The following is a 222,337-nucleotide window of genomic DNA, read 5'->3' on the forward strand; positions in this document are numbered from 1 at the left end:
AAGCTGCTGGCCACGCCGCAGGTCAACCTGTGCACCATCGAAGACCCGATCGAGCGCCTGGAACCCGCCTTCAACCAGTTGCAGGTGCAACCCGCCCTGGACCTGGGATTCGCCAATGGTGTGCGGGCCATGCTGCGCCAGGACCCGGACATCATCATGATCGGCGAAATCCGTGATCGCGAGACCGCCCTGGTGGCGGTGCAGGCAGCCCTGACCGGGCACCTGGTGCTGTCGACCCTGCATACCAACGACGCCTGTGGCGCGATCACCCGCCTGCAGGAACTGGGTGTGGCCGACTACCTGATCAAGGCGACGCTGGTGGGGGTCATGGCCCAGCGGCTGGTGCGCACACTGTGCGCGGATTGCCGGGGTGATACAGCGCTGCGCGAAGGGCAGCCATGCCGTACCTGTCGTGGCACGGGGTTCCATGGTCGCACAGGGTTGTTCGAGCTGCTGATACCCAGCGACAGCCTGCGCGCCCTGATAGGCCCGGACAGCGATCTGGCCAGTTTGCGGCGCCAGGCCGTGGCCGATGGCTTGCTCGATCTGCGCCGCTGCGGCGAAGCCAAGGTAGCCTGTGGGCAGACCCGCCTAGAGGAAGTGCTAAGGGCCTGTTCCTGAGCAAAAATCCTTTGTATTCAAGGAACTTGCACCCCTGTGGCAGGATCAAACCGCGCATCTTCAACCCTCACCCTTCGAGGTGTTTCAACATGCGTTTCAAAACCGCCATCGCTGCCGCTGCCTTGCTTTCGCTGCCTATCGGCTCGGCCATGGCCGATACCTTCTGGCGTAACGTGATGACTACCGGTGCTACCACGGCATCGAGCTACCTGACTTCCGGGGATCACAAGCTGGTGATGGCGGCGCAGGATGACGCCGGCAGCTTCGTGGCCAGCGAAGGCGCGATCCGTGGGCCGTTCCTCGAAGCGGCAATTCGCCAGGCTCGCGCGGAGAACCCGGGGATGCAGGCTTCCGACATGGAACTGGCCAATGCCATCCTGGCCAAGAATGCGGTAGCCGAGTAACCGCGTCGCCTGCTTAGCGGGTGAACCCGCTCCCACAGGTACTGCACAGTATTCGAAACTTGTACAAGTCCTGTAGGAGCGGGTTTACCCGCGAAGGGGCCGGCACAGGCAAACCACAATTAGCGATACGCCTCCACCGGCACACAAGCACAGAACAGATTCCTGTCCCCATAAACGTTGTCGACCCGGTTCACCGCTGGCCAGTACTTGTGCTGGCGCACGTGAGCACTGGGCGCCACCGCCTGCTCCAGGCTGTAAGGCCTGTCCCACACCGTCAGCACATCGGCCAGGGTATGCGGCGCATGCTTGAGCGGGTTGTTCTCCGCAGGCCAGTTGCCCTCCTGAACTTCGCCAATTTCCGCCCTAATCGCCAGCATCGCCTCGACGAATCGGTCCAGTTCAGCCTTCGATTCACTCTCGGTCGGCTCGACCATCAGCGTGCCCGGCACCGGGAACGACATGGTCGGCGCATGGAAGCCATAGTCCATCAGGCGCTTGGCCACGTCCTCTTCACTGATGCCGGTCAGCGCCTTCAGCGGCCGCAGGTCGAGGATGCACTCATGCGCCACCCGCTGGTTGCGCCCGCGGTAGAGCACTGGGAAGGCACCACCCAGCTGGCTGGCCAGGTAATTGGCCGAGAGGATCGCCACCTCGCTGGCATCGGCCAGTTGCGGGCCCATCATCGCTATGTACATCCAGCTGATCGGCAAAATGCTCGCACTGCCCCAGGGCGCAGCACTGACCGCGCTGTTGTTCGGGTCCAGGCCGGGTACCGGCACCACCGGATGGCTGGCAACGAACGGCTTGAGGTGCGCGCGAATGCCGATCGGGCCCATGCCCGGGCCGCCACCACCGTGGGGGATGCAGAAGGTCTTGTGCAGGTTCATGTGTGAAACGTCGGCGCCGATATCCGCCGGACGCGCCAGGCCCACCTGGGCATTGAGGTTGGCGCCATCCATGTACACCTGACCACCATGCTGGTGGACCACTTCGCAGATTTCGCGAATCCCCTCCTCATACACGCCGTGGGTCGATGGGTAAGTGATCATCAGGCACGACAACCGATCCCCGGCCGAGTGGGCCTTGGCCTTGAGGTCGGCCAGGTCGACGTTGCCATCGTCGTCGCAATCGACGATCACCACCTCCATGCCGGCCATTTGCGCCGATGCCGGATTGGTGCCGTGGGCCGACGACGGGATCAGGCACAGCGTGCGTTGCGGCTGGTGGCGGCTGCGATGATAGCGGGTAATGGCCATCAGGCCGGCATACTCGCCCTGGGCGCCGGAGTTGGGCTGCATGCAGATGGCATCAAAGCCGGTAATGGCGCACAGCCAGCTTTCCAGTTCGTCGATCATCGCCTTGTAGCCGGAGGCCTGGGCCGCCGGGGCAAACGGGTGCAGCTGGGCAAAGCCGGGCCAGGTGATGGGGATCATCTCGCTGGTAGCGTTGAGCTTCATGGTGCACGAGCCCAGCGGGATCATCGACTGGTTCAGCGCCAGGTCCTTGTTCTCGAGTTGCTTGAGGTAGCGCAGCATCTCGGTTTCGCTGTGGTGCAGGTTGAACACCGGGTGGGCGAGAAACGGTGTGCGCCGCACCAGGCTGGCAGGGATGCCTTCGGGCAGCGCCAACTGGTCGAGTGCGGCTATATCCAGGCCGTGATCCACCCCCAGGAAGATATCGAGCAGGCGCAGCACCGTCTGCTCCGAGCAAGTCTCGTCCAGGCTCACGCCCAGGTGCCCGCGGCCGAGGATTCGCAAGTTGATCTGGGCGGCCTCGGCGCTTTCGATGATGGCCGCCTGGGCACCGCCGACGTCCAGGGTAAGGGTGTCGAAGAAGTGCTGGTTGAGGCGCTTGATGCCCTTGGCCTCAAGGCCGGCGGCCAGGATGAAGGTCAGCCGGTGCACGCGCTGGGCAATGCGCTGCAGCCCTTCGGGGCCATGGTATACCGCATAGAAGCCGGCAATGTTGGCCAGCAGCACCTGGGCCGTGCAGATGTTGGAGTTGGCCTTCTCGCGGCGGATATGCTGCTCGCGGGTCTGCAGGGCCATGCGCAACGCGGTGTTGCCACGGGCATCGCGCGACACGCCGATGATGCGCCCCGGCATGGCTCGCTTGTAGTCATCGCGGCAGGCGAAATAGGCCGCGTGGGGGCCGCCATAGCCCATCGGTACGCCAAAGCGTTGGGTTGAACCCAGCACCACATCGGCTCCCAGCTCCCCGGGCGGTGCCAGCACCACCAGGCTGAGCAGGTCGGCGGCTACGCAGGCCAGGGCATGCTGGCTGTGCAAATGGTCGATCAGCGGGCGCAGGTCGCGCACCTCGCCGTGGGTATCCGGGTACTGCAGCAAGGCCCCGAAAACCGCGTGTTTGCCAAGGTTATCCACAGAGTCGACGATCAGCTCGAAGCCGAAGCCCTCGGCACGGGTCTTGAGTACCGACAGGGTTTGCGGGTGACAGTGCTCATCGGCGAAGAAGGCATTGCTCTTGTTGCGCGCCACCCGCTTGGCCAGGGCCATTGCCTCGGCGGCGGCGGTGGCTTCGTCGAGCAGCGAGGCATTGGCCAGGGCCAGCCCGGTGAGGTCGATGACCATCTGCTGGAAGTTCAGCAGCGCCTCCAGCCGGCCTTGGGCAATCTCGGGCTGATAAGGCGTGTAGGCGGTGTACCATCCCGGGTTCTCCAGCACGTTGCGCAGGATGACCGTGGGGGTGATGGTGCCGTGGTAGCCCATGCCGATCAGGCTGGTCCAGACCTGGTTCTGCCTGGCGTAACCGGCGAGCTTGGCCAGGGCGGCCTGTTCGTCCAGTGCAGGCGGCAGGTCGAGGGGGCGGTTGAGGCGGATGTCTGGCGGTACGGTCTGCTCGATCAGCTCACTGCGGCTGGCGACACCCAGCGCGTTGAGCATGGTCTGCTGCTCCGCGGCATCCGGGCCAAGGTGGCGACGCAGGAATGGGTTGAGCTCTTGCAGTTGATGCAGGGATGGCGACTGGGACATGACGACGCTCTCTTCCTGGAACAGCTCTCATGGAGACTTACAAGTCTAGGAAGGGATTGCCGATTCTGCGGGGAAAGTTGCTCGCAGGCCCGGCCTCTTCGCGGCTAAAGCCGCTCCCACAGGGACCGCACACGTATCAGACGCTGTGCAGTACCTGTGGGAGCAACTGTCTTTAGAAATTTATTTTCAAGCGTGCCATTCGGGCAGGGCTTCGCTCGATACCGCGTAGCGGTGTCGCTGGCGAAGCCCGCATTTGTAGAAAATCGATCCTCGTTCGTGATCAGGGTGCGGGTACCTGAGGCTTGAGCTCTTTCCACTCCGTTCCGTCACGCAGCATTGCGTTCAGGCGCACCAGCAACACGCGCATGCACGCCACTGCGGCAACTTTTGCGCGCTTGCCTCGGGCTATCAGGGCTTCATAGCGGGTTCTAACTTCTGGGACATGCTGGATCATTGACCAGATCGACATGTAGGCCGCCTTGCGGACTCTGTAACGCCCGCCTTCGATCTTCCTCGGGCCACTCTTCTTGCCGCTGTCTTTGTTGTACGGCGCTAACCCAGCCAAGGCTGCAATTTCGCGCCCCGTCACGCTTCCCAGCTCAGGTAGGTAGGCCATGAAGGTGCCACAACTGATGACGCCAATCCCTTTCACAGACCTTAGCCGCATGGCTGTCGTGCGATCCAGCACGTTCGAGGCACGCTCAATCGCCTTGTCCAAGGCCTTAATCTGATCATTCAGGTAAGCGACATGCTCGGTATAAACGGTAATGGCCGTAGCTGAAGTGGTTTGTTTCATCCGACGCTTGTCATCATCCCGATGCTGGACAAGATTGCCACGGAGTTTGATGAGCTCTCCCAGTTCATCCCGATCTTGATTAGGCTCTATCTGCGGCAAGTCCTCGAAGTCCCTGGCAAACCGCGCCAGCATCTGGGCGTCGATCTTGTCAGTCTTGGCAATTTTGCCCATGGCACTCGCATAGTCCCGACAGCGCCTGGGGTTGACCCTGACGACGTTCAAACCCTCCAGTCGCAAGGCTTTGAATACGGCCCGTTCATAGCCACCGGTGGCTTCCAGCAAGACCCGTTCGACCTCAAGCTCGTTCAGGCATGCGATCAGTTGCGCAAAGCCCTCAGAGTCATTCCTGACCTGGAACTGGGGAATACTTTCAGGAAGAAAGCCCACATCCAGAGTCGCTTTCGAAACGTCGAGACCAACGAAGTAGGAAATCATCGCCAAGCCCTCTTACACTCAAGAAGTGAGAGCACTCTGACTTAGCCCTAGCTTGTGACTGCGAGTTCGCCACTCATTCAACTGTTCGGGCTTAGGTCAGAGTGGGAGGTGGATGGCGACTAGGCTCCCACTCGTGCTTTAGAGCACACCTGGCTTTCAGTCTGCCATCCACTGCTCTCACCCTTTCGAGTTTAAGAGACCTTGAAGACACAAGCGGCTTTAGCCGCGAAGAAGGCGACGCGGTCTTACTCGCCGATCGCGGCCTTGTAGCCCGCAGCATCCAGCAGCTTGTCCAGCTCGGCCGGGTTGCTTGGCTTCAGCTTGAAAATCCACGAATCGTAAGGTTCTTCGTTGAGCAGCTCAGGGCTGTCAGCCAGCTCTTCGTTGACCGCAATCACTTCGCCACCGACCGGGGCGTAGATGTCCGAAGCGGCCTTGACCGACTCGACCACACCGGCCGCATCGCCAGCGGCGAATACCTTGCCGACTTCGGCCAACTCGACGAACACCACGTCACCCAGGGCTTGCTGGGCGTGGTCGCTGATACCCACGGTCACGGTGCCGTCGGCTTCCAGGCGAGCCCACTCGTGGCTTTCGGCAAAACGCAGTTCGGCGGGGATATTGCTCATGTCTTGAATTCCTCGATTGGCTCAGCGGTACGCCCGCCGGTTAAAAATTGTTCAGATCAGGATCTTGCCGTGGCGCACGAAGGTCGGTTTGACCACCCGCACCGGGTACCACTTGCTGCGAATTTCCACCTCGGCCCGGTCGCCAGTGGCCATGGGCACGCGTGCAAGGGCAATGGACTTGCTCAGCGTAGGCGAGAAACTACCACTGGTGATCTCCCCTTCGCCAATCCCGGCTACACGCACCACCTGGTGGGCACGCAGCACGCCACGCTCTTCCAGCACCAGGCCGACCAGTTTTTCCTGCACGCCGTGCTCGATTTCCGCCAGCAGCCCAGCGCGCCCGATGAAGTCGCGCTCGGCCGGCTCCCAGGCGATGCTCCAGCCGAGGTTGGAGGTGAGCGGTGTGTGGTTTTCGTCGATGTCCTGGCCGTACAGGTTCATGCCGGCTTCCAGGCGCAGGGTATCGCGGGCACCAAGGCCGCTGGGGGCGATGCCGGCACCGACCAGGTCGTTGAAGAAGGCCACGGCCTGCTCGCCGGGGAGGATGATCTCCAGGCCGTCTTCACCGGTATAACCGGTGCGGGCAATGAACCAGTCGCCTTCGGCAAAGCCTTCGAAAGGACGCAGTTCGCGGATCAGCGCCGCACGCGAGGGGCTGAGCAGGGCTGCAACCTTTTCTCGAGCATGCGGGCCCTGGATGGCAAGGATGGCCAGGTCTGGGCGGACCTGGAAGTCCACGGCAAAACCGTCACGCTGCTGCTGCAGCCAGTCGAGTACCTTGGCACGGGTGGCGGCGTTGGTGACCAGGCGATAGCCATGTTGTGTGCGGTAGACGATCAGGTCGTCGATCACCCTGCCCTGTTCCTGCAACAGCGGGCTGTACAGCGCCTTGCCGGTGTCGTCGAGGCGGGCCACGTCGTTGGCCAGCAGACGCTGCAACCAGGCGGTGGCGTCGCTACCATCGACATCGATCACGGTCATGTGGGAAACATCGAACACCCCGCAATCGCTGCGCACCTGATGGTGCTCCTCGACCTGCGAGCCATAGTGCAGGGGCATGTCCCAGCCACCGAAATCGACCGTCTTGGCGCCAAGCGCCAGGTGCAGGTCATACAAAAGCGTGCGCTGTCCCATGGGTTTCTCCTTCCGGGCGTGGCGAAGCGGCGGCGGTCGATGACGTCGGGTCGTCAGCTCTTCTTGTGTAGGACCCGCCGCGCGAATGCCGCGCATTGTAGCCGCAAGGGCGCGGGCTGGCACCCTCAGTGACTGTGACCAGGTCGACGTGCCGAACGGCGGATCAGGCCGATGACCGGCAGCAGGCCCACCAGCACCAGGGTCATTGCCGGCAGCGATGCACGCGCCCACTCACCCTCGCTGGTCATCTCGAACACCCGTACCGCCAAGGTATCCCAGCCGAACGGGCGCATCAGCAAGGTGGCCGGCATTTCCTTGAGCACGTCGACGAACACCAGCAGGGCGGCGCTGAGCGCGCCAGGCACCAGCAGCGGCAGATACACCTTGAAGAACAACCCCGCGCCACCGACGCCGAGGCTACGGGACGCCTCGGGCAGTGACGGGCGGATACGCTCCAGGCTGCTCTCCAGCGGCCCGTAGGCCACCGCGATGAAGCGCACCAGATAGGCCAGCAGCAACGCGGCCAGGCTGCCCAGCAGCAGCGGCTTGCCGGCACCACCCAGCCAGTTGGACAGCGGGATGACCAGGTGGTTGTCGAGGTAACTGAACGCCAGCATGATCGAAACCGCCAGCACCGAGCCGGGCAAGGCATAGCCCAGGTTGGCCAGGCCCACCCCGGCGCGAATACCACTCGTCGGCGCCTGGCGCCGGGCAAAGGCCAGCAGCAACGCCACGCACACCGTGACCAGCGCCGCCATGCCGCCCAGGTACAGGGTGTGCAACACCAGGCCGACATAGCGCTCGTCCAGGTCATGCCGGCCACGCTGCCAGAACCACGCCAGCAGTTGCAGCAGCGGGATGACGAAGGCGCAGGCGAACACCAGCAAGCACCAACCGCTGGCCAGCAACGCCTTGACCCCGTGCAGGTGGTACAGCGCCTGCCCGCGCGGCCGCTCGTTGCCGCTGCGGCTGGCACCCCTGGCACGGCGCTCGCCATACAGCACCAGCATCACCGCCAGCAGCAACAGGCTGGCCAGCTGGGCCGCGCTGGAGAGGCTGAAGAAGCCGTACCAGGTCTTGTAGATGGCCGTGGTGAAGGTGTCGAAATTGAACACTGCCACCGCGCCGAAGTCGGCCAGGGTTTCCATCAGGGCCAGGGCAATACCGGCGCCGATCGCCGGCCGTGCCATGGGCAGGGCCACACGCCAGAACGCTTGCAGCGGGGACAGCCCCAGCACCCGCGCGGCTTCCATCAGGCCCTTGCCCTGGGCCAGGAATGCGCTGCGCGCCAGCAGGTAGACATAGGGGTAGAACACCAGCACCAGAACGACGATCACCCCGCCGGTGGAGCGCACCCGCGGCAGGCGCATCGGCCCGAACACCTCGCGCAGGGCGCTCTGCACCGGGCCGGCGAAGTCCAGCAGGCCGACGAAGACGAACGCCAGTACATAGGCCGGGATGGCGAACGGTAGCATCAGCGCCCAGTCCAGCCAGCGCCGGCCAGGGAACTCGCAGAGGCTGGTCAGCCAGGCCAGGCTGACGCCCAGCACGGTGACGCCGATGCCCACACCCACCACCAGCGTCAGGGTATTGCCCAGCAGGCGAGTCATCTGGGTGTCGAGCAGGTGCGACCAGATCTGCAGGTCGATCGACTGCCAGGACAACAGCAGGACGCTCAGGGGCAGGAGCACCAGGGCGGCGACCAGGGTGACCGGGAGGTACCAGCGGCGTTGGGGGGAGTGGGGCAAGGTTTGATTCTCGATTGCGATGGCGACCGCTGCGCGGTCGTTCGCGGGTAAACCCGCTCCCACAGGATCTGCACTGCCTTTGAGGGTTGTGCGGTCCCTGTGGGAGCGGGTTTATCGGAACGCCGAACCGCCGCGAATGGGCCCTTGCAGGCCCCGGAAGGATAAAGCCTGGCGCTTAGTTCCAGCCAGCCCGATCCATCAAGCGAATCGCTTCAGCCTGGCGCTTGCCAGCGATTTCAACCGGAATGCTGTCAGCCTTGAAGCTGCCCCACGCTGCCACTTCTTCCGATGGCTTGACCTTCGGGTTGGCCGGGAACTCCTGGTTGATGTCGGCGAACAGCTTCTGCGCCTCTTCACCAGTCATCCATTCAACCAGCTTCTTCGCCGCCTCCGGGTGTGGTGCATGCTTGGTCAGGCCGATGCCCGACAGGTTCACGTGCACGCCACGGTCACCCTGGTTGGGCCAGAAGATCTTCACCGGCAGTTTCGGGTTCTGGTTGTGCAGGCGACCGTAGTAGTAGGTGTTGACCACGCCCACATCGCACTGGCCGGCCTCGATGGCCTGGATCACTGCGTTGTCGTCGGAGAACACGTCGGTGGACAGGTTGTTGACCCAGCCTTTGACGATCTGCTCGGTCTTCGCCTCGCCGTGGGTCTCGATCAGGGTGGCGGTGAGCGACTGGTTGTACACCTTCTTCGCCGTGCGCAGGCACAGGCGGCCTTCCCACTGCTTGTCGGCCAGGGCTTCGTAGGTGCTCAGCTCTTGCGGCTTGACCCGCTCGGTGGAGTAGATGATGGTGCGCGCGCGCAGGCTCAGGCCGGTCCAGTCGTGGGACGAGGCGCGGTACTGCGACGGGATGTTCTGGTCGATGATGTCGGACTTGATCGGCTGCAGGATGCCCATCTGCTCAGCCTGCCACAGGTTGCCGGCATCGACGGTCAGCAGCAGGTCGGCCACGCCGTTTTCGCCCTCGGCCTTGATGCGCTGCATCAGCGGGGCTTCCTTGTCGGTGATGAACTTGATCTTGACCCCAGTCTTGGCGGTATAGGCATCGAACACCGGCTTGATCAGCTCGTCGATGCGCGAGGAGTACACCACCACTTCGTCCGCTGCCTGGGCGGTGCCGCCGAACAGGGTCAGGGCCAGGGCGGCCAGTAGGGGCTTGCGTGGCAACATGGAAAGCACTCCTCGGATCGTATGAGAGGCGCAAATGGTAGTGAATCCCATTTTCCGACTCATCTACATAGGCGTTACTGGATGTTGCAGAGGGGCTGCTGCGCAGCCCCTACAATCTCAAGCCTTGGCGAGATCCGGCAGATCACCGCTCAAACCCAGCGCCTGTCGCACAAATATCGCCTTGGCCTCCGGCATCTGCTCCACCAGCTTCAACCCGCTGTTACGCAACCAGCGCAACGGCAACGGGTTGGCCTGGAACAACCGCTCGAACCCTTCCATCGCCGCCATCAGCGCCAGGTTGTGCGGCATGCGCCGCCGCTCGTAACGGCTTAGCACCTTCACATCCGCCAGCCGCTCGCCACGCTCGCAGGCGTTGACCAGCACCTCGGCCAGCACTGCAGCATCGAGGAAGCCCAGGTTGACGCCCTGCCCGGCCAGCGGATGAATGGTGTGCGCGGCATCGCCGATCAATGCCAGGCCTTCATCCACATAGCGCTTGGCGTGGCGCTGGCGCAGCGGCACGCACACCCGAGGGTCGGCTTGCAGTACATCACCCAGGCGCCCCTCGAAAGCCCGCTCAAGGGCCTTCAGGAACGCAGCTTCATCCAGCGCCATCAACTGCTCGGCATGCTCCGGCGTGGTCGACCACACGATCGAGCACCAGTCCTGCTGGCCGTCGCGGGTCAGCGGCAGGAACGCCAATGGTCCTTCGTCGGTAAAGCGCTGCCAGGCCGTGGCCTGGTGCCCGGCGCTGCAACGCACGCTGGTGACAATGGCGTGGTGCAGGTAATCCCACTCGCGGGTTGCGCAGCCGGCCAGGCGCCGCACTGCCGAGTTGGCACCGTCGGCCGCGATCACCAGCGGCGCACGCAGCTGGCGGCCATCGGCGAGGGTCAGCAGCCACTCGTCGCCGGAGCGTCGCAGCTGTTCGAGCCGCGCATTGGGCAGCAGGCCGATATCGCTGTCATGCAGGCGCTCCAGCAGCCCATCCTGCACCACCCGGTTCTCGACGATGTGACCGAGCACTTGAGCATGCACGCTGGCAGCCGAGAAGTGAATCTGCCCGGTGCCGCTGCCATCCCATACATGCATGTCCGAGTATGGCGTGGCACGCCGGCGGGCGATGCCATCCCAAGCGCCAAGGCGCTCGAGGATGCGCTGGCTGGCTGCCGACAGCGCGCTGACACGCGGCTCGAACGGGGCCTGGGCATCGAACGGCTTGACCGTCAGCGGGCCGCCGTCGAGCAAGAGGATTTGCAAGCCACTGTGGCGCAACGCCAGGGCCAGTGCGCTGCCGACCATACCGGCACCGACAATCAACAGATCTGCGCGCATTTCCATGCCTTACGCCAGCCTCGCTTGCGGCTTGAGCCGCACATATAGGGTTTTATCGACCCGCGCCACCAGCTCGCCGGCGCCGTCGCGGATATCGACCTGCAAACGCGGCAGGCACTTCTTGCCGGTGGCAGTCTGCTGGCGGATTTCGTCCAGCAGCGCGTCATCGACGTGGAGTTCGGCATACACCGGGCCTTTGCCCGGCGAAATGAAATCGATGCTGGCGGCCTTGTCCCAGACGATGTAGTCACGCCCCAGCTGCTCGATCAACAGCAGCATGTAGAACGGGTCGACCATGCCGTACAGGCTGCCGCCGCACTGGGTGCCGACGTAGTTGCGGTTCCAGCGGGTCAGCTTCATCGCCACCTTGACGCTGCGCAGGTCCGGGCTGATGTGCTGTACGCGGATACCAGCGCCGAGGTGCGGCGGGAACAGGTTCAGCCGCCAGCGCAACAGGCACGCCCGGCGCGCCAGCCTGCGCGTGTTGTCACTCATGCCTGACCTCGCGGATCGGGGCGGGTGCCCAGACCCATGGCCTGGCGGGCGAACCAGCTTTTGGCCGGTGGCAGCAGGTCGAGCCCGAGCAGGCCAAGGTTGCGGCCGGCGGCCAGCAATGGCTGGCTGCTGCCGAACAGACGGGTGACCTGGTCGGAAAAGCCGATGGTCATGGCCTGGTCCACGCGCTGGCGCTGGTGGTAGGCCTGCAATGTTGTCAGGTCGCCGGGCTGCTGCGGGCCGGCCAGCAGCGCCTCGGCAAGCGCCTGCACGTCACGCAGCGACAGATTGAAGCCTTGGCCGGCAATAGGGTGCAGGCTGTGCGCGGCGTTACCCAGCACCACCAGATGCGGCCGCACCTGCTCCTGGGCCTCGATCAGCGACAGTGGGTAGAGGTGCCGCGCGCCGACCTGGCGCAAGGCGCCCAGGCGATAGCCGAACACGCCCTGCAGTTCACGCAGGAAATTGCGCTCGTCGATGTCGGCCAGACGCCGCGCGTCCATGCCCTGGCGGGTCCAGACCAGCGCGCAGCGGTTATCCGGCAGCGGCAGCAGGGCCATGGGGCCTTCTTCGGTGAAACGTTCGAAGGCCTGGCCGCCGTGGGCCTCGCCCGGGGTTATGTTGGCGATCAGCGCGCTCTGTTGGTAGGGCGTGTGGCGCACGTGGATACCCAGCTGTTCGCGCAGGCCGGAACGGCCACCGTCGGCCAGTACAGCCAGGTCGCACTCCAACTGGGTGTCATCGTTCAGCTGCAGGCGGTAGCCACCCTCGATGGCCTGCATCGCAGTCACTTCCGCCGGGCAGCGCCAGCTCACCACCTCGCTGTCCAGCCCTTGCCAAAGGCACTGGCCCAGCCAGGCGTTTTCCACCACGTAGCCAAGCGCCGGCACACCCTCTTCCCGGGCATCCAGGCGGGTGGCACCGAAACGGCCGCGGTCGGACACGTGAATCTGCAAGATTGGCTCGGCGCGATGGCCGATGGCCTGCCACAGGCCCAGCTGCTGGTAGATCTGCTGGGTACCGAACGACAGTGCCGACGAACGCGCGTCGTAGCTGGGCTGGAAGCTGTTACCGGGGGCGAACGGCTCGATCAGCAGGATCTTCCAGCCTCGCGCCTTGGCCCCCGCCTGCAGGGCCAGGGCCAGGCTCGCGCCCACCAGGCCGCCACCGATGATCGCCAGGTTTACCCGATTCATGCCGCGTCCTTGCGGGCGGCCTGCATCAGCGCCTCGATCTCGGCGACCGTGCGCGGCACGCCCGAAGTCAGGATTTCACAGCCTTGCCTGGTCACTACCACGTCGTCCTCGATCCTTACACCAATGCCGCGCCATTTCTTGGCCACGGCCTGATTGTCGGCGCCTATGTAGATGCCCGGCTCGACGGTCAGCGCCATGCCGGGTTCGAGCACCCGCCACTCGCCGCCCACCTTGTACTCGCCCACATCGTGCACATCCATGCCCAGCCAGTGCCCGGCGCGGTGCATGTAGAAGGCACGATAGGCCTCGCTGTCGATCAGCGCCTGTACCTCGCCCGTCAGCAGGCCCAGTTCCACCAGGCCCTCGGTAATGACCCGCACGGTCGCCTCATGGGCGTGGTTCCAGTGCTTGCCAGGGGCGATTTCGGCAAACGCCGCTGCCTGGGCCTTGAGCACCAGCTCGTAGATGGCCCTCTGCTCGGGCGAAAAACGCCCGCTGACCGGGAAGGTACGGGTGATGTCGCTGGCGTAGCAGTCGATCTCGCAGCCGGCATCGATCAACACCAGGTCACCATCCTTGAGCGGGGCGTCGTTCTGCTGATAGTGCAGGATGCAGCCATTGCGCCCGGCCGCGACGATCGAGCCGTAGGCCGGCATCTTCGCCCCGCCCTTGCGGAATTCGTAGTCCAGCTCGGCTTCCAGGCTGTATTCGTGCAACCCGGCCCGGCAGGCCTGCATGGCTCGCACGTGGGCCCGCGCCGAGATGTCTGCGGCAGCGCGCATCACCTTCACTTCCGCTGCCGATTTATACAGACGCATGTCGTGCAGCAGATGATCCAGCGCAACGAACTCGTTCGGCGGCTGGGCACCCAGGCGGGCCTTGGAGCGGATCACGTTGATCCAGTCCATCAGCCGGCGGTCGAACTCGGGGTTGCTGCCCATGGCGCTGTATACCCGCTCACGGCCTTCGATCAGGCCCGGCAGGATCTCGTCGATGTCGGTGATGGGGAAGGCATCGTCTGCGCCAAAATCGCGCACCGCACCTTCCTGGCCGGCCCGCAGACCATCCCACAGCTCGCGCTCGGGGTTGCGTTCACGGCAGAACAGCACGTATTCGCCATGCTCGCGACCGGGAATCAGCGCAATCACCGCTTCCGGCTCGGGGAAACCACTGAGGTACTGGAAGTCGCTGTCCTGGCGGTAAACGTGCTCGACGTCGCGGTTACGGATGGCAACCGCGGCGGCGGGCAGGATGGCGATGCTGTTGGGGACCATCTGCGCCATCAGCGCCTTGCGCCGACGGGCATACTCGGCCTTGGGAATGTGGCTCATGGGCAGACTACCCCTGGTTGATCAGTGCAGCGATGGCTTGGGTGCAGGGGCGGCCGGCTTGGCCAGCTCGGAGAACAGCAGCAACGGCGCCACACGCAGGTATTCCATGACTTCCATGTAATCGCTCTCGCCATCCTCGGACTCCTCGAGGGCTTCCTGGACCTGGGAAATGGCCACCAGGTCCTGCAGCACTTCCTTGGCCTCGTCGGACAAGTCCTTGCCACCGGCATTCAGGCCGAAACCAGTGATGAAGCCCTGGCACCACTGGCCCAGCGCGGTGGCGCGATCGCTCAGGGCGGCGTCGTCGGAAGGCAGCAGCAGGACGATCGCCATTTCGTCGCTGGTCAGTTCGCCCTTGACCATTTCCTGCAGGCCGACCAGGGCGTTGCGTACGGTGTCACCGGGCTCGGTTTCCAGCAGCTGGGCGGCATCGGCCAGCCAGCCGTCGGCGTCGAAGCCGGCACCGGCGCAGCTGCGGCCGATCAGCAGGCCGTGCAGTTCGGCCGGGGTTACAGGATGGCCATTGCTGGACAGCAGCATGGCGAAGGCGATGTAGGGCGATTGGGTATTGGGCATGGGCAGCTAGGCGCCAGACGGCGCAATGACTAGAATGGAGACCTTGTATCCTAGCACCGGCAGGCGCGCCAAGACCATCGGCACTGGCCGTCGCCGCCCAGGGAGAGGCATCATCGCCAGGTGACTCAACGACGGAGCGAATCGAGTGCAACCCACGCAAGAGAACGACCTGCAGGCACTGATGAGCCGATTCGAGTTGCTGATCGAACGTGTCGAGCAACTAAAACGGCAAAATGCACTCCTAGTAGCTCAGGAAAAGTCCTGGCGCGAAGAGCGTGCCCACCTCATCGAAAAGAACGAGATCGCCAAGCGCAAGGTCGAGTCGATGATTTTACGCCTCAAGGCTCTGGAGCAAGACTCATGAGTTCAAGCAATAGCGTCACCGTGCAGATCCTCGACAAGGAATATTCGATCATCTGCCCGCCGGAAGAGCGCAACAACCTGGTCAGTGCCGCGCGCTACCTGGACGGCAAGATGCGCGAAATCCGCAGCAGCGGCAAGGTGATCGGCGCCGACCGCATCGCGGTCATGGCAGCGTTGAACATCACCCACGAAATGCTGCACCGCCAGGAAGACCGCAACGATGCCCCGGCAGGCGGCACCACCCGCGAACAGGTGCGCGACCTGCTGGAACGGGTCGACCAGGCACTGTCCGACGACGCGGATACCAAAATCGGCTGAGATTGGTATACTGGCGCCACTCCCTGGGGGATGCGCCAGTCGGTTATGTCCCTGAGCCGATACGCACAACCACGGGGGTTGCACGCTGGGGCCGGTGTGCATGTCCGCCCGACGGAAAGCCTTAACGCCCCCTGCAATCTCCACCTTGAACTTTCGGGTTCAAGGGCTACACCGATAGCGGTCTTATCGGGGAGCCTGAATTCTCTTGCCCGCCCCTTCCGGCGGGCAATTCGTATTGGCCGACCACGTCGGCCAGCACCTGGGATCGCCCGTGCCATGACCGACACCGCGCAGCTCACCCGCCCCCAGCTCCGTCGCCTGCTCCGCAATGCCCGCCGCGCCCTTACCCCTGCCCAGCAACGCCAGGCCGCCCTTGGCCTGTATCGCCAGCTGGCGCAGCACCCGCTGTTCCGACGCGCCCGGCACATTGTCCTGTACCTGCCCAACGACGGCGAGATCGACCCTTACCTGCTGCTGCGCGAAGCCCAGCGCCGCGGCAAGCGCACCTACCTGCCGGTGCTGCACGCCTGGCCGCGCACGCGCATGGTGTTCCAGCGCTTCGAGCAAGGCGAGAAGCTCAAGCCCAACCGCTTTCGCATTCCCGAGCCGGTCACCGAGCGCAAGCGCCAGCGCCCGATCTGGTCGCTGGACCTGATCCTGCTACCGTTGGTCGGTTTCGACGAAGTGGGCGGTCGCCTGGGAATGGGCGGTGGTTTCTATGATCGCAGCCTGGCCTACCAGGCACGTCGCCAGACCTGGAAAAAACCATTGCTGTTGGGGCTGGCACATGAATGCCAGAAGGTCGAGCGGCTGGCTCAGGCCAGTTGGGACGTACCGCTACAGGGGACGGTCTCGGACCGTGGCTGGTACCTGGCGCCGCGTTGAGCGGCGCCAGCGGGGGCATCAACGTTGCGGCTGGCTGGCGTCGACCGGCATCTGATAGGCGTTGTCCAGCTTGCGCTCCCAGATCCCTTGCGCATAACCGGTAGTGACCACACCCAGGCCAAAAATGAACACCAGGATCCACAGCAGATCCGGCTTGTTACGTTGATTCATCGAAGATTGCCCCCCAGGCAAACTGTTCAGGCTCGGCAATTTTCTGGGTATTGCCGAAGCATCGCGCTTTAAACGGGGCGCATTTTCCGACAACCTGCGTCTGCACGCAAACCTTGACGCCAACCGGCTGTCGGTTTCGTCCAACAGGTTATTTCAAACCTTTTCAGGAGCAGTTCCCATGGCCTACTGGCTGATGAAATCCGAGCCCGACGAGCTCTCCATCGAAGCCCTCAGCCGGCTCGGCGAAGCGCGCTGGGACGGCGTGCGCAACTATCAGGCACGCAATTTCCTGCGGGCCATGAGCGTTGGCGACGAGTTCTTCTTCTACCACTCCAGCTGTCCGCAGCCGGGCATCGCCGGCATTGCCAGGATCACCCGCGCAGCCTACCCGGACCCAACCGCGCTGGACCCGCAAAGCCCCTACTACGATGCCAAGGCCACGGCCGACAATAACCCTTGGAGCGCGGTCGATGTTGCCCATGTGCAAACCCTGCCACGGGTGCTGGAGCTGGGCTGGCTGAAACAGCAGACAGGCCTGGCCGAACTGCCGCTGGTGCAGAAGGGCAGCCGCCTGTCGGTGATGCCGGTGACGCCAGAGCAATGGGCGGTGATTGTGGCTTTGGGTTGAAACTGCGGCTAAGGTCAGTCTTTGCGCAGTTACTCGGTAATATAGGAGCGGCCTTGCGTCGCGAAAGAGCTGCGAAGCAGCCCCATAGATTTGTGCTGGGGCGCGAAAATCCTGGGGCCGCGTTGCGGCCCTTTCGCGACACAAGGCCACTCCCACAGGCACCGCATAAGGACTTTGACCGGCATCAACACATCGCTCATGGCCGCAGGCCATGATGCAGTGTGCATGACCGCAAGGATGCAGACCGATGAACCGATACGCCCCCAGGATCTTCGCCACCGCGCTGATCGCCCTACTCGCAGCAGCCGGTGGGCTGGGGTACTGGAAGTCGATCCACGACCAGTTGCCCGAAGGCCTGAGCATGGGCAACGGCCGCCTGGAAGCCACCGAAGTGCAGATCGCTAGCAAAATCCCTGGCCGCCTGGCCGAGGTGCTGGTCGACGAAGGTGACAAGGTGTCTCGCGGCCAACTGCTGGCACGCATCGACACCCGTACCATGGAAGCCCAGCGCAGCCAGGCCGAAGCCGAAGTGCTGCGCGCCCGGGAAAACTACGCCGCCGCCCAGGCCAGCGTGCAGCTGCGCCAAAGTGAACTGCTGCTTGCCAGCCAGGAGCTCAAGCGCGTGCGTGAGATCTTCCAACGCAAATACGCTAGCCAGCAATTGCTCGACCAACAGCAGGCGCGCTTCGACACAGCCAACGCGGCCGTGGTCGCCGCCCGCGCCCAACTGGCGGCGATCAAGGCCGCCATCGGTGCCGCCGAGGCCCAGGTAGCGCAGCTCACCAGCGAAATCGACGACAGCAGTCTGCGCGCACCGATCAACGGCATCATCCAGCTGCGCCTGGCCGAGCCCGGTGAAGTGCTGGGTGCCGGCGGCCGCGTGCTGATGTTGATCGACCCCAGCGACCAGTACATGAACCTTTACCTGCCCGCCTCCACCAGCGGCCGGCTGACCGTCGGCGACCAGGCACGGATCGTGCTCGACGCCCTGCCCGAGCGGGCGCTGTCGGCGAAGGTGGCCTTTGTCGCGGCCAAGGCCCAGTTCACCCCCAAGCAGGTGGAAACCCGCGACGAGCGGCAGAAGCTGGTGTTCCGGGTCAAGCTGCGCCTGACCGACCCGGGTGCCGTGCCGCAGGCCAAGCCGGGCATGCCAGGCGCCGGCTATGTACGCACGGCTGAGGTGGACTGGCCGGCCAACCTGCAATGAACGCCCCGGCACTGCTGGCCGAGGGTATCAGCCATCGCTACGGCGACCTGGTCGCCTTGCACCCCCTCGGGTTCAGCCTGCCGGCGGGCACCCATTGCGCGCTGATCGGCCCTGACGGGGCTGGCAAATCGACCCTGCTGGGGCTGATCGCCGGCGTCAAGCGCCTGCAACAGGGCGAACTGCAGGTGCTGGGTGGTTCGATCCGCCAGCGGCGCCATCGCGGGGCGCTATACCCGAAAGTGGCGTTCATGCCGCAGGGGCTGGGCAACAACCTGTATCCGGAGCTGTCGATCAGCGAGAACATTCGCTTTTTCGCCACCCTGTTCGGCCTCGGCCGTCGCGAATGCGAACAGCGCATGGCCAACCTGCTACAGGCCACCGACCTGCAGCGCTTTGCCCAGCGCCCGGCGGGCAAACTGTCGGGCGGCATGAAGCAGAAGCTTGGCCTGTGCTGCGCGCTGATCCACGAGCCGGACCTGCTGATCCTCGACGAGCCGACCACCGGCGTCGACCCGCTGTCACGGCGGCGCTTCTGGGAGCTGGTCGAACAGGTGCGTGCACAGCGCCCGCAACTGACCCTGCTGGTGGCCACCGCCTACATGGAGGAGGCCGAACAGTTCGAGCATTGCCTGATGCTCGATGGCGGCCGCCTGCTGGCCGCCGGCCCCAGCCATGAGCTGGCCGCGGTCACCCCCAGCGGCAAGCTGGACGACGCCTTCACCCACTACCAGGGCGCGGGCAAGGCACAACACTCTCCGCTCATCATCCCGCCGCGCCCGGCCGCTGACAGCCCGGTCGCCATCGAGGCCCACGACCTGACCCTGCGCTTTGGCGATTTCACTGCCGTGAACAAGGTCAGCTTCGCCATTGGCCGCGGGGAGATTTTCGGCTTCCTGGGCTCCAACGGCTGCGGCAAGACCACCACCATGAAAGTGCTCACCGGCCTGATGCCGGCCAGCGAAGGCAGCGCCAGCCTGCTCGGCCGCCCGGTGGATGCCAGTGACCTGGCCACGCGCAAACGGGTCGGTTTCATGTCGCAGAGTTTTTCGTTGTATGGCGAGCTGAGCACCCGGCAGAACCTCACTCTGCATGCACGCCTGTTCGACCTGCCCAAGGCCGAGAGCGCCCAGCGCATCGACGAGCTGATCGAGCGCTTCGACCTGGTTGCCATCGCCGACCAGCCATCCGGCGCCCTGCCCCTCGGCCTGCGTCAGCGCCTGTCACTGGCGGTAGCGGTGCTGCACCGCCCGGAAGTGCTGATCCTCGACGAACCCACCTCCGGCGTCGACCCGGCTGCCCGTGACGACTTCTGGCGCCTGCTGGTGGAGCTTTCACGCGAGCAGGGCGTGACCATTTTCCTTTCTACCCACTTCATGAACGAAGCCCAGCGCTGCGACCGTATCTCGCTGATGCATGCAGGCCGGGTACTGGCCTGCGACACGCCGGATGCCCTGCAACGCCACTACCAGGGCAACACTCTGGAAGACGCGTTCGTGCGCTGCCTGGAACAGGCTCAGGAACTGGCGCCGCAAGCCACCGACAACACCGTGCTGGAGCAGACCGCCACGCCTGCGCCGACGCTGCGCCAGGGCTTCAGCCTGCGTCGCCTGCTGGCGGTGGCCAGCCGTGAGGGCAAGGAGCTGCTGCGCGACAAGGTGCGCCTGGCCTTCGCCCTGCTGGGGGCGATGTTCATGATGGTGATCTTCGGCTATGGCATTTCACTGGATGTGGAAAACCTCGCCTTCGCCGTACACGACCAGGACCAGAGCCCGCAAAGCCGGGCCTACCTCGAAGCCTTCCGTGGTTCACGCTATTTCGCCGAACAGGCGCCCATCCGCGACACCCGCGAAATGCACCAGCGCCTGCAGCGCTCGGAAATCAAACTGGCACTGGAAATTCCACCCGGCTTCGGCCGCGACCTCTACGCCGGGCGTCAACCGGTGGTGGCCGCCTGGCTCGATGGCGGCATGCCGTTCCGCGCCGAAACCAGCCGCAATTACGTGGAAGCCGTGCACCAGGCCAACCTCGAGCAACTGGCCAAAGCCAGCCCACAGCCGCAGCCGCGCCAGGACCTGGTGCGCCTGGAAACCCGTTTTCGCTACAACCAGGATGTGGTCAGCGTGAACGCCATCGGCCCTGGGGTAATGGCGCTGATCCTGGCCTTCATCCCGGCCATGCTCACCGCGCTGGGTATCGTCCGCGAGAAAGAGCTCGGCTCCATCACCAACTTCTACGCCACACCCCTCACCCGCCTGGAGTTCCTCCTCGGCAAGCAGATGCCCTACCTGGCCGTGAGCCTGGTCAACCTGGCACTGCTGGTGGCGATGAACCGCTGGCTGTTCGCCGTGCCGCTAAAGGGCAGCGTGCTCGCCCTGGCCTGTGGCGGCGTCGCCTACCTGCTGGCTACCACCAGCCTGGGCCTGCTGATCTCGGCCTTCACCCGCACCCAGATCGCCGCCATCCTGGGCACCATGATCATCACCAGCCTGCCGACCATCCAGTTCTCCGGGCTGATCGTGCCACGCTCGTCGCTGGACGGCGCGGCGGCGGTGATGGGCCAACTGTTCCCGGCGGGCTACTTCCTCGATATCGCGGTCGGCACATTCACCAAAGCGCTGGGACTGCGCGAGCTGTGGCCGCAGTGCCTGATCCTGCTCAGCTTCTTTGCCGTGTTCACCGGCCTGAGCCTGGCCATGCTGAAGAAGCAGGAGGCCTGATATGTCACGCCTGAACCACACTCTGCGTCTTGGCCTGAAAGAGCTGACCAGCCTGCGCCATGACAGCGTGCTACTGCTGTTCCTGCTGTATGCCTTCAGCGTGGCCATTTACATGCCGGCAGCCGGCTCGGTGATCGGCGTGCACAACGCCAGCGTCGCGATGGTGGACGAAGACCACAGCCTGCTATCGCGCAAGCTTGGTGAAGCCCTGCAACCACCCGAGTTCCAGCCCGCCGTGCCACTGCCCCCACAGCGTCTGGACCAGGCCATGGACAGCGGCCAGTACACCTTCGTGATCAACGTGCCGGTGAACTTCCAGAGCGACCTGCTGGCCGGGCGCTCGCCGGAACTGCAGATCTATGTCGACGCCACGGCCATGAGCCAGGCGTTCATGGGTGCCGGCTACATCGGCCGCATCTTCGAACGCGAGTTGCTCGACTACAGCCAGCGCAGCAACACACAGAGCCCGGTGGTAATAAACGCCAAGGCTCTGTTCAACCCCAACCTAGAGGGCGGCTGGTTCCTTGCGGTGATCCAGATCGTCAACAACATCACCATCCTGGCGATCATCCTCACCGGCACCGCGTTGCTGCGCGAGCGCGAGCACGGCACCCTCGACCACCTGCTGGTGCTACCGCTGACCGCGCTGGAAATCATGCTGGCGAAGATTGCCAGCAACGCGCTGGTAGTTGTGATCTGTACCTGGATTTCGCTGGTGGTGGTGGTCAAGGGCGCGCTTGGCGTGCCGCTGTCCGGTTCGATGGGCCTGTTTCTGGCCGTGACGGCGCTCTACCTGTTCGCCAGTACCGCACTGGGCATCTTCCTCGCCACCCTGGCGCGCTCGACGCCACAATTCGGCCTGCTGGCGATCCCGGTAATCATCCCGATGCTGTTGCTGTCCGGCGGCAGCACACCGCTGGACAGCATGCCGCAGTGGCTGCAGTGGGTGATGCAGGGGTCGCCGTCGACGCACTTTGTCAGCCTTGGTGCCGCAATTCTGTTTCGTGATGCCGGTTGGACGGTGGTGTGGCCGGACATCCTGGCACTGGCCGTGATCGGACTGGTGTTCTTCGGCGTGGCGCTGGCGCGGTTTCGCCGAAGCCTGGCGTCCTGATCCCCCCATACCCGGCTCAAAATCTGAAAGATTGCGCGATTCCTGTGGGAGCGGGTTTACCCGCGAACACCGGCGCAGCCGGTGCCATGCACCGCGTTGGATTCTTCGCGGCTAAAGCCGCTCCCACAGGGATCGCGCCACAGTGCGGATTGCGCTGTTCCTGAGAGAGCCGGCTTGCCGGTCACTGCACGATCAGGTTGTTGAACAACAAGTCTTCAACGATCGGTTTGCCCTCTTCGGCTTCCATCACCTGCTGCACCTGTTTCAGCGCTTCCTGGCGAAGATGCTCCTTGGCCTCGACATTGCTCATGCTGTCCACCGACTGTTGGGTGAACAGCGCCACCAGCTGGTTGCGGATCAGCGGCTCGTGGTGCTTCACCGCCTTGGCGGCTTCGTCGCCGGTCACGCGCAGGGCCACGTCGGCCTTGTACACGCGCAGCCGCGGGCTACCGTCGAGGGCGTAGTTGCCCACAAAGGGCGGGCTCAGGCTGATGTAGGCGACTTTCGGCGCCCCTTCCTTGGCTTCCTCGCCCATGGCCGCAGCCGGCAGCAGCAGCGCCAGCACCATCAAGATCCACGCTTTCAAGAATTCGCTCCTCAATACAGTTGGTGCCAGCTTACCCAGCATGCCGCTCAAACCCAAGCCCGTGCTTGTGCCGCCGCTTATGCCTGCACATCAGGGCGCCCCATGCTCGTTGACCGGGCAGGCGGCCCTCCTACACTTATCGGCCACGACCCGCAAAGGAATAGCCCCGATGAAAGCTGTGTTGTGCAAAACCCTGGGCCCGGCGCGCGACCTGGTGCTGGAAGAGGTGGCCAGCCCGGTGCCGAAGAAAAACGAGATCCTGCTGGATGTGCAGGCCGCAGGGGTCAACTTCCCCGACACCCTGATCATTGAAGGCAAGTACCAGTTCCAGCCACCGTTGCCGTTCTCCCCCGGCGGCGAGGCAGCGGGCGTGGTGGCCGCAGTCGGGGAAAAGGCCGGCGCGTTCAAGGTCGGTGACCGGGTCATGGCGCTGACCGGCTGGGGTGCATTCGCCGAGCAGGTGGCGGTACCGTTCTACAATGTGTTGCCGATCCCGGCGAGCATGGACTTCACCACTGCCGCGGCATTCGGCATGACCTACGGCACCTCCATGCACGCCCTGCGCCAGCGCGGCCAGTTGCAGGCGTGCGAGACCCTGTTGGTGCTGGGTGCGTCCGGCGGGGTCGGCCTGGCGGCGGTGGAGATCGGCAAGGCCATGGGCGCGCGGGTGATCGCGGCCGCCAGCAGTGCGGAAAAACTGGCCGTGGCCAAGGCAGCCGGCGCGGATGAACTGATCGACTACAGCCAGGCCAGCCTGCGTGACGAGATCAAGCGCCTGACTGGCGGCCAGGGCGTAGACGTTATCTACGACCCGGTGGGTGGCGAGTTGTTCGAGCAGGCCGTACGCGGGCTGGCCTGGAATGGCCGGTTGCTGGTGGTGGGCTTTGCCAGCGGGAACATCCCGCAGCTGGCGGCCAACCTGGTGTTGCTCAAGGGTGCGGCGGTGCTCGGGGTGTTCTGGGGGGCGTTTGCCCAGCGTCAGCCGGAAGACAATGCGGCCAACTTCCGGCAGCTGTTTGCATGGCATGCCGAAGGCAAGTTGAAGCCGCTGGTGTCGCAGACTTATCCACTGGCTGAGGCAGGGGCTGCCATTGAAAAGTTGGGGCAGCGTCAGGCTGTGGGTAAGTTGGTGGTGCTGGCCAGGTAAGACAGTTCCGGCCTTTTCGCGGGTGAACCCGCTCCCACAAGGACCGCACCGCCCTCAAGGAATGTGCAGTACCTGTGGGAGCGGGTTCACCCGCGAAAAGACCGGCACAGGTGATCAAATCTCCCGCAGGTTATGGCAGCGCCTGAAACGCGCCTCCAGGTTGCGATCGGGCATCTGGTGGCTGCGCAGGGCATTCAGGGTCTGCTCGACATAATCACGCGTGGTGCCATAGCGCCCCTTGGCACTGGCCAGGATCTGGCTTAGCAGGGTGTCCGGCAGGTTCCCGGCATAGCACGGCAAATGCCGCTCCAGCACGAAGCCCAGGGCCTGCACCTTGCTGCCATCATCCAACCGGCAGCTGAGCCAGTGCGGCCGGTACGCCGGGTACGGCATCTCGCGCTGCCACAAGGCCATCAGCGAATCGTCCAGGCTGCTGTCATCCAGCCGGTAGGCAAAACCGCTGCAGGAGCCACCACGGTCCAGGCCGAACACCAGGCCAGGGGTTTCCGGGGTGCCACGGTGCTCATGCGACCACAGGTACAAGCCACGGTGGTAACCATGTACCCGCGCGCGTTGGCGTTCCACCGAGTTGCACTCCGGCCGCCAGATCAACGAACCATAGGCGAACAGCCACACCGGCCCACCCTGATGGCGAGACATGGTTGTCTTCATGGAGTTGAACAACTGTTCGCGAGTATGTTGCTGACCGAAGTCGAGTGTCGGTGGATATGAAACTTCCCAGGACATACTTTCAAGTGCCGACATAAGCTGCCGCCATTATCCCTGTGAACTACGGATGTAGCGAGATTCGATTAAGATGCGACCCCAAGCCTCTGTACCAGGGGCGCTTGCAGTAACCATAGGACAGAAGTGCAGAAATACTCAAGCCCTCCCGCCAGAGTTTCATCCTCGCTCCCGACGACTGGAAAGTACTGTTTCAGCAACTGTGAAAGTTATTAGCCAAGGCGGTAACAATTACCGCCTTATACCAATACTTTCAAACTCCAGTTATTAGCCGCGCGGTGCGTAGGCAAACACATCGGCACGCATGCGATGCGCATCCATGCCGGCTTCGACCAAGGCGTCGAGCGTGGCATAGATCATGTTCGGCGAGCCGCTGGCATATACATGCACGCTGTTGAGATCGGCGATGTCTTCGCAGACCGCCTCATGCAGCATGCCGCAACGGCCTTCCCAACCGCACAGGTCGCTGACCACCTGGTGCAGGAACAGGTTGGGCAGGCGCTGCCATTCGTCCCAGTGCTCGATCTGGTAGAAGTCCTCGGGCCGACGCACGCCCCAGTACAGGTGCACCGGGTGCTTGAAACCCTGTGCCCGGCAATGCTCGACCAGGCTGTGCATCTGCCCCATGCCGGTGCCAGCAGCGATCAGCACCAGCGGCCCATCGGGCAACTCGGCCAGGTGAGTGTCACCGAACGGCATTTCAATGCGCGCCAGGCCGTCGCGCTTGAGCTGCTCGATAAGTTGCAGCGCACTCGGCTCGCGCGCCAGCACATGCAGCTCCAGCTCGCGCCCGGCATGGGGTGCGGAAGCCAGCGAAAACGCCGCCTGCTTGCCGCCTTCGCGCTCGATCATCAGGTACTGCCCCGCGTGATAGCGCGGCGGCCTACCAGCCGGCGCGCGCAACCGCACGCGCCAGACGTCGCCACCGACCTCGACGCACTCACTGACACTGCACGCCAGTTTGCGCACCGGCAGCTCGCCAAGGGCGAGCACACCATCCCAGAGCAACACGCAGTCCTCCAGCGGTTCGGCAATGCAGGTGAACAGCTCGCCATGGTCGCGGACTTCACCGTCCTGGCGTACCCGGCCTTCGACCAACAACGCGGCGCAGACATGGCAATTGCCATTTCGGCAGCTGTTCGGGCAGTCATAGCCCAGCCGCCGCGCTCCATCCAGGATCCGTTCCCCGGGTTCGAGCGCCAGCACCGCCCCGGACGGCTGCAACGTTACCTGCATCAATCTATTCCCAACTGATCCCACAGCTCATCGATACGGCGGGTGACGGCTTCGTCCTTGACGATGACCCGTCCCCATTCGCGTGTAGTCTCGCCCGGCCACTTGTGCGTGGCATCCAGGCCCATCTTCGACCCCAGCCCGGATACCGGTGACGCGAAGTCCAGGTAGTCGATCGGGGTGTTGTCGATCATCACCGTATCACGCTTGGGGTCCATGCGTGTGGTGATGGCCCAGATCACGTCATTCCAGTCACGGGCATTGATATCGTCATCGGTGACAATAACGAACTTGGTGTACATGAACTGTCGCAGGAACGACCACACACCCAGCATCACGCGCTTGGCGTGGCCCGGGTACTGCTTCTTCATGGTCACCACCGCCATGCGATACGAGCAGCCTTCCGGTGGCAGATAGAAATCGACGATTTCCGGGAACTGCTTCTGCAGGATCGGCACAAACACTTCGTTCAGCGCCACGCCGAGGATCGCCGGCTCATCTGGCGGGCGGCCGGTGTAGGTGCTGTGGTAGATCGGTTTCTGCCGATGGGTGATGCGCTCGACGGTAAACACCGGGAAGCTGTCCACTTCGTTGTAGTAGCCGGTGTGGTCGCCATACGGGCCTTCCGGGGCCATTTCGCCCGGGTGGATCACGCCTTCCAGGATGATTTCGGCGGTGGCCGGTACCTGCAGGTTGCTGCCCCGGCACTTGACCAGTTCGGTGCGGTTGCCACGCAGCAGGCCGGCGAAGGCGTACTCGGAGAGGGTGTCCGGCACCGGGGTCACGGCGCCGAGGATGGTGGCCGGGTCGGCGCCCAGGGCCACGGCGACCGGGAACGGCTGGCCAGGGTTCTTCTCACACCATTCGCGGTAGTCCAGGGCGCCGCCACGGTGGCTGAGCCAGCGCATGATAACCTTGTTGCGGCCGATAACCTGCTGGCGGTAGATGCCCAGGTTCTGACGGTCCTTGTTCGGGCCGCGGGTGACGGTAAGGCCCCAGGTGATCAGCGGTGCCACGTCGCCCGGCCAGCAGTGCTGGATTGGCAGGGCGCAGAGGTCGACGTCATCGCCCTCGATGACCACTTCCTGACACACCGCGTCCTTGACCACTTTCGGCGCCATCGACACGACTTTCTTGAAGATCGGAAGCTTGGACCAGGCATCCTTCAGACCCTTCGGAGGCTCGGGCTCCTTGAGGAAGGCCAGCAGCTTGCCGATTTCCCGCAGTTCATCGACCGACTCGGCACCCATGCCCATGGCCACACGTTCCGGGGTGCCGAACAGGTTGCCCAGCACCGGGATGTCGAAGCCAGTGGGCTTTTCGAACAGCAATGCAGGGCCCTTGGCACGCAAGGTGCGGTCGCAGACCTCGGTCATTTCCAGGACGGGGGAGATCGGAACCTGGATGCGCTTGAGCTCGCCGCGCTGTTCCAGGCCACGGATGAAGTCGCGCAAGTCGCGATACTGCATGCAGAAGCCTCATGTTGGCCGTATCGGTCGGGGGTGCAGAGTGTAGCGCCGTTCAGTGCTTAATAGCCAAAAATGACTTGGGGCCGCTTCGCGCCCCATCGCGACACAAGGCCGCTCCTACAGGGAATGCGTAATCCTGTAGGAGCGGCCTTGTGTCGCGATGGGGCGCGAAGCGGCCCCATAAATTCCGGCCTGAAACGCTTACTTGCGCTTCATCGACAGGAAGAACTCGTCGTTGGTCTTGGTCTGCTTGAGCTTGTCGACCAGGAACTCGATGGCGGCGATTTCGTCCATCGGGTGCAGCAACTTGCGCAGGATCCACATGCGCTGCAGCTCGTCGTCGGCAGTCAGCAGCTCTTCGCGGCGGGTACCGGAGCGGTTGATGTTGATGGCCGGGAACACGCGCTTCTCGGCGATGCGGCGGTCCAGAGGCAGCTCCATGTTGCCGGTGCCCTTGAACTCTTCGTAGATCACTTCGTCCATCTTCGAGCCGGTTTCGACCAGCGCGGTAGCGATGATGGTCAGCGAACCGCCTTCCTCGATGTTACGCGCGGCGCCGAAGAAGCGCTTCGGCTTCTCCAGGGCGTGGGCGTCGACACCACCGGTCAGTACCTTGCCGGAGCTCGGGATCACGGTGTTGTAGGCACGCGCCAGACGGGTGATCGAGTCCAGCAGGATGACCACGTCCTTCTTGTGCTCGACCAGGCGCTTGGCCTTCTCGATTACCATTTCGGCAACCTGCACGTGGCGGGTTGGCGGCTCGTCGAAGGTGGAGGCAACCACTTCGCCGCGCACGGTGCGCTGCATTTCGGTCACTTCTTCCGGGCGCTCGTCGATCAGCAGGACGATCAAGTGGCACTCGGGGTTGTTACGGGTGATGTTGGCCGCGATGTTCTGCAGCATGATCGTCTTGCCCGCTTTCGGCGGAGCAACGATCAGGCCACGCTGGCCTTTGCCGATCGGGGCGCACAGGTCGATGACGCGGCCGGTCAGGTCTTCGGTGGAGCCGTTACCGGCTTCCATCTTCAGGCGCTTGTTCGGGAACAGCGGCGTCAGGTTTTCGAACAGGATCTTGTTCTTCGCGTTTTCCGGGCGGTCGAAGTTGATGGTGTCGACCTTCAGCAAGGCGAAGTAACGCTCCCCTTCCTTCGGCGGGCGGATCTTGCCGACGATGGTGTCGCCGGTACGCAGGTTGAAGCGGCGGATCTGGCTGGGCGAGACGTAGATATCGTCAGGGCCGGCCAGGTAGGACGCATCAGCCGAACGCAGGAAACCGAAACCATCCTGGAGAATCTCCAGCACGCCGTCACCCGAGATCTCTCCGCCGCTTTTCGCGTGCTTCTTCAGCAGGGCGAAAATCACGTCCTGTTTGCGCGAACGGGCCATGTTTTCGATGCCCATCTGTTCGGCCATTTCCAAAAGATCGGTAATCGGCTTTTGCTTGAGTTCAGTCAGGTTCATAAGGGGAATGACGTAATCATGTAAGAAGGGAGAATTAAGCTTCTGGCTTAATGAGGCCGCGCCGCTAGATGGCGACAAGATCGCGTACTGATTCGAATTAGGGATGCTTCGGCGACGGCGTGTAGAGGGCACTGGAGAAGCAGCGCGAGGCCGAATGTAACACTTGCTTTTTTCGACGTCTAGTGGTTTTGACCGGGTAAATCGTGCCATGTGGGAGCGGGTTTACCCGCGAAGGCGGCAGCGGGTTCGGCATCGAATTCGCGGGTAAACCCGCTCCCACAGGCCCTTCGGGCAAAGAAAAGCCCCGCATCTGCGGGGCTTTTTCACATCACAGGTGGGCGTCGAGGAACGCGGCCAGCTGCGATTTGGACAGGGCGCCGACCTTGGTGGCTTCGACGTTGCCGTTCTTGAACAGCATCAGCGTCGGGATACCACGCACGCCGTGCTTGGCCGGGGTTTCCTGGTTCTCGTCGATGTTCAGCTTGGCGACGGTCAGTTTGCCCTCGTAGGTGGAGGCGATGTCGTCCAGTACCGGAGCGATCATCTTGCATGGACCGCACCATTCAGCCCAGTAGTCGACCAGTACGGCGCCTTCGGCCTTAAGGACATCGGCTTCGAAGGAGGCGTCGGTGACATGTTTGATCAGATCGCTGCTCATGGATATCTCCAGGGTCGTAAGCAAAAAAACGTGGCCCATGATAGCCGTACCCACGCCCGACAGGAAGCCACGGACGATTGAGTGTAACTATAGTTGTGCAAGACGCCACGAATCGAAACTGTCATACAAACGTCATAGCATCGAATGGCACATTGCCTTGCATCAAGGCCAGCTCAATGGCTGTGTACCACGCGTTGGCGACAGCCTGCTATCGTGGCACGATTGCCGGGTTAACGACCGAGAAAAACCAGATCATGCCGCATACCATCGCGAAGAACCTGTCCCTGATCGCCGCCATCGACCTTGGCTCCAACAGCTTCCACATGGTCGTGGCCAAGGCCCACCATACCGAAATCCGCATTCTCGAGCGGCTCGGCGAGAAGGTTCAGCTGGCCGCTGGCATCGACGAAGAACGCATGCTCAGTGAAGAGGCAATGGAAAGAGGCCTGGATTGCCTCAAGCGCTTTTCCCAACTGATCAACGGCATGCCGGCAGGCTCCGTGCGCATCGTCGGTACCAACGCCTTGCGCGAAGCGCGCAACCGCAACGAATTCATCCAGCGCGCCGAAGCCATCCTTGGCCACCCGGTCGAGGTGATCTCCGGCCGTGAAGAAGCGCGCCTGATCTACCTGGGCGTGTCGCACACCCTGGCCGATACCCCCGGCAAGCGCCTGGTGGCCGATATCGGTGGCGGCAGTACCGAGTTCATCATCGGCCAGCGCTTCGAGCCGCTGCTGCGCGAAAGCCTTCAGATGGGCTGTGTAAGCTTCACCCAGCGCTACTTCCGCGACGGCAAGATAACCCCGGCCCGCTACGCCCAGGCCTACACCGCCGCGCGCCTGGAGCTGATGAGCATCGAGAATGCCCTGCACCGCCTGACCTGGGACGAGGCCATCGGCTCGTCCGGTACCATTCGTGCCATCGGCGCCGCCATCAAGGCAGGCGGCCTGGGCAATGGCGAGGTCAACGCCGAAGGGCTGGCCTGGGTCAAGCGCAAGCTGTTCAAGCTGGGAGAGGTCGACAAGATCGACTTCGAAGGCGTCAAGCCGGACCGCCGCACCATCTTCCCGGCGGGCCTGGCGATTCTCGAAGCGATCTTCGATGCCCTGGAACTGCAGCGCATGGACCACTGCGACGGCGCCCTGCGCGAAGGCGTACTGTTCGACCTGCTGGGCCGCCACCACCACGAAGATGTGCGGGAACGCACCCTGAACTCGCTGATGGAGCGCTACCACGTGGATCAGGGCCAGGCTGCACGCGTCGAGCGCAAGGCATTGCACGCCTTCGACCAGGTGGCCGACGCGTGGGACCTCAAAGACGGGAACTGGCGCGATCTGCTGGGCTGGGCGGCGAAAGTGCACGAAATCGGCCTGGATATCGCCCACTACCATTACCACAAGCACGGCGCCTACCTGATCGAGCACTCCGACCTGTCGGGCTTCTCCCGCGAGGACCAGCAGATGATGGCCTTGCTGGTACGCGGCCATCGCCGCAACATCCCAAAGGACAAGATCGCCGAACTGGGCGAGGAAGGAGTCAAGCTGCTGCGCCTGTGCGTGCTGCTGCGCTTCGCCATCCTGTTCCACCACATCCGTGGCAATCAGCAGATGCCGAAGGTCGAGCTCAAGGCTGCCGACAGCAGCCTCGATGTGGCCTTCCCTGAGGGCTGGCTGGAACAGAACCAGCTGACCCAGGCCGACTTCGCCAACGAGGCGGAGTGGCTGGCCCGGGTCGGCTTCGTCCTCAGCGTACGTTGAGGACCGGGTTGCTCAGGCGCTCCAGCAGGGTCGCCTGGGCACTGCGCGGGTTCTGGTTGCCGGTCGGCGTGCTGCGCACATAGCGCCCGTCCGGCTGCAGGGTCCAGGCATGGGTGTTATCGGTCAGGTAGCCTTCCAGCTCCTTCTTCACCCGCAGCAACAGCTTCTTGCCTTCCACCGGGAAGCAGGTCTCGACGCGCTTGTCGAGGTTGCGCTCCATCCAGTCGGCACTGGACAGGTAGATCTGCTCTTCGCCGCCATTGAGGAAGTAGAACACCCGCGTGTGCTCGAGGAAGCGGCCGATGATCGAGCGCACCTGAATGTTGTGCGAAACCCCCGGAATGCCTGGGCGCAGGCAGCACATGCCACGCACCACCAGATCGATCTTCACGCCCGACTGGCTGGCCTTGTACAGCGCCTTGATGACCTTGGCGTCGGTCAGCGAGTTGAACTTGGCAATGATATGCGCCGGCTTGCCTTCGAGGGCGAACTGGGTTTCCCGCGCGATCATGTCGAGCATGCCCTTTTTCAGGGTGAACGGCGCGTGCAGCAGTTTTTTCATGCGCAGGGTCTTGCCCATGCCGATCAGCTGGCTGAACAGCTTGCCGACGTCCTCGGTGAGGGCGTCGTCGGAGGTCAGCAGGCTGTAGTCGGTATACAGGCGGGCGTTGCCGGCGTGGTAGTTACCGGTGCCCAGGTGCGCATAACGCACGATCTCGCCGTGCTCTCGGCGCAGAATCAGCATCATCTTGGCGTGGGTCTTGAAGCCGACCACGCCGTAGATCACCACCGCACCGGCCGCTTGCAGGCGGCTGGCCATCTGCAGGTTGGACTCTTCGTCGAAGCGCGCCCGCAACTCGATCACCGCAGTGACCTCCTTGCCGTTACGCGCCGCGTCCACCAGTGCGTCGACGATTTCCGAGTTGGCCCCGGAACGGTACAGAGTCTGGCGCACGGCAAGCACGTGCGGGTCCTTGGCGGCCTGGCGCAGTAGGTCGATCACCGGGGTAAAGGACTCGAACGGGTGCATCAGCAGGATGTCCTGCTTGCCGATCACGCTGAAGATGTTGTCGGCGTTCTGCAGCAGCTTGGGGATCGCCGGGGTGAACGGCGTGTACTGCAGCTCGGGGTGGCTGTCCAGGCCGGTGATGCTGAACAGGCGGGTAAGGTTGACCGGGCCGTTGACCTGGTACAGCTCGCTTTCGCTGAGGCTGAACTGCTCGAGCAGGTAGTCCGACAGGTGTTTCGGGCAGGTGTCGGCCACCTCCAGGCGAACGGCGTCACCGTAGCGGCGCGAGAAAAGCTCGCCGCGCAGGGCGCGGGCCAAGTCATCGACCTCTTCGGAGTCCAGCGCCAGGTCGGCGTTACGGGTCAGGCGGAACTGGTAGCAGCCCTTCACCTTCATGCCCTGGAACAAGTCGTCGGCGTGCGCGTGGATCATCGACGACAGGAACACATAGTTGGCGCCCGGGCCACCCACATCTTCCGGCACCCGGATGACCCGCGGCAGCAGGCGCGGGGCCGGGATGATCGCCAGGCCCGAATCGCGGCCGAAGGCATCGACACCCTCGAGCTCGACGATGAAGTTGAGACTCTTGTTCACCAACAGCGGGAACGGGTGGGTCGGGTCCAGCCCAATCGGAGTGATGATTGGGGCGATTTCGTCGCGGAAGTAGCGACGCACCCAGGTCTTGAGCTTGGGTGTCCAGTAACGCCGGCGGATGAAGCGGATATGGTGCTTTTCCAGCTCTGGCAGCAGTACGTCGTTGAGGATCGCGTACTGGCGCTCCACTTCGCTGTGCACCAGGTCGCTGATGCGCGCCAGCGCCTGGTGCGGCTGCAGGCCGTCGGCACCGGCCTGTTCACGGGCAAAGTTGATCTGCTTCTTCAGGCCGGCGACGCGGATCTCGAAGAATTCGTCGAGGTTGCTGGAGAAGATCAACAGGAACTTGAGGCGTTCGAGCAGCGGATAGTTCTCGTCCAGCGCCTGCTCCAGCACACGGATATTGAACTGCAGCTGCGAGAGTTCGCGATGAATGTACAGGCTGCTGTCGTCCAGGCCTGGGATGACGATCGCCGGGGCCGGCGCAGGGGCCGGGGCCGCAGTCTCTGCCACCGGCTCGGCAGGCAGGGGCGCTGGCGGCAGGTCTGGCGGGGTCTGCACCATCTCTTCGGGGAGTTCCTGAGCATCCTTGATTGCGACAGGGGTTAGCACTTCATTATTCATCTGGCGTTCCTGAGGACGTTAACGCCCTATCATCTATTGAGCGGCAAGATAAGCGCCCATTATGACGCCTGTGTTACACGCCAGGGCAAGCCGTGGCGCGTGGCTTCTGGCATTCTCCAAGCAGGAATTGTTCATGTCGAGACACATCTGGACACTTTCACGAACGCGCGCGAAGGGGTAGGCTTCGCGTTCATTTCGCCAGCACCTCAGAAAATGCTTCAACAATTCCTGCAGGATTTCGGCTACTTCGCCCTTTTTCTAGGCACCTTCTTCGAAGGCGAGACCATCCTGGTGCTTGCAGGATTCCTTGCGTTCCGCGGTTACATGGACATCAACCTGGTGTGTCTGGTGGCATTTTTCGGCAGCTATGCCGGCGACCAGCTGTGGTACTTCATGGGCCGCCGCCACGGGCGCAGGATCCTGGCGCGCAAGCCACGCTGGCAGGCGATGGGTGACCGGGCGCTGGACCACATCCGTCGCCACCCCGACATCTGGGTACTGAGTTTCCGCTTCGTCTATGGCTTGCGCACGGTCATGCCGGTGGCCATTGGCCTGTCCGGCTACCCGCCACGCCGCTATCTGCTGCTGAACGGTATCGGCGCGGCCATCTGGGCAGTGGCCCTGGGCGCGGCCGCGTATCACTTCGGCGCCATCCTTGAAGGCCTGCTGGGCAACGTGAAGCGCTACGAGCTATGGGTGCTCGGTGGCCTGTTGGCGCTGGGCGGCCTGTTGTGGCTGCGCCGGCGCTTCCGCACGTTGCGCGCGGAGCGCAAGGCGGCGGGCAAAGCCCAGGCCCCAGAGGCTGAGCAAGCTGTAAGCCACGAGGAACAACCAGGTCGGCGGCACGACCACCGCTAGGCCCAGTGCGCCTGCCAGGTACAGCGCCGGCGCATTCGCCAGCAACCGTACCAACTCCAGGCGCATGGCCCATGGTCGGTTCTCCAGCAGCGCACCAAGTACGAACAAGCCAAACGCCATCAGCGCCCAGCCAAGTACCAGGGCGGCGGTTGGCACGCGCTCGGCCACCTCCATCAGATAGCTGCCTAGCGCCACGTAACCCACGAATTGCGCCGCCACATAGGCCTGCTGCGCACGGCCCAAGGCAACCTCGAACTTGCGAAATAACGCCAGCTCCTGCTTGGCCTGCGGGTAGCGTGCGGCCACATCGGCCGGGCGCCAGCCGGTGGGCATGAACCAGATGCGCAGCTTGTCCCACAGGCTGTCGGCGCGCCGGGCGTCGTGCCAGAGCTGGGCATAGAACTGCAGGTTGGCCCACAGCGGGTTCCAGCTGGCCAGCGGCGTGGTCACCCCGAACACCACCGGCTCGGCTGGGTCCTCCTCTTTGAAGGTGCCGAACAGACGATCCCAGAGAATGAACACGCCGCCGTAATTGCGATCCAAGTAAGCAGGATTTTGCGCATGGTGGACGCGATGGTTGGATGGCGTGATCAACACCCACTCAAGCCAGCCCAGCTTGGGAATGTGCCGGGTATGCACCCAGAACTGGTACAGCAGGTTGAGCGACGCCACCGTGATGAACACCAGCGGCGGCACACCGAGCAACGCCAGCGGCAGGTAGAACAGCCACGAGAAGATGAACCCGCTGCTGGTCTGGCGCAGCGCCGTGGTGAGGTTGTATTCCTCGCTCTGGTGATGCACCGAGTGCGCAGCCCACAGCACGTTGCGCTCGTGGCCAAGACGATGCAGCCAGTAGTAGCAGAAGTCGTACAGGACAAAGGCCAGCAGCCACACCCACCAGGCCTGCGGCGGCAGGCGCAGCAACGCCATGTGCTCGAACGCCAGGGCATAGGTCACCAGCCCCACCCCTTTGGTCAGCAAACCGGTACTGGTCGACAGCGCACCGGTGCTGAGGCTGTTGATCGAGTCGGCCAGGGTGAAGTTGCGCTGGCCGCGCACACGGTCGGCCAGCAGTTCGACGGCGATAAGCACGAAGAAGAACGGCACGGCCAGCAGGATCAGGTCCATGGGTACGACCTCAGGTGTTATCCGCCAAGATTAGGCCGCGCTTGCAGGAATCCCTATGGCTACATCTGCCAAACTAGAGGACATTTAGCGCCTCGACAGTGGAGTAAAAAGCATGACAAAAAAAGTAGCGGTGATTCTTTCCGGCTGTGGCGTTTATGACGGCGCCGAAATCCACGAAAGCGTGATCACCCTGCTGCGCCTCGACCAGCGTGGTGCGCAGGTGCAGTGCTTCGCGCCGAACATTGCGCAGATGCATGTGATCAACCACCTGACCGGCGAGGAAATGCCCGAATCGCGCAATGTGCTGGTGGAGTCGGCACGCATTGCCCGCGGCGAGGTCAAGGACATCCGCGAGGCCAAGGCCGAAGAGTTCGATGCGCTGATCGTGCCGGGCGGTTTCGGGGCGGCGAAGAACCTGTCCAACTTTGCCGTGGAAGGCGCCAACTGCACCGTTAACCCGGATGTGCTGGCCCTGGCCGAAGCCTTTGCCGACGCCTGCAAGCCGGTCGGCCTGATCTGCATCTCGCCGGCGCTGGCGGCGAAGATTTACGGGCCAGGCGTGGTCTGCACCATCGGTACCGACGCTGGCACTGCGGCGGCCGTGCAGAAGATGGGTGGCACTCATGAAGAATGCGATGTGCACGATATTGTCGAGGACACCCAGCGCAAGCTGGTGACCACCCCGGCGTACATGGAGGCCAAGTCGATCAGTGAAGCGGCTGGCGGGATCTACAAGCTGGTGGATCGGGTGCTGGAGCTGACGCACGAGTAACTGGTGCAAGATTCAGAATCTGACGCGGTCCCTGTGGGAGCGGCCTTGTGTCGCGAAAGGGCCGCAGCGCGGCCCCGGCAATTTATGCGGCGAAGCTGAAAATCCTGGGGCCGCTTCGCGGCCCTTTCGCGACACAAGGCCGCTCCCACACGTCGTGTCCATCCTGCCAGCCGGGTCGCTTCAGGGTTTGGACAACCGGGCGATGATCCGGTCCAGCGCATTGGCAAACGCCTGCTTCTCGCGCTCGCCATAAGGCGCCTGCCCTCCCCCCACCTGGCCCTGCTCGCGCAACTCGGTAAACAAGTTGCGCGCCGCCAGCCGGTCACCCATGTTGCGTTCGTCGAACTCGCGCCCGCGGGGGTCCAGCGCCGCCACGCCCTTTTTCACCAGGCGGTCGGCCAGCGGCACGTCACTGCAGATCACCAACTCACCAGGCACGGCGTGCTCCACCAGGTAATCGTCGGCTGCGTCCATGCCGCTGGGTACCACGATCAGGCGCACGATAGCGAACGCCGGCTTGGCCACAGCCTGGCCCGCCACCATCACTACCTCGAACTTGCGCTTGAGGGCGAACTTGACGATCAGATCCTTGGCTGCCTTGGGGCAGGCGTCGGCATCGATCCACACACGCATCGGAAAACCTCGCAATCAGCTTGAGGCCCCCATCATGCCTCAAGCGCAACGAAAGCTGCAGCAGTCACCCATGGGCGCTGGAAAAATGGCGCCAATATTTCAATTGCCGCTTATCCGACCTCGCCACTCAGGCTACACTCGCCACAGCCCCGCTGGCCTGCCCGAGTGCGCAATGAACCACCCCCACGAAATCCGCCCCGACCTGGACGAAGGCATCGACCGCAAGGTCCTGGCGACATTGCGTGCGCGCTTCCTGCGGCTCAACCAGGGCCGGCTGCAGCGGGCCCTGGAGGGCCTGTCGACGCGCCAGCAACAGGTCCTGACACTGCTGCCGCTGCTGTTTCATGTGAACCACCCGCTGCTGCCAGGCTATGTTTCCGGGAGCACTCCTGCCGGCGTATCGGGCTACGAGCCAGGCGCCGATCTTGTAGTCGAGGCACAGCGTCTTGCCCGCTCGTTCACCTACAAGGCCCGTCATGGCAATCCGCCGCGGCCGATCCACGGCCTGTTCCTGATGGGCAGCCTGGGCTCACTGGCCCAAGCCGAGCAAAGCGACATGGACCTGTGGGTTTGCCACACCCCGGGCCTGGCCGATGAGCTGCTGGACGAACTGCGCCGCAAATGCCAGCTGCTTGAGGCATGGGCGGAAAGCCTGGGTGCCGAGGCGCACTTCTTCCTGATCGACACGCAAGGTTTCGCCCAGGGCCAGCGCGAAGGCCAGCTCGGCTCCGACGATTGCGGCACCACCCAGCACTATCTGCTGCTGGACGAGTTCTACCGCACCACTATCTGGCTGGCCGGGCGCACGCCACTGTGGTGGCTGGTGCCGGTCTACCAGGAACACGATTACCACACCTATACCCAGACCCTGCTGTCCAAGCGTTTCATCCGCAGCCAGGACGCCCTCGATCTCGGCAACCTGGCGCACATCCCGCCCGGCGAGTTCGTCGGCGCCGGCTTGTGGCAGCTGTTCAAAGGCATCGACTCGCCCTACAAGTCGCTGCTCAAGCTGCTGCTGACCGAGGCCTATGCCAGCGAGCACCCCACCGTTCGCTGCCTGAGCCTGGACTACAAGCAGGCAGTGTTCGCCAACCAGCTAGACCTCGACGAGCTGGACCCCTACGTGATGGTGTACCGGCGCATCGAGCGCTACTTGCTGCAGCGTGGCGAACACGCGCGCCTGGAGCTGGTGCGGCGCAGCCTGTACCTGAAGGTTAACAAGAAGCTCAGCGACCCGACCCGGGCCAATGGCTGGCAACGCCGGCTGTTGCAGCGCCTGGCCGACGAATGGGGTTGGGACGAGCGCCAGCTGGCCCTGTTGGACAGTCGCAATCAATGGAAGGTGCAGCAGGTTGCCATCGAGCGCCGTGAACTGGTGGCCGAACTGAACCATAGCTACCGATTTCTCAGCCAGTTCGCTCGCACCCAGAACGCCAGCAGCCGCGCCGACCAACGCGATCTCAATGTGCTGGGCCGGCGCCTTTACGCCGCCTTCGAGCGCCGCGCCGGCAAGGTCGAAGTCATCAACCCCGGTATCGCCCCGGACCTGGCCGAAGGCACCCTGACACTGGTACAAGCGCCTAATCGCAAGGAGCCCGGCAGCCATCACTGGGAGCTGTACACCGGCAACCTGAGCCCCCATGAGGTGGACCACTTCAGCCCGCTCAAACGCTGCCGCGAGGTGCTCGAGTTGCTGACCTGGGCTTATCGCAATGGAGTGATCGACAGCAGCACGCGCCTGGCGCTGCACCCAGGTGTCAGCGACCTCAGCGAATTCGAGCTATTCAACCTGATCGGCTGCCTGCAGCAGAGCATTCCCCTGCCCTTGCCGACCGTCAGCGAGGTGCGCTTGTTGCAGCCGAGCGTTGCCGACGAGGTGCTGTTGCTGGTCAACGTCGCCATCGACCCGCTGCGCCACCACCGCGACCTGAACATCCTGATGACCACCGAGCGCACCGACTCTTTGAGCTACGCAGGCGTGCGCGAAAACCTGGTCCTGACCCTGGACCAGGTCATCCTCAACAGCTGGAACGAAGTACTGGTCCAGCGCTATGACGGCGAGCACGCACTGGTGCGCTGCCTCCGCGACTTCTTCAACAGCCCCGTGCCGCGCGGACACCGGCCGAAGGTGCGGGTGCGTTGCTTCTGCCAGAGCCGCGCCCAGGCCATCGGCCAACGCGTGGAGGAAATATTCGACACCGTACAACTGCTGCTGGACCAGGGCCTGAACCACCGCTACCTGCTACAGGTGGCCCAGCACACCCATGTGCTGGAGCTGATGGCCGGGCATGTCGGCCTCACCACCTTGGCCGAGCATGAGGCACTGCTGAACCATCTGGGCGAAGAACGCAGCGCCTACAGCCCACTGTACCTGGACGCCAACGCCCTGCAGGACCACGACCTGCCCCTGGTGCTGGAGCAAGGCCGGCCGTCCTGCATCCAGGTGTTCTACCGCCTGCAGGGTGGCTGGGCCGAGTTGTATGTGCTGGATGAATACAATGCCCTGTGGCAGCAACGCCTGCCGCTGCACGACGAAGCTCACTTGCTGTTGCCGCTGCAGCGTTTTCTGCGCTCGGTGGTGATGCGCCGTGATGCCCGGCTACCGCTGGACACCCAGCGCGCGGCTTCACTGGACATCCACTACGCGCAACTGTTGCCTTCCGGGCCAGGCAAGGCGCGCAGCATCGAGCCGCGCCAGGCGCCGGTCGAGGGTAGCGACCAGCCTTACTATGAGGTGCAGGCGATCATCCAGGCCGGGGTGGCAGGCGCGGCGCACGTGACGCTGTATTGCGACCAGCAGGAGTTTTCCGAACTGGAGCATGGTGAGCAGTTGTATGCGGTGGTGGCCCGGCAGATCATCGGGCAGCGACGTGGTGCAGGGCAGTACCGCTGCTACATCACGGACCTGGATTTGTCCGAGTTGCTGGATGACCAGCTGGGGTCGACGCAGCTGTACCTGCGCTACAAGCGGGAGCTGGAGCAGGCTTTGAACGAGGGGTTGGAGCAGGTTTTGGCAGAAGGATCCTGAGTTGCCGGGGGACACATGTGGGAGCGGGTTCACCCGCGAACACCGGCGAAGCCGGTGCCATACACCGCGTCGCCTTCTTCGCGGGTAAACCCGCTCCCACAGCGGCCCCCCTGGCCCTTACAAGTCGAAATCCCCCGCCGCTTCCGGCTGGTATTCCACTTCCAGCAGCTTCAGCTTGAGGGTCTTGCCCCCCGGGGCCGGCCAGTCGATCTGTTCGCCCACCGACAACCCCAGCAAGGCGCAACCGATCGGCGCCAGGATCGAGACCTTGCCTTCCGGCCCGGCATCCTTCGGGTACACCAGGGTCAGGTGGTAGTCCTTGCCGCTGGCTTCCTCACGGCAGTGCACGCGCGAGTTCATGGTCACCACACCAGCCGGGACTTCCTCGTGACCGACCACCTGCTCGGCGCGGTCCAGCTCGCCCTGCAGGGCGAGCACACCCGGCGTACTCTCGTCGAGGCTGTCGATCAGACGCTCCAGACGTTGTACGTCCAATCGGGTGAGGATGAGGGAAGGCTTGGTGCTCATGATCCAGTCAGACTCCTTTGAACAGGCGGTTTTCATCGTGCAGATAAAGCAAAACCCCGCCCAAGGGCGGGGTTTGTGAAGGCTTTGGCGTCACCGACGCAGAACCCGACGTTACCACAGCCGGGTAAATACTCAAGCCCCTGCGATCAGTGTGCCTTAGCCTGGTCGCGCAGGGCCTGGGCCTCGCGGCAAATCTGCCGGCGCCGTTCGTCATCGGCCGAACGCCATTCACGGATATGCTCGACATGCCGGTGGCAACCTGTGCACACCCGCTGTTCGTCCAGCCGGCAAACGCTGATGCACGGCGACGGCACGGCGGGGCTGACGTTGCTGTAGAGCGGTTTGGGCGGCCGGGCCTGGGTACTGCTCATGTCAGATCTCGTCGAAGTCCAGCTTCTCGCCGGCCCGCTCCCAGACGATGCGCTCGAGCATTTCGCCCAGCAGCTCCTCGCTCTTCTCGCACACCCACTTGCCGCTTTCTTCGTCGTAGTCGAAGTGGAAACCGCCGGAACGGTCGGCCAGCCACAGCTGGCGCAGCGGCTCCTGGCGGCTGAAGATCAGCGTGCTGCCATTGTCGAACTTGATGGTCAGGACACCAGCGGAGTTCTCCATGTCCAGGTCCAGGCCGCTCTCGTCGAACAGGTCTTCCAGGGCCTGTTGGGTCGCGTCGACCAGATCATGGAAACGCGCTTCACTCAAACTCATTGCAGGAACCTCGAAATTGGCTGCGTTACAGGCAAGCCCGGCAAGATACGGGCGCTTGCCGCCGAATGCAAAGGTTTAGCCGCTACCTTCACTTGCCCCTTCGCGGCTAAAGCCGCTCCTACAGTACTGCACATGGCGTGAGGCCAATGCGGTCGAGGTGGGAGCGGCTTCAGCCGCGAAAGGGCCCTTGCAGGCGGTAAGAATAGCCCGCCCGGCGGGCCGGCCCTTGCATAGGCAAGCCGTCGGTCGCTCGGTATACTCGGGCGCAATACTGCATATTTCTAAGGATTTCACCCATGAAGCGCCTGATTTCCTCCCTCGCGGCGCTGGTCGCTGTTGCCTGCCTCGTTTCGGCCTGCGGCCAGAAAGGCCCGCTGTACCTGCCTGAAGACGGCAAGGACGGCAAGGCCAGCCACAAGTCGCACCAGCACCAGCCAAAAGCCAAGCCGGCCCCGACGCAGGAGCAGCAACCCGAGCTGCAGTCCGAGCCCGAGCAGTCGCCAGCGCAGTAAGGAAACCAGATGAACGCTTTCAACTACCGCGACGGCGAGCTGTTCGCGGAAGGCGTGGGCCTGTCGGCCATCGCCGAACGCTACGGCACCCCGACCTACGTGTATTCGCGCGCCCACATCGAGGCCCAGTACCGTAGCTACGCCGATGCACTGCAAGGCACCGAGCACCTGGTGTGCTTCGCGGTCAAGGCCAACTCCAACCTTGGCGTGCTGAACGTGCTGGCACGCCTGGGCGCAGGCTTTGACATCGTCTCTGGCGGTGAGCTGGAGCGCGTGCTGGCCGCTGGCGGCCGTGCCGACCGCGTGGTGTTCTCCGGTGTCGGCAAGACCCGCGAGGACATGCGCCGTGCCCTGGAAGTCGGCGTGCACTGCTTCAACGTCGAATCCACCGACGAACTGGAGCGCCTGCAAGTGGTGGCCGCCGAGATGGGCAAGGTTGCCCCGGTCTCGCTGCGGGTCAACCCGGACGTCGACGCCGGCACCCACCCGTACATCTCCACCGGCCTGAAAGAGAACAAGTTCGGCATCGCCATCGCCGACGCCGAGGCCATCTACGTGCGGGCCGCGCAGTTGCCGAACCTGGAAGTGGTCGGCGTCGACTGCCACATCGGTTCGCAGCTGACCACCGTCGAGCCTTTCCTCGATGCCCTTGACCGCCTGCTGGTGCTGGTAGACCGCCTGGCCGAGTGCGGCATCCATCTGCGCCACCTGGACCTGGGTGGCGGCGTCGGCGTGCGTTACCGCGATGAGGAGCCGCCGCTGGTGGCCGACTACATCAAGGCGATCCGCGAGCGCGTAGGCGACCGCGACCTGGCCCTGGTGTTCGAGCCGGGCCGCTACATCGTGGCCAACGCCGGCGTCCTGCTGACCCGCGTGGAATACCTCAAGCACACCGAACACAAGGACTTCGCCGTCATCGATGCGGCGATGAACGACCTGATCCGCCCGGCCCTGTACCAGGCCTGGATGGGTGTCAGCGCGGTCAAGCCACGCGCAGGCGAAGGCCGTGCCTACGACCTGGTCGGCCCGATCTGCGAGACTGGCGACTTCCTCGGCAAGGACCGCGTGCTGAACCTGGCCGAAGGTGACCTGCTGGCCGTACAGTCCGCGGGCGCCTATGGTTTTGTCATGAGCTCCAACTACAACACCCGTGGCCGTTGCGCTGAAATCCTGGTCGACGGCGACCAGGCCTTCGAAGTACGCCGCCGCGAGACCATCGCCGAATTGTACGCTGGCGAAAGCCTGCTGCCGGAGTAAGCCCATGCTGCTGCGTTTTACCAAGATGCATGGGCTGGGCAACGACTTCATGGTCCTCGACCTGGTCAGCCAGCACGCGCACATCCAGCCCAAGCACGCCAAGCAATGGGGTGACCGCCACACCGGCATCGGCTTCGACCAGTTGCTGATAGTCGAGGCGCCGAACAACCCGGAAGTGGACTTCCGCTACCGCATCTTCAATGCCGACGGCTCCGAGGTCGAGCAGTGCGGCAACGGTGCGCGCTGCTTCGCCCGCTTCGTGCTGGACAAGCGCCTGACCGCTAAAAAGCGCATCCGCGTGGAAACCAAGAGCGGCATCATCGAACTGGACGTGCAGAACGACGGCCAGATCAGTGTCGACATGGGCCCACCGCGCTTCATCCCTGCCGAAATCCCCTTCGTCGCCGACGAGCAGGCGCTGAACTACCCACTGGAAGTCGACGGTCAGGTGCATTCGATTGCCGCCGTGTCCATGGGTAACCCGCATGCCGTGCTGCGTGTCGACGACGTGCGTACCGCCCCTGTGCATGAGCTGGGCCCGAAGATCGAAAACCACCCACGCTTCCCGCAGCGGGTAAATGCCGGCTTCCTCCAGGTCATCGACCGCCACCGCGCCAACCTGCGGGTGTGGGAACGTGGTGCGGGCGAAACCCAGGCCTGCGGCACCGGCGCCTGCGCCGCCGCCGTGGCGGCGATCAGCCAGGGCTGGATGGACTCCCCGGTATCCCTCGACCTGCCCGGTGGCCGCCTGCACATCGAATGGGCCGGCCCCGGCAAGCCCGTGCTGATGACTGGCCCAGCCGTACGCGTCTACGAAGGACAGGTTCGTCTCTAAGCGAGTAACCGCCATGACCGATCAGCCCCAGGTTGTACCCCAGCAGTCCGCCGAGCTCGATGCCGAAGCGGTGGTCGCCTACCTGCGCGCCCACCCCACCTTCTTCGCCGAGCACGACGAGTTGCTGATCGAACAGCGCATCCCTCACCAGCGTGGCGACAGCGTGTCGCTGGTGGAGCGCCAGCTCAAGTTGCTGCGCGACCGCAACATCGAGATGCGCCACCGCCTGTCGCAACTGATGGACGTGGCCCGCGACAACGATCGGCTTTTCGACAAGACCCGCCGGCTGATCCTCGACCTGCTCGACGCCGGCAGCCTGGAGGAAGTGGTGATGGCAGTCGAAGACAGCCTGCGCCAGGAATTCCAGGTGCCCTTCGTCAGCCTGATCCTGTTCGGCGAAAACGTCGCGCCGGTCGGGCGCTGGGTGAGCAACGCCGAAGCGCAGCAGGCCATCGGTGCCCTGCTGGGCGGCGGCAAGACGGTCAGCGGCAACCTGCGCGAGCACGAGCTGGCCTTCCTGTTCGGTGAAGAACAGCGCCGGGAAGTGGGCTCCAGCGCCGTGGCTGCCCTGGAATACCAGGGCCTGCACGGGGTGCTGGCGATCGGCAGCCGCGACCCGCAACACTACAAGAGCAGCGTCGGCACCTTGTTCCTTGGCTACATTGCCGAGGTGCTTGGCCGCGTTGTGCCACGCGTTACCCAGACCCTGCGCCCGGTACGCTGATGGAACGCCAGCTGGAGGCTTATTGCGCACACCTGCGCAACGAGCGCCAGGTGTCCGAGCACACCCTGCTGGGCTACCGTCGCGACCTGGACAAGGTGGTCGCCTACTGCAAGGAGCACGGCATTGCCGATTGGCAGGCGCTGCAGATCCAGCAGCTGCGCCAGCTGATCGCCCGCCAGCACCACCACGGCCAGTCCTCGCGCAGCTTGGCCCGGCTGCTGTCGGCGGTACGTGGCCTGTACCGCTACCTGAACCGCGAAGGCTTGTGCCAGCACGACCCGGCCAGCGGCCTGAGCGCGCCCAAGGGCGAACGCCGGCTGCCCAAGGTGCTGGACACCGACCGCGCCCTGCAACTGCTGGATGGCGGTGTCGACGATGACTTCATCGCCCGTCGTGACCAGGCCATCCTCGAACTGTTCTATTCGTCGGGCCTGCGCCTGTCCGAGCTGACCAACCTCGACCTCGATCACCTCGACCTCGCAGCCGGCCTGGTGCAGGTGCTGGGCAAGGGCGGCAAGGCCCGCGTGCTGCCGGTCGGCCGCAAGGCCCGCGAGGCATTGCAGGCCTGGTACCGCCTGCGCGGCATCGGCAACCCGCGCGACCGCGCGGTTTTCATCACCCGCCAAGGCAACCGCATCAGCCCACGGGCCGTTCAGCAACGGGTGAAGGCAGCCGGTGAGCGCGAGCTGGGCCAGCACCTGCACCCGCACATGCTTCGCCATTCCTTCGCCAGCCACGTGCTGGAATCGTCCCAGGACCTGCGCGCGGTGCAGGAGATGCTCGGCCATGCCGACATCGGCACCACGCAGATCTATACCCACCTGGACTTCCAGCACCTGGCCGCGGTGTACGACAGCGCCCACCCTCGGGCCAAACGCAGCAAAGGCACAGACTCATGAGCATCAAGCTGATCACCTTCGACCTCGACGACACCCTGTGGGATACCGCGCCGGTAATTGCCAGCGCGGAAGTCGTGCTGCGCGACTGGCTCGAAGCCAACGCCCCGATCCTTGGCGGCGTACCGGTGGAGCACCTGTTCGCCATCCGCGAGCGCCTGGTACAAGCCGAACCGGGCCTGAAGCACCGTATCAGCGCCCTGCGTCGACGGGTGCTGTTTCATGCCCTGGAAGAAGTCGGCTACAGCGAGAAGCATGCGCAAGAGCTGGCCAACGAAGGTTTCGAAGTATTCCTGCATGCCCGCCACCAGGTGGAGATTTTCCCGGAGGTGCAGCCGGTGCTGGAGATCCTGCGCCATCACTACACCTTGGGCGTGGTCACCAACGGTAATGCCGACGTAAGCCGGCTGGGGCTGGCGGACTATTTCCGCTTTGCCCTGTGTGCCGAAGACCTCGGCATCGGCAAGCCGGACCCGGCGCCGTTCCTCGAAGCCCTGCGCCGCGGTGACGTGGAAGCCAGCGCAGCGGTGCACATCGGTGACCACCCGGGCGATGACATTGCCGGCGCCCAGCGCGCCGGGCTGCGGGCGGTGTGGTTCAACCCCCAGGGCAAGGCGTGGGCAGGCGAACAGGCGCCGGACGCCGAGATCCAGCGCCTGTCGCAGTTACCCGACATCCTCGCGCGCTGGCGCTGACAGGGGGCCGGCCCATTCGCGGGTAAACCCGCTCCCACAGGTTCACCACTGCTTTCAGGTCCTGCGCCGTCCTTGTGGGAGCGGGTTTACCCGCGAAGAGGCCGGCACAGGCAACCCATAACCCGCAGGCACAAAAAAGCCCGCAGCGACGGCGGGCTTTTTTTCGATCAGCCACTCAGATAGGGCGGCTGCCGTACTTGTTGTCCGGCTTCTTGGGCGGATCGGCGACCACGTTGGCCTCGACTTCCTGAACCTTTCCGCCGCGGGCGAGGAACTCTTCCATGGCCTTGGCCAGGGCGTCACGCTCCTTCTGCTTGGCTTCCATGCTCGGCATCTCGTCTACCGAGACCGCGGCCTTGGATTTGCCCTTGGCAGCGGGTGCCGGGCTGCTGTCGTCATCGCCAGCGTCTTCGGCACCATCATCAGCTGCCGCTTCGAGGCCTTCATCGCCCTCGTCTTCGTCGCCTACTTCGAGGTCATCATTTTCCAGATCGTCGTCGCTCATGTTCTACCTCATGACTTGCGAAAAGCAGGTTAGTTATAGACCAGTGCAGCCGTAGACCGGCAGCCACCAGTGAAAATTCAACTGGCCGTGGGTTAGGCCACTGCCCTAGGGTCGGCGCTCCTGATGGGAGGCGGCACCCAGCAGACCCTGCTCCTGGCAGGACCTGACAAATCCTTTAGCCCCTGCTGGCCACACGCTATTGGCAAGCCTAGCAAAGGCTGGCGAAGCGTGTGGACTCCTCGTCAAACACCCTTCGGCGCGCATTCTAGCGCGCCAGCAGAAAAAGCAAAGCACCATGAATGCTCTGCGTTTTGTAAGATTTCCGCCTACGTCGCGAACGTGTCGGATAAACCGTTTGCCGTGCGGGAAATGCTAAAAATATGGCAAAAAAAATGCCCGGCAAGCCGGGCAAGTTTTTACCGCGTCGCGGTTACAGGTTGTAGCCGCGCTCGTTGTGCTGAGCCAGGTCGAGGCCGACCGACTCTTCTTCTTCGCTTGCCCGCAGGCCCATCACCACATCAAGCACCTTGAGAATCACGTAGGTGACGATGGCGGTGTAGACCACGGTGAAGATCACGCCCTTGGCCTGGATCCAGACCTGCATGCCGATGTCGGTGACGGCACCGAAGCCGCCCAGCGCCGGAGCTGCGAACACACCGGTGAGGATGGCGCCGACGATACCGCCGATGCCGTGCACGCCGAAGGCGTCCAGCGAGTCGTCATAGCCCAGCTTGCGCTTGAGGCTGGTGGCGCAGAAGTAGCAGACCACACCCGAGACCAGGCCGATCACCAGGGCACCCATGGGGCCTACGGTACCGGCAGCCGGGGTGATGGCGACCAGGCCGGCGACCACACCCGAAGCAATGCCCAGGGCGCTCGGTTTACCGTGACCGATCCACTCGGCGAACATCCAGCCCAGGGCCGCCGCGGCGGTGGCGATCTGGGTCACCAGCATGGCCATGCCGGCGGTGCCGTTGGCAGCCGCGGCAGAGCCTGCGTTGAAGCCGAACCAGCCGACCCACAGCATGGCCGCGCCCATCAGGGTATAGCCCAGGTTGTGCGGAGCCATCGGGGTGGTCGGGTAGCCCTTGCGCTTGCCCAGCACCAGGCAGCAGACCAGGCCAGCGATACCGGCGTTGATGTGCACCACGGTGCCGCCGGCGAAGTCAAGCACGCCCCAGTCCCACATCAGTGCGCCGTCACCGCTCCAGACCATGTGCGCGATAGGCGCGTAGACCAGGGTGAACCAGATGCCCATGAACACCAGCATCGCGGAGAACTTCATGCGCTCGGCGAACGCACCAACGATCAGCGCCGGGGTGATGATGGCGAAGGTCATCTGGAAGGTGATGAATACCGCTTCAGGGAACAGCGCGGCAGCCGAGGTCAGGTTTGAGGGCGTGACGCCGCTGAGGAACGCCTTGGAGAAGCCACCGACGAAGGAATTGAAGTTGAGCACGCCCTTTTCCATACCGGTGGTATCGAAGGCCATGCTGTAGCCATAGACGACCCAGAGAATGCTCATAAGGCCAGTAATTGCAAAGCACTGCATCATTACCGACAGCACGTTCTTGGAACGCACCATGCCGCCATAGAACAGGGCCAGGCCCGGAATGGTCATGAACAGCACCAGCGCCGTTGCGGTCAGCATCCAGGCGGTGTCGCCGGAATTCAGCGCTGGGGCAGCTTCCTCTGCCAAGGCAAGCCCGGGCATTACGAGGGACAATAGGGCTCCTAGCCCTGCGATCTTACGCAGAGTCATGTTGTTTTCTCCTGGGGCGTTGGGTTTGGTGAGGCTTTGTTGCTGCTTAGATCGCGTCGGTATCGGTTTCGCCGGTACGGATACGGATTGCCTGCTCCAGATTCACCACGAAAATCTTGCCGTCACCGATCTTGCCGGTGTTGGCTGCCTTGGTGATGGCTTCGATTACCCGATCAAGGTCCTTGTCATCGATGGCGACATCGATCTTCACCTTGGGCAGGAAATCGACCACATATTCAGCACCGCGATACAGCTCGGTGTGGCCCTTCTGCCGACCGAAACCTTTGACTTCGGTGACGGTGATGCCCTGCACGCCGATTTCCGACAGCGACTCGCGCACGTCGTCCAGCTTGAACGGCTTGATGATGGCTGTGACTAGCTTCATGAAACTCTCTCCCGATTTGGTGGACTTGCCCCAGGAAAACAAACCCGTCTCAAGTCTAAGCGCAGCGGTTGGCTTTGTAACGCGTCGTCGGCATCCGGCTCCGCGTGCGCACTGCCTGGTCACAAAGAACTGCATCAGTGCATGGCTCGCACTGGTCTTTGCAGAAACCTTGCCAGTTCCGTCAAAGCTCGGGAAAACAGGGAGTTATGTGAATCAGTCGGGATTGGCCAGTCGCCAGCATGGGAAACATGCACAATTTCGGTGCACTTCGACCTGCCGCATCGCTCGAAAAATGTGCAGTTTCAGATGAGCGCTGCTTTCTGTAGGAGCCAGCGACGAGGCCGGATGCTCATGCATGCGTGCTACACTGCCGGCCATTTCCCAGTATCAGTGGACAGCCCCATGCTCGCGCCCAAAGCCCTTCTCGATGCCCTGAGCGACCAGGCATCGCGCCTGTTCAGCAGCGATACCGCCCAGCCCCGCGCCGAACTGGAAAGTCAGTTCAAGGTGCTGATGCAAGGTGCCTTCAGCAAGCTGGACCTGGTCAGCCGCGAAGAATTCGACAGCCAGATGGTCGTACTGGCGCGCACCCGCGCACGCCTGGAGGCTTTGGAAAAACAAGTGGCCGAGCTGGAAGCCCGGCTGAACCCGCCCCCACAGGATGAGTGAATGCAACCCTCCAGCGCATACCCGGTACTGTTGTTTTCCTACGGCACCTTGCAGGACAAGGCCGTGCAGCTCGCCAACTTCGGCCGCGAACTGAGCGGCCAAGCCGACCGCATGCTGGGCTACCGCCAGGACTGGGTCGAGATCACCGATCCGGCCGTGCTGGCAGCCAGCGGCAAGTCCCATCACCCTATCGTCGCTCCCAGCAGCCAGGCAGACGACAGCGTGGCCGGCATGGTCTTCCAGATCAGCGAAGAAGAGCTGGCAGCGGCGGATCGCTATGAAGTCGCTGACTACAAGCGCGTGGCCGTAACGCTCGCATCGGGCCTGACCGCCTGGGTTTATGTACGCGCCTGAGCCCTTCCGGCGCACAGCAGGCACGAACCCGACGGGGTGACAATGCAGGGGAAACCCCTGCCTGAAAAACCAGGACGCACACTTCTTTCGCCGGCCCGGGCCGTGCTCGCTATTCTTGCAAAGCCGCAGGAAGCGGCCCTCTTCAGCGACAACGGAGCGTCCATGTCCCTAGCCCTCGTCCACAGCCGCGCCCAGGTGGGCGTGCAGGCACCGGCGGTCAGCGTCGAAACCCACCTGGCCAACGGCTTGCCCCATCTCACGCTGGTCGGTCTGCCGGAAACCACGGTCAAAGAGAGCAAGGACCGGGTACGCAGCGCCATCGTCAACTCCGGTTTGAACTACCCGCAGCGGCGCATCACCCAGAACCTCGCCCCCGCCGACCTGCCCAAGGATGGCGGGCGCTATGACCTGGCAATTGCCCTGGGTATCCTCGCCGCCGATGGCCAGGTACCAACGGCCACCCTTGCCGAGGTCGAATGCCTGGGCGAACTGGCGCTGTCTGGCAAGTTGCGCCCGGTGCAGGGCGTGTTGCCCGCAGCACTGGCGGCACGCGAAGCAGGCCGGGCGCTGGTGGTGCCGCGGGAGAATGCCGAGGAAGCCAGCCTGGCAGGCGGGCTGGTGGTGTATGCGGTGGGGCACCTGCTGGAACTGGTCGCCCACCTGAACGGCCAGGTGCCATTGCCACCGTATGCCGCCAACGGCCTGATCCTGCAGCAACGCCCGTACCCGGACCTGAGCGAAGTGCAGGGCCAACTGGCGGCCAAGCGTGCGCTGCTGCTAGCGGCGGCCGGGGCGCACAACCTTTTTAAGTTGTGAGAGAATACACCAACAGCATCAGGACTAGACCGATGAAGCCGAAAGCCTACAGTTACATTCGTTTCAGCAGCCCCGAACAGGCGAAGGGAGATAGCTACCGACGGCAACGAACGGCGGCCCTTGAGTACTGTGCGGAAAATGGCCTCGAACTCGCGGATACCAAAGAGTACCGATTCTTTGACTCCGGCAGATCGGCCTACAAGGGCAAGCATGTTAGTGACGAAGGGGAATTTGGCCGGTTTCTCGCGCTGGTAAACGATGGAGTAATCAAATCCGGCTCCGTCTTACTAGTCGAGTCCCTGGACCGCTTATCCAGGGATAAAGTAAACATCGCCCTGGGCCAACTTCTGAACCTGCTGGCAGCCGGCATCAAAGTCGTCACCCTCTCGGATAAACGCACATATTCAAACGACTCACCCGACCTTGCCACGGAACTGATTGTCAGCATTGCGGTAATGATGCGGGCACACAACGAATCCAGCGAGAAAGGCAACCGAGTGGCGAAAGCCTGGCGTAATAAACGCGAGCTTGCACGAAGCGAGAAAACCCCACTCGGGGCTGCGTGCCCGTACTGGTTGAAACTTGCGGACGGCGTTTACGAGCAAGTGCCAGAGCGCGTAGAGGTAGTCCGTCGCATTTTCGATATGACGATCCAGGGATATGGCCAGGCAATGATTTCTCGCCGCCTGAACCATGACAACGTACCCGTGTTCGGTAGCACACGGTCATCAAAGGAAAAACCCAGGAATAAAAGCGGCCTTTGGGGCACAAGCTCGGTAGAAAAAATTCTGAATAACCGGGCGTTGCTGGGCGAATACCAACCGACGCACCTCGTAGGCCGTGTGCGGGAAAACGACGGCGATCCAGTGAAGGGCTTTTACCCGGAAATCATCACCCCGGATTTGTTCCTACAAGCCAAGGCCGCACGGGAACAGCGGAAGACGACAGGGGCTACAAAGCAGTCGAAGAACTTCAACGTATGGCAGGGCCTGGCTAAGTGCCACGTATGCGGCGATGCGATGCACCTGATTAACAAGGGGCGCCCTCCCAAGGGGTACACGTACCTACAGTGCTACTCAGCGAAGAAAGGTATTTGCCGCAACGGCAGTATTCGGATCGAGCAGACGAACGCCGTATTCAAGGAAATCCTGGCCAACGTGGACAGCATGTCGCTGGTGCACGGAAAAAGTGCGGACATTCGTAAAAGCCTGGAGGTAGTCGAGGGCAAACTGGCAGTCATAGCCGGCCACCTTGAGGGGGCAATTGAGGCGCAAACTGCCTTCCCCACGATTGCAGGTGCCAAGGTGCTCTACAAATTTGAGCAGGACCACGCACAGTGCTCGGCAGAACGGGACGAACTTAGGCAGCAGCTTGCATCACACCGCGTCATCAGCCGGGAAGACTTTTTCTTGCAGGTCGACCTTGTGACCTACGAAGGCAGGGCCGCTGCTAACAGCCTTCTGAAACGCCTGGGTTTGCAAGTTCTGTTCAGGCGTCACAACCCGAGTCGCTTCCAATGCTGGGTGCTGGACAAGTCTGAGGAAGCGGTTACAGACGAGGTCCAGCAGATGCTGTTCAGCGTACTTTACGAGGACGGCCATGCCACTACCCAACCCCTTGACCCCGATATCTACGGCAGGCAGGTCGAACAGGGGCTAACCACAACAGAAGCCGCGATGCGTGAGCAGGAAGAAGAAGGAATTGGATGGCAATGGTTTGGCGGCAAACTTTCCCAAGGCCGGAATACCTGAAAATTTTTTTCGGCACCTTGCCCCTGGCGAAAGTGGGCACCCGAAAAGCTGGCCAAACTATCACGGCGGGGATTGGGGAAATCGGTTAAAACCCGCCAATTGGCGAGCGGTGCTAAGAGCCATCCCCATACTAACTCGTTGCCGACAGCCAGAATCGGCAAATATCGTAGGCCGGGGCGGTTAGCTGCGAAGGCGTTCTATCGCTGTGGCGATGGCATCGGCGTTGCCATCAAGGGCCTGGAGGCAGGTCATTGTGCTGTCGTGGACATTCACGGAGCCTCGCTGACGAATCCATGTGCTGACTTCTTCGATGGCTGCCCTCAAGGCGGTCTGATTCATATGCAGCAACTCCAACGTGTCCGCTATTGCTGCGTCCCGGTCTTCCATTCTGGTGTTCTCGCTATAGGCAGATACCGCAGCCTAGGGCTTTACAGCGCCTTGTTCCAGTGCTGCTCACTTAGCCAGTTGCAATTCCAGCCGCCGCATCACACGCATAACTGCCGTTGGCGACCATTGCCCGCCACGGGCGGTTGGTATGTTCCGTGCTATCAGGCAGTCGGCCACGGCTTGTAAGCTACTCGCCCCCTTGAGCACACACAGTTCTATGGCGTCCTTGACCAGGGCTGCACGGTCGTTGGCCTGTTGGCGCTGGGTAGCGTGGCCCTTAACCCTGTTTAACATGCTACGGCCTTTGGCGAGCGCCTGTGTGCGGTTTTCAATCTTCCGCACTGCTTCGGCATCACCGCTGGCTGCTCGGGCTTCCAACGACCTCAACGCGGCCTTGGTGCGTTCGCTGATGAAGGTGCGTTCCTGCTCAGCAAGTACCGCGTAGATATGCAGTTGAAACGTATCGGCAGTGGGCATAGTTGCCACACGGAACTTATGGCGCTTCATTAAGCCCGCAATGTGCTCTACGTCGCGGCTTAAGCGATCCAGCTTGGCCACCACTACGGGGCGACCGTTTGCGAACGCCTTGGCCCCTGCTGGGCGCTCTAGCGGGTGAATCGAACCAGACACGCCCACGTCTTCAAACTCAGCCACCACCACCCAGCCATGCTGTTCAGCAGCGAACTTGATGTATTCCCGTTGGGCGTCCAGACCCAAACCGGACTCGCCCTGCCCCTTGGTGCTAACGCGATAGTAGGCGACGACTTCCATGGTGGCGATTCCTTGCGGATGGCTGATGCAGTAACTTTACAACTGTTACAACGACCGTTCAACCATTGTAATGAGTTTTCCACAGGCGTAAAAATGCCCCGCCTTGAGCGGGGCAGTATCACGGTAAGTCGGCTGAGCAGGAAAACCCCTGCCAGGGGCTGGGGGCAAGTTGGGATGCGCCAGGCAGCGGCGGCCTGTAACTGAAATCATACTAAATTAGTCGGATATTGCATCAAGGGGACGACCTGCTTGACCCAGGCACCCGCAATCCCTGAGAAATAGCGGCCTGTAGGCATGTAAGGGTTTGCAAGAGACAGAACGTACCCACGCGGGTGGCTAGTTATCGCCTAGTTATCGCCCAATTATGCGATAGTTATTCCGGGGTTTTACGCGGCCTGTGGCAGCGCCACTGGCGAGAACTCAAGGTATTGCGGGTAGCGGTCAAATGGCGCCCCATAAATCGTAAATCGGCGTCCATTTCTGTAACTCTCGCGGGCGCTTTCGACAGCCTTATCAAGGCTTACTAACATTGCATCCTGAGCGTCGAGAATGTCCGTTTCGGTGCACATACCGGCTTCAAGCAGCGCCTGCCAGGTCGGTTCAAACGTGGCATACAGATTGTCGATGTAGTTCAGCCAGTTTGATCCGTTGGCTTCCCAACTCCACTGGTCGGGGGCAGTCACTGCCGGTACAAGGCTTCGCACAACTAAGCGTTTCATCAACCGGTTACGGATATGCTCAAGGTCGATTTCCAGGCCCTGTAACGCCATCTGACCCGTTGGGATGATTCCGGGCTTCAACTCCCTACCCTTAGAGTCGTATACCCCGTTAATCAGCGTATCCAGGTCATCGGCCAGCATCTGTGCGGGGGCACGCCAAGGGCGATCATGGTACAGATGCAACAGGGGCGACCATTCAGCTTCACCCTTCTTGAGGAAACGACTTCGGGCCGTGCCCTGCTTATCGTTGATCTGGACGAGGTAGATACCCAGCAAGCGCACCAGTTTCATCATTTCCTTGCAATTGTCCCGGTGTTGCCCATCAGGCAGCAGGTCGACGAAACGGGCAAGTTCATCGTGGAGCACGCCTAGCTCCGAATCTGCTGGGCACTTGCTGTAATCAGCGGCTTTGACACTGGTCCGCCCTTGCTGAATGTAACCGATCCATAAACCCCACCTACCACAAGGTGGAAGCCAAGGTTACCGTGGCATCTCTGGCGAACAGTTCCATGGCAGCAGCGCTTCGTAGGCTGCTACCGATGAGGCGTGCGGCAGTCGCTCCAGGACGTGGCGCAGCCACGTATAGGGCTCTTGGCCGTTGACCTTGGCGGTTTCGACCAAGCTGTAGATCTGCGCGCTAGCCGTGGCTCCCTTGGGCGTGTCACTGAACAGCCAAGCTTTGCGCCCGATCACAAACGGCTTTATGGCCCGCTCTGCCAGGTTGTTGTCGATCGGCAGGTGGCCCGCCTCGACATACCGCTCCAAGCGGTTCCAGTTGTTTGCCAGGTAAAGCACCGCCTTGCCCAGTACGCTTTGCGGTGTCACCTGTGAGTGCGTCTTGTCGAGCCAACTTTTCAACTGCTCAAGGATCGGCAGGCTTCGTTCCTGACGACCGATGAATCGCTGTTCATCGCTGGCATCCTTGAGGTCGCGTTCGATGCCATACAGTTTGTTGATCATCGTCAGCGCAACATCGGCGCGACCGGTCTTGCCCTTAGGCTGCACCTTCTGCGCTTCGACGAATTTACGCCGGACATGCGCCATGCACGCCAGTCGTTCAACGCCCGGCTGTAGCGCCAACGCGTTGTAACCGGCGTAATCATCGGTCATCACGTAACCGCGATAGCCCTCCAGCAGGCGCAGCGGCACCTCCTGCGCGCGGCTGGTGGTGTAATCGAACAGCACGACTTGTCGATCAGGCGGGCCACTGGCCTGCACCCACATCCAGGATTGACTGGTCGGATCACGATCCGGCTCTTTGAGCACCTGCACGCGAGTTTCATCGCAATGGATCACCGGGCTTTCCAGCAGGCGGTCACGCATCAGGTTCAGCAGTGGCTGAAAGTGTTCGCTGCACTGGATGACCCAGCGGGCCAGGGTTTGCCGGGGGATCTCGATACCATGTCGGTTCAGCACCGTTTCGAAGCGGTGCAGCGGCAGGCCATCGACGTACTTGGTGGTTAGCAACATCGCCAGCACGCTGGGACTGGCCATGCTCTTTTCAATCAATTGGGCCGGCTTGTCAGCGGTGACCGGCGCGGTTTCGCAGCCACGGCAGCCATAGATTTTGCGTACGTGTTTAAGCACACGGATCTGCATCGGCACGATGTCGAGTTGTTCGCTGGTTTGCTCGCCAACCACGTGTTTGCGGCAACCACAGGCGCAAGTCAGTTCGTGCTCGGGCAAGTCATGAATGACTTCAATGCGTGGCAGGTCAGCCGACAGTGGCTTGCGTTTGCCGCGCTGCTTGCTTGGCGCAACAACTTCTTCGTCGGCATCATCAGCGGTAGGTACCCACTGACTTTCGGGTTCATTGAACAACGCCAGTTGGGGCGTGTTGGACTCGACGGTTTGCTCGGACTTGCGATTGAATAATCGGTCACGCAGCAGCTTGACCTGTTCTTTAAGGTCGACGATCTGACCTTTGTCGACCGTGCGCTCGGCCAACAACTGCGCAAGCAGTAGTTTGAGCGCGGCAGGGTCGTCAGGAAGGTTATCGGGCACTGAAATCATGGCCCGGATTATACCCGGTCAGGCGACGAAACGAGGAGTCAAAACCTGATGCGGACGGTTGCGCCAGAGATCGAAACCGTCGAGTAGCCAATTCAGTTCCTGGACGGTCAGTACGATAGCTTCGTCGGTCGCGTCGGGTGAAGTTTTGAAACGCTCGGCTTCGAGGCGCTTGAGCCAAAGGCAGAAGCCGTTGCGCTCCCAATACAACACCTTGATGCGGTTACGGGCTTTATTGAGGAAGACGAAAAGTACCGGGTCGAACACGGCGACCTTGATGTCCAGTTCGACCAGGGCAGTGAGGCCGTCGATGGACTTTCGAAAGTCCACGGGCTTGGGGTAGAGGTAGACTTTTTCGACTTTGCTGTCGGGGCGCATCATGGCGGGCTGGCTCCAGAAAGAAATCGGGAGCACAGCATCGGGAATCAGGTGGACGGTTGGAATGTGGGGATGATGGATCCCTTACTGCTGAATGGCGTCCAAGGCTTGCAGCGCTTCTAGGTCTAGCGACGAAAGCTCGGCCAGCGTGTAGCGGCGGTCTAGTGGCTCGTATAGGTCGTTGTCCTGATTCTTGAATACCTTATTGGCCATACGTAGCCGCATTGTGCGTTGCGGGATATGCTCCAATTCATCAAGGAAGGTATCCAACTCGGGACCAAGAAAGTCAGCAAGTTTCTGTAGCACCCGATCCAGCGACATACCATCAGTGATGTTCCACTTTCGTTTACGGGCAGACGCTGGAATCGAAGCGCCAGCCCAAGCGCTAACCGGTTTGTTGCCCTGCTTCTGATTCAGCCACGCAATACCGGTAAATGTGTTTTGCCATGTAGTTAGCCCTGTGCTGCCATCACGACCTACCAGGGGTTGGACGTGACATAGTTGGAACAGGTCTTTACCGTGGCCACCATTTACCCAGCCGTAACGTTGCTTGCGATACACGTACTGATCGTAGAGTCTGCGAAGTCCATCCGCATCGTTACCCTGATATGTCTGTACTGTTCCCGCCCGCTTGGCCTGGTCAAGCAACCAGTAACCGAAAGGGCACTCCAGCAGGCGCTGCTTACGCCGTTCAATCTTCTTTTCCTTGGCAGTCAGGGTTGGCGCTTTTTGCTTTCGCTCCGCTGCCTTGGCACAGGCACTGCTACATGTAGCCCGACCACCGGGCCTACGTTTGAACATTATCCCGCAATGGGTGCAGGGGTACTCAAGTTGGTTGTTGCTGTTCTTGGCTGCTGCCATCGGCGTCCGCTCTTGCTGGGATCGAGTTGTTAAAGGTGGCCAGCGTGATAAGCACGTTCAGGCCGTGGGTTGGGTTGGAAATGCCACGCGAGGCCATGAAGGCGAGCAGGCGTGCACTGGCGGTTTCGTTGAGTGAAATTCGCATGTGAAATCTTCCGAAATGTTGAGTTTTAAAATGGGCAAAGCCGCGTGGCACTAGGGATACAGCCAGAAATCGCGACAAATCCGCACCTACCCCGCGACTACTTTTGCGAGCAGCCGAAAACCCGAAGTCCGTTAGGCCACGCAGATTTGGATAGGGCGAAATAGTGGTGGGGATTATTCGATGAAGCGAAGGGAAGGACGAAAAACCTCTTCGACCGGAACCAGGGTATTACAAAAACCTATTTTGTCAAGCAAAAAATGCACTATTTACATATGCCGTAAAAGTTTAATTCTTGCTTGCATAAAAAAGGCCCACCGGAGTGAGCCTTCTATTACTACTATATTCACATAGCCGCTAAGAATTCTTTGACCACTTTGGGGTAGTACCTGTTCTTGTCTCGCTGATCAGCGAACCCTAACCGTTGGTAAACATTACCGCCGATACCGGGTTTAATTTCGCCAGTGCTGTTATCCCGGAAACTATCCTTCGCAAAAAACTGAAAATCGAATTTGCGGGAATAGGTAGCTGGAAACTCCTTCAGCAAATTCTTTTCAGAGTCCGCGTGCATAACAGGCGCCACGACATGAATCTTTTCAGGCTGAACCTTACCGAACAAAGCAGTTATATTAGTTTTGACGACGCATGAACCAGATATGATCGATTTTACAACGATCATTTCATCGCACTCTTCAAACCCAGGTTGCTCAAAAGTTCGAATAATAGGCGCTACAGTTACACCGCCATCAAATACCTTTTCTCGCTGGTTCCACATGCATATAAAGAACATGTTGAAACCCCTGCCCTTGAGAACATCGTAAATGCCTTTGGACAGGAAATCAGCGTCTTCAACAGTTGAGACCAGGCAAATCTTGCTGGAAGTTTCAAGCTTTTTCTCAGCTAGTAACTTCTCCGCCAGCAATGCACCAATATCGTACATAAGCTTTTGGTAAGCTGCGCCTGACTCGACGCTCACCAGACCATCAAGCATAGCGGTAGCACGAGCATCATCTGGGTAAGCTAAAGAGCGGGTTGGTGCTGGCTGATTCTTCATACATCACCCCGGCCGATGAGATCTATTAGCTGAATCCAATCTGTTACTTCGTGCTCAGACAAGACTTTTTCAAATTCATTCATTTCATCTGAGCCAATACGGATGGAATCACTTACGCATCCCTTGATGGAATACAAAAGGAAACCGTCTTCCGACTTATAGCTCAAACCAGAAATTTTGTCAAGAAGAGATTCCAAATTAGCGGAGATTTGTGTAGCACTTGACGCAGGTATCGGCGTGGGCAGCTTGAAATAAATGGGCTCATATCCGCGTGCTGCATCCAATACAATTTTTTCAACTGTAGCAGATGCCTTCTTATTCCGATGCCAAGAGCCGGCCATGGCTTGCCAAACTACCGTTACTTTATCTGGATGATCAGGGAAGACGCAAAGGTCTTTGAAAGGTTGTACCTGCGGATCGTTCGCCACCAACAACGCATTGAATTCATCAGCCTTAAAATGAATGCAGCTTGCGTGGTCAGAAATGAAAGCAGGAATCTTTCCAGACAATTTTTTATGACATGCTTGATCCGAAACGACCAGCAATGTACGCGAATTCGGAACCTTATGGTAATTAAGATTCACATCATGCTGGACAGCAAAGTCATCAGCAATTCCGCTACCCCACCGAGTTGTAGGTGAGTTCTTCAACTGATAGTTATCTCGCGAGACTTTCGCCGCATCTTCGTAGACAACGTCATCCACAAAATCTTCGGACTGCGCCTTCAGAACAGCCGCCTCTTCGCCGGACTTAAAAAGTTTTGCAGCGAGATGAATAGCAAACTCGTTTTCGAACGAATTACCCTTTTCGTTGTTATCGCCACCCCTACGCCGGTTCACGTACCGAGTGGCGTGAGTCTTGCTGTGCTTCTTACTGAGGTAGTTTTTCAGTTGAGACATGTACACGTCACCAAATCGAAGTGCCAGCATTCTACCTACACCGCTGCACTCTGACCAGAATAGTGAAAATTGGTGTACTACTCCACAACCTGTTGTTCACCGGGCCTCCCGGTACCGGCAAGACCTTGCTTGCCAGCCGCTTGCCGGGGCTGCTGCCACCACTGGACGAGCACGAAGCACTGGAAGTGGCGGCGATACAGTCGGTCAGCGGCCATACGCCACTGAGCAGCTGGCCGCAGCGGCCCTTCCGCCATCCGCATCACTCCGCCTCCGGCCCGGCACTGGTCGGCGGCAGCAGCCGGCCGCAACCGGGCGAAATCACCCTCGCCCACCATGGCGTGCTGTTTCTGGATGAACTACCTGAGTTCGAGCGTCGCGTGCTGGAAGTGTTGCGCGAACCGCTGGAGTCGGGCGAGATCGTGATTGCCCGGGCCCGCGACAAGGTGCGCTTCCCGGCCCGTTTCCAGCTGGTGGCGACAATGAACCCCTGCCCTTGCGGCTACCTGGGCGACCCCACTGGCCGCTGCCGCTGTAGCACCGAGCAGATCGCGCGGTATCGCAACAAGCTGTCCGGGCCATTGCTGGACCGTATCGACCTGCACCTGACCGTGGCCCGGGAGAGCACCACGCTGAACAACCAGCCCTGCGGCGAGACCAGTGCCGATGTGGCGGCCAAGGTAGCCGAGGCACGTGAACTGCAACAGCGGCGGCAAGGGTGTGCGAATGCATTTCTCGACCTTGAGGGGTTGCGCTGCCATTGTGGGTTGGCGGCGGCGGACCAGGCCTGGTTGGAGGGGGCCTGTGAGCGGCTGACCCTGTCGTTACGTGCGTGAATGGGTGTGAGATAAACCTAACAGGACCTGTGAGAAAAAGGTGGGATACTCCGGTCCACGCTGACCAATACTGGGATGGGAAATCAAATTCCGTTGGTCATGGTGCAAAGGGTGCGGAACCCGGTCAGTCGTGACCGACCGGGCTGAACATGTCACGTTGGCGGCTATCCAGATCTGCCTTGCGCAAGACCTTGATGACCCGGTAGATGAACTGCAGGGAGAAGCCGTACTTACGCGCCAGCTCCCGATGGTTCTGCCCCTTCCAGTCCTCGTAGATCTGCTGGTGCATGCGCGATGCTTCTATCCGCGCTCCCTTGGGCATATACAGCTGCTGCCCACCCCATTGCTCAACCATTCGCATGGCAACATCGGTGCCGAGGGCGTTGGCCGCATCCTTGGAAACGCCGAAGGCTTCCACGGCTGCGACCGATACCTGCTCAGCCAAATCGTCCAGAAGATCTCCAGCAGGGCTGCGGCCTTCTGCTTTCATGCTCCCTCCTGCTCAATACGAGCAATCCACTTCTTCATCTCCTCGATCACAAGACTGGCCTGCTCCGAGGTGAGCCACTGCAGGGCCTGGGCGCCGGTGCGGCCCTGCACGAACTTCACCAGAGAATCCTCCGATGCGTCCCGCAGCGCCCCAAGATCTCGCAGCGTGAGCCAAAGCGAACGGATTTTGCGGGACCACGGATCGGCGGCTCGAGTCCTTTTTTCCTTGCCATTTGGACGCACCATGAACCCTTTGCTCTTCAGCTCTTCCAAAACCCTGTAGAGGTTTGGAACGCTCAACTTGGCACTGGAGGTCGCCCCGCCAAGCCCTTTCATGCCGGCCAACATCAGGCGGTAAGTGTCGTCATCCATCTGAAGTTCGCGACGAGCAACATGGATAAGCTTGATCAGACGCAGCCGATTGGGATTGGACGGTGCGGTACTCACTGGCTGCTCTCCCGCTCTGTATCGGTCGTGGCCACGTTTTTCTCCAAGAGTCGAATGCGGCTCTGCAACTTCTTCACCACAGCCTTCTGCAGGTGCGGCAATGCGAGCGCAGCACGACATTGGTCTACGTCAAAGCTGTCCAAGGCGCGCAGACGGCTTTCGGCATCTACCGCGCCGTACTGGCGACCAGGTTGTATGAAGGGATTGGCGTGCGACATATCACATCCCCTGGGTCAGCCGAGCGACCGGCTGATGGCCAACTGCGTGATGCAGTTGAGCAGAACGACCTGCCTCATATCCGGCGTCACCGGCCACCTCGTCGCGGGCCTTGAGCTTGCGGCGTTTCATCTTGGCCTGACCAAGCTTGGGGTAGTTCTTCGCCATATAGGCCTGGATAGCCTCGGCAATGTTGTCCTCGACCCCAGCGAACTGCTCTACCTTGACGAGCACGGCATCAATCCAACCATGGGCGAAGGCGTCACCCCGCGCAACCTTGGTGGAGCGTTTGCAACGTTTCTGTGTGGCAAGGTAGTCCCGTCGAGCCTTCTGCAGCTGACGCTCCAGGACCTGGTAGGCGTACCCCGCCAGTTCTGGTGCCGCTCCACAACCGATAAAGATGAATGAAGCGTGCTCAAACCACGGAGCACTGATGATGAAGTGGGCGCCGAATGCCTCGCCGCAGACATGAGCCAAACGTACACGCCAGGCCGGAGGCTCACTCTCCGATCCAGCTGCTACCTTGGCCTCGCCGGCCATGCTGGCAAGAACGTCCCCCATTTCCAGGTTGTAGGTTTCCATGAGCTTGTGAGCTTGGCGCAAGGCAATTTCCGCTTCGTTTGGGTTGGAGCCCTTGCCCTTTGCCATCTCTAGGCATTTCTTGATCTTGTCGAGGATACGGTCCTGGTCCACGTTACACCCCTGCCAAAGTCAGGTTGATCGGCAGGTACTGGTCAGTGTTGCCCTGGCGCTTGTAGACCCGGATGTAAACGGCGGTACCGTTCACCTGGATGGAATCCTTCAGCGCCTGCATGGCGGTCTTCCACGCCGGGTCATTGATCTCCACTCGCAGCAGACTGAGCACATCTTTAACCATGAGCTGGCCTTGACGGTTGGCCCGAAATGCACGGTCGACCAATACGCGTAAGTGGTCGTTCGCCCCCTCCGACCAGGTGCTGATGCACTGATTGATCAGCTCGCGGGCGGCGAGGATCTCCTCGGTGAAGACGATGCGGTCTGCGTAGGCGCGCTCGATCTTGTACTGGCCGTCATAGGTGGTGATCGAGACGTTGCCTTTCTGCCCGCCCAGCTGGACGCCGTAGCGTTCGGAGGACACGGCGATCAGGTCCGCAATGTCGGCAAGCGCCTGCTTCTTGAAATCGGCCAGCAAGGCGCTGATATGCTCGGCGGCATTGCCGAGATCGCGAGCGACACCGTCGCGCAGCTTGTCGTGCTCGCGCACCTGGTGCTCAGGCACCAAATGCCCAGCAGCGTTCATGACGAAACCGGCCGGAATAGCAACCGCCTGAGATTGTTGGATATCAGCCATGAGTTGGCTCCTCAACTGGGGAAAAGGTTTTACAGCCGCAGCGCGGGCACACGTTGTCGCTACGCCAGGATTCTTTCGGGTGCGGGCGGCGACGGAGTTCGGTAAAGGCGCCAGTCCAGCGACAACGACGACACTTCAGCAGTCGATCAGTCATCAACGCTTCCCCCGTGCTTTAGCAGCACGTTTTTCCTGCAGTTTCTCGGCGAGGTAACGCAATTCGCCGTGGATCTTTGCGTAGTTCCCCGCGATGAACAGGTCCAGCAGCTTTACCAGCAAGTTGTTGTGTTGGACCTGGTAGGCCTTCAACTGGTAGATCTGTTCATCCTGGCGGGACAGTTTGCTTATGGCTTCCTCCGCCAGTGCGCAGAGTTCCTGGTGGCTGAGCTGGGAGAGGTCCTTGGGTACCAGCGGTGTGAGTTCAGTCACAGGTGATACCTCTCTTCAATCCAGCGCCCAGGCGCCAGCGCGGGTGTAGGGTGGTTTTCGTCTTGCTCGTGCGGGGCGAGCTGGCGCTCGTTGCCGGCCTGTAACTGGCTGTCGGGGATGCAGCTGATGCCGACACCATTCAGCAGGTAGCAGGTGACGCCGCGCTGGCTGTCGTGCTGCACGTCGATGACGTTCTCTTGGGGCGATGGTGCCGCGCTGGCTCCGGTGGCCAGCAACAGGAGACAGAGGACGAGACGGCTCATTGGTCCTGCTCCTTCACCAGGCTGTACCAAACCACATCCACGCCGCGAATCGTCACGGTGGAGCGGGTACGACGCCCTACCGTGGAGTAGCGAATGGAGCGCAGCTCGTGACCGAAACGCCGCGACAGCAGCTCAACGCTCTCGGCATCGATCTTGATACGGTTTTCGGCCAGCTCCAGGCCTACCACCCGGATGCCGCTGCTGCGCATGTCACGGGCCAGCTGGTTAAACGTCGACAACTTGACCGGGAACTCGGCGGCAAGAATGCTCACCGGTTGGTGCTGCTGGGCAATAGCGCTGACGGTTACCATTTCACACCCCCTTAACAACATCGGCGGTGACCAAGGGCTCACCGATCTGCGTGGCCAGATTCATGGCTGCCTTCACCAGGTTGCTGAGGGCGAGCGGATAGAGTTGGCTGGTCTTGTCGCGGCCACTGGTGCTCAGGCGTTGAATGATTGCCTGGATGCCACACTGGCTGATGACCTCCTGCAGGGGCTTTTGGAGCCGGCCGAAACGGAAAGCAAGGTGCTGCTCGACGGCGGTGACCGAGATAGGAGACAGCTCCACGATCTCGACACGTTGCGCGACTTCCCGGACTTCACCATTGCGGGGGCTCAGCTTGTGCAGCAGCTCGGGCTGGCCGATCAGGATGATCGAGATCAGCTTGGTGAAACCGCCGACCTCCAGCTCGCGCAGCCGCTTCAGTTGCTTGAGCGTCGGGATCGGCAGCGAATGTGCTTCTTCAATGATCAACAGATGCCGATTGCCAGCGGCATGGCTGGTTTTCAACGCACGATGCATCTGGGCGAAACGCGCCTCTGGCGAGGATTTCGTTTTCTCCAGGGGCGCCACGGCAGCCATGATCGCTTCCGCGATATGGGTACTTTTCAGCGTCTTGCCCTTGGTGTCGTTGTCTTCCATCGCGAGGATGTACGGTTCGATCACCATCACTGGGGCGTTTTCGGCCTCCAGACGGTTGTGCAGATCGCGGCGCAGCGTGCTCTTGCCCGCTCCTGATTCGCCGATCACCGCCAGGAACCCATCATGTCGTGCAACCTGGTACATGGACTCGCGGACGTAGCGAATATCGGGGCTTACATACATATCTTCAGCGTCCTGCAGTTCATCGAGCGGATCGCGGAACAGACCGAATTGTTTCCGGGTGGCTGGTGTCAGCACCTGTTTGGCCATTAGCATGGGCTCGCACTCCTGTTCGTTTACTTGGTCGTTTTCGGGTGGGGATGCAGGGGCCTCGGCGTTGGCGCGCCGGGGCTCCATCTCTTCGAAAGCTGCGCCGATGGCAGCAAGGTTGGCGCCGCGCTGGGCAAGGAACGTTTGAATGCGTCCCTGCAGAGCGTTGCGATCCAGCGACTTGGGCCACTGGTTGTGGTTGATCAGTTGGGCGATAGCGGCCTGGCTCAGATCGACCGCACGGGCCAGTTCGGCCTGTGGGACCTTGATCGTGGCGAGCACGTCCTTGAGCTTCAGCATCAGGCATTACCTCCTACAACGCGCAGGCCTGGCCGGGCGGGCATACGCAATTGCTGAGTGATGGCGTCGAGCTGATCCTCCGGCACGCCGTTGGGGTAGTTCGTTTTGAGCCAGGCCATAGATTCGGCGGTCCACGCGCTGCCCATCTGGCCACGCAAGAGCTTTGCTGCCTCGACATGGGAAAGCGGCTGGATCTCCACGGTTGGCGCCGTGATGGGCGAGGCAACGCCGCGCCGTGGCAGGTAGGACGGCAACACCGTATCGGTGATGTGCTTGTGCGGATCGATCTCGCCGTTGAAAGGCAATGCCCGTGCCTTGCGGGCAGCAGCTGCGTCTTCCTGGGATTCGGTCCCGGTGACCAGCTGTTCGATTGTTTTGCGAGCCTTCTGCGCCGGAGTGTCGGCCTGGGACTTGAAGGATTCGCCGATCACTGCTGAATTCGCCTTGAAGCCGTTGGCATCAATGGCGATTCGCTCGACCACATGGAAGACCTCCCGACCGTCCTCGTTCGTCATCACCACCTGGGCACTGTCTTCGTCCCGCCAAGGATTACGGGTGATCAGCAAGGTATCGCCCACCATGACCTGTGGAATGCTGGACACATCGAACTGCCCGCCGCGATAGGAAACCTGGAGGAAATCGTTGACCTTCCGGGTTTCAGGAGCGGTCACTGCCAACTCGCGGCAAACTTCCACCGAGGGCGCCAGGCGCAGCTGGTCTGCTTGAACGGTCAGCCACTGCCCGTAACGGGTGCGGCGGTGGCGCGTATGGATGGCGGTCGCGTTGTGGTAGCGCATCCACTGGCCCGCCCAGCCGTTGATCTGCTCCAGCGTTTCGGCTTTCTGCAGCTTCAAGGCCGACTCGAACTCGCGTTCAACAATGTTATGGGCCTGTTCAACCTGCCCTTTGGCGCGAGCGTTGCCCACCTTGTTGATGATCAGCTCGATGCTCAGCGCCTTGCACAGGTTGCGGAAGATCGCCGAAGTCATGGCCGCGCCAGGGTCCGTCATGATGATGAATGGCACACCATGGAAGGGATCGTTTTCGCCGCGCTTCTGCATGCAACAGATCAACACGTTGCACAGGTTTTCCGCAGATTCGGCGCCCAGCACGTACTGCACATAGATGGTGCCGCTGGTGTGGTCGGTGATGACGTACCGCCACAGTCGTTTGCGTTCGATCTTTTTCAGGTTGGTTGGCTTGCCGTCATAGAACTCGGCCTGGTTCATGGTCTTGGCGCCATCATCGTCCAGGTAGAACTGGGTGGAGATCGACGCGTCGATCTGCCAAACGTGGTTCGGATGGCGACTGGCCAGGGAAACGGCCGGCTCCGGTTGCAGCAGCTGATCCGGGTGCAGACGGTAAGTGCGCAGAGCACGGGTGATGGAGCTGATCGACAGTGGTACGAATTCACCCGTCTTCTCATTGACACGACCAGCCAGGATCTTGCCGTTGCTGCGCAGCCGCTCCACTGCACGCTCAACAGTGGAGAGCTGTTTGTTGTTGGCGCGGATCGACTCCAAGAGCAATGCCGAGATCAGGTAGGCCTCTTGCTCGCTCAAGAGAGTCTGGCCTGCGTCAGTGCGACGCTTGCGAGGGGGATTCACAGTGACCTCCCGAAGTTTTCGATAGATGGTCGGCAGGGACATGCCCAGCTCAACGGCCGCTGTTCGGCAGAGCTCGGTACGCTGGCCATGCGGGGCCACTTCCACCGCACGGGCCAGGTCTACGAGGCGTTGGGTCACAACGGCGTTCATGGGTTATGCCCCCGCCAGCGCTTGAGCGACTTGGGTGTCTGCGTCCTCGCGCATCCAAGCAGGGGTAGCATCCGCGTCGAGAGTTGCGGGGATGCCGTACTCCAGGCGGATCGAGGACACGGCGCGTTCGACCTGGGCAAGCAGGCCCGCGATCACTGCGCGGTGGTCGGCGCCACTCTCAGTCGAGTGGAGAACAAGAGTGTGAACTGCTGGGTGCAACTTGCAGACGACAGCGGCCTCCGCTTCGGTTGCAAGCTTGATGGCTTCCTCGCGCAATGCACTGATCGTCTCGTCAGCGGTCCTGGCTGCTACAAGACGGCGGGTTTTCTCCAGCTCCAGCTTGGTATCCTGGAGCTTGCTCGATGTGTCAGCCAGGACCTGGCTTTGCGCTTCGTAGTCGGCGTTGACGTTGTCCAGCTGCTGGGCCAGCGCCTCTTTATCCTTGGCGTTCTTCGCGATCAGCTCTTCGGCCAGATCAACGAAAGCGTCCTTGTCGCCAGACTTGGCCGCTTCGAGCAGGGCTGCTTTCTGGTCGTCGGGAAGCTTGCGGTATTGGCGTAGTTCGCGGTAACCAGCACCGATAGCAGAAAGCTGTTTAAGTGCTTCTTCACCGAATGCGTTCAGGTTGGTCAAGTCTTCGTCAACCTTGGAGCGCGACAACCCCAGAGCCTGGCAAAAACCATCCCAAGTGCCGACGTCGGCAATTTGATTGCCATCCGGATCTACCGCCTTTTTCCCCTGCAGAGCCCGGTATAGCTTGGTTTCTTTGATGTGTGCCAACTTGCTCAAACTGACGACGTCGGCAAAACGTGCAATGGAACGCGCCATCTGTACCTGGCCAAGTATTTGGTTCACTAGGTCGCGTTCGTCCTGCATGCCTTGGGCAATGTCACCCAGTGCGGCCAGCGCAGTGGCATCTTCTTGGAACGCCTGCTGGTTGATCTCTGCCATGGGTTGAATCTCCGTGGTGCTCGCTTTACGGGCCATGTACTACTTCCTTAAGTCAGTTGGGGGTGCGGGTGTAGCGCTGGCGGCGCTCATTAAGTTCGTGTTGGGCCTTGCGCAGGGCTTCGTCAAATGCGAAGGACACCTGCACCAGGCGTGGGCCAAGTTGCCAGCGGTGATGATCGTGAGGGCTGCGATCTGCCAGGCCGGCAGTACGGAGGTTTTCCAGGGCGCGCAAAGCGTTGTCGTTCGTGCATTCGGCAGCGATGGCCACCTCCTTCAGGAGCATGCCGCGGAACTCATTACCCGCGAGGGCCAACATCACGCGTAGCACGCGTTGCACCTGCTCGGAGGTGTATTTGTCATCCTTGCTCATGGTTGCTCTCCCAGCTCAAGCTGTGGCTGCGCATGTTGCTGCACGTTTCCGCGATGCCATGCCAGTTCTTCCAAGCCTGCCTGGATGGCAGCAAGGGCGGCGGCGGCCTCAACGTTGTCCGCATAGAAGGCCATCAACTGGCCCGTCGCATCGTGCAGGGTTGCCTGCAGGGTCTGAATATCGTGTGCGCTGGCAGTACGACCGGCAGGCACATCAATCAGCAGCTTGCCCCCGCTGCTGGCCAGCCAACGTGTTACCAAGCTGATGCCGCATGCCTGTTCGTAGGCAGGGATCAGCACAGCGGGCATACGACCATTGGCGATCCACTTATAGAGAGTCCAGTGATCTTCCAGCCCCATCAGAGCGGCGATGCGCTCGATGCTGTGGTTGAAACGTTCTTTGGCGTGCTGCTGGCACATTTTGAGAGCGTCACGAAGGTTGGTCGGCTGCACGCGTTTCCATTGACGAGGGTTCATTGGAAGCTCTCCTCAGGCAGCGCGGAACGGGCTTCCAAACAAAAAGCGCGTTTGATCATTGGTAATGTCATTGCGCCATGCACAATGAAATCAGGTACATTCACTGGTAGGGATTGAGCCATGGGCAATGAGTTGCAGCGTTTGCAAGCACAAGTAGAGGCACAGAGCTTCGTAATCGAAGAGTTGCTGCGGATCTGTGTACAATCCGGGCAGGTTGACCCAATGGCTATCGCTACAGGTTGGCGGTCTATACGGCAGAGCCCAACTTTCTTTGCAGCAGACGCTGCAGCGAAACGGAGGCTGGCCGATGAACTGGATGCCTGGGCTGATGTGATCATCATGCGACTTCCAGAGCCTTGGCCGGATCGGTGCAGATCTCACCTGCTTTCAAGCCCAGCTTGATAGCAATTTCATGAGCCTGGCCGCGCACACACTTTTTGCGGCCACCGAGCACCTCGAAGACAAGGTTCGGGGAGAATTTGTTGGCGACCGCCCATTGGGTGATCGAAACGCCCTTTGACTTGAGCTCCTCACGAGCCTGGTCGGGGGTACGTAGCTTCATGAGGGAAGCTCCTTTCGAGGGGTTATGGCGCCTTTTTGGGTGCCGACTAAGTGACCATTCGTGGTGGGATGGTGTGGTTTAGATAATGGGACATCAATGTCCCATGGTCAAGAGGCTTTTATGTCTAATGGCGTGGGTGAACGAATCGCTCAGCTTCGCGGCTCGATGAAAATTGGGGAGTTCGCGGAGTGTCTTGGGGTGAACCGCAAGACGATTACTCGCTGGGAGGCCGGCGAAGCGTTGCCTGATGGGTCCTCTTTGCTCGCACTTCACAAGAGCTTCGGGGCGGCACCGAGTTGGGTGCTGTTGGGAGATATGGCACCAGGGGCAGAGGCGCCATTGCCAGCAGAAGAAAGACTATTGCTGGAGCGATATCGTCAGAGCCCAGTGGCTCTACGGGAAGCGGCATTGCGTGTATTGCTGGGTGAAAAGCCCGTGACCCGCAGCTTCAAAGAAGTGGGCCAGTATATTGAAGGTTCCGTGAACCAAGCCGGTCTGACATTAAATGTCGGGGGCAAGAGGAAGAAGTAACCGTGAGCAAGGAATTCCAGTCTGTTGGGCAATACACCGAAGGTCACATCAACAACTACGACGTTCAGATCAACATGGCTGGAAGGGCCGAGTTCCGGCCGCTTGTTCCTGCTCAAAAGAAAGAGTTATACGATCTAAGCATCCGCTGCACAGAGCTTGGGGCCGACTCCAAAGACATTTGGCGGGCGGTATTCGCAGAGCTTGGTGTCAAGCAGATCGGGGACATCGCGACGGAGCATTTCCAGCAAGCACGCAATGTGCTGCAATGTCGACTCGATACCTTGCTGGAGGAGGAGGATAAACGACGCCTAGTCGGCAAGGTCCTCCGGATGGCCACGGAAAAAGATGCGAGAGTTGAGCTCAACGATTTCTGCGATGTCACTTTCGGTCGCACTCACCTCAACAAGCTAAAGCGAGCAGAGTTGCAACGAGTGCTGGAATTTGTTCAGGGCTTTCAGGTAAGCCCGCTCTCAGTTGAAGCCACAATCGAAGCTCAGCAACGCATGCCGTTGCGTGAGTTCTTGCTGACCCACAGGGCGCATGCCACAGGGCTGTTTGTCTTTGGGGTTATCGTTGGAAAATTCTGGTTCTGATCGATCAGAGCTGAGTTATTAAAGGAGATAGGGATGTCTGGTGTCGTCTTCGCTCTTGGTGTGATTTTCGTGATGGCTGCCATGGCGGGCCTGTTCAAGCCAGAACTATTCAAGGACAAGAAAACGGGCGAAGTGCCCAATCGTTGGCAAGTCTTCTTCGGCGGGGTGATGGTTGCGGCTGTCGCGTTTCTCATCGCTCACTATTCAGCCCCTGAACCTAAAGCGGAGACCGCTTCCTCGGACGTGAAGGCTGACTCGGCGGTTACCCAGGGGCCTATTTATTCTAGCGGTAGCCCTGATGCTCTGGTTGCGGCCACGCGGCTGATGACGGCTCTGGATAAAACTATGCTCGCGGGCCCTAGCGTGATTCTCAATGGTGACGTACAGGCACTGGGGGCGCACAGTCGCCTATTCGGGGACTTGGTCGCATCTGCAAAAGAGCAGTTTGGCGCCACGGTTTATGATCGACTTGGGAGCTGTGGCATCGCTAGCGGCAACGCTCGTAGTTGGTGGCAGGCGCAGATTGCTGCACAGAAGGATGGTTCAGAACCTGTTCCAGGTGCAATTAAAGAATTCTTAGATCAATACCAAAAAAATAGGAAAGACTGCCTAGAGGCCGCGGGCTACGAAACTAACGGCTAGCTTGGTTAGACCTCTTTAAACCTGATTAAAAGAACTCCTGCAGCACGCCGCCGATCATGGCGGCGTGTTCGTTTCCGGTGCCCGCAACCTGCGGCGCCGAACCTGCAGGAGGCGCCATGCGACCCAACTCCCCACGCGGCATCCGCAATTTCAACCCCGGCAATATCCGTCATGCTCCCGGCACCCGCTGGCAGGGTATGTCGGCCAATCAAAGCGATACCGCATTCGTCCAGTTCATTGATGCCCGTTGGGGTATTCGTGCCATCGCCCGAACGCTGATCACCTATCAAGACCACCGCCGAGCCAGCAACGGGAGCCGCATCGATAGCGTCCGAGAGATCATCGAACGCTGGGCGCCGGCTGTCGAAAACAACACCAATGCCTATGTGCGTCAGGTAGCCAGCGCCCTGGGCGTTGGGCCTGATGATGAGTCCATCGATGTCTACGACTTCCGGACAATGCTCGCCCTGGTGCAGGCCATCATCCGTCATGAAAACGGTGCCGGTCCGCTGTCAGGTGAGCGTTGGTACGGTGAATCCCTCATTGTTGATGGCCTCGCCCTGGCCGGCATCGAGAAAGGGGTTCGTCACGGACGTGCAGCGGGGGTTGCTGCATGAAGCTGATCGACAACTGCCACTGCTGCTGGCGGCTTCACAACGTCCAGCTGGCCATCGTCATCGCCCTGCTTGGCCTCGTCCAGGCCACCATCCTGCCCATGTGGGAAGCGCAGCTTTCGCCCGCAACCTACGCACTGGTCAACAGCGTGCTGGCCGTCCTGCTGTTCCTGGCTCGCCTGGTGAAACAAGGCCCTGAGCAAGGGGAAACCCCATGAAGCTGCTCGCTCGGCTTTTCAGTCACCTGATGTCGCTGCTGCCAACTCCTCGGTCGCTGTCAGGCGTAGCCAGCTGGAACGGGCCTCAACCCCTGCGCATGACTCGCGCTGGTAAGTCCGGGGTAGCGGCGGCACGCCGGGCGGCACGCAAGGCGCGTAATCGTCGGAGGGCTCGCAATGCTTGATCGTTTGAGTACGCCATTACCTTCCGGCCTGGCGCTCGCCTTGTTGGCCTGCCTGGTCAGTGCAGCCGCAAGCGCAGGCATTGCTTATGGCTTCGGCTTTCGTCACGCCGAGGCGCTGGGCAAAGCCGACTTGGCCGAGCTGAAGCAGGTGCACGCCGATCAGCGCGCTGCAGCCGCCGAGGAAAACTTGAATCGACTGCAGCAGCAGATCGACCGCGCTAGCCAGGCCGACCAGGTGCTGCAGAAAACCAAGCAGCAACTCGCCGAGGCACAAGATCTGCTCAAGGAGCGAATCCCCAATGTCACGACCGTTTATCTGCCGGGGCCGGCTGCCAAGCCTGCTCCTATCCCTCGCTGCGTGTTCACTGCTGGCTGGGTGCGCGACTTCAACCTTGCCCTCGGCGGAGCCCCTCTGCCCAGTGCCGGTGGAGACGCCGACGCCACCCTCCATGATGCAGCCGCCTGGCCCGCCCCCGGTGCTGCGCAAGAACTACTGGAAAGCGGGGTCACCCCTGCAGACATCCTCGCCTTTGCCCAGGACTACGGCCGTTGGGCGCTGGGTATCCGAGCCCAACTCATCGCGTTTCAACATAAGGACTGACCGCATATGGATGTAGCTGATCTGGCGCAAGACAACGATTTCACCGAGGCGGCGTTGCACGCACATCAGTCCGGCGTACAGCGCCGCTCTGGCCCCTCGGCCTATCGCTGCGAAGAGTGCGGCGATGCGATCCCGGAGGCTCGCCGCCTGGCCGAGCCCGGTACCGACCTCTGCGTTGAGTGCAAAACCACCCTGGAGCAACTGACCAAGCGGGGCTTGCGATGAACCTGAACGAACTCGACTTCGGTTTCCAGACCGTGCAATGGGTGGTGGTCACCGTCATCGGTATCTACACCTGGATGACCAATCGCCAGGCCGCCAGCGCTCAGGAAATGCTGGAGCTGCGCACCCGCATCGTCGCCCTTGAAGAGCGCATCCGGCACCTACCGGACCATGCGGCCATCACTGAACTGCTCGGCGACATGAAGGCCGTCCGGGCCGAACTGGGCGCTATGCAGGGCCTGACCCGAGCGGTGGACCGCATCAATGACTATCTGCTGCGAGAGAAAGCATGAGCCAATACGCCGAATTTCTGCGCCAGGACATGCGCCTGGTGATCCTGCGCCTGCTGGTGGAGATGCCAGCCTATCGTGCCAACAGCTCGGTGCTGAATGCCGCCCTGGACAACTACGGTCACAGTGTCAGTCGTGACCAGGTCAAGACCGAGCTGCAGTGGTTGTCCGAGCAAGGTGCTGTGTCGCTGGAGGATATCGGTCCGGTGCTGGTGGCCACCTTGACCGAACGTGGCCAGGACATTGCGGCCGGGCGTGCCCGCGTTCCCGGCATCAAGCGTCCGGGGGCCTGACCATGGCGGGTAAATCCTCCATCAACCGCTTGCCCCCAATGGTCAAGGCCTACATCCAGAAGCTGCTGCGCGAAGACCGGATGACCCTGGATGAGATGCTGGAGGACATCCGCCATCGTTTCCCCAACGAAAAAGCGCCCAGCCGTAGCGCCCTCGGCCGTTTCAAGGTGGGCTTCGAGCAGCTCACCGAGAAGGCTCGTCAGACCCGCGAGCAGGCTGAAGCCTTCGTCGGCGCCCTCGGCGAGGATGCCAGCGACAAGACCGGTGCCTTGCTGGTCGAGGCCATTTCGACCCTGACCTACCAGGCCGCGCTGGGCGCCCATGAAAACGACGAGGTGACCATCAAGGAGGTGGCCACCTTGGCTCGCGCCGCCAAGGCCACCATGGAAGCCCGTACCCTCAGCGTTAAAGAGCGTCAGGTTATCGAGAAAGCGGCCCGCGAACGCCTGCTCCAGGAACAAGCTGCCGAACTGGACAAGGAAGTCCGCAGCGGTGGCATGGACGAAGAACAGGCCCTGTTCTGGCGGCAGAAGTTCCTCGGGGTGAAAGTATGAGCCAGCCGGTCGTGAAGCCCAGCACCAGCACATTGCGCGTTGTCGAATGGGACGAGCTGCCGGAGTCGGTGCGTACGATCCCGGATGGCTACAACCCCATCACCGAAGGCCTGCTGATGGCGCACCAGGCCGATTGGCTGGCCATCAACGCGCAAATCAAGCTCTGTGAGAAAGGCCGCCGTACCGGCATCACCTTTGCCGAGGCTCTGGACTCGGTAATCACTGCCGCCTCACGCAAGAGCGCAGGCGGCATGGACGTGTTCTACGTCGGCGACACCAAGGAAAAGGGCCTGGAGTTCATCGGCTACTGTGCCAAGTTCTCCCGCGTGATCGCCGAGGCCCAGGCCTCGGGCGTCAGCGAGATCGAGGAGTTCCTGTTCGAGGATCAGGACGAGTCGGGTAACACCCGCCAGATCAATGCCTACCGAATCCGCTACGCCTCCGGCTTCAAGGTCGTCGCACTGTCGAGCAACCCGGCCAACCTGCGCGGCCTGCAGGGGAAGGTGATCATCGACGAAGCTGCCTATCACCGGAATGTCTCCGCCGTGCTCGATGCCGCGACCGCGTTACTGATCTGGGGCGGCCGCATCGTCATCATCAGCACCCACAACGGCAAGGCCAACGCCTTTAACCAGATGATCGCCGACATCCAGGAAGGCCGCTATGGCGATGCCGCCGTGGTCTACAAGGCCACCTTCGACGATGCTGTGGCCAATGGGTTGTATGAGCGGCGCTGCATGATGCGTGGCGAGGCGCCCACGGCCGAGGGCAAGGAAGCCTGGTACAAGTCCATTCGCAATGCCTACGGCCCGCGCAAGGCGCAGATGCGTGAGGAACTGGATGCCATCCCGCGTGACGGCAACGGTGTGTGCGTACCGGGCGTGTGGATTGAAGATGCCATGCGTCCAGATCGCCAGGTGCTGCGTCTGGCCCTGGACGAAAGCTTCACCCAGCAGGCTGTTTACCGCCGTGAGGCCTATGTCGAAACCTGGATCGAGCCGCACCTGCTGCCGCTGTTGCGACAGCTCGATCCGGAACTGCGCTGGTTCCTGGGGATGGACTACGCCCGTCACCGCGACTTTTCGATCATTTGCCCCATGTCGGTCGATCAACAGCGTCATCGCGATGTGCCGTTCGTGGTGGAAATGCACAAGGTGCCAACCCGCCAGCAACAGCAGGTGTTGTTCACCATTCTGCGTGCACTGCCGAACTTCATGGGCGCCGCCCTGGACGCCTCTGGTAACGGCGAAACCCTTGCCGAAGATACGGCTGACGAGTTCGGGCGCGAGCGTATTCACCAGGTGAAGTTGTCGCGTGCCTGGTATGGCGCCTGGATGCCGCGCTTCGTTGGCCTGTTCGAGGACGGCACAATCACGCTGCCAAGGGATGACTCGCTGCAGCAGGACATCCGCGCTATCGAAACCGTCGATGGCATCCCCATGATCGTCAAGGCCCGTCAGCAAGACCTCAAGGACCCGGAACTCTATCGACACGGCGACTTCGCCGGCGCTGGTGTGCTGGCCACCTTCGCCACCCTGGAGGCAGCCTCCGGTCCCGTCATTGTCAAATCCCGCCGTCGCAGAACGATGGCCCGCATTACTCAGGGGTACGCATGAGCAACAAAGGTGTGTGGGTCAGCCCCACCGAGTTCATCAGCTTCGCCGAGGCCAAGCGTGACAAGAGCCTCACCGACCATATCGCCAGCCGTGGCCGCAGCTTCGACGCCCAGGCACTGGGCATGTACCTGCCCAATCCGGACCCGATCCTCAAGGCCCAGGGCAAGGACATCAAGGTCTATCGCGACCTGCGCAGCGCCGCCCTGGTCGGCGGGAACATCCGGCGTCGTAAGTCTTCGGTGCTGGCCTTGGAGCGGGATCTGAAGCGAGCCAAGGCACCCGTTCGCGTCGAGCGGTTCATTCGAGACTGGCTGGCTGACCTGGATCTGGACCGTATTGTCCGCGAGCTGCTCGATGCTCCGTTGTTCGGCTACCAGCCGGTCGAACTGATGTGGAAGCCTGTAGGGTTGAACCTGGTACCTGAGGATCTCTTGGGCAAGCCAGCCGAATGGTTCCTGTACGACCAGGACAACCAGCTACGCTTCCGCGCCCGCGATGCCGGTATCCAGGGCGAGTTGTGTGATCCGCAACGCTTCGTTGTGGCGCGTCAGGACGCTACCTACAACAACCCCTATGGCTTCGCCGATCTGTCCATGTGCTTCTGGCCCGTGGTGTTCATGAAGGGCGGCATGAAGTTCTGGGTGCAGTTCACCGAGAAGTACGGCAGCCCATGGCTGATTGGTAAACACCCGCGCGGGGCGTCAACCAAGGAAACCAATGAATTGTTGGATAGCCTTGAAGGGATGGTCCAGGACGCGGTGGCGGTCATACCGAATGATTCCAGTGTCGAGATCAAGGAAGCGGCCGGTAAGACCGGCAGTGCCGATGTCTACCGTGAACTGCTGATGTACTGCCGCAGTGAGATCAACGTGGCCCTGTTGGGTCAGAACCAGACGACGGAAGCAGAGGCGAACCGTGCCAGCGCCCAGGCCGGCCTGGATGTCACCGAGGATATCCGTGATGGTGACGCGAGCATCGTCGCAGCGACACTCAACGCGGTCATTCGCCGGGTGGTTGATCTCAATTTCGGCGAGAATATCGACGCCCCCGTGTACGAACTGTGGGAGCAGGAGCAGATCGACAAGGCCTTGGCCGAGCGCGACAAGTCGCTGACCGAGTCTGGCGTCAAGTTCACCACAGCCTACTGGCAACGTACCTATAACCTGCAGGACGGTGATATCGAGGCCACTGCTGCGACGCCGGGCGAGGTTAATGCCGACTTCGCTGAGTCAAGTTTACGTCCGGTGCTGGATCAGCACGCCCTGGACCAGGCTATCGATGGCTTGTCCCCTGCGGATCTTCAGCAGCAGGCCGAGCAGGCGTTACTGCCCGTCATCGAGGCCCTGCAGAAGGGCCGCGACGAAACCGAAGTCCTGGGGTTGCTGGCGGAGACCAGCCCTGACCTTGATGCGACAGCCCTGCAGGCGCTACTGGCCAAGCTGATCTTCATGGCGAATCTCTGGGGCCGCCTGAGTGCAGCGGCTGATCGGGAGGACTGATCATGGCTACTGCACAACCGGTCAATCCGGCCGACCTCAAGGCTATTTTCGGACTGGAGCCTGCCGCCGCCATCGCTTATCTGAAGGGCAAAGGCTATGCGATCTCTTGGGATTGGCAGGACATGCTCGATGCGGCCCATGATCAGGCGTTTACGGTGGCCAAAGCCATGCGCCTGGACTTGCTGTCGGACATCCGCGAGTCACTGGAGCGCGCTCTGCAGGAAGGCAAGACCCTGCAACAGTTCACCACTGAGTTGCAGCCCGTCCTGGAGCAACAAGGTTGGTGGGGCAAACAGGTCCTGGTCGACAGCGAGGGCAATGCCGAGATGGTCCAGCTGGGCAGTCCTCGCCGCCTCAAGACCATCTACCAGACCAACCTGCAGAGTGCCTACATGGCCGGCCGCAAGTCCTCCATGGAAGAAGCGGTTGAGACCCACCCGTACTGGCGCTATGTTGCGGTGATGGATGGCAAGACCCGCCCTAGTCATGCCGCGCTCAACGGTGTGGTGTATCGGCATGACGACCCGATCTGGTCCACCATCTTTCCACCCAACGGCTTCAACTGCCGCTGCCGGGTGACGGCCCTGTCCGAAGCGACCATGAAGCGGCGCAAGCTAACACTGGTCTACAGCGATGGTAACGTGCGCACCGATACCGTTGAGGTCGGGGTCAACAAACGCACTGGGGAGATCCGCACTGCAGAGGTGACCATCGTTCGGGTGCCAGATGCCAACGGTAAGCTTCGCCAGTTCCGCACTGACCCTGGCTTTAATCACAGTCCAGGCGAAGGTCTGGCCGCAGCGCTGAAACGCAAGGAGTCTGCATGATCACCATCGAACTGGACCATCAGCGAGTCCAGGAAGTACTCCGTCAAGTTGAATGGGCCGTCGGCGATCTGGCACCGCTGATGCGGGGTATCGCGGCTGAGTTCGCCAGCATCACCGAGGAGAACTTTGAGGCTGAGGCGCAAGGTGATGATCCATGGCAAACACTGTCTGAGGTCACCACTGCACGACGCGAGGCGACCAGCACCTGGCCGGGGCAGATGCTTCAGGTAAGTGCCGGTGGCTTGGCGGCCTCGGTCACAACTCAAGCCACAGACAGTAGCGCCCTGGTCGGCAGCAACAAAGTCTACGCTGCCATGATGCACTTCGGCGGCAGCCAGGAAGCGTTTCCTCACCTGTGGGGTGACATTCCTGCGCGGCCATACCTGCCGATGGATGCTGAGGGCAAGCTGCAGCCCGAAGCCGAAGACTCTATCCTGGATCTCGCGTTGGGCCACCTGGAAAAGGCCGCCCGCCAGTAACCGCCCTGGGAGCGCCGCAACGCATTCGGCGCTCCGGTTCATCCTCCAAACGCCTCACAACGCAAACTAATGCTTTATAGGGCTTTATAAAGCTAGGCCCCGAGCCTCTTTCGCGTTGCACTTCCGGCTTCTAGCCGCACGCGGCGAATCTGCACTCTTTAAACCCGATTAAAAGTCTTCGGCCGTTCGGCCGGGCACGCTGTGCGCATCTCCTCCCATCAGCGCACAGCCCATGAAACCACTGCATATTTTCAAGCCTGGCAAGCATGTCGCCATGAGCGGTGACAGCTTCGACTTTAGCGAGTCGGACTTGGCCGCCACCGTGCTGGCCTATGACCCGGCGCGGCATGAAGCCCCCCTGGTCATCGGCCACCCGAAGCATGACGTTCCGGCCGTTGGTTGGGTCCAGTCGCTGGCCACCGCCACCGACGGGTTGATCGCTACTCCAGCACAAATTGATCCCGCCTTTGCCGAGTTGGTGGACAAGGGCAGCTTCAAGAAAATTTCCGCCTCGTTCTACCACCCCAATTCGCCGAGCAACCCGGTACCAGGTGTGTACTACCTGCGTCATGTGGGCTTTCTCGGCGCTCAGCCGCCAGCAGTGAAAGGACTACGTCCCGTCGAGTTTGCTGACGGTGAGGAAGGCGTCATTGAGTTCGCTGACTTTGGCCATGAAACCAGCGCCTCCCTATGGCGTCGTCTGCGCGATTGGCTGATTGGTGAGCGCGGCCTGGATATCGCCGACCAGGTCATTCCGGACTGGCAGATCAACAGCCTTGCCGAAGCCGCTCGCCATGAGGACGAGCCGCGTCCTTCCTTTTCCGACCCCAACCAACCCGCAACCGTCGAGGAATCCACCGTGACCCCCGAAGAAATCGCCGCCATGCAGGCGGAAAACAAGCGCCTCCAGGGAGTGGTGCAGCAGCACCAGGAAGAAAAGCTCCAATCCCGACAAGCATCCATTCACGCAGCCAACGTCGCCTTCGCCGAAGAGTTGGTCGGCGCGGGCAAGCTGCTGCCTAAGCACAGTGCTGCGCTGGTCGCTGCCCTGGACTTCGCCGAGTCGGGTGACAAGCCACTGGAGTTCGGTGAGGGCGATGCCCGGCAGCCCGTCGTCGCAGGTCTGAAGGCCATCTTCACCGACCTGCCAAAGCAGATCGACTTCGCCGAAAAAGCCAGCAAGGAACGCCACGGTGCTCACGGCCAAGCAGTGGACCTGGAGTTCGCCGAGAAGAACACCGATCCCGACCGTCTCCAGTTGCACCAGCGCGCTACTGCCCTGGCTGTCGAGAAAAACATTCCTTACGAGTCGGCCATCCGCCAACTCATCTGATCCCCAGGAGCAACCATGGCTGATCGTTTGAAACAACTTCGGGTCGTTGACCCGGTCCTGACCAACCTGGCGCGTGGTTATCGCAACGCCCAGCTCATTGGCGAGGCGCTGTTTCCAATTGCCCTGATCGACAAAGAAGCGGGGACCATTCCGCTGTTCGGCAAGGAAGCATTCGAGCTGTACGACACCGAACGTGCGATCCGTGCCAATTCCAACATCATGACCCCCGACGACCTGGACGGCCTGGACGTGGTCCTGCGTGAGCACGACATCGCCTATCCAGTGGATTACCGCGAGAAGAGCGAATCCATGTTCGACGCTGAGTCGCGAGCCTCACGCCGAGTCGTCGACATCATCGACCTGCGCCGTGAAGTCGCTTGCGCCAAGTTGGCTCAGTCCCCCAGTACCTATCTGGCTGGAGCCAAGGTGACCCTCGCGGGCTCCAGCCAGTGGAGCAATGGTGGTGGTGATCCGATCCAGGACGTTGAGCGCGGGAAGGAAGTGGTCCGCAGCCGCGTCGGTATCCGCCCGAACACCATCACCATGGGCGCCTCGGTGTACGCCTCGCTCAAGTTCCACCCCAAGCTGCAGGAAGCGCTGGGCAGCAATGAACGCAAGCTGATCACCTTGGAACACCTCAAGGCGCTGTTCGGTGTCCAGGACATCTTCATCGGTGAGGCGCTGGCCAACGCTGGCACGTTTGGCGACATCTGGACCGACAGCCTGCAGCTGGCCTACGTGGCCAAGCCCCAAGCTGGGGCCCAGAACAACTATGAAGACCCAAGCTTTGGCTACACCCTGCGTCGTAAGGGCATGCCGGAGATCGATACCTACGACGCAGCTGGCGGCAAGGTGCGCTATGTGCGCAACACCGACATCTACAAGCCCGTCGTGGTCGGCGCCGATGCCGGCTACCTGATCTCCGACATCAACGCTTGAGGTGAACCATGGCAGCCACTAAATCGAACCAGGACAAGGACACCGCAAAACCTGAGGTGGTCCAGGAACAAAGCGCTCAGGCGCCGACCGGCGCGTCGCCAGCACCAGCACCAGCACCAGCACCAGCACCAGCACCAGCACCAGCACCAGTGAATGGTGACGGTCTCAGTGCGCAACAGAGCAATGACGGCAGCGCCGATCCGCAACCCGAGAAGCTGGCTTATGAAGTCACTGGCCGCACCGATGTGTTGCACAACGGTGTTCTCTACACCGAGGCCAAGGCTCTCTTGCTTGACGTGGCCGAGGCTCGCCCCTTGTTGAAGAACGGCTGCATCAAGCCGAAGGATGCTTATTAATGAAGACGAAACAGACGGTACTCACCACGTCGGTGGTGGCCCTGGTGGATCTCCCGCGCTTCGTGTTCGCTGGCTTTGATGGTGGTCTGTGTGCAGCCGGCGCGAAGTCACCCGGCCTAGTTGCAGCTGACACTGAAGTAGGCAACGTGGCGCCGGTGGATGTCCTGGGCATCTGCTTGGTCACCGCAGGCGCAGCTATTGCCAGTGGTGCTGAGGTCGAGTCGAACGTGGATGGCCACGCCGTGACCTTGGCCGCTGGCAAGAGCAATGGTTTCGCCATGGATGCGGCTACCGCTGCAGGTGATGTCATTCGCATCGTGCGCGGGATCTGACCATGCGCTACTGCAACCGCATGGACATTGGCAATGCCATCCCAGAGCTGACCCTGGTTCAGCTCTCCAACGATGACCCGGCTGCCGAGCAGCCCAATGAGAGCGTGATCGAGGAGGCCGTCCGCCAGGCTGAAGAGCTGGTGGATGGCTACATGCGAGGCCGCTACGTCTTGCCGCTCGACCCGGTGCCGACCGTTCTGCGGGATGCAGTGGTGTACTTGGCCCGCCACTGGCTTTATCAGCGCCGTCCCGAGGGCGTGCTGCCTGATGCAGTGAAAGACAGTCGTAAAGACACGATCAAGCTCCTGGAGAGTATCCGGGATGGTGTGGTGACGTTGGGTATGCCCAGCGGTCAGATCGCCCCGGAGCCTGGTGAGATTCGTGTTCGGGCTCGTCGCCAGCAGTTCGGTGACGACACTTGGAGTGGTTACCGATGAGCCAGACGACAGCGATCCTCGACGCCTTTGTTACTCAGCTGAAGAACACATTCGGCCAACAACTGGCCGTCGAGCTGTTCCCGGAGGCGCCGTCGAAATACCGCCTGAACCATCCCCGTGGCGCCATCCTGGTCGCGTTCGGCAGCTCTAAGTTTGGCGACCCGGAAGCGCTCGATGCAGTGTTCCAACAGCGCAACCTGATCATTCCTCTGACCCTGGTGTTCCGCCAGCTCAATGGACGCGACGGGGTGGTCGGCTATCTCGACGCTGTCCGGGACTGCCTTACTGGCTGGTATCCACCCCACTGCGACAACGCTTGCCGCCCTGCCGATGAAAGCTTCATCGGCCAGGTCGCGGGCCTCTGGCAGTACACCCAGCGTTTCGCGACCCGTGCCACCCAATTGCAGCAGACCGGCTTCAGCGGATAGCGGCAAAACTCAATTAGAGGACACCCTGTGAATCTCACCACATACATCTATAAGGGGCCGCGCAGCTCGTCGACCTTGCGGGTCGATAACAAAGAGCTGGAGGTTCATCTGAATCCAGGCAGGCCGGTTAATCTGCCGGCCGAGCACGAATACACGCGTGTGCTTCTGGAGCTGAAACACCTGGAGCCCGCGCCCGCTGAACAGGCTAGCGTCCAGAAAAAAGGAGGCAAATAATGGCCGCTAATTACCTCCACGGTATAGAGACCCTGGAAGTCGAGCGTGGACCACGTGCGATCAGCGTCGTCAAAAGTGCGGTGATCGCATTGGTCGGTACGGCGCCCATCGGCGCGGTAAACACCCTGACCCTGTGCCAAACCGAACCTGACGACGCTCAGTTCGGTCCTGAGCGACTCACGGCCCAGGGCTACAGCATTCCCGAGGCGCTCGCGGGTATCCATGCGTTCGGCGCTGGCACCGTCCTGGTCATCAACGTCCTGGACCCTGCGGTCCATAAGTCCAGTGTTGCCAGCCAAGAACGCACCTTCGGCATCAATGATCGTCTGCAGCTTGGCAATGGTGCCCTGCAATCACTCACCCTGAAGCCCAGCGGCCAGGGTGACGCCTACGTCGTCGGCACCGATTACACCGTGGATATGGTCACCGGTCTCGTCATCCGTGTCGCAACTGGCGGCATCCCTGCAGGAGCGGCGATCAAGGCCGACTACACCTACGCAGATCCCAGCCTGGTGACAGCTGCAGAGATTATTGGCTCGGTTAGCCTGGCCGGCCTGCGCTCTGGGCTGAAGGCCTTCCCAGACAGCTACAACCTGTTTGGTTTCTTCCCGAAACTGTTCATCGCTCCGGGGTTCTCGACCCTTAACTCTGTCAGCGTTGAGCTGATCGCCAGCGCAGAGCAGATGGGTGGCATCGCCTACATCGATGCGCCCATTGGTACCACGCCGGCTCAGGCAAACGCCGGACGCGGCCCAGCCGGCACCATCAACTTCAACACCAGCAGCGATCGCGTGCGCCTGTGTTATCCCCATGTGAAGGTGTACGACGCCGCTATCGACGGCGAGCGTTTGCAACCATTGTCGATTCGCGCTGCTGGCCTGCGTGCGAAGGTGGATCTGGATAAGGGGTACTGGTGGTCCAGTTCCAACCAAGAGCTGATTGGCGTGATCGGTCTGGAGCGTTCGCTGACGGCTCGCGTGGATGACTCCAACAGTGAGGTCAATCTCCTCAACGAGAACGGCATCACCACCGTGTTCAATTCCTTCGGGACCGGTCTGCGTTTGTGGGGTAACCGCACGGCGGCCTGGCCGTCCGTCACCCACATGCGCAACTTCGAGAACGTGCGCCGTACCAAGGATGTCATCGACGAGTCGATCCGTTACAGCTCGCTGCAGTTCGTTGACATGCCTGTCAGTGACTCGCTGATCGACACCATCACCGAGAGCGTGAACCAGTTCGGGCGCAAGTTGATTGGTGATCGAGCACTGTTGGGCTTCGAGTGTTGGTACGACCCAGCGCGCAACCCGCAAACCGAGCTGGAGCAAGGGCACTTACTTTTCAGCTACAAGCTGACTGTGCCCCCTCCAATGGAACGCGGCACCTTCGAGACCGAGATCACCGGGGAATACCTGGTCAACCTGGGGAGTGACGAGTAATGGCTGGCTTCGCCGCACACCGCATCACCAATGCCAACATCTACCTCGACGGCCAGGAGTTTTTCGCACGTGCCGAAGAGATCGATCTCGGCAGCGTCAAGGCTGTTACCAGCGACTTCCAGGGGCTGGGCATGGTTGGCCTGATTGCGCTACCGGATGGCATCGACAAATTGGAAGGCAAGATCACCTGGAACAGCTTGTATGCCGAGGCCGGCACCAAGCTGGCCAGTCCGTTCAAGACCGTCCAACTGCAATGCCGTAGCAACGTTCAGGTGTTCAACAACGGTGGCCTGGTCAAGGAGATTCCGCTGGTCACCTTCCTGACCATCATGCCTACGGAGTATGGACTGGGCACTTTCAAACCCCGCGATGCCGCGAAGTTCGAGACGCCATTCTCGGCGATCTATGTGCGCCAGCTCCTGGACGGCCGCGAGATCCTGTTGCTGGACTACCTGTCCAACATCTTCAAGGTCGATGGTAAAGACCAATTGGCGGATTACCGCAAGAACATCGGGCAGGCATAGCCGGAAGGACTGGGGCACGGATGCCCCTGCATGGAAACAGAAGCCCCGCATTTGCGGGGCTTCCTTTATTCGGACTTGCGGAACAGTGCGTTGACATAGCCCCGCAGGTGATTCCTTGCAGTAGATTCCGGGTACATCCCATTCAGCGTGGTTTCTCTCTGCGAACCATCCGGCAAATACACGATCAGCTCATCCCCCACCACGACGTAACTGGCCGAGTAGGTCACCCCCTCGCGTTCCCATGTCACTTCATCATCCATATCCGCCTCCTCAGCATCTTTAAACCGGATTAAAAGCCAAACCTGCCACCCAGACGCGATGCTTAGGGCTCATTCCCACCAAGCAATCTGGAGCAACGAACATGGCTGAAGCCATCCACATTCCTCTCAAATTCCCCTTCACCACGGCAGCCGGTGTATTCCTGGACAAACTGCCAATTCGCCGGCCCAAGCGCAAGGACATCGCCGCAGGCCAGCGGCAGGCAGCGGACGAAGCCGGGCTTGAAGACTACCTGGTTGCAAAGATGACTGGCCTCACCTTGGAGGACCTGGGTGAACTCGACATCGCTGACTCGAAAACCGTGTCTGCGGTGTTTCGGGAGTTGGCTAGCGGCGGAGACGGTTCTCAGGAGCTGGGACGAAGCGCTGCTCCTGGTGCTGAGGATGCAGCCGAGTGAAATAGCCAGGCTGGAAATAGAGGAGTACTGGCGATGGTGCGAGGTGTGTGAGCGCGAGATCAATCGTCGGATCGAAGCTGCCGAGCAGCTGAAACAACGATAGCTACCAGTCCCGCCGCTATCCCCAGCACCAAAGCGCCACCCGCTGCCACAGGGGTGGCCACCAGGGCCAACAACGGCAGGCCCACACAGAAAGCCACAATCGCAACCCAGAACGAGAGGTTTGCCAGGCACAGCCAGGCGAGCGCAAGTACCCCACTGGCCATGACCAGTGCATAGAGGGTGCGAGCAGTGCGAGTGGCGATGATTTCAAACATGACTGCAGCGTAGCAAATAACCTATGGCGAACGAAGTCCTGGTTGGATTGAAGATCGGCGGCGTCGTATCGGGCAGCCTGCATGCCGCCTTCGGTTCAGCGAAATCCACGGTGCAACAGCTTGGCCGGGCTACCGACGGCCTCACGTCTAAACACAAACAGCTTGGCACTGAGCTTTCTGCTGCGCTGGCGCGGGGTGGCACTGGCATTGGTCGCATGCGCCTGCAGTACGACCAGGTCGGTCGTACCATCGATCAACTGAAGGCCAAGCAAGAGCGCCTGAATGCCAGCATCGCACGCGGTGAAACACTCAAGGCTGCGCGTGGAGAGCTGCGTGGCCAGTTTATGGAGACAGCGGGTACTGGCGCCGCCCTGGGCGCTCCAGTCGCACTCGCCGCACGCACAGCCATCGACTTCAAGGACCGGACCAACGACATCGCCATCACGGGTGGCTTCGATGCCGCTGAAGAGCTGCGACTGGGAGAGGTCCTTCGAGGCTCGGCGTTGAAGTGGAACCAGACCCAGTTGGAGGTTGCCGCTGGCGCCCAGGTGCTGATTGCAGGGGGTGTTTCAAACGTCAAGGAATTGGAGGCCTATGCGCCTCTCATGGCCAAGTTTGCAACGGCCACACGTGCCAGCATGGATGATCTTGGTTCAGTCGCCATTGCTCTGAACGATAACCTCGGCATTGGCGCGGCTGGATTTGAGCGTTCCATGAATATGCTCGCCTCGGCGGGAAAGAACGGTCAGTTTGAATTGGCCGACATGGCCAAATGGTTGCCCCAGTTGACGCCTCAGTTTGCCGCTTTAGGGATCACTGGCGAGCGTGCTGTGGCAGAAATTGGCGCCTCTCTCCAAATCGCCCGGCGTGGTGCTGGGACTAATGATGAGGCTGCCAACAATTTCAAAAACTTCCTTTCGAAACTGACTGCAAAGGACACTCTTAAGTCATTTGAGGGTGCTGGCATTAATCTCCAAGACGCAATGACAAACCTGGTTGGCAAAGGCCTTACGCCAGTCCAGGCTATGCTTGAGGTGATTACCCAGTACGTTGGCAGTAAGGGGCCAAAAGCAGCCGGCGAGTTCCAGAAAGCCATGGCTATCAAGGATGATGCTGAGCGAGAGACTGCTCTGAAGCGTTTGAACGAAGCCTATAAGTTGGGCGAGCTCTTCGCTGATATGCAGGTGCTTTCCGCTGTCCGACCCATGTTGGCCAACCGCGAGGATCTAAGCAGGATTCAACAAACCAGCATTGCAGACGCCGACAAGGGCGTTGGCGATGCTGACTGGGCGAAACGTATGGAGAGCCCGAAGGAACAGCTCAAGGCGCTGACCATCAACTTGTCCGAGCTTGGAATCACGGTCGGCAGCGTTCTGTTGCCAGCCCTTGTTGAGGTCACCCAGGCAGCAATTCCATTGGTCCAGGGGTTCGCAACGTGGGCCGGTGAAAACCCCGTCCTGGTGAAGTCCGTCATTGGTCTGGTCGGCGGCTTGTTGGCGGGTAAGTTGGCTTTTATTGGCCTGGCCTACGGTGCCAACCTGGTTATGTCGCCACTGGTCGGTCTGAGGACCACCATCACTTCGCTGTCGTCCAAGTGGACCCTGCTTCGTGCCATGTGGCAGATGGGCAAGTTCGCACCGGTCATCACGGGTTTGAAAGCTGTCGGTGGCGGCGCACTCACCGTACTGAAATACAGCGGCCTATTCGCTCGCGGGATCGCTACCGCGTTCGGTGCACCACTGATGATGGCGGCGCGTGGTGGCCTGATGTTGGGCAAGGTGCTCGGCGGAACTCTGCTATTCGGCCTCAAACTCGCAGGCCAGGCTGTGCTCTGGCTGGGGCGTGCATTGCTGATGAACCCCATCGGCCTGGCTGTTACGGCCATCGCCTTGAGCGCCTATCTGATCTATCGCTATTGGGAGCCTATCAAGGGGTTCTTCAGCGGACTGTGGGCTGAGATCAAAGCGGGTTTCAACGGTGGTCTGCTGGGGATCGCTGGGCTCATCCTCAACTTCTCACCAGTTGGCCTGTTTTATCGGGCCTTCGCGGGCGTGATGAACTATTTCGGGATTGAGCTGCCGGGTAAGTTCAGCGAGTTTGGCGGCAACATCATCAGCGGCCTGGTCACTGGTATCGGCAACAAGCTCGACTCAGCGAAAGAGTCGGTTCTGGCCATCGGCACGTCGATCAAAGGTTGGTTTACCGAGACCCTCGGTATCCAGTCACCGAGTCGGGTGTTCATGGGATACGGCGCGAACATCAGTGAGGGGGCGGCAATCGGCATTGCTTCCGAAGCCGACCTGGTTCGCCAAGCCGCGCTCGGTATGGCCGGACAAACTGCCGTAGATCTTGCCGCTCCGAAGGTCCCGTCGTTATCGGCAACTGCGTTGCCTGCAGAGCGTTTACCGCCGAGCCCGGAAGCCATATCGATGGCCAGCAGAATGGGCAATACAGATCCAGGCGCCGCCCAGGCAGGTTCAGGTGCGGGGATGGTCGTCCATTATTCGCCAAGTATCGTTGTACCACCAGGTGCGCAGGCACAAGTAGGACAAGCACTGCAGATGAGTTACGCGGAATTTGCTCGATTTATGGAGCGCTTTCAGCACGACCAGGAGCGCCGCAGTTATGGAGGGCGTAAGTAATGTTCGCTGTTCTCGGAAAAATAGAGTTCGAAGTTGCCGGCGGATTTACCGGTTTGGAGCAGCGCGGCTCAGCCAATTGGGCTGAGCACAACCTGATCCAGGGCAAGCCGTTGCTTGAATGGGTCGGGGAAGGCCTTGATGAACTGACGTTCACCATGGCGTTGCATCCGTGGCTCGGCGACCCCGAGACGCAACTGCGTACTCTGCGGGAAGCGAAGAGCAAGCATGATCCGTTGGCGTTTGTTCTCGGAAGCGGTAAGTACGTCGGCAACTTCGTTGTCGTCGACATCAACAATACGCTGAGACGCACATCGGCCGATGGGCGTACCTACGCCACTGATGTTCAGATCAGCTTGAAAGAGTATGCCGGGCCATTTACGCCGAAGGTTCCTCGGCCTGGTCTGATCGATCCTGCCACCGCAACAACTGCGATGGCCAAGCTCTCCCCAACGTTGGTATCGAAGCTTGCCCCAGTGCTGACCGCAGCTCAAAAAGCGCTTGGCTATGCGCGCCAGGCCGGGACAATGATTGGATCGGCGAAAGAGATTTACGATGCGGTGAGGAACACAAGTCCAGCAATGCTGCTTGCCCGAGCACCGCAGCTGGTCGGCGTAACCGAGCGGGTACTGGGTCCAATCAAAGGGTTTTCGGAGACGGCGAGCTTGCTCAGCGATGGCAACGACCTGGTGCAGTTGGGGCAGCAGATGTTTAGCGATATCACCAATGCCAAGTCGAGCCTCAACCCACTTGACCTGGATAACGTAGTAGATCGCTTCGAAAACTCCGGCCGTTACATCTCGCAGGCCTACGACAAGTTCAATGGTGCCTCAACTCGCTTGTCTGGCTTGGCTGCGCAAGTCATTACCAGGAGAGCGTAATGTTTCTGACCCACATCACGGTGGAGGGCGAGCGGTGGGACCAGTTGGCGTATCGATACTATGGCGATGCCCACAGGTACCACCCTATCGTTGAAGCCAACCCACATGTACCGATCACCCGAGCCCTGTCGGCAGGCTTAAAGCTCGCCATCCCTGCACTTGAACCTGTTGTATCGACGGAGGACTTGCCGCCATGGATGCGTTAGTGCCAGACCAGGTTCCGGAGGCGCGATTTGTTCTGACTTACCAGCAGCGCAACATCACACACGATGTCAGCCAGCACCTGACGTCCATCTCATATGCAGACAACCTGACTGGCCAGGCCGACTCGCTGGATGTTGAACTGGAGGACGCCGAGAGCAAGTGGCTGGACGCGTGGTATCCAGGTCACGGTGACGCGCTCGCTCTTTCGCTTGGATGGGCGGGCAAGCCGCTGCGCCAGTTGAGCCGCCTTGAGATCGATGAGGTGGATTTCAGCTCTGCGCCCACCACCGTGGCCATTCGAGCGCTTGCAACCGGCATCAATACCGCGCTACGAACCACAGAACATAAGGCATACGAAAACACGACTCTCGCGGCAGTGGCTCAGGAGATCGCCAAACGCCAGGGGTTGACGCTCATCGGTAGCATCGAGCCAATCAAACTGGATCGCCTGACACAGCAGGAGTCCGATTTGGAGTTCTTGCGCAACCTGGCCGAAGAGTATGACTACGCCTTCAAGGTGACCGGCTCACGCCTTGTATTTCACGCGATCAGCGAGTTGGCGAAAGGCGCGCCAATTGCGAGGCTGACGCTGAAGGACCTGAGCAATGTTCGTTTGCGTGATCAGATCCGTACCGTGCCCCAAGCGGTAACTGTGAAACACAAGGAGCCAGCCCAGAAGAAATTGATTTCCTATGACATAAAGAATGGCGAGACCGTCGCGGTACCGAGTAGTGGCAGCGGCAAAACCACAAGCGCCGACACCAAGAAGCAGCGCAAGCGGGCAGCGTCAGAACAGGAGGCCAAAGCCAAGGCGAAAGCCGACTTGGCCAAATCTAATCGGGAACGCACAACTGGCAGCTGGTCCATGCGGGGACAACCTGGCCTGGTGAGCGGTAACGTCGTCGCTCTGGTCGGGGCGGGTAAATTGAGTGGCAACTATCTGATTCTGTCGGCCACCCATCGTATTGCCCGTGACGGCGGTTACACGGTTGAACTGAGCGTGTGTCGGGTCGCCGCGCCATCGATCAAGCTGTCATTCGAAAACACCCAGCCCGACCTCGCGCTGGCTAACTACGGTTTTGCCCAGGGCGAGGCCCTGGCCTAAGGGGCCTCAATGAGCATCGAGCTGGAGTACGGTGAGGTAAGCGCTCTCGACTATCCCGGATGCCGTATACGCGTCCGTCTGGATAGTCGGGATGGAGTCGAGAGCTACTGGCTGAGCGTCCCGCAGCGGAACACTCAGGGCACGATGCGTCGACCACTGATGCCCGAGCTGGGAGAGCAAGTGGCTGTGCTGCTCGATGGCGATGGCGTCGGTGGAGTGTATCTCGGTGGTGTCTATTCAACTGCCGAGCCGCCGCCCGTCATTGATAAGGACACAGACTTTGTTCGGTTCAGTGATGGGACGACCATCACCTATGACCGAAAAACCCATGTGATGGCCTTGGACTGCGTCGGTGCAACCACACTGAAGTGCGCCAAGAACTTGAGCGTTGAGAGCGGTGAGCCCGTCTCTGTGAAGGCTCCTGCTGCAGTGCTGGATATCCCGGAGGTGACCATGACGGGTGACTTGATCGTCGGCGGCAATGTTGCAGTCTCGGGCAACATCGATGCTGGAGGGACGATCATGGATAAGGGTGGCAACTCGAACAACCACAAGCATTGATCCTCTTTAAACCCGATTAAAAGCCAACCACGTTGTCGCGCGCCCAATATGGGCGCATGACAACGCCCATCTCACTCTCCAATATCACCGCCGTCCACTGGCAGCCAGCACTTGGCACTGCCGGTGCGGTTGTCGAAGGCCTGCGCGATATTGACCAGGCGATTCGCATCATCCTCACCACGCCAAAGGGTAGCGATCCGCATCGCCCGACCTTTGGTAGCGACGTTAACCAGTACATCGACTGGCCCGTAAATCGAGTCGTGCCGCACCTGGTGCGTGAAGCCGTGGATGCAATCCGCATCTGGGAGCCTCGGGTTGATGTCGTAGAAGTCACTCCCACCATTGAAGGTGCCCAGGTACGTCTCAAGGTCACCTGGCGAGTCGCCGACGGTGTGCCGCAACTGACGGAGGTCTCGTATGCGCGAGCTGCCTAAGCCAGTATTTGTTGTTGTCGATCCAGCGGCGACGGAAGCCGATCTCATTGCCCGGTATGAGGCCAAGTCGGGGAAAACTCTGTACCCAGCGCAGATCGAGCGCCTATTCATCGATCAGATTGCATACGCCACGACCGGCCTGCAGATGTCGATCCAGAATGCCGGCGAGCAGTTGCTCGTCAGGTTCGCAACTGGCGCAATCCTGGACTACCTGGGCGAACTGGTGGCCACCCCTCGCTTGCTCGCTGTTCCAGGTCGCTGTCTGCTGCGCTTTACGCTCAAGGTCGCTGCAACTCAGTCACGACTGATTCCCGCAGGGTCGCGTGTGGCGACACAAGACAGCAAGGTCGCGTTTCTGACCGATGAGGATGTCGTAATTGCGGCCGGGCAGACCCAGATCAATGTCACTGCCAGCTGCAGTACAGTTGGGACCGTCGGTAACGGCTGGGCGGTTGGTCAGATCAGTGCCATTTCTGATCCTGCGCTCTCCGCTGATCTTATGGCTACGAACGTTACTGTGAGCGCAGACGGCGCCGAGGACGAGGATGATGACCGCTACCGTGAGCGCATTATTCTAGCTCCTGAGGCGTTTTCGAATGCCGGCAGTCGAGGCGCATACCGCTATCACGCGATGTCTGTGCATCAGTCGATCATCGATGTTGCAGTCCACGGGCCGGCAGAAGGACAAGAGCCTGGCCATGTTGCGCTGTTCCCGCTGACAACTAGCGGCCTGCCGAACGATGACCTCCTTCAGCGCATGCTTACACATGTCAGCGGCGAGAAAGTTCGTCCGCTGTGCGACACCGTGCATGCGTGGGCACCTGTCGAGGTGAACTACTCGATCAAGGCCACCATCGTCTTTTTCCAGACAGCTGTACGCGAAACGGTGATGGCGCAAGTGAAGGTTGCGGCAGAGACATTTGCTCGTCGACTCAGAGCCGGCCTGGGCGCGGACATCATCCCTGAGCAGCTAATCGCAGCACTCCAGGTGGCAGGTGTATACCGCGCTTATGTCCAAATGCCGGCAGTGCCACGCGAGGTGCTGAGTAATGAATGGGCAGTGTGTACTTCCATCGAGCTTATCGACGGAGGCATGTCCGATGGTTGATCAACAGCTGCCACCAGCACTGGCCGGTGACGAACGATTCGTCTGGCTGAATGAGCTGCTCAACGAGAACATGCAGGGGCTCGACCTCAACGCCATGCTCGTTTACTTGGTCGACCTGGTGCAGCCTTCGGTGCTGCCGATCCTCGCCGAGCAGTTCTCCATGCTGGAAGAGGCTACTTGGCCGGTAGCCCGATCCGATGATGATCGGCGAGCGCTGATCAAGACTGCCATCGAGCTGCACCGCTATAAAGGCACGCCCTGGGCGGTCAAGCAGGCGCTGGCCACCATCGGCTATCCCGTCCTGGAGCTGGTCGAGCAGAAGGCGTACCAAGCTGAATGGATAGCTGCCGGGGGCAAGACCCTAGATGGTGCCTGGCTGCTCGATGGCAGTGTCAGCCTCACGCCACCCGAAACGGGTATCAACGGCCAGGTCATGAAGCGAATGGCCCTGAACCACTGGGCTCAGTATGCGATCCGTCTCAATGCCTCTGAGGGCGATTGGTCACGCGAACAGCAAAAACGTATTCGGAAGGTCGCCGAGGCGTACGCACCGACTCGTGATGAGCTGGTCGGCATCATCATCGCCCTGCAGGCCAAGTTCGATTCGCGCATCACCCTCAAGTCGATGGCCGCTCGCCTGCGGCTCAAGTACACCAAATGCAAGCGTTTCCAGCCTGCAGCCCGGCGCACGTTAGACGGCTGCTGGAAACTCAGTGGCGGTTATGTCGACGTGCTGCTCGATGGTGGCTGGTCGCTAGACGGCCGGCAGCTCAACGGCCATTCACTGATTGGCGCCGTCCTGGACAACGGCCACATCTCTACCCGCCAAAAGATATCGCTGCGTGCGGCCATGACCATGGGGGCTCCGCGTGCTTCTGAGCTGGTTGTCCTGGGGGAGCGTTTTCGCTCGCTCGATGGCAGGTGGCAGCTCGACACCCAAACGCTGCAGGGCTGGCCGATGGATGAAGGTCGAAGCCTGGCCGATGCCCAGCTCAACCGCATTGGCCTGCACCGTCTCGACGGCACCTGGTTGCTGGGCGCCCAACTGGGCGGCCCTGGCATCAGGTTTAGCGCCACCTTACGCATCAAACACAACGGCATCACGACACAGGAGTCGCTATGAGTAACCCGACTGCAACACCCACCACGTTGGCCTACCGGCACCAGGTCGCATTGAGCGCCTCCACTGGTGCCGCCATTTCCAAAGCCGCCTGGATGGCCTTCGGGTCGGGCGATAAGGCGTATTCGCCGGATGAGGACGTTGCCTTGGTGGCTGAGTTCGCCCGCGTTCCAGTGACCAACACCGTGGACGGCGCGGTGCTGACAGTCAGGGGAAGCATGAGCGGCGTTTTAGCCGCAAATAACGTCCTGCGGGAGTTCGGCGTGTTCACCGAAGCGGGCGTGCTGATGGGGCGCCGCGTCGTGAAACCGAAGGAGTTCGAGGACACCAGTGAAATCGAACTCGACCTTGATTTTGAATACTGAGGAACATCGTCATGCCGTTGACTCCAAGCTCCAATCCCGTATTTACGCCCAGCGTTCCGGCGCTGACCACGTCCAGTGTTGCCCACCCGGACACTTGGAATCCGATCCACCAAGCATTGCTTGATAACGACGTAGCTATTAATAAGGCTGTTGTCGAAAACCAGGCGGCGGCTGAACAAGTGACGGATCAGCTTGCTCAGCGCCTCAACAACGTCGAGGCCACCAGCTCAGTGGCGGTGCAGAAAGCTGTCAGCCTGGACTGGCTGTATCGCGGCAACTCGGTGTCGTTTGAACTGTTCACCGAGGGTTATACCCTGATCGACACCGCCCCGGTGGCGGTCGTCCAGGGCATCACCGGTGACGACTCGTTGGACCTCGCCAGTACGGCGTCGATCAAGGCCGGCGAGTATTACGTGCTGAGCGACACCACTGTTCTGGACGATCAGGGCCAACCCGCGCCGGTATCAGCATTGGTCCAGGTGCAGTCCGTGCTGTCGACCGCCCGTGTGCGCCTGACGGAGAACATGACGCGCACCTGGGGGGCTGCGGCGACCCTGCGCCGCTCCAGTCTGGCAATTCCCTCGGCGGGCGTGGCCCAGGCGGTGCCCGGTGACATCTACCTGACGCGCTCGATCAACATCGGCACCGACGCGGAGGGCGGGGCGGTTGTCATCCGACGTAGCCTCAACTCGGGCCTGGCCCGTTTGCGTTACCGCGACGGCTACCAGCCGGCATGGAAAGAGATTGGTTGGTCGCTGCGCCGCCAAGGCGGCTCGATACCGGCCGGTATGGCGGATTATGAGTACATCCTGCCCATGCGTGGCGACGGCTGGCTGCGGCTGGATGTCGAGGGCGAGCCAATGACGATTCGTCACCTCGTCGCGCTGGGTTCGCCCACCGGCCTGGGCGGCTTCATCAACCCCGACCTGCGTCCCGCCGCGCCCGTGATCAGCGCGCCGGCAAACGCCGCAACCGGCGTCATGGAGCGCCCGACCCTGGCGCTGGCGGGCTACGTCACGCCATCCGGCAACGCCCAGGCCGCCGTACAGTTCCAGCTGGCGACAGCAGCGGCATTCGCCACGGTACTGCACGACTCGGGCACGCTGGCCTCTGGCCTGTCCTACGCGCTGCCGGCCGGTGTGTTGCTGGCCAATACCGTGTACTACTGGCGGGCGCGGGTACAGGACGTGGCGGGGTTGTGGTCGGATTACTCGACCGTGGCCAGCTTCACCACGGCCGCGTCCTTCGCCTATGTCGTGCCGCCGACCATCACCGGTCCGGCGGCCAATGCGCTTGATGTGCCCGAGCAGCCGACGCTCGCCAGTTCGGCCTTCACGGTATCGGGCGCAGCGGATACCCACGCGGCCAGCCAGTGGCGTATCCGCCGCGCGGATGGGACGTATGCCGCGCCGGTCTGGGACAGCGGCACGGATGCGGTAAACAAGCTCACGGCGGTCGTCCCGGCCGGCAAGCTGTTGCCGGGGCAGTTGACCTACTACGTGCAGGTACGCCACCAGGGCGCAGCCAAGGGTTGGTCGGAGTGGTCGACGGAAAGCAAGTTCACCACCAAGGCAGCCTTTGCCAATGTGATCGGCATTGCGATGCTCGCCACCGGCGGCGGCGGTGGCACCTGGTCCCGCGTGGATGAAAACGGCGCGAGCAAGGTGACGGACGCTTCGTTTTTTAGCTCGCACGCCACTTACGGCGCGATTCAGGATCAGGTGATTGACGGCCAGAGCATGGTCCGCATTCCGGCCTTCTACGTGAAGCGCGGCACCATTGTCTCGGGGGCCAACTCTGGCAAGAAAGCGGTCTGGATTTCCGACCAGCCCGCGGCGGGATTCACCTTGCACCCAGCGTTCAAAAACGCCGGCGCAGATCTGGCGCAGTTCTGGGTTGGCAAGTATCAGGGTACGTCGGACGGCACCAAGATGGGTTCCAAGGCTGGCCTGACGCCACTGGGCAGCATTAACTTCGCGGCCATGAAGGCCCGCGCCGAAGCTCGCAATACGGCGGGCGTCAGCGGCTTTGCCCTGTGGTCGATCTACCAGCTGTCGGCGATTCAGACGCTGGCGATGATCGAAATGGGCGGCGCCGATTCGCAAGCGCTGATCGGCCAGGGCAACGTCAGTGCTGGCTCCGTCCAGGCGGTCGACAGTGCCACGGTCGCGCAAGCTACCTGGCGTGGCATCGTCGGGCTGTGGGGCAACGTCTACCAGATGGTCGACGGTCTGCAGACCGATGCGTCGAGTAAGTTCAAGGTCTGGGACCGCAACGGCAACAAGTCGTACCTGACCACCACCCGCACCGCGCCCGCGAGCGGCTCTTACCCCGTGGCCATGGCTGAGGATGCAGGGACTGACTATGACCTGAGTGACATCTTTGCACCAGCCATCGTTGATGTGACTGCCAGCAATGGCAGTTACGGCGACACTTTCGCGAAGGGCGCCGACGCCGTGGCGTACCACGGTGGCAATGGCATCGTCGGATCAGGGGGCGGTCTGTTTTGTCTGCGCATCATGTTCGATGCGTCGTTCTCGAACCCCGACGTTGGCGGTCGCCTCGCGAAGGTGTGATGGAACCTGCGACCCGAGTTATGTCTATGGGCTAGCCCGTCGCGCGGGTGCCCGTCTGCTCTGAGGAGAGCACATTGTGAAGATTGAAAATGGAACCCTGACTGTGAACGGTCAGCCTGTGGTGCTGCCTGCGATTCAGGCCGATGCGAAGGTGCGCGTCTGGTCGGTGCCGCTGGCGTACCGTGAAAACGGCTTGTTTGTCGCGGTGATTCTGCCCGGTCAGCCGGACGAGATTCCGGCCTGTTCGCTGGCCGACACTGAGTACCTGGGCGAGCTGAATTACCCGGCGGCCGAGGCACATAAGCTGGAGGCGGCGAAGGCCGCCAAGCTGGTCGAGCTGAATGCCGGTTGTGAGCGGGCGTTGTCGACCCTAACCGCCAGTTACCCACCCGGTGAGCTGCAAAGCTGGCCGCAGCAGGTGAAGGAGGCCGCCGATCTGGCCGCCAATCCGCAGGCGGAAACGCCACTGCTGGCCGCCATTGCCGAGGCCCGAGGGCTGACGATTGTTGAGCTGGTCGAGCGGGTGCGCCTCAAGGCCGAGGCCTATGCGCAGTTGTCGGGCTCGGCCATTGGCCGTCGGCAGGCGCTGGAGGATCTGCTGGAACTGGCGCAAACCTTTGAGGACGTGGAGGCCATCGTATGGTGAAACGTGTAATAGGCCTGGCTCTAGCGATCTTGTGCGGCTTGGCCGGGGTCTTCGCTTGGCTCTGTCTGCTGGTAGCTGTCGTGTTCGGCAGTGCCCGAGCGCAGCGCCTGGCCGTGTCGTTCGACCAGTTGGCCAATACCGCGCTGGGCGGTGATGAAGATGAGACTATCAGTTCGCGAGCCGCCAAGGCAGCTCGCAATGGGAAGCGATGGGGATGCATGTTGTGCAAATTGCTCGACCGCTTTGAACACAAGCATTGCGAGAACAGCATTGAATTAGATGAGGGGGAACGGAGCGGTTGAGTAAATAGCCCACCTGTACGATTGATAGGCGGCTGAGAGTCGCCTTTTTTTCAAATTCTCTTGCATTTGCTGCAACGATTAAAATTGAGATTTATCTCAGAAAGTCCCCCAGGGTTTTCGCGCGCGGCATCACGTGCGGCTCACCGGTTACTGAAGGTGGCGCGGACGCTGGCGGATCTGGAAGGTAACCAGGCAATTGGCCGGGCGCATCTGGCCGAGGCCCTGCAGTACCGGCCGGGGAGCAGTTAGATTGCCGGGGCTGCTTTGCAGCCCATCGCAGGCAAGCCAGCTCCCACCCCGACCGCATCGGCCTCAAACCATGCGCAGTCCCTGTAGGAGCCTGGCTTGCCAGCGATCAGGCCAGTACAGGCAGTGCAAGACAGTTGCTCCCACACCGAATACATCGGCCCAAAGCCTGTGCAGTCCCTGTAGGAGCGGGCAAGCCCGCGAAGGGGCCGGGGCAGGAATACCTCACTGGCTGCCCAGCAAAGCATCTTCAACCACCTTCAGCAGCACCTCTTCAGAGAATGGCTTGCCCAGGCAGACCAGTGCCCCAAGTGCCATCGCAGCCCGCACCGCCCCTTCATCCCAGTGCGCCGACATGCAGATCACCGGCAACCGCCACCCCAGCCTGGCCAGCTCGCGCTGCACCGCCAGCCCGCTCATTCCGGGCATCCTCAGGTCGAGCAGCACACACCCCGCTTGCCGCGCCAGTGCCGAGGCCAGGAACAGGTCCCCGGCAGCAAAAGACAAGGTCTCGAAACCTGCCGAACGCAGCAGGTTGGCCAGGCTTTTGCGCACCGAAGCATCGTCGTCAACGATGCACACCGTGCTGCTCATGCGCCGCCCAGGCCCTCAGGCTGCGCCCCGATAACGTTGTGCATGGCCACCAGTTCAAGCAGCGAGCGGGACTGCATCTTGTTCATGATGTTCTTCTTGTGCACCTTGGTCGTCACCTCGCTGGTGCCGATCTGCCTGGCGATCTGCTTGTGCGACAGGCCGCCGACCACCAGCGAGAACACCTGGCGCTCGCGCTGGGTCAGGCGCTGGTACTTTTCCTGGACCTGCCGCGCATGGTGCCACTTGCGCCCTTCGGCCACGGCACGCGTGCGCACCGCCTGCAGCAGTGTCAGCAGCTGGTCTTCGTCGAACGGTTTGGTCAGGAACTCCACGGCCCCGGCACGCATGGCCTGGACGGTCATCGGGATGGTGCCGAAGCCGGTCATGAACACGATCGGCCAGGGCAGCGCAAGTCGGCGCAGCGCATCTTGGACTTCCAGGCCGCTGGTATCGGGCAGGTGCATGTCCAGCAACAGGCAGGCATAGGGGGTTTCCAGGCGGGCCTCGAACAACGCCTCGGCACTGGCGAACAAATGATGCGGAATGTCCTGCGAGCGCAGCAGGCGGCCCAACGCCGTGCGCACCGACGGGTCGTCATCCACCACCAGCACCGGTACGTTCAAGTGCTCATCGAACAACTCGACAGGTTCGGCCGCGGCGCACAGCGGCGATTTGCCCGCCGCCTTGCCAGGCAACTCGAGGCTGATCTCGGCGGCCAGGCGGTAGCCCCGGCGTGGCACGGTCTGGATCAGGCCCCGGTCGCCAAAGGCCTTGCGCAGCAAGGACACCTGCACCTGCAGGTTGTTGTCCTCGACTACCGTGCCGGCCCACACCTGGCTGAACAGCTCGTCCTTGTCGACCACCCGCCCCTTGGCCTTGATCAGCGTCGCCAGCACTTCGAATGCCCGCCCCCCCAACAGGACAGGCTTACCGTCAACAAAGGCTTCGCGCCGCTCCAGCGACACCTGGGCATTACCTATTCGGATCATGGCTTCCTCGCGCGGGCACGGGCGTTTCCCAGCCCAGGGCAGCCTAGGCCAGGGTACGCCTTCAGACAATTATCCCGAGGGATAGGTTGGCCTGAGGACTATACAAAAGCCCGCCAGCCCCCAGGGGACGATAACGGACAACAGCGTACCCTTTCCTGCCAAGCAGCCTGCAGCCCGCATCCCTGCTGGGTCCGCTGCGTATACTCGTGCGTCAGGATGTCGCTAGCAGGGGTGCCTTATGCTCGATGAACGCCTTGCCCACAGGCCCATCGATTACGACCAGTCCGTCGACGAGGGTTGGCTGAACCGGTGCGACATCAACGCGCTGGGCCAGGAAGGTGAACTCAGTTACTTCCGCCTTCGCGATCCAGCCACCGACCAGGCATGGATCGCCGTGCGCGCCCCGCGCGAGGTCCCCGCCGCCTGCCAGCGCCTGGAACGCGACTACCGCCTGCAACTCGACCCGCAATGGGCGGTGATCCCCTCGGCGTTCGTGCGCTCGGCCGAAGGCCCCCTGCTGGTGTACCCGGCCGGCCGCTCCATCGCCGACCTTATCGCAGAGGGCCCTGCCGCCCTGGCGCCGTTTCTCGAGATTGCGGTGAATGCAGCCACTGCCTTGGCCCAGGCACACGAACGCAATGTGCTGCACGGCGCGCTGCAGCCCGAACATGTGTGCCTGCGCGCGGACCAGCGAGTGCGACTGGGCTGCTTTCGCGCCGACCCGGCGGAACTGATCAGCGAACAAGGCACCCCGCTCGGCAACTGGGCTTACCTGGCGCCTGAACAGGTCTGCCCGCACGGCAGCAGCAGCGACCGACGCACCGACATCTATGCCCTGGGCGCGATCCTTTACCAGCTACTGCTGGGCGAATTGCCTCTGGCCGGGCGCGACACCCAGCACTGGCGCCAGCTGCATGCCGGCGTGCAGCCACGAGCGGCCTGCGAAGTGGACAGCAATGTGCCGCAACCTCTCAGCCGGATCCTGGCCAAGGCCTTGGCCAAAGAGCCGGACGCCCGCTACCAGAGTGCTCGCGCCCTGGCGGTGGACTTGGCCTATTGCCAGCGACAGTGGGCCGCCAGCAAGTCCATGGAGGCCTTCGAACCAGGCTGTGCCGACCCGATGACGCCCGACCGCGCACGCCTGTATGGCCGCAGTGCCGAACAGATGGCCATCGCCCTGCTGCTCAAGGCACAGCGCCGTGACAGCAAGCCACAAGCCCTGTTCATCAACGGGGCTACGGGCATGGGCAAGTCGAGCCTGGTCGAGGCAGCGCTCAGGGCCAACGCCCAGGGTTACTGGGCCATCGGCAAGTGCAACGGCGTTGCACAGGCCTTGCCCTACGCGCCCTGGGTCGAAATTCTCGGCGCGCTGACCACCCAGTTGCTGGCCAAGAACAGCCAGGACCTCGACGCCTTGCGCTGCGAGATTCTGCGCCGTATCAAAGGCCACGGCCGGCTGCTCGGCAAGCTGGCACCAGACCTGCAACTGATCCTCGGCCCCTTGCCCGAGTTGCCGGCCAAGCCCACGCGTCTGGCGCTGCAGAAGGAGTTGCGGGCGATCGTCGAATTCCTGCAGGTATTCAGCCGCCCCGACCAGCCGCTGGTGCTGTTCTTCGATGACATGCATTGGGTCGACGACTCCAGCCAGCAACTGCTGGCGCAACTTCTGGCTCACGCGCCCGGCAACCTGTTGCTGATCTTCGCCCGGCGCAGTGATGCGCCAGCCAGCAGTACACCCCTTGCCCTGCCCGCAGCGGTGCGCAGCACCACGCTGAACCTGCGGCCCCTGGCGGTGAGCGCGGTGACCGAGTTGATCGGCGAGCGCTACCACGTCGGCCCCGAGGACGCATTGCAGGTGGCCGAACTGGTACACGACAAGACTGCGGGCAATCCGTTCTTCATCAATCAGATCCTCCGGGCCATGGTCGAGGACCAGCTGTTCACCTTCGATACCCAGACCATGCGCTGGTCATGGTGCCTGCAGGCCGTGGCCCGCCACCGCTATTCCGACAATGTCGCCGACCTGATGATCCACCGCCTGGTGCGCCTGCCCGAGCCGCAGCGCGACCTGCTGCGGGTGGTCAGTGCGGCTGGCAGCCGCTGTGATGAACGCCTGCTTCACCAGGTACTCTCTCAAGCGCCCGGCGAGCCGTTGAAAGCCTTGATTGGCGCGGGTTTCCTGCAACCGGGCCAGAACGGCCTGGGTTTCGCCCATGAACGGGTGATGGAAGCTGCGTACGCTCTCACGCCAGCGCGCGCACGTGCCCAACTGCATGCACGTATTGCCCAGGCCATGCGCCAGGCCTGGCCGGGGCGCCTGCACGAGGTACTGTTCGAGCTTGCCAACCAGCTGCAACGCGCCAGCCCATGCGGGTTTGCAGCGGATGACTGCGAAGCTTTTCTGCAGCTTTTACGCGAGGCAGCAGCACGCGCACGCGATGGCGGCGCGTTCGAACAATCGGCTGGCTACCTGCACACGGCCGAGCAGTTGCTGCAACGCGGCGCAACGCTGGAAAGCCGCGCCACGCATGGCTTTGCCATCGCCTGCATGGCCACCGAGTGCGACATGCAACTGTCGCGAATGGTCGCGGCCGAGGCCCGCATCACTGAATGCCGCCTGCGCGCGCGCTCGGCGTTGGACCAGGCGCGGGTATGCCGCCTGCAGGCGCTGCTGTACACCTTGCGCGGCGACTATCAGGCGGCCATCGACAGCACCATTTCCGGCCTGGACTTGCTGGGTATGAGCCCGGTGCGAGGTGTCGACTGGCAACAGGTCGAAGCCAGTCATGCCCATGTACAGACCTTGGTCGAACAGAAAGGCCGACACTGCCTGGAATCGCTGCAGCGCACCGATTCGGAGGAAGTGACAGTTGCCATCAGTCTGCTGGCCACCCTGTCGTCATCGTTTTTCGTAAAGGACGACATCTGCTTCCTGCACCTGGCCAAGCTCATGGAGCTGTCACTGCTGCACGGCGTCGCCCCGGGCAGCACCTACGGCATGGCCTGGTACGGGGTGATGATTGCCGAGCGCTTCGGCGCCTACCATGATGGCCACGCTTGCTGCCTGGCTGCGCTCAAGCTGATAGAGCGGCACGGTTTCGACGCTGACTTGACCAGCGCGCTGCTGGCCCTGGACCAGGTCAGCGCCTGGACCTCGCCCATGGAGTTCGCCCGCCGTACCGCACTGGATGCGGTCGACTCGGGGCGCCTGAGCGGCGACCTGGCGATGAGCTGCTATGCCTGCAACCACCTGGTTTCCGATTCGCTGTTCATGGGCCGCTACCTGCCGGACGTGGTGGAGGAACTGGCGCAAGGCCTGGCCACCGTGCGTCACTACGGTTACCGCGACATCGAGCAGATCCTGCAGGCCCAGCAAGCGTTCGTCGCCAAATTGAGCTGCACGCCCTGCCCGGCCTCGGCCACAGCCTCGAAATCGCCCACCACGCGATTCTTCCAATACCTCATGGCCGGCATGGGCGACTTCTACCTGGGTAACATCCCGCAGGCCATGCGCAACCTGGCACTGGCCGGGGACAACACCTGGGCGGTACCAGCGCACATCAACCTGGCCGACTATCACCTGTTCCGCGGCCTGGCCCTGGGCAGCCCCGAGGCCATTGGCAGCCTTGCCGACAAGCTGCGCGAACTACACACCCTTCGCGAGCGCTTCGGCCGCTGGGCCGGCTTCAACCCGGCCACCTTCCGCAACAAGCTGTTGCTGATCGAAGGCGTGATCGCCAAGCTCGAAGGCGACGGCCTGGCCGCCATCCGCTGCTTCGACCAGGCACAGATCGCCGCCACCGCCGCCGGTTTCATCCACGAGCAGGCGCTGGCCCACGAACAGCTGGCCGAGGTATGCATCCCCAGCGGCCTGATCTCCGGCGCCAACCTGCACCTGCGCATCGCCCGCGACTGTTTCCATATCTGGGGCGCGACCGGCAAGGTGCACCAGCTGGAGGCGTTGCACCCGTTCCTGCGCACCCAGCCAATCCAGGAAAGCCAACGCGCAACCCACCAGGCCAAGCTCGACCTGGAAGCCGGCATCGAGGCAGCACGGGCGCTGTCCGAGGAAGTGCTGCTCGAAGGCCTTATCGAAACCCTGATGGGCCACCTGACCCAGCATTCCGGCGCCGACCACGGTGCGCTGCTGATCGTCAGCGGTGCCGAATTCCAGATGGCTGCCCTCGCCTACATCGACGACGCCGGGCTGCACGTGAGCATGGACGACTGCCAGAAGTTCATGACCCAGGCACCGCTGTCGATCATCAACGCCACCATGCGCACCAAGAAGCCCCTGGTGCTCAACGATGCCCAGAGCGACTGCCCCGAGGCCTTCCGCCAGCAGTTGCACGCGCGCAAGGCCCGTTCGGTGCTGTGCCTGCCGCTGGTGATCCAGGGCGTGCTGATCGGCCTGGTGTACCTGGAAAACCGCCTGGTGCCGAACCTGTTCGGCGGCCAGCGCCTGGCCATGCTGGAAATACTCGCCTCACAGGCGGCGGTGTCGCTGCAAACCGCCAAGTTCTACACACGCCTGGCCGAAGACAACCAGACCCGCGCCCAGATGGAGACCGAGTTGCGCCGCTCCCGCGCGGAATTGGCCCGCACGTCGCACTTGCAGGTGATGAACGAGCTGTCCGCGTCCATCGCCCATGAGATCAGCCAGCCGCTGCTGGGCATAGCGTCCAACGCCGCTGCCAGCCTGCGCTGGTTGAAACGCGCCAAGCCCGACCTGGAAGAGGCGATTGCCGGCCTGGAAGACATCCGCAACGACAGCGAACGGGCCGCCAACATCGTGCGTGCGCTACGCTCGCTGGCCAAACAGTCGCCGATGCAACTCAAGGTGGTGAAGCTGGACGAGTTGATCCGCGAAGTGGTGCGCCTTACATCGGCCGATGCCGCCAAGGGCCCGGTGGACGTGCAGATGCGCTTGCAGGCGGGGGTGAGCGTGATGGCCGACCCGGTGCAGTTGCAGCAGTTGGTGTTCAACCTGATTACCAATGGCCTGGAGGCGCTGGCGGGGTATCGCAGCGATGGGGTGCTGCGGATTGCGTCGGCGGTGGTCGGGAATGAGGTGGAAATCTGCGTGGACGACAACGGACCGGGGATTGCAGCGGATGAGCGCGAGCGAGTGTTCGATGCGTTTCATACCACCAAGATCGGCGGCATGGGGATGGGCTTGGCGATCTGCAACTCGGTGGTGCAGGCCCATGGAGGGCAGTTGCAGGCGCAGGTGTCGGAGCTGGGGGGGTGTCGGATTCGCTTTACGCTGCCTATGAATCCCTCTTGAGCCTGTACCGGCCCTTTCGCGGGTAAACCCGCTCCCACAGGGATAGTGCACAGCCTGAGAACTGCACGGTTTCTGTGGGAGCGGGTTCACCCGCGAAAGGGCCGGTACAGGCTTACATCAACGGGCGCTCAGGGCCGCATAGCTGTTCATCAGGTTGCGGTAGTTGGGAATGCGCTGCGACAGCAGGTTACCCAGCCCTTCGATGTCGTTGCGCCAGTCGCGGTGCAGCTCACAGGCCACCGAGAACCAGTTCATCATCTGTGCACCCGCCTGGGTCATGCGCACCCAGGCCGCCTGCTGCACGGTTTCGTTGAAGGTGCCCGAAGCATCGGTCACCACGAACACTTCAAAACCTTCCGCCAGCGCCGACAGGGTCGGGAACGCCACGCACACATCGGTCACCACGCCTGCGATGATCAGCTGCTTGCGACCAGTGGCCTTGATCGCCTTGACGAAGTCTTCGTTGTCCCAGGCGTTGATCTGGCCAGGGCGGGCAATGTACGGCGCATCCGGGAACATCTCTTTCAGCTCGGGCACCAGCGGGCCGTTCGGGCCTTGCTCGAAGCTGGTGGTGAGGATGGTCGGCAGGCCGAAGAACTTGGCCAGGTCGCCCAGGGCCAGCACGTTGTTCTTGAACTCGTTGGGCGAGAAGTCCTGCACCAACGAAATCAGGCCGGTCTGGTGGTCGACCAGCAGCACCACGGCGTCGTCTTTGTTCAGGCGCTTGTAATCGGGTTGGCTCATCGGGGTGACTCCTTGGGTTGGGAGAACGGGCCGGCACTGTCCACAAGGGGCTATACCGGCGGATAGGTTCGGCTTAAGGATGGGCCTGCGCCTGGCGCCAGGCCTTGGGCGGCTGGCCGACCAGGCGGCTGAAGGCGCGGGTGAAATGGGCCTGGTCGCAGAAGCCGCATTCCAGGCTCACGTGGGTGATCGGCGCCTCGGTGGCGAGCAGGCGCTTGGCCTTTTCCATGCGTGCCAGCAGGCGCCACGCCTGGGGCGAGAGGCCGGTGTTGACCTTGAACGCGCGCGAGAAGTGGCTGCGGGTGAGGTTGCATAACCCGGCGATTTCGATGATCGACAACGGGCTGTGCAACATCAGTTCCTTGGCCCGGCGCAAGCGCGCCGGCGTCAGTGCGCCGGGGGTTTGCAGCGGCGCTTGGGGCGTCCCGGGGTGCATGGCGGCTCTCCTGTTCAATGCAGAAAGTCTCGCCTCCGGCACATGACAAAGTCCTGAGCCAAACCTGAATTGTTGTTAATTGCGCGCTGCTGGCCCTGACGGTTTTGCCGATACCTTAAGATGCGTTTCGTATTCAGCTTCGGGCCGCTGGTGGCGGCCGGCATTCAAGGCATAAGAGCGATGCAGGAAAAACCCGCCCACCGCACCGTGGCCATGGTGTTGTTCAATGATGTGCTGTTGCTGGACGTGACCGGGCCCATGGACGCGTTTGCCATTGCTAACCGCTTCCTTCCTGCCGAGCGGAAGTACCGGCTGCTGACCCTGGCCGAAGGGCAGGCAGCGGTGCGCGGCTCCTGCGGGTTGAAAGTGGTAGCCGACCTGCGTCTGGAGGATTTGCCGGAATCCGTCGACCTGTTGCTGGTGCCAGGCGGCCCGGGCGCCTATGACATCGCCCTGCCAGGCATCGAGCGCTGGCTGCCCCAGGCCGTGCGCCGGGCCAAACGTTTTGGTGCAATATGCACCGGGGTATTCCTGCTGGGCCGGGCCGGGCTGCTGGACGGCTATCGCTGCACCACCCACTGGAACTACGTGGAGCGCCTGGCACAAGCGTTCCCCGAGGCGAAGGTCGAGACAGAGCAGATATACGTGATCGACCGTTGCCTGATTACCTCGGGCGGCATCACCGCAGGCATCGACCTGGCACTGGCAGTGGTGGCCGAGGACCACGGCAAGGCGCTGGCCCTGGAAGTGGCCAAGGTGCTGCTGGTCGCCCGCCATCGCCAGGGCGGGCAGACACCCTACGGGCCACTGCTGGCGGCTGTACCGCGGGATGATTCGCCGATTGCACGGGTGCAGGCGTACATCGTCGACCATATCGAGCAAGCCTTCACCGTGCAGAAAATGGCCGACCTGGTAGCCATGAGTGGGCGCAACTTCGCCCGCACCTTTCAACGCGAGGTGGGCATCACGCCGCTGCAATACTTGCAGAACGCACGCATCGACCGCGCGCGCAAGCTGCTGGAAAGCAGCGACCTGCCGTTGAAAGTGGTGGCGACGCAGTGCGGTTTTGGCAGTGACCGGCATTTGCGCAAGGTTTTCTGCGAGCGGATTGGCATGACGCCGGCGCAGTATCGGGCGCAGTTTGGTGGCAGTTGAGTATGCAGATTTCCTGTGCCGGCCTCTTCGCGGGTGAACCCGCTCCCACAGGTGTTGCGCAGGCTTGAAGACACCGCTGTACCTGTGGGAGCGGGTTCACCCGCGAAGAGGCCGGCACGACTGTCACCTGATTCAGGACAATGTGTCTTCCTCTCAGCAGATTGTCTGGCACTCTCCCATTCCCCCAGAATTGTCCGCCAAACTGATCTAACGCTGCCCCGGCAGCTCATGGAGTACGAGCCAATGCCACACGAAGGCAGCCTTCTGCAAACCGCGGTGATCTTCCTGCTCGCCGCTGTCCTCGCCGTCCCCCTGGCCAAGCGCCTGCACCTGGGGGCCGTGCTCGGTTACCTGCTCGCCGGCGTGATCATTGGCCCGCAGGCGCTGGGCCTGATCCGCGATACCGAAAGCGTGGCGCACATTTCCGAGCTGGGCGTGGTCCTGCTGCTGTTCATCATCGGCCTCGAGCTGTCGCCCAAGCGCCTGTGGCTGATGCGCAAGTCCGTATTCGGCGTCGGCACCGCCCAGGTGCTGCTCACCGGTGCGCTGATCGGCGCCATCGCCCTGTTCGGCTTCAGCCAGACGCTACCGGCGGCCATCGTGCTCGGTCTGGGCCTGGCGCTGTCGTCCACCGCCCTTGGCCTGCAGAGCCTGGCCGAAAGCAAGCAGCTCAACGCCCCGCACGGCCGCCTGGCGTTCGCCATCCTGCTGTTCCAGGACATCGCCGCCATCCCACTGATCGCATTGGTTCCGCTGCTGGCCGCCAGTGGCCCGGACACCAGCCACGGCGACAGCCTGGAGCATGGCCTGAAGGTGTTCGCCAGCATCGCGGTGGTCATCGTCGGTGGCCGCTACCTGCTGCGCCCGGTGTTCCGCACCGTGGCCCGCACCGGCCTGCCGGAAGTGTCCACCGCCACCGCGCTGCTGGTTGTGATCGGCACTGCCTGGCTGATGGAAGAAGCCGGCATTTCCATGGCCCTGGGTGCCTTCCTCGCCGGCCTGCTGCTGGCCGACTCGGAATACCGCCACGAGCTGGAATCGCAGATCGAACCGTTCAAGGGCCTGCTGCTGGGGCTGTTCTTCATCAGCGTCGGCATGGGCGCCAACCTGCGCCTGCTGCTGGAAATGCCTTTGGTGGTGCTGGGCCTGACCCTGCTGCTGGTGGCCGTTAAGCTGGTACTGCTGATCGGCGTCGGCCGCCTGGCCGGTGGCCTGAACAGCGCCAGCGCCCTGCGCCTGGGCATGGTGCTGGCTGCCGGTGGCGAATTTGCCTTCGTGGTGTTCAAGCTGGGCAAGGACCAAGGCCTGTTCGACACCCAGACCTACGACCTGCTGCTGATGACCATCACCCTGTCGATGGCCATTACCCCGCTGCTGATGATTGGCTGCGCCCACGCCCTCAAGCGCCCGCAACCGGCGCGTGAGGTGCCGGAGCATTACAAGCAGATCCAGGCTGACACGCCACGGGTGGTGATCGTCGGCATGGGCCGCATGGGCCAGATCGTCGCGCGCATCCTGCGGGCACAGAAAGTTCCGTTCATTGCCCTGGAAACCTCGGTGGACACCATCGAGATGACCCGTATGTTCGAACAGGTACCCGTGTTCTACGGCGACCCGCTGCGCCCCGAGGTGCTGCATGCCGCCAAGGTGGGCGAGGCGGAATACTTCATCATCACCATCGATGACCCGGAAGCTGCCATTCACACGGCGGAACGGGTGAAACGCCTGTACCCGCACCTGAAAGTGCTGGCCCGCGCGCGTAACCGCCAGCATGTGCACAAGTTGGCGGATGTCGGCGCCGAGCCGATTCGCGAGACGTTCTACTCCAGCCTGGAGATGACCCGCCGGGCATTGGTGGGGTTGGGGTTGAGCGAGGCGCAGGCGGCGGACCGGATTGCGCGGTTTACCCAGCATGACGAAGAGGTGCTGGTGGCCCAGGGGCAAGTGCGTGATGACCGGGCCAAGGTGATGCAGACGGCCAAGGAGGCCCGGGCGGAGTTGGAGCGGTTGTTTGATTCGGATGCGGATTGAGGGTTGGCGCATCGATTCAGGAAGAGGGCTCAGGCCCTCTTTTGTATTTTTGGCTTGAGATTGTCTGGGTCCGCTGCGCGGCCCCAGTGCACAAAAATATCAGCAGCATCCTACTTCGTTGCGAGCCATTTCCTACTCAGCCATACCATCTGACGAATTATCCTACGCACCGTGTCGAAGCCCGTCTGATTGTCCGGGGAAAGCCTGCTCTCTAGGCTTGCCGGGTCGCTGTCGGTTCAGCGATCGGGTGTGGAAACCCGGCAGGTAAATCGGAATAGCTGTTGTCATGGCAGCTGCGCGCGGGAGGCCGAATGGCCTGCCGGGGTTCCGATAGCCTGGCTTTCCACCCCGCGTGCAGCCGCCACCCTTCGCGTGGAAACGGATGGTGCCGGCCAACCTCTATCGGAGTTTGGCTATGAAAAAAATTGTCCCCAATCCACCTCTTCCCGACACCAAAGAGCGCGCTTTCAGCCGCTGCGATGCCGGCCATCCACCTTTGTTCACAGTAAACCCGGGCGTCTCTGCCCACGACGCCCTGGTGCATGTCGCCCAGTACCTGCGCGGCGCCTACGACTGTGGCTACAAAGCCCTGGAACACCTGGATGAAACCGGCAAGAGCCTGTTCTGGAGCAACCTGAATGCGCTCGAAATGGCAGAAGGGTTGGTTGAGGCATTGCTGGATGGGATTGAGTCGCAGCCCATGAATTGATGTTGTCCTTGCTGGCCTCTTCGCGGGTGAACCCGCTCCCACAAGGATCACCACAGGCGCTGAAACTGTGCAGTCCCTGTGGGAGCGGGTTTACCCGCGAAAGGGCCAGCGCAGCAAACAAAAAAGGCCAGCTCCCTACAGAGGGAGCCGGCCTTTTTGCATTCAACTAACGGGCTGTTACTTACCCGCAGTCAACGCGTTGTAGCTGGTAATCAGGTTGCGATAATCCGGAATGTGGTTGGAGCACAGCGCCGCCAGCCCTTCGATGTCGTTGCGCCAGTCGCGGTGCAGCTCACAGGCCACGCCGAACCAGGTCATCATTTGCGCGCCGGCGCGGCTCATGCGGTCATGGGCAGCATCGCGGGTCATTTCGTTGAAGGTGCCGGAAGCATCGGTCACCACGAACACTTCGAACTCCTCTTCCAGGGCCGACAGCGCCGGGAACGCTACACAGACCTCAGTCACCACGCCGGCAATGATCAGCTGTTTCTTGCCAGTGGCCTTCACCGCCTTGACGAAGTCTTCGTTGTCCCAGGCGTTGATCTGGCCTGGGCGGGCGATGTACGGGGCGTCCGGGAACAGGGCTTTCAGCTCTGGTACCAGCGGGCCGTTGGGGCCTTGCTCGAAGCTGGTGGTGAGGATGGTCGGCAGGTTGAAGAACTTGGCCAGGTCGGCCAGGGCCAGCACATTGTTCTTGAACTTGTCCGGCTCGATGTCACGGACCAGGGACAGCAGGCCAGCCTGGTGGTCGACCAGCAGGACAGCAGCGTCGTCTTTGTTCAGGCGGTTGTAGGTGAATTTACTCATGGTCTGTGCTCCTGAGGGTTATGAATTTTTCAGCATTCGGGGGTGTTTCGCGTTGATGGGCACAGATTAAAATCATCACCTTTGTGGCGGTAGATAGCAGAATTTGGCTTTAGCGTTCCGTTTTATGAACGATGGATTTGTAGGGGCTGTGCCGGCCTCTTCGCAGGTAAAACCGCTCCCACAGGGATAGCGCAGGGCTTGAGCCCTGTGCATTACCTGTAGGAGCGGGTTTACCCGCGAAAGGGCCGGCACAGGCAACCAAACACCCGGAGACCGATCATTGGAAGACCTCAACTCCCTCTACTACTTCACCCAGGTAGTCGAGCACGGCGGCTTCGCCCCGGCTGGCCGGGCGCTGGACATGCCCAAGTCGAAGCTAAGCCGACGCATCGCCGATCTCGAAGACCGCCTGGGCGTGCGTCTGCTGCACCGCACCAGCCGCCATTGTTCGCTCACCGAGATCGGCCAGGCCTACTACAACCGCTGCCTGGCCATGCGCGTGGAGGCCGAGGGCGCGGCGGAGATCATCGAGCGCAACCGCAGCGAACCGCGCGGCCTGGTGCGTATCAGTTGCCCGACCACCCTGCTCAATTCCTGGGTCGGGCCGATGCTTACCCGCTACATGCTCAAGTACCCGCAGGTGGAGCTGTTCATCGAGAGCACCAACCGCCGCGTCGACCTGCTGCACGAGGGTTTCGACATCGCCCTGCGGGTGCGCTTTCCGCCGCTGGAGAACACCGACATGGTGATGAAGGTACTGAGCAACAGCACCCAGTGCCTGGTCGGCCAGCCGCAGTACCTGGAGCAGTTGCCCAAGGGCTTCGACCCGCAGTTGCTCGGCACGCTGCCGAGCCTGCATTGGGGCAGCGCCCAGCGTGAGTACCAGTGGGAGATTCTATGGTTTTAGGGAAGTTTTTTAAGCGGCTTTTGACCGATACTCATCTCCGCTTTTCAGTAGGGCAAATACTACTCGCGCCAATTTGCGTGCGAGCATGACAAGCGATGCTGTCGTGCTAAAACCACGTGCCAGGCGCTCTTCGTAGTACGATTTCCATACTGCCGTGCGGCATGCCGACATGGCTGCGTTGTGAAGGAGGCGTCGAGCTTCGGGGTCTCCTCGCTTCGTGAGCTTGGATTGCCCTTTTTTCTGCCCCGACTGCGCAATCCTCAGATCCATACCCAAAAAGGCGATAAACGCATCACCCCCGCTGAAGTTGCCACGCTGAAACGTCGCAGTCAGGCGTGCAGCCGTTAGAAAACCAATCCCCTCGACCTTCATGCAGCGCTTTACCTGAGGCATCAGTCCGGCCTTTTCCAGCAGACCCTTGATCATCTTCTCCACCAGCAGCTCAAGCCGCTGCATCGCACGCAGATGTGTCTTGAAGGCGGCTCTAAGTAGCGGTTCATTAGCCCATCCCTGAGACAGGCTGGTTCGTGCCTGGACCAGTCCCGCACGTCGCCGAAACAGGCTCAGAAGTTGTCGATAGATAGCCGGTGGCGGCGCCCAAGGCGTAAGGTCCTGTCCTTCGTTCTTCAGATAGCGGGCCAACAGCTGGGCATCAATTGCATCTGTCTTAGCGCGTACGTTGACGCCTTTGCGGTAATGGCTCAGGGCGTAACCATCTACCACGTAGATCGTATGCCCAAACTCAAAGGCCAGATCCGTAAACAGAACGTGATAAATGTTGGTCGCCTCGATGGCCACGGACATCGCACCCGAGAGGCCTTTGAGCCATTTCTTAATAGCTGCTTTGGTATTGGGGATTGCTATGAGCTCTGCTGATTCATCGTCCCAGATGACCAGTTCCGCTTTGGCCACATCCACGCCAATCAGCCGCTTTGAATCAGCAACCACCATTGCCATGAGCAACTCTCCTCGATAGTGTTGAAGCACTTGAAGGGTCACCCAGAGGCGCTGGCTTGTGTCTTTCGTCGGTCTGAGCCCGGAAGCATTCTTTATCGGCGCTTGGGTGAAAAGGGAGGAGGGGCGAGATCTCCCACGGTCTGTACTGCGCTAACAGTCAGAAGCTGGCTTTGTCCCTCCTCCTCCCTTCAAGTCTAACCATACAAGCTGTTCCTGGGTGAGGACAGCAGCCGCAGCATCGTCATCCCGCACACACCGCGCATGGTGACGGACGACCTGTTCGCCCTGCGCCATTTCGTGGTGGCCGGGGTGGGTATCGCTCACCTGCCGCGGGTGGCGGTGCGCGAAGACCTGGCGGCGGGGCGGCTGGTGGAGTTGTTGCCGGACTGGCACCCGCGTTGCGGCATCGTGCATGCGATCTTCCCGTCGCGGCGGGGGTTGCTGCCATCGGTGCGGGCGCTGATCGATCATCTGGCCGAAGAATTCGCCATCAGCGACATGGCTTGAGCCGGTTGCCGCCTGTGCCGGCCTCTTCGCGGGTAAACCCGCTCCCACAGGGTCACCACTAGCCTCAAGGTTTGTGCAGTATCTGTAGGAGCGGGTTCACCCGCGAAGAGGCCGGCACAGGCAAGAACAGCCAGAGCACACACATACAAGACCCCTGGCCTATCCTTCCTCCACAGTCCCGGATCATACCTCCCGGAGCCCCCATGATCCGCGCCACCCACGGACCAGGCTGCGCCCTGCTCGCCACCCTCGCCCTGTGCCCGGTGCTCAGCCAGGCCGAAGAGCCCGGCTGGTCGCTGCTCAGCCGCAACTACTTCCTGCACAGCGACTTCCGCTCGCCCTCCGGCAGTGGCCAGAACTACCGCCAGGAATGGGCCCAGGGCTTCATTGGCGAAATCCGCTCCGGCTTCACCGAGGGCACGCTCGGCGTCGGTATCGATGCCCATGGCTTTCTCGGCCTCAAGCTGGACGGCGGCCGCGGCCATGCCGGCACCGGCCTGCTGCCGCGCGACAGCGATGGCCGCGCCGAGTCCGACTACTCCAGCGCCGGCGCCGCGCTCAAGCTGCGCCTGGGCAACACCCAACTGCACTACGGCGAAATGACCGTGGAAACCCCGGTGTTCGACACCAGCGACAAACGCCTGCACCCGGAGTACGCCACCGGCTGGTTCCTGGACAACACCGACCTGCCCGACTGGCGCCTGCAGGCCGGGCACTTCACCGCCTTCAACAACCAGGGCAACAGCTCCAGCCATGATGACTTCAGCGGCTACGGCGCCACCACCGACAACCGTGCCATCAGCCTGGCCGGTGCCGCGTTCGCACCCGACGGGCCATTCGGCGGCGCACTGTACGCAGGCCAGTTGGAGGACACCTGGCGCCAGGCCTACCTCAACCTGAACCTGGCCGAGGGTAACTGGCGCCTGGACGGCAACCTGTACAAGACCCGCGACACCGGCAATGCCAGTGCCGGGGCAATCGACACCCTCGCCTACAGCCTGCTGGCCAGGTACAGCTTCGGCGCCCAGGCGCTGAGCCTGGCCTACCAGAAGGTCGAGGGCGATACCCCGTTCGACTTCGTCGGCGGCGACTCCATCTACCTGGCCAACTCGATCAAGTACGCCGACTTCAACGGCCCCGGCGAGCGCTCATGGCAACTGCGCTACGACCTCAACTTCGCCACCCTCGGCGCCCCCGGCCTGAGCCTGATGGGCCGCTACGTCAGCGGCCGTGGCATCGACGTTAGCCATGCCCCGGCAGGCGGCGCCTATGCGGGCCAGTACGGCGACGGCGGCAAGCACTGGGAGCGCGACATCGACCTGAAATACGTGGTGCAGTCGGGCGCCGCCAAGGACCTGAGCCTGTCGTTTTCCCACGTCAGCCACCGCGCCAACCAGGCCCAGGCTGGCGATGACATCGACCGGATCTACCTGATCATCGAATACCCACTCAAAGGCAGCTTCTGACATGAGCACGTCCCCTTCAGGCGCCTGGAGCCCATTGCGCAACGCCACCTTCCGCATGCTGTGGATCGCCACCATCGCTTCCAACATCGGCACCTGGATGCATGAGGTGGGCGCCGGCTGGCTGATGACCACGCTGTCGGCCAGCCCGTTGCACGTGGCCCTGATCCAGGTAGCCGGCTCGCTACCAATGTTCTTCCTTGCCCTGCCGGCCGGCGCGGCGGCTGATATCGTCGACAAGCGCCGATACCTGTTGCTGGTGCAACTGTGGATGTCTTCGGTGGCCGTGGTGCTGGCGGCCCTGACCCTGCTCGGGGTGATGAACGTCACCCTGCTGCTGGTGCTTACCCTGGCGTTGGGCATCGGCACGGCACTGATGATGCCGGCCTGGAGTGCGCTGACACCGGAGCTGGTAGGCAAGGACGACCTGGCCAACGCGGTGGCGCTTTCCAGTGTCGGTATCAATGTGTCGCGCGCCATCGGCCCGGCTTTGGCGGGCGTGGTGGTGAGCATGGTCGGCCCGTGGCTGACCTTCGCCCTGAATGCCATCTCGTTCGCCGGGGTGATCCTGGTGCTGTTCCTGTGGAAGCGCGAGGTGAAGGAGCCGCTGCTGCCGGCCGAGCGCTTCGTCGGCGCCATGCGCACCGGGCTGCGTTTCGCGCGCAGTGCCAAGCCCTTGCAGGCGGTGATATTGCGCGCCTTGGCATTCTTTTTCTGCGCCAGCGCCGGCACCTCGCTGCTGCCGTTGATCGTGCGTGGCGAGATGCAAGGTACCGCCGCCGATTTCGGCCTGCTGCTGGCGGCCATCGGCATCGGCGCGGTGGCCGGCGCCACCTTGCTGCCACGCCTGCGCGAACGCATCAGCCGCGACCGCCTGGTGCTGCTGGCCAGCCTGGTGTATGCCCTGTTCCTGCTAGCCCTGGCGCTGGTGCGCAACTTCTATGTGCTGCTGCCGGCAATGCTGCTCAGCGGCGCGGCGTGGATTGCCGTGCTGTCCAACCTGCAGGTGGCGGCGCAGACCTCGGTACCGGCCTGGGTACGGGCGCGGGCGCTGTCGGTGTACATCCTGATCTTCTTTGGTGCCATGGCCAGTGGCGGGTTGCTGTGGGGCACGCTGGCCAGCCATGCAACCATCACCTTGAGCCTGCTGCTGGCCGCAGCTGGCCTGGCACTGGGCACGCTGCTGACCTGCAAGGTGACGCTGCCGGAAACCGCAGCCGAGGAGCTGACGCCGTCACTGCATTGGCCGTTGCCGCTGCTGAGCGACGACATGGACAAGGAAAGCGGGCCGGTGATGGTTACCGTGGAATACCACATCGACCCGGCCAAGGCCGAGGCGTTCCAGCAGGCAGCGCGGGAGCTGGAGGCGATGCGCAAGCGCAATGGCGCGTTGTCGTGGGGGTTGATGCGCGACAGCGCGGACCCGGCGTTGTGGCTGGAGTTCTTCTTCGAGGAATCGTGGCTGGAGCATTTGAGGCATCACCACCGGGTAACCCGGGGTGAGCTGAAGATCGAGGCCAGGGTGCGGATGCTGCAGACCGATGGTGTGGAAGTGAAGATTCGGCATCTGTTGGCTGGAGCTGAGCACAAGACTCACCATTGATGTCTGCTGTGGCCTCTTCGCGGGTAAACCCGCTCCCACAGGGACAACACAGGCCTGAAGGGCGCTGCCGTACCTGTGGGAGATTCTATGGTTTTCAGCAAGCCAGTTTCGCGCCTTTAGTGACGTATTCGTCCTGATTTTTCATCAGGGCGAATGCCACCCGCGCGAGCTTTCTTGCCAGGATTACCAACGCTTGGGTTGTTGCTTTACCACTGCTCCGATGCTGTTCGTAAAGCCCTTTCCAGGCTGCCGATCTGCTGGCCGCCATCGCAGCGTTGTGCAATAAGCGACGAATTTCTGAACAACCTCGCTTGGTGAGGCGACGTCGCCCATTCTTCTGTCCGGAATCACTGACTCGTAAATCCATTCCTAGGAATGCAATGTACGAGTCACTGCTTTTGAACTCGCCCCTTGTAAAAGCCATCACCAATGCTGCGGCGGTGAGAAAACCAATGCCCTCTACTGCCTGGCAGCGAGCGACTTGTTCCTGCAGCCCAGCGTCTCGCAGTACTTCTTTAATCTTCTTTTGAATCAACTGATCCAGCCGATCTATCGACTTCACAAAAGTTTCGAAGGCGGCTTTCAAAAGGCTTTCGTTAGCCCAGCTCTGAGTCATTGCAGTACGAGCAGTCACCAAGGCGGCTCTGCGTCGCAAGAGGCTCTGAAGCTTGCCGTAGACAGCGGGAGGCGGGCTCCAAGGGCGAAGGTCCTCGCCTTCATTTTTTAAAAAACGGGACAGCAACCGAGCATCGGAGGGGTCGGTTTTAACCCGTCCCCCAACACTCTTCCGGTAGTTGCTCAATTGAAAACCATCGATGACATAGACCTCGAAGCCTAGGCTGTGGGCCAATTCAACCAGGTCCAAGTGATAGACGTTGGTCGCCTCAACAGCGATAGCGGTGTTGAGGGGTTGTTGCTTGAGCCACCTTCTGATCTCGAGTTTGGAGTTTTTGAGCCTGATGATCTCGTCGCGATCATCGTGGTGGATAACCAGCTCAGCTTTCGCGACATCCGCACCCACGATCAACTTACCTACCTGCATTGCCATGGGCCGCTCCTCACGTTATGGTTTTTCGGCTTGAAGGGGTTTCACCAAGAGGCGCTGGCTTGTTTCTATCGTCGCTTGCAAACGATGCATTCTTTATCGGCGCTTTGGTGGAAGGGGTGGGGCGATGTCTCCCACGGTCTGTACTGCTGTGAACAGTCAGAATCGGGCATTTAGTCCCACCACCCCTTCAAGTCTAACCATACAAGCGGGTTTACCCGCGAAGAGGCCAGCACTGAAGGAACAAAAAAGGGGGCCAATAACTGGCCCCCTTTTTCACATCAGCTCAGCTTAGAAAGCAAAGCACGAACAACCCAGCGCCCCCCAGAAGCCCTGGAAGTCATTCACCGGCACATTCGAATGCCGTGCCTTCTCATGGCTGTGCGCATGCACCCCGCAAGGCCCGACACACTGGTGCGCCACCGCTGCCAGCGACGGCGTGCCCACGCGCCAGTGGCCCGGCACCTTGGTCACCGGCGACCACTCCGGCAGCACCGGCACCTGGGGCGGGCCGAGCTTGTCGAATTCCGCCGCGCCATACACCACCTTGCCATCGACCACGGTCAGCACCGACTCGATGCCTTTGATCGCCTCTTCATCGACACTGAAGAAGTCCAGCGACAGCGCCGCCAGGTCAGCCAGCTGGCCCACCTTGATCTGGCCTTTCTTGCCCTGCTCGCTGGAGAACCAGGCGCTGCCCTGGGTGAACAGCTGCAGCGCGGTGTCACGGCTGAGGCCTTCCGGGTACAGCTCCATGCCACCGACGGTCTTGCCGCTGACCAGCCAGTACAGCGAGGTCCACGGGTTGTAGCTGGACACGCGGGTGGCGTCGGTACCGGCGCCCACCGGCACGCCCATGTCGAGCATGCGCTTGATCGGCGGGGTCTGCTCGGCAGCCTTGGCGCCGTAGCGGTCAACGAAATACTCACCCTGGAAGGCCATGCGGTCCTGGATCGCGATACCGCCGCCCAGCGCACGCACACGCTCGATGTTCTGCGGGGTGATGGTTTCGGCGTGGTCGAAGAACCATGGCAGGCCATTGAACGGGATGTCGCGGTTGACCTTCTCGAACACGTCGAGCATGCGCGTGATCGATTCGTTGTAGGTGGCATGCAGGCGGAACGGCCAGCGCTGCTCGACCAGGTGGCGCACCACCGGCTCCAGCTCTTGTTCCATGGTTTGCGGCAGGTCCGGGCGCGGTTCGAGGAAGTCCTCGAAGTCGGCGGCGGAGAACACCAGCATTTCGCCGGCGCCATTGTGGCGCAGGAAGTCGGTACCGCTGTGCAGCTTCACGCTGGAGGTCCACTTGCGGAAGTCGTCCAGCTCTTCCTTGGGCTTCTGGGTGAACAGGTTGTAGGCAATGCGCACGGTCAGCTGGTTGTTGTCGGCCAGCTCCTGGATCACCTGATAGTCGTCCGGGTAGTTCTGGTAGCCACCACCGGCATCGATGGCACTGGTCAGGCCCAGGCGGTTGAGCTCGCGCATGAACTGGCGGGTGGAGTTGACCTGGTATTCCAGCGGCAGCTTCGGCCCCTTGGCCAAGGTGGCGTAGAGGATCATCGCGTTGGGGCGGGCGATGAGCATGCCGGTCGGGTTGCCGAACTTGTCACGCTGGATCTCGCCGCCCGGCGGGTTGGGCGTGTCCTTGGTGTAGCCGACTGCCTTGAGCGCGGCGCGGTTGAGCAGTGCGCGGTCATACAGGTGCAGCAGGAATACCGGGGTGTCAGGTGCGGCCTGGTTGATTTCCTCCAGGGTGGGCATGCGTTTTTCGGCGAACTGGAACTCGTTCCAGCCACCGACCACGCGCACCCACTGCGGGGTGGGCGTGCGCGCGGCCTGGTCCTTGAGCATGCGCAGGGCATCGGCCACCGAAGGCACGCCTTCCCAGCGCAGCTCCAGGTTGTAGTTCAGGCCACCACGGATCAGGTGCAGGTGCGAGTCGTTCAGGCCAGGGATGACCGTGCGCTGCTTGAGGTCGATGATCTGCGTGGTGGCGCCCTTGTGGGCCATGGCTTCGGCGTCGTTGCCCACGGCGATGAAACGGCCATCCTTGATGGCGACGGCGGTCGCGGTGGGCTTTTCACGATCAACGGTGTGCAGTTTGCCGTTGAACAGAATCAGATCGGCGGTCATGGAACCTCCTTGGGTGGATGCGTGAGCGGAACCGGCGGAACCGGTAAAAGGCAATGCGGACCAGAGCGCGCCAGCGGCACCGAGCACGGTACTGGTGGCGAGGAACTGGCGACGGGTCTTGTCGTTGCGGTCCTGGGACATGGGGTTCTCCGTCTGGTGCGGCAGCGGGCAGGCGCAACTGCGGAGCATGCCGGTTGGTGTAGGGACAAGGCTTGGATGGATGTGCGGTGGGTTGTTGAAGGTTAGCCTTGTTCAGCATTTGCGCTGCCTGGGCTGGCCTCTTCGCGGGTGAACCCGCTCCCACAGGGACATCACCGGCCTTGAAGACTGTGGTGTCCCTTGTGGCAGCGGGTTTACCCGCGAATGCCCCAGCACAGTTACTTCTGAAGGAACGCCAGCAAGTCTTGATTGAGTTGCTGTGCATGAGTCACCGCAAACCCGTGCGGCGCCCCCGCGTACACCTTCAGCTCAGCCCCACGAATCAGCTCCGCCGCCCGCTTGCCGGTGCTCTCGAACGGCACGATCTGGTCGTCGTCACCGTGGATCACCAGGGTTGGCACATCGATCTTGGCCATATCCGGGCGGAAGTCGGTTTCGGAGAACGCGGTCACGCAATCCAAGGTGCCCTTGATCGATGCCATCAGCGCAATGTTCAAGGTCTGGGTCTGCACACCCTGGGACACCTGCTGCCCATGGTTGATGCCATAGAACGGCGTGGCGAAATCGGCGATGAACTGCGCCCGGTCGGCACGCAGGCCGGTGCAGATACCCTCGAACACCGATAGGTCGACCCCTTCAGGGTTGTCGTCACGCTTGCCGAACACCGGCGTCACCGCGCCAAGCAGCACCAGCCCGGCCACACGCTCGCTGCCGTGGCGGGCGATGTAGCGGCTGACGTCACCGCCACCCATCGAGAAGCCCACCAAGGTCACATCGCGCAGGTCGAGGTGTTCGATCAGCTGGGCGATGTCATCGGCGAAGGTGTCGTAGTCGTAGCCGCTCCACGGCTGGCTCGAACGGCCGAAACCACGGCGGTCGAAAGCGATGGCGCGGTAGCCGCGGCTGGCCAGGTATTCCATCTGCGAATCCCACATGTCGGCATCCAGTGGCCAGCCGTGGCTGAACAGCACAGGCTTGCCGCTGCCCCAGTCCTTGAAGTAGATCGAAGTACCATCGCGGGTAACGAACGTGCTCATGTCGGTATCTCCTTGAAAATGTCGAGGTAAAGGCCTGGCTCAGCCACGCAGCCAGTTGGCGCAGCGGCGGGTTACCCAAGGCATGATGTAGAACACCACGGGCAGGATGACGAACAGGTTGACGATCAGGTTGCCGATGATCGCGCCCCCCAGCTGCGGGAAGCGTGCGAACAGCGGCGCCAGCAGTTGTGGAATGATCATGGTCATCGGGCAGATCACCAGGTAGGTCAGCAGGGCCTGCTTCCAGCGCGGCGGTTGTGCCGGCGTAGCGCCCTTCGAACTGGCGATTACCTTGTGTTGCAGGCATACGGTCACTACGTCGTGGTTGTCTTGGGGTGCGGTGTTCATCGGCGTTCCTTGGGATGAGCTTGCCCGCATCCACTGTGCAACGGCGGACGGGCGCTGGATTGGACAGGTGTGCTGCCTTGGCGGGCACCGGCTGGCGGTGCCCGCACATCTGGCTTACTTGCTGGCGTTGAAAGCGTTGTAGCTGGTGATCAGGTTGCGGTAGTCCGGGATGTGGTTGGAGCACAGCGCGGCCAGCCCTTCGATGTCGTTGCGCCAGTCGCGGTGCAGCTCACAGGCCACGCCGAACCAGGTCATCAGTTGTGCACCGGCCTGGCTCATACGGTCGTGGGCGGCGTCGCGGGTCATCGCGTTGAAGGTGCCGGAGGCATCAGTGACCACGAACACTTCGAACTCTTCCTCCAGGGCCGACAGCGCCGGGAAGGCTACGCACACTTCAGTCACCACGCCGGCGATGATCAGTTGCTTCTTGCCGGTGGCCTTCACCGCCTTGACGAAGTCCTCGTTGTCCCAGGCGTTGATCTGGCCTGGGCGGGCGATGTAGGGGGCGTCCGGGAACAGGGCTTTCAGCTCTGGTACCAGCGGGCCGTTGGGGCCTTGTTCGAAGCTGGTGGTGAGGATGGTCGGCAGGTTGAAGAACTTGGCCAGGTCGGCCAGGGCCAATACGTTGTTCTTGAACGCGTCCGGCTCGATGTCGCGGACCAGGGACAGCAGGCCAGCCTGGTGGTCGACCAGCAGGACAGCAGCGTCGTCTTTGTTCAGGCGGTTGTATTTGAAGTTGGTCATGGTCGTTGCTCCTAAGGGTTTTGATCTTTTCAGTAAGTTGGGTGTTTCGCGTTGATGGGGGAAGATTAAAACCATGACCTTTTGGGCGGTAGATAGCGATTTTTGGCTCTAGCGTTCTGTTTTATGAACGATGGTTTTGTATGGGCTCGACCGGCCCTTTCGCGGCTAAAGCCGCTCCTACAGGTACTGCGCACGATTCAGATCCAGCGCAATCCCTGTGGGAGCGGCTTTAGCCGCGAAGAGGCCGGCACAGGCCCCATTGCCTGCCCGTCCAACCTGCTCTATTACTACCCACAACCCTCCCCTCACCCGAGACCACCATGCTGGCGTTCATCCAGTCATACCCGTTGTTGCTCGGCACCGCCCTGGTCCTGCTCGACCTCGTGCTCTGGCAACTGATTCCTCTCCAGCAACGCGCCTGGCGTATCGGCACGCGGTTGGTGCTGTTCCTGCTGTTCAGCTCGGTACTGGTGGCTGCCGGCATGAGCCCGATGCAACCACCCCCCTGGCCCGATGATGTCTCGCGCAACCTGATCGCCACGGTACTGGCGATCGGCTGGTGGCTGTTCGGCGCACGCACGGTGACGGTGGTGTTCGGCCTGTTGCTGGGTGCCCGTGGCAGCCATGGCGGGCGTTTGCTGCAGGATGTGCTGGGGGCGCTGATCTTCCTGGCTGCGGTGGTCGCCGCCGCAGGTTATGTGTTGCAGTTGCCGGTGAAGGGCCTGCTGGCTACATCGGGGGTAATGGCCATCGTCATCGGCCTGGCGCTGCAGAGCACATTGGCCGACGTGTTCAGTGGCATCATCCTGAACACCACGCGGCCGTATCAGATTGGCGACTCGATCTCCATCGATAACACCGAAGGCAAGGTGCTGGAAATCGACTGGCGTGCCACCCGCCTGCTCACCAGCACCGGCAGCCTGGCGGTGATCCCCAACTCGGTGGCGGCCAAGGCCCGGCTGCTCAACCACAGCCGCCCGGCCGATGTGCACGGGGTGTCGGTCAGCGTGGTGGTACCGGCCAAGGTGCGGCCCAAACGGGTGTTCGATGCTCTGGAAAAAGCCTTGCAAGGCGTCAGTGCCATCCTGGCTACACCAAGACCAAAGGTGACGGTGAAAGCCTCGACGCTGGAATCAGTGGAGTACGAAGCCAGCGGCTTCGTGGCCGACGCGGGCGCCAAGGGCGACGCGCGCAATCAGCTGTTCGACCTGGCCCACCGGCACCTGGAGGCCAGCGGGGTAATGTGGAACACCGACCTGGCCATGCCACCACGCAGCCGCCAGCGCGAGGTGCTGGACGAGGTGCGGGTGTTCCGCTCGCTGAGTGCGGAAGAGCGCGATGCGCTTAGCCAGCGCATGACGGCGGTGGAATACCTGGCCGACCAGGTAATCCTGGGCGTGGGCGAGCATTCCGATCATTTGCTGGTGATTGGCAGCGGGGTGGTTTCGGCGTCGATCCGCGATGGCGACAAGCTGGTCGAGGCCGGGCGCATGGGGCCGGGCGAGGTGCTGGGGATCGAAGGAATCATCGACGAAGAGGACTCGCTGGCCGAGTTCCGCACGCTGACCGGTTGCGTGCTGTATCGGATCGACAAGGAACAGGTGAAGAGCTGCCTGGTGCAACGCGGCGATGTGCAAACGGCGTTGAGCAAGTTGCAGCGGTTTCGGCGGCAGAGCCGGGAGTCGTTGTTGCTGCAGAAGCCGGTTTCGATCAAGAAGGGCGGTTTTCTCAGCTGGTTGCACAAGTAAGCCTGTGCCGGCCTCTTCGCGGGTCAACCCGCTCCCACAGAGACCGCGCAAAATCTGAACGCTGCGCAGTACCTGTGGGAGCGGGTTTACCCGCGAAGAGGCCAGTATTTACAACACAACCCTTAGGCATTGCCCCGCGTGGTACAGCGAGAACCCGGACTCGTAGAACGCAGTCCGCAACGAGGGCGCACTCACGCCCTTCATCGGCGAGAACGGAATCGGCAGGCTGCCCGCCTCCCCCTTCAGCAGGAACTCGGCGAACGCCCGGCCGATCACGGTCCCGGTGGTATTGCCGCGCCCGTTGTACCCGGTCACCGCCACCAGCCCCGGCGCCGGTTCGAACAGGCGCATCAGGTGGTCTGGGGTGAAGTCGATGCAACCGGTCCAGTGCATTTCCCACTCGACCTTGCCCAGCTCCGGGTAATAGTGGCTCTGGATGCGGTCAGCCCAGCTGCGCACGAACCACGCCGGCTTGTTGTCGACCCGGCCCAGGCTGCCGAGCAGCAGGCGGCCCTGGTCGTCGCGACGGATGCTGCTGAGCACGGTGCGGGTGTCCCATGAGCCTTGGCCATGTGGCAACACCTTGTCGGCTGCAGCACCCTGCAACGGCTTGGATGCCACCTGGTAGTAGTAGCCACGGAAGAACTGCTTCTGCAGGTTGCTCCAGTCGCCTTCGGTGTAGGCGCCGGTGGAAACCACCACCTTGTCGGCGCGCACCGAACCACGTGCGGTCTTTACCCGCCAGGCATCGCCGTCACGCTCCAGGCCTTCGACCGAAGACTGCTGGAACAGCTTGCCACCCAGGCGTGCCACCGCTGCGGCCAGGCCCTGGGTGTAGCCCATGGGGTTGATGGTGCCGGCGCGGCGGTCGAGCAGCGCGGCGGAAATCTTGTCGGTGCCGCAGTATTCCTGGCATTGGGCGCCGGTCAGCAGCTCCACATCGGCACCACGGCGGCGCCATTGCTCGTGGCGGGCCTCCAGGTCGGCGATACCGGTGGCGTTGTGCGCCATGTGCAGCGTGCCTTTGTGCTGGGCCTGGCAGTCGATGCCAAGGCGTTCGATCATGGCGAACACTTCGGCCGGGGCTTCGCCGAGCACCTTGTTCAGGCGGCTGCCCTGCTGCAGGCCGAGGGTGGCCTCGACATCGTCGGGGCGGATCCAGGTGCCGGCGTTGACCAGGCCGACGTTGCGCCCGGAGCCACCGTGACCGATCTTCCAGGCCTCCAGCAGGATCACCGACTTGCCCTGTTCGAGCAGGTGAATGGCCGCCGACAGGCCGGTAATGCCGCCACCGATCACACAGACATCGGCCTTGTGCTCACCGGCCAGGGCCTGGGCGGCGACGGTCGGTTTGCTGACGAATTCCCACAAGCATTCTTGACGCAGTTCGGACATGGCCCGGCTCCAGCAATTTGTTCTTGTTTGGGGCCGTTGTGCGGCCCATTCGCGGGTAAACCCGCTCCCACAGGTGCATCACAGGTTTCAAGAACTGTGTTGTACCTGTGGGAGCGGGTTTACCCGCGAACCGGGGGCCAGGCCCCCGGCCATGCAGCATCAGCCGATCAGTCGAACACGATACCCTGCGCCAGCGGCAGTTCGCGCGAGTAGTTCACGGTGTTGGTCTGGCGACGCATGTAGCCTTTCCAGGCGTCCGAACCGGACTCACGGCCACCACCAGTCTCCTTCTCGCCACCGAACGCACCGCCGATCTCGGCGCCGCTGGTACCGATGTTGACATTGGCGATGCCGCAGTCGCTGCCCGAGGCGCTCTGGAAGCGTTCGGCCTCACGGATGTCGGTGGTGAAGATGCACGACGACAGGCCTTGTGGCACTTCGTTGTTCAAGCGCAGGGCCTCTTCGAAGTCGTCGTAGGCCAGCACGTACAGGATCGGGGCGAAGGTTTCGTGGCGCACCACGTCGCTCTGCGCCGGCATTTCGGCGATGGCAGGCGATACGTAGTAGGCGTTCGGGTACTGATCGGCCAGCTGACGCTCGCCACCAAATACCTGGCCACCTTCGTCGCGGGCCTTGGCCAGCGCGCCCTGCATGGCGTCGAACGACTGCTTGTCGATCAGCGGGCCCACCAGGTTGTCCTTGCGTGGGTCGCCGATGCGCACCTTGCCGTAGGCAGCTTTGACGCGGGCAACCACTTCGTCCTTGATCGAACGGTGCACGATCAGGCGGCGCAGGGTGGTGCAACGCTGGCCGGCGGTGCCGACTGCGGAGAACAGGATGCCACGCACGGCCAGGTCGAGGTCGGCGCTCGGGGCCAGGATCATGGCGTTGTTGCCACCCAGCTCGAGGATGCTGCGGCCGAAGCGGGCAGCCACACGTGGGCCGACTTCGCGCCCCATGCGGGTGCTGCCGGTGGCGCTGACCAGCGGTACGCGCGGGTCGTCGACCATGGCTTCGCCGGCTTCACGGCCGCCGATCACCAGTTGTGCCAGGCCAGCCGGGGCATCACCAAAGGCTTTCAGGGCTTTTTCGAACAGCGCCTGGCAGGCCAGGGCGGTCAGCGGGGTCTTCTCGGACGGTTTCCATACCACCGAGTTACCGGCGACCAGGGCCAGGGCAGTGTTCCAGGCCCAGACTGCGACCGGGAAGTTGAAGGCGCTGATCACGCCGACCACGCCCAGCGGGTGCCAGGTTTCACGCATGTGGTGGCCAGGGCGCTCGGAAGCGATGGTCAGGCCGTACAGCTGGCGCGACAGGCCAACGGCGAAGTCGCAGATGTCGATCATTTCCTGCACTTCGCCCAGGCCTTCCTGGGTGATCTTGCCGGCTTCGATCGAAACCAGCTCGCCGAGGTCGGCCTTGTGCTCACGCAGCACCTCGCCGAACAGGCGCACCAGCTCGCCACGGCGCGGGGCCGGCACGCTGCGCCAGGCTTCGAAGGCGCTCTGGGCCTGATCGATGCGGGCGATGGTCTCGGCCTTGCCGAGCAGTTTCACCGAGGCGATCTGGCTGCCGTCGATCGGCGTGTGAACAGGGTAGTCGCCCTGGGTGTAAGCCTCGGCAGCAACGCCAAGGCGCTCGAGCAGTCCAGCAACCATTTGTGCATCTCCTACATCGGGTGATGGGGTGGAAAAATGATGTGGATCAGTATTAATCCGATCACACCGGTGCAACAAACGACCTTTATTCCGCATATCATTCCGTCAGGTAATGATTTGAGCCGCAGAGACCGCTATGTCCAAACGCCTGGTGCCCTCCATGACCGCCCTGCAGTGCTTCGAAGCTGCAGCCCGCCATTTGAGCTTTACCCGTGCCGCCGAAGAGCTGCACCTGACCCAGAGCGCGGTCAGCAAGCAGGTGGCGCAGCTTGAAGACATGCTGCGCCACCACCTGTTCCTGCGTATCCGCCGCCGTCTGCAGCTGACGCCGGCGGGCAGCCTGTACCTGGCCGAGGTCAACAAGATCCTCACCCAGGTGGATATGTCCAGCCGCTATGTGCTCACCTACGGCGAGCAGACCGAGATATTGAAGGTAGCCACTCAGCCGAGTTTTGGCGTGCGCTGGTTGATCCCGCACCTCAAGGGTTTTGGCAAGCGCCACAACAACATCCACCTGGACATCCGCAACGAGATGGAGCCTTTCGCCCTGCTGCAAGGCTCGGCGGACGTGGTGTTCTTCTATGGCCAGGGCACTTGGCCGGGGGCCACCTGCATGGAGCTGTTCGGTGAAGAGGTGGTGCCGGTATGTGCGCCGGAGTTGCTGGCCGGGCGTGAACTGAACGATGCCGGAGAGCTGGCCGAACTGGTGTTGCTGCAGAGCACCTCGCGGCCAGAGGCCTGGCATGAGTGGTTCCTGGAGTTGGGTTTGCAGAGCGTCAGTGCCTACCACGGGCCGCGCTTCGATACCTTCTACATGGCCTTGAGCGCGGCGCAGGCCGGGTGCGGGGTGGCGTTGGTGCCGCGCTACCTGGCGGCGAAGGAGCTGGCCGAGGGGAGTTTGGTGGTGCCGTGGAACCATGCGATGCGCAGTGCCGGGGCGCATTACCTGGCGTATGCCGAGCATGCGGCGGAGGTGCCCAAGGTAAGGGCGTTGGTGGAATGGATTCGTGAGCAGCTATCGACCTGAGGGCCTCTTCGCGGGTTTACCCGCGAAAGGGCCCTTGAGGTCGATCAAAAAAGGAATGACACACTCACTTTTTTTCGCTTGTGAGCAAAGTGCATTCCCAGCTTTCATGTAAGCGTCCGAACCCAACCAGGAAGCTAGCGATGCCCGCCCACGATTTCGTCAGCCCCGACAGCATCCGCGCGCAGTTCTCTGCCGCCATGTCGCTCATGTACAAACAGGAAGTGCCCCTGTACGGCACGCTGCTGGAGCTGGTGAGCGAAATCAACCAGCAGGTCATGGTCCAGCAACCCGAGGTTGCCGAGGCCCTGCGCTGGACCGGCGAAATCGAGCGCCTGGATCAGGAGCGCCACGGTGCCATCCGTGTCGGCACCGCCGCAGAGCTGGCCACCATCGCCCGGTTGTTCGCGGTCATGGGCATGCAGCCAGTCGGCTACTACGACCTCAGTTCCGCCGGTGTGCCGGTGCATTCCACCGCCTTCCGCGCGGTGCACGAGCAGTCGCTGCACGTCAGCCCGTTCCGCGTGTTCACCTCGCTGCTGCGCCTGGAACTGATCGACAACCCGCAGCTGCGCGAGCTGGCAGAGAGCATCCTGGCCAAGCGCCAGATCTTCAGCGCCCGCGCCCTAGAGCTGATCGACCAATGCGAGCGCGATGGTGGCCTGAATGCCGCCGATGCCGAGGTGTTCGTGCAAGAAGCGCTGCACACCTTCCGCTGGCACCATGACGCCACCGTCACTGCCGAGCAGTACCAGCAGTTGCACGACCAGCACCGCCTGATCGCCGATGTGGTGGCCTTCAAGGGCCCGCACATCAACCATCTGACCCCGCGCACCCTTGACATCGATGCAATCCAGCTCGGCATGCCGGCCAAGGGCATCCCGCCAAAGGCCGTGGTCGAAGGCCCGCCCACCCGCCGCCACCCGATCCTGCTGCGCCAGACCAGCTTCAAAGCCCTGCAGGAAAAGGTCGCGTTCAGCGACCAGCAGGGCAGCGAAGGCAGCCACACCGCGCGCTTTGGCGAAATCGAGCAACGCGGCGCGGCGCTGACGCCGAAAGGCCGCCAGCTGTACGACAAGCTGCTCGACGCCACCCGCGCCGCCCTGGGTGGCGCCCCGGCCGAGGCCAATGCCGAACGCTACATGGCGTTGTTGAAGGACACCTTTGCCGAGTTCCCGGACGACCTGGCGCAGATGCGTGAACAAGGGCTGGCCTACTTCCGCTACTTCGCCACCGAGAAAGGCCTGGCTGCGCGTGACCAGGACGACCGCCCAACCACGCTGGAGGGGTTGATCGAGGCTGGCCATGTGCACTTCGAGGCGCTGGTGTACGAGGATTTCCTGCCGGTGAGTGCGGCGGGGATCTTCCAGTCCAACCTGGGTGACGACGCGCAGGCCGAGTACGGCAGCAACGCCAACCGCGATGCGTTCGAAGCGGCGCTGGGGCTGCAGGTGCAGGATGAGCTGGCGCTGTATGCGCAGAGCGAGCGTCGGTCGCTGCAGGCGTGTGCACAGGCGTTGAACCTGGGCTCGATGTAAGGCATTGCGGCCTCTTCGCGGGTAAACCCGCTCCCACCGGTACAGTACTGGCCTCAAGGCCTGCACCGAGCCTGTGGGAGCGGGTTTACCCGCGAAGAGGCCGGTACAGGCGATCAAAGGGCCGGCAGGATCTGCACATCCGGCAAATCCATCGCCGCCACCTCCTCTTCCAGAAACGCGCTCAAACGTCGCAACCGCTCGCCCCCTGGCCGAGTGCGCGGCCACACCAGGTAATAATCCATCCCGCTGGGCACCGCCGTCGGCCAAGGCAGGCTAAGGCGTCCTTGCGCGACATCCTCGGCCACCATCAGCAAATCACCCATGGAAATGCCATAGCCACGCGCCGCGGCAATCATGCCCAGCTCCAGAGTGTCGAACACCTGCCCGCCCTTGAGCGAAACCTTGTCACTCAACCCCATGCGCTCCAACCATTCCCGCCAGTCGCGCTTGTCCACCGTGGGGTGCAGCAGCTCTATGCAGGCCAGCCGACGCTCGTCCCAGGGTTCCTCGTCGAGCAGGTCTGGCGCACCCACGGGGATCAGCAGCTCCGGGAACAACCTGCGCACTTCCCATTCCGGCGGGAACACCCCGTCGCTGAGCAACACCGCGCAATCGAACGGCTCCTGGTTGAAGTCCACATGGTCGACATCCATCCAGGCGCTGGTCAGCTGAACTTCGTTGCCAGGCTGCAAGTGGCGAAAGCGGCTAAGGCGCGCCAGCAACCAGCGCATGGTCAGGGTCGAGGGAGCCTTCATGCGCAGGATGTCATCCTCACCGCGCAAGGTATCGCAAGCCCGTTCCAGCGCGGCAAAGCCTTCACGCACACCGGGCAGCAGCACCCGCGCCGCTTCGGTCAGTTGCAGGCTGCGGCCACTGCGCACGAACAGGCGGCAGGCAAAATGCTCCTCCAGCGTGCGGATATGCCGGCTGACCGCGCTCTGGGTAATCGACAGCTCTTCGCCGGCACGGGTGAAGGAGCTTAGCCGCGCGGCGGCTTCGAATGCGCGCAGGGCATACAGCGGGGGGAGCTGACGGGACATGAGGCACCTGCCATACGGGGCTGAGAAATGAATCACCGGGAAGCATATATACATGAGTCAGACTCATGCCAATAATCGCTTTTATCCTTTTGTGCAAAGTTGACCAAAGCCTCAGAATCGCCCTTCGTTAATCACCCCAGGAAAAGGACTGCCCCCATGCATGTCGCGCCCACCACAGAACTCAAGGCTTTGCTGCGCCTGGCCGGGCCGCTGATCGCCTCGCAGTTGGCGCACATGCTGATGGTGCTGACCGATACCCTGATGATGGCCCGCATCAGCCCGCAAGCCCTGGCTGGTGGCGGCCTGGGTGCGGCGAGCTACTCGTTCGTGTCGATCTTCTGCCTTGGCGTGATCGCTGCGGTCGGCACCCTGGTGGCCATTCGCAAGGGCGCCAACGACATCGAAGGCGCCACCCGCCTGGCGCAGGGTGGCCTGTGGCTGGCCTGGGGCCTGGCGCTGTTCGCTGCGCTGGTGCTGTGGAACCTTGAACCGGTACTGCTGCTGTTCGGGCAAAAGCCCGAGAACGTTGCCTCGGCCGCCGAATTCCTCACCCTGCTGCCACTGGCGCTGCCCGGCTACCTGACTTTCATGGCGTTGCGCGGCTTCACCAGCGCGCTGGGCCGGTCTACGCCGGTGATGGTCATCAGCCTGGTTGGCACGGTGCTCAACTACCTGTTCAACGTGGCGCTGATCGAAGGCATGTTCGGCCTGCCCAAGCTGGGCCTGATGGGCATCGGCCTGGTCACCGCGGTGGTGTCGATGGGCATGGCCATTGCCTTGGCGCTGTATATCCGTTGGCACCCGGCCTATGCCGCCTACCCATTGCGCAAGGGCCTGTCGCGCCCTTCGCTGCCGGCCCTGCGCGAGCTGTGGCGGCTGGGCCTGCCGATTGGCGGCACCTACATGGTGGAAGTCGGCCTGTTCGCCTTTGCCGCGCTGTGCATGGGCGTGCTGGGCAGTACCGAGCTGGCGGCGCACCAGATCGCCCTGCAGATCGTCTCCACGGCGTTCATGGTGCCGACCGGGTTGTCGTATGCGGTGACCATGCGCGTGGGGCTGTACTACGGCGCCGGCAACCTGCTGGCGGCGCGCAGCGCCGGGCGGGTGGGCATCGGCTTCGGGGCGATGATCATGTTTGCCTTCGCCGCGTTGTTCTGGCTGCTGCCCGATGCGCTGGTGGGGCTGTTCATCGACCGTGACGACCCGGCATTTGCGGCGATCTTCCAGCTGGCGGTGCAGTTGCTGATGGTGGCTGCGTGGTTCGAGCTGTTCGATGGCATGCAGACGATCGCGATGGGCTCGATCCGTGGGCTGAAGGATGCCAAGACGACCTTCCTGATCGGGCTGGTGTGCTACTGGCTGGTGGGGGCGCCGAGCGCCTGGCTGTTCACCTTTACCCTGGGCGGTGGCGCGGTCGGGGTGTGGTGGGGGCTGGCGTTGGGGCTGGCGTGTGCGGCGGTGGCACTGACCTTTGGCTTTGAGTGGCGGATGAAGCGGCTTTTGGGCAAGGCCGGGATTGGTGGAGCGGCGACGGCTTCGGCCTGACTTGCGGGCCTCTTCGCGGGTAAACCCGCTCCCACAGGGACTGCGCAGGGTCTGAATCCTGTGCAAAGCCTGTGGGAGCGGGTTCACCCGCGAAAGGGCCCTAAAGGGCTGTGCCCAACTGGCAGCCGGTCGCCTGCAGCAAGAACTCCATCAACTCCGCCACCGGCAGCGGCTTGCTGACCAGGAAGCCCTGCACCTGGTCACAGCCAAACCCGCGCAGCAACGCCATCTGCTCTTCGCTCTCCACCCCTTCGGCCACCACCTCCAGGTTGAGGTTGTGCGCCAGGTTGATCATGGCGTGCACCAGCTTGCGGTTCTCCTCGCGCATTTCCATCTCCGCGACAAAGCTCCGGTCCACCTTGAGCAAGGTGATCGGCAGGCTGTTTAGGTGCACGAACGAAGAGAACCCGGTACCAAAATCATCGAGCGAGAAGCGCACGCCCAGGCGCCCCAAGGCGTCCATGGTCTGGCGTACCAGCTCGTTGCGGCGCATCACCGCCGTTTCGGTGAGCTCGAATTCGAGCCAGCGGGCATCCACACCATGTTCGAGAATCAGGCGGCTCAAGGTCGCCAGCAACTGGCTGTCCTGAAACTGGCGGAAGCTCAGGTTGACCGCCATGTGCAGCGGCTCCAGGCCGCGCTCGCACAGCGCCTGCATGTCGCGCAGGGCTCGGGAAATCACCCAGTAGCCCAGCGGCACGATCAGGCCGCTCTGCTCGGCCAGCGGCACGAACTCGCTGGGCGGCAACAGGCCGCGCTCGGCATGCCGCCAGCGCACCAGCGCCTCGAGGCCGACGATGCGCCCGTCGGCCAGGTTCAACCGCGGCTGGTAATGCAGCTCCAGCTCGTCCCGGCGCAGGGCGCGGCGCAATTCGCTTTCCAGATCGGCAAGGCTACGGGCGTTGCGATTGATACGCTCGTTGAACACATGGAAGGTGCAACCCTGGCTGCCCTTGGCCTGGCGCATGGCGATGTGCGCATGCCACATCAGCGGGTCGGCACCACCCTGGGCGCGGGCATGGGCCAGGCCCAGGCTGCAGCCCAGCAGCAGGCTTTCGCCGTCAATCCAGTAGGGTTCGGCCAACGCCTCGACAATCCGCTCGGCAATCCACTCGGCACGGTTGGGGTCGCGTCGGGTGTCGATCAGCAGGGCGAACTCGTCGCTGCCCAGGCGCGCCAGTTGGTCGCCCGCCTCCAGTTGCTGTTTCAGCCGCGCCACCACCTGCAGGATCAGGCGGTCGCCGCTCTGGTGGCCAAGGGCGTCGTTGACGTGGCGGAAGTTGTCCAGGTCCAGGTGGCCGAGGGCAAGGCCACGGCCGTCGTTCTCGGCCAGGCGCGCGGTCAGCAAGGCCTGGAAGCCCTGGCGGTTGGCGATGCCGGTCAGCGGGTCCTGCTCGGCCAGGCGCTGCAAGGTGGCCACCAGCACGCCGCGCTCGCGCACATGGCGCAGCGAGCGACGCAAGGTGTCGGCATTGAGCTGGTCACGCACCAGCCAGTCACTGACGGCGCTGGGCGCTAACTGAGGCTCGTGGTCGAGCAGCAGGATGGTCGGCAGCTCGCAGCGTCCAGGCGCGGGCTGCAGGGCCGGGGTTGCCAGCACGACAGCCTGGCGGTCCTGGTTGAACAGGCTGTCGACCGAGTCCCAGTTCGGCGCCGTCAGCAGCACGGCGCTGCCACCCTGGGCAGGCATGCACTCGCGTAGCAGCGCGCCCCATTCCGGCTCATCGGCCAACAGCAGCAAACGCAATGGTTCGACAGGCGTGGACAAGCGGGCTCCTTAGGCTTCACGGTGCAACGGAAACTGCCAGGTATGCTACTGCATTAATGAAAATGATTTTCAATTTAATACATGTTTTTACGGGTGTAGCATCCCGACGTATTTTGTCGTGCATCCTGCGCGAAACTGCGCCAGCCGGCAAATCCCGTTTACATATTTGACTCAGACGTCAGACGGTCGCGCCACAAACGCCCCATGCCTGTTAGAATGCGCGGCTATTTTCTGGCGACCCCCGGTTTCTAGCATGTCCCGACTCAATCCCCGGCAGCAGGAAGCCCGTGACTATGTCGGCGGCCCTCTTTTGGTGCTCGCCGGTGCAGGCTCGGGCAAGACCAGCGTGATCACGCGCAAGATTGCCCACCTCATCCAGAACTGCGGCATCCGTGCCCAGTACATCGTGGCGATGACCTTCACCAACAAGGCCGCCCGCGAGATGAAGGAACGGGTCGCCACCCTGCTGCGCCCGGGGGAAGGCCGCGGCCTGACTGTGTGCACATTCCACAACCTGGGCCTGAACATCATCCGCAGGGAGCACGAGCGCCTGGGCTACAAGCCGGGTTTCTCGATCTTCGACGAGTCCGACATCAAGGCGTTGCTGTCGGACATCATGCAGAAGGAATACTCCGGCGACGACGGCATCGACGAGATCAAGAACATGATCGGTGCCTGGAAGAACGACCTGATCCTGCCCGCCGAGGCCCTGGAGAAGGCGCGCAACCCGCGCGAGCAGACTGCCGCCATCGTCTACACCCACTACCAGCGCACGCTCAAGGCGTTCAACGCGGTGGACTTCGACGACCTGATCCTGCTGCCGGTCAAGCTGTTCCAGGAGCACCCCGATGTGCTGGAGCGCTGGCAGAACCGCGTGCGCTACCTGCTGGTGGACGAATACCAGGACACCAACGCCAGCCAGTACCTGCTGGTGAAGATGCTGATCGGCATGCGCAACCAGTTCACCGTGGTAGGCGACGACGACCAGTCGATCTACGCCTGGCGTGGCGCCCGGCCGGAAAACCTGATGCTGCTCAAGGAGGATTACCCCTCCCTGAAGGTGGTGATGCTGGAGCAGAACTACCGCTCCACCAGCCGCATCCTGCGCTGCGCCAACGTGCTGATTGCCAACAACCCGCACGCGTTCGAGAAGCAGCTGTGGAGCGAGATGGGCGTGGGCGACGAGATCCGCGTCATCCGCTGCAAGAACGAGGAAGCCGAGGCCGAACGCGTGGCCATGGAAATCCTCACCCTGCACCTGCGCACCAACCGCCCGTACAGCGACTTTGCCATCCTCTACCGCGGCAACTACCAGGCCAAGCTGATCGAACTGAAGCTGCAGCACCACCAGGTGCCATATCGCCTGTCGGGCGGCAACAGCTTCTTCGGCCGCCAGGAGGTCAAGGACCTGATGGCCTACCTGCGCCTGCTGGTGAACCCGGACGATGACAACGCCTACCTGCGGGTGATCAACGTACCGCGCCGCGAGATCGGTTCCACCACCCTGGAAAAGCTCGGCAACTACGCCACCGAACGCGGTATTTCGATGTACGCCGCCAGCGAGGAGCTTGGCCTGGGCGAGCATCTGGACGCCCGCTATACCGAGCGCTTGCAGCGCTTCAAGCATTGGCTGGACGGGGTGCGCCACAAGGTTGCCCTGGAAGACCCGATTGCCGCGCTGCACGAGATGATCCGCGATATCGACTACGAGAACTGGATCCGCCAGCAGACCGCCAGCGACAAGGCGGCCGAGTTCCGCATCAGCAACGTCTGGTTCCTGGTCGAAGCGCTGAAGAACACCCTCGAGAAGGACGAAGAGGGTGACATGACCATCGAGGACGCCATCGGCAAGCTGGTGCTGCGCGACATGCTCGAGCGCCAGCAGGAAGAGGAAGAGAACGCCGAAGGTGTGCAGATGATGACCCTGCATGCCTCCAAGGGCCTGGAATTCCCATACGTGTTCATCATGGGCATGGAAGAGGAAATCCTCCCGCACCGCTCCAGCATCGAGGCCGACACCATCGAAGAGGAACGCCGCCTGGCCTACGTGGGCATCACCCGCGCGCGCCAGACCCTGGCCTTCACCTTCGCCGCCAAGCGCAAGCAGTACGGTGAAATCATCGACTGCACGCCCAGCCGGTTCCTCGACGAACTGCCACCGGACGACCTGGCCTGGGAAGGCCTGGACGATGCGCCGGTCGAGGTAAAGGCTGCACGGGGCAACAACGCCTTGGCCGATATCCGGGCAATGCTCAAACGCTGATCAACCATTACTCTTTAACTTTGCCGCTATTTGCGGCCACCTTTGCTACATCGAGGAAAACAAAGTGGAAGCACTGCATCAGAAGATTCGCGAAGAAGGCATCGTGCTTTCCGATCAGGTTCTCAAAGTCGACGCGTTTCTCAACCACCAGATCGATCCGGCGCTGATGCAGCTGATCGGTGACGAGTTCGCCCGCCTGTTCGCCGACGCGGGCGTGACCAAGATCGTCACCATCGAAGCCTCGGGCATTGCCCCGGCGGTGATGACTGGCCTGAAGCTGGGCGTGCCGGTGATTTTCGCCCGCAAGCACCAGTCGCTGACCCTGACCGAGAACCTGCTGACCGCCTCGGTGTATTCCTTCACCAAGCAGACCGAGAACACCGTGGCCATCTCGCCGCGTCACCTGAACAGCAGCGACCGCGTGCTGGTGATCGACGACTTCCTGGCCAATGGCAAGGCGTCGCAGGCCCTGATCTCGATCATCAAGCAGGCCGGCGCCACCGTGGCCGGCCTGGGTATCGTGATCGAGAAGTCGTTCCAGGGCGGCCGTGCCGAGCTGGACAGCCAGGGCTATCGCGTCGAGTCGCTGGCCCGGGTGAAGTCGCTGGAAGGTGGTGTGGTGTCCTTCATCGAATAAGGCCGCTACGCGATCTCTGTGGGAGCGGGTTTACCCGCGAATGCGATTTGGGATGCGCCATCGCATTCGCGGGTAAACCCGCTCCCACAGGGGACAGTATGTCCGAGTGTTTATTTTGCAGCCTGTAAACCCGCCAGCAGCAACCGCTGGTAAAGCTCTTCCTTCAGCCCCTGCGGCTGATCCAGCTGCATCCGCACAAGATGCCTCGCGTAGCCCTCGGGCCCCGGCGCATCCAGCGCTGCCTTGCCCAGCTCCAGCACCTCGCTCAGCTTGAACTTGCTCTTCAACCAGTTCAGCGCCCGCAGCAAATCCCGCTCTTCAGCCGTAAAGTCCGTGCCCAGCGGATACTCCGGAAACAACCGCGAATGCCGCGCCCTGATCGCCTCCAGCCGCTGCGGCGTATTGTCGGTAAAGCACGCCTCCAGTTGAAAATCCTTGGCCAGCTTGCCGGCATCCTTTGCCTGCTCGATCAGCCCCTGCTGGAACCGCGAATCACATACCGCCAGCAACCGCGCAATCACCTCGCTGTCGGTCTGCCCACGCAGGTCGGCAATGCCGTACTCGGTCACCACGATATCGCGCAGGTGCCGGGGGATGGTGCAATGGCCATAGTTCCAGAACAGGTTCGAGGTCACCTCCCCGCCCGCCTCACGCCAGCTGCGCAGCAGCAGGATCGAACGCCCGCCCTCCAGCGCATGGCCTTGGGCAACGAAGTTGTACTGCCCGCCCACGCCACTGAGTACTCGGCCATCCTCCAGCTGGTCAGCCACCCCAGCGCCGAGCAGGGTCATGCCGAATACGCTGTTGATGAAGCGCGCATCACGGCGTTGGCGGCGCTTGAGCTCCTCCTGCCCGTACAGCTCGTTGATGAAGCTGATACGAGTCATGGCAAACTGTGCGCGCTGTTCCAGCGGCATGTCGCGCAAGCGCTGGTAGAACGCCTGGGGGCCGAGGAAGAAACCGCCATGCAGCACTGCCGCCACCTGCTCGTCCGCCGGGCGCCGCAACAGGCCCGCTTCGGCCAGCGCCAGCAAGCCGTTGACGAACATCTCGCTGCAGCCGTACAGGCCTTGGGCGAAGGTATCCAGGCCCCCTTCCCGTTCGATCAACGCTTGCCACGAGCCAACACCCAGCGCGTCGAGCACAGCACGATAACCGGCGTTGTCACCCTGGCGCGCCAGCAATGCGGCAGCTACCGCATCGCCCATGGCACCAATGCCGATCTGTAGCGTGCCGCCGTCGCGAACCAGGCTGCTGGCGTGCAGGCCGATGCAGTGGTCCTGGGTGTTGACCGGCATGTTCGGCGTGGAGAACAGGCGGCGTTGCTCGGCTGTATCGATCAGCAGGTCGAACGTATCGATGGGTAGCTCGGCGTCACCCGGCATGTAAGGCAGCTCGGCATGCACCTGGCCGAGCATGAGGATGGTCTCGCCGGCAGCGCGGCGCTTGGCGATCATCGGCAGCAGGTCGAGGGTGATGTCGGGGTTGCAGGCCAGGCTCAGGTGCACCGGTCTCTCGGGCGTGGCGGCCACCAACTGCGCGATCAGGTTCAGGCCCTTGGCGTTGATGTCACGTGCTGCGTGGCTGTAGTTGCTGCTGATGTAGCTTTGCTGGGCCGAATCGCTGTGCAGCAGGCTGCCGGGCTGCATGAAGAATTGTTCCACCTGGATGTTCGGCGGCAGGCTGTCGTTGCGCAGGTCGGCGAGGTAGGTAAGTTCTTCATAGTCGGCGAAGACGCGCTCGACGAAGGGCTCGAGAAAGCGCCGCTGCAGGCCATCGCCCAGTGGCGGGCGGCCGAGGGACAGGGCGGTGTAGATAGTAAGGCGCCGTTCGGGCAGCTCGCGGATGCGGGCGTAAAGCGCATTGACGAAGGCGTTGGGCTTGCCCAGGCCCAGCGGCAGGCCCATGTGGATGTGGGCTGGCAGGCGCGACAGGACTTGCTCGACGGCCTGGTCGATGGAGCAGAGGTGCATCGGGGCCTCCTGAGACATCCATGGGTTCAGGGGTTGGACATGGGCTTTGGTGGGTTGGTTGCCTGTGCCGGCCCTTTCGCGGCTAAAGCCGCTCCTACAGAGACCTCACTGCCCTTGAGTCCTGTGCTGCACCTGTGAGTACCCACAGGGGCCCCACAATCCTTGAAGCCTGCACTGTACCTGTGGGAGCGGCTTTAGCCGCGAAAGGGCCGGCACAGGCACCACAAAAACAAAGCCCGCCATCAATGGCGGGCCTCATGCAATTCAGCTGTTTCTCACAGCCCGGACATTTTCTTGATCGCCCCTTTCAGGTCGTCATCCGAGCAGTCTGCGCAGGTGCCTTTCGGTGGCATGGCGTTGATGCCGGTAATGGCCTTGGCCAGGATGCCGTCCAGGCCACCCTGGTGGTCGGCGCGTTCCTTCCACGCCGCGGTATCGCCAATCTTCGGTGCGCCGAGCAGGCCGGAGCCATGGCAGGCATTGCAGTGCTTGGCGATGATCTCGTCCGGCGTCTTGGCACCACCGCCACCTGCGGCGGCGGCCACTTCCATGCCCTTGCACTCCTGGCCCTGGACGCACACCTGGCCAACCGGCTCCAGGCGCTTGACGATGTCATCGTTGGTCGCAGCGGTTGCGCTCATTGCCCAGAGGGCGAATACGGCTGCTGGTACGGCCAGCATCTTCTTGATTTGGTTCACGCGAACACCCTCATGGTGGCTAATCACGCTCGCGGCCACGGATCGGCGAGCGTTGAAAAGTATAGCGGGAACCCAGATGCCGTGAAACGACCCCACACGGGAAAGGGGTATTGCCGAATCAATGCACTGCGCTGGATCAAAAGTTTGAAGGCGTCGCCGCACTGATCAGCCGCGCCGGCCGGTCGAACGGGTTGCGAAAGCGGTGCGGGCGGGTGCTTTCGAAGTAGTAGCTGTCGCCCTCTTCAAGGATGAAGATCTCGTTGCCGACCACCAACTCCAGGCGGCCTTCGAGCAGGATGCCGGTTTCTTCACCGTCATGGGTAAGCATTTCGGCGCCCGTGTCGGCACCCGGTGGATACACCTCGGTGAGAAAGGCGATGGCACGGTTGGGGTGCGACTTGCCGACCAGCTTCATGGTCACCGCACCGTCGGAGATATCGATCAGCTCATGAGCCTTGTAGACGATCTGCGTGGGGCTTTCAGGTTCCAGTTCGACCGAGAAGAACTCGACCATCGACATGGGAATGCCGCTCAGCACCTTGCGCAGCGAGCTGATCGACGGGCTCACGCTGTTCTTCTCGATCATCGAGATGGTGCTGTTGGTCACGCCGGCACGCTTGGCGAGTTCACGCTGGGACAGGCCCTTGAGCTTGCGGATGGCTTGCAGTCGTTCGCCGACGTCCAAAGCTGGAGCCTCCTGAAACGGTGGAAAGGGGGGTGGATGTGAACGATATCATGGCAATGCCGTTCAGTATTTACAACACACCGCCCTTCAACCTGTCCGCTTCAGCGTGTCATTCGCCGATGTAGTCCCGCGGTACTCGCTTCAGGTTGCAGAAAATCTGGTACGGAATGGTACCCGCGTGCGCAGCCACCTCACTGGCCAGCACATGCTTGCCCCACAGTTCGACGGGGCTGCCGACGGTGGCTTCCGGCACGTCGGTCAGGTCGATGCTGAGCATATCCATCGATACTCGGCCGATCAGTTGTGTGCGCTTGCCAGCGACCAGCACCGGGGTACCGTTGGGCGCCTGGCGCGGGTAGCCATCGGCATAGCCCATGGCAACCACACCAACGCGGGTTGGCCGTGGGCTGACGAACTTGGCGCCATAGCCCACCGGCTCGCCGGCAGGCAGTTCGCGCACGCTGATCACCCGCGATTGCAGGGTCATCACCGGTTGCAGGCGCTCGGCCTCGGCCTGGGCCACTTCGAACGGTGTGGCACCGTACAGCATCAGGCCCGGGCGCACCCAGTCGCTGGGGGCCTGCGGCCAGCCCAGCACACCGGGGGAGTTGCGCAGGCTGCACTCGGCGGCCAGGCCCTGGCGGGCGGCCTCGAACACGGCGATCTGTTGGGCGGTAGCGTCGGCATCCAGTTCGTCGGCGCGAGCGAAGTGGCTCATCAGCACGATGCGCGCGACCTTGCCGCTGGCCAGCAGGCGCTGGTAGGCCTCGTGGTAGTCCTTGGGGTGCAGGCCGACGCGGTGCATGCCGCTGTCGAGCTTGAGCCAGACGGTGAGCGGCTTGTGCAGCTGGGTCTTTTCGATCGCTTCCAGTTGCCACAGCGAGTGCACCACACACCACAGGTCGTGCTCGGCGATCAGGGCCAGTTCGCTGGCTTCGAAGAAACCTTCCAGCAGTAGCACCGGGACCTTGATACCGGCGGCGCGCAGCTCCAGCGCTTCTTCGATGCAGGCCACGGCAAAGCCGTCGGCTTCGGCCTCCAGGGCCAGGGCACAGCGCACGGCGCCGTGGCCGTAGGCGTCGGCCTTGATCACGGCGAGGGCTTTGGAACCGGTCAGTTCACGGGCCAGACGGTAGTTGTGGCGCAGGGCCTGGAGGTCGATCAGGGCGCGGGCGGGACGCATGGCGGCTGCCTTATGGTGGTTCACAGGTTGAAAACGGTGTTGGGTTCTTCGCGGCTAAAGCCGCTCCCACAGGGGACCGCACAATGCCCAAGCACATGCGATCCCTGTGGGAGCGGCTTTAGCCGCGAAGAGGCCGGTGCAGGCTATTACTGCTGGTGAGCCGGCGCAGTCTGCCCGTGCTTGGCCACTTCCGGGCTGTTGCCATAACGGGAAATGTCCAGGCCTTCGGCACTGATCTGCGGCTTCTTGCGCGCAATCAGGTCGGCCAGCAGGCGACCGGAGCCGCACGCCATGGTCCAGCCCAAAGTACCGTGACCGGTGTTCAGGAACAGGTTGCGGAACGCCGTGGCACCAACGATCGGCGTGCCGTCCGGGGTCGCCGGGCGCAGGCCGGTCCAGAAGCTAGCCTGGCTCAGATCACCGCCGCGAGGATAAAGGTCGTTGACGATCATCTCCAGCGTTTCGCGCCGACGCGGGTTCAACGACAGGTCAAAACCGGCGATCTCAGCCATGCCGCCGACGCGGATACGGTTGTCGAAACGGGTAATGGCAACCTTGTAGGTCTCGTCGAGAATGGTCGAGGTCGGGGCCATGTCGGCGTTGGTGATCGGCACGGTCAGCGAGTAGCCCTTCAGCGGGTACACCGGGGCCTTGATGCCCAGCGGCTTGAGCATCTGCGGCGAGTAGCTGCCCAGCGCCAGCACGTAGCGGTCGGCGGTTTCCAGCTTGCCGTCGATCCATACGCCATTGATGCGGTCACCCGCGAAGTCCAGGCGCTGGATGTCCTGGCCGAAGCGGAACTCCACGCCCAGCTTCACGGCCATTTCGGCAAGCTTGGTGGTGAACAGCTGGCAGTCGCCAGTCTGGTCGTTTGGCAGGCGCAGGGCGCCGGCCAGGATGTCCTTGACGCCAGCCAGGGCCGGTTCGACGCGGGCAATGCCGTCGCGGTCAAGCAGCTCGTAAGGCACGCCGGACTGCTCCAGAACGGCAATGTCCTTGGCCGCGGCATCCACCTGGGCCTGGGTACGGAACAGCTGGGTGGTGCCCAGGCTGCGGTTTTCGTAGGCGATGCCGGTTTCGGCGCGCAGTTCGTCGAGGCAATCACGGCTGTACTCGGACAGGCGCACCATGCGCTCCTTGTTCACCGCGTAACGGCTGGCGGTGCAGTTGCGCAGCATCTGTGCCATCCACAGGTACTGGTCGACGTCGCCGGTGAGCTTGATAGCCAGGGGCGCGTGGCGCTCCAGCAGCCATTTGATGGCCTTCAGCGGCACGCCTGGGGCGGCCCAGGGCGAGGCATAGCCGGGCGAGATCTGGCCGGCGTTGGCAAAGCTGGTTTCCATGGCCACCGCCGGCTGGCGATCGACCACCGTTACTTCGAAACCTTGCCGGGCCAGATAGTAGGCACTGGCGGTTCCGATCACACCGCTACCAAGTACCAGAACTCGCATCGTTTTATCCCTCGCACGCGGCGCGCCGCAGACTTTTATTGAAATGGCATGAATGCGCGCAGTATAGGAATTTGAAGGCAGTGCAATTCACTATATAAAAGCCTATTATTGGCGAGAATTCTCGGCAAAATCGCCTTTCACGGAGGGGCATCCCCTATGAGAACCCAGCACCAGAGCAAGCGTGAACTGGACAAGATCGACCGTAACATCCTGCGTATCCTGCAGAATGACGGGCGTATTTCCTTCACCGAACTGGGCGAGAAAGTTGGGCTTTCCACCACCCCTTGCACCGAGCGGGTCCGCCGCCTGGAGCGCGAGGGCATCATCATGGGCTACAACGCCCGCCTTAACCCGCAGCACCTCAAGGGCAGCCTGCTGGTGTTCGTGGAAATCAGCCTGGACTACAAATCGGGCGACACCTTCGAGGAGTTCCGCCGCGCGGTGCTGAAACTGCCCCACGTGCTGGAATGCCACCTGGTTTCAGGCGACTTCGACTACCTGGTGAAGGCGCGTATTTCCGAGATGGCCTCGTACCGCAAACTGCTCGGCGACATCCTGCTGAAGCTGCCGCACGTGCGCGAATCGAAGAGCTACATCGTGATGGAAGAGGTGAAGGAGAGCCTTTGCCTGCCGATCCCGGACTGAAGTCAGACCAGCACTTGGCGGGTGGTGGCAATGAACTGGTGGACCAGCTGCTCGGCAGCGGGCTCGATCATCTGTTCAGGGCCACGGCCACGCGGGCAGGCCAGGCGCGGGGTGGTGCCGAACAGGCGGCAGATCATCGGGCGCTCTTCATACACCGTGCAGCCGTTGGGGCCCAGGTGCACACAGTCCAGGCGCTCCAGGGCGGCGTCCTGCTCGGCCTGGGACTTGCGCGGCAGGCGGGCCATTTCTTCCGCCGAAGTGGTGACCGGGCCGCAGCAGTCGTGGCAGCCGGGCTCGCACTCGAAGGAAGGGATGAGTTCGCGCAGGAAGTGGATCTTGTGGCGGTTGCAGGACATGGCTGGGTTCAAAACTAGGAAATTGGCCAGATTATAGGCCCATTCGCAGGCGCAGCCCTCGCCTTGTTGCCCACCACCCTACCCCGGCTTATCCTCCTCCCCTCAGCCCACCAGCCTCAGGACCTGCCCAATGATCCACAGCGCGCAGCACGCCGCCTCCTACTACGCCGCCAGCAGCGCGCCACACCCCGACCACTCCTTCCTGCAGGGCGAGCACAGCGCCGATGTGTGTATCGTTGGCGGCGGCTACTCGGGCCTGAACACCGCCATCGAACTGGCCGAGCGCGGCTTTTCGGTCATCCTGCTGGAGGCGCGCAAGCTCGGTTGGGGCGCCAGCGGGCGCAATGGTGGGCAACTGATCCGTGGCGTCGGCCACGGCCTGGAGCAATTCCTACCGATCATCGGCGAGGAAGGCGTGCGCAGCCTGAAACTGATGGGCCTGGAAGCGGTGCAGATCGTCCGCGAGCGCGTCGACAGGCATGCCATCGCCTGCGACCTGACCTGGGGTTACTGCGACCTGGCCAACAAACCCGCCGAGCTGCTGGGCTTTGCCGAGGATGCTGAAGAACTGCGCAGCCTTGGCTACGCACATGAACTGCGCCTGGTCGGCAAGGACGATATCCACAGCGTGGTCGGCGCCGACTGCTATGTCGGCGGGCTGGTCGACATGGGCTCCGGGCACCTGCACCCGCTCAACCTGGCCCTGGGTGAGGCTGCCGTGGCCAGCCGCCTGGGCGTGAAGCTGTTCGAGCAGTCCGAGGTCACACGCATCGACTACGGCCCGGAAGTACAGGTGCACACCGCCCAAGGCCGGGTACGCGCCAAAACCCTGGTGCTGTGCTGCAACGCCTACCATAACGACCTCAACCGCGAGTTGGGCGGCAAGGTGCTGCCAGCCGGCAGCTACATCATCGCCACCGAGCCACTGGGCGAAGAACGTGCCCGTTCGCTGCTACCGCAGAACATGGCGGTATGTGACCAGCGCGTGGCACTGGACTACTACCGCCTGTCCGCCGACCAGCGCCTGTTGTTCGGCGGTGCCTGCCACTATTCGGGCCGCGACCCGAAGGACATCGCCGCCTATATGCGGCCGAAGATGCTCAAGGTGTTCCCGCAACTGGCCGACGTGCGCATCGACTACCAGTGGGGCGGCATGATCGGCATCGGCGCCAACCGCCTGCCGCAGGTTGGCCGCCTGGCAAGCCAGCCGAACGTGTATTACGCCCAGGCCTACTCCGGCCATGGGCTCAACGCCACCCACCTGGCTGCACGCCTGCTCGGCGAGGCCATCAGCGGCCAGGAAAGCGGGCGTTTCGACCTGTTTGCCAAGGTGCCACACATCACCTTCCCCGGCGGCCAGCACCTGCGCTCGCCGCTGCTGGCGTTGGGGATGCTGTGGCATCGCCTGAAAGAGCTGATCTGAAAGCTGCGCACTGCCCCTTGTGGGAGCGGCCTTGTGTCGCGAAAGGGCTGCGAAGCAGCCCCGGCAATTCATGCAGTGATGCAAATATCCTGGGGCCGCTGTGCGGCCCTTTCGCGACACAAGGCCGCTCCCACAACGATCGCATCAGTCCTTCCAGAAGGGCTTACGCCCTTCGGCCCGGGCCTGCTCCCAGCTCAGCCCGATATCGCGCAACTCGTCATCAGTCAACTGCAGCAGCGCCCTGCGGGTGTGCCAGCGATGCAGCATCAGCCCCCAACGCCCCAACCCTTTCGGCGCGTTGAATACCTTGGCTTGCTGCCCGGCTTCCAGTTCCTTGGCCAACAGTTGCAAGCGCACATCGCTCATGCCACCCATCACCGCATCCTCTCGTTCAGTTGATACTGTGGAGAAAGCATGCGCGTCGAAAGCACCGGCAATACAGATCCAATACAGCCTTATTATTCCCATACAGAATTGGCCGCAGGCCGACTGAATGCTGTATTTTCAGCGCAACTGTACCGGTCGCCACGCTATTGCAGCGCAGGAGTATGCCGTGACCCTTTACCTGAACCTCGCCGAACTGCTCGGTGCCCGTATCGAACAGGGCCTCTACCGCCCCGGCCAGCGCCTGCCGTCAGTGCGCGCCCTGAGTGTGGAGCACGGGGTCAGCCTGAGCACCGTGCAGCAGGCCTACCGCATGCTGGAAGACAGCGGCATGGTCTCGCCCCGGCCCAAGTCCGGCTACTTCGTCAACGACCACCGCCACCTGCCGGCCCTGCCCGCCGTCAGCCGCCCGGCCCAGCGCCCGGTGGACATCTCGCAATGGGAGCAGGTGCTCGAGCTGGTGCGCAGTACCCCACGCCAGGGCGTGATTCAACTCGGTCGCGGCATGCCCGACATCGACAGCCCCACCCTCAAGCCACTGCTGCGCAGCCTTGCCCAACTGAGCCGGCGGCAGGACATGCCCGGGCTGTACTACGACAACATCCACGGCAACATGGCCCTGCGCGAACAGGTGGCACGGCTGATGCTCGACTCCGGCTGCCGCCTTGGCCCGGCCGACCTGGTGATTACCACTGGCTGCCATGAGGCGCTGTCCTGCAGCATTCGAGCGGTATGCGAGCCGGGCGATATCGTCGCGGTCGACTCCCCCAGCTTCCACGGCGCCATGCAAACCCTCAAGGGCCTGGGCATGAAAGCCCTGGAAATCCCCACAGACCCGGTTACCGGCATCAGCCTGGAGGCACTGGAGCTGGCATTGGAGCAGTGGCCGATCAAGCTCATCCAGATCACCCCCAGCTGCAACAACCCTCTCGGCTACATCATGCCCGAGGCTCGCAAGAAGGCACTGCTGAGCCTGGCCCAGCGCTACGATGTGGCCATCCTGGAAGATGATGTATACGGCGACCTGGCCTACACCTACCCGCGCCCACGCACCGTCAAGTCGTTTGACGACGACGGGCGCGTGTTGCTCTGCAGCTCTTTCTCAAAGACCCTCGCCCCCGGCCTGCGGGTTGGTTGGGTAGCGCCCGGTCGTTACCTGGAGCGGGTGCTGCACATGAAATACATCAGCACCGGAAGCACGGCCAGCCAGCCGCCGTTGGCCATTGCCGACTTCATCGCCGGCGGGCACTACCAGCCCCACGTACGGCGCATGCGCAGCCAGTACCAGCGTGGCCGCGACCTGATGAGCGACTGGGTGACCCGCTACTTCCCGGCGGGCACCCGGGTCAGTCGACCGCAAGGTGGCTTCATGCTGTGGGTGGAATTACCCGAACATTTCGATACGCTGCGCCTGAACCGGGCTTTACTGGAGCAGGACGTGCAGGTTGCCGTGGGCAGTATTTTCTCGGCCTCGGGCAAGTTCCGCCACTGCCTGCGCATGAACTTCGCCGCACGGCCCACGCCGCAGATCGAAGCTGCCGTGCGCAGGGTTGGTGAAACCGCCCTTCGTCTACTGGAAGAAGAAAGCGCCGGCGCGTAACTTTGCGCCGCCCGCCACGGTCCAACCATTTAAGCCTTTGCTGCACAGGACGATCCACCCTTGAGACTCCAGCGAGCCCTGCCTCTGCTGCTGGTGCTACTGCTTGGTCTTGCCGGCTGTGCCAGCGTCGGCACGCCCCGCGAAACCAGCCAGGCGTTACCCGCCAACGACTCGGCCTTCGGCCGCTCGGTACTGCGCCAGGCCGCGCCGTACGACGGCCGCTCGGGCTTTCGCCTGCTGCCCAACAGCAACGAGGCGTTCCGCGCCCGTGCCGAACTGATCCGCAACGCCCAGGCGAGCATCGACCTGCAGTACTACATCGTCCACGATGGCCTCAGCACCCGCGCTCTGGTGCATGAACTGCTGCGCGCCGCCGACCGTGGCGTACGTGTGCGCATCCTGCTCGACGACACCACCAGCGATGGCCTGGACGTCATCATGGGCACCCTCGATGCCCACCCGAACATCCAGATACGGGTGTTCAACCCGCTACACTTGGGCCGCAGCACCGGCGTGACGCGCGCGGTGGGCCGCCTGTTCAACCTGTCGCGCCAGCATCGGCGCATGCACAACAAACTGTTCCTGGTGGACAACAGCATGGCCATCGTCGGCGGGCGCAACCTGGGCGATGAGTATTTCGATGCCGAACCCAACCTCAACTTCACCGACATCGACTTGCTGGGTGTCGGCCCGGTGGCCGAACAGCTTGGCCACAGTTTCGACCAATACTGGAACAGCGCCCTGAGCCGGCCGATTACCGACTTTCTCTGGCGCGACCCGGATGCCAGCGACCTGCGCGCCAGCCGCCATCGCCTGGAAATTTCTCTCGCCGAAGCCAGGACCCAGCGCAAAGCCCTGTATGACCGCTTGATGGCCTACCAGTCGCAGCCGCGCCTGGATGTGTGGCGCAACGAACTGATATGGGCCCATGCCCAGGCGCTGTGGGATGCGCCGAGCAAGGTGCTGGCCGATGACGAACCGGACCCGCAACTACTGCTGACCCAGCAACTGGCTCCTGACTTGAGCAAGGTGCAACGCGAGCTGATCCTGGTATCGGCGTACTTCGTGCCCGGCGAGTCCGGCCTGCTGTACCTCACCCACAGCGCCGACGCGGGTATCTCGGTCAAGCTGCTGACCAACTCGCTGGAGGCCACCGACGTGCCGGCAGTGCATGGCGGCTATGCACCATACCGGCGGGCGCTGCTGGAGCATGGCGTGCAGCTGTACGAACTGCGCCGCCAACCCGGTGACCCCAGCGCCAGACACAGCTTGAGCTTCCATGGCAGCTCCGACTCGAGCCTGCACAGCAAGGCGATCGTGTTCGACCGGCGCAAGACCTTCATCGGTTCGTTCAATTTCGACCCGCGTTCAGTGTTGTGGAATACCGAGGTCGGGGTGCTGGTGGACAGCCCGGAGCTGGCCGAGTACACCCGCGCGCTGGCGGTACAGGGCATGGCCCCGGCCTTGAGCTACCAGCCGACGCTGGTGGGTAACCAGATGGTGTGGGTGACCGAGGAAAATGGCAGGCGGCGCATGCTCACATCCGAACCGGGCGGGATTTGGCGGCGGTTCAATGCCTGGATCAGCAAGGCGGTTGGCCTGGAGAAGATGTTGTAGCGGCGATTTTGGGGCTGCTTTGCAGCCCATCGCGACGCAAGGCCGCTCCTACATGGGATCGCGTATCTCCTGTAGGAGCGGCCTTGCGTCGCGATGGGCTGCAAAGCGGCCCCAAAATCCATCAGGCAGAAGCAGGCTCAAACGCCCCGCGCCGCCGGGTCAACACCACCAACCCCGCAGCCCCCGCAGCCATCAGCAACGGCAACGCATGCCCGCTGATCCACTGGCTGCCGGCCCCGGCCAGCAGCGGCCCGAGCAGGCAGCCAATACCCCACAGCTGCGCCACATGGGCGTTGGCCCGCACCAGCGCATCATCCCGGTAGCGCTCACCAATCAGCACCAGCGACAAGGTGAACAAGCCCCCTGCACTGGCCCCGAACAGCACCCATAGCGGCCAGATCGCCGGTGAATGCAGCAGCAACGGAATCGCCAGGCTGGACACCAGCAGGGTCACCGCACAACCGGTGAACAGGGCGCGCCGCGACATATGGTCGGCCAGCGCACCGATGGGCAGTTGCAGCACTGCATCGCCCACCACCACGGTACTGACCATGAACAGGGCGATTTCGGTGCTGAAGCCCTGTTGCAGGCAATACACCGGCAGCAAGGTCAGGATCATTGCCTCGAACGAGGCAAACAGGGCAATGGCCCAGGCGATCACCGGCAAGCGCCGGCAGAAGGCGAACAGGTCGCCGAAGGTGACGCTGCAGGCCTCTGTGCTGGGTGCCCCGCCACGGCCCAGGAGAATCAGCGGCGCCACCAGCAGCAGGCCGGTAGCGGCCCAGAAGCCGAAGTCGTCATCCGAGCCGAGAAAGCCCAGCAGCAGCGGTCCGGCGAGCTGGCTGAGGGCATAGCTGCTGCCGTACAACGCCACCAGGCGGCCACGCCATTGCTCGACTACCAGCTGATTGATCCAGCTTTCGCCGAGTATGAACACCACGGTCAGCGACATACCGATCAGCAACCGCAGCAGTAGCCACAACGGGTAGCTGGGCAACAGTGCGACCAGGCCGATCGACAGCGCCCCGCCCCACAGGCACAGGCGCATGGCCGAGGGCACACCGACCCAGCCGGCCAGGCGACTGGCCAGACTGGCACCTACCAGCACGCCCAGCGCCGGCATCGCGGCCATCACACCGATGGCGAAGCTGCCGTAGCCCCAGGCCTCCAGGCGCAGGGATACCAGCGGCATGCTCACGCCGAGTGCCAGCCCGACGCTTAGCACCGATGCCAGTACGGCGAAGTAGGTACCCCAACGCATTGCAGCCTCCCAGGCCAAGAATTTTCCATGGCCCATTCGCGGGTAAACCCGCTCCCACAGGTACACCACCGCCCTTGAGAGCGGTGCAGTACCTGTGGGAGCGGGTTTACCCGCGAATGGGCCGCTAGGCGGCCCCCTGGATTACAGCTTGATCCAGGTCGCCTTCAGCTCGGTGTACTTCTCCAGCGCATGCAGCGACTTGTCACGGCCGTTGCCCGACTGCTTGAAGCCACCGAACGGCGCGGTCATGTCGCCACCGTCGTACTGGTTGACCCAGACGCTGCCAGCACGCACGGCGCGGGCGGTCTTGTGGGCCTTGGAGATGTCCGAAGTCCAGATGCCAGCGGCCAGGCCATACGGCGTGTCGTTGGCAATGGCGACGGCTTCTTCGGCGGTATCGAAGGCGATCACCGACAGCACCGGGCCGAAGATTTCTTCCTGAGCGATCTTCATGGCGTTGGTCACGCCGTCGAAGATGGTCGGCTCGACATAAGTGCCACCGGTTTCTTCCAGGGTGCGCTTGCCGCCGGCCAGCAGCTTGGCGCCGTCCTTGTGGCCAGCCTCGATGTACGACAGCACGGTGTTCATCTGCTGGGTGTCGACCAGGGCACCGACAGTGGTCTGTGGGTCCAGCGGGTTGCCTGGCTTCCAGCCTTTCAAGGCCTCGACCACCATCGGCAGGAACTTGTCCTTGATCGAACGCTCGACCAGCAGGCGCGAGCCGGCGGTGCACACTTCGCCCTGGTTGAAGGCGATGGCGCTGGCGGCAGCTTCGGCGGCAGCTTGCAGGTCCGGAGCGTCAGCGAAGACGATGTTCGGGCTCTTGCCGCCGGCTTCCAGCCAGATGCGCTTCATGTTCGATTCGCCCGCGTAAACCATCAGCTGCTTGGCGATCTTGGTCGAACCGGTGAATACCAGGGTGTCGACGTCCATGTGCAGGGCCAGGGCCTTGCCCACGGTGTGGCCGTAGCCTGGCAGCACGTTCAGCACGCCAGCCGGGATACCGGCTTCGATGGCCAGCTGGGCGATGCGAATGGCCGTCAGCGGCGACTTTTCGGACGGCTTGAGCACTACCGAGTTACCGGTGGCCAAGGCCGGGCCGAGCTTCCAGCAGGCCATCAGCAGCGGGAAGTTCCACGGTACGATGGCACCGACCACACCCACCGCTTCGCGGGTGACCAGGCCGAGCTGGTCATGCGGGGTCGGGGCGACTTCGTCGTAGACCTTGTCGATGGCTTCGGCAGTCCAGTGGATGGCATTGGCCGCGCCAGGTACGTCGATGCTGGAGGAGTCGCCGATCGGCTTGCCCATGTCCAGGGTTTCCAGCAGCGCCAGCTCTTCGACGTTCTTGCGCAGCAGGTCGGCGAAGCGGATCAGCTTGGCCTTGCGCTTGGCCGGGGCCAGCTGCGACCACACGCCGGAGTTGAAGGTGGCACGGGCGTTTTCCACAGCGCGGTTGGCATCGGCCAGATCGCAGCTGGCAACCTTGGCCAGGAAGCGTCCGTCGACCGGGCTCAGGCACTCGAAGGTTTCACCAGATGCGGCATCGGTGTATTCGCCGTTGATGAAGGCACGGCCTTCGATCTTCAGTTGCTGGGCACGTTGTTCCCAGTCCGCACGAGTCAGGGTGGTCATACGAAACTCCTCCTCTTGTTTAGGTGCAACGCCGCACTGAGGACTCACAGGCGTTGTCAGAATTCTGCCCCAGCGTCGAGGGCATTTTGGCTACCGACACCCTAAACCAGCCGGTGTAAACTATCAATATATTTGACACGAAAGGCTCAAAAGCCTACTCATGTGCATTTTATTAAACAACAACAGGAGCCGAACCATGAGTATCGACAGCATAATCGACTTCGCGCAGGTCATTACCGAGGCCGAACGCTACCGCCCGGCGGCGGAAAAAATCCTCAAGGGCGAGCCAGACCAGGCGGTCTACAATCATTATTCCAGCCCGTGCGGGCAGTTTGCCGCGGGCGTGTGGGAAGGCGAGGTCGGGCAGTGGACGGTGAACTACACGGAGCATGAGTACTGCGAGATCGTCCAGGGCGTTTCGGTGCTGCGTGACCAGGACGGCGGAGCCAAGACCCTGCGTGCCGGTGACCGGTTTGTCATCCCGGCCGGCTTCAAGGGCACCTGGGAGGTGCTGGAGCCTTGCCGCAAGATCTATGTGATGTTCGAGCAGAAGTAAGCCTCTGGGGCTGCTTTGCAGCCCAGGCTTTCTTGCAGGCATAAAAAAACCCGCATCCTTTCGGAGGCGGGTTTTTTCAGGTCGCCGATCAATTACTTGATCTTGGCTTCCTTGTACACCACGTGCTTGCGAACAACCGGATCGTATTTCTTGATCTCGATTTTGTCCGGAGTGGTGCGCTTGTTCTTGTCGGTGGTGTAGAAGTGGCCAGTGCCAGCACTCGAAACCAGACGGATCAATTCACGCATGACGTTCTCCTTAGAACTTTTCGCCGCGAGCGCGCAGCTCGGCCAGCACTACGTCGATACCACGCTTGTCAATAACGCGCATGCCTTTGGCAGATACGCGCAGACGCACGAAACGCTTCTCGGATTCAACCCAGAAACGGTGGTGCTGCAGGTTCGGCAGGAAACGACGACGGGTTTTGTTGTTTGCGTGGGAAATGTTGTTCCCGGTTACTGGACCCTTACCAGTAACTTGACAGACTCTCGACATGACTCAGCCCTCTAAAACCACATGCCCAACCCGGCATGGGTTGGCCGCTTAATCTCTCAGTCTTTGGCGCCTGGGCGCCGTGATTCTGGAGGTCTTATCGGCCGCATTCGCTGATGCGACAGGCCGAGCCCCTAGAAAAGAGCGCTGCTTTATACCAGAAAGACTCGACCGCAACAACATTAGATGAATATTGACACGAGCCCCGACGCGCCGGGCCAGCATAGCGGCAGGCCCCGCCAGCCGTCGACCGCTCGTCGCCAATTTTGTAAAAAAGGGTGTGGTCATTTCCCGACGGGCACACTAGGGTAGGCCTTTTCCAGACTGCACTGGCAGATGGGCCACTGACAGCCAAGGAGCCACTATGCGTGCCGCCGCCCTTTCCTTATTGTTCAACTCCTTGTTCGCCGCAGGCGCCCTGATCGCCGCCAGCGTTGCCCAGGCCGCCCCGCTGAGCGTCTGCAGCGAGGCCAGCCCCGAAGGCTTCGACGTGGTGCAGTACAACTCACTGACCACCACCAACGCCACAGCCGATGTGCTGATGAACCGCCTGGTGGAGTTCGACGCGGCGCAAGGCAAGGTGGTGCCGAGCCTGGCGGCCAGCTGGACGGTATCGGCCGACGGCCTGATCTACGACTTCACCCTGCGCGATGATGTGAACTTCCACACCACCGCCTACTTCAAGCCAAGCCGCCCACTGAACGCCGACGATGTGCTGTTCAGCTTCCAGCGCATGCTCTACCCCGCCCATGCCTGGCACAAGACCGCGCCGGGCGGCTACCCGCATGCCCAGTCGCTGCAACTAGGCAGCCTGATCAAGGCGATCGAGGCACCCGCGCCAAACACCGTGCGCTTCACCCTCAACCACCCGGACGCCACGTTCCTGGCCACGTTGAGCATGGGCTTCGCATCGATCTACTCCGCAGAGTACGCGGACAAACTTCTCAAGGCCGGCACGCCGGAGAAGCTCAACAGCCAGCCGATCGGCACCGGGCCGTTCATCTTCCAGCGCTTCCAGAAGGACGCCGTAGTACGCTATCGCGCCAACCCTGACTACTTCGCCGGCAAGCCGGCGGTCGACCCGCTGATCTTCGCCATCACCACCGATGCCAACGTGCGCCTGCAGAAGCTCAAGCGCGGCGAGTGCCAGGTCGCGTTGTCGCCCAAGCCGCTGGACATTGCCGAAGCTGGCAAGGACGGCAACCTCAAGGTGGCCACCACCCCGGCGTTCATGACCGCCTTCGTCGCCATCAACAGCCAGCACCCGCCGCTGGACAAGCCGGAGGTGCGCCAGGCCATCAACCTGGCCTTCGACAAGCAGGCCTACCTCAAGGCCGTGTTCGAAGACTCCGCGGTGGCCGCCAACGGCCCCTACCCGCCCAATACCTGGAGCTACGCCAAGGACCTGCCCGGCTACCCGCTGGACCTGAAGAAAGCCAAGGCCCTGCTGACAAAGGCCGGCCTGGCCGAGGGCTTCAGCACCACGATCTGGACCCGCCCGTCGGGCAGCCTGCTCAATCCCAACCCCAGCCTCGGTGCGCAGATGCTGCAGGCCGACCTGGCCAAGATCGGCATCAAGGCCGAGATCCGCGTGATCGAGTGGGGCGAGCTGATCCGTCGCGCCAAGGCGGGCGAGCATGACCTGCTGTTCATGGGCTGGGCGGGCGACAACGGCGACCCGGACAACTTCCTCAGCCCGCAGTTTTCCTGCGCCGCGGTGAAGTCGGGGACCAACTTCGCACGCTTCTGCGACAGCCGCCTGGACCAGTTGATCAGCGCCGGGCGCACCACCAACGACCAGAGTGTGCGCAGCCGGCTTTACCAGCAGGCGCAAACCTTGATTCAGCAACAGGCGCTGTGGGTGCCGCTGGCGCACCCGACGGCGGCGGCCCTGCTGCGCCAAGGGGTCGAGGGGTATCAGGTGAGCCCGTTCGGGCGGTTGGATTTCAGCAAGGTGTCTGTGAACAAGTAAGCCTGCACCGGCCTCTTCGCGGGTAAACCCGCTCCCACAGGGACCGCGCCAACTTTCAACATGGCGCTATCCCTGTGGGAGCGGGTTTACCCGCGAAAGGGCCGGTACTGGCAGCACAAAGCTCCAGTTTTCCATCAGGCCACAATCCACCCATGCTCGACCATCGACAGCGGCTCCCCGTCACCGATGATGATGTGATCCAGCACCCGCACATCGATCAACGCCAGCCCCCGCTTCAACGACAGGGTCAAATGCACATCGTCCTGGCTGGGCTCACTGTTGCCCGAGGGGTGGTTGTGGCACAGGATCAAGGCCGCTGCGTTATGCAGCAATGCCCGCCGCACCACTTCCCGCGGGTAGACGCTGGCCCGATCTATCGTGCCTCGGAAGAGGATTTCAAACGCCAACGGCCTGTGCTTGGTATCGAGAAAGAGGCACCCGAACACCTCGCTGACTTCATGTCGCAGCATCGCTTTCAAATAGCGCCTCACCGTTGCCGGGCTGTCCATCGCGGATTCACGCTCAATCGAAGTTGCAAGGTGCCTGCGCCCGATCTCCAGCAGCGCCTGCAGCTGGCTGTACCTCACCGGGCCCAACCCAAGCTCGCCGACGAAGGCCTCTCGGTCGGCCTCCAGCAACTGGCGCAACCCCCCGAACTTCACGAGCAGACCTCGCGCCAGCTCCACGACATTGCGCCCTCGCACACCTGAACCGAGAAATACAGCCAGCAATTCCGCGTCCGTCAGGCTTCCGGCCCCGCGCTGCAGCAACTTCTCCCTCGGCCGCTCTGCAGCCGGCCACTCCCTGATATTCATCCCGCTCCTCTGCCCTTGCTGCGGCCCATTTCGGCCCTGTGTTAATCTATTTCGCCTCGTACATGCGACGTTCCGCCGCAGGCATTTTCAAACGTCGTCGCCCGCTCTCACTGGAAAAAGGCAAGCCTATGCAGCGGCTGTATCGCAAGCGCATCGTTCTCGGCGTGGGTGGCGGCATTGCCGCCTACAAAAGCGCCGAACTGATTCGCCGACTCCTGGAGCACGGCGCGCAGGTGCGCGTCGTCATGACCCGTGGTGGTGCAGAGTTCATCACCCCGCTAACCCTGCAAGCGCTGTCAGGCCACCCGGTGCACATGGACCTGCTCGACCCTGCCGCCGAAGCGGCCATGGGCCACATCGAACTGGCCAAGTGGGCTGACCTGGTGCTGATCGCCCCGGCCACCGCCGACCTCATGGCGCGCATGGCCCAAGGCATGGCCGACGACCTGCTGACCACCTTGGTACTGGCTACCGATGCCACTGTCGCCGTGGCCCCGGCCATGAACCAGGCCATGTGGCGCGACCCGGCCACCCAGGCCAACCTCGAACTGCTCAAGAGCCGGGGCATCCAGGTGTTCGGCCCAGCGTCCGGCAGCCAGGCCTGTGGCGACGTCGGCCTGGGCCGCATGCTCGAAGCCACCGACCTGGCCTGGTGTGCCGCGGAAAGCTTCAAGCGCCAGGCCCTGACCGGCAAGCACGTGCTGATCACTGCCGGCCCGACCCAGGAAAACATCGACCCGGTGCGCTACATCACCAATCATAGCTCCGGCAAGATGGGCTTCGCCTTGGCTGAAGCGGCCGCCGAAGCCGGGGCTCGGGTCACCCTCGTCACTGGCCCGGTGCACCTGCCGACCCCCGACCGGGTCAGCCGTATCGACGTGGTCAGCGCGCGGGACATGCTCGCGGCCTGTGAAGCGGCCATGCCGTGCGACCTGTTCATCGCCTCTGCGGCGGTTGCGGACTACCGCCCGGAAGTCGTTGCCACGCAAAAACTGAAGAAAGATCCTACGACCGGCGACGGCATGCTGCTGCAGATGGTGCGCAATCCCGATATCCTTGCCACCATCGCTGGCCGCGCCGACCGCCCGTTCAGCGTCGGTTTCGCCGCCGAGACCGAGCACTTGCTCGATTACGCCACGCGCAAGCTCAAGGACAAGAACCTCGACCTGATCGTCGCCAATGATGTGGCCAACCCCAGCATCGGCTTCAACAGCGAGGAAAACGCCTTGACCGTGATCGACCGCCAGCAGCACCAGACCCTCTTCGCGCAGACCAGCAAGGGCAAGATTGCCCGGCAACTGGTCGCCTTCATCGCCGAACGACTCAATCAGGTTCAATAAGTTACATGCACGCTCTTCAAGCCAAGATCCTCGACCCACGCCTGGGCACCGAATTCCCCCTGCCGCAGTATGCCACCCCCGGCTCCGCCGGCCTGGACCTGCGCGCCCTGCTCAAGGAAGACACCATCCTCGAGCCAGGCCAGACCCTGCTGATCCCCACCGGCCTGTCGATCTACATCGGCGACCCTGGCCTGGCGGCGGTGATCTTGCCGCGCTCGGGCCTGGGCCATAAGCACGGCATCGTGCTGGGCAACCTGGTCGGGCTGATCGACTCGGACTACCAGGGCGAGTTGATGGTGTCGTGCTGGAACCGCGGCGACACACCGTTCACCATCGCCGTTGGCGAGCGCATTGCCCAGCTGGTGCTGGTACCGGTGGTACAGGCCCATTTCGACATCGTCGAAGCGTTCGATGAAAGCCAGCGCGGCGCTGGCGGCTTCGGCCATTCCGGCAGCCACTGAGCCGAGAAATGACCGTTCAGGCCAAGGATGGCGAACTCTCTGGCGAAACCACCGTCCAAGCGTTCAGTTTGCGCCTGCCCAGAAAGCCTTTGACTAATGGAGCTTCCAGAGATGAACGACATGGCCCACCTGGTCCCCGCCGCACTGCCAGACAGCATTTTCCGCGCGTATGACATTCGCGGCGTGGTCGGCAAAACCCTTCACGCCGAAACCGCCTACTGGATCGGCCGCGCCATCGGCGCGCAGAGCCTGGCCCAGGGCGAACCGCAGGTTTCGGTCGGCCGCGATGGCCGCCTGTCCGGCCCGATGCTGGTCGAACAGCTGATCAAGGGCTTGGTCGATGCCGGCTGCCAGGTCAGCGACGTCGGTCTGGTGCCCACCCCCGCCCTGTATTACGCAGCCAACGTGCTGGCCGGCAAGTCCGGCGTGATGCTGACCGGTAGCCACAACCCGTCTGACTACAACGGCTTCAAGATCGTCATCGCTGGCGATACCCTGGCCAACGAACAGATCCAGGCCCTGCTGACCCGATTGAAAACCAACGACCTGACCCTCGCCGAAGGCCGCGTGGAAAAGGTCGAGATCCTTGACCGCTACTTCCAGCAGATCGTCGAGGACGTGAAGCTGGCCAAGAAGCTCAAGGTGGTCGTGGACTGCGGCAACGGTGCCGCCGGCGTGGTCGCGCCGCAACTGATCGAAGCCCTGGGCTGCGAAGTGATCCCGCTGTTCTGCGAAGTCGACGGCAACTTCCCCAACCACCACCCGGACCCGGGCAAGCCGGAAAACCTCGAAGACCTGATCGCCAAGGTCAAGGAAACCGGTGCCGACATCGGCCTGGCATTCGACGGTGACGGCGACCGCGTCGGCGTGGTGACCAACACCGGCAGCATCGTCTACCCCGATCGCCTGCTGATGCTGTTTGCCCAGGACGTACTGTCGCGCAACCCGGGTGCCGAGATCATTTTCGACGTGAAGTGCACCCGTCGCCTGACCCCGCTGATCGAGCAGCACGGCGGCCGCGCACTGATGTGGAAGACCGGCCACTCGCTGATCAAGAAGAAAATGAAGCAGACCGGCTCGCTGCTGGCCGGCGAGATGAGCGGTCACATCTTCATCAAGGAACGCTGGTACGGTTTCGACGACGGCATCTACAGCGCCGCGCGCCTGCTGGAGATCCTCAGCAAGGCCGGGAAGAGTGCCGAAAACCTGTTCGCCGCGTTCCCGAACGATATTTCCACGCCGGAAATCAATATTGATGTGACCGACGAGGGTAAATTCAGCATCATTGATGCACTGCAACGCGACGCCGACTGGGGCGAAGCCAACCTGACCACCATCGACGGTGTGCGGGTGGACTACGCCCACGGCTGGGGCCTGGTTCGCGCCTCCAACACCACCCCGGTGCTGGTGCTGCGCTTCGAGGCTGACAGCGACGCCGAATTGCAACGTATCAAGGATGTTTTCCGTACCCAGTTGCTGCGGGTTGAGCCTGAGCTGCAACTGCCGTTCTGACCGACTATCTGTTCCTTACAGGAGCCCTGCATGACCCTCGATCGCGATGCCGCTTCCCATGTAGCCGAGGTTTTGTCCGAAGCACTGCCTTACATCCGCCGCTTTGTCGGCAAGACCCTGGTGATCAAGTACGGCGGCAACGCGATGGAGAGCGAGGAGCTCAAGACCGGCTTCGCCCGTGACATCGTGCTGATGAAGGCTGTGGGCATCAACCCGGTGGTGGTCCACGGTGGTGGCCCGCAGATCGGCGACCTGCTCAAGCGCCTGTCGATCGAAAGCCACTTCATCGACGGCATGCGCGTCACCGACTCGGCGACCATGGACGTGGTGGAGATGGTGCTGGGTGGCCAGGTCAACAAGGACATCGTCAACCTGATCAACCGCCACGGCGGCAGCGCCATCGGCCTGACCGGCAAGGACGCGGAGCTGATCCGCGCCCGCAAGCTGACCGTCAGCCGCCAGACGCCCGAGATGACCACCCCGGAAATCATCGACATCGGCCACGTGGGCGAAGTGGTGAGTGTGAACACCGACCTGCTGAACATGCTGGTGAAGGGCGACTTCATCCCGGTGATCGCGCCGATCGGCGTGGGTGCCAACGGTGAGTCGTACAACATCAACGCCGACCTGGTGGCGGGCAAGGTAGCCGAGGCGCTGAAGGCCGAGAAGCTGATGCTGCTGACCAACATCGCCGGCCTGATGGACAAGCAGGGCGAGGTACTGACCGGCCTGACCACCGAGCAGGTCAATGAACTGATCGCCGACGGCACCATCTACGGCGGCATGCTGCCGAAGATCAAGTGCGCGCTGGATGCCGTGCAGGGCGGTGTGAATAGCTCCCACATCATCGACGGCCGCGTGCCGAATGCGGTGCTGCTGGAGATCTTCACCGACAGCGGCGTGGGTACCCTGATTACCAACCGCAAGCAGCGCTGATCGTTAACCTGTCCCGGCCTATTCGCGGGTAAACCCGCTCCCACAGGTACAGCACCGCCTTTGAGGGCTGTGGAGATCCTGTGGGAGCGGGTTTACCCGCGAAGAGGCCGGAACAGGCGACACAAAAAAGGCGACCTTCACAAGAAGGTCGCCTTTTTCATTTACAGGCCCGGATCAGATCCCGTACTGCGCCCGGTAAGCCTCGACCGCCGGCAGATGCTGCTTCAGCTGCGGGTCATCGGCCAGGAACTCCAGCACCTGGGTCAGCGAAACGATGCTGACCACAGGGATACCGAAGTCGCGTTCCACTTCCTGGATCGCCGACAGCTCGCCATTGCCACGCTCTTCGCGGTTCAGCGCGATCAGCACGCCAGCGGCCTTGGCCTGCTGGGCATTGATGATTTGCATGACCTCACGAATGGCGGTACCGGCGGTGATCACGTCGTCGATGATCAGTACGTCACCGGCCAGCGGTGCACCGACCAGGCTGCCACCTTCACCGTGGTCCTTGGCTTCCTTACGGTTGAAGCACCATGGCACATCGAGCTGATGCTGATCGGCAAGGGCCACGGCAGTTGTCGCTGCCAGCGGGATGCCCTTGTAGGCCGGGCCGAACAGCACATCGAACGGGATCTTGCTGTCGACGATGGCTGCGGCATAGCAACGGCCCAGTTCGGCCAGGGCGGAACCGGTGTTGAACAGGCCGGCATTGAAGAAATACGGGCTGGTACGCCCCGATTTCAGGGTGAATTCACCGAAACGCAGTACCCCGCGATCGATGGCAAAACGGATGAAGTCGCGCTGATACGGCTGCATGGATAGTCCCGGACACCACGGATTTAGCTAAATGGGTTGAGCTCGGGTATCATACACGCACGAGATTTTTGGGGCCATTTATGCGGATCATCAGTGTGAACGTAAATGGCATTCAGGCTGCGGCCGAGCGTGGTTTGCTCAGCTGGCTGCAAGCCCAGAATGCCGACGTCATCTGCCTTCAGGATACCCGCGCCTCGGCCTTTGAACTCGATGACCCAGCTTTCCAGCTCGATGGCTATTTCCTTTATGCCTGCGACGCGGAGGTGCCTGCCCAAGGTGGTGTGGCCCTGTATTCGCGCATGCAGCCCAAGGCAGTCATCACCGGCCTGGGCTTCGAGACAGCCGACCGCTACGGGCGTTACCTGCAAGCAGATTTCGACAAAGTCAGTATTGCCAGCCTGCTGCTGCCTTCGGGTATGAACGGCGACGAAGACTTGAACCAGAAGTTCAAGTTGATGGACGACTTCGCCAAGTACCTGGACAAACAGCGTCGCAAGCGTCGCGAATACATCTACTGCGGCTCGTTCTACGTGGCGCAGCAGAAGCTCGATATCAAAAACTGGCGTGACAGCCAGCAGTCGCCGGGTTTCCTGGCGCCGGAGCGTGCCTGGATGGATGCGATCACCGGCGAGATGGGTTACGTCGACGCGCTGCGCGAAGTCAGCCGTGAAGGCGACCAGTACAGCTGGTGGCCGGACAACGAGCAGGCCGAGATGCTCAACCTGGGCTACCGGTTCGACTACCAGATCCTCACCCCGGGCCTGCGCCGCTTCGTGCGCAATGCCCGCCTGCCGCGTCAGCCGCGCTTCTCCCAGCATGCGCCGCTGATTGTCGACTATGACTGGACGTTGACCATCTGAAGGCATGGGGCCGCTTTGCGGCCCCAGCATTATTTGATCGGCCGCCAGATCATCGGGTAGCGATACGGCTTGCCCTCATTCGCCCGCACAGCCGCAATGATGATCAGGATCATCACCGCGACCATTAGCATGGCGAACAGCACCAGCCCGATGAACACGAACATCAGCAGGAAGCAGATGAACCCGGCAATGGTTACGCTGATCTGAAAATTCAGCGCCTCTTTGCCTTGGGCGTCGATGAAAGGGTCTTGCTCGCGCTTGAGGTGCCAAAGCACCAGCGGGCCCAGCAAGTGCCCGAGCGGCACCACCAGGCCCAGCAGCGCGGAGAGGTGGCAGAACATCGCCCACTGCCGGATTTCGGCATTGGGCGGGGTGATCGACAGGTTCGATTCGCTCATGCCCCGCACCTCCCTGGCTGGGTTCAGTCGGCCAGTGCCGCCTGCTGCAGTTCGAAGATCTCGCTCATGCCCTTCTGCGCCAGGGCGAGCATGGCGTTGAAGTCTTCAGGCTGGAACGGCGCACCTTCGGCAGTACCCTGCACTTCGATGAAACCACCGGCGCTGGTCATGACCACGTTCAGGTCGGTTTCGGCGGCGGAGTCTTCCAGGTAGTCCAGGTCGAGCACCGCTTCGCCCTGATACATGCCCACCGACACTGCGGCGATCATGTGCTTGAGCGGGTTGCCGGCCTTCAGGCCACCGCGCTTCTTGATCACCGCCAAGGCATCGCACAGAGCGACCATTGCACCGGTGATGGACGCGGTACGGGTGCCACCATCGGCCTGGATCACGTCGCAGTCGACGTACAGGGTGATATCGCCGAGCTTGCTCATGTCCAGCGCGGCGCGCAGCGAACGGCCGATCAGACGCTGGATTTCCAGCGTGCGGCCACCCTGCTTGCCACGGCTGGCTTCACGCTGGTTACGCTCGCCGGTGGAGCGCGGCAGCATGCCGTACTCGGCAGTCAGCCAGCCTTGGCCCTGGCCTTTGAGAAAGCGCGGCACACCGTTTTCCACGCTGACCGTGCAGATGACCTTGGTGTCACCGAACTCGACCAGTACCGACCCTTCGGCGTGCTTGGTGTAGTTGCGGGTAATGCGGATCGAGCGGAGCTGATCGGCGGCGCGACCACTTGGACGTTTCATCTGGGATACCTGTACTGGGACTTTGAATCTGCCGAGCATTATAGAGCCCACGGCCCGGGGAAGACATGCCTATTGTCGCGCCCGACACAGCCCGTCGCCTTTTCCTGCCGGCCAGGCCACCCGTCGGTAACATGGGTGGATTGGGCGCCAAGGCCCCACTGCGCTACAATCCTGCGCCTTGCAGCCGAGAGGCTCCCACCGTTCATTCATATACGCGAGGTACTCCCCATGGTGCACAGCATGACCGCTTTTGCTCGTGTCGAGCGCGCCGGCAGCCAAGGCACCCTGGTCTGGGAGCTGCGTTCGGTCAACCACCGTTACCTGGAGCCGCACCTGCGCCTGCCCGAGGCCCTGCGCGACCTCGAAGGCGCCGTGCGTGAAGGGCTGCGCCAAGGCCTGTCGCGGGGCAAGGTAGAATGCACCTTGCGCCTCAACGAAGACAGCAACGGCAAACCGCTGAAGGTGGACCGCGAGCGCGCCGCGCAGCTGGTTGCCGCCGCCGAGGAAGTGGCCAGCCTGATCAAGCAGCCGGCACCACTGAACCCGCTGGAGGTGCTGTCCTGGCCAGGCGTGTTGGTGGCCGACGCCAACGATCCGCAGGCATTGAATACCGAAGCCATGGCGTTGTTCGATGAGGCGCTGGCCGAGCTCAAGGCCGGGCGTCAGCGTGAAGGCCTGGAACTGGCCCGGCTGATCAACGAACGCCTGGACAACATGGCCAGCGAAGTCACCACCCTGCGCGCCCTGGTGCCGCAGATGCTGGCAGCACAGCGGCAGAAGATCCTCGACCGCTTCGGCGATATGCAGGCCGAACTCGACCCGCAACGTCTGGAGCAGGAGATGGTGCTACTGGCCCAGAAGAGCGACGTGGCCGAGGAGCTCGACCGCCTCAGCACCCACGTCACCGAAGTGCGCCGCGTGCTCAAGGGTGGCGGTGCTGCGGGGCGGCGCCTCGACTTCCTGATGCAGGAACTCAACCGCGAGGCCAACACCCTCGGCTCCAAAGCCTTCGACCCACGCAGCACGCAAGCGGCGGTCAACCTGAAGGTATTGATCGAACAGATGCGTGAACAAGTACAGAACATCGAGTAAGGCCACCCCGACCATGAAGCACAGCAGCGGCACTCTCTACATCGTTTCGGCCCCTTCGGGCGCCGGCAAGACCAGCTTGGTCACTGCCCTGACCCAGGACGACTCGCAAATCCGCGTCTCGGTCTCGCACACCACCCGCGCCATGCGCCCGGGTGAGCAGCACGGGGTGAACTACCACTTCGTCGTCCACGAGGAATTCAAGGCTCTGATCGACCAAGGCGACTTCCTGGAGCATGCCGAGGTGTTCGGCAACTTCTACGGCACCTCGCGCAGCGCCATGCAGCAGACCCTGAACCAGGGTTACGACCTGATCCTGGAAATCGACTGGCAAGGCGCCCAGCAGGTACGCAAGCTGATGCCGCAGGCTTTGTCGGTGTTCATCCTGCCACCAAGCCAGCAGGCACTGCGCGAGCGCCTGGACGGCCGCGGGCAGGACAGCGAAGAAATCATCGCCGGGCGCATGAAGGAAGCGGTCAGCGAGATGGTGCACTACGACGAGTATGACTACGTGATCATCAACGATGACTTCGACGAGGCGCTGGAGGACTTGAAGGCAGTGTTCCGCTCGAACCGCCTGCTGCTGAACAAGCAGCAACAGCGCAACAGCGGGCTTCTGAAAGAACTGCTCTCCTGAAAGACCCATGGGGCTGCTTTGCAGCCCTTCGCGGGCGTGCCCGCGAAGGGCCGCAAAGCGGCCCCAATCATTTATTCCTGCAATGGCAAGGTAGCCTGCTGACGCAGGGTAGCCCCCAGGAAGTACGCCGGCGCGCGCAGCCGCGACAGCATCATCAGCACGATCCCCAGCACCGAGATGATCGCGGCGATCACGAACACCAGCCCCAGCCCGCCCACATGCGAGCCGCTGCCGAAGTCCGGCGAGGCGCTGTCGATGGCGGTACGCACGAAGATAACCGACAAGATCACCCCACCCACCAGCGGGCACAAGCCGCGCATCAGGAAGTGGCGCAGGCTGTCGAACAGGCTGTGGCGGAAGTACCAGACACAGGCGAAGGCCGTCAGCGAATAGTAGAAGCAGATCATCATGCCCAGTGCAGTGATGGTATCCGCCAACACGTTCTCGCTCAGGGTGCGCATGGTCACGTAGAACAGGCCCGCGGCCACGCCGGCGCAGATGGTGGCGTAACGCGGGGTCTGCGAACGTGGGCAGACGCTGGCGAACTTCTGCGGCACCGCGCCGTAGTAACCCATGGCCAACAGTGTGCGCGCCGGCGACACGAAGGTCGACTGCAGCGACGCCGCGGTACTGGCCAGCACGGCGATGGACATCAGGATCGCCAGCGGCCCCATGACCGGGCCGGCCAGGTGAGCGAAGACGTTTTCCTGGATGCGCGGGTTGTTCAGGCCCAGGCCCTGTTCGCTGATACCAGCAAACTGCAGGGTGGCAATGGCGGTGAACAGGTACAGGCCGAGGATCAGCAGCACGGTCCAGGTGGCCGCCTTGCCCGGCACCTCGTCACTGCCGACCGATTCCTCGCTGACAGTCAGGCACACGTCCCAGCCCCAGAAGATGAAGATCGACAGAGACAGCCCGGCGGCAAAGGCCGAGAAAGATTCGACGCCGAACGGGTTGAACCAGGCGAAATCGAATTCCAGCGGTGGCGGCGCTGTGGTTTCGCCGAAAGCGGCAAAGGCAAAGCCGATCAGCACCAGCAACTGCAGGGCCACCAAGCCATATTGCACCGTCATGGTGGTGGTCATGCCACGGCAGCAGATCCACACCGCCAGGGCGATGAACACGCAACAGGTGGTTATGTTGATGAGCAGGTTGTCGGCCAATGCCGCCAGTTCATGCTTGCCGGTAATCTGACCAAGGAACAGATAGAAGAAGTCGACCGCCACCCCTGCCAGGTTCGACAACACGATGGTGGTGGCGACCACCAGGCCCCAGCCACCGATCCAGCCGATCATCGGACCGAAGGCACGCGCCGACCAGGTAAACGAAGTACCACTGTCCGGCTCCGCCGAGTTCAGTTCGCGGTAGCCCAAGGCTACCAACAGCATCGGCAGGAAGCCGACGATGAATACCGCTGGCAGGTGCGCGCCCACTTCACGCACGGTCGGCCCAAGGGCGCCGGTCAGTGTGTAGACCGGGGCGATGGTGGAAATGCCTAGCACCACGCTGGCCAGCAAGCCCAGCCGGCCGGTGGCCAGGCCCTTGCTGCGCTGGGTGTTGCCCGCGTCGGCCGCCACGTCGGGTGGGCGGCCGGCTTCTGTGTAATTGCTCATGAGTATTTGCCGTAAATTTTGGAATTGTTTTCACAGGCCTTGCGTACAAGGCCCGCTTTCACTCATTGAAAGCTTGCTGCCGGGAACAAGTCATCCGAGACCTTCGGGTGACGTCAGAGTGCCTCCTGCCGTGCGCCCTCCCGTCTTGCATAAGCAAAACAGGCCTCGCGAAACGCCTGGAACAGGCGCAACGAGACCGGGTTTTCGGTAAATCGCCACTCCGGGTGCCACTGCACGCCGAGCACAAAGCCCGGCGCGGCAGGCATGGACACCGCTTCGATCAGGCCATCCGGGGCCCGTGCCTCGACGCGCAGGCCTGGGGCCAGACGGTCGATGCCCTGGCTGTGCAGCGAGTTGACCTCGAACTGCGCCGCCAGGCCCAGGCGCTCGAACAACCCGCCAGGCTCGATGCCGACAAGGTGACGAGGGCCGTATTGCACCTCCAGAGGTGCGTCCTCTGGTTCACGGTGGTCCAGGTAGCCGGGCAGTTCCTGCACGCGCTGGTGCAGGCTGCCGCCCAGGGCCACGTTCAATTCCTGGTAGCCACGGCAAATACAGAACACCGGCACACCGGCGGCAATGGCCGCCTGCAACAGTGGCAGGGTCAGGCGATCGCGTGCCAGATCGTGCCGGGTACCCGCCGCGCTGGGGGCGCCATTGTAATGATGCGGTTCGATATTTGAAGGTGAGCCGGTAAAAACAATGCCGTGCAGACGGGCCAGCAGCGCCTGCGTGTCGCTGCCCCCGTCACGGGCCGGCAAGATCAATGGCAAGCCGGCAAAGCCGGCCGCCTCGACATACTTGTCGCCTACCGTATGCGACGAGTTCTTCCCCACCTGCTGGCGGCAGGCGCTGACACCGATCAAGGGGACCGCATTTGCGCTCATGGGCTTACACCGTGTGCAGGTACCAGTTGTACTCGAGATCGGAAATCGACACTTCGAACTCGGCCAGTTCGCTTTCCTTGCAGGCCACGAAGATATCGATGTAATCCGGGCTGATGTATTGGTTGAGGACTTCGCTGTCGTCCAGCGCGCGCAGGGCATCGCGCAGGTTGTTCGGCAGGCTCTGCTCCAGCTGTTCGTAGGAATTGCCTTCGATCGGTGCCTGCGGCTCGACCTGGTTGGTCAGGCCGTGGTGAACACCGGCGAGGATCGCCGCGAGCATCAGGTAGGGGTTGGCGTCGGCACCGGCCACGCGGTGCTCGAGGCGCACGTTATCGCTGCTATCGGTGGGCACGCGCACGGCCACGGTGCGGTTGTCCAGGCCCCAGCTTGGCGCATTGGGCACGTAGAACTGCGCGCCGAAGCGGCGGTAGGAGTTGATGTTCGGGCAGAGGAAGGCCATCGACGCCGGCATGGTCTCCAGCACACCACCGATGGCATGGCGCAGCGCGTCGCTTTGCAGCGGGTCGTCACTGGCGAAGATGTTCTTGCCGGTTTTCTTGTCCAGCAACGAAATGTGCACGTGCAGGCCATTGCCTGCCTGGCCCGGGTAGGGCTTGGCCATGAAGGTGGTGTCCATCTCATGGTCATAGGCAACGTTCTTGATCAGGCGCTTGAGCAGGATCGCGTAGTCGCAGGCCTTCAGCGGGTCAGCCACGTGGTGCAGGTTGACCTCGAACTGTGCCGGGGCGCTTTCCTTGACGATGGCGTCGGCGGGCAGGCCTTGTTCCTTGGCCGCTTCGAGCATGTCCTGCAGGCAGTCGGCATATTCATCGAGGTCGTCGATCAGGTACACCTGGGTCGACTGCGGGCGTTTGCCGGAAATCGGCGAGCGCGGCGGCTGCGGGCGACCGTTGAGGTTATCCTGGTCGATCAGGTAGAACTCCAGCTCGAACGCGGCGCAGATATCCAGGCCCAGGTCATCGAACTTGCTCACCATCTGGCGCAGTACTTCGCGCGGGTCGGCGAAGAACGGCTGGCCATCCAGTTCGTGCATGGTCATCAGCAGCTGGGCGGTGGGCCGCTTCTGCCACGGCTCGTCCGACAGCGTGCCGGGGATCGGGAAGCAGATGCGGTCGGCATCGCCGATGTCCAGGCCAAGGCCGGTGCTCTCGACGGTGGACCCGTTGATGTCCAGGGCGAACAACGATGCCGGCAGGTTGATGCCCTTCTCGTACACCTTGTGCAGGCTGGCCCGCTCGATGCGCTTGCCACGTACCACGCCGTTCATGTCGGAGATCAGCAGGTCGACGTACTGCGTGTCCGGATGGGCCTGGAGGAAGTCATTCATCTCGCTGGAAGAACTGGCGCACGGGGTTACCGACGTCATGGCTGTACATCCTTTGATTTGCTGCGGCGATGTGGGGGATACGGCTGGCGCCTCACGGGCGACGATGGTTGCAGCTGTTGTTCTTTTCACTTTCCCATCGTGGGGATTGGTTACCCGACCGGGCGCATTGATTCCCGGGGGCCGTTTCACTATAAAATGGCCAAAACGCAACAGACATTGGCAATTCGGCAAGCAGAGCGTGCACCAATGCAATATCAGATTACCCATGCCGACCTCTCCCTGGTCCTGGCCCTGGAACGTGGCCGCTCGCTGGCCAAGGCTGCCGAGTTGCTCAAGGTCGATGTTTCGACGGTGTTCCGCTCGATCCGCCGGCTGGAGTCGGCGCTGGGCACCGCCTTGTTCGTCAAGAGCCGCAAAGGCTACCTGCCGACCGACACCGCCCAGGCCCTGGCCGAGCAGGCCGAACGCGCCGAGCAGGCGCTGGAGGCGGCGCGCATCGCCATGACCAGTGGCGAGCAGGTTGTAAGCGGCACGGTACGACTGACCTGTACCGAAGCGGTGATGCACAGCCTGCTGCTGCCGGCGCTGGCCGAATTCATGCCCAACTACCCGGCCTTGTCGCTGGAGATGGGCACTTCCAACACATTCGCCAACCTCAGCCGGCGCGATGCCGACATTGCCCTGCGCCTGACTAACACGCCACCGGAGCACCTGGTGGGCCGCAACCTGGGGTCCACCTCCTACGTGGTTTGCGGCCAGCCGCAGTGGCGCGAGCGCCTGGCCGAGTCACCTGCCAGCGTGCCGTGGATCGCCCCCGACGACTCGATGCAGGACCACCCCACGGTGGTCTGGCGCAACCAGCAGCACCCGGGGTTGAGCCCGCGCTACCAGTGCAGCGGCATGTCGACCATCGCTCAACTGGTCACGGCCGGGCTCGGCGTGGCAGCGCTGCCGGACTACATGGTGCATGCTCTGCCCGGGGTGGATGCGCTGAGCGGGCCGCTGCCGGGTTGCGACACCCAGCTGTGGCTGCTGACCCGGCCGGACTGCCGGGCGTTGCGCTCGGTGCAGACCTTGTTCGAGGAACTGACCCCGCGGTTGCGTGACGCGATGCTCTGAGGTTATCGTCAGGTTCAAGCGATAGGGTGTCTGTTCCGGCCCTTTCGCGGCTGAAGCCGCTCCCACAGGGTGCGGTGATGAACCTGAGGACAATGCGGTCCCTGTGGGAGCGGCTTCAGCCGCGAAGAAGGCAACACAGGGCTTGAAGGTAACCACCCGACAAAACAGCGCTTCCCTATTGGCTGGTGATTTTTTAAACTATCGAGTCCGCCTGCCCATTATCGGGCTGCACGCCCACCGCAATTGCTACTGAGGAAGACCATGGCCCGCGTAACTGTTGAAGACTGCCTGGAACACGTGGATAACCGCTTTGAGCTGGTCATGCTCTCGACCAAGCGCGCTCGCCAGCTGGCGACCGGCGGCAAAGAGCCACGCGTTGCGTGGGAAAACGACAAGCCGACCGTTGTTGCCCTGCGTGAAATCGCCGAAGGCATCGTCACCAACGAGTTCATCGCCGCTGAAGAGATCGTCACCGAGGATCCGGTGTTCGCCGCGTTCGAGGACGAGAACAACGAGGCTGTCTGATTGATGCCAGGTCGACGTCGCACGGCGCAAGGCCCCCTTCCTCGGCAGGAGGTGAACCCATGCCGGGTATAGAAGCCTTGGCCGAACGGCTGTCGACCTACCTTGGCCCCGAACAGGTCAACCTGGTCCGGCGCGCCTATTTCTACGCCGAACAGGCCCACGATGGGCAGCGCCGCCGCAGTGGCGAGCCCTACGTGACCCACCCGCTGGCCGTGGCCAGCATCCTCGCCGACATGCACATGGACCATCAGAGCCTGATGGCGGCCATGCTGCACGACGTGATCGAAGATACCGGCATCGCCAAGGAAGCCCTCAGCCAGCAGTTTGGCGAGACCGTGGCCGAACTGGTCGATGGGGTCAGCAAGCTGACCCAGATGAACTTCGAGACCAAGGCCGAGGCGCAAGCCGAAAACTTCCAGAAGATGGCCATGGCCATGGCCCGCGATATCCGCGTGATCCTGGTCAAGCTGGCCGACCGCCTGCACAACATGCGCACCCTGGAAGTGCTGTCCGGCGAAAAACGCCGGCGCATCGCCAAGGAAACCCTCGAGATCTACGCCCCCATTGCCAACCGCCTGGGCATGCACACCGTGCGCGTTGAGTTCGAGGACCTCGGCTTCAAGGCCATGCACCCGATGCGTTCGTCGCTGATCCACCGCGCGGTGAAAAGCGCACGCGGCAACCGCAAGGAGATCGTCGCCAAGATCGAACATTCGCTGGCCAACTGCCTGGCCGCCGACGGCATCGAGGGCGAAGTCAGTGGCCGGCAGAAACACCTCTATGGCATCTACAAGAAGATGCGCGGCAAGCGCCGCGCCTTCAACGAGATCATGGACGTGTACGCCTTCCGCATCGTCGTGGACAAGGTCGATACCTGCTACCGCGTACTCGGTGCGGTGCACAACCTCTACAAGCCGCTGCCCGGTCGCTTCAAGGATTACATCGCGATCCCCAAGGCCAACGGCTACCAGTCGTTGCACACCACGCTGTTCGGCATGCACGGCGTGCCCATCGAAATCCAGATCCGCACCCGCGAGATGGAAGAGATGGCCAACAACGGCATTGCCGCGCACTGGCTGTACAAGTCCAACGACGACGAGCAACCCAAGGGCAGCCACGCCCGCGCCCGCCAGTGGGTCAAGGGCATCCTCGAGCTGCAGCAACGTGCCGGCAACTCGCTGGAATTCATCGAGAGCGTGAAGATCGACCTGTTCCCGGACGAGGTCTACGTGTTCACGCCCAAAGGCCGCATCATGGAACTGCCCAAAGGCTCCACGGCCGTCGACTTCGCCTACGCGGTGCACACCGACGTCGGCAACAGCTGCATCGCCTGCCGCATCAACCGCCGCCTGGCGCCGCTGTCCGAACCGCTGCAAAGCGGCTCGACAGTGGAAATCGTCAGCGCCCCGGGCGCGCGGCCGAACCCGGCCTGGCTCAACTTCGTGGTTACCGGCAAGGCGCGCACGCACATCCGCCACGCGCTCAAGCAGCAGCGTCGCTCCGAGTCCATCAGCCTGGGCGAACGCCTGCTGAACAAGGTGCTCACCGGCTTCGACAGCAGCCTGGAAATGATCCCCCAGGAGCGTATCCAGGCCATTCTCGCCGAGTACCGCCTGGAGCTGATCGAAGACCTGCTCGAAGACATCGGCCTGGGCAACCGCATGGCCTACGTGGTCGCGCGCCGCCTGCTGTCGGCCGAAGGCGAGCAGCTGCCGGCACCGGAAGGTCCGCTGGCGATTCGTGGTACCGAAGGGCTGGTGCTGAGCTACGCCAAGTGCTGCACACCGATCCCGGGCGATCCGATCGTCGGCCACCTGTCAGCCGGCAAGGGCATGGTCGTGCACCTGGAAAACTGCCGCAACATCAGTGAAATCCGCCACAACCCGGAAAAGTGCGTACAACTCTCCTGGGCCAAGGACATCACCGGTGAGTTCAATGTCGAGTTGCGTGTCGAACTGGAGCACCAGCGCGGCCTGATTGCCCTGCTGGCCAGCAGTGTCAACGCCGCCGACGGCAACATCGAGAAGATCAGCATGGACGAACGCGACGGCCGTATCAGCGTGGTCCAACTGGTGGTCAGCGTGCACGACCGCGTGCACCTGGCGCGTGTGATCAAGAAGCTGCGTACCCTGACCGGTGTGGTCCGCATCACCCGCATGCGTACGTAGTCCGCCAACCGCAAGGAGTCATCATGAGCAAGACCGTCATCAACAGCGACAAGGCCCCTGCCGCCATCGGCACCTACTCGCAGGCGATCAAGGCCGGCAACACCGTGTACATGTCGGGCCAGATCCCGCTGGACCCGAAGACCATGGAGCTGGTCGAAGGCTTCGAAGCCCAGACCGTACAGGTGTTCGAGAACCTCAAGGCCGTGGCTGAAGCCGCTGGCGGTTCGTTCAAGGACATCGTCAAGCTGAACATCTTCCTCACCGACCTGAGCCACTTCGCCAAGGTCAACGAGGTGATGGGCCGCTACTTCGAGCAGCCTTACCCGGCCCGCGCCGCCATCGGTGTTGCCGCGCTGCCGAAAGGCGCCCAGGTCGAAATGGACGCCATTCTGGTCATCGAATGATGCCCCGGTGACGGGCGCCCTGCCCGTCACCTTCCCTTCTCTGCAAGGTTACCCCGTCATGCGTCAAGCACTGCCCCTCGCGCTGGCAGCCCTGCTTCTGGGCGGCTGCGCCAGCCACAAACCTGAAGACCTGAACGGCACCTGGATCAACCAGAAAGCCATCGATGAGGTGGTCGAAAGCGGCCGCGTTACTCAAACCCTGAACAAACACGGCATTGAGCTCGAATGGAAGCTGGACGTTGCAAGCCAGAAAGCGAGCTTCAGTAACGGCTTCGAAGGCGCGGATGGTCAACTGATCATCAATGAAGACCAATGGCAGATTAGTACCGACGGTGCAGAACCTGCCCGATTGACGCTGCGTGGCGACGAATTGAAAGTGGCAAACCCAACCTTGGGTGAACAGACTTTCGTGCGCGTCAAATCACCACCTGTAGCAAATGCACCGCTAGGCGGCAGCTTCGAGAAGGCGCTTTACCAGGCCTACCTGGGCGGCAACTGGAAGATCGTCGAAGGCCAGGGCAAAGGTGCCAGCGTGCGCTTCGGCGACACCGGCAATGTCACCGGCCTGCCAGGGCCAGACCGTTTCGCCCTGTGCCTGGCGGGTGATTGCGCGACCATGGGTGGCAGCAATGACAGCCTGTGGCTGGAGCGCAACCAGCGTGGCGCGCCGTTCATCCTCAAGCGCGATGGCGACAAGCTGGAGATCTTCCAGGCGGTGAACCGTGCGCAGCCGGATGAAATGCCAGTGTTGGCGGCCGGCAAGCGCCAGTGGGTGCTGGAACTGGACTGAAGCCTGCTGAAATCGTGGTCGAACTCACCGGCCTCTTCGCGGGTAAACCCGCTCCCACAGGCACACCGCCAGGCTTGAATCCAGCGGAGCACCTGTGGGAGCGGGTTTACCCGCGAAGAGGCCGGTAGACTCAGCGCACGCCTTTCAGGATTGCGGCATAGCCTTCCCTGTAACTCGGATACACCGGCGCCCAGCCCAACGCCCGCGCCCGGGCATTACTGCAGCGCTTGCTGCCGGTACGCCGCACCCGCTGCTCATCCGACCACTCGGTTACCCCCATGTACGCCCGCAGCCAGGCCACCACATCGGCCAGCGGCGCCGGGTCGTCGTCGACTCCGATGTAGCAGTCGTCGAGCACCTTGCCGTCGGCATCGGCCTGCAACAGGAACGCCAACAGGCTGGCAGCATCCTCAGCATGGATGCGGTTGCCATACAGCGGTGGCTCCTCGGCCACGCGATAGCCCTGGCGCACCTGACTGAGCAGCCACTCGCGGCCGGGGCCATAGATGCCGGTCAGGCGCACCACGCTGGCCGGGATGCCGCTGGCCAGCGCCAGCCGCTCAGCCTCCAGCATCAACCGCCCGGAATAACCTTCAGGCTCGGTGGCCGCGCCTTCTTCGATCCATTCGCCGTCCTTCTGTGCATACACGCTGCTGCTGGACACGAACAGCAGCCGTCGTGGGCATTGCCCGCGCTCGGCCAGCCAACCCAGCACATGGCGCAAACCGTCGACATAGGCTGCCTGGTAACCCGCTTCGTCGTGCTGGCTGGCCGCCACGCAATACACCAGGTAGTCCGGCGCGCGCTGCGGCCAGGTGTCGGGAATCGATGGCTCGGACAAGTCCGCTGCCACCGGCACGACCCCCGCAGGCAACTGCCCGACCGAGCGACGCAGGCCGCTCACCTGCCAGCCGCGCGCAAGCATCTGCCGGGCAAGACGCCCGCCTACATCACCACATCCCACCACCATCACGGAAAGGTCTGACATCTCTAAACTCCCTAGACCAATTGATCAGCCCGACCACGCTACACGATGGATGGCTAGACCATAGGCGAAAAAAGCAACAAGATTACTTTTGTTAACAAGAATTACTTGCAATAATGGCCGCCAAATTGTTCTCGGCCTACCTCGAGGCCTTGGAGAACGTTAACTTCATTCTTCATCAGGTCCGGCCAGCATGACACGTACTCAACCTTCCGCTTCGCCAACCCCGTCGCGCGCCTGGCGCGCCATCGCCGCGCTGACACTCAGCCTGGTGCTGGCCCCGGTGGCCATGGCCGATGAGCCAACCGCCAATGCTGCCGCGCCTGCTGCCGCTACCGCACCGGCTGCTCCGGCAGTTGCTCCAGCCGCAGCACCGGCTGGCGGTGCAGTTGCCGCCACCCCGGTTGATGCCCCGGTCGCTGCAGACCCGAGCGTCGAGGCTCTGGTTGAAGACACCTCGCTGGGCATGGCCCACGACCTGTCCCCTTGGGGCATGTACAAGAACGCCGACGTGGTGGTGAAGGCGGTGATGATCGGCCTGGCCATCGCCTCCATCATCACCTGGACCATCTGGATTGCCAAAGGCTTCGAGCTGATGGGCGCCAAGCGTCGCCTGCGTGGTGAAATCGCCCTGCTGAAGAAATCCGCCAGCCTCAAGGAAGCCAGCGACGTTTCCAACAAGGAAGGCACCCTGGCCCACACCCTGGTCCACGACGCACTCGAAGAGATGCGCCTATCGGCCAACGCCCGCGAAAAAGAGGGCATCAAGGAGCGCGTCAGCTTCCGCCTGGAGCGCCTGGTACACGCCAGCGGTCGCACCATGAGCAGCGGCACCGGCGTACTCGCCACCATCGGCTCCACTGCGCCATTCGTCGGCCTGTTCGGTACCGTATGGGGCATCATGAACAGCTTCATCGGCATCGCCAAGACCCAGACCACCAACCTGGCCGTGGTTGCCCCAGGTATCGCCGAAGCCCTGTTGGCCACCGCCCTGGGTCTGGTCGCCGCAATTCCGGCCGTGGTCATCTACAACGTCTTCGCCCGCTCCATCGCCGGCTACAAGGCCCAGGTGTCCGACGCCTCCGCCCAGGTGCTGCTGCTGGTCAGCCGTGATCTGGACCACCAGGGCAGCGAGCGTGTTGCCCCGCACATGGTGAAAGTGGGGTAAGCCATGGGCCTGCATCTCAACGAAGGTGGCGACGACCTCGCCGAGAACCACGAAATCAACGTTACGCCGTTCATCGACGTGATGCTGGTGCTGCTGATCATTTTCATGGTCGCAGCCCCCTTGGCCACGGTCGACATCAAGGTCGACCTGCCGGCCTCGACCGCCAAGCCGGCGCCGAGGCCCGAGAAACCGGTGTTCGTCAGCGTCAAGGCCGACCAGAAGCTGTACGTCGGTGACGATCAGGTCCCTGCCCCCGACCAGTTTGGCCCGATGCTCGATGCCAAGACCAAGGGCGACAAGGAAACCACCATCTTCTTCCAGGCTGACAAAGGCGTGGATTACGGTGACCTGATGGAAGTGATGAACAACATGCGCGCGGCCGGCTACCTGAAAGTCGGTCTGGTAGGTCTAGAGACGGCAGCCAAGAAATGACAAGAACGCGCTCGAACATGGCGCGCTACGGTGGCAGCCTGGCGATCGTGCTGGGCGTGCACGTGGTCGCCGTGCTGCTGACGCTCAACTGGTCGGTGCCCCAGGCCATCGAACTGCCACCGGCAGCCATGATGGTCGAGCTGGCGCCGTTGCCGGAGCCTGCGCCACCACCGCCCCCGAAAGCGGCGCCGCAGCCACCGGCACCGGTCGAGGAACCGCCACTGCCAAAGCTCGCCGAAGCACCCAAGCCCAAGATCGCCATTCCCAAGCCGCCCAAGCCAAAGGCCAAGCCACAGCCGCCCAAGCCCGAGAAAAAGCCTGAGCCGCCGAAGGAAGCACCGCCGACCGAACAAACGGTAGACGCACCGCCCAGCAACACGCCACCGCAGAAGTCCGCGGCACCGGCACCGAGCATTGCGTCCAACAGCAAAGCCCTGCCGACCTGGCAGAGCGACCTGCTGCGTCACCTGGCCAAGTACAAGCGTTACCCGGAAGACGCGCGCCGTCGCGGGCTGCAGGGCATAAACCGCTTACGTTTCGTGGTCGACGCCGAAGGCAAGGTGGTGTCGTACTCCATGGCCGGAGGTTCGGGTAGTGCCGCTCTGGACCGGGCGACCCTGGAAATGATCCGTCGGGCCGGCACGGTACCCAAGCCGCCACCCGAGTTGCTGAACAATGGCACGATCGAAGTCGTGGCCCCGTTCGTCTACTCGCTGGACCGCCGCTGAGACTTTTGTTTCTGTCACAAATCGGCAAGTCTGATAACGTGCGTCTATCGATTGCAGCCGCTATGCTGGGCTCGCAACTTCATGGACGCACGTTATGACCCTCACAGAATTACGCTACATCGTCACACTCGCCCAGGAACAGCATTTCGGGCATGCCGCCGAACGCTGCCACGTGAGCCAGCCGACCCTGTCGGTCGGTGTGAAGAAGCTCGAGGATGAGCTTGGCGTGTTGATCTTCGAGCGCAGCAAGAGCGCGGTCCGCCTGACCCCAGTCGGCGAAAGCATCGTCGCCCAGGCGCAGAAGGTACTGGAGCAGGCCCAAGGCATTCGCGAGCTGGCCCAGGCCGGCAAGAACCAGCTGACCGCCCCGCTCAAGGTCGGTGCCATCTATACCGTCGGCCCGTACCTGTTCCCGCACCTGATTCCGCAGCTGCACCGCGTGGCACCGCAGATGCCGCTCTACATCGAAGAGAACTTCACCCACGTACTGCGCGAAAAGCTGCGCAACGGCGAACTGGACGCGGTGATCATCGCCCTGCCGTTCAACGAAGCCGACGTGCTGACCCTGCCGCTGTACGATGAGCCGTTCTGCGCCCTGATGCCGGCTGACCACCCGTGGACAGCGAAAAAGACCATCGACACCGCAATGCTCAACGACAAGAGCCTGTTGCTGCTCGGTGAAGGCCACTGCTTCCGCGACCAGGTACTGGAGGCCTGTCCAACGCTGAACAAGGGCGGTGAAGGCTCCAAGCACACCACGGTGGAGTCCAGCTCGCTGGAAACCATCCGTCACATGGTGGCCTCGGGCCTTGGCGTGTCGATCCTGCCGCTGTCGGCGGTGCACAGCCACCACTACGCCCCCGGTGTCATCGAGGTTCGCCCACTGACCGCACCGGCACCATTCCGCACCGTAGCCATCGCCTGGCGCGCCAGCTTCCCGCGGCCGAAAGCCATCGAGATCCTCGCCGACTCGATCCGCCTGTGCTCGGTCGCCAAAGCCCCTGCGGAACAACCGGCCTGAGTCATGAGTGAGCTGTCGAAGGTCCCGGTGACGGTACTCAAGGGGGTTGGCGAGGCCATGGCGGAGAAGCTCGCCAAGGTCGGCCTGGAGAACCTGCAGGACGTGCTGTTCCACCTGCCCCTGCGCTACCAGGACCGCACCCGCGTGGTGCCGATCGGTCAACTGCGCCCTGGCCAGGACGCGGTGATCGAGGGCGTGGTCAGCGGCGCCGACGTGACCATGGGCAAGCGCCGCAGCCTGGTGGTGCGCCTGGGTGACGGCAGCGGTGTGCTGAGCCTGCGCTTCTACCACTTCAGCAACGCGCAGAAGGAAGGCCTCAAGCGTGGCACCCACCTGCGCTGCTACGGCGAAGCACGCCCCGGCGCTTCGGGCCTGGAAATCTACCACCCGGAATACCGGGCGCTGAACGGCGACGAACCGGCGCCACCGGTCGAGCAGACCCTGACGCCGATCTATCCGTCCACCGAAGGCCTTACCCAGCAACGCCTGCGGCTGCTTTGTCAGCAGAGCCTGGGCCTGCTGGGCCCGCGCAGCCTGCCGGACTGGCTGCCCGACGAACTGGCCCGGGACTACCAGCTGGCGCCGCTGGACGATGCCATCCGCTACCTGCACAACCCGCCGGCCGACGCCGACCTCGACGAGCTTGCCGAAGGCCAGCACTGGGCCCAGCACCGCCTGGCCTTCGAAGAGCTGCTGACCCACCAGTTGTCGCAGCAACGCCTGCGTGAAAGCCTGCGCAGCCTGCGCGCGCCAGTGCTGCCCAAGGCCCAGCGCCTGCAGGCACAGTACCTGGCCAACCTGGGTTTCCAGCCGACCGGCGCACAGCAGCGAGTGGCCAACGAAATTGCTTACGACCTCAGCCAGCATGAGCCAATGATGCGCCTGGTGCAGGGCGATGTGGGTGCCGGCAAGACCGTGGTCGCCGCCCTGGCCGCGCTGCAGGCCCTGGAAGCCGGCTACCAGGTGGCCCTGATGGCGCCCACCGAGATCCTCGCCGAACAGCACTTCATCACCTTCAAGCGCTGGCTCGAACCGCTGGGCATCGAAGTCGCGTGGCTGGCCGGCAAGCTAAAGGGCAAAGCCCGGGCAGCCGCCCTGGAGCAGATCGCCAATGGCGCGCCAATGGTGGTCGGCACCCATGCGCTGTTCCAGGAAGAGGTGAAGTTCAAGCACCTGGCCCTGGCGATCATCGATGAACAACACCGTTTTGGCGTGCAGCAACGCCTGGCCCTGCGCAAGAAGGGCGTGGCCGGGGAATTGTGCCCGCACCAGCTGATCATGACCGCCACGCCCATTCCGCGCACCCTGGCCATGAGCGCCTATGCCGATCTGGACACCTCGGTGCTCGACGAACTGCCACCCGGACGCACCCCGGTGAACACCGTGCTGGTGGCCGATAGCCGCCGCTTCGAAGTGGTCGAGCGGGTGCGCGCCGCCTGCGCCGAAGGGCGCCAGGCCTACTGGGTGTGCACACTGATCGAAGAATCCGAAGAGCTTACCTGCCAGGCCGCCGAAAGCACCTACGAGGAGCTGGGCAGTGCCCTGGGCGAGCTACGGGTGGGGCTGATCCACGGGCGCATGAAGCCGGCGGAAAAGGCCGAGATCATGGCCGAGTTCAAGGCCGGCAACCTGCAGTTGCTGGTCGCCACCACGGTCATCGAGGTGGGCGTGGACGTGCCCAACGCCAGCCTGATGATCATCGAGAACCCAGAGCGCCTGGGCCTGGCACAGCTGCACCAGTTGCGTGGCCGGGTTGGCCGGGGCAGCGCCGTCAGCCATTGCGTGCTGCTGTACCACCCACCACTGTCGCAGATCGGCCGCGAGCGGCTAGGGATCATGCGGGAAACCAACGACGGCTTCATCATCGCCGAAAAGGACCTGGAGCTGCGTGGCCCGGGCGAGATGCTCGGCACCCGCCAGACAGGCCTTTTGCAGTTCAAGGTCGCCGACCTGATGCGTGACGCCGACCTGCTGCCGGCCGTGCGCGACGCCGCCCAGGCCCTGATCGCACGCTGGCCGGAGCACGTCAGCCCGCTGCTCGATCGCTGGCTGCGTCATGGCCAGCAATATGGCCAAGTGTGACGCTGGTCCCATAATGGATCCAGATTTGCCCAGAGGCTGGTTATACTTCGCGTTTAAAGGAATCAGTGGATACGGACCATGACTGAAGTTGCCCTGGACACCGCAACCCCACACGCTCCCTCGGTCATCCGGCTGCTGCTCGACAAACTCGGCGTGGCCTACCGCGAGGTGGTCGAACATCCGCACCTGCCGGCAGCGTCGCGGGTACAGGCCGTGCTGCTCGACGACGAGGTCGGCGCCCTGATGGTGCTGTTCCCGCAGAGCCAGCTGCTGGACCTCAACCGCCTGGCCGAACTGACCGGTCGCAAGCTCACTGCGGTGTCGGTGCCGCGCCTGAAGCAGATGCTGGACAAGCACCAGCTCAAGGCCCTGCCAGGCATTCCGGCGCTGACCAGCTCGCCGTGCCAGTACGAAAAGAGCCTGCTCGACGCCGAAACCGTGTTTATCCAGTCTGGCGAAGCCGGCCTGCTGCTGGAAATCGAACGCGCGCACTTCAAGCGCATGCTGGTCAAGGCCAGCGCCAGCAGCTTCGGCCAGGAAGTCGAGGCAATCAGCCCCAACCTCGACCGCCCCGATGATGACACCCGGGAAATCACCAACGCCGTCCAGGCCTTCACTGCCCGGCGCATCCAGAAGCGCCTGGAAGAAACCATCGAAATCCCGCCGCTGGCCGACACCGCGCAAAAGATCATCAAGCTACGGGTAGACCCCAACGCCAGCATCGACGATATCACCGGCGTGGTCGAAACCGACCCGGCGCTGGCGGCACAGGTGGTGAGTTGGGCGGCATCGCCCTACTACGCCTCACCTGGCAAGATCCGCTCGGTGGAAGACGCCATCGTGCGTGTGCTGGGCTTCGACCTGGTGATCAACCTGGCCCTGGGCCTGGCGCTGGGCAAGACCCTGAGCCTGCCGAAAGACCACCCGCAGCAAGCCACGCCGTACTGGCAGCAGTCGATCTACACCGCCGCGATCATCGAAGGCCTGACCCGCGCCATGCCACGGGCCGAGCGCCCCGAGGCCGGCCTGACCTACCTGGCCGGGCTGCTGCACAACTTTGGCTATTTGCTGTTGGCGCACGTGTTCCCGCCGCACTTCTCACTGATCTGCCGCCACCTGGAGGTCAACCCGCACCTGTGCCACACCTATGTGGAACAACACCTGCTGGGCATCAGCCGCGAGCAGATCGGTGCATGGTTGATGAAGCTGTGGGACATGCCGGAAGAACTGTCCGCCGCACTGCGCTTCCAGCACGACCCGGCCTATGACGGCGAGTTTTCGGCGTTCCCCAACCTGGTGTGCCTGGCTACACGATTGCTACGCTCGCGGGGGATTGGCTCGGGGCCACAGCAGGAGATTCCAGACGAATTGCTGGAACGGCTGGGGATTACCCGGGACAAGGCCGAGGATGTGGTGAACAAGGTGCTCGAAGCAGAGAGCCTGCTGCGTGAGCTGGCTTCGCAGTTCCACGCACCTCACTGACATGATTGGCCCCTGTGGGAGCGGGTTTACCCGCGAAGATCGCGACGCGGTGCATGGCACCGGCGTTGCCGGTGTTCGCGGGTAAACCCGCTCCCACAGGGTATGAGTCAGCAGGCCTATTGAGTTTCAGCCCTTCTTCTTCGGCTTCAGGTACTTCATCAACCCCTGGAACCACATCACCAGCGCCGGGTTGCCCTTGATCTGGATGTGCTTGTCCTGAATCCCCTGCATGAACGCCAGTTGCTTGTTACCTGCCTGCATGGTGGTGAAACCATAGGCAGCGTCCTTGAAGGCGATGGCGAACGCTGGCTGCGGGTGCGCACCGCCCTTGCTGCTGATGCGTTCGTTGTTGACTATGAAGTGCCGGGCGACCTTGCCGTCCAGGGTCTGCATCTGGAACACCAGGTCCTTGCCCTTGAGCTGCTGCTGGAAAGCCGGGTTGTTGCGGCTGGCCCTGGCCATCAACAGCCCCATGGCCCAGAGAAGAAAGCGGAACTTCATCAACGCGCCTCGAATTAAAAGTGACTAAGGCGCGCAGTCTATCCTTTTCCAGAACTATTTATGCAAGTTCGAAACATTTTGCCTGCAGAAAGCACAACGGGCGCCCTGAGGCGCCCGCTTGGCTGACACTGGGGTTGTCAGGGAGCGATCACTTGCCTTTCTTGGCCGGCTTGACGGGGGCGTTGACGCTGTCGCGCAAATTCTTGCCTGGCTTGAAAGCCACGGTATTGCTGGCCTTGATCTTGACCGGTTCACCGGTTTGCGGGTTCTTGCCGGTACGCGCACCGCGATGACGTTTTTCGAAGGTGCCGAAACCGACCAGGGTCACGGTGTCCTTGTCCAGGGCACCCGTGATGCTGTCGAGAATCGCGTTCAAAACCTGATTGGCCTTTTCCTTGGTCAGATCGGCCTTTTCGGCGATGACGGCGGCGAGTTCTGGTTTGCGCATAGTGAAGCCTCTTTGACGGAATTCTTGTTGTTATGCCGTGCTGCCCTGGGAGCAGCGCTCAAGGCACCGCAGGCTCTAATCTGCGGCAGACGGAAGTGAGGATGGCACGTGCACAGGGGCCGCGCCAGTATCTGGGCGGCCATTGTGCAAGCAACAACAGGATAAATCCGACAGAACGCCAGCTATTTACGCCATAACGGCCGGCAGCTGGCGATTCAGGGCCAGCTTTTCCATCACGGCCGCCCCGGTGAGGGCGTAGCCCAGCAGCGTGCCCTCTGCATCAAGGCAGAGCACCTTGAGGTCACTGCCCTGCCCCTCTACCTGCCAGGTGCCTTCGTGGCCTTGGGGCGGCGGCGAGACCACCAGCGGACAGGCCGGGGTTTTCACGGTGATCGGCATCGGCCCGTAGGCGACCGTTGTCGGCTTGCCGGCCAGGGTTTGCGCCAGGGCCCGGGCACAGCTCATCAGCGGCATCACATAGAGCAGGTTGATGCCATCGACTTCGGCACAGTCGCCAAGGGCAAAGATGTTGGCGTGGGACGTGCGCAACTGGCGGTCCACGCAAACGCCGCGGTTGGTCTGTAGGCCAGCGGCGGCAGCCAGGTCGGTGCGCGGGCGCAGGCCGACGGCCGAAACCACCAGGTCGCAGGCGATCACGCTGCCGTCGGACAGGTGCGCCTCCAGGCCCTGGGCTACCTGCTGCAGGCGGGTCAGTACCGGGCCGAGGTGAAAGCGCACGCCCAGGCCTTCCAGCCCGGCCTGCACGGCAGTGGCAGCGGCCGGGTGCAGCAGGGTCGGCATGACTTGCTCGCACGGCGCCACCACATCGACCTGGAAGCCGCCCAGGCTCATGTCGTTGGCGAATTCGCAGCCGATCAGGCCGGCACCGAGGATCAGCACGCGCTGTTTGCCGACGGCAGCAGCACGGAAGCGCGCGTAATCTTCCAGATCATTGATCGGGAACACCCGATCGCCGCCATCACCTTCGATCGGCACCTGCACCGTCTGCGCACCCCAGGCCAGCACCAGATCGCGGTATTCCACTGCCTCTTCACCTATCCACAAGCGCTTGTGGCCCGGGTCGATGCCGCTGATGCGGGTATGGGTGCGAATCTCGGCATTCAGTTGCTCGGCCATGGCGCCCGGCTCGGCCATGCACAGGCCGTCGGCGTCCTTCTGCTTGGCAAAGCCGGTGGACAGCATGGGCTTGGAGTAGGAACGACCGTCATCGGCGGTGATCAGCAGCAGCGGCGTCTGCGCATCGAGCTTGCGAAATTCACGGGCCAGGTTGTAGCCCGCAAGGCCGGTACCGATGATTACCACAGGGGACGTCATGTCGTGCTTTCCTCGATTAGCCGATGGAGATCATTTCAAAGTCGCTCTTGCCCACGCCGCAGTCGGGGCACAGCCAGTCTTCAGGCACGTCTTCCCAGCGTGTGCCGGGGGCGATGCCGTCGTCGGGCCAGCCTTCGGCTTCGTCGTAGATCAGGCCACAGACAATACATTGCCACTTCTTCATCAGGTCTTTTTCCTCGGTTCAAGCTGGAGCTTTGTGTTGCTGCTGATGGCCTCTTCGCGGGTGAACCCGCTCCTACAGCGACTGCGTAGCCTGTGGGAACGGGTTTACCCGCGACGAAGCCTGCGGGCAATTCGTGGGGCTTTGTAGCGGCCCTGTCAGCAGTATGCAAGCAGTCCGGGCAATCATGCTAAGCTCGCCGCCTCTCTGGTTGTAACAAGCAGACCGACGTGTCGTACGAATCCCCGCAAGCAGCCGCTGTCGCGTGGCTGCCGTATTCACGGCTGGCGACCGACATCGACCAGCCCACCCTTGACTGGCTGTTCGACGAGGGCTCGCTGACCCGTCGCCTGACCCGCCTGTCCAACGATCACTTCTCCGTCACGCCGCTATTCGAGGGCTGGCAGCCGCTGCGCGATGACGAATGCCAGGCACTGGGCATCGCCGCCGGTGCCGAAGGCTGGGTGCGCGAGGTGTACCTGCGCGGCCATGGCCAACCCTGGGTGTTCGCCCGCAGCGTCGCCAGCCGCAGTGCCCTGGAGCGCGGCGGGCTGGACCTGGAAACCTTGGGCAGCCGTTCGCTGGGCGAGTTGCTGTTCTGCGATCAGGCATTCATCCGCCACCCGATCGAGGTGTGCAGTTATCCACAGGCCTGGCTGCCGAGCGAAGCCGCCCATACTGCGCTGTGGGGCCGCCGGTCGCGCTTCGAACGTGGCGGCCTGGACCTGCTGGTGGCAGAGGTGTTCCTGCCGGCATTGTGGCAAGCGGCCAAGGAGGAAAACCGCTGATGTACATGCAACTGCTGAAGTCGCTCAACCGCCTGCACCCGCGGGCCTGGGACTTTGTCCAGCTCAGCCGCATGGACCGGCCAATTGGTATCTACCTGCTGCTGTGGCCGACCTTGTCGGCGGTGTGGATTGCTGGCAACGGCTCACCAACCCTGGCCAACGTGCTGATCTTTGGCCTCGGTGTGGTGCTGATGCGCGCCGCAGGTTGCTGCATCAACGACTTTGCCGACCGCAAGGTGGACGGCCACGTCAAACGCACCGCCGACCGCCCCCTGGCCAGCGGCCGGGTCCGCCCGCGCGAAGCACTGGCGCTGTTCGCCATCCTGGTCGGAGTGAGCTTCCTGCTGGTGCTGTGCACCAACAGCCGCACGGTGTGGCTGTCGTTCGGTGCGGTAGCTCTGGCGTTCTGCTACCCGTTCATGAAGCGCTACACCTATTACCCGCAGGTGGTGCTGGGGGCGGCGTATTCCTGGGGCATTCCCATGGCCTTCACCGCAGCGGGTGGCGAGCTGCCGGCCAGCGCCTGGCTGCTGTATATCGCCAACCTGCTGTGGACGGTGGGCTACGACACCTACTACGCCATGGTCGACCGTGATGACGACCTGAAGATTGGCGTGAAGTCGACCGCCATCCTGTTCGGCGATGCTGACCGCACCATCATCCTGACCTTGCAGCTGCTGTCGCTGGGCTGCCTGTTGCTGGCCGGCAGCCGCTTCGAGCTGGGTGGCTGGTTCCACCTGGGGCTACTGGGCGCGGCGGCGTGCTTTGCCTGGGAGTACTGGTCGACGCGCAAGCTGGACCGGGAGTCGTGCTTCAAGGCGTTTCTGCACAATCACTGGGCGGGGATGCTGGTGTTTATCGGGGTAGTATTGGATTACGCACTGCGTTGAAGCTGTGGGCCCTATCGCCGGCAAGCCAGCTCCCACAGGTGCAGCGCTGCCTTCTCAGCTTGCGCACAACCTGTGGGAGCTGGCTTGCCGGCGATGGACCGCAAAGCGGCCCCGGCAATCTCAAGGCTTGGCAACGTGCCAGACGTCCTTCATGCCGTCACCGGTCATGTCGCCGGCCTTTTTGTCCTTGATGAAGGTGTACAGCGGCTTGCCGTCATAGGCCCACTGCTTGCTGCCATCATCGCGCATTACTACTGTCCACTTGTCCTTGGCCGGTTCGTCATTGGCCTTGACCATCAGCGGCGGCCAGTTTTTGGCGCATTCGCCATTGCACATCGACTTGCCGCCCGCATCCTTGTCGAAGGTGTACAGGGTCATGCCGGCATGATCGACCAACATGCCGCCCTTCTCCATCGCATGGTCGGCCAAGGCCACCCCCGGGAGCGCCAGCGCAGTGAAAAGGGCCATCCAGCTCAGCGTTTGTCGTGTCATTGGATTCACCATTGTTTCGGGGGGATTGAGTTCTGGTTGCCACAACTACGGCCCTTTCAAGCCTAGTTCAGTCATGGAATGTCGCCAGAACGGCCAACACCCTGTCACACAGCTGCAATAATTCCGTTATCTAATGCGGGCCAAGACACCGTATCCAGGAGAGGTTTTGAGCATGGTTGGCAGGAACATTCTGATCGTCGACGACGAAGCACCAATTCGCGAGATGATCGCCGTTGCCCTGGAAATGGCCGGTTATGACTGCCTGGAAGCGGAAAACTCCCAACAGGCCCACGCGATCATCGTCGACCGCAAACCGGACCTGATCCTGCTCGACTGGATGCTGCCGGGCACCTCCGGCATCGAACTGGCCCGCCGCCTCAAGCGCGACGAACTGACCGGCGACATCCCGATCATCATGCTCACCGCCAAGGGTGAAGAGGACAACAAGATCCAGGGCCTGGAAGTGGGCGCCGACGACTACATCACCAAGCCGTTCTCGCCGCGTGAACTGGTCGCCCGCCTGAAAGCCGTGCTGCGCCGCACTGGCCCGAGCGATAGCGAGGCACCGATCGAAGTCGGCGGCCTGCTGCTCGACCCGATCAGCCACCGCGTGACCATCGACGGCAAGCCGGCCGAGATGGGCCCTACCGAATACCGCCTGCTGCAGTTCTTCATGACCCACCAGGAGCGCGCCTACACCCGTGGCCAGCTGCTGGACCAGGTGTGGGGCGGTAACGTCTATGTCGAAGAGCGCACCGTCGACGTCCACATCCGCCGCCTGCGCAAGGCGCTGGGTGAAGCCTACGAAAATCTGGTACAAACCGTCCGGGGCACCGGCTACCGCTTCTCGACCAAGAGCTGATCGAGCTGAAAAGCGCCAAGCTGCACGTCGTTGTACAAGGACCGTCAATTGAACCAGAACTGGCACGCGACCCTGATTCGCCACCTGCTGCTGCTGATTACCGTCTGCCTGATCGGCGGGCTGGTCAGCGGCTACTATGGCTGGAGCCTGGCCATCGGCCTGGCGCTCTACCTGGGCTGGACCCTCAAGCAACTGCTGCGCCTGCATGACTGGCTGCGCAACCACCAACCCGACGAAGCACCACCCGATGGCTACGGCCTGTGGGGCGAAGTGTTCGACAGCATCTACCACCTGCAACGCCGCGACCAGCGCGTGCGCGGCCGCCTGCAGGCGGTAATCGACCGGGTGCAGGAGTCTACCGCCGCGCTGCGTGACGCGGTGATCATGCTGGACAGCGACGGCAACCTGGAATGGTGGAACCGCGCCGCCGAGACCCTGCTGGGCTTCAAGACCCCACAGGACGGCGGCCAGCAGGTGACCAACCTGGTGCGCCACCCGCGCTTCAAGGAATACTTCGAGGCGGAGAACTACCTCGAGCCGCTGGAAATCCCCTCGCCGATCAACGACCGTATGCGCGTGCAGCTGCACATCACCCGCTACGGCAACAACGAGCACCTGATGCTGGTGCGCGATGTTACCCGCATCCACCAGCTGGAGCAGATGCGCAAGGACTTCGTCGCCAACGTGTCCCACGAGCTGCGCACGCCGCTGACGGTGATCACCGGCTACCTGGAAACCCTGCTGGACAACGTCGAAGACGTGAACCCGCGCTGGGGCCGAGCCCTGCAGCAGATGAGCCAGCAAGGCTCGCGCATGCAGACACTGCTCAACGACCTGCTGCTGCTGGCCAAGCTGGAGGCCACCGACTACCCGTCGGACAACCATCCAGTGGCGGTCGATGCCTTGCTTGCCGCGATCAAGAACGACGCCCAGGCCCTGTCCGGGCCCCGCAACCAGCGCATCACCCTGGAAGCCGCGCCTGGCGTGCAGCTGAAGGGCAGCGAGTCGGAGCTGCGCAGTGCCTTTTCCAACCTGGTGTTCAACGCGGTCAAGTACACCCAGGACGAAGGCAGCATACGGATTCGCTGGTGGGCCGATGCCCAGGGCGCACACCTGTCGGTGCAGGACTCGGGGGTGGGCATCGATGCCAAGCACCTGCCACGTCTGACCGAGCGCTTCTACCGGGTCGACTCCAGCCGTGCGTCGAATACCGGGGGCACCGGGCTGGGGCTGGCGATCGTCAAGCATGTGCTGATGCGCCACCGCGGCAAGCTGGAGATCAGCAGCGTGCCGGGGCATGGCAGTACGTTTACCTGTCACTTCGCGCCGGCACAATTGGCCAACGGCAAGGCTTGAGGGCCTCGGGGGCTGCTTTGCAGCCCATCGCGACACAAGGCCGCTCCTACACGGGATCGCGGAGCGGCCTTGTGTCGCGATGGGGCGCAAAGCGCCCCCAAAGAATCCATCGCCCTTTGCTTTTACGGTCCCAGCCGCTACATTGGACCCCCTGTGCCAGCAAGAGCTGGCACTTTTTTTCTCTCTATCTCGAAGACGGACCCCGTAAAAACTCCATCATGGACCCTTCCCCTGGTATCAGCCTCACCTCGTTATTCGCCGATTTCGGCATGATCATCTTTGCCTTGCTCTTGGTGCTGCTCAACGGCTTCTTCGTTGCCGCCGAGTTCGCCATGGTCAAGCTGCGCGCTACCCGCGTCGAGTCCATCGCCGAGTTGCATGGCTGGCGTGGCAGCATCCTGCGCAAGGTGCACAACCAGCTCGACGCCTATCTGTCGGCCTGCCAGCTGGGCATCACCCTCGCCTCGCTGGGCCTTGGCTGGGTCGGTGAACCGGCGTTCGCCCATCTGCTCGAGCCGCTGCTGGCATACCTTGGCGTGGACACGCCCGAGCTGATCAAGGCGATCTCGTTCTTCGTCGCCTTCTTCGTCATTTCGTACCTGCACATCGTGGTCGGTGAGCTGGCGCCCAAGTCCTGGGCCATCCGCAAGCCAGAACTGCTGTCGCTGTGGACCGCCGTGCCGCTGTACCTGTTCTACTGGGTGATGTACCCGGCCATCTACCTGCTCAATGCCAGCGCCAACACCATCCTGCGCATTGCTGGCCAGGGCGAGCCCGGCCCGCATCACGAGCACCACTACAGCCGTGAAGAACTCAAGCTGATCCTGCACTCCAGCCGTGGCCAGGACCCGAGCGACCAGGGCATGCGCGTGCTGGCCTCTGCCGTGGAAATGGGCGAGCTGGAGGTGGTCGACTGGGCCAACTCGCGCGAGGACATGGTCAGCATCGACGCCCATGCGCCGTTGAAGCAGATCCTGGCGCTGGTACGCCGCCACAAGTTCAGCCGCTACCCGGTGTACGACGCCGAGCGTGAGGAGTTCACCGGCCTGCTGCATATCAAGGACCTGCTGCTGGAACTGGCCGAACTCGAGCACTTGCCCGAAACCATCGACCTCGACGACCTGGCCAGGCCGCTGGAGCGCGTGTCGCGGCACATGCCGCTGGCACAGTTGCTGGAGCAGTTCCGCAAGGGCGGCGCGCACTTCGTGCTGGTGGAGGAAGCCGATGGCAAGGTGATTGGCTACCTGACCATGGAAGACGTGCTGGAAGTGCTGGTGGGCGATATCCAGGACGAGCACCGCAAGACCGAGCGCGGCATCCTCGCCTACCAGCCGGGCAAGCTGCTGGTGCGTGGCGACACGCCGCTGTTCAAGGTCGAGCGCCTGCTGGGCGTCGACCTTGACCATATCGAGGCGGAAACCCTCGCCGGTCTGGTCTACGAGACGCTCAAGCGCGTGCCTGAAGAAGAGGAAGTGCTGGAGGTCGAAGGGCTGCGCATCATCATCAAGAAGATGAAAGGGCCGAAGATCGTGCTGGCCAAGGTACTCAAGCTGGATTGAGGGCCAGGGGGCTGCTTTGCAGCCCATCGCGACGCAAGGCCGCTCCCACAGGGGTTCGCGTATCCCTGTAGGAGCGGCCTTGTGTCGCGATAGGGCCGCAAAGCGGCCCCAAAAATCTCAGGGGTTACCCGCGGTAAAGTCAGGCAACCCACCAATCGGCCTGTCGAACCGATAAGGTATCGACTCCAGCGCCAACCCCACATTGCGCTGCACCACGAAATGCAGGTGGGGCCCGGTACTGTTGCCGGTATTGCCCGACTTGGCCAGCATCTGCCCCTGCCGCACTCGTTGCCCCTCCGCCACTACCACCGACCCGCGCATCAGGTGCAGGTAGACGCCCATGGTACCGTCCGGGTGCAGGATCCTGACGAAATTGCCCGAGGGGTTGGGGCCGCGCCCGCTCTGGCTGTTCTCCGTCTTCACCACCACCCCTTCCCGCGCCGCGATGATGGTGGTGCCTTCGGGCATGGCGATGTCCATGGCGTAACGCCCCTTGGGCCCAAAATGACTGACCCGGCCATTGGGGCCCTGGGTCACGCGGAACGGCCCGCCAATCCAGGGGAATGCATAGCGGAAGCCCTGGGGCCGCTTGCCCGGGTCGCCCATGGCCTGTAGCAGGGTCGAGCGGTAGTTCAGCAGCATCCCGGGGCGCCCCCTGAGCACGCTTAGCATTTGCGTGGTGCGCGGCGGCAGTACCCGGCGCACGGTACGCGGGGCATTGCCACCTTGTGCATTCACCAGGTTGTCCAGGCGCAACTCCACCTCCACTGGCACGTGTAGCTGGTTGCGGGCCGAAAAGCTCACGCCGCCGTTGAAGGTTATCGCGTTCAGCAGAACCTGGCCTTCGGGCACCTCGACCATAGGTACGCGCCGCACAAAGGTTTTGGCACCGGGGCCGGGCCGGTCGGAATAGGAGGTCACACGGCCATCATCGGTGATCTCGTAAATGGTCATGCCCAGGCTCGACGCCGAGGCCATGAGCAATGCACAGAACAGCAGCAGGCGGGCGGGCATGATAGTGGCTTTTTGACAGTTGCGATCTGTCGAAGCCTAGCAGGGGGTTTTGTGACGGGTATGACAGTTGGTCGGATGGCGTCAACAGGACTGGCCCCATTGCCGGCAAGCCAGCTCCTACAGGAAATGCACAAGGCCAGAAGTTGACGCTGTACCTGTGGGAGCAACTGTCTTTAGAAATTTATTTTCAAGCGTGCCATTCGGGCAGGGCTTCGCTCGATACCGCGTAGCGGTGTCGCTGGCGAAGCCCGCATTTGTAGAAAATCGATCCTCGTTCGTGATCAGGGTGCGGGTACCTGAGGCTTGAGCTCTTTCCACTCCGTTCCGTCACGCAGCATTGCGTTCAGGCGCACCAGCAACACGCGCATGCACGCCACTGCGGCAACTTTTGCGCGCTTGCCTCGGGCTATCAGGGCTTCATAGCGGGTTCTAACTTCTGGGACATGCTGGATCATTGACCAGATCGACATGTAGGCCGCCTTGCGGACTCTGTAACGCCCGCCTTCGATCTTCCTCGGGCCACTCTTCTTGCCGCTGTCTTTGTTGTACGGCGCTAACCCAGCCAAGGCTGCAATTTCGCGCCCCGTCACGCTTCCCAGCTCAGGTAGGTAGGCCATGAAGGTGCCACAACTGATGACGCCAATCCCTTTCACAGACCTTAGCCGCATGGCTGTCGTGCGATCCAGCACGTTCGAGGCACGCTCAATCGCCTTGTCCAAGGCCTTAATCTGATCATTCAGGTAAGCGACATGCTCGGTATAAACGGTAATGGCCGTAGCTGAAGTGGTTTGTTTCATCCGACGCTTGTCATCATCCCGATGCTGGACAAGATTGCCACGGAGTTTGATGAGCTCTCCCAGTTCATCCCGATCTTGATTAGGCTCTATCTGCGGCAAGTCCTCGAAGTCCCTGGCAAACCGCGCCAGCATCTGGGCGTCGATCTTGTCAGTCTTGGCAATTTTGCCCATGGCACTCGCATAGTCCCGACAGCGCCTGGGGTTGACCCTGACGACGTTCAAACCCTCCAGTCGCAAGGCTTTGAATACGGCCCGTTCATAGCCACCGGTGGCTTCCAGCAAGACCCGTTCGACCTCAAGCTCGTTCAGGCATGCGATCAGTTGCGCAAAGCCCTCGGAGTCATTCCTGACCTGGAACTGGGGAATACTTTCAGGAAGAAAGCCCACATCCAGAGTCGCTTTCGAAACGTCGAGACCAACGAAGTAGGAAATCATCGCCAAGCCCTCTTACACTCAAGAAGTGAGAGCACTCTGACTTAGCCCTAGCTTGTGACTGCGAGTTCGCCACTCATTCAACTGTTCGGGCTTAGGTCAGAGTGGGAGGTGGATGGCGACTAGGCTCCCACTCGTGCTTTAGGGATGGTCTGAAGTAGCCCCTGTTTTCCGGCTACTTCGCCATCGACACTTTCAAAAAACGGTAGCCGCTCAAATCCCGGTCAAACCTGCCGTCTATTTCAGCCTTTTTTGCCGCTGCAAGCACCTCGCAGCAGTCACTTCACTCTTCACGGACGCACCTCTCCTGCATTGGAGAGCAAATGTCGACGCGCCATCCAAATGTTCGACAGGGCGAACAGCGTCACCATCTGAGCAGTGTTTTTCACCAAGCCTCGGAAGCGCACTTTCGTATAACCAAACTGGCGCTTGATCACCCGAAATGGATGCTCAACCTTGGAGCGAACCTGGGCCTTGGCTCTTTCGATCTTACGTATCGCTTTGTATAACGCGCTGCGGTTACCGTGCTTTTTGTAAGTGCTGCGCCGGGCTGCAATCTGCCAGATGACTTGGCGCCCCTCATGCTCTTCACGCTTCTCTACACCGGTATAGCCCGCATCAGCGCAGACCACGTTCTCACCACCGTGCAGCAGTTTGTCGACTTGGGTTACGTCCGCGACGTTGGCCGCAGTGACCACCACGCTGTGCACAAGCCCGGACTCATCGTCGACACCAATGTGAGCTTTGGCACCGAAGTAATACTGGTTGCCCTTCTTGGTCTGATGCATTTCCGGGTCGCGTTTGCCGTCCTTGTTCTTGGTCGAACTGGGCGCATGAATCAGAGTGGCATCGACGATGGTGCCTTGTCGCAGTGACAAGCCACGGTCGCCCAAATAGCCATTGATCACGCCGAGAATACCGGTGGCCAACTCATGCTTTTCCAGCAGGCGACGGAAGTTGAGGATGGTGGTTTCATCCGGGATTCGCTCCAGGCTCAGACCGGAAAACTGGCGCAGGATCGTCGTCTCGTACAGCGCCTCTTCCATCGCCGGATCGCTGTAACCGAACCAGTTCTGCATTAGATGAATCCGCAGCATCGCCATCAGCGGATAGGCTGGACGGCCCCCTTCGCCCTTTGGGTAATGAGGTTTGATCAGAGCAATCAAACCCTCCCAGGGTACGACCCGATCCATCTCTATCAGGAACAGCTCCTTGCGGGTCTGCTTGCGCTTACCGGCGTACTCGGCATCGGCGAAGGTCATTTGTTTCATCATCGAAAAGCTCGGCGATTGGTGTCCGGGGATTTTGCCAAATCAGGAAGTCTTTTTCAGGATTTCCTTAGAGCACACCTGGCTTTCAGTCTGCCATCCACTGCTCTCACCCTTTCGAGTTTAAGAGACCTTGAAGACACAAGCTGGCTTGCCCGCAATGGAGCCAGTAGTCATTACTCAGGCGCCCGGGGTGAAATGCTTCTGCGCCGTCCCGCGGGCAATCAGCCGCGACAGGTAGTCGAGCTTCTGGGCATCCTGATCGACGAACTTGAAGGTCAGTTGCAACCAGTCACTGTCAGGCTTGGGTTCCAGTGCCGCGACGGCATGCAGGTAGCCGTTCAGGCGCGCAACTTCGGCGTTCTCGCCCTGTTCCAGGTCCAACACTGCGCCTTCCAGTACTTGGGGAAGCGCTTCGCCACGGCGCACCACCAGCAGCGCCTCTTTCAGGCTCAGCGCCTTGATCACGCACGGCTGCATGCCGCCGGCCAGGCGCAACTGGCCCTGGCCACGACCGGTCGGCGCGGGAGTGGCGGGCCGGGGGGCATTGGCCACTGGCCTGGCGGGTGCGGTTGCAGGTGCCGGAGCTGGCGCCGCGACCTTCACCGCTTCAGGCTTGCCGGCTGTCAGCGCATTCAGCGAGTCATTGGCGAACGCCGAGTTGGCCCGTGCCGGGCCGCTGGACATCAGGCTGTCGAGCTTGCCGATCTTGGTCAGGGCCTTTTTCACCTTGGTCAGCAATTGCTCGTTGGTGAATGGCTTGCCGACAAAATCGGAAACGCCCGCCTGAATCGCCTGGATGACGTTTTCCTTGTCGCCACGGCTGGTCACCATGATGAATTGCAGGTTCTTCAACTCAGGCTGCTGGCGGCACCAGGTGAGCAGTTCCAGGCCGGACATTTCCGGCATTTCCCAGTCGCACAGAACCAGGTCGAACGCTTCCTTGCCCAGCATGGCCATTGCCTTGCGACCGTTGACGGCGTCGTCGATGGTCATGCCCGGGAAGGCATTGCGCAGGCATTTGCGGACCAGATCACGGATAAACGGGGCGTCATCCACGACCAGCACATTCACTTTACTCATCGATACTCCTTCTGAATCCCGACTAGCCTACCGCCGAATAATGGCCACTTGCTACAACCTGGTCACGCCGGGACTTCTTCACATCGTTCGCGGGTGCCTGCCGGCTCCTCGACCGCAAACGAAAACGCCCGGCCAAGGCCGGGCGTCGATGCTCGGGAGCAACCTTACTTATCGTCAGGTTCGGCCGGAACATTAGCGTTTTCGCCGTCGGAAACAGCAGTGCCTTGCACTTCTGCCGTCATGCGCTTGAGGCCCATGTGACGCACGTCGGTGCCGCGCACCAGATAGATCACCAGCTCGGAGATATTGCGCGCATGGTCGCCGATACGCTCCAGCGAACGCAGGACCCAGATAACGCTCAGTACCCGCGAGATCGAGCGCGGGTCTTCCATCATGTAGGTCACCAGCTCACGCAGGGCGGTCTTGTATTCGCGGTCGATGGTCTTGTCGTACTGGGCCACCGACAGCGCCAGGTCGGCGTCGAAGCGGGCAAAGGCATCCAGCGCGTCGCGGACCATGTTGCGTACCTGGTCGCCGATGTGGCGCACCTCGACATAGCCGCGCGGTGACTCGCCTTCCTCGCACAGCTGGATGGCGCGGCGGGCGATCTTGGTCGACTCGTCACCGATGCGCTCCAGGTCAATCACCGACTTGGAGATGCTGATGATCAGACGCAGGTCGGAGGCCGCCGGCTGACGACGGGCGAGGATGCGCAGGCACTCCTCGTCGATGTTGCGCTCCATCTGGTTGATCTGCTCGTCGACTTCGCGCACTTGCTGGGCCAGGCCCGAGTCGGCTTCGATCAGCGCAGTGACTGCATCGTTGACCTGCTTTTCGACCAGGCCACCCATGGCCAGCAGGTGACTACGCACCTCTTCGAGCTCGGCGTTGAACTGCTGGGAAATGTGATGCGTAAGGCTTTCTTTGTTGATCATCGTTCGCTCCGCGAAGAAGCTGCAAGCTTCAATTTGTTCGTCTCGTTCCCTGGCCTGTAGGAGCGGGTTTACCCGCGAACACCGGCGAAGCCGGTGCCAGACACCGCGGCGCCTGCTTCGCGGGTAAACCCGCTCCCACAGCGGCCAGGCACCTATCCGGAGCGGCGATTAGCCGTAGCGACCGGTGATGTAGTCTTCGGTCTGTTTCTTCGCCGGGTTGGTGAACAGGGTGTCGGTATCCCCGAATTCGACCAGTTTGCCCATGTACATGAACGCGGTGTAGTCCGAAACACGGGCCGCCTGCTGCATGTTGTGGGTCACGATGACGATGGTGTACTTGGATTTCAATTCGTAGATCAGTTCCTCGACCTTCAGGGTCGAGATCGGGTCCAGTGCCGAGCACGGTTCGTCGAGCAGCAGCACTTCCGGCTCCACGGCGATGGTACGGGCGATGACCAGACGCTGCTGCTGGCCACCGGACAGGCCCAGTGCCGAATCGTGCAGGCGGTCCTTGACCTCGTCCCACAGTGCCGCGCCCTTCAGCGCCCATTCGACCGCTTCGTCCAGCACGCGCTTCTTGTTGATGCCCTGGATCCGCAGGCCGTAGACCACGTTTTCGTAGATGGTCTTTGGGAACGGGTTGGGCTTCTGGAACACCATGCCCACACGACGGCGCAGCTCGGCCACGTCTTCGCCCTTGCGGTAGATGTTATTGCCATACAGGTTGATGGCGCCTTCCACGCGGCAACCATCAACCAGATCGTTCATGCGGTTGAAGGTGCGCAGCAGGGTCGACTTGCCGCAGCCGGACGGGCCGATAAAGGCGGTCACGCGCTGCTTGGGAATGTTCATCTGCACATCGAACAGCGCTTGTTTGTCACCGTAGAACAGGCTCAGGCCCGGCACTTCGATGGCTACGGTTTCTTCGGCCAGGCGCAGGCTCTGCTTGTCGCGGCCCAGGGCAGACATGTCGATGCCGTGGGTATGGGATTCTTGCTGCATGGTCAACTCCATACGCTAACAATTCGTTTCTAAGGGCCGCCCGTTTCACGGGCGGCACGCTTGCAATCAGGATCAGCTGTCGAGGGCCTTGTACTTCTCGCGCAGGTGGTTACGGATCCACACGGCCGAGAGGTTGAGGGCCGCGATCACCAGCACCAGCAGCAACGCCGTGGCGTATACCAGCGGCCGCGCGGCTTCTACGTTGGGGCTCTGGAAGCCGACGTCATAGATATGGAAGCCCAGGTGCATGATCTTCTGGTCCAGGTGCAGGTACGGGTAGTTCCCGTCCACCGGCAGGGATGGAGCCAGCTTTACCACACCCACCAGCATCAGCGGCGCCACTTCACCGGCGGCGCGGGCCACGGCGAGGATCATGCCGGTCATCATCGCCGGGCTGGCCATCGGCAGGACGATCTTCCACAGGGTCTCGGCCTTGGTAGCGCCCAGGGCCAGCGAGCCTTCGCGCACGGTGCGCGGGATACGCGCCAGGCCTTCCTCGGTGGCCACGATCACCACCGGCACGGCCAGCAGCGCCAGGGTCAGCGATGCCCACAACAGGCCTGGGGTACCCAGGGTTGGCGCCGGCAGTGCTTCGGGAAAGAACAAGCGGTCGATCGAGCCGCCCAGCACGTAGACGAAGAAGCCCAGGCCGAACACGCCGTAGACGATCGCGGGCACACCAGCCAGGTTGTTCACCGCGATGCGGATCAAGCGGGTCACCGGGCCCTGTCTGGCGTATTCGCGCAGGTACACGGCAGCCAGCACACCGAACGGGGTGACGATCACGGCCATGATCAGAGTCATCATCACGGTACCGAAGATGGCCGGGAAGATACCGCCCTCAGTGTTGGCTTCACGCGGGTCATCGCTGAGGAACTCCCAGACCTTGGTGAAGTAGGTGCCCAGCTTGGTGAACCCCGACATGGCGTTAGGCTGGATGGCGTGTACCACCTTGCTGAGGTTGATTTCCACTTCACGGCCGTTGCCATCGCGGGCCACCAGGCTGTCGCGAGCGAAGGCCTGGTGCAGGCCAGTCAGGCGGTCTTCGATGGCCTTGTATCGGCTGTTCAGCCCGGCGCGCTCGGCGTCCATGTCAGCCTGGGCGGCGGCGTCCAGCTTGCCGTCCAGCTCCAGCTTGCGCGCCTGCAGACGCAGGCGCTCGAGGCCATGGTTGATGGCACCGATGTCTTTCTTTTCGAGGCTTTGCAGTTCGCTGTTGAGCTGGTTGGCGCGCTTGAGGCGGGCCTGCAGTTCGACCCAGGCCGCAGCACCTTCGGCGACCACGCGGCCTTCTTCCTTGATGCTGACCAGGTAGCCGTAGAAGTTGCCCCACTCGCGGCGCTCCAGGGCGACCAGGTCGGTCGGGTGCCTTTCGTCGACCAGCCAGTCGCCGACCACCCAGGTGAAGTCGCTGCCGTTGAGGTCGCGGTTGCCCACCTTGATCAGCTCACGGGTCATGAACTCCGGGCCTTGGTCAGGCACTGGCAGGCCGGCGCCCTTCAGACGGGCACGGGGTACTTCTTCCTTTTGCACCACTTCGCCAATGACGACATGGTCGGCCTGGCCCGGCACCTTGTAGGTAGCCTGGACAAGATCGGCCGGCCAGAAGTGGCCCAGGCCGCGCACGGCAATCACCGCCAGCAGGCCAACGGTCATGATCACTGCCATGGCCACCGCGCCGCCGCTCATCCAGACGCCTGGGGCGCCGCTCTTGAACCAGCCTTTGAGGGAATCCTTTTTCACGGATCGCTACCTTTCTATCAAAGCGACGAGTATTTCTTGCGCAGACGCTGGCGAATCAGCTCGGCCAAGGTGTTCATGATGAAGGTGAACATCAGCAGCACCAGCGCGGCCAGGAACAGCACGCGGTAGTGGCTGCCGCCGACTTCCGATTCCGGCATTTCCACCGCCACGTTGGCGGCCAGGGTGCGCATGCCCTCGAACAGGTTCAGCTCCATCACCGGGGTGTTGCCGGTGGCCATCAGCACGATCATGGTCTCGCCCACCGCACGGCCCATGCCGATCATCAGCGCCGAGAAGATACCTGGGCTGGCGGTGAGGATGACCACGCGAGTCAGGGTCTGCCATGGCGTCGCTCCCAGGGCCAGGGAGCCCAGGGTCAGGCTGCGCGGCACGCTGAACACGGCGTCTTCGGCGATGGAGTAGATGTTCGGGATGACCGCGAAGCCCATGGCGATACCCACGACCAGGGCATTGCGCTGGTCGTAGGTTATCCCCAGGTCGTTGGTGATCCACAGGCGCATGTCACCGCCAAAGAACCAGTTCTCGAGGTGCGGGCTCATGGTCAGGGCGAACCACCCGGTGAACAGGATGACCGGGATCAGGATCGCCGCTTCCCAGCCATCCGGGATACGCAGGCGAATCGACTCGGGCAGGCGGGTCCAGGCGAAGCCGGCCAGCAGGATACCGAGCGGCATCAGCAGGAACAGGCTGAACACGCCCGGCAGGTGGCCTTCCAGATACGGGGCCAGGAACAGGCCGGCGAAGAAGCCGAGGATCACCGTCGGCATCGCTTCCATCAGTTCGATCACCGGCTTGACCTTGCGGCGCATGCCCGGGGCCATGAAGTAGGCGGTGTAGATGGCCGCGGCGATCGCCAGCGGGGCCGCCAGGATCATGGCGTAGAACGCAGCCTTGAGGGTACCGAAGGTCAGCGGCGACAGGCTCAGTTTGGGCTCGAAGTCGGTGTTCGAAGCGGTCGATTGCCAGACGTATTTCGGCTCGTCGTAGTTCTCGTACCAAACTTTGCCCCACAGCGCGCTGAAGGAAATTTCCGGATGCGGGTTGCGCAGGCTAAGTGGCAGCAGCTTGCCGCCTTCTTCGATGATGATGCGGTTGGCACGTGGCGACAGGGCCAGAATGCCAGGGCCTTCGGCGGCCGGCTCGACCAGCAGGGTACGGTGCGCGGTGCTGTGGAACACGCCCAGCTCGCCTGCGGCGTCGAGGGCGACGAAGCCCTTGCGGCGCTCTTCGGCGTCGATCTGTACGACCGCGGCCTTGCCCATCTGGAAGGTGCGGATCAGCTTGAAGCGCGATTCGCCATCCGGGTCACGGGCCATGAACCACTGGGCCAGGCCGCCCTTGGAATCACCAATGATCAGCGAGATGCCGCCGACCAGCTGGGCGGTGGCGGTAATTTCGGTGTCGGCGCTTTCAGACAGTTTGTAGCGGCCGTTGAGGCTCTTGTCGCGCAGGTTGAACACGTCCGCGGTGGCACGGCCGTTGATCACGTACAGCCACTGCTGACGCGGGTCGATGAAGATGTTCTTCACCGTTTCGGTCATCTGCGGCAGTTCGATGCGGTTCTGCTCGGTCGTGACCTCTTCGGTCATCATGTTTTCGGTGCGGGTCAACTCGACCACCTGCAGGTGCGCGCCGGTGGAACCAGCCAGCAGCAGGGTGTCGCCATTGACGTTTACGCTGACATGATCCAGCGCACGCCCCTGCTCGTCGAGCACGAACGGCTGCTCGCCGTACGGGTAGTCGATGCCGGGGGCGATGGTTTTCTTGTTGTCCGGGTAGGTGATCTTGTAGGTGTGGTGAAACACCAGTGCCTGGCCATTGGACAAGCCCAGCACCACCAGCGGGCTACCCGGCTGATCGGCACTGATCGAAGTGACCTGGGTGCCTGCCGGCAGTGGCAGGTCGACACGCTTGAGCTCGTTACCGGTCTTGGTATCGAAGAACAGTGCCTGGCCCTTGTCCGAAACACGCATGCCCACCAGGTTCTGCTCTTCAAGCGCGATCATCAGCGGCTTGCCGGCATCCTGTTGCAGCCAGCTCGGCTCCAGGGCTTTCTTGCTGGTCAGCTCGGCGCCCTGGAACAGCGGCAGCACCACATAGGCCAGATAAAAGAAGATCAGGGTGATAGCCGCCAATACGGCAAGCCCGCCCACCAGTACATACCAGCGGGTCAGGCGGTCCTTTAGCGCGCGCATGCGGCGCTTGCGTTGCAACTCCGGCGTATTGAAATCAATCCGCACGGGCTGGGAGTTTTGGGTCATGTTGGAATTGGCCAGATCATTCATGCGCACACCCTAGCGGTCCCGTGTGACAAAAACATTACAAATTGGTGACGCACGAAAGCCCGCCGCACAGGAAACCTGGCTTCGGACTGAAATTTCGTGGAAGAGGCCGGGCATCAGCGCCGGCCTCCCCCTCAGTTACTTACTTCTTTGCGACGTTACCTGCGTGGGACAGGCCCAGGTCAGCCAAGGTCTTGTCGACGACTTTGGCCGGCAGCGGGATGTAGCCATCCTTCACCACGACCTGCTGGCCGGCTTGCGACAGCACCAGCTTGACGAACTCGGCTTCCAGCGGAGCCAGAGGCTTGTTCGGAGCCTTGTTGACGTAGACGTACAGGAAGCGCGACAGCGGGTAGGTGCCGTTCAGAGCGTTGGCTTCGTTGTCTTCAACGAACTCGCCGCCTTCCTTCTTGGCCAGGGCCACAGTCTTGACGCTGGCGGTCTTGTAGCCGATGCCCGAGTAGCCGATGCCGTTCAGCGAGGAGCTGATCGACTGCACGACCGAAGCCGAGCCAGGCTGTTCGTTGACGTTAGGCTTGAAGTCGCCTTTGCACAGGGCTTCTTCCTTGAAGTAGCCGTAGGTGCCCGATACCGAGTTACGGCCGAACAGCTGTACTGGCTTGTTGGCCAGGTCGCCGGTCACGCCCAGGTCACCCCAGGTCTTGACGTCGGCTTTGCCACCGCACAGGCGGGTGGAAGAGAAGATGGCGTCGACCTGGGCCATGGTCAGGCCTTTGATCGGGTTGTCCTTGTGCACGAACACAGCCAGGGCGTCTACGGCGACCGGGATGGCGGTCGGTTTGTAGCCGTACTTCTGCTCGAAGGCCTGCAGCTCGACGTCCTTCATCTTGCGGCTCATCGGGCCGAGGTTGGCGGTGCCTTCGGTCAGCGCGGGTGGCGCGGTGGAGGAGCCGGCAGCCTGGATCTGGATGTTTACGTTCGGATATTCCTTCTTGTAGGCCTCGGCCCACAGAGTCATCAGGTTGGCGAGGGTGTCCGAACCGACGCTGGAGAGGTTGCCCGAAACACCAGTGGTCTTGGTGTAGGTCGGGATCGCAGGATCGACAGCGGCTACCGCGTTGGCGGTTGCAACGCCAGCGGCGGCAAAGGTGAGGGCCGCCATCAAACGCTTCAGTTTCATGCCTTGCTCCTAGCAGGAATATTGGGGTGTTGGATGGAACGGGCCCAAGTATCTGCAGGCCGCATGAATACGATATGACTTGAATATGACAATTGGATGAAAGGCCATCATCAAAAGCAGGTCTGGCCTCTTCGCGGCTAAAGCCGCTCCCACAGGTGCGGCATTGCCTTGAAGCCGGTGCGATTTCTGTAGGAGCGGCTTTAGCCGCGAAGAGGCCAGCAGCCTTAACGCTTGTTGGCCAGGAGGTACAGGCCAACAACCAGACCAACGGCACACAGCCCCGCCACATAGTAGGCCGGCGCCATCGGGCTCACTTTCAACAGCGCAGTCACCACCATCGGCGTCAGCCCGCCAAAGATCGCGTAGGCCACGTTGTACGAGAACGACAGCCCGCTGAAGCGCACCACCGCCGGGAACGCCTTGACCATCACATAAGGCACCGCGCCAATCACGCCCACGCACAGGCCGGTCACTGCATACAGTGGGAACAGCAGTTCGGGCCGGGTCGGCAGGCTGTGGTAGAAGGTCCAGGAGGTCGCCAGCAGCAGCAGGCTGCCGATCACGAACACCCGGCCCGCGCCGAAGCGATCGGCCAGGCTGCCAGCGCCGATGCAGCCGAAGCTGAGCAGCACGATGGCCAGGCTGTTGGCCTTGAGCGAGTCGGTGGGGCTGATGTGGTAGATGCTCTGCAGCAGCGCCGGAGTCATCAGGATGAGCACCACGATGGCGGCTGACAGCATCCAGGTCAGCAGCATCGACAGGATGATCGCGCCGCGATGGTCACGCAGCACCGCGCGCAACGGCAGCTCCTCGGCCAGCGCCTTGCGCTGCTGCATCTCGGCGAACACCGGGGTTTCGTGCAGCCAACGGCGCAGGTACACCGAGAACAGGCCGAATACACCGCCAAGCAGGAACGGGATACGCCAGGCGTAATCGGCCACTTCCTGTGCGCTGTAGACGCTGTTGATCAGGGTCGCCACCAGCGAACCAAGCAGGATGCCCGCGGTCAGGCCTGCGGTGAGGGTGCCGCAGGCGTAGCCGGTGTTGCGCTCTGGCACGTGCTCGGACACGAATACCCAGGCGCCCGGTACCTCGCCTCCGATGGCTGCGCCCTGGATCACGCGCATCAGCAGCAACAGGATCGGCGCCCACATGCCGATCTGTGCATAGGTGGGCAGCAGGCCCATGATCAGCGTTGGCAGGGCCATCATGAAGATGCTCAGGGTGAACATCTTCTTGCGCCCGAGCAGGTCACCGAAGTGGGCCATGATGATGCCGCCCAGCGGCCGCGCCAGGTAGCCGGCGGCGAAAATGCCAAAGGTTTGCATCAGGCGCAGCCATTCGGGCATGTCAGCCGGGAAAAACAGCTTGCCGACCACTGTGGCGAAGAACACGAAAATGATGAAGTCGTAGAACTCCAGCGCGCCGCCCAGGGCGGACAGTGAGAGAGTCTTGTAGTCACTGCGGGTCAGCGGCCGCGAAGGCTGCTCGATACTGCTCGGCACGGAGGTCATCGCTCATTGTTCTCTTTGTGGGCATGCAGGCCGCTTGGCATGCGGCTTCTGGATTGGGAGACAGGCGAAGATAGCAAATTGCTGAGCTGCGCCGAAAGCGATACAAAATCCCTACACATATTCATGAATGCGCGGTCGTCGCTGGCCGTTATGCTCTATATACTGGCACTTCGTAGGAAAAGGTTGCTCCTAACGTGGGATGTTGTGCGAAAACGCCGGTCATTACTGTCAGGCGGTTTCGCAGAGTTTCCCTACGGCCGCCCAGTGAAACGAAATCGGCGTAGTATGTTTCAAGCTGAATCGTTTACCCGGCCTTTGCGCCACACCAACGAAAAGCGTCACGGGTCAGAGGCCCCATCGCATGATTGAGCTCGAACAAGAAGATCCAATCCCGCAAGGCGACCTGGCCTTGCAGATCACCGCACTCCCGCGCGAAACCAACGGGTTTGGCGACATCTTCGGCGGCTGGCTTGTCGCCCAGATGGACCTGGCCGGCACCGCCATGGCCAGTCGTGTCGCCGGCGGCCGCGTGGCCACCGTGGCCATCGACCGCATGGCCTTTCTGGTCCCGGTCGCCGTCGGCGCGCAGCTATCGTTCTATACCCAAACCCTGGAAATCGGCCGCAGCTCGATCCAGATGATGGTCGAAGTGTGGAGCGACGACCCGCTGTCTAGCGAATGGCGCAAGGTCACCGAAGCAGTCTTCGTCTTCGTCGCTATCGACGGCAGTGGCCGCACCCGCTCCGTACCTCGTCGCTGAGCCACGCCGGCGGTAAACTCATTGCATGTGCCCGGGTCCAAGGCCCACTGGCAATCAATGAGATGAATGCAATGGCTACCTTCCAGGTCATAACCGAGCAACATGGCGAACTCAACTGTTGGCGTATCAGCAGTGACCACGCCGAACTACTGATCGCCCAGCAGGGCGCGCAGATTCTCAGCTACCAGCGCGTTGGCCAGCCACCGCTGCTGTGGCTGAGCGACCAGGCCATCTTCCGTAAGGGCAAGTCGGTACGCGCCGGTGTGCCGGTGTGCTGGCCGTGGTTCGGCAACCTGCAGCGCAACCCCCAGGCCGTGCAGGCCATGTACCACGGCGAACAGGCCCCCGCCCACGGCCTGGCGCGCGCGCGCGACTGGCAATTGCTGGGTATCGAGGAGGCGGGCGAAGGCCTGCGCATCGAATTCGAACTGCCGGAAGCGCAGGGTGACCTGCCTGGCTGGCCTCATGACGTCGAGCTGAAGCTGGTAGTGGAGCTGGGCGAGGACCTGCGGCTGAACCTGACCAGCCGCAACATGGGCAATACCCCCGTGACCATCAGCCAGGCCCTGCACAGCTACTTCGCGGTCAGTGACGTTCGCCAGGCGCGGGTCGAAGGGGTGGAGGGGCTGAGCTATATCGAGACCCTGGCTGACTGGGAGCAGTGCCAGCAGAAGGGGCCGCTGGCGTTTGCCGGGGAGACTGACCGGATCTACCTGGCGACCCCGCAAACCCTGAGCATCGTCGACCCGCACTGGAAGCGGCGCATTACCTTGACCAGCAGTGGGTCGCGCTCGGCGGTGATCTGGAACCCTTGGACTGAACGGGCCAGGGAACTGCCAGACATGGCCGACGATGGGTGGCAGCGGATGCTGTGCATCGAGACGGCGAATGTGTGGGATGACTTGGTGGAATTGAAGCCTGGGGGCAGCAGCTCGCTGGCGGTCAGGATTGGCTGTGAAATGATCTGAGTCTTGCAGTGCCTATGCTGGCCTCTTCGCGGGCTTGCCCGCGAAGAGGCCAGTACAGGCGATCAGAGGTCTGCGTCCTCCACCACCCTCACCTTCCCGGCATCCAGCGCATAGGCCGCATCGGCCAGGTCATTGCTGACCTTCTCCACCTTCAGCTTGCCGCTGACCCACAGCGGTGTGTAGATATCATCGATCTTCAGACCCTTCGGATAGCGCACCAGCACCAGCTGGTTCGGCGGTGGCGGCGGCACATGGATGCACGCGCCCGGGTACGGCACCAGGAAGAACAGCGTGCTGTTGCCCTTGGCATCGCTCTCCAGCGGCACCGGGTAGCCCCCAAGGCGAATATCCTTGCCATTCATGGCCGCCACCGTCTTGGTCGAGTACATCACCGCCGGCAGGCCTTTGCTCTGCTTCAGGCCGCCCTTGTCGATAAAGGTACCCATGGCTTCCGGCGAATTGTGGTCGATTTCGGGCATTTGCTCGAGCGCCTGCTGATCAGACTCGGGCATCAGCTCCAGCCAGTCGGTTTCAGGCAGTTCGGCATGGGCCAGGGCGCTGGCCAGCAACAGTGGGGCGAGGAAAAAGGCACGCATGAAAATGCTCGGCAACTCCAATGAATTGCCGGGCATTCTAACCACTAATCAGCGCTTCTTGATGAATCCGTAAATCAGCAGAAGGATCACGGCACCGACCAGCGCGCCAAGGAATCCCGCAGCCTGCCCGGCCTGATAGATGCCCAGTGCCTGGCCGCCGTAGGTGGCCAGCAGGGAGCCGGCAATCCCCAGCAAGATGGTCATGATCCAGCCCATGCTGTCGTCGCCCGGCTTGATGAAGCGGGCCAGCAGGCCAACGATGAGGCCGATGAAGATGGTTCCAATGATACCCATGGCAATCCCTCTGCAGTGAAGATGGAACAAGCCAAAGCCTAGACAGCGCTTTGGCTCGTTGCCATTTCAGAGGGCAAGCCGCTGGTAGAAGTTCGATCAGTTGCCGATCAGGGCTTCTACTTCGGCAATCTTGCGCTCGAGGGTGGCCATGTCGTGGCAGCGCAGGGTGGCGTGGCCAACCTTGCGACCGGCCTTGAACGCCTTGCCATAGTGATGCAGGTGGCAGTCACCGATGGCAACTACCTTTTCCACCGCCGGCACTTCACCGATGAAGTTGAGCATCGCGCTCTCGCCGACCTTGGCGGTCGAGCCCAGCGGCAGGCCGGCGACGGCGCGCAGGTGGTTCTCGAACTGGCTGCATTCGGCGCCTTCGATGGTCCAGTGCCCTGAGTTGTGCACGCGCGGGGCAATTTCGTTGGCCTTCAGGCCACCGTCCACTTCGAAGAACTCGAAGGCCATGACGCCTACGTAATCCAGCTTTTGCAGCACACGGCCGACGTAGTCTTCGGCCAGGGCCTGCAGCGGATGCGCCTGGCTGGCGACCGACAGGCGCAGGATGCCGCTTTCGTGGGTGTTGTGCACCAGCGGGTAGAAGCGGGTTTCACCATCACGGGCACGCACGGCTACCAGCGACACTTCGCCGGTGAACGGCACAAAGCCTTCCAGCAGGCAAGGTACGCTGCCCAGCTCGGCAAAGGTACCGACCACGTCCTCAGGCGTGCGCAGCACCTTCTGACCCTTGCCGTCGTAACCCAGGGTGCGGGTTTTCAGCACGGCCGGCAGGCCGATGCTGGCCACCGCGGCGTCCAGGTCGGCCTGCGAGAGGATGTCGGCGAAGGCCGGGGTAGGGATACCCAGGTCACGGAACATGCTCTTTTCGAACAGGCGGTCACGGGCGATGCGCAGCGCTTCGGCGCTGGGGTACACCGGCACGAACTGCGAGAGGAAGGCCACGGTCTCGGCCGGGACGCTTTCGAACTCGAAGGTGACCAGGTCGACTTCGTCGGCCAGCTGACGCAGGTGGTCCTGGTCGCCGTAGTCGGCACGCAGGTGCTCGCCCAGCGGCGCGGCGCAGGCGTCCGGCGCCGGGTCGAGGAAGGCGAAGTTCATGCCCAGCGGGGTACCCGCCAGGGCCAGCATGCGGCCCAGCTGGCCGCCACCGATTACACCGATCTTCATGGGTTGAGCCTCAAGCCTGGCGCGGGTCTGGGTTGTCCAGCACGGTGTCGGTCTGTTCCGTGCGGAACTGCTTGAGCGCCGCGTGGTACTGCGGGTACTTGGCGCCGAGGATGCTGGCCGACAGCAGCGCCGCGTTGACCGCACCGGCACGACCGATGGCCAGGGTGGCAACCGGCACGCCGGCTGGCATCTGCACGATCGACAGCAGCGAATCGACACCCGACAGCATCGACGATTGCACGGGCACACCCAGCACCGGCAGGTGGGTCTTGGCGGCGCACATGCCTGGCAGGTGGGCAGCGCCACCGGCACCGGCGATGATCACCTCGATGCCACGACCCTCAGCCTCCTCGGCATACTGGAACAGCAGATCCGGGGTACGGTGGGCGGAAACCACCTTCACCTCGTAGGGAATGCCGAGTTTTTCCAGCATATCGGCGGTGTGGCTAAGGGTGGACCAATCGGACTTGGAGCCCATGATCACGCCAACCAGTGCACTCATCGTCGAGCCTCTCCTGCAAGCGCCTTCTGGCGCGCTAAAAGCAACAAGCCACGCAGGTGGGCCGGCGTGGCTTGTCATACGGATTCTAAATCGACCAGGTCGGCCGAAGGCGCGGGATTGTAGCGTATTTCAAGGCCCTGCGCCCACCCCCGCAAGCACATGTCTGATCAAAGGGCAAGCTGTCTCGCAGGACAACTTTTTCCTGCCGCCTCTGGGTTGACGAATACCAGACGCTTGTATCCCCGATCTCGAAAATTCAGGTACGTACATATGAGTGTTTCACGCCTCTTCGCGCTTTCGTGTGGCCTGGTACTCAGCTTGCAACTGCCAGCTGCTTCTGCTGCCCGCTCGCTTACCGTCACCGTCTATGTTCACGACGACCTTGCCGACATGAGCGATGAGCAATTGAACAAGGACTTCTTTCAGCATTGGCTGGACGAGATGCGCAGTTTCAGCCAACAGTCCATCGAGGTCATATTTCAACGCGAGGTAGAACACATTACCGATATTGCTTATGCAGGAATGCCGTCCGCTCAACTACTCGAGGCCTTCGCCCGGCAACTGCATGAACAACAGCGCCACCCATCCTTTTCCTTTATGGATAAACAGCTGCTGCTGACGCGCAACAGCTATGATCACAGCGGCCTGAACTACAACGCAGGCCTTGCCTATCAGAAGCAAAACACGGCTATTGCGTCGGCAGGTGCATACGGTGCTCCAGCCCATGAAATCGGTCATTTGCTAGGCGCCACGCACGAAGATGCCGAACTGAAATTCAATGGCTGGGTGTGTGAAACGTACACCCACCCCCGTGTACCGGCCCGATCCAATTGCTACCGCTATAGCGACAAGAATCGCGCGAATATCGCGGACTACTTGAAATACAACTCAAACTGAAGCCTCACCTTGTGCGCCTGACGACTCAAGCTTTCGCCACAACAAGCGGACGTTGGCCTTGCGCACCAGTGCGCAGCGGTACAGACGAATTTCCAGTGGCACATGCCACTGGCTGCCGCCGCAGATCGCCAGTTCGCCCCGCTCCAGTTCGCCACGCATCGACAGGCGCGGCACCCAGGCGATGCCCATGCCCTCCAACGCCATGCTCTTGAGGCTGTCGGCCATGGCGGTTTCGTAGACGGTGGTATAGCGCAGATTTCGCTGGCGCAGCAGCAAATTGACCGACCGACCGAGGAAAGCGCCGGCGGTATACGCCAGCAGCGGCACACTGCCCTCGCCTTCCAGGTCGAACAACGGCTTGCCGTCGGCATCCACGGCGCACACCGGCAACATTTCAGTGGTGCCCATGTGCAGCGACGGGAAGATTTCGGCATCCATCTGCAAGGCGGCATCCGGGTCATAGAAGGCCAGCATCAGGTCGCAACCACCTTCACGCAATGCATGTACGGCATCTCCGACGTTGGTCGCAACCAGGCGGGTGGCGATGTTCAAACCATCGTTGCGCAACTGGGCCACCCAACGCGGGAAAAAGCCCGACGCCAGCGAGTGTGCAGCGGCCACCTGTACCACTTCACCCTGCCCGCCCTCCAGGTGATGCAAATGGCGGAGAATTTCGCTCAATTGGTCGACAACAGTACGCGCGGTGACGAGAAACAGCTGCCCGGCCTCGGTCAGTTCGATCGGCGTGCGGGAACGATTCACCAATTGCAGGCCCAAAGCTGCTTCCAGACTGCGTATACGCCGGCTGAAGGCAGGTTGGGTAACGAAACGCCGCTCTGCCGCCTGGGAAAAACTGCGGGTCGCAGCCAGCGCGCTGAAGTCTTCCAGCCATTTGCTTTCAAGGTTCACGAAGCACATCTCCTGGCGCGCACCAAAATGGAACACGCTCGAATATCAATTGGCGTCACATGAAACACTATGCCGTTTGTGCATAGGTTAGCGTGCAACAGCATTGGCCGCAAAATCACCTTCAGGCCTAGGATTGGCGCCATTCCGGCATGTGCCGGGTCAAAATCGAGATGATATACATCATGTCCTCCGCTGCATCGTTCCGCGTCGAAAAAGATTTGTTGGGTACCCTTGAAGTTCCTGCAGATGCCTACTACGGCATCCAGACCCTGCGCGCTGCCAACAACTTCCACCTCTCCGGTGTTCCGCTGTCGCACTACCCGAAGCTGGTCGTGGCCCTGGCCATGGTCAAGCAGGCTGCTGCTGACGCCAACCGTGAGCTGGGCCACCTGAGCGATGCCAAGCACGCTGCCATCACCGCAGCCTGCGCCCGCCTGATCAAAGGCGATTACCACGACCAGTTCGTGGTGGACATGATCCAGGGCGGTGCTGGTACTTCTACCAACATGAACGCCAACGAAGTGATCGCCAACGTTGCGCTGGAGGCCATGGGCCACCAGAAGGGTGAGTACCAGTACCTGCACCCGAACAACGACGTGAACATGGCGCAGTCGACCAACGACGCCTACCCGACGGCTATCCGCCTGGGCCTGCTGCTGGGCCACGACGCGCTGCTGGCCAGCCTCGACAGCCTGATCCAGGCCTTCGCTGCCAAGGGTAAAGAGTTCGACCACGTACTGAAGATGGGCCGTACCCAGCTGCAGGACGCGGTACCGATGACCCTGGGCCAGGAATTCCGTGCCTTCGCCACCACCATGACCGAGGACCTGCAGCGCCTGCGCTCGCTGGCCCCGGAACTGCTGACCGAAATCAACCTGGGCGGTACCGCCATCGGTACCGGCATCAACGCCGACCCTGGCTACCAGGCCCTGGCCGTACAGCGCCTGGCTGCCATCAGCGGCCAACCGCTGGTACCGGCTGCCGACCTGATCGAAGCCACCTCCGACATGGGCGCCTTCGTACTGTTCTCCGGCATGCTCAAGCGTACTGCAGTCAAGCTGTCGAAGATTTGCAACGACCTGCGCCTGCTGTCCAGCGGCCCACGCACCGGCATCAACGAGATCAACCTGCCAGCGCGTCAGCCAGGCAGCTCGATCATGCCAGGCAAGGTCAACCCGGTTATCCCGGAAGCCGTCAACCAGGTGGCCTTCGCCATCATGGGCAACGACCTGGCCCTGACCGTCGCCGCCGAAGGTGGCCAGCTGCAGCTGAACGTGATGGAGCCGCTGATCGCCTACAAGATCTTCGACTCGATCCGCCTGCTGCAACGTGCCATGGACATGCTGCGCGAGCACTGCATCGTCGGCATCACCGCCAACGAACAGCGCTGCCGTGAACTGGTCGAGCACTCGATCGGCCTGGTCACCGCCCTGAACCCGTACATCGGCTACGAAAACGCCACCCGTATCGCCCGCGTTGCCCTGGAAACCGGCCGCGGCGTACTGGAACTGGTGCGCGAAGAGAAGCTGCTGGACGACGCGATGCTCGACGACATCCTGCGTCCGGAAAACATGATCGCTCCCCGTCTGGTTCCGCTGAAGGCGTAACCAGGCTGCTGTAAACAGTCTCACCAGGTCGAGGGACTAGACACCTCTCAACCTTTCAAAGGCCCGAGCCTATGCTTCGGGCCTTTTTTTTGCCTGAAGGATTTTGGGGCTGCTTTTCGGCCCCCCGAACATCGGCACACAACTTGCTCCATAATGCGTCCCAGGCCAACGGGATTACCCAGCATGCTGCACAGCCACCTGACCACCCTCAACGCGGTTTCGCTGATCCTCAACGTCTTCCAGGCAGACGGTTGCGAGGCGTCGGCGCTGCTGGCCGGCAGCGGCATCGGCCCGGCAGACCTGGGCCATGCCGATGCGCGTATCACCACCCAGCAGGAACTGCAGGTGTGCGCCAACGCCGTTGCCCGACGCGAAGATATAGGCCTGGAGCTGGGCCAGCGCATGCATGTGTCGTGCTACGGCATGCTTGGTTACGCCCTGCTCTCCAGTGCCACTTTGGGTGACGCCTTGCGCTTGGCACTGCAGTATCCGGCACTGCTGGGAACAATCTTCAAGCTGCGTTTGCTCGATGACGGTCAGCGTGTCTGGTTCAGCGCCAGCGATTACCACGACAGCCCGGCGCTGACCGCCTTCAATGCAGAGTTCTGCCTGGTGTCGCTGAAGGTCATCTGCGACGACCTGCTCGGCCGCCCGCTGCCCCTGCTGGGTGCTCGTTTTGAACACCCACGGCCCGGTTACCATGCTCTCTATACCGGGGCATTCCAGTGCCCGGTCGGTTTCGACGCCGAGGACAATGCCTTTGCCTTCGAACGGCGCTGGCTGGACACGCCACTGCCGCTGGCCGACCCGATTACCCACAAGGCAATGAGCGAACGCTGCCGGCGCCTGAACCTGGAATTCACCGGCCGCCAGGCCTGGCTGGGGCGGATTCGCCAACTGCTGGCGCAGCAACTGGATGCAGCGCCCGGGCTGGAAGGGCTGGCACGGCAGATGAACTGCTCATCGCGCACCCTGCGCCGGCATTTGCAGGCGTTGGGCAGCAGTTATCAACAGCTGCTGGATGAACTGAGGTTCGAGCGGGCCAAACAGTTGCTGGCTGATGCGCAGATGCCGATCTACCGGATTGCCGAGTCCCTGGGGTTCAGCGAGACCGCCAGTTTTCGGCATGCCTTCCAGCGCTGGAGTGGTGTAGCGCCAAGCCATTTTCGCGGTTGAACTGTACCGGCCCTTTCGCGGGTGAACCCGCTCCCACAGGGATTGCACCCACTCAGGTGCAACACTGTACCTGTGGGAGCGGGTTCACCCGCGAAAGGGCCAGTACAGGCCACCAACAAATTCTGCCAATGAAGCTTGGCCACATCGATCCCCTTTTGGCCGTATGCGTCGTTCTCCCCCACTGGCTCGCCCATGAAAATGGGCCCACGCCAGTATCCAATGGAGAACAACAATGCTGACGATCTATTCCGATGACCACCGCCTGCACCATGGCCGCTGCGAGCTGATCGACGGCAAGCTGATGCCCTGTTTCGAAATGCCGTCACGCGCCGACCATGTGCTCGACCAGGTGAAAAAGCGCAACCTTGGCGACATCCAGGGCCCCACCGACTATGGCCGTGCACCGTTGCTGCGCATCCACAGTGCCGACTACCTGGATTTCTTCGAAGGTGCCTGGGCGCGCTGGGCCGCACTGGGCCAGGAAGGCGACCTGCTGCCATTCACCTGGCCCGCACGCTCCCTGCGCCAGATAAAACCCACCGGCCTGCACGGTGAGCTGGGCTACTACAGCTTCGACGCCGGCGCACCGATCACCGCCGGGACCTGGCAGGCTGCCTACAGCGCCGCCCAGGTCGCCCTCACCGCCCAGGCGGCGATCCAGCAAGGCGCCCATTCCGCCTTCGCCCTGTGCCGCCCGCCAGGGCACCATGCGGCTGGCGAAGTCATGGGCGGCTATTGCTACCTGAACAACGCCGCCATCGCCGCCCAGGCCTTCCTTGACCAGGGCCGGCGCAAGGTCGCAATTCTCGATGTCGACTATCACCACGGCAACGGCACCCAAGACATCTTCTACAGCCGCAACGATGTGTTCTTCGCCTCGATCCATGGCGACCCGCGCGACGAGTTCCCGTTCTTCCTCGGCTATGCCGATGAAACCGGCGAGGGTGCCGGCGAAGGCTGCAACATCAACTACCCACTGCCGGCTGGCAGCGACTGGGCCGCCTGGAACGCCGCCCTGGAGGACGCCTGCCAGCGCATCGCCGCCTATGACGCTGAAGTGCTGGTGATCTCGCTGGGTGTGGATACCTTCAAAGACGACCCGATCTCGCAGTTCAAGCTGGACAGCCCGGACTACCTGGAAATGGGCAAGCGCATCGCCCAGCTCGGCAAGCCGACCCTTTTCGTGATGGAAGGCGGCTACGCTGTGGAAGAAATCGGTATCAACGCGGTCAATGTGCTGGAAGGCTTCCAGCAGGCCCAGCCAGGAGCCCGATAATGGTTCGACTCAAGCGTCTGCTCGCCCCGTTCATCGCCGCTACCCTGTTCACTGGTGCCCTGCAGGCCCAGGCCGAACAGCGCACCCTGCGGGTGTTCAACTGGTTCGACTACATCACTCCGCAAACTCTCACCGAGTTCCAGAAAGACAGCGGAGTGAAGCTGGTCTACGACATCTTCGACACCAACGAGGCGCTGGAAGCGAAACTGCTGACCGGCAACTCCGGATATGACGTGGTAGTGCCATCCAACGTGTTCCTCGCCAAGCAGATCGAAGCGGGTGTGTTCCAGCCGCTGGACCGCAGCAAGCTGCCGAACTGGCAGCACCTGGACCCGGCGCTGATGAAGCTGATCGAAGCCAACGACCCCGGCAACAAATTTGCCGTACCCTACATGTACGGCACAGTGTTGATCGGCTTCAACCCGGCCAAGGTCAAGGCTGCGCTCGGCGACAACGCCCCGGTGGACAGTTGGGACCTGATCTTCAAGGAAGAGAACATCGCTAAGCTCAAGCAATGCGGCGTGGCCCTGCTCGACTCGCCGTCGGAGATCATGCCGCTGGCCCTGCAGTACCTGGGCCTGCCACCGAACAGCGACAAACCGGCTGATTACAAGAAAGCCGAAGCGCTGATGCTGAAGATTCGCCCGCACATCACCTACTTCCATTCCTCGAAGTACATGGCTGACATCGCCAACGGCGATATCTGCGTTGCAGTGGGCTACAGCGGTAGCTTCTCTCAGGCAGCCAACCGCGCCCGCGAGGCGAAGAATGGCGTGGTGGTGGACATGCGCCTGCCCAAGGAAGGTGCACCGATCTGGTTCGACATGCTGGCGATTCCGAAGAATGCGACCAACCCGGAAGATGCCCACGCGTTCATCAACTACTTACTGCGGCCTGAGGTGATTGCGCCTATCAGCGACTTTGTCGGGTACCCGAACCCGAACAAGGATGCGACCGACAAGGTCGACCCGGCGATTCGCAACAACCCCAACCTGTATCCGACAGCGGAGGCGATGGCCAAGCTGTATACCCTCAAGCCCTTGGCGCGGGATGTCGAGCGAGCTCGGACCAGGGCCTGGACACGGATCAAGTCTGGTACCTGATTTAGAGCCGGGGCCGCTAGGCGGCCCCATTCACTTTCTCCAGGCCTTGCGCAAGCGCATCAACGCCTCGGCAATCTCCCCCTCCGGCACCGCTGCAAACCCCAGCACCAGCCCTGCCCTTTTATCCACAGGCACCTCGCTGTCAGCCAGCCAGAAATTGCTAAGCGGCGTCACCTCAACCCCCACCGCTTCAGCCTTGGCCACCAACTCCTGCTCCCGCGCAAAGTTATCCACATCGACCTTCACATGCAGCCCGGCCGCCACCTCCGGCATGCCGCTCAAACCCGGAATATCCACGGGCCAGCCAGCCTTCAGCACATTGCGCCGGCTCAACGCCGCCTTGCGCATGCGCCGAATATGCCGCTGGAAGTGCCCCCGGGCCATGAACTCGGCCATCACGCACTGGCTACTGACCTCTGAATGCCGCACCGCCAGCGCCCTGCCCTGGCTGAACGGCTGCGCCAGTTGTGGTGGCAGTACCAGATAGCCCAGGCGCAACGCCGGAAAGGCGATCTTGCCGAAGGTACCGACGTACAGCACCCGCCCGTGCCGGTCGAGCGCCGCTAGCGGGGCCAAGGGCGCACCGCTGTACCGGTACTCGCCGTCGTAGTCGTCTTCGATGATCCAGCCTTCGCTGCGCTCGGCCCATGCCAGCAGTTCCAGGCGTCGCGCCAGGCTCATGGTCACCCCGGTCGGGTACTGGTGGGCTGGCGTGACGTAGGCCAGCCGGCAATCCGTCAGTTGCCCGAGCCGGCGACAGTCCATGCCATCCTCGTCCACCGGCACGCCACACAACCTGCCACCGGCCAGCGCAAAGGCATGCCCGGCTGCGCGGTAACCCGGGTTTTCCACAGCCACACCGTCGCCCGGCTGCAACAGCAACTGTGCACAAAGGCTGATTGCCTGCTGCGCACCACTGGTGATCACAATTTGTTCAGCGGTACAACTCAGTCCACGCGAGCGACGCAGGTAGGCCGCGATCAGTTCGCGCAGCAGCGGCTCGCCTGCCGGGTCACCATAACCCAACTGCGCCGGAGCCGGGTTGCGCCAGAAACCCGCCTGCAGCTTGGCCCAGACGTCGAAGGGGAACAGGTCGAACGCCGGAATACCGACGCGAAAAGCACGCGGTGCACCGCTTCTTGGGGGCGGCAGATGGTTACTTTTCAGGCGCTGCAAAGGCTCGCTGGAACGACGCTTGCTGGATAAATCCTCAGTATTTTCTGAGGGAGATGTGGATAAGTCTGTTGATAACCCACGGGATAACCCTGTGGATACTTGTGTGGATAGTTTTGCACTGGAGAGCTTCGGTAACTGGCTGACATAGGTGCCGTCGCCTACCCGGCTTTCGATGTAGCCCTCGGCATATAGCTGGTCATAGGCCCGCACCACACTGTTGCGTGACAGCGCCAGCATGGCGGCCAGATCACGAGTGGCCGGTAGCCGTGTGCCACTGCTCAGGCGCCCGTCCAGCACCCGCGCACGTAGCGCCTGGTACAGCTGCTGGCTGAGCCCGCGGCGGCGATCGAGGTCGATCCCGGCAGGGTCGAAAGGCAACACGAGGGGGCGCTCGTTCATGGCATTGGACCTATAAAAACAGCTGTTAATGGCTCTTACTATGAACCAATAGCCTGCCTAGGATGGAGCCATCGCACAAGGAAACCGAGCATGTACAACAGCAAACCCCATCAGGAACACGACCTCGGGCGCCTGCACCAGCACATGCTCGACACCCGTCTGGCCATCCTGGTCAGCCAGGGCGAACAAGGCCTGCTGGCCACGCACCTGCCAGTGCTGGTCGATATTGCCGAAGGCGAATTCGGCACCGTCTATGCCCACCTGGCGCGGGCCAACCCCCAATGGCACGACCTGAGGCAAGGTGGCGAAGCCCTGCTGGTGTTCCCCGGCGCCGATGCCTATGTCAGCCCCGGTTACTACCCGAGCAAGGCCGACAACCCCAAGGTGGTGCCAACCTGGAACTACTTGGCCGTGCACGCCTATGGCCCAGCCGAAGTGATCCACGAAGCCGAACCCTTGCTGGCCATTGTCAGCCGACTGACCGAGCGCCACGAACAAGGCCGCGGCGAACCGTGGAAAGTCACCGACGCCCCGCGTGATTACCTCGATGGCATGCTCCGCGCCATCGTCGGTGTTCGCTTGCCCATCACCCGCCTGCAAGGCGCGCGCAAGCTAAGCCAGAACCGCTCTGAGCAAGACATTGCCGGCGTGCGTGAAGGCCTTAGCGCCAGCCCCGATTACCTGGATAACCAACTCGCGGCGCATATGCGCCAACTCTGAAGGAATAGCCCATGTCCAGCGTCACCCTGCGTCCTGTCACCACCCAAGACCATGCTGCCTGGCTTGCCCTGTGGCAGGCCTACTTGCACTTCTATGAATCCGAATTGGCCGAAGAGGTCAGCCTCAGCACCTGGCAACGCCTGCTCGACCCAAACGAACCGACCCATTCAGCCTTGGCCTGGGTCGATGGCAAGGCGGTGGGCATGGTCAACTTCATCTACCATCGTTCCAACTGGAGCATTGGCAACGCCTGCTACCTGCAGGACCTGTACGTGGACAGCGGGCAGCGCGGCCTGGGCATCGGCCGCCAGCTGATCGAGCACGTCTACGCCCAAGCCAAGACCGACAACTGCATCAAGGTGTACTGGGTGACCCATGAGACCAACGCCACCGCCATCAGCCTGTACCAACAGGTTGCCGAGCGCTCGGGCTTCATCCAATTCCGCAAAGAGTTCTAAGGCCGAACATGACCGACGCATTGAACTGGAAACCCGCCGCAGTCCCACAGGCCGAGCCTATCGACGGCCGTTTCATCCGCCTCGAAAAGCTTGACCCGGCGCGACATGGCGACGACCTCTGGGAGGTGTTGCAAGGCCCGGCTGCCGATCCGGCACTGTGGGACTACTTGCCCTATGGCCCATTTGCCGAGCGTGCCGCCTTCGACCGTTGGCTGGAAGGCAACGCCGCCGGCCGCGACCCGCTGTTCTACACCGTCATCGACCGCACCAGCGGCCAGGCCCAGGGCATCCTCAGCCTGATGTCGATCGTGCCCGACCACGGTCGCATCGAAATTGGCCACATCGCCTTCGGCGCCGCCATGCAGCGTACACCCAAGGGCACCGAGGCAGTGTACCTGCTGGGCAAGCTGGGCTTCGAGCTGGGCAACCGCCGGCTGGAGTGGAAGTGCAACAACGCCAACGCCCGCTCCAAGCGCGCGGCGGAGCGGTTTGGCTTTGTCTATGAAGGAGTGTTCCGCAAGCACCTGGTGGTGAAGGACCACAATCGGGATACGGCGTGGTATTCGATTACCGATGATGAGTGGCCAGCGGTGGCTGCTGGGTTCGAGCGGTGGTTGAGCGATACCAACCAACAACCTGGAGGTCAGGTAGAAACACTTGAGGCATGCCGTAAAGGTTGAGAGTTGTGTTAGATCAGCCGGCCTCTTCGCGGGTAAACCCGCTCCCACAGGTACTGACCTCAGGCTTGCGGGGGCCTGTAGGAGCAGCCTTGTGCTGCGAAGAGGCCGGCAGATTCAACGCGAAAAAAAGGGGAGCATCCGCTCCCCAGAGGTTAACCGCTTGTAGATGAGGGCTTATCTCAGCCCTCGATCTCGATCAGGATCTCGCCCGGAGTCACACGGTCGCCCTTGGCCACGTGGATGGCCACCACCTTGCCAGCGATACCCGCCTGCACTTCGGTCTCCATCTTCATGGCTTCGGTGATCAGCACGGCCTGGCCGGTCTTGACCATGTCGCCTTCCTTGACCAGCACATCGACGATGTTGCCTGGCATGGTGGTGCTGACGTGGCCCGGGGCACTGGCCTGCTTGCGCTTGCTGCTGCCGCCGCCGACGAATTCGTTGAGCGGCTCGAACACCACTTCTTCCGGCATGCCGTCGATCGACAGGTAGAAGTGGCGCTTGCCTTCGGCCTTCACGCCCACACCGGTGATGTCGACACGGTAGGTTTCGCCGTGCACGTCGATGACGAACTCGGTCGGTACGCCTTCACCGCTATGGGACGCCACTGCGCCCGCTTCAGGAATTGGCAGCAGGACTTCGGGAGTCAGGGTGCCGGCTTCGCGTTCTTCGAGGAACTTGCGGCCAATGTCAGGGAACATGGCGAAAGTCAGCACGTCTTCTTCGCAACGGGCCAGGGCGCCGATATCGGCACGCAGCTTGGCCATTTCCGGCTTCAGCAGGTCGGCCGGGCGCACGTCGATCACTTCTTCACTGCCGATCGCCTGACGGCGCAGCTGCTCGTTGACCACGCCCGGAGCCTTGCCGTAACCGCCTTGCAGGTACAGCTTCACCTCGTTGGTGATGGTCTTGTAGCGCTCGCCGGCCAGCACGTTGAAGAACGCCTGGGTACCGACGATCTGCGAGGTCGGGGTCACCAGCGGTGGGAAGCCAAGGTCTTCACGCACGCGCGGGATCTCAGCCAGCACTTCATTCATGCGGTTGAGGGCGCCCTGCTCCTTGAGCTGGTTGGCCAGGTTGGAAATCATGCCGCCCGGTACCTGGTTGACCTGCACGCGGGTGTCCACGGCGGTGAACTCGCTTTCGAACTGGTGGTACTTCTTGCGCACGGCATAGAAGTACAGGCCGATTTCCTGCAGCAGTTCCAAGTCCAGGCCAGTATCGAATTCGCTGCCTTTGAGCGCGGCAACCATCGACTCGGTACCCGGGTGGCTGGTGCCCCAAGCGAAGCTGGAGATGGCGGTGTCGATGTGATCGGCGCCGTTTTCCACAGCCTTCAGCTGGCACATTGCGGCCAGGCCGGCAGTGTCGTGGGAGTGGATGAACACCGGCAGCGACTGCTCGGCTTTCAGCGCCTTGACCAGTTCGCCGGTGGCGAACGGGGTCAGCAGGCCGGCCATGTCCTTGATCGCGATCGAGTCGCAACCCATGGCTTCCATCTGCTTGGCCTGGTTCACGAAGGCTTCGATGGTGTGCACCGGGCTGGTGGTGTAGGCGATGGTACCCTGAGCGTGTTTGCCGGCAGCCTTGACCGCTTCAATGGCCACGCGCAGGTTACGCACGTCGTTCATGGCATCGAAGATACGGAACACGTCGATACCGTTGACTGCGGCCTTGGCGACGAACGCCTTGACCACGTCGTCGCTGTAGTGGCGGTAGCCCAGCAGGTTCTGGCCGCGCAGCAGCATTTGCAGGCGGGTGTTGGGCAGCGCGGCGCGCAGCTTGCGCAGGCGCTCCCACGGGTCTTCCTTGAGGAAGCGCACGCAGGCGTCGAAGGTGGCGCCACCCCAGACTTCCAGCGACCAGTAGCCGACCTTGTCGAGCTTGTCGCAGATCGGCAGCATGTCTTCGGTACGCATGCGGGTGGCCAGCAGGGACTGGTGGGCGTCGCGCAGGATCGTGTCGGTTACGTGAATTTTCTTGGACATTATGGGGTTCCTCACAGGCCTGCGTGGGCGGCGATGGCGGCGGCGATGGCCAGGGCCAGCTCTTCGGGTTTGCGCTTGATCGAGTAATTGGTCAGTTCCGGGTGGCTTTCGACGAAGCTGGTGTTGAACTGGCCGCTACGGAATTCCGGATTGCGCAGGATTTCCTGGTAGTACGCGGCGGTGGTCTTCACCCCTTGCACGCGCATGTCGTCCAGGGCCCGCAGGCCGCGGTCCATGGCTTCTTCCCAGGTCAACGCCCACACCACCAGTTTCAGGCACATGGAGTCGTAGAACGGCGGGATGGTGTAGCCGGTGTAGATCGCCGTGTCGGTACGCACGCCCGGGCCGCCGGGTGCGTAGTAACGGGTGATCTTGCCGAAGCTGGGCAGGAAGTTGTTCTTCGGATCTTCGGCGTTGATGCGGAACTGCAGCGCGTAACCGCGGTGCTGGATGTCTTCCTGCTTGACCGACAGCGGCAGGCCCGAGGCAATGCGGATCTGCTCACGGACGATGTCGATACCGGTGATTTCCTCGGTGATGGTGTGTTCCACCTGCACCCGGGTGTTCATTTCCATGAAGTACACCTCGCCATCGGCGAGCAGGAACTCCACGGTACCGGCGTTCTCGTAGTTCACTGCCTTGGCCGCACGCACCGCCAGGTCGCCGATGTAGGCGCGCTGTTCGGGGGTGAGCTGTGGGCTCGGGGCGATTTCGATGAGTTTCTGGTTGCGGCGCTGGATCGAGCAGTCGCGCTCGAACAGGTGCACGACGTTGCCAAAGCTGTCACCGAGGATCTGCGCCTCGATGTGCTTGGGGTTGACGATGCACTTTTCCAGGAACACTTCCGCAGAACCAAAGGCCTTGGTAGCCTCGGAGATGACGCGGGGGAAGTTCTGTTCCAGTTCTTCACGGCTGTTGCAACGGCGAATACCACGGCCGCCACCACCAGAGGTGGCCTTGAGCATGACCGGGTAACCGATGCGGTCACCTTCGCTCAGGGCTTCGTGAATATCGGCAACGTTGCCTTCTGTACCCGGGGTTACCGGCACACCAGCGGCGATCATGGTGCGACGCGCTTCGGTCTTGTCGCCCATGCGGCGGATGACCTCGGCGGCAGGGCCGATGAACTTGATCCCGCGTTCGGCGCAGATCTCTGCCAGTTCAGCATTTTCCGACAGGAAACCATAACCTGGGTGCAGGGCATCACAGCCGGTTTCCACAGCCAAGTTCACCAGCTTGCGCGGGTTCAGATAACCGGCCAGCGGCTCGGCACCAATGCTGTGGGCTTCATCGGCGCGCTTGACGTGCAACGCATGGCGGTCGGCGTCGGAATAGATCGCCACCGAGCGAATGCCCATCTCGGCGCAGGCACGCACGATCCGAACTGCAATTTCACCTCGGTTGGCGATCAGGATTTTTTTTATCACTGGAGTCTTCCCAAAGCCGTAGGAACAGTCGAGCCGGTTCTCCCGGTCGGCGCGTGACCAGACGTTGCTGGCCAGTCGCACATTCACCCTAGCGCTGTAGGTTAATAAACAAAAATCAATATTTGTTAGGGGCTGTATTAGCAAAAGCTTATAGTGCGGTAACAAGGTGTTGCCGAAGGGCGGATAAAAATGCGTAAGTCCTTGATGCGTATGACTTTGCGTCAACTGCAGATCTTCAACGAGGTGTGCGATTTGCGTTCATACAGCCGTGCGGCGGAAGAGATGGCGCTTACGCAACCCGCCGTTAGTCTACAGATCCGTCAGCTCGAAGAGCTGATCGGTCAGCCGCTGTTCGAGTATGTGGGCAAGAAGCTCTACCTGACCGAAGCTGCCGAGGCCCTGCAACGCGCCAGCCGCGATATCTTCGGGCGCCTGGAGAGCCTGGACATGCAGCTTTCGGACATGCAGGGCTCATTGCAGGGGCAGTTGAAACTGGCGATCGAGTCCAGTGCCAAGTACTTCGTGCCACACCTGTTCGCGGCCTTCAAGCAGCGTCACCCGGAGGTCAACCTGACCCTGACAGTGGTCAATCGCGCCCAGGCCATCCGCCGCCTGTCGGACAACCGCGACGACCTGATCATCATGTCCATGGTGCCGCAGGACATGGGCCTGGAGTTTCTGCCGTTCCTCAACAACCCGATCATCGCGGTGGCGCCGCCCGAGCACCCGCTGTGCAAGCTGGAGCAACTGCGCCTGCAGGACCTGGAGCCTCATACCCTGCTGGTCCGCGAACAGGGTTCGGGCACGCGCAAGGCTTGCGAGGAATACTTCAAGGACAAGCGCGTGCATTTCACCCAGACCCTGGAGGTGGCCTCGGCCGACGCCCAGCGCGAGTGCGTAATTGCCGGGCTGGGCATTGCCATGCTTACCCGCCATGCGGTCAACCTGGAGCTGGCTACCGGTGTATTGAGGGAGCTGCCGGTGGAAGAACTGCCGCTGTACCGCAGCTGGTGCGTGGTGCAGTCCAAGGCCAAACGGCAGTCGCCGGTGGCCTTGGCCTTTCTGGCATTCATCCGCAGCGAACGTGCGCTGATCAGCGCGCTGGTTGAGCGTTTTTCGGGGAAGCTGCTGCCGACGCCTGCCAGACCGTGAGCTCTTGCAGCTCGGGGTAGTCCACTAGTTCGCGGAGCAGTTGACGTTGGTCGCAATAGCTCTCGATCGCGCGGCGGTATTCCATGCGGCGCTGATCCTTTTCCTGCTGCTTGCGAGCCTTGGCGCTGGGTTGGTACGTACCGTCGAAGTCACGAGCCATTGCCTGTCTCCCAGATAGGATGCGGGAGTTTCATACTGGCTTGAGTGGTTTACGGTTTGGCTGTGGAATGGTGACAAAACAGTGAAATTTATAGCGCCTGTGTCGGCCTCTTCGCGGGTAAACCCGCTCCCACAGGTGCTCACCAGCCTCAAGGACGGTGCAGTACCTGTGGGAGCGGGTTTACCCGCGAAAGGGCCGGCACAAGCAACGACAATCAGTCGTCGGTAGCCTTGATCGACTTGGGCGACAAGCGCAGGCTGCGCAAGCTGCGCTTCACGCTCTTCAGGTGGTTGACCAGGCTCGGCCCGCGCGCCATGGCTACGCCCATGGCCAGCACGTCGATCACCACCAGGTGGGCGATACGCGAGGTCAGCGGGGTGTAGATTTCGGTGTCTTCATGCACATCGATCGCCAGGTTGACAGTCGAAAGCTCCGCCAGCGGTGTCTGGCTTGGGCACAGGGTAATCAGGTTGGCGCCGCTCTCACGGACCAGGTTGGCGGTAATCAGCAGGTCCTTGGAGCGGCCCGACTGGGAAATGCATACCGCCACATCACCCGGCTTCAGGGTCACCGCCGACATCGCCTGCATGTGCGGGTCGGAATAGGCTGCCGCGCTGAGCAACAGACGGAAGAATTTGTGCTGAGCATCGGCCGCCACTGCACCGGAAGCACCAAAGCCATAGAACTCCACACGCTGCGCCTGGGCCATGGCAGTCACCGCCTGCTGCAGCGCTTGTGGGTCGAGGTGCTCGCGCACTTCCATCAGGGTGTGCAGCGTGGTGTCGAAGATCTTCAGGCTGTAGTCAGCGACCGAGTCGTCTTCATGGATGGCGAACTGGCCGAAACTCGCCCCCGCAGCCAGGCTCTGCGCCAGCTTCAGCTTCAGGTCCTGGAAGCCCGAGCAACCGATCGCGCGGCAGAAACGCACGATGGTCGGTTCGCTGATACCCACGCTGTGCGCCAGATCGGCCATGGAGCTGTGCATGACGGCAGCCGGGTCGAGTAGCACGTGGTCGGCTACCTTGAGTTCCGATTTGCGCAGCAGGTGGCGCGATTGGGCGATATGTTGCAACAGATTCACAGGCTGGACTCGGTTATGATCGGCTGGCCGGGTTGTAGCTTTCTTGTAGTTATAC

The 222,337-nt window shown here is 62.3% G+C and carries 221 protein-coding genes, 1 other RNA gene and 6 pseudogenes (1 of these 228 running past the window's edge); 117 read left to right on the plus strand and 111 right to left on the minus strand.

All coding sequences use genetic code 11. The annotated features are described in order from the left end of the window. Together KDB76_RS27435 and KDB76_RS27440 are read left to right on the plus strand one after the other, a co-directional pair. A protein-coding gene (locus tag KDB76_RS27435; protein WP_024087887.1) for a GspE/PulE family protein crosses the window boundary here: on the plus strand, positions 1-621 show its end. Its footprint begins 1,065 nt before the window's first position; 621 of the gene's 1,686 nt are visible here — the last part of the coding sequence; its start codon lies off the left edge, out of view; its stop codon occupies positions 619-621. A gap of 89 nt (positions 622-710) precedes the next feature. After that, entirely contained in the window at positions 711-1,025 is a 315-nt protein-coding gene (locus KDB76_RS27440; RefSeq protein ID WP_003259356.1) for a DUF2388 domain-containing protein, read from the plus strand. A gap of 119 nt (positions 1,026-1,144) precedes the next feature. Here the strand turns inward: KDB76_RS27440 and gcvP are convergent, their stop codons facing one another. The 11 genes from gcvP to KDB76_RS27495 all read right to left on the minus strand — a co-directional run bounded on the left by gcvP (position 1,145) and on the right by KDB76_RS27495 (position 14,870). After that, positions 1,145-4,018, minus strand: a complete 2,874-nt coding sequence (gene gcvP, locus KDB76_RS27445; protein WP_038410230.1) for an aminomethyl-transferring glycine dehydrogenase — start codon at positions 4,016-4,018, stop codon at positions 1,145-1,147. Between the two features lie 280 nt (positions 4,019-4,298). Next, positions 4,299-5,249 carry an IS110 family transposase gene (locus tag KDB76_RS27450; protein WP_013970357.1) on the minus strand — a complete coding sequence of 317 codons (951 nt, stop codon included), beginning with the start codon at positions 5,247-5,249 and terminating at the stop codon, positions 4,299-4,301. 245 nt (positions 5,250-5,494) lie between these two features. Next, the gene (gcvH, locus tag KDB76_RS27455) at positions 5,495-5,878 is read right to left on the minus strand and encodes a glycine cleavage system protein GcvH (RefSeq protein WP_013974715.1); all 384 of its coding nucleotides are present in this window, start codon (positions 5,876-5,878) and stop codon (positions 5,495-5,497) included. Between the two features lie 51 nt (positions 5,879-5,929). Further along, positions 5,930-7,012 (minus strand): glycine cleavage system aminomethyltransferase GcvT, encoded by a 1,083-nt coding sequence (gene gcvT / locus KDB76_RS27460; RefSeq protein ID WP_013974716.1) that lies wholly within the window; start codon positions 7,010-7,012, stop codon positions 5,930-5,932. Between the two features lie 125 nt (positions 7,013-7,137). Next, on the minus strand, positions 7,138-8,760 hold the full coding sequence (locus KDB76_RS27465) for an iron ABC transporter permease (protein ID WP_023660975.1): 1,623 nt from the start codon (positions 8,758-8,760) through the stop codon (positions 7,138-7,140). 175 nt (positions 8,761-8,935) lie between these two features. Beyond that, positions 8,936-9,937 carry an extracellular solute-binding protein gene (locus tag KDB76_RS27470; protein WP_013974718.1) on the minus strand — a complete coding sequence of 334 codons (1,002 nt, stop codon included), beginning with the start codon at positions 9,935-9,937 and terminating at the stop codon, positions 8,936-8,938. A 117-nt stretch (positions 9,938-10,054) separates the two neighbouring features. Continuing rightward, positions 10,055-11,272, minus strand: coding sequence for a 2-octaprenyl-3-methyl-6-methoxy-1,4-benzoquinol hydroxylase (locus tag KDB76_RS27475; protein ID WP_169775117.1), 1,218 nt, complete (start codon positions 11,270-11,272; stop codon positions 10,055-10,057). Positions 11,273-11,281: 9 nt separating this feature from the next. Continuing rightward, a complete protein-coding gene (locus KDB76_RS27480; protein ID WP_013974720.1) occupies positions 11,282-11,767 on the minus strand; it encodes a DUF4442 domain-containing protein in 486 nt (161 codons plus the stop codon). Beyond that, positions 11,764-12,963, minus strand: a complete 1,200-nt coding sequence (gene ubiH, locus KDB76_RS27485) for a 2-octaprenyl-6-methoxyphenyl hydroxylase (RefSeq protein ID WP_024087888.1) — start codon at positions 12,961-12,963, stop codon at positions 11,764-11,766. Before ubiH ends, KDB76_RS27480 begins: the two co-directional genes overlap by 4 nt. Beyond that, positions 12,960-14,294 carry a Xaa-Pro aminopeptidase gene (gene pepP, locus KDB76_RS27490; RefSeq protein WP_015272234.1) on the minus strand — a complete coding sequence of 445 codons (1,335 nt, stop codon included), beginning with the start codon at positions 14,292-14,294 and terminating at the stop codon, positions 12,960-12,962. Before pepP ends, ubiH begins: the two co-directional genes overlap by 4 nt. 21 nt (positions 14,295-14,315) lie before the next feature. Beyond that, a complete protein-coding gene (locus KDB76_RS27495; protein ID WP_013974723.1) occupies positions 14,316-14,870 on the minus strand; it encodes a YecA family protein in 555 nt (184 codons plus the stop codon). Positions 14,871-15,051: 181 nt separating this feature from the next. Here KDB76_RS27495 and KDB76_RS27500 point away from each other — a divergent pair, with 181 nt between their 5' ends. From KDB76_RS27500 to KDB76_RS27515, 4 genes are all read left to right on the plus strand, one after another. Continuing rightward, entirely contained in the window at positions 15,052-15,234 is a 183-nt protein-coding gene (locus KDB76_RS27500) for a TIGR02449 family protein (protein WP_029886233.1), read from the plus strand. After that, a complete protein-coding gene (locus tag KDB76_RS27505) occupies positions 15,231-15,551 on the plus strand; it encodes a cell division protein ZapA (protein WP_003259368.1) in 321 nt (106 codons plus the stop codon). Before KDB76_RS27500 ends, KDB76_RS27505 begins: the two co-directional genes overlap by 4 nt. Positions 15,552-15,568: 17 nt before the next feature. Then, positions 15,569-15,748: non-coding RNA, 6S RNA (ssrS, locus tag KDB76_RS27510), on the plus strand. 79 nt (positions 15,749-15,827) lie between these two features. After that, complete coding sequence (locus KDB76_RS27515; protein ID WP_038410232.1) at positions 15,828-16,436, plus strand: 5-formyltetrahydrofolate cyclo-ligase; 609 nt, start codon at positions 15,828-15,830, stop codon at positions 16,434-16,436. Between the two features lie 18 nt (positions 16,437-16,454). On the opposite strand, the gene KDB76_RS27520 is transcribed toward KDB76_RS27515, so the two are convergent. After that, the gene (locus tag KDB76_RS27520; RefSeq protein ID WP_013974724.1) at positions 16,455-16,607 is read right to left on the minus strand and encodes a hypothetical protein; all 153 of its coding nucleotides are present in this window, start codon (positions 16,605-16,607) and stop codon (positions 16,455-16,457) included. Between the two features lie 178 nt (positions 16,608-16,785). Between KDB76_RS27520 and KDB76_RS27525 the strand changes: the two genes are divergently transcribed. The 4 genes from KDB76_RS27525 to KDB76_RS27540 all read left to right on the plus strand — a co-directional run bounded on the left by KDB76_RS27525 (position 16,786) and on the right by KDB76_RS27540 (position 22,273). Then, positions 16,786-17,235 (plus strand): EVE domain-containing protein, encoded by a 450-nt coding sequence (locus KDB76_RS27525; protein WP_023662863.1) that lies wholly within the window; start codon positions 16,786-16,788, stop codon positions 17,233-17,235. Positions 17,236-17,482: 247 nt separating this feature from the next. Beyond that, positions 17,483-18,442 carry an HlyD family efflux transporter periplasmic adaptor subunit gene (locus KDB76_RS27530; protein ID WP_024087890.1) on the plus strand — a complete coding sequence of 320 codons (960 nt, stop codon included), beginning with the start codon at positions 17,483-17,485 and terminating at the stop codon, positions 18,440-18,442. Next, on the plus strand, positions 18,439-21,159 hold the full coding sequence (gene rbbA / locus KDB76_RS27535; protein WP_038410233.1) for a ribosome-associated ATPase/putative transporter RbbA: 2,721 nt from the start codon (positions 18,439-18,441) through the stop codon (positions 21,157-21,159). The genes KDB76_RS27530 and rbbA overlap by 4 nt, the downstream gene beginning before the upstream one ends. Before the next feature lies 1 nt (position 21,160). Beyond that, positions 21,161-22,273 (plus strand): ABC transporter permease, encoded by a 1,113-nt coding sequence (locus KDB76_RS27540; RefSeq protein ID WP_013974728.1) that lies wholly within the window; start codon positions 21,161-21,163, stop codon positions 22,271-22,273. A gap of 181 nt (positions 22,274-22,454) precedes the next feature. Here KDB76_RS27540 and KDB76_RS27545 read toward each other — a convergent pair whose 3' ends face one another. Continuing rightward, a complete protein-coding gene (locus tag KDB76_RS27545; RefSeq protein WP_003259380.1) occupies positions 22,455-22,859 on the minus strand; it encodes a flagellar basal body-associated protein FliL in 405 nt (134 codons plus the stop codon). A 169-nt stretch (positions 22,860-23,028) separates the two neighbouring features. Here KDB76_RS27545 and KDB76_RS27550 point away from each other — a divergent pair, with 169 nt between their 5' ends. Further along, a complete protein-coding gene (locus KDB76_RS27550) occupies positions 23,029-24,006 on the plus strand; it encodes an NADPH:quinone oxidoreductase family protein (RefSeq protein WP_024087892.1) in 978 nt (325 codons plus the stop codon). Between the two features lie 114 nt (positions 24,007-24,120). Here KDB76_RS27550 and KDB76_RS27555 read toward each other — a convergent pair whose 3' ends face one another. The 5 genes from KDB76_RS27555 to trxA all read right to left on the minus strand — a co-directional run bounded on the left by KDB76_RS27555 (position 24,121) and on the right by trxA (position 29,571). Then, positions 24,121-24,771 (minus strand): gamma-glutamylcyclotransferase, encoded by a 651-nt coding sequence (locus KDB76_RS27555; protein ID WP_023661272.1) that lies wholly within the window; start codon positions 24,769-24,771, stop codon positions 24,121-24,123. 246 nt (positions 24,772-25,017) lie between these two features. Next, positions 25,018-25,986: a CDP-6-deoxy-delta-3,4-glucoseen reductase gene (locus KDB76_RS27560; RefSeq protein WP_013974732.1), complete on the minus strand. Its 969-nt coding sequence runs from the start codon at positions 25,984-25,986 to the stop codon at positions 25,018-25,020. After that, a complete protein-coding gene (gene ubiD / locus KDB76_RS27565) occupies positions 25,986-27,452 on the minus strand; it encodes a 4-hydroxy-3-polyprenylbenzoate decarboxylase (protein WP_024087894.1) in 1,467 nt (488 codons plus the stop codon). The genes KDB76_RS27560 and ubiD overlap by 1 nt, the downstream gene beginning before the upstream one ends. 201 nt (positions 27,453-27,653) lie before the next feature. After that, positions 27,654-28,913 (minus strand): transcription termination factor Rho, encoded by a 1,260-nt coding sequence (gene rho / locus KDB76_RS27570; protein ID WP_212632207.1) that lies wholly within the window; start codon positions 28,911-28,913, stop codon positions 27,654-27,656. A gap of 328 nt (positions 28,914-29,241) precedes the next feature. Further along, the gene (gene trxA / locus KDB76_RS27575; protein WP_003253660.1) at positions 29,242-29,571 is read right to left on the minus strand and encodes a thioredoxin TrxA; all 330 of its coding nucleotides are present in this window, start codon (positions 29,569-29,571) and stop codon (positions 29,242-29,244) included. Between the two features lie 254 nt (positions 29,572-29,825). Between trxA and ppx the strand changes: the two genes are divergently transcribed. Beyond that, the gene (gene ppx, locus KDB76_RS27580) at positions 29,826-31,328 is read left to right on the plus strand and encodes an exopolyphosphatase (protein ID WP_004375529.1); all 1,503 of its coding nucleotides are present in this window, start codon (positions 29,826-29,828) and stop codon (positions 31,326-31,328) included. Here ppx and ppk1 read toward each other — a convergent pair. Beyond that, the gene (gene ppk1, locus KDB76_RS27585) at positions 31,315-33,555 is read right to left on the minus strand and encodes a polyphosphate kinase 1 (protein WP_038410234.1); all 2,241 of its coding nucleotides are present in this window, start codon (positions 33,553-33,555) and stop codon (positions 31,315-31,317) included. The two genes, ppx and ppk1, sit on opposite strands and share 14 nt — an antisense overlap. Positions 33,556-33,768: 213 nt before the next feature. Between ppk1 and KDB76_RS27590 the strand changes: the two genes are divergently transcribed. Continuing rightward, positions 33,769-34,413 (plus strand): DedA family protein, encoded by a 645-nt coding sequence (locus KDB76_RS27590; protein WP_015272245.1) that lies wholly within the window; start codon positions 33,769-33,771, stop codon positions 34,411-34,413. Between the two features lie 549 nt (positions 34,414-34,962). Here the strand turns inward: KDB76_RS27590 and KDB76_RS29980 are convergent. After that, positions 34,963-35,541 (minus strand): annotated as a pseudogene (locus tag KDB76_RS29980) (sterol desaturase family protein); the annotation flags it as partial. Positions 35,542-35,653: 112 nt separating this feature from the next. Here KDB76_RS29980 and elbB point away from each other — a divergent pair. Further along, a complete protein-coding gene (gene elbB, locus KDB76_RS27600; RefSeq protein WP_013974738.1) occupies positions 35,654-36,313 on the plus strand; it encodes an isoprenoid biosynthesis glyoxalase ElbB in 660 nt (219 codons plus the stop codon). Between the two features lie 180 nt (positions 36,314-36,493). Here the strand turns inward: elbB and KDB76_RS27605 are convergent, their stop codons facing one another. Further along, the gene (locus KDB76_RS27605) at positions 36,494-36,946 is read right to left on the minus strand and encodes a YaiI/YqxD family protein (protein WP_013974739.1); all 453 of its coding nucleotides are present in this window, start codon (positions 36,944-36,946) and stop codon (positions 36,494-36,496) included. A gap of 172 nt (positions 36,947-37,118) precedes the next feature. On the opposite strand from KDB76_RS27605, the gene KDB76_RS27610 reads away from it, so the two are divergent. Further along, positions 37,119-39,974 carry a class I adenylate cyclase gene (locus KDB76_RS27610; protein WP_038410236.1) on the plus strand — a complete coding sequence of 952 codons (2,856 nt, stop codon included), beginning with the start codon at positions 37,119-37,121 and terminating at the stop codon, positions 39,972-39,974. Positions 39,975-40,091: 117 nt separating this feature from the next. On the opposite strand, the gene rnk is transcribed toward KDB76_RS27610, so the two are convergent. From rnk to cyaY, 3 genes are all read right to left on the minus strand, one after another. Next, positions 40,092-40,502, minus strand: a complete 411-nt coding sequence (rnk, locus tag KDB76_RS27615) for a nucleoside diphosphate kinase regulator (RefSeq protein WP_023661830.1) — start codon at positions 40,500-40,502, stop codon at positions 40,092-40,094. Positions 40,503-40,648: 146 nt separating this feature from the next. Continuing rightward, complete coding sequence (locus KDB76_RS27620; protein WP_013974742.1) at positions 40,649-40,873, minus strand: DUF1289 domain-containing protein; 225 nt, start codon at positions 40,871-40,873, stop codon at positions 40,649-40,651. 1 nt (position 40,874) lies between these two features. After that, complete coding sequence (gene cyaY, locus KDB76_RS27625; RefSeq protein ID WP_004375540.1) at positions 40,875-41,207, minus strand: iron donor protein CyaY; 333 nt, start codon at positions 41,205-41,207, stop codon at positions 40,875-40,877. A gap of 296 nt (positions 41,208-41,503) precedes the next feature. Between cyaY and KDB76_RS27630 the strand changes: the two genes are divergently transcribed. From KDB76_RS27630 to KDB76_RS27655, 6 genes are read left to right on the plus strand one after another with little or no spacing between them, the layout of a single operon-like run. Further along, positions 41,504-41,719, plus strand: a complete 216-nt coding sequence (locus tag KDB76_RS27630) for a lipoprotein (RefSeq protein WP_023661829.1) — start codon at positions 41,504-41,506, stop codon at positions 41,717-41,719. A gap of 9 nt (positions 41,720-41,728) precedes the next feature. After that, positions 41,729-42,976, plus strand: a complete 1,248-nt coding sequence (lysA, locus tag KDB76_RS27635; RefSeq protein WP_024087896.1) for a diaminopimelate decarboxylase — start codon at positions 41,729-41,731, stop codon at positions 42,974-42,976. Between the two features lie 4 nt (positions 42,977-42,980). Beyond that, positions 42,981-43,811, plus strand: coding sequence for a diaminopimelate epimerase (gene dapF, locus KDB76_RS27640; RefSeq protein ID WP_013974744.1), 831 nt, complete (start codon positions 42,981-42,983; stop codon positions 43,809-43,811). Positions 43,812-43,824: 13 nt separating this feature from the next. Next, positions 43,825-44,535 (plus strand): DUF484 family protein, encoded by a 711-nt coding sequence (locus tag KDB76_RS27645; RefSeq protein WP_015272252.1) that lies wholly within the window; start codon positions 43,825-43,827, stop codon positions 44,533-44,535. Then, complete coding sequence (gene xerC, locus KDB76_RS27650) at positions 44,535-45,434, plus strand: tyrosine recombinase XerC (RefSeq protein ID WP_013974746.1); 900 nt, start codon at positions 44,535-44,537, stop codon at positions 45,432-45,434. Before KDB76_RS27645 ends, xerC begins: the two co-directional genes overlap by 1 nt. After that, positions 45,431-46,126, plus strand: coding sequence for an HAD family hydrolase (locus tag KDB76_RS27655; RefSeq protein ID WP_038410237.1), 696 nt, complete (start codon positions 45,431-45,433; stop codon positions 46,124-46,126). Before xerC ends, KDB76_RS27655 begins: the two co-directional genes overlap by 4 nt. A 175-nt stretch (positions 46,127-46,301) precedes the next feature. Here the strand turns inward: KDB76_RS27655 and sutA are convergent, their stop codons facing one another. From sutA to glnK, 3 genes are all read right to left on the minus strand, one after another. Beyond that, positions 46,302-46,631 (minus strand): transcriptional regulator SutA, encoded by a 330-nt coding sequence (gene sutA, locus KDB76_RS27660; RefSeq protein ID WP_013974748.1) that lies wholly within the window; start codon positions 46,629-46,631, stop codon positions 46,302-46,304. Positions 46,632-47,061: 430 nt separating this feature from the next. After that, positions 47,062-48,393 (minus strand): ammonium transporter, encoded by a 1,332-nt coding sequence (locus tag KDB76_RS27665; RefSeq protein ID WP_015272254.1) that lies wholly within the window; start codon positions 48,391-48,393, stop codon positions 47,062-47,064. Positions 48,394-48,439: 46 nt separating this feature from the next. Beyond that, positions 48,440-48,778, minus strand: coding sequence for a P-II family nitrogen regulator (gene glnK, locus KDB76_RS27670; RefSeq protein ID WP_002555808.1), 339 nt, complete (start codon positions 48,776-48,778; stop codon positions 48,440-48,442). 402 nt (positions 48,779-49,180) lie between these two features. On the opposite strand from glnK, the gene KDB76_RS27675 reads away from it, so the two are divergent. The 4 genes and pseudogenes from KDB76_RS27675 to KDB76_RS27690 all read left to right on the plus strand — a co-directional run bounded on the left by KDB76_RS27675 (position 49,181) and on the right by KDB76_RS27690 (position 52,368). Next, a complete protein-coding gene (locus KDB76_RS27675) occupies positions 49,181-49,447 on the plus strand; it encodes an accessory factor UbiK family protein (protein ID WP_038410238.1) in 267 nt (88 codons plus the stop codon). Further along, entirely contained in the window at positions 49,448-49,801 is a 354-nt protein-coding gene (locus KDB76_RS27680; protein WP_023662910.1) for a gamma-glutamylcyclotransferase family protein, read from the plus strand. Between the two features lie 162 nt (positions 49,802-49,963). Beyond that, positions 49,964-50,605, plus strand: a pseudogene (locus tag KDB76_RS27685) (magnesium chelatase domain-containing protein); the annotation flags it as partial. A 44-nt stretch (positions 50,606-50,649) separates the two neighbouring features. Continuing rightward, complete coding sequence (locus KDB76_RS27690; protein WP_049870833.1) at positions 50,650-52,368, plus strand: recombinase family protein; 1,719 nt, start codon at positions 50,650-50,652, stop codon at positions 52,366-52,368. A 180-nt stretch (positions 52,369-52,548) separates the two neighbouring features. Here KDB76_RS27690 and KDB76_RS27695 read toward each other — a convergent pair whose 3' ends face one another. From KDB76_RS27695 to KDB76_RS27735, 9 genes are all read right to left on the minus strand, one after another. Further along, positions 52,549-52,707, minus strand: a complete 159-nt coding sequence (locus KDB76_RS27695) for a hypothetical protein (RefSeq protein WP_321029170.1) — start codon at positions 52,705-52,707, stop codon at positions 52,549-52,551. Between the two features lie 114 nt (positions 52,708-52,821). Next, positions 52,822-53,526 (minus strand): recombinase family protein, encoded by a 705-nt coding sequence (locus tag KDB76_RS27700; RefSeq protein ID WP_038410240.1) that lies wholly within the window; start codon positions 53,524-53,526, stop codon positions 52,822-52,824. A 386-nt stretch (positions 53,527-53,912) separates the two neighbouring features. Further along, positions 53,913-54,611: a hypothetical protein gene (locus tag KDB76_RS27705; protein WP_038410241.1), complete on the minus strand. Its 699-nt coding sequence runs from the start codon at positions 54,609-54,611 to the stop codon at positions 53,913-53,915. A 114-nt stretch (positions 54,612-54,725) separates the two neighbouring features. After that, positions 54,726-56,258 (minus strand): IS66-like element ISPpu15 family transposase, encoded by a 1,533-nt coding sequence (locus tag KDB76_RS27710; protein ID WP_013971142.1) that lies wholly within the window; start codon positions 56,256-56,258, stop codon positions 54,726-54,728. 18 nt (positions 56,259-56,276) lie between these two features. After that, a complete protein-coding gene (gene tnpB / locus KDB76_RS27715) occupies positions 56,277-56,636 on the minus strand; it encodes an IS66 family insertion sequence element accessory protein TnpB (RefSeq protein WP_009687920.1) in 360 nt (119 codons plus the stop codon). 81 nt (positions 56,637-56,717) lie between these two features. After that, positions 56,718-57,494, minus strand: a complete 777-nt coding sequence (locus KDB76_RS27720) for a hypothetical protein (RefSeq protein ID WP_038410242.1) — start codon at positions 57,492-57,494, stop codon at positions 56,718-56,720. Then, positions 57,460-57,639 carry a hypothetical protein gene (locus KDB76_RS27725; RefSeq protein ID WP_144241793.1) on the minus strand — a complete coding sequence of 60 codons (180 nt, stop codon included), beginning with the start codon at positions 57,637-57,639 and terminating at the stop codon, positions 57,460-57,462. The genes KDB76_RS27720 and KDB76_RS27725 overlap by 35 nt, the downstream gene beginning before the upstream one ends. Before the next feature lie 343 nt (positions 57,640-57,982). Next, the gene (locus tag KDB76_RS27730) at positions 57,983-58,690 is read right to left on the minus strand and encodes a hypothetical protein (RefSeq protein WP_144241794.1); all 708 of its coding nucleotides are present in this window, start codon (positions 58,688-58,690) and stop codon (positions 57,983-57,985) included. Next, on the minus strand, positions 58,687-59,589 hold the full coding sequence (locus tag KDB76_RS27735) for a hypothetical protein (protein WP_144241795.1): 903 nt from the start codon (positions 59,587-59,589) through the stop codon (positions 58,687-58,689). The genes KDB76_RS27730 and KDB76_RS27735 overlap by 4 nt, the downstream gene beginning before the upstream one ends. Positions 59,590-59,672: 83 nt before the next feature. Between KDB76_RS27735 and KDB76_RS27740 the strand changes: the two are divergent. Further along, positions 59,673-60,419 (plus strand): annotated as a pseudogene (locus tag KDB76_RS27740) (ATP-binding protein); the annotation flags it as partial. 127 nt (positions 60,420-60,546) lie between these two features. Here KDB76_RS27740 and KDB76_RS27745 read toward each other — a convergent pair. The 14 genes from KDB76_RS27745 to KDB76_RS27810 all read right to left on the minus strand — a co-directional run bounded on the left by KDB76_RS27745 (position 60,547) and on the right by KDB76_RS27810 (position 69,203). Further along, on the minus strand, positions 60,547-60,912 hold the full coding sequence (locus KDB76_RS27745) for a Mor transcription activator family protein (RefSeq protein WP_038410244.1): 366 nt from the start codon (positions 60,910-60,912) through the stop codon (positions 60,547-60,549). Continuing rightward, on the minus strand, positions 60,909-61,358 hold the full coding sequence (locus KDB76_RS27750) for a regulatory protein GemA (RefSeq protein ID WP_038410245.1): 450 nt from the start codon (positions 61,356-61,358) through the stop codon (positions 60,909-60,911). The genes KDB76_RS27745 and KDB76_RS27750 overlap by 4 nt, the downstream gene beginning before the upstream one ends. Further along, positions 61,355-61,576: a hypothetical protein gene (locus KDB76_RS27755; protein ID WP_038410246.1), complete on the minus strand. Its 222-nt coding sequence runs from the start codon at positions 61,574-61,576 to the stop codon at positions 61,355-61,357. Before KDB76_RS27755 ends, KDB76_RS27750 begins: the two co-directional genes overlap by 4 nt. 1 nt (position 61,577) lies before the next feature. Continuing rightward, entirely contained in the window at positions 61,578-62,267 is a 690-nt protein-coding gene (locus KDB76_RS27760; protein WP_038410247.1) for a DUF2786 domain-containing protein, read from the minus strand. A 1-nt stretch (position 62,268) separates the two neighbouring features. Next, the gene (locus tag KDB76_RS27765) at positions 62,269-62,904 is read right to left on the minus strand and encodes a DUF3164 family protein (protein WP_038410248.1); all 636 of its coding nucleotides are present in this window, start codon (positions 62,902-62,904) and stop codon (positions 62,269-62,271) included. Between the two features lie 153 nt (positions 62,905-63,057). Next, positions 63,058-63,330 (minus strand): hypothetical protein, encoded by a 273-nt coding sequence (locus KDB76_RS27770; RefSeq protein ID WP_038410249.1) that lies wholly within the window; start codon positions 63,328-63,330, stop codon positions 63,058-63,060. After that, positions 63,327-63,593 (minus strand): hypothetical protein, encoded by a 267-nt coding sequence (locus KDB76_RS27775; protein WP_038410250.1) that lies wholly within the window; start codon positions 63,591-63,593, stop codon positions 63,327-63,329. Before KDB76_RS27775 ends, KDB76_RS27770 begins: the two co-directional genes overlap by 4 nt. Next, the gene (locus tag KDB76_RS27780) at positions 63,590-63,904 is read right to left on the minus strand and encodes a hypothetical protein (RefSeq protein ID WP_038410251.1); all 315 of its coding nucleotides are present in this window, start codon (positions 63,902-63,904) and stop codon (positions 63,590-63,592) included. The genes KDB76_RS27775 and KDB76_RS27780 overlap by 4 nt, the downstream gene beginning before the upstream one ends. A 1-nt stretch (position 63,905) precedes the next feature. Further along, positions 63,906-65,087: an AAA family ATPase gene (locus KDB76_RS27785; RefSeq protein ID WP_038410252.1), complete on the minus strand. Its 1,182-nt coding sequence runs from the start codon at positions 65,085-65,087 to the stop codon at positions 63,906-63,908. Then, entirely contained in the window at positions 65,087-66,844 is a 1,758-nt protein-coding gene (locus KDB76_RS27790; RefSeq protein ID WP_038410253.1) for a DDE-type integrase/transposase/recombinase, read from the minus strand. Before KDB76_RS27790 ends, KDB76_RS27785 begins: the two co-directional genes overlap by 1 nt. Positions 66,845-66,847: 3 nt before the next feature. After that, on the minus strand, positions 66,848-67,831 hold the full coding sequence (locus tag KDB76_RS27795; protein WP_038410254.1) for a hypothetical protein: 984 nt from the start codon (positions 67,829-67,831) through the stop codon (positions 66,848-66,850). A gap of 16 nt (positions 67,832-67,847) precedes the next feature. Then, positions 67,848-68,165, minus strand: a complete 318-nt coding sequence (locus tag KDB76_RS27800; RefSeq protein ID WP_038410255.1) for a hypothetical protein — start codon at positions 68,163-68,165, stop codon at positions 67,848-67,850. Continuing rightward, complete coding sequence (locus KDB76_RS27805) at positions 68,162-68,641, minus strand: hypothetical protein (RefSeq protein WP_038410256.1); 480 nt, start codon at positions 68,639-68,641, stop codon at positions 68,162-68,164. The genes KDB76_RS27800 and KDB76_RS27805 overlap by 4 nt, the downstream gene beginning before the upstream one ends. Positions 68,642-68,978: 337 nt before the next feature. Beyond that, complete coding sequence (locus KDB76_RS27810) at positions 68,979-69,203, minus strand: DNA-binding protein (protein ID WP_038410257.1); 225 nt, start codon at positions 69,201-69,203, stop codon at positions 68,979-68,981. Between the two features lie 120 nt (positions 69,204-69,323). Between KDB76_RS27810 and KDB76_RS27815 the strand changes: the two genes are divergently transcribed. From KDB76_RS27815 to KDB76_RS27925, 23 genes are all read left to right on the plus strand, one after another. Then, on the plus strand, positions 69,324-69,734 hold the full coding sequence (locus KDB76_RS27815) for a helix-turn-helix domain-containing protein (protein WP_144241813.1): 411 nt from the start codon (positions 69,324-69,326) through the stop codon (positions 69,732-69,734). 2 nt (positions 69,735-69,736) lie between these two features. Beyond that, complete coding sequence (locus KDB76_RS27820) at positions 69,737-70,327, plus strand: hypothetical protein (RefSeq protein WP_038410258.1); 591 nt, start codon at positions 69,737-69,739, stop codon at positions 70,325-70,327. A 33-nt stretch (positions 70,328-70,360) separates the two neighbouring features. After that, a complete protein-coding gene (locus KDB76_RS27825) occupies positions 70,361-70,969 on the plus strand; it encodes a CHAP domain-containing protein (RefSeq protein WP_038410259.1) in 609 nt (202 codons plus the stop codon). Positions 70,970-71,085: 116 nt separating this feature from the next. After that, positions 71,086-71,586: a structural protein gene (locus tag KDB76_RS27830; RefSeq protein ID WP_038410260.1), complete on the plus strand. Its 501-nt coding sequence runs from the start codon at positions 71,086-71,088 to the stop codon at positions 71,584-71,586. Continuing rightward, positions 71,583-71,801 carry a hypothetical protein gene (locus tag KDB76_RS27835; protein ID WP_038410261.1) on the plus strand — a complete coding sequence of 73 codons (219 nt, stop codon included), beginning with the start codon at positions 71,583-71,585 and terminating at the stop codon, positions 71,799-71,801. Before KDB76_RS27830 ends, KDB76_RS27835 begins: the two co-directional genes overlap by 4 nt. A 177-nt stretch (positions 71,802-71,978) precedes the next feature. Next, a complete protein-coding gene (locus KDB76_RS27840) occupies positions 71,979-72,587 on the plus strand; it encodes a hypothetical protein (protein WP_049870835.1) in 609 nt (202 codons plus the stop codon). A gap of 6 nt (positions 72,588-72,593) precedes the next feature. Further along, the gene (locus tag KDB76_RS27845) at positions 72,594-72,812 is read left to right on the plus strand and encodes a TraR/DksA C4-type zinc finger protein (protein ID WP_038410263.1); all 219 of its coding nucleotides are present in this window, start codon (positions 72,594-72,596) and stop codon (positions 72,810-72,812) included. Continuing rightward, positions 72,809-73,102, plus strand: coding sequence for a DUF2730 family protein (locus KDB76_RS27850; protein ID WP_038410264.1), 294 nt, complete (start codon positions 72,809-72,811; stop codon positions 73,100-73,102). The genes KDB76_RS27845 and KDB76_RS27850 overlap by 4 nt, the downstream gene beginning before the upstream one ends. Beyond that, positions 73,099-73,392 (plus strand): hypothetical protein, encoded by a 294-nt coding sequence (locus KDB76_RS27855; protein ID WP_038410265.1) that lies wholly within the window; start codon positions 73,099-73,101, stop codon positions 73,390-73,392. Before KDB76_RS27850 ends, KDB76_RS27855 begins: the two co-directional genes overlap by 4 nt. 2 nt (positions 73,393-73,394) lie before the next feature. Beyond that, positions 73,395-73,946, plus strand: a complete 552-nt coding sequence (locus KDB76_RS27860) for a phage protein Gp27 family protein (RefSeq protein WP_038410266.1) — start codon at positions 73,395-73,397, stop codon at positions 73,944-73,946. Continuing rightward, entirely contained in the window at positions 73,943-75,562 is a 1,620-nt protein-coding gene (locus KDB76_RS27865; RefSeq protein WP_038410267.1) for a phage protein, read from the plus strand. Before KDB76_RS27860 ends, KDB76_RS27865 begins: the two co-directional genes overlap by 4 nt. Beyond that, complete coding sequence (locus tag KDB76_RS27870) at positions 75,559-77,061, plus strand: DUF935 family protein (protein WP_038410268.1); 1,503 nt, start codon at positions 75,559-75,561, stop codon at positions 77,059-77,061. The genes KDB76_RS27865 and KDB76_RS27870 overlap by 4 nt, the downstream gene beginning before the upstream one ends. A 2-nt stretch (positions 77,062-77,063) precedes the next feature. Further along, positions 77,064-77,888 carry a phage minor head protein gene (locus KDB76_RS27875; protein WP_038410269.1) on the plus strand — a complete coding sequence of 275 codons (825 nt, stop codon included), beginning with the start codon at positions 77,064-77,066 and terminating at the stop codon, positions 77,886-77,888. Next, complete coding sequence (locus KDB76_RS27880; RefSeq protein WP_038410270.1) at positions 77,885-78,367, plus strand: phage virion morphogenesis protein; 483 nt, start codon at positions 77,885-77,887, stop codon at positions 78,365-78,367. Before KDB76_RS27875 ends, KDB76_RS27880 begins: the two co-directional genes overlap by 4 nt. A 232-nt stretch (positions 78,368-78,599) precedes the next feature. Then, complete coding sequence (locus KDB76_RS27885; RefSeq protein WP_038410271.1) at positions 78,600-79,700, plus strand: peptidase; 1,101 nt, start codon at positions 78,600-78,602, stop codon at positions 79,698-79,700. Positions 79,701-79,715: 15 nt separating this feature from the next. After that, positions 79,716-80,639, plus strand: a complete 924-nt coding sequence (locus tag KDB76_RS27890) for a hypothetical protein (protein WP_038410272.1) — start codon at positions 79,716-79,718, stop codon at positions 80,637-80,639. Between the two features lie 8 nt (positions 80,640-80,647). Then, on the plus strand, positions 80,648-80,995 hold the full coding sequence (locus KDB76_RS27895) for a hypothetical protein (RefSeq protein ID WP_038410273.1): 348 nt from the start codon (positions 80,648-80,650) through the stop codon (positions 80,993-80,995). Beyond that, positions 80,995-81,327 carry a capsid cement protein gene (locus KDB76_RS27900; protein WP_038410274.1) on the plus strand — a complete coding sequence of 111 codons (333 nt, stop codon included), beginning with the start codon at positions 80,995-80,997 and terminating at the stop codon, positions 81,325-81,327. The genes KDB76_RS27895 and KDB76_RS27900 overlap by 1 nt, the downstream gene beginning before the upstream one ends. 2 nt (positions 81,328-81,329) lie before the next feature. Then, complete coding sequence (locus tag KDB76_RS27905) at positions 81,330-81,764, plus strand: DUF1320 domain-containing protein (protein WP_038410275.1); 435 nt, start codon at positions 81,330-81,332, stop codon at positions 81,762-81,764. Continuing rightward, positions 81,761-82,192 carry a Gp37 family protein gene (locus KDB76_RS27910; RefSeq protein ID WP_038410276.1) on the plus strand — a complete coding sequence of 144 codons (432 nt, stop codon included), beginning with the start codon at positions 81,761-81,763 and terminating at the stop codon, positions 82,190-82,192. Before KDB76_RS27905 ends, KDB76_RS27910 begins: the two co-directional genes overlap by 4 nt. 27 nt (positions 82,193-82,219) lie before the next feature. Continuing rightward, entirely contained in the window at positions 82,220-82,426 is a 207-nt protein-coding gene (locus KDB76_RS27915) for a hypothetical protein (protein ID WP_038410277.1), read from the plus strand. Next, positions 82,426-83,862, plus strand: a complete 1,437-nt coding sequence (locus KDB76_RS27920) for a phage tail sheath subtilisin-like domain-containing protein (RefSeq protein ID WP_038410278.1) — start codon at positions 82,426-82,428, stop codon at positions 83,860-83,862. The genes KDB76_RS27915 and KDB76_RS27920 overlap by 1 nt, the downstream gene beginning before the upstream one ends. Further along, positions 83,862-84,386, plus strand: a complete 525-nt coding sequence (locus KDB76_RS27925; protein ID WP_038410279.1) for a phage major tail tube protein — start codon at positions 83,862-83,864, stop codon at positions 84,384-84,386. Before KDB76_RS27920 ends, KDB76_RS27925 begins: the two co-directional genes overlap by 1 nt. A gap of 65 nt (positions 84,387-84,451) precedes the next feature. On the opposite strand, the gene KDB76_RS27930 is transcribed toward KDB76_RS27925, so the two are convergent. Beyond that, entirely contained in the window at positions 84,452-84,646 is a 195-nt protein-coding gene (locus KDB76_RS27930; protein ID WP_038410280.1) for a hypothetical protein, read from the minus strand. 101 nt (positions 84,647-84,747) lie between these two features. On the opposite strand from KDB76_RS27930, the gene KDB76_RS27935 reads away from it, so the two are divergent. Further along, on the plus strand, positions 84,748-85,062 hold the full coding sequence (locus KDB76_RS27935) for a phage tail assembly protein (RefSeq protein ID WP_038410281.1): 315 nt from the start codon (positions 84,748-84,750) through the stop codon (positions 85,060-85,062). 59 nt (positions 85,063-85,121) lie between these two features. Here the strand turns inward: KDB76_RS27935 and KDB76_RS27940 are convergent, their stop codons facing one another. After that, entirely contained in the window at positions 85,122-85,379 is a 258-nt protein-coding gene (locus tag KDB76_RS27940) for a hypothetical protein (protein WP_038410282.1), read from the minus strand. Positions 85,380-85,402: 23 nt separating this feature from the next. Between KDB76_RS27940 and KDB76_RS27945 the strand changes: the two genes are divergently transcribed. The 13 genes and pseudogenes from KDB76_RS27945 to KDB76_RS28005 all read left to right on the plus strand — a co-directional run. Continuing rightward, complete coding sequence (locus tag KDB76_RS27945; protein WP_038410283.1) at positions 85,403-88,021, plus strand: phage tail tape measure protein; 2,619 nt, start codon at positions 85,403-85,405, stop codon at positions 88,019-88,021. Continuing rightward, entirely contained in the window at positions 88,021-88,899 is an 879-nt protein-coding gene (locus tag KDB76_RS27950; RefSeq protein WP_038410284.1) for a phage tail protein, read from the plus strand. Before KDB76_RS27945 ends, KDB76_RS27950 begins: the two co-directional genes overlap by 1 nt. Then, complete coding sequence (locus KDB76_RS27955; RefSeq protein ID WP_038410285.1) at positions 88,899-89,105, plus strand: tail protein X; 207 nt, start codon at positions 88,899-88,901, stop codon at positions 89,103-89,105. The genes KDB76_RS27950 and KDB76_RS27955 overlap by 1 nt, the downstream gene beginning before the upstream one ends. Further along, entirely contained in the window at positions 89,093-90,208 is a 1,116-nt protein-coding gene (locus KDB76_RS27960) for a contractile injection system protein, VgrG/Pvc8 family (protein ID WP_038410286.1), read from the plus strand. Before KDB76_RS27955 ends, KDB76_RS27960 begins: the two co-directional genes overlap by 13 nt. Positions 90,209-90,217: 9 nt before the next feature. Then, entirely contained in the window at positions 90,218-90,769 is a 552-nt protein-coding gene (locus tag KDB76_RS27965) for a phage baseplate assembly protein V (RefSeq protein ID WP_038410287.1), read from the plus strand. 56 nt (positions 90,770-90,825) lie between these two features. After that, the gene (locus tag KDB76_RS27970; protein WP_080708197.1) at positions 90,826-91,203 is read left to right on the plus strand and encodes a GPW/gp25 family protein; all 378 of its coding nucleotides are present in this window, start codon (positions 90,826-90,828) and stop codon (positions 91,201-91,203) included. Continuing rightward, complete coding sequence (locus tag KDB76_RS27975; protein ID WP_038410289.1) at positions 91,187-92,311, plus strand: baseplate J/gp47 family protein; 1,125 nt, start codon at positions 91,187-91,189, stop codon at positions 92,309-92,311. The genes KDB76_RS27970 and KDB76_RS27975 overlap by 17 nt, the downstream gene beginning before the upstream one ends. After that, a complete protein-coding gene (locus KDB76_RS27980; RefSeq protein WP_049870837.1) occupies positions 92,304-93,434 on the plus strand; it encodes a phage tail protein in 1,131 nt (376 codons plus the stop codon). The genes KDB76_RS27975 and KDB76_RS27980 overlap by 8 nt, the downstream gene beginning before the upstream one ends. Beyond that, entirely contained in the window at positions 93,431-93,796 is a 366-nt protein-coding gene (locus tag KDB76_RS27985) for a hypothetical protein (RefSeq protein WP_038410290.1), read from the plus strand. Before KDB76_RS27980 ends, KDB76_RS27985 begins: the two co-directional genes overlap by 4 nt. An 11-nt stretch (positions 93,797-93,807) precedes the next feature. After that, positions 93,808-96,372 carry a hypothetical protein gene (locus tag KDB76_RS27990; protein ID WP_144241796.1) on the plus strand — a complete coding sequence of 855 codons (2,565 nt, stop codon included), beginning with the start codon at positions 93,808-93,810 and terminating at the stop codon, positions 96,370-96,372. 76 nt (positions 96,373-96,448) lie between these two features. Continuing rightward, complete coding sequence (locus KDB76_RS27995; protein ID WP_049870838.1) at positions 96,449-97,018, plus strand: hypothetical protein; 570 nt, start codon at positions 96,449-96,451, stop codon at positions 97,016-97,018. Then, the gene (locus KDB76_RS28000; protein ID WP_038410292.1) at positions 97,012-97,320 is read left to right on the plus strand and encodes a hypothetical protein; all 309 of its coding nucleotides are present in this window, start codon (positions 97,012-97,014) and stop codon (positions 97,318-97,320) included. Before KDB76_RS27995 ends, KDB76_RS28000 begins: the two co-directional genes overlap by 7 nt. 132 nt (positions 97,321-97,452) lie before the next feature. Next, positions 97,453-97,569, plus strand: a pseudogene (locus KDB76_RS28005) (hypothetical protein); the annotation flags it as partial. Positions 97,570-97,791: 222 nt separating this feature from the next. Here KDB76_RS28005 and KDB76_RS28010 read toward each other — a convergent pair. Then, the gene (locus KDB76_RS28010; protein WP_023662911.1) at positions 97,792-98,160 is read right to left on the minus strand and encodes a response regulator; all 369 of its coding nucleotides are present in this window, start codon (positions 98,158-98,160) and stop codon (positions 97,792-97,794) included. Next, the gene (locus tag KDB76_RS28015) at positions 98,157-99,149 is read right to left on the minus strand and encodes a response regulator (protein ID WP_013974754.1); all 993 of its coding nucleotides are present in this window, start codon (positions 99,147-99,149) and stop codon (positions 98,157-98,159) included. The genes KDB76_RS28010 and KDB76_RS28015 overlap by 4 nt, the downstream gene beginning before the upstream one ends. 238 nt (positions 99,150-99,387) lie before the next feature. Here KDB76_RS28015 and KDB76_RS28020 point away from each other — a divergent pair, with 238 nt between their 5' ends. Next, complete coding sequence (locus KDB76_RS28020) at positions 99,388-104,436, plus strand: ATP-binding sensor histidine kinase (protein WP_024087898.1); 5,049 nt, start codon at positions 99,388-99,390, stop codon at positions 104,434-104,436. A gap of 117 nt (positions 104,437-104,553) precedes the next feature. On the opposite strand, the gene ycaC (KDB76_RS28025) is transcribed toward KDB76_RS28020, so the two are convergent. Further along, on the minus strand, positions 104,554-105,180 hold the full coding sequence (gene ycaC / locus KDB76_RS28025) for an isochorismate family cysteine hydrolase YcaC (RefSeq protein ID WP_004375560.1): 627 nt from the start codon (positions 105,178-105,180) through the stop codon (positions 104,554-104,556). A gap of 73 nt (positions 105,181-105,253) precedes the next feature. Then, the gene (locus tag KDB76_RS28030) at positions 105,254-105,616 is read right to left on the minus strand and encodes an AraC family transcriptional regulator (protein ID WP_013974756.1); all 363 of its coding nucleotides are present in this window, start codon (positions 105,614-105,616) and stop codon (positions 105,254-105,256) included. A 180-nt stretch (positions 105,617-105,796) separates the two neighbouring features. Between KDB76_RS28030 and KDB76_RS28035 the strand changes: the two genes are divergently transcribed. The 3 genes from KDB76_RS28035 (at position 105,797) to KDB76_RS28045 (ending at position 109,511) form a co-directional block, all read left to right on the plus strand. Further along, positions 105,797-106,771, plus strand: a complete 975-nt coding sequence (locus KDB76_RS28035) for a GlxA family transcriptional regulator (RefSeq protein ID WP_024087899.1) — start codon at positions 105,797-105,799, stop codon at positions 106,769-106,771. Positions 106,772-107,014: 243 nt separating this feature from the next. Then, positions 107,015-108,802, plus strand: a complete 1,788-nt coding sequence (locus tag KDB76_RS28040; protein WP_024087900.1) for a monovalent cation:proton antiporter-2 (CPA2) family protein — start codon at positions 107,015-107,017, stop codon at positions 108,800-108,802. Positions 108,803-109,217: 415 nt separating this feature from the next. Beyond that, the gene (locus tag KDB76_RS28045; RefSeq protein WP_015272306.1) at positions 109,218-109,511 is read left to right on the plus strand and encodes a hypothetical protein; all 294 of its coding nucleotides are present in this window, start codon (positions 109,218-109,220) and stop codon (positions 109,509-109,511) included. 177 nt (positions 109,512-109,688) lie between these two features. Here KDB76_RS28045 and ycaC (KDB76_RS28050) read toward each other — a convergent pair whose 3' ends face one another. Beyond that, positions 109,689-110,318 carry an isochorismate family cysteine hydrolase YcaC gene (gene ycaC / locus KDB76_RS28050; protein WP_013974760.1) on the minus strand — a complete coding sequence of 210 codons (630 nt, stop codon included), beginning with the start codon at positions 110,316-110,318 and terminating at the stop codon, positions 109,689-109,691. 280 nt (positions 110,319-110,598) lie between these two features. On the opposite strand from ycaC (KDB76_RS28050), the pseudogene KDB76_RS28055 reads away from it, so the two are divergent. Next, positions 110,599-111,213: pseudogene (locus tag KDB76_RS28055) on the plus strand (LysR family transcriptional regulator); the annotation flags it as partial. Between the two features lie 21 nt (positions 111,214-111,234). Here the strand turns inward: KDB76_RS28055 and KDB76_RS28060 are convergent. Next, entirely contained in the window at positions 111,235-112,182 is a 948-nt protein-coding gene (locus KDB76_RS28060; protein WP_038408539.1) for an IS110 family transposase, read from the minus strand. 201 nt (positions 112,183-112,383) lie between these two features. On the opposite strand from KDB76_RS28060, the pseudogene KDB76_RS28065 reads away from it, so the two are divergent. The 3 genes and pseudogenes from KDB76_RS28065 to KDB76_RS28075 form a co-directional block, all read left to right on the plus strand. Further along, positions 112,384-112,689, plus strand: a pseudogene (locus tag KDB76_RS28065) (LysR substrate-binding domain-containing protein); the annotation flags it as partial. 203 nt (positions 112,690-112,892) lie between these two features. Then, positions 112,893-114,155 (plus strand): OprD family porin, encoded by a 1,263-nt coding sequence (locus KDB76_RS28070; RefSeq protein WP_024087901.1) that lies wholly within the window; start codon positions 112,893-112,895, stop codon positions 114,153-114,155. A gap of 1 nt (position 114,156) precedes the next feature. Next, a complete protein-coding gene (locus KDB76_RS28075) occupies positions 114,157-115,755 on the plus strand; it encodes an MFS transporter (RefSeq protein WP_024087902.1) in 1,599 nt (532 codons plus the stop codon). Positions 115,756-115,849: 94 nt separating this feature from the next. On the opposite strand, the gene KDB76_RS28080 is transcribed toward KDB76_RS28075, so the two are convergent. From KDB76_RS28080 to ycaC (KDB76_RS28100), 5 genes are all read right to left on the minus strand, one after another. Beyond that, on the minus strand, positions 115,850-116,803 hold the full coding sequence (locus KDB76_RS28080; RefSeq protein WP_013970314.1) for an IS110 family transposase: 954 nt from the start codon (positions 116,801-116,803) through the stop codon (positions 115,850-115,852). A 288-nt stretch (positions 116,804-117,091) separates the two neighbouring features. Next, the gene (locus tag KDB76_RS28085; RefSeq protein WP_038410295.1) at positions 117,092-118,933 is read right to left on the minus strand and encodes an amidohydrolase; all 1,842 of its coding nucleotides are present in this window, start codon (positions 118,931-118,933) and stop codon (positions 117,092-117,094) included. Positions 118,934-119,310: 377 nt separating this feature from the next. Continuing rightward, the gene (locus KDB76_RS28090; RefSeq protein WP_023661331.1) at positions 119,311-120,129 is read right to left on the minus strand and encodes an alpha/beta hydrolase; all 819 of its coding nucleotides are present in this window, start codon (positions 120,127-120,129) and stop codon (positions 119,311-119,313) included. 39 nt (positions 120,130-120,168) lie between these two features. Next, positions 120,169-120,477: a hypothetical protein gene (locus KDB76_RS28095; RefSeq protein WP_023661330.1), complete on the minus strand. Its 309-nt coding sequence runs from the start codon at positions 120,475-120,477 to the stop codon at positions 120,169-120,171. Positions 120,478-120,591: 114 nt separating this feature from the next. Then, the gene (gene ycaC / locus KDB76_RS28100) at positions 120,592-121,221 is read right to left on the minus strand and encodes an isochorismate family cysteine hydrolase YcaC (protein ID WP_015272313.1); all 630 of its coding nucleotides are present in this window, start codon (positions 121,219-121,221) and stop codon (positions 120,592-120,594) included. Between the two features lie 320 nt (positions 121,222-121,541). Between ycaC (KDB76_RS28100) and KDB76_RS28105 the strand changes: the two genes are divergently transcribed. Further along, positions 121,542-122,969 carry a mechanosensitive ion channel family protein gene (locus KDB76_RS28105; RefSeq protein WP_024087903.1) on the plus strand — a complete coding sequence of 476 codons (1,428 nt, stop codon included), beginning with the start codon at positions 121,542-121,544 and terminating at the stop codon, positions 122,967-122,969. 108 nt (positions 122,970-123,077) lie between these two features. Here the strand turns inward: KDB76_RS28105 and KDB76_RS28110 are convergent, their stop codons facing one another. Beyond that, positions 123,078-124,364: an FAD-binding oxidoreductase gene (locus KDB76_RS28110; RefSeq protein ID WP_024087904.1), complete on the minus strand. Its 1,287-nt coding sequence runs from the start codon at positions 124,362-124,364 to the stop codon at positions 123,078-123,080. Between the two features lie 167 nt (positions 124,365-124,531). Further along, positions 124,532-126,022, minus strand: a complete 1,491-nt coding sequence (locus tag KDB76_RS28115) for an aldehyde dehydrogenase family protein (RefSeq protein ID WP_003253547.1) — start codon at positions 126,020-126,022, stop codon at positions 124,532-124,534. Positions 126,023-126,158: 136 nt separating this feature from the next. On the opposite strand from KDB76_RS28115, the gene KDB76_RS28120 reads away from it, so the two are divergent. Next, a complete protein-coding gene (locus KDB76_RS28120) occupies positions 126,159-127,049 on the plus strand; it encodes a LysR family transcriptional regulator (RefSeq protein WP_013974770.1) in 891 nt (296 codons plus the stop codon). Positions 127,050-127,189: 140 nt separating this feature from the next. Beyond that, a complete protein-coding gene (locus KDB76_RS28125) occupies positions 127,190-128,584 on the plus strand; it encodes a VOC family protein (protein ID WP_024087905.1) in 1,395 nt (464 codons plus the stop codon). 113 nt (positions 128,585-128,697) lie between these two features. Here the strand turns inward: KDB76_RS28125 and KDB76_RS28130 are convergent, their stop codons facing one another. Continuing rightward, entirely contained in the window at positions 128,698-129,624 is a 927-nt protein-coding gene (locus KDB76_RS28130; RefSeq protein WP_013974772.1) for a LysR substrate-binding domain-containing protein, read from the minus strand. 156 nt (positions 129,625-129,780) lie between these two features. Between KDB76_RS28130 and KDB76_RS28135 the strand changes: the two genes are divergently transcribed. Further along, on the plus strand, positions 129,781-131,169 hold the full coding sequence (locus KDB76_RS28135; protein WP_024087906.1) for a NorM family multidrug efflux MATE transporter: 1,389 nt from the start codon (positions 129,781-129,783) through the stop codon (positions 131,167-131,169). A 100-nt stretch (positions 131,170-131,269) separates the two neighbouring features. Here KDB76_RS28135 and KDB76_RS28140 read toward each other — a convergent pair whose 3' ends face one another. Next, positions 131,270-132,937, minus strand: coding sequence for a bifunctional diguanylate cyclase/phosphodiesterase (locus tag KDB76_RS28140; protein WP_024087907.1), 1,668 nt, complete (start codon positions 132,935-132,937; stop codon positions 131,270-131,272). Between the two features lie 253 nt (positions 132,938-133,190). Between KDB76_RS28140 and rep the strand changes: the two genes are divergently transcribed. Beyond that, a complete protein-coding gene (gene rep / locus KDB76_RS28145) occupies positions 133,191-135,200 on the plus strand; it encodes a DNA helicase Rep (RefSeq protein WP_015272320.1) in 2,010 nt (669 codons plus the stop codon). A gap of 64 nt (positions 135,201-135,264) precedes the next feature. Beyond that, entirely contained in the window at positions 135,265-135,837 is a 573-nt protein-coding gene (locus KDB76_RS28150) for a xanthine phosphoribosyltransferase (RefSeq protein ID WP_003253535.1), read from the plus strand. 110 nt (positions 135,838-135,947) lie between these two features. Here KDB76_RS28150 and KDB76_RS28155 read toward each other — a convergent pair whose 3' ends face one another. From KDB76_RS28155 to dadA, 5 genes are all read right to left on the minus strand, one after another. Beyond that, on the minus strand, positions 135,948-137,810 hold the full coding sequence (locus KDB76_RS28155; protein ID WP_024087908.1) for an acetyl-CoA hydrolase/transferase C-terminal domain-containing protein: 1,863 nt from the start codon (positions 137,808-137,810) through the stop codon (positions 135,948-135,950). Positions 137,811-138,085: 275 nt separating this feature from the next. After that, complete coding sequence (locus KDB76_RS28160; protein ID WP_038410508.1) at positions 138,086-138,490, minus strand: c-type cytochrome; 405 nt, start codon at positions 138,488-138,490, stop codon at positions 138,086-138,088. Between the two features lie 154 nt (positions 138,491-138,644). Next, positions 138,645-139,193 (minus strand): cupin domain-containing protein, encoded by a 549-nt coding sequence (locus tag KDB76_RS28165; RefSeq protein WP_013974777.1) that lies wholly within the window; start codon positions 139,191-139,193, stop codon positions 138,645-138,647. Positions 139,194-139,302: 109 nt separating this feature from the next. Then, positions 139,303-140,376: an alanine racemase gene (alr, locus tag KDB76_RS28170; protein WP_024087910.1), complete on the minus strand. Its 1,074-nt coding sequence runs from the start codon at positions 140,374-140,376 to the stop codon at positions 139,303-139,305. A 146-nt stretch (positions 140,377-140,522) separates the two neighbouring features. Continuing rightward, a complete protein-coding gene (gene dadA / locus KDB76_RS28175) occupies positions 140,523-141,827 on the minus strand; it encodes a D-amino acid dehydrogenase (RefSeq protein ID WP_013974779.1) in 1,305 nt (434 codons plus the stop codon). A gap of 156 nt (positions 141,828-141,983) precedes the next feature. On the opposite strand from dadA, the gene dadR reads away from it, so the two are divergent. Next, on the plus strand, positions 141,984-142,472 hold the full coding sequence (dadR, locus tag KDB76_RS28180; RefSeq protein WP_003258963.1) for a transcriptional regulator DadR: 489 nt from the start codon (positions 141,984-141,986) through the stop codon (positions 142,470-142,472). 2 nt (positions 142,473-142,474) lie between these two features. On the opposite strand, the gene KDB76_RS28185 is transcribed toward dadR, so the two are convergent. Next, positions 142,475-142,828, minus strand: coding sequence for a YkgJ family cysteine cluster protein (locus KDB76_RS28185; RefSeq protein WP_013974780.1), 354 nt, complete (start codon positions 142,826-142,828; stop codon positions 142,475-142,477). 130 nt (positions 142,829-142,958) lie between these two features. Here KDB76_RS28185 and KDB76_RS28190 point away from each other — a divergent pair, with 130 nt between their 5' ends. Further along, positions 142,959-144,251, plus strand: coding sequence for an FAD-binding oxidoreductase (locus KDB76_RS28190; protein WP_024087911.1), 1,293 nt, complete (start codon positions 142,959-142,961; stop codon positions 144,249-144,251). A 144-nt stretch (positions 144,252-144,395) separates the two neighbouring features. Here KDB76_RS28190 and KDB76_RS28195 read toward each other — a convergent pair whose 3' ends face one another. Further along, a complete protein-coding gene (locus tag KDB76_RS28195) occupies positions 144,396-144,626 on the minus strand; it encodes a DUF1127 domain-containing protein (protein ID WP_024087912.1) in 231 nt (76 codons plus the stop codon). A 178-nt stretch (positions 144,627-144,804) separates the two neighbouring features. Between KDB76_RS28195 and KDB76_RS28200 the strand changes: the two genes are divergently transcribed. Both KDB76_RS28200 and KDB76_RS28205 read left to right on the plus strand, forming a co-directional pair. Then, positions 144,805-146,235, plus strand: a complete 1,431-nt coding sequence (locus KDB76_RS28200; RefSeq protein WP_162472730.1) for a PLP-dependent aminotransferase family protein — start codon at positions 144,805-144,807, stop codon at positions 146,233-146,235. 60 nt (positions 146,236-146,295) lie between these two features. Beyond that, on the plus strand, positions 146,296-147,852 hold the full coding sequence (locus tag KDB76_RS28205; protein WP_015272325.1) for a phospholipase D family protein: 1,557 nt from the start codon (positions 146,296-146,298) through the stop codon (positions 147,850-147,852). Between the two features lie 121 nt (positions 147,853-147,973). Here the strand turns inward: KDB76_RS28205 and KDB76_RS28210 are convergent, their stop codons facing one another. Together KDB76_RS28210 and KDB76_RS28215 are read right to left on the minus strand one after the other, a co-directional pair. Then, a complete protein-coding gene (locus KDB76_RS28210; protein WP_023662014.1) occupies positions 147,974-149,113 on the minus strand; it encodes an MFS transporter in 1,140 nt (379 codons plus the stop codon). Positions 149,114-149,254: 141 nt separating this feature from the next. Then, the gene (locus KDB76_RS28215; RefSeq protein ID WP_013974786.1) at positions 149,255-150,748 is read right to left on the minus strand and encodes an aldehyde dehydrogenase; all 1,494 of its coding nucleotides are present in this window, start codon (positions 150,746-150,748) and stop codon (positions 149,255-149,257) included. 196 nt (positions 150,749-150,944) lie between these two features. On the opposite strand from KDB76_RS28215, the gene KDB76_RS28220 reads away from it, so the two are divergent. Further along, positions 150,945-151,304, plus strand: coding sequence for a cupin domain-containing protein (locus KDB76_RS28220; RefSeq protein ID WP_003258971.1), 360 nt, complete (start codon positions 150,945-150,947; stop codon positions 151,302-151,304). A gap of 92 nt (positions 151,305-151,396) precedes the next feature. On the opposite strand, the gene rpmG is transcribed toward KDB76_RS28220, so the two are convergent. Next, complete coding sequence (rpmG, locus tag KDB76_RS28225) at positions 151,397-151,552, minus strand: 50S ribosomal protein L33 (protein ID WP_003253507.1); 156 nt, start codon at positions 151,550-151,552, stop codon at positions 151,397-151,399. A 10-nt stretch (positions 151,553-151,562) separates the two neighbouring features. Continuing rightward, complete coding sequence (rpmB, locus tag KDB76_RS28230; protein ID WP_003258972.1) at positions 151,563-151,799, minus strand: 50S ribosomal protein L28; 237 nt, start codon at positions 151,797-151,799, stop codon at positions 151,563-151,565. A gap of 361 nt (positions 151,800-152,160) precedes the next feature. On the opposite strand from rpmB, the gene KDB76_RS28235 reads away from it, so the two are divergent. After that, positions 152,161-153,768 carry an ABC transporter substrate-binding protein gene (locus KDB76_RS28235; RefSeq protein ID WP_024087914.1) on the plus strand — a complete coding sequence of 536 codons (1,608 nt, stop codon included), beginning with the start codon at positions 152,161-152,163 and terminating at the stop codon, positions 153,766-153,768. A 134-nt stretch (positions 153,769-153,902) separates the two neighbouring features. Here the strand turns inward: KDB76_RS28235 and radC are convergent, their stop codons facing one another. After that, positions 153,903-154,583 carry a DNA repair protein RadC gene (gene radC, locus KDB76_RS28240; protein WP_023661279.1) on the minus strand — a complete coding sequence of 227 codons (681 nt, stop codon included), beginning with the start codon at positions 154,581-154,583 and terminating at the stop codon, positions 153,903-153,905. Positions 154,584-154,711: 128 nt separating this feature from the next. Here radC and coaBC point away from each other — a divergent pair, with 128 nt between their 5' ends. From coaBC to argB, 4 genes are all read left to right on the plus strand, one after another. Further along, positions 154,712-155,923 carry a bifunctional phosphopantothenoylcysteine decarboxylase/phosphopantothenate--cysteine ligase CoaBC gene (gene coaBC / locus KDB76_RS28245; protein ID WP_003253409.1) on the plus strand — a complete coding sequence of 404 codons (1,212 nt, stop codon included), beginning with the start codon at positions 154,712-154,714 and terminating at the stop codon, positions 155,921-155,923. Between the two features lie 5 nt (positions 155,924-155,928). Then, positions 155,929-156,384, plus strand: coding sequence for a dUTP diphosphatase (gene dut, locus KDB76_RS28250; RefSeq protein WP_023661280.1), 456 nt, complete (start codon positions 155,929-155,931; stop codon positions 156,382-156,384). Between the two features lie 111 nt (positions 156,385-156,495). After that, entirely contained in the window at positions 156,496-157,896 is a 1,401-nt protein-coding gene (locus KDB76_RS28255) for a phosphomannomutase/phosphoglucomutase (RefSeq protein WP_024087915.1), read from the plus strand. Positions 157,897-157,926: 30 nt separating this feature from the next. Beyond that, on the plus strand, positions 157,927-158,832 hold the full coding sequence (argB, locus tag KDB76_RS28260; protein ID WP_003258198.1) for an acetylglutamate kinase: 906 nt from the start codon (positions 157,927-157,929) through the stop codon (positions 158,830-158,832). A gap of 174 nt (positions 158,833-159,006) precedes the next feature. Here argB and pyrE read toward each other — a convergent pair whose 3' ends face one another. Next, positions 159,007-159,648 (minus strand): orotate phosphoribosyltransferase, encoded by a 642-nt coding sequence (pyrE, locus tag KDB76_RS28265; protein ID WP_003253405.1) that lies wholly within the window; start codon positions 159,646-159,648, stop codon positions 159,007-159,009. 80 nt (positions 159,649-159,728) lie between these two features. On the opposite strand from pyrE, the gene KDB76_RS28270 reads away from it, so the two are divergent. Next, positions 159,729-160,508 carry an exodeoxyribonuclease III gene (locus tag KDB76_RS28270; RefSeq protein ID WP_003253401.1) on the plus strand — a complete coding sequence of 260 codons (780 nt, stop codon included), beginning with the start codon at positions 159,729-159,731 and terminating at the stop codon, positions 160,506-160,508. A gap of 29 nt (positions 160,509-160,537) precedes the next feature. On the opposite strand, the gene KDB76_RS28275 is transcribed toward KDB76_RS28270, so the two are convergent. After that, positions 160,538-160,906, minus strand: coding sequence for a DUF4870 domain-containing protein (locus KDB76_RS28275; RefSeq protein WP_003258195.1), 369 nt, complete (start codon positions 160,904-160,906; stop codon positions 160,538-160,540). Positions 160,907-160,929: 23 nt separating this feature from the next. After that, a complete protein-coding gene (rph, locus tag KDB76_RS28280) occupies positions 160,930-161,652 on the minus strand; it encodes a ribonuclease PH (RefSeq protein ID WP_013974792.1) in 723 nt (240 codons plus the stop codon). A 228-nt stretch (positions 161,653-161,880) separates the two neighbouring features. On the opposite strand from rph, the gene KDB76_RS28285 reads away from it, so the two are divergent. Beyond that, positions 161,881-162,744 carry a YicC/YloC family endoribonuclease gene (locus KDB76_RS28285; protein ID WP_024087916.1) on the plus strand — a complete coding sequence of 288 codons (864 nt, stop codon included), beginning with the start codon at positions 161,881-161,883 and terminating at the stop codon, positions 162,742-162,744. Between the two features lie 13 nt (positions 162,745-162,757). Then, positions 162,758-163,378, plus strand: a complete 621-nt coding sequence (gmk, locus tag KDB76_RS28290; protein WP_024087917.1) for a guanylate kinase — start codon at positions 162,758-162,760, stop codon at positions 163,376-163,378. A 71-nt stretch (positions 163,379-163,449) separates the two neighbouring features. Here gmk and KDB76_RS28295 read toward each other — a convergent pair whose 3' ends face one another. The 3 genes from KDB76_RS28295 to KDB76_RS28305 form a co-directional block, all read right to left on the minus strand. Next, positions 163,450-164,991 (minus strand): APC family permease, encoded by a 1,542-nt coding sequence (locus KDB76_RS28295; RefSeq protein WP_013974795.1) that lies wholly within the window; start codon positions 164,989-164,991, stop codon positions 163,450-163,452. A gap of 113 nt (positions 164,992-165,104) precedes the next feature. Next, entirely contained in the window at positions 165,105-165,878 is a 774-nt protein-coding gene (locus KDB76_RS28300; RefSeq protein ID WP_023661934.1) for a gamma-glutamyl-gamma-aminobutyrate hydrolase family protein, read from the minus strand. Between the two features lie 4 nt (positions 165,879-165,882). Further along, positions 165,883-167,265, minus strand: coding sequence for a glutamine synthetase family protein (locus KDB76_RS28305; protein WP_024087918.1), 1,383 nt, complete (start codon positions 167,263-167,265; stop codon positions 165,883-165,885). 207 nt (positions 167,266-167,472) lie between these two features. Between KDB76_RS28305 and KDB76_RS28310 the strand changes: the two genes are divergently transcribed. The 5 genes from KDB76_RS28310 (at position 167,473) to KDB76_RS28330 (ending at position 172,232) form a co-directional block, all read left to right on the plus strand. Continuing rightward, complete coding sequence (locus KDB76_RS28310; protein WP_013974798.1) at positions 167,473-168,345, plus strand: LysR family transcriptional regulator; 873 nt, start codon at positions 167,473-167,475, stop codon at positions 168,343-168,345. Between the two features lie 261 nt (positions 168,346-168,606). Continuing rightward, positions 168,607-168,870: a DNA-directed RNA polymerase subunit omega gene (rpoZ, locus tag KDB76_RS28315; protein ID WP_003253383.1), complete on the plus strand. Its 264-nt coding sequence runs from the start codon at positions 168,607-168,609 to the stop codon at positions 168,868-168,870. 59 nt (positions 168,871-168,929) lie between these two features. Then, the gene (spoT, locus tag KDB76_RS28320; protein WP_013974799.1) at positions 168,930-171,038 is read left to right on the plus strand and encodes a bifunctional GTP diphosphokinase/guanosine-3',5'-bis pyrophosphate 3'-pyrophosphohydrolase; all 2,109 of its coding nucleotides are present in this window, start codon (positions 168,930-168,932) and stop codon (positions 171,036-171,038) included. Between the two features lie 23 nt (positions 171,039-171,061). Continuing rightward, on the plus strand, positions 171,062-171,442 hold the full coding sequence (locus KDB76_RS28325) for a RidA family protein (protein ID WP_009684531.1): 381 nt from the start codon (positions 171,062-171,064) through the stop codon (positions 171,440-171,442). A gap of 58 nt (positions 171,443-171,500) precedes the next feature. After that, entirely contained in the window at positions 171,501-172,232 is a 732-nt protein-coding gene (locus KDB76_RS28330) for a hypothetical protein (protein WP_013974800.1), read from the plus strand. A gap of 130 nt (positions 172,233-172,362) precedes the next feature. Here KDB76_RS28330 and KDB76_RS28335 read toward each other — a convergent pair whose 3' ends face one another. Continuing rightward, on the minus strand, positions 172,363-173,220 hold the full coding sequence (locus tag KDB76_RS28335) for an SDR family oxidoreductase (RefSeq protein WP_023663581.1): 858 nt from the start codon (positions 173,218-173,220) through the stop codon (positions 172,363-172,365). Between the two features lie 190 nt (positions 173,221-173,410). Between KDB76_RS28335 and exbB the strand changes: the two genes are divergently transcribed. The 6 genes from exbB to KDB76_RS28365 all read left to right on the plus strand — a co-directional run bounded on the left by exbB (position 173,411) and on the right by KDB76_RS28365 (position 180,130). Continuing rightward, positions 173,411-174,385, plus strand: a complete 975-nt coding sequence (gene exbB / locus KDB76_RS28340; protein ID WP_013974802.1) for a tonB-system energizer ExbB — start codon at positions 173,411-173,413, stop codon at positions 174,383-174,385. Positions 174,386-174,388: 3 nt separating this feature from the next. Then, on the plus strand, positions 174,389-174,817 hold the full coding sequence (exbD, locus tag KDB76_RS28345; protein ID WP_023661960.1) for a TonB system transport protein ExbD: 429 nt from the start codon (positions 174,389-174,391) through the stop codon (positions 174,815-174,817). Continuing rightward, the gene (locus KDB76_RS28350) at positions 174,814-175,545 is read left to right on the plus strand and encodes an energy transducer TonB (RefSeq protein WP_015272339.1); all 732 of its coding nucleotides are present in this window, start codon (positions 174,814-174,816) and stop codon (positions 175,543-175,545) included. The genes exbD and KDB76_RS28350 overlap by 4 nt, the downstream gene beginning before the upstream one ends. Positions 175,546-175,639: 94 nt before the next feature. Next, positions 175,640-176,566 carry a hydrogen peroxide-inducible genes activator gene (locus tag KDB76_RS28355; protein WP_013974805.1) on the plus strand — a complete coding sequence of 309 codons (927 nt, stop codon included), beginning with the start codon at positions 175,640-175,642 and terminating at the stop codon, positions 176,564-176,566. A 3-nt stretch (positions 176,567-176,569) separates the two neighbouring features. Next, positions 176,570-178,648 (plus strand): ATP-dependent DNA helicase RecG, encoded by a 2,079-nt coding sequence (recG, locus tag KDB76_RS28360; RefSeq protein WP_024087919.1) that lies wholly within the window; start codon positions 176,570-176,572, stop codon positions 178,646-178,648. A 78-nt stretch (positions 178,649-178,726) separates the two neighbouring features. Continuing rightward, the gene (locus KDB76_RS28365) at positions 178,727-180,130 is read left to right on the plus strand and encodes an aminoacyl-tRNA deacylase and HDOD domain-containing protein (RefSeq protein ID WP_023661961.1); all 1,404 of its coding nucleotides are present in this window, start codon (positions 178,727-178,729) and stop codon (positions 180,128-180,130) included. Between the two features lie 126 nt (positions 180,131-180,256). Here KDB76_RS28365 and KDB76_RS28370 read toward each other — a convergent pair whose 3' ends face one another. The 4 genes from KDB76_RS28370 to KDB76_RS28385 all read right to left on the minus strand — a co-directional run bounded on the left by KDB76_RS28370 (position 180,257) and on the right by KDB76_RS28385 (position 182,598). Further along, the gene (locus tag KDB76_RS28370) at positions 180,257-180,631 is read right to left on the minus strand and encodes a helicase (protein WP_003258183.1); all 375 of its coding nucleotides are present in this window, start codon (positions 180,629-180,631) and stop codon (positions 180,257-180,259) included. 148 nt (positions 180,632-180,779) lie between these two features. After that, positions 180,780-181,079 carry an HU family DNA-binding protein gene (locus tag KDB76_RS28375; protein WP_013974808.1) on the minus strand — a complete coding sequence of 100 codons (300 nt, stop codon included), beginning with the start codon at positions 181,077-181,079 and terminating at the stop codon, positions 180,780-180,782. A gap of 186 nt (positions 181,080-181,265) precedes the next feature. Continuing rightward, positions 181,266-182,414 carry an FAD-dependent oxidoreductase gene (locus tag KDB76_RS28380; RefSeq protein WP_038410298.1) on the minus strand — a complete coding sequence of 383 codons (1,149 nt, stop codon included), beginning with the start codon at positions 182,412-182,414 and terminating at the stop codon, positions 181,266-181,268. A 16-nt stretch (positions 182,415-182,430) separates the two neighbouring features. Next, the gene (locus tag KDB76_RS28385; RefSeq protein ID WP_003253349.1) at positions 182,431-182,598 is read right to left on the minus strand and encodes a rubredoxin; all 168 of its coding nucleotides are present in this window, start codon (positions 182,596-182,598) and stop codon (positions 182,431-182,433) included. A gap of 227 nt (positions 182,599-182,825) precedes the next feature. Between KDB76_RS28385 and KDB76_RS28390 the strand changes: the two genes are divergently transcribed. Then, complete coding sequence (locus tag KDB76_RS28390) at positions 182,826-183,383, plus strand: chorismate lyase (protein WP_015272344.1); 558 nt, start codon at positions 182,826-182,828, stop codon at positions 183,381-183,383. Further along, the gene (gene ubiA / locus KDB76_RS28395; protein ID WP_013974811.1) at positions 183,383-184,273 is read left to right on the plus strand and encodes a 4-hydroxybenzoate octaprenyltransferase; all 891 of its coding nucleotides are present in this window, start codon (positions 183,383-183,385) and stop codon (positions 184,271-184,273) included. Before KDB76_RS28390 ends, ubiA begins: the two co-directional genes overlap by 1 nt. Positions 184,274-184,393: 120 nt before the next feature. On the opposite strand, the gene KDB76_RS28400 is transcribed toward ubiA, so the two are convergent. Continuing rightward, a complete protein-coding gene (locus tag KDB76_RS28400; protein WP_024087921.1) occupies positions 184,394-184,765 on the minus strand; it encodes a hypothetical protein in 372 nt (123 codons plus the stop codon). 172 nt (positions 184,766-184,937) lie between these two features. Between KDB76_RS28400 and phoB the strand changes: the two genes are divergently transcribed. The 3 genes from phoB to KDB76_RS28415 all read left to right on the plus strand — a co-directional run bounded on the left by phoB (position 184,938) and on the right by KDB76_RS28415 (position 188,542). After that, positions 184,938-185,627: a phosphate regulon transcriptional regulator PhoB gene (phoB, locus tag KDB76_RS28405; RefSeq protein ID WP_003253341.1), complete on the plus strand. Its 690-nt coding sequence runs from the start codon at positions 184,938-184,940 to the stop codon at positions 185,625-185,627. Between the two features lie 48 nt (positions 185,628-185,675). After that, positions 185,676-186,983, plus strand: a complete 1,308-nt coding sequence (phoR, locus tag KDB76_RS28410) for a phosphate regulon sensor histidine kinase PhoR (RefSeq protein ID WP_024087922.1) — start codon at positions 185,676-185,678, stop codon at positions 186,981-186,983. 218 nt (positions 186,984-187,201) lie between these two features. Further along, positions 187,202-188,542: a hemolysin family protein gene (locus tag KDB76_RS28415; RefSeq protein WP_013974815.1), complete on the plus strand. Its 1,341-nt coding sequence runs from the start codon at positions 187,202-187,204 to the stop codon at positions 188,540-188,542. 117 nt (positions 188,543-188,659) lie between these two features. Here the strand turns inward: KDB76_RS28415 and KDB76_RS28420 are convergent, their stop codons facing one another. The 10 genes from KDB76_RS28420 to KDB76_RS28465 all read right to left on the minus strand — a co-directional run bounded on the left by KDB76_RS28420 (position 188,660) and on the right by KDB76_RS28465 (position 201,774). Next, entirely contained in the window at positions 188,660-189,556 is an 897-nt protein-coding gene (locus KDB76_RS28420; protein WP_013974816.1) for a M23 family metallopeptidase, read from the minus strand. Positions 189,557-189,837: 281 nt separating this feature from the next. Further along, positions 189,838-190,788, minus strand: a complete 951-nt coding sequence (locus KDB76_RS28425; RefSeq protein WP_013970357.1) for an IS110 family transposase — start codon at positions 190,786-190,788, stop codon at positions 189,838-189,840. Between the two features lie 287 nt (positions 190,789-191,075). Next, positions 191,076-192,056, minus strand: coding sequence for an IS5-like element ISPa26 family transposase (locus KDB76_RS28430; protein WP_024086516.1), 981 nt, complete (start codon positions 192,054-192,056; stop codon positions 191,076-191,078). A gap of 177 nt (positions 192,057-192,233) precedes the next feature. Further along, positions 192,234-193,136 (minus strand): response regulator, encoded by a 903-nt coding sequence (locus tag KDB76_RS28435; RefSeq protein ID WP_024087923.1) that lies wholly within the window; start codon positions 193,134-193,136, stop codon positions 192,234-192,236. A gap of 164 nt (positions 193,137-193,300) precedes the next feature. Beyond that, positions 193,301-194,071, minus strand: coding sequence for a phosphate signaling complex protein PhoU (phoU, locus tag KDB76_RS28440; RefSeq protein ID WP_013974818.1), 771 nt, complete (start codon positions 194,069-194,071; stop codon positions 193,301-193,303). Positions 194,072-194,239: 168 nt separating this feature from the next. Then, entirely contained in the window at positions 194,240-195,073 is an 834-nt protein-coding gene (gene pstB, locus KDB76_RS28445) for a phosphate ABC transporter ATP-binding protein PstB (protein WP_003258171.1), read from the minus strand. A gap of 72 nt (positions 195,074-195,145) precedes the next feature. After that, positions 195,146-196,762 (minus strand): phosphate ABC transporter permease PstA, encoded by a 1,617-nt coding sequence (gene pstA, locus KDB76_RS28450; protein ID WP_169774682.1) that lies wholly within the window; start codon positions 196,760-196,762, stop codon positions 195,146-195,148. Positions 196,763-196,833: 71 nt separating this feature from the next. Continuing rightward, entirely contained in the window at positions 196,834-199,122 is a 2,289-nt protein-coding gene (locus KDB76_RS28455; protein ID WP_023660638.1) for an ABC transporter permease subunit, read from the minus strand. Between the two features lie 139 nt (positions 199,123-199,261). Next, on the minus strand, positions 199,262-200,260 hold the full coding sequence (locus KDB76_RS28460) for a phosphate ABC transporter substrate-binding protein PstS (protein WP_013974822.1): 999 nt from the start codon (positions 200,258-200,260) through the stop codon (positions 199,262-199,264). A gap of 224 nt (positions 200,261-200,484) precedes the next feature. Then, positions 200,485-201,774 carry an MFS transporter gene (locus tag KDB76_RS28465; protein WP_003258167.1) on the minus strand — a complete coding sequence of 430 codons (1,290 nt, stop codon included), beginning with the start codon at positions 201,772-201,774 and terminating at the stop codon, positions 200,485-200,487. 361 nt (positions 201,775-202,135) lie between these two features. Between KDB76_RS28465 and KDB76_RS28470 the strand changes: the two genes are divergently transcribed. After that, on the plus strand, positions 202,136-202,534 hold the full coding sequence (locus KDB76_RS28470) for an acyl-CoA thioesterase (protein ID WP_003253317.1): 399 nt from the start codon (positions 202,136-202,138) through the stop codon (positions 202,532-202,534). Between the two features lie 71 nt (positions 202,535-202,605). Next, on the plus strand, positions 202,606-203,502 hold the full coding sequence (locus KDB76_RS28475; RefSeq protein WP_024087924.1) for a D-hexose-6-phosphate mutarotase: 897 nt from the start codon (positions 202,606-202,608) through the stop codon (positions 203,500-203,502). Positions 203,503-203,564: 62 nt separating this feature from the next. Here the strand turns inward: KDB76_RS28475 and KDB76_RS28480 are convergent, their stop codons facing one another. The 4 genes from KDB76_RS28480 to purE all read right to left on the minus strand — a co-directional run bounded on the left by KDB76_RS28480 (position 203,565) and on the right by purE (position 206,073). Then, positions 203,565-204,134: a DUF3299 domain-containing protein gene (locus KDB76_RS28480; RefSeq protein WP_038410299.1), complete on the minus strand. Its 570-nt coding sequence runs from the start codon at positions 204,132-204,134 to the stop codon at positions 203,565-203,567. 12 nt (positions 204,135-204,146) lie between these two features. Further along, the gene (locus KDB76_RS28485; protein WP_013974826.1) at positions 204,147-204,392 is read right to left on the minus strand and encodes a GlsB/YeaQ/YmgE family stress response membrane protein; all 246 of its coding nucleotides are present in this window, start codon (positions 204,390-204,392) and stop codon (positions 204,147-204,149) included. A 96-nt stretch (positions 204,393-204,488) separates the two neighbouring features. After that, on the minus strand, positions 204,489-205,571 hold the full coding sequence (locus tag KDB76_RS28490; protein ID WP_013974827.1) for a 5-(carboxyamino)imidazole ribonucleotide synthase: 1,083 nt from the start codon (positions 205,569-205,571) through the stop codon (positions 204,489-204,491). A 10-nt stretch (positions 205,572-205,581) separates the two neighbouring features. Then, positions 205,582-206,073, minus strand: a complete 492-nt coding sequence (gene purE, locus KDB76_RS28495; protein WP_003253304.1) for a 5-(carboxyamino)imidazole ribonucleotide mutase — start codon at positions 206,071-206,073, stop codon at positions 205,582-205,584. Between the two features lie 270 nt (positions 206,074-206,343). On the opposite strand from purE, the gene KDB76_RS28500 reads away from it, so the two are divergent. Beyond that, positions 206,344-206,970, plus strand: a complete 627-nt coding sequence (locus KDB76_RS28500) for a hypothetical protein (RefSeq protein WP_013974828.1) — start codon at positions 206,344-206,346, stop codon at positions 206,968-206,970. Here KDB76_RS28500 and KDB76_RS28505 read toward each other — a convergent pair. Next, positions 206,962-207,879, minus strand: a complete 918-nt coding sequence (locus KDB76_RS28505; protein ID WP_013974829.1) for a LysR substrate-binding domain-containing protein — start codon at positions 207,877-207,879, stop codon at positions 206,962-206,964. The genes KDB76_RS28500 and KDB76_RS28505 overlap by 9 nt on opposite strands. A 182-nt stretch (positions 207,880-208,061) precedes the next feature. Here KDB76_RS28505 and aspA point away from each other — a divergent pair, with 182 nt between their 5' ends. From aspA to KDB76_RS28525, 4 genes are all read left to right on the plus strand, one after another. After that, the gene (gene aspA / locus KDB76_RS28510) at positions 208,062-209,486 is read left to right on the plus strand and encodes an aspartate ammonia-lyase (protein ID WP_003260072.1); all 1,425 of its coding nucleotides are present in this window, start codon (positions 208,062-208,064) and stop codon (positions 209,484-209,486) included. A 183-nt stretch (positions 209,487-209,669) separates the two neighbouring features. Beyond that, positions 209,670-210,662, plus strand: a complete 993-nt coding sequence (locus KDB76_RS28515) for an AraC family transcriptional regulator (protein WP_013974830.1) — start codon at positions 209,670-209,672, stop codon at positions 210,660-210,662. A 232-nt stretch (positions 210,663-210,894) separates the two neighbouring features. Further along, a complete protein-coding gene (locus tag KDB76_RS28520) occupies positions 210,895-211,938 on the plus strand; it encodes a histone deacetylase family protein (RefSeq protein ID WP_013974831.1) in 1,044 nt (347 codons plus the stop codon). Continuing rightward, positions 211,938-213,041, plus strand: coding sequence for a polyamine ABC transporter substrate-binding protein (locus KDB76_RS28525; RefSeq protein ID WP_013974832.1), 1,104 nt, complete (start codon positions 211,938-211,940; stop codon positions 213,039-213,041). The genes KDB76_RS28520 and KDB76_RS28525 overlap by 1 nt, the downstream gene beginning before the upstream one ends. 30 nt (positions 213,042-213,071) lie before the next feature. On the opposite strand, the gene KDB76_RS28530 is transcribed toward KDB76_RS28525, so the two are convergent. Further along, positions 213,072-214,616, minus strand: a complete 1,545-nt coding sequence (locus tag KDB76_RS28530) for a PLP-dependent aminotransferase family protein (protein WP_023660643.1) — start codon at positions 214,614-214,616, stop codon at positions 213,072-213,074. A gap of 90 nt (positions 214,617-214,706) precedes the next feature. Between KDB76_RS28530 and KDB76_RS28535 the strand changes: the two genes are divergently transcribed. The 3 genes from KDB76_RS28535 to KDB76_RS28545 are packed head-to-tail and all read left to right on the plus strand — an operon-like array spanning position 214,707 to position 216,474. After that, complete coding sequence (locus KDB76_RS28535; protein ID WP_013974834.1) at positions 214,707-215,336, plus strand: FMN-binding negative transcriptional regulator; 630 nt, start codon at positions 214,707-214,709, stop codon at positions 215,334-215,336. Positions 215,337-215,347: 11 nt separating this feature from the next. Then, a complete protein-coding gene (locus KDB76_RS28540) occupies positions 215,348-215,794 on the plus strand; it encodes a GNAT family N-acetyltransferase (RefSeq protein ID WP_003260065.1) in 447 nt (148 codons plus the stop codon). Positions 215,795-215,802: 8 nt separating this feature from the next. Next, on the plus strand, positions 215,803-216,474 hold the full coding sequence (locus KDB76_RS28545) for a GNAT family protein (RefSeq protein WP_013974835.1): 672 nt from the start codon (positions 215,803-215,805) through the stop codon (positions 216,472-216,474). Positions 216,475-216,653: 179 nt separating this feature from the next. Here the strand turns inward: KDB76_RS28545 and oadA are convergent, their stop codons facing one another. Together oadA and KDB76_RS28555 are read right to left on the minus strand one after the other, a co-directional pair. Further along, positions 216,654-218,462, minus strand: a complete 1,809-nt coding sequence (gene oadA, locus KDB76_RS28550; RefSeq protein ID WP_013974836.1) for a sodium-extruding oxaloacetate decarboxylase subunit alpha — start codon at positions 218,460-218,462, stop codon at positions 216,654-216,656. Positions 218,463-218,473: 11 nt separating this feature from the next. Next, complete coding sequence (locus tag KDB76_RS28555) at positions 218,474-219,889, minus strand: acetyl-CoA carboxylase biotin carboxylase subunit (RefSeq protein WP_013974837.1); 1,416 nt, start codon at positions 219,887-219,889, stop codon at positions 218,474-218,476. A gap of 189 nt (positions 219,890-220,078) precedes the next feature. Between KDB76_RS28555 and KDB76_RS28560 the strand changes: the two genes are divergently transcribed. Further along, a complete protein-coding gene (locus KDB76_RS28560; RefSeq protein ID WP_015272364.1) occupies positions 220,079-221,041 on the plus strand; it encodes a LysR family transcriptional regulator in 963 nt (320 codons plus the stop codon). Here the strand turns inward: KDB76_RS28560 and KDB76_RS29985 are convergent. After that, positions 220,983-221,201, minus strand: a complete 219-nt coding sequence (locus tag KDB76_RS29985) for a hypothetical protein (protein ID WP_080563834.1) — start codon at positions 221,199-221,201, stop codon at positions 220,983-220,985. The two genes, KDB76_RS28560 and KDB76_RS29985, sit on opposite strands and share 59 nt — an antisense overlap. 214 nt (positions 221,202-221,415) lie before the next feature. Then, a complete protein-coding gene (hexR, locus tag KDB76_RS28565) occupies positions 221,416-222,282 on the minus strand; it encodes a transcriptional regulator HexR (protein WP_011536461.1) in 867 nt (288 codons plus the stop codon). Positions 222,283-222,337 lie beyond the last annotated feature (55 nt).

Source organism: Pseudomonas sp. JS425 (genome assembly GCF_018223845.1).
Lineage (GTDB): Bacteria > Pseudomonadota > Gammaproteobacteria > Pseudomonadales > Pseudomonadaceae > Aquipseudomonas > Aquipseudomonas asiatica.

What these genes read in the sequence shown, in the direction of transcription:
- KDB76_RS27790 (WP_038410253.1), bottom strand. Translation starts at nt 66,844, where the DNA reads ATGAACGCCGTTGTGACCCAACGCCTCGTAGACCTGGCCCGTGCGGTG.
- KDB76_RS27590 (WP_015272245.1), top strand. Translation starts at nt 33,769, where the DNA reads ATGCTTCAACAATTCCTGCAGGATTTCGGCTACTTCGCCCTTTTTCTA.
- KDB76_RS27815 (WP_144241813.1), top strand. Translation starts at nt 69,324, where the DNA reads ATGTCTAATGGCGTGGGTGAACGAATCGCTCAGCTTCGCGGCTCGATG.
- KDB76_RS28285 (WP_024087916.1), top strand. Translation starts at nt 161,881, where the DNA reads ATGGTGCACAGCATGACCGCTTTTGCTCGTGTCGAGCGCGCCGGCAGC.
- KDB76_RS28485 (WP_013974826.1), bottom strand. Translation starts at nt 204,392, where the DNA reads ATGGGTATCATTGGAACCATCTTCATCGGCCTCATCGTTGGCCTGCTG.
- KDB76_RS28500 (WP_013974828.1), top strand. Translation starts at nt 206,344, where the DNA reads ATGAGTGTTTCACGCCTCTTCGCGCTTTCGTGTGGCCTGGTACTCAGC.
- lysA (WP_024087896.1), top strand. Translation starts at nt 41,729, where the DNA reads ATGAACGCTTTCAACTACCGCGACGGCGAGCTGTTCGCGGAAGGCGTG.
- KDB76_RS28080 (WP_013970314.1), bottom strand. Translation starts at nt 116,803, where the DNA reads ATGGCAATGCAGGTAGGTAAGTTGATCGTGGGTGCGGATGTCGCGAAA.
- KDB76_RS28385 (WP_003253349.1), bottom strand. Translation starts at nt 182,598, where the DNA reads ATGAAGAAGTGGCAATGTATTGTCTGTGGCCTGATCTACGACGAAGCC.
- KDB76_RS28155 (WP_024087908.1), bottom strand. Translation starts at nt 137,810, where the DNA reads ATGCACCTCTGCTCCATCGACCAGGCCGTCGAGCAAGTCCTGTCGCGC.
- KDB76_RS27655 (WP_038410237.1), top strand. Translation starts at nt 45,431, where the DNA reads ATGAGCATCAAGCTGATCACCTTCGACCTCGACGACACCCTGTGGGAT.
- KDB76_RS27700 (WP_038410240.1), bottom strand. Translation starts at nt 53,526, where the DNA reads ATGGAAGTCGTCGCCTACTATCGCGTTAGCACCAAGGGGCAGGGCGAG.
- phoB (WP_003253341.1), top strand. Translation starts at nt 184,938, where the DNA reads ATGGTTGGCAGGAACATTCTGATCGTCGACGACGAAGCACCAATTCGC.
- KDB76_RS28090 (WP_023661331.1), bottom strand. Translation starts at nt 120,129, where the DNA reads ATGAGCACGTTCGTTACCCGCGATGGTACTTCGATCTACTTCAAGGAC.
- KDB76_RS27805 (WP_038410256.1), bottom strand. Translation starts at nt 68,641, where the DNA reads ATGAACCCTCGTCAATGGAAACGCGTGCAGCCGACCAACCTTCGTGAC.
- KDB76_RS27725 (WP_144241793.1), bottom strand. Translation starts at nt 57,639, where the DNA reads ATGCGAATTTCACTCAACGAAACCGCCAGTGCACGCCTGCTCGCCTTC.
- KDB76_RS27505 (WP_003259368.1), top strand. Translation starts at nt 15,231, where the DNA reads ATGAGTTCAAGCAATAGCGTCACCGTGCAGATCCTCGACAAGGAATAT.
- KDB76_RS28335 (WP_023663581.1), bottom strand. Translation starts at nt 173,220, where the DNA reads ATGTCAGACCTTTCCGTGATGGTGGTGGGATGTGGTGATGTAGGCGGG.
- KDB76_RS28115 (WP_003253547.1), bottom strand. Translation starts at nt 126,022, where the DNA reads ATGGTTGCTGGACTGCTCGAGCGCCTTGGCGTTGCTGCCGAGGCTTAC.
- KDB76_RS28235 (WP_024087914.1), top strand. Translation starts at nt 152,161, where the DNA reads ATGCGTGCCGCCGCCCTTTCCTTATTGTTCAACTCCTTGTTCGCCGCA.
- KDB76_RS28255 (WP_024087915.1), top strand. Translation starts at nt 156,496, where the DNA reads ATGAACGACATGGCCCACCTGGTCCCCGCCGCACTGCCAGACAGCATT.
- exbD (WP_023661960.1), top strand. Translation starts at nt 174,389, where the DNA reads ATGGGCCTGCATCTCAACGAAGGTGGCGACGACCTCGCCGAGAACCAC.
- pstB (WP_003258171.1), bottom strand. Translation starts at nt 195,073, where the DNA reads ATGCAGCAAGAATCCCATACCCACGGCATCGACATGTCTGCCCTGGGC.
- KDB76_RS27525 (WP_023662863.1), top strand. Translation starts at nt 16,786, where the DNA reads ATGGCCTACTGGCTGATGAAATCCGAGCCCGACGAGCTCTCCATCGAA.
- KDB76_RS28415 (WP_013974815.1), top strand. Translation starts at nt 187,202, where the DNA reads ATGGACCCTTCCCCTGGTATCAGCCTCACCTCGTTATTCGCCGATTTC.
- KDB76_RS28520 (WP_013974831.1), top strand. Translation starts at nt 210,895, where the DNA reads ATGCTGACGATCTATTCCGATGACCACCGCCTGCACCATGGCCGCTGC.
- KDB76_RS27620 (WP_013974742.1), bottom strand. Translation starts at nt 40,873, where the DNA reads ATGAGCAGTACCCAGGCCCGGCCGCCCAAACCGCTCTACAGCAACGTC.
- KDB76_RS28300 (WP_023661934.1), bottom strand. Translation starts at nt 165,878, where the DNA reads ATGAGCGCAAATGCGGTCCCCTTGATCGGTGTCAGCGCCTGCCGCCAG.
- KDB76_RS28420 (WP_013974816.1), bottom strand. Translation starts at nt 189,556, where the DNA reads ATGCCCGCCCGCCTGCTGCTGTTCTGTGCATTGCTCATGGCCTCGGCG.
- KDB76_RS27720 (WP_038410242.1), bottom strand. Translation starts at nt 57,494, where the DNA reads ATGGCAGCAGCCAAGAACAGCAACAACCAACTTGAGTACCCCTGCACC.
- KDB76_RS28470 (WP_003253317.1), top strand. Translation starts at nt 202,136, where the DNA reads ATGATTGAGCTCGAACAAGAAGATCCAATCCCGCAAGGCGACCTGGCC.
- KDB76_RS28545 (WP_013974835.1), top strand. Translation starts at nt 215,803, where the DNA reads ATGACCGACGCATTGAACTGGAAACCCGCCGCAGTCCCACAGGCCGAG.
- KDB76_RS27500 (WP_029886233.1), top strand. Translation starts at nt 15,052, where the DNA reads ATGAGCCGATTCGAGTTGCTGATCGAACGTGTCGAGCAACTAAAACGG.
- KDB76_RS28480 (WP_038410299.1), bottom strand. Translation starts at nt 204,134, where the DNA reads ATGCCCGGCAATTCATTGGAGTTGCCGAGCATTTTCATGCGTGCCTTT.
- rph (WP_013974792.1), bottom strand. Translation starts at nt 161,652, where the DNA reads ATGAAACGTCCAAGTGGTCGCGCCGCCGATCAGCTCCGCTCGATCCGC.
- KDB76_RS28540 (WP_003260065.1), top strand. Translation starts at nt 215,348, where the DNA reads ATGTCCAGCGTCACCCTGCGTCCTGTCACCACCCAAGACCATGCTGCC.
- KDB76_RS27930 (WP_038410280.1), bottom strand. Translation starts at nt 84,646, where the DNA reads ATGGATGATGAAGTGACATGGGAACGCGAGGGGGTGACCTACTCGGCC.
- cyaY (WP_004375540.1), bottom strand. Translation starts at nt 41,207, where the DNA reads ATGAGTTTGAGTGAAGCGCGTTTCCATGATCTGGTCGACGCGACCCAA.
- KDB76_RS27745 (WP_038410244.1), bottom strand. Translation starts at nt 60,912, where the DNA reads ATGAAAGCAGAAGGCCGCAGCCCTGCTGGAGATCTTCTGGACGATTTG.
- KDB76_RS28375 (WP_013974808.1), bottom strand. Translation starts at nt 181,079, where the DNA reads ATGCGCAAACCAGAACTCGCCGCCGTCATCGCCGAAAAGGCCGATCTG.
- KDB76_RS28110 (WP_024087904.1), bottom strand. Translation starts at nt 124,364, where the DNA reads ATGTCCGAACTGCGTCAAGAATGCTTGTGGGAATTCGTCAGCAAACCG.
- KDB76_RS27850 (WP_038410264.1), top strand. Translation starts at nt 72,809, where the DNA reads ATGAACCTGAACGAACTCGACTTCGGTTTCCAGACCGTGCAATGGGTG.
- KDB76_RS27480 (WP_013974720.1), bottom strand. Translation starts at nt 11,767, where the DNA reads ATGAGTGACAACACGCGCAGGCTGGCGCGCCGGGCGTGCCTGTTGCGC.
- KDB76_RS28000 (WP_038410292.1), top strand. Translation starts at nt 97,012, where the DNA reads ATGGTGAAACGTGTAATAGGCCTGGCTCTAGCGATCTTGTGCGGCTTG.
- KDB76_RS27680 (WP_023662910.1), top strand. Translation starts at nt 49,448, where the DNA reads ATGCAACCCTCCAGCGCATACCCGGTACTGTTGTTTTCCTACGGCACC.
- KDB76_RS27895 (WP_038410273.1), top strand. Translation starts at nt 80,648, where the DNA reads ATGGCAGCCACTAAATCGAACCAGGACAAGGACACCGCAAAACCTGAG.
- ubiA (WP_013974811.1), top strand. Translation starts at nt 183,383, where the DNA reads ATGTACATGCAACTGCTGAAGTCGCTCAACCGCCTGCACCCGCGGGCC.
- rbbA (WP_038410233.1), top strand. Translation starts at nt 18,439, where the DNA reads ATGAACGCCCCGGCACTGCTGGCCGAGGGTATCAGCCATCGCTACGGC.
- KDB76_RS27475 (WP_169775117.1), bottom strand. Translation starts at nt 11,272, where the DNA reads ATGCGCGCAGATCTGTTGATTGTCGGTGCCGGTATGGTCGGCAGCGCA.
- pyrE (WP_003253405.1), bottom strand. Translation starts at nt 159,648, where the DNA reads ATGCAGCCGTATCAGCGCGACTTCATCCGTTTTGCCATCGATCGCGGG.
- KDB76_RS27605 (WP_013974739.1), bottom strand. Translation starts at nt 36,946, where the DNA reads ATGCGTGTGTGGATCGATGCCGACGCCTGCCCCAAGGCAGCCAAGGAT.
- KDB76_RS28070 (WP_024087901.1), top strand. Translation starts at nt 112,893, where the DNA reads ATGATCCGCGCCACCCACGGACCAGGCTGCGCCCTGCTCGCCACCCTC.
- KDB76_RS27530 (WP_024087890.1), top strand. Translation starts at nt 17,483, where the DNA reads ATGAACCGATACGCCCCCAGGATCTTCGCCACCGCGCTGATCGCCCTA.
- KDB76_RS28400 (WP_024087921.1), bottom strand. Translation starts at nt 184,765, where the DNA reads ATGACACGACAAACGCTGAGCTGGATGGCCCTTTTCACTGCGCTGGCG.
- KDB76_RS27780 (WP_038410251.1), bottom strand. Translation starts at nt 63,904, where the DNA reads ATGGTAACCGTCAGCGCTATTGCCCAGCAGCACCAACCGGTGAGCATT.
- alr (WP_024087910.1), bottom strand. Translation starts at nt 140,376, where the DNA reads ATGCGTCCCGCCCGCGCCCTGATCGACCTCCAGGCCCTGCGCCACAAC.
- ppk1 (WP_038410234.1), bottom strand. Translation starts at nt 33,555, where the DNA reads ATGAATAATGAAGTGCTAACCCCTGTCGCAATCAAGGATGCTCAGGAA.
- KDB76_RS28045 (WP_015272306.1), top strand. Translation starts at nt 109,218, where the DNA reads ATGAAAAAAATTGTCCCCAATCCACCTCTTCCCGACACCAAAGAGCGC.
- KDB76_RS27470 (WP_013974718.1), bottom strand. Translation starts at nt 9,937, where the DNA reads ATGTTGCCACGCAAGCCCCTACTGGCCGCCCTGGCCCTGACCCTGTTC.
- rpoZ (WP_003253383.1), top strand. Translation starts at nt 168,607, where the DNA reads ATGGCCCGCGTAACTGTTGAAGACTGCCTGGAACACGTGGATAACCGC.
- KDB76_RS27610 (WP_038410236.1), top strand. Translation starts at nt 37,119, where the DNA reads ATGAACCACCCCCACGAAATCCGCCCCGACCTGGACGAAGGCATCGAC.
- KDB76_RS28515 (WP_013974830.1), top strand. Translation starts at nt 209,670, where the DNA reads ATGCTGCACAGCCACCTGACCACCCTCAACGCGGTTTCGCTGATCCTC.
- KDB76_RS27555 (WP_023661272.1), bottom strand. Translation starts at nt 24,771, where the DNA reads ATGTCGGCACTTGAAAGTATGTCCTGGGAAGTTTCATATCCACCGACA.
- KDB76_RS27900 (WP_038410274.1), top strand. Translation starts at nt 80,995, where the DNA reads ATGAAGACGAAACAGACGGTACTCACCACGTCGGTGGTGGCCCTGGTG.
- KDB76_RS28370 (WP_003258183.1), bottom strand. Translation starts at nt 180,631, where the DNA reads ATGAAGTTCCGCTTTCTTCTCTGGGCCATGGGGCTGTTGATGGCCAGG.
- KDB76_RS28030 (WP_013974756.1), bottom strand. Translation starts at nt 105,616, where the DNA reads ATGCACCCCGGGACGCCCCAAGCGCCGCTGCAAACCCCCGGCGCACTG.
- KDB76_RS27920 (WP_038410278.1), top strand. Translation starts at nt 82,426, where the DNA reads ATGGCCGCTAATTACCTCCACGGTATAGAGACCCTGGAAGTCGAGCGT.
- KDB76_RS27910 (WP_038410276.1), top strand. Translation starts at nt 81,761, where the DNA reads ATGAGCCAGACGACAGCGATCCTCGACGCCTTTGTTACTCAGCTGAAG.
- KDB76_RS28295 (WP_013974795.1), bottom strand. Translation starts at nt 164,991, where the DNA reads ATGAGCAATTACACAGAAGCCGGCCGCCCACCCGACGTGGCGGCCGAC.
- KDB76_RS28020 (WP_024087898.1), top strand. Translation starts at nt 99,388, where the DNA reads ATGCTCGATGAACGCCTTGCCCACAGGCCCATCGATTACGACCAGTCC.
- KDB76_RS28305 (WP_024087918.1), bottom strand. Translation starts at nt 167,265, where the DNA reads ATGACGTCGGTAACCCCGTGCGCCAGTTCTTCCAGCGAGATGAATGAC.
- KDB76_RS27550 (WP_024087892.1), top strand. Translation starts at nt 23,029, where the DNA reads ATGAAAGCTGTGTTGTGCAAAACCCTGGGCCCGGCGCGCGACCTGGTG.
- spoT (WP_013974799.1), top strand. Translation starts at nt 168,930, where the DNA reads ATGCCGGGTATAGAAGCCTTGGCCGAACGGCTGTCGACCTACCTTGGC.
- KDB76_RS27970 (WP_080708197.1), top strand. Translation starts at nt 90,826, where the DNA reads ATGACAACGCCCATCTCACTCTCCAATATCACCGCCGTCCACTGGCAG.
- recG (WP_024087919.1), top strand. Translation starts at nt 176,570, where the DNA reads ATGAGTGAGCTGTCGAAGGTCCCGGTGACGGTACTCAAGGGGGTTGGC.
- KDB76_RS27925 (WP_038410279.1), top strand. Translation starts at nt 83,862, where the DNA reads ATGGCTGGCTTCGCCGCACACCGCATCACCAATGCCAACATCTACCTC.
- KDB76_RS28325 (WP_009684531.1), top strand. Translation starts at nt 171,062, where the DNA reads ATGAGCAAGACCGTCATCAACAGCGACAAGGCCCCTGCCGCCATCGGC.
- tnpB (WP_009687920.1), bottom strand. Translation starts at nt 56,636, where the DNA reads ATGATGCGCCCCGACAGCAAAGTCGAAAAAGTCTACCTCTACCCCAAG.
- ycaC (WP_013974760.1), bottom strand. Translation starts at nt 110,318, where the DNA reads ATGAGTAAATTCACCTACAACCGCCTGAACAAAGACGACGCTGCTGTC.
- KDB76_RS28060 (WP_038408539.1), bottom strand. Translation starts at nt 112,182, where the DNA reads ATGGCAATGGTGGTTGCTGATTCAAAGCGGCTGATTGGCGTGGATGTG.
- KDB76_RS28560 (WP_015272364.1), top strand. Translation starts at nt 220,079, where the DNA reads ATGCGTAAGTCCTTGATGCGTATGACTTTGCGTCAACTGCAGATCTTC.
- rnk (WP_023661830.1), bottom strand. Translation starts at nt 40,502, where the DNA reads ATGAGCACCAAGCCTTCCCTCATCCTCACCCGATTGGACGTACAACGT.
- oadA (WP_013974836.1), bottom strand. Translation starts at nt 218,462, where the DNA reads ATGTCCAAGAAAATTCACGTAACCGACACGATCCTGCGCGACGCCCAC.
- KDB76_RS27795 (WP_038410254.1), bottom strand. Translation starts at nt 67,831, where the DNA reads ATGGCCCGTAAAGCGAGCACCACGGAGATTCAACCCATGGCAGAGATC.
- KDB76_RS28475 (WP_024087924.1), top strand. Translation starts at nt 202,606, where the DNA reads ATGGCTACCTTCCAGGTCATAACCGAGCAACATGGCGAACTCAACTGT.
- KDB76_RS27825 (WP_038410259.1), top strand. Translation starts at nt 70,361, where the DNA reads ATGTCTGGTGTCGTCTTCGCTCTTGGTGTGATTTTCGTGATGGCTGCC.
- KDB76_RS28425 (WP_013970357.1), bottom strand. Translation starts at nt 190,788, where the DNA reads ATGATTTCCTACTTCGTTGGTCTCGACGTTTCGAAAGCGACTCTGGAT.
- KDB76_RS27955 (WP_038410285.1), top strand. Translation starts at nt 88,899, where the DNA reads ATGTTTCTGACCCACATCACGGTGGAGGGCGAGCGGTGGGACCAGTTG.
- KDB76_RS28310 (WP_013974798.1), top strand. Translation starts at nt 167,473, where the DNA reads ATGCAATATCAGATTACCCATGCCGACCTCTCCCTGGTCCTGGCCCTG.
- KDB76_RS28195 (WP_024087912.1), bottom strand. Translation starts at nt 144,626, where the DNA reads ATGGGTGGCATGAGCGATGTGCGCTTGCAACTGTTGGCCAAGGAACTG.
- rep (WP_015272320.1), top strand. Translation starts at nt 133,191, where the DNA reads ATGTCCCGACTCAATCCCCGGCAGCAGGAAGCCCGTGACTATGTCGGC.
- xerC (WP_013974746.1), top strand. Translation starts at nt 44,535, where the DNA reads ATGGAACGCCAGCTGGAGGCTTATTGCGCACACCTGCGCAACGAGCGC.
- KDB76_RS28355 (WP_013974805.1), top strand. Translation starts at nt 175,640, where the DNA reads ATGACCCTCACAGAATTACGCTACATCGTCACACTCGCCCAGGAACAG.
- KDB76_RS27985 (WP_038410290.1), top strand. Translation starts at nt 93,431, where the DNA reads ATGAGTAACCCGACTGCAACACCCACCACGTTGGCCTACCGGCACCAG.
- ubiH (WP_024087888.1), bottom strand. Translation starts at nt 12,963, where the DNA reads ATGAATCGGGTAAACCTGGCGATCATCGGTGGCGGCCTGGTGGGCGCG.
- argB (WP_003258198.1), top strand. Translation starts at nt 157,927, where the DNA reads ATGACCCTCGATCGCGATGCCGCTTCCCATGTAGCCGAGGTTTTGTCC.
- KDB76_RS27735 (WP_144241795.1), bottom strand. Translation starts at nt 59,589, where the DNA reads ATGTCTCAACTGAAAAACTACCTCAGTAAGAAGCACAGCAAGACTCAC.
- KDB76_RS27675 (WP_038410238.1), top strand. Translation starts at nt 49,181, where the DNA reads ATGCTCGCGCCCAAAGCCCTTCTCGATGCCCTGAGCGACCAGGCATCG.
- rho (WP_212632207.1), bottom strand. Translation starts at nt 28,913, where the DNA reads ATGAACCTGACTGAACTCAAGCAAAAGCCGATTACCGATCTTTTGGAA.
- pstA (WP_169774682.1), bottom strand. Translation starts at nt 196,762, where the DNA reads ATGAGCGGCGGCGCGGTGGCCATGGCAGTGATCATGACCGTTGGCCTG.
- coaBC (WP_003253409.1), top strand. Translation starts at nt 154,712, where the DNA reads ATGCAGCGGCTGTATCGCAAGCGCATCGTTCTCGGCGTGGGTGGCGGC.
- KDB76_RS28350 (WP_015272339.1), top strand. Translation starts at nt 174,814, where the DNA reads ATGACAAGAACGCGCTCGAACATGGCGCGCTACGGTGGCAGCCTGGCG.
- KDB76_RS28135 (WP_024087906.1), top strand. Translation starts at nt 129,781, where the DNA reads ATGCATGTCGCGCCCACCACAGAACTCAAGGCTTTGCTGCGCCTGGCC.
- KDB76_RS27775 (WP_038410250.1), bottom strand. Translation starts at nt 63,593, where the DNA reads ATGAGCCGTCTCGTCCTCTGTCTCCTGTTGCTGGCCACCGGAGCCAGC.
- KDB76_RS28040 (WP_024087900.1), top strand. Translation starts at nt 107,015, where the DNA reads ATGCCACACGAAGGCAGCCTTCTGCAAACCGCGGTGATCTTCCTGCTC.
- KDB76_RS28530 (WP_023660643.1), bottom strand. Translation starts at nt 214,616, where the DNA reads ATGAACGAGCGCCCCCTCGTGTTGCCTTTCGACCCTGCCGGGATCGAC.
- KDB76_RS27980 (WP_049870837.1), top strand. Translation starts at nt 92,304, where the DNA reads ATGGTTGATCAACAGCTGCCACCAGCACTGGCCGGTGACGAACGATTC.
- glnK (WP_002555808.1), bottom strand. Translation starts at nt 48,778, where the DNA reads ATGAAGCTAGTCACAGCCATCATCAAGCCGTTCAAGCTGGACGACGTG.
- radC (WP_023661279.1), bottom strand. Translation starts at nt 154,583, where the DNA reads ATGAATATCAGGGAGTGGCCGGCTGCAGAGCGGCCGAGGGAGAAGTTG.
- KDB76_RS27950 (WP_038410284.1), top strand. Translation starts at nt 88,021, where the DNA reads ATGTTCGCTGTTCTCGGAAAAATAGAGTTCGAAGTTGCCGGCGGATTT.
- KDB76_RS28185 (WP_013974780.1), bottom strand. Translation starts at nt 142,828, where the DNA reads ATGTCCTGCAACCGCCACAAGATCCACTTCCTGCGCGAACTCATCCCT.
- KDB76_RS28125 (WP_024087905.1), top strand. Translation starts at nt 127,190, where the DNA reads ATGCCCGCCCACGATTTCGTCAGCCCCGACAGCATCCGCGCGCAGTTC.
- gcvH (WP_013974715.1), bottom strand. Translation starts at nt 5,878, where the DNA reads ATGAGCAATATCCCCGCCGAACTGCGTTTTGCCGAAAGCCACGAGTGG.
- aspA (WP_003260072.1), top strand. Translation starts at nt 208,062, where the DNA reads ATGTCCTCCGCTGCATCGTTCCGCGTCGAAAAAGATTTGTTGGGTACC.
- dadA (WP_013974779.1), bottom strand. Translation starts at nt 141,827, where the DNA reads ATGCGAGTTCTGGTACTTGGTAGCGGTGTGATCGGAACCGCCAGTGCC.
- KDB76_RS28160 (WP_038410508.1), bottom strand. Translation starts at nt 138,490, where the DNA reads ATGCTGGCCGTACCAGCAGCCGTATTCGCCCTCTGGGCAATGAGCGCA.
- exbB (WP_013974802.1), top strand. Translation starts at nt 173,411, where the DNA reads ATGACACGTACTCAACCTTCCGCTTCGCCAACCCCGTCGCGCGCCTGG.
- KDB76_RS28435 (WP_024087923.1), bottom strand. Translation starts at nt 193,136, where the DNA reads ATGAGTAAAGTGAATGTGCTGGTCGTGGATGACGCCCCGTTTATCCGT.
- KDB76_RS27905 (WP_038410275.1), top strand. Translation starts at nt 81,330, where the DNA reads ATGCGCTACTGCAACCGCATGGACATTGGCAATGCCATCCCAGAGCTG.
- KDB76_RS27450 (WP_013970357.1), bottom strand. Translation starts at nt 5,249, where the DNA reads ATGATTTCCTACTTCGTTGGTCTCGACGTTTCGAAAGCGACTCTGGAT.
- KDB76_RS27875 (WP_038410269.1), top strand. Translation starts at nt 77,064, where the DNA reads ATGGCTACTGCACAACCGGTCAATCCGGCCGACCTCAAGGCTATTTTC.
- KDB76_RS27855 (WP_038410265.1), top strand. Translation starts at nt 73,099, where the DNA reads ATGAGCCAATACGCCGAATTTCTGCGCCAGGACATGCGCCTGGTGATC.
- trxA (WP_003253660.1), bottom strand. Translation starts at nt 29,571, where the DNA reads ATGAGCAGCGATCTGATCAAACATGTCACCGACGCCTCCTTCGAAGCC.
- KDB76_RS27645 (WP_015272252.1), top strand. Translation starts at nt 43,825, where the DNA reads ATGACCGATCAGCCCCAGGTTGTACCCCAGCAGTCCGCCGAGCTCGAT.
- KDB76_RS28130 (WP_013974772.1), bottom strand. Translation starts at nt 129,624, where the DNA reads ATGTCCCGTCAGCTCCCCCCGCTGTATGCCCTGCGCGCATTCGAAGCC.
- KDB76_RS27885 (WP_038410271.1), top strand. Translation starts at nt 78,600, where the DNA reads ATGAAACCACTGCATATTTTCAAGCCTGGCAAGCATGTCGCCATGAGC.
- KDB76_RS28270 (WP_003253401.1), top strand. Translation starts at nt 159,729, where the DNA reads ATGCGGATCATCAGTGTGAACGTAAATGGCATTCAGGCTGCGGCCGAG.
- KDB76_RS27945 (WP_038410283.1), top strand. Translation starts at nt 85,403, where the DNA reads ATGGCGAACGAAGTCCTGGTTGGATTGAAGATCGGCGGCGTCGTATCG.
- gmk (WP_024087917.1), top strand. Translation starts at nt 162,758, where the DNA reads ATGAAGCACAGCAGCGGCACTCTCTACATCGTTTCGGCCCCTTCGGGC.
- KDB76_RS27890 (WP_038410272.1), top strand. Translation starts at nt 79,716, where the DNA reads ATGGCTGATCGTTTGAAACAACTTCGGGTCGTTGACCCGGTCCTGACC.
- gcvT (WP_013974716.1), bottom strand. Translation starts at nt 7,012, where the DNA reads ATGGGACAGCGCACGCTTTTGTATGACCTGCACCTGGCGCTTGGCGCC.
- KDB76_RS28190 (WP_024087911.1), top strand. Translation starts at nt 142,959, where the DNA reads ATGATCCACAGCGCGCAGCACGCCGCCTCCTACTACGCCGCCAGCAGC.
- KDB76_RS28210 (WP_023662014.1), bottom strand. Translation starts at nt 149,113, where the DNA reads ATGCGTTGGGGTACCTACTTCGCCGTACTGGCATCGGTGCTAAGCGTC.
- KDB76_RS28075 (WP_024087902.1), top strand. Translation starts at nt 114,157, where the DNA reads ATGAGCACGTCCCCTTCAGGCGCCTGGAGCCCATTGCGCAACGCCACC.
- KDB76_RS28275 (WP_003258195.1), bottom strand. Translation starts at nt 160,906, where the DNA reads ATGAGCGAATCGAACCTGTCGATCACCCCGCCCAATGCCGAAATCCGG.
- KDB76_RS28105 (WP_024087903.1), top strand. Translation starts at nt 121,542, where the DNA reads ATGCTGGCGTTCATCCAGTCATACCCGTTGTTGCTCGGCACCGCCCTG.
- KDB76_RS27665 (WP_015272254.1), bottom strand. Translation starts at nt 48,393, where the DNA reads ATGACTCTGCGTAAGATCGCAGGGCTAGGAGCCCTATTGTCCCTCGTA.
- KDB76_RS27865 (WP_038410267.1), top strand. Translation starts at nt 73,943, where the DNA reads ATGAGCCAGCCGGTCGTGAAGCCCAGCACCAGCACATTGCGCGTTGTC.
- KDB76_RS28525 (WP_013974832.1), top strand. Translation starts at nt 211,938, where the DNA reads ATGGTTCGACTCAAGCGTCTGCTCGCCCCGTTCATCGCCGCTACCCTG.
- KDB76_RS28535 (WP_013974834.1), top strand. Translation starts at nt 214,707, where the DNA reads ATGTACAACAGCAAACCCCATCAGGAACACGACCTCGGGCGCCTGCAC.
- KDB76_RS27730 (WP_144241794.1), bottom strand. Translation starts at nt 58,690, where the DNA reads ATGAAGAATCAGCCAGCACCAACCCGCTCTTTAGCTTACCCAGATGAT.
- KDB76_RS28010 (WP_023662911.1), bottom strand. Translation starts at nt 98,160, where the DNA reads ATGAGCAGCACGGTGTGCATCGTTGACGACGATGCTTCGGTGCGCAAA.
- KDB76_RS28365 (WP_023661961.1), top strand. Translation starts at nt 178,727, where the DNA reads ATGACTGAAGTTGCCCTGGACACCGCAACCCCACACGCTCCCTCGGTC.
- KDB76_RS27835 (WP_038410261.1), top strand. Translation starts at nt 71,583, where the DNA reads ATGAAGCTGATCGACAACTGCCACTGCTGCTGGCGGCTTCACAACGTC.
- KDB76_RS27975 (WP_038410289.1), top strand. Translation starts at nt 91,187, where the DNA reads ATGCGCGAGCTGCCTAAGCCAGTATTTGTTGTTGTCGATCCAGCGGCG.
- KDB76_RS27960 (WP_038410286.1), top strand. Translation starts at nt 89,093, where the DNA reads ATGGATGCGTTAGTGCCAGACCAGGTTCCGGAGGCGCGATTTGTTCTG.
- KDB76_RS28120 (WP_013974770.1), top strand. Translation starts at nt 126,159, where the DNA reads ATGTCCAAACGCCTGGTGCCCTCCATGACCGCCCTGCAGTGCTTCGAA.
- KDB76_RS27765 (WP_038410248.1), bottom strand. Translation starts at nt 62,904, where the DNA reads ATGGCTGATATCCAACAATCTCAGGCGGTTGCTATTCCGGCCGGTTTC.
- KDB76_RS29985 (WP_080563834.1), bottom strand. Translation starts at nt 221,201, where the DNA reads ATGGCTCGTGACTTCGACGGTACGTACCAACCCAGCGCCAAGGCTCGC.
- KDB76_RS27990 (WP_144241796.1), top strand. Translation starts at nt 93,808, where the DNA reads ATGCCGTTGACTCCAAGCTCCAATCCCGTATTTACGCCCAGCGTTCCG.
- rpmG (WP_003253507.1), bottom strand. Translation starts at nt 151,552, where the DNA reads ATGCGTGAATTGATCCGTCTGGTTTCGAGTGCTGGCACTGGCCACTTC.
- KDB76_RS28330 (WP_013974800.1), top strand. Translation starts at nt 171,501, where the DNA reads ATGCGTCAAGCACTGCCCCTCGCGCTGGCAGCCCTGCTTCTGGGCGGC.
- KDB76_RS27690 (WP_049870833.1), top strand. Translation starts at nt 50,650, where the DNA reads ATGAAGCCGAAAGCCTACAGTTACATTCGTTTCAGCAGCCCCGAACAG.
- KDB76_RS27860 (WP_038410266.1), top strand. Translation starts at nt 73,395, where the DNA reads ATGGCGGGTAAATCCTCCATCAACCGCTTGCCCCCAATGGTCAAGGCC.
- KDB76_RS28490 (WP_013974827.1), bottom strand. Translation starts at nt 205,571, where the DNA reads ATGAAGATCGGTGTAATCGGTGGCGGCCAGCTGGGCCGCATGCTGGCC.
- KDB76_RS27515 (WP_038410232.1), top strand. Translation starts at nt 15,828, where the DNA reads ATGACCGACACCGCGCAGCTCACCCGCCCCCAGCTCCGTCGCCTGCTC.
- purE (WP_003253304.1), bottom strand. Translation starts at nt 206,073, where the DNA reads ATGAGTGCACTGGTTGGCGTGATCATGGGCTCCAAGTCCGATTGGTCC.
- KDB76_RS28015 (WP_013974754.1), bottom strand. Translation starts at nt 99,149, where the DNA reads ATGATCCGAATAGGTAATGCCCAGGTGTCGCTGGAGCGGCGCGAAGCC.
- ycaC (WP_015272313.1), bottom strand. Translation starts at nt 121,221, where the DNA reads ATGACCAACTTCAAATACAACCGCCTGAACAAAGACGACGCTGCTGTC.
- KDB76_RS28430 (WP_024086516.1), bottom strand. Translation starts at nt 192,056, where the DNA reads ATGAAACAAATGACCTTCGCCGATGCCGAGTACGCCGGTAAGCGCAAG.
- KDB76_RS27785 (WP_038410252.1), bottom strand. Translation starts at nt 65,087, where the DNA reads ATGCTGAAGCTCAAGGACGTGCTCGCCACGATCAAGGTCCCACAGGCC.
- KDB76_RS28220 (WP_003258971.1), top strand. Translation starts at nt 150,945, where the DNA reads ATGAGTATCGACAGCATAATCGACTTCGCGCAGGTCATTACCGAGGCC.
- dut (WP_023661280.1), top strand. Translation starts at nt 155,929, where the DNA reads ATGCACGCTCTTCAAGCCAAGATCCTCGACCCACGCCTGGGCACCGAA.
- KDB76_RS28380 (WP_038410298.1), bottom strand. Translation starts at nt 182,414, where the DNA reads ATGACGTCCCCTGTGGTAATCATCGGTACCGGCCTTGCGGGCTACAAC.
- KDB76_RS27935 (WP_038410281.1), top strand. Translation starts at nt 84,748, where the DNA reads ATGGCTGAAGCCATCCACATTCCTCTCAAATTCCCCTTCACCACGGCA.
- KDB76_RS27840 (WP_049870835.1), top strand. Translation starts at nt 71,979, where the DNA reads ATGCTTGATCGTTTGAGTACGCCATTACCTTCCGGCCTGGCGCTCGCC.
- KDB76_RS27965 (WP_038410287.1), top strand. Translation starts at nt 90,218, where the DNA reads ATGAGCATCGAGCTGGAGTACGGTGAGGTAAGCGCTCTCGACTATCCC.
- KDB76_RS27710 (WP_013971142.1), bottom strand. Translation starts at nt 56,258, where the DNA reads ATGATTTCAGTGCCCGATAACCTTCCTGACGACCCTGCCGCGCTCAAA.
- ycaC (WP_004375560.1), bottom strand. Translation starts at nt 105,180, where the DNA reads ATGAGCCAACCCGATTACAAGCGCCTGAACAAAGACGACGCCGTGGTG.
- gcvP (WP_038410230.1), bottom strand. Translation starts at nt 4,018, where the DNA reads ATGTCCCAGTCGCCATCCCTGCATCAACTGCAAGAGCTCAACCCATTC.
- KDB76_RS27440 (WP_003259356.1), top strand. Translation starts at nt 711, where the DNA reads ATGCGTTTCAAAACCGCCATCGCTGCCGCTGCCTTGCTTTCGCTGCCT.
- KDB76_RS27540 (WP_013974728.1), top strand. Translation starts at nt 21,161, where the DNA reads ATGTCACGCCTGAACCACACTCTGCGTCTTGGCCTGAAAGAGCTGACC.
- sutA (WP_013974748.1), bottom strand. Translation starts at nt 46,631, where the DNA reads ATGAGCGACGACGATCTGGAAAATGATGACCTCGAAGTAGGCGACGAA.
- phoU (WP_013974818.1), bottom strand. Translation starts at nt 194,071, where the DNA reads ATGATCAACAAAGAAAGCCTTACGCATCACATTTCCCAGCAGTTCAAC.
- KDB76_RS27495 (WP_013974723.1), bottom strand. Translation starts at nt 14,870, where the DNA reads ATGCCCAATACCCAATCGCCCTACATCGCCTTCGCCATGCTGCTGTCC.
- elbB (WP_013974738.1), top strand. Translation starts at nt 35,654, where the DNA reads ATGACAAAAAAAGTAGCGGTGATTCTTTCCGGCTGTGGCGTTTATGAC.
- KDB76_RS27810 (WP_038410257.1), bottom strand. Translation starts at nt 69,203, where the DNA reads ATGAAGCTACGTACCCCCGACCAGGCTCGTGAGGAGCTCAAGTCAAAG.
- dadR (WP_003258963.1), top strand. Translation starts at nt 141,984, where the DNA reads ATGAGAACCCAGCACCAGAGCAAGCGTGAACTGGACAAGATCGACCGT.
- KDB76_RS28095 (WP_023661330.1), bottom strand. Translation starts at nt 120,477, where the DNA reads ATGAACACCGCACCCCAAGACAACCACGACGTAGTGACCGTATGCCTG.
- KDB76_RS27940 (WP_038410282.1), bottom strand. Translation starts at nt 85,379, where the DNA reads ATGTTTGAAATCATCGCCACTCGCACTGCTCGCACCCTCTATGCACTG.
- KDB76_RS28215 (WP_013974786.1), bottom strand. Translation starts at nt 150,748, where the DNA reads ATGACCACCCTGACTCGTGCGGACTGGGAACAACGTGCCCAGCAACTG.
- pepP (WP_015272234.1), bottom strand. Translation starts at nt 14,294, where the DNA reads ATGAGCCACATTCCCAAGGCCGAGTATGCCCGTCGGCGCAAGGCGCTG.
- KDB76_RS28465 (WP_003258167.1), bottom strand. Translation starts at nt 201,774, where the DNA reads ATGACCTCCGTGCCGAGCAGTATCGAGCAGCCTTCGCGGCCGCTGACC.
- KDB76_RS27630 (WP_023661829.1), top strand. Translation starts at nt 41,504, where the DNA reads ATGAAGCGCCTGATTTCCTCCCTCGCGGCGCTGGTCGCTGTTGCCTGC.
- KDB76_RS28085 (WP_038410295.1), bottom strand. Translation starts at nt 118,933, where the DNA reads ATGACCGCCGATCTGATTCTGTTCAACGGCAAACTGCACACCGTTGAT.
- KDB76_RS27800 (WP_038410255.1), bottom strand. Translation starts at nt 68,165, where the DNA reads ATGAGCAAGGATGACAAATACACCTCCGAGCAGGTGCAACGCGTGCTA.
- KDB76_RS28460 (WP_013974822.1), bottom strand. Translation starts at nt 200,260, where the DNA reads ATGAAACTGAAGCGTTTGATGGCGGCCCTCACCTTTGCCGCCGCTGGC.
- ubiD (WP_024087894.1), bottom strand. Translation starts at nt 27,452, where the DNA reads ATGCAGTATCGCGACTTGCGCGACTTCATCCGTGGCCTGGAACAGCGC.
- rpmB (WP_003258972.1), bottom strand. Translation starts at nt 151,799, where the DNA reads ATGTCGAGAGTCTGTCAAGTTACTGGTAAGGGTCCAGTAACCGGGAAC.
- KDB76_RS27830 (WP_038410260.1), top strand. Translation starts at nt 71,086, where the DNA reads ATGCGACCCAACTCCCCACGCGGCATCCGCAATTTCAACCCCGGCAAT.
- dapF (WP_013974744.1), top strand. Translation starts at nt 42,981, where the DNA reads ATGCTGCTGCGTTTTACCAAGATGCATGGGCTGGGCAACGACTTCATG.
- ppx (WP_004375529.1), top strand. Translation starts at nt 29,826, where the DNA reads ATGCCGCATACCATCGCGAAGAACCTGTCCCTGATCGCCGCCATCGAC.
- KDB76_RS27560 (WP_013974732.1), bottom strand. Translation starts at nt 25,986, where the DNA reads ATGCAGGTAACGTTGCAGCCGTCCGGGGCGGTGCTGGCGCTCGAACCC.
- KDB76_RS27870 (WP_038410268.1), top strand. Translation starts at nt 75,559, where the DNA reads ATGAGCAACAAAGGTGTGTGGGTCAGCCCCACCGAGTTCATCAGCTTC.
- KDB76_RS27755 (WP_038410246.1), bottom strand. Translation starts at nt 61,576, where the DNA reads ATGTCGCACGCCAATCCCTTCATACAACCTGGTCGCCAGTACGGCGCG.
- KDB76_RS27695 (WP_321029170.1), bottom strand. Translation starts at nt 52,707, where the DNA reads ATGAATCAGACCGCCTTGAGGGCAGCCATCGAAGAAGTCAGCACATGG.
- KDB76_RS28455 (WP_023660638.1), bottom strand. Translation starts at nt 199,122, where the DNA reads ATGAATGATCTGGCCAATTCCAACATGACCCAAAACTCCCAGCCCGTG.
- KDB76_RS27845 (WP_038410263.1), top strand. Translation starts at nt 72,594, where the DNA reads ATGGATGTAGCTGATCTGGCGCAAGACAACGATTTCACCGAGGCGGCG.
- KDB76_RS27520 (WP_013974724.1), bottom strand. Translation starts at nt 16,607, where the DNA reads ATGAATCAACGTAACAAGCCGGATCTGCTGTGGATCCTGGTGTTCATT.
- KDB76_RS28035 (WP_024087899.1), top strand. Translation starts at nt 105,797, where the DNA reads ATGCAGGAAAAACCCGCCCACCGCACCGTGGCCATGGTGTTGTTCAAT.
- KDB76_RS27880 (WP_038410270.1), top strand. Translation starts at nt 77,885, where the DNA reads ATGATCACCATCGAACTGGACCATCAGCGAGTCCAGGAAGTACTCCGT.